Origin of the sequence: Catenuloplanes niger, assembly GCF_031458255.1 — a bacterium.
In the GTDB taxonomy this organism is placed as follows: Bacteria; Actinomycetota; Actinomycetes; order Mycobacteriales; family Micromonosporaceae; genus Catenuloplanes; species Catenuloplanes niger.
In genome coordinates this window covers 7,058,123-7,288,808 of sequence record NZ_JAVDYC010000001.1, presented here as the reverse complement: position 1 = coordinate 7,288,808, position 230,686 = coordinate 7,058,123, and the positions used below count along the sequence as shown (strand labels likewise).

General features: G+C 73.3%; 193 protein-coding genes and 3 pseudogenes (2 of these 196 cut by a window edge). 78 read left to right on the top strand and 118 right to left on the bottom strand.

Features of this window, described 5'->3' with window-relative positions; all coding sequences use genetic code 11:
• Positions 1-215 carry the final stretch of an ATP-binding protein gene (locus tag J2S44_RS31800; protein WP_310421382.1) on the top strand. 1,204 nt of this gene lie to the left of the window's left edge, so the window shows 215 of its 1,419 coding nt (coding positions 1,205-1,419); its start codon lies beyond the left edge, outside the window; the stop codon is at positions 213-215.
• Positions 216-641: 426 nt separating this feature from the next.
• Here the strand turns inward: J2S44_RS31800 and J2S44_RS31795 are convergent, their stop codons facing one another.
• The 3 genes from J2S44_RS31795 to J2S44_RS31785 form a co-directional block, all read right to left on the bottom strand.
• Positions 642-1,487, bottom strand: a complete 846-nt coding sequence (locus J2S44_RS31795) for an LLM class F420-dependent oxidoreductase (protein ID WP_310421380.1) — start codon at positions 1,485-1,487, stop codon at positions 642-644.
• Positions 1,488-1,563: 76 nt separating this feature from the next.
• On the bottom strand, positions 1,564-3,282 hold the full coding sequence (locus tag J2S44_RS31790; RefSeq protein WP_310421378.1) for a putative bifunctional diguanylate cyclase/phosphodiesterase: 1,719 nt from the start codon (positions 3,280-3,282) through the stop codon (positions 1,564-1,566).
• 108 nt (positions 3,283-3,390) lie between these two features.
• Positions 3,391-4,128, bottom strand: coding sequence for an SAM-dependent methyltransferase (locus tag J2S44_RS31785; protein WP_310421376.1), 738 nt, complete (start codon positions 4,126-4,128; stop codon positions 3,391-3,393).
• Positions 4,129-4,236: 108 nt separating this feature from the next.
• Between J2S44_RS31785 and J2S44_RS31780 the strand changes: the two genes are divergently transcribed.
• Positions 4,237-5,184, top strand: a complete 948-nt coding sequence (locus tag J2S44_RS31780; RefSeq protein WP_310430020.1) for a DUF1152 domain-containing protein — start codon at positions 4,237-4,239, stop codon at positions 5,182-5,184.
• A gap of 40 nt (positions 5,185-5,224) precedes the next feature.
• On the opposite strand, the gene J2S44_RS31775 is transcribed toward J2S44_RS31780, so the two are convergent.
• Entirely contained in the window at positions 5,225-5,737 is a 513-nt protein-coding gene (locus tag J2S44_RS31775; RefSeq protein WP_310421374.1) for a GNAT family N-acetyltransferase, read from the bottom strand.
• An 18-nt stretch (positions 5,738-5,755) separates the two neighbouring features.
• Between J2S44_RS31775 and J2S44_RS31770 the strand changes: the two genes are divergently transcribed.
• The 3 genes from J2S44_RS31770 to J2S44_RS31760 are packed head-to-tail and all read left to right on the top strand — an operon-like array spanning position 5,756 to position 9,076.
• Positions 5,756-6,916: a cytochrome P450 gene (locus J2S44_RS31770; protein WP_310421372.1), complete on the top strand. Its 1,161-nt coding sequence runs from the start codon at positions 5,756-5,758 to the stop codon at positions 6,914-6,916.
• Positions 6,913-7,626 (top strand): carbon-nitrogen hydrolase family protein, encoded by a 714-nt coding sequence (locus J2S44_RS31765; protein ID WP_310421370.1) that lies wholly within the window; start codon positions 6,913-6,915, stop codon positions 7,624-7,626. The genes J2S44_RS31770 and J2S44_RS31765 overlap by 4 nt, the downstream gene beginning before the upstream one ends.
• 19 nt (positions 7,627-7,645) lie before the next feature.
• Entirely contained in the window at positions 7,646-9,076 is a 1,431-nt protein-coding gene (locus J2S44_RS31760; RefSeq protein ID WP_310421368.1) for a flavin-containing monooxygenase, read from the top strand.
• 30 nt (positions 9,077-9,106) lie between these two features.
• Here J2S44_RS31760 and J2S44_RS31755 read toward each other — a convergent pair whose 3' ends face one another.
• Positions 9,107-9,694, bottom strand: coding sequence for an acetoacetate decarboxylase family protein (locus J2S44_RS31755; protein ID WP_310421366.1), 588 nt, complete (start codon positions 9,692-9,694; stop codon positions 9,107-9,109).
• A gap of 247 nt (positions 9,695-9,941) precedes the next feature.
• Between J2S44_RS31755 and recQ the strand changes: the two genes are divergently transcribed.
• Entirely contained in the window at positions 9,942-11,759 is a 1,818-nt protein-coding gene (gene recQ, locus J2S44_RS31750; protein WP_310430018.1) for a DNA helicase RecQ, read from the top strand.
• A gap of 48 nt (positions 11,760-11,807) precedes the next feature.
• Here recQ and J2S44_RS31745 read toward each other — a convergent pair whose 3' ends face one another.
• From J2S44_RS31745 to argC, 9 genes are all read right to left on the bottom strand, one after another.
• The gene (locus J2S44_RS31745) at positions 11,808-12,317 is read right to left on the bottom strand and encodes a GNAT family N-acetyltransferase (RefSeq protein WP_310421364.1); all 510 of its coding nucleotides are present in this window, start codon (positions 12,315-12,317) and stop codon (positions 11,808-11,810) included.
• A 42-nt stretch (positions 12,318-12,359) separates the two neighbouring features.
• Entirely contained in the window at positions 12,360-12,965 is a 606-nt protein-coding gene (locus J2S44_RS31740) for a DNA-3-methyladenine glycosylase (protein WP_310421362.1), read from the bottom strand.
• A gap of 66 nt (positions 12,966-13,031) precedes the next feature.
• Positions 13,032-14,468, bottom strand: a complete 1,437-nt coding sequence (gene argH / locus J2S44_RS31735) for an argininosuccinate lyase (RefSeq protein WP_310421360.1) — start codon at positions 14,466-14,468, stop codon at positions 13,032-13,034.
• Between the two features lie 10 nt (positions 14,469-14,478).
• Entirely contained in the window at positions 14,479-14,988 is a 510-nt protein-coding gene (locus J2S44_RS31730; protein WP_310421358.1) for an arginine repressor, read from the bottom strand.
• On the bottom strand, positions 14,985-15,911 hold the full coding sequence (argF, locus tag J2S44_RS31725) for an ornithine carbamoyltransferase (protein ID WP_310421356.1): 927 nt from the start codon (positions 15,909-15,911) through the stop codon (positions 14,985-14,987). The genes J2S44_RS31730 and argF overlap by 4 nt, the downstream gene beginning before the upstream one ends.
• Positions 15,908-17,077 carry an acetylornithine transaminase gene (locus J2S44_RS31720; protein WP_310421354.1) on the bottom strand — a complete coding sequence of 390 codons (1,170 nt, stop codon included), beginning with the start codon at positions 17,075-17,077 and terminating at the stop codon, positions 15,908-15,910. Before J2S44_RS31720 ends, argF begins: the two co-directional genes overlap by 4 nt.
• A complete protein-coding gene (argB, locus tag J2S44_RS31715; RefSeq protein ID WP_310421352.1) occupies positions 17,074-17,967 on the bottom strand; it encodes an acetylglutamate kinase in 894 nt (297 codons plus the stop codon). The genes J2S44_RS31720 and argB overlap by 4 nt, the downstream gene beginning before the upstream one ends.
• Positions 17,964-19,133, bottom strand: a complete 1,170-nt coding sequence (gene argJ, locus J2S44_RS31710; RefSeq protein ID WP_310421350.1) for a bifunctional glutamate N-acetyltransferase/amino-acid acetyltransferase ArgJ — start codon at positions 19,131-19,133, stop codon at positions 17,964-17,966. Before argJ ends, argB begins: the two co-directional genes overlap by 4 nt.
• The gene (argC, locus tag J2S44_RS31705) at positions 19,130-20,131 is read right to left on the bottom strand and encodes an N-acetyl-gamma-glutamyl-phosphate reductase (protein WP_310421348.1); all 1,002 of its coding nucleotides are present in this window, start codon (positions 20,129-20,131) and stop codon (positions 19,130-19,132) included. The genes argJ and argC overlap by 4 nt, the downstream gene beginning before the upstream one ends.
• A gap of 168 nt (positions 20,132-20,299) precedes the next feature.
• Between argC and J2S44_RS31700 the strand changes: the two genes are divergently transcribed.
• Both J2S44_RS31700 and J2S44_RS31695 read left to right on the top strand, forming a co-directional pair.
• Positions 20,300-20,635: a hypothetical protein gene (locus tag J2S44_RS31700; RefSeq protein WP_307245979.1), complete on the top strand. Its 336-nt coding sequence runs from the start codon at positions 20,300-20,302 to the stop codon at positions 20,633-20,635.
• A 42-nt stretch (positions 20,636-20,677) separates the two neighbouring features.
• A complete protein-coding gene (locus J2S44_RS31695; RefSeq protein WP_310421346.1) occupies positions 20,678-22,180 on the top strand; it encodes an MFS transporter in 1,503 nt (500 codons plus the stop codon).
• Between the two features lie 314 nt (positions 22,181-22,494).
• On the opposite strand, the gene J2S44_RS31690 is transcribed toward J2S44_RS31695, so the two are convergent.
• From J2S44_RS31690 to J2S44_RS31650, 9 genes are all read right to left on the bottom strand, one after another.
• On the bottom strand, positions 22,495-23,409 hold the full coding sequence (locus tag J2S44_RS31690; protein ID WP_310421344.1) for a GNAT family N-acetyltransferase: 915 nt from the start codon (positions 23,407-23,409) through the stop codon (positions 22,495-22,497).
• Positions 23,410-23,616: 207 nt separating this feature from the next.
• The gene (locus J2S44_RS31685) at positions 23,617-24,264 is read right to left on the bottom strand and encodes a GNAT family N-acetyltransferase (protein ID WP_310421342.1); all 648 of its coding nucleotides are present in this window, start codon (positions 24,262-24,264) and stop codon (positions 23,617-23,619) included.
• A 282-nt stretch (positions 24,265-24,546) separates the two neighbouring features.
• Entirely contained in the window at positions 24,547-27,045 is a 2,499-nt protein-coding gene (pheT, locus tag J2S44_RS31680; protein ID WP_310421340.1) for a phenylalanine--tRNA ligase subunit beta, read from the bottom strand.
• A 27-nt stretch (positions 27,046-27,072) separates the two neighbouring features.
• Entirely contained in the window at positions 27,073-28,134 is a 1,062-nt protein-coding gene (gene pheS, locus J2S44_RS31675; protein ID WP_310421338.1) for a phenylalanine--tRNA ligase subunit alpha, read from the bottom strand.
• A gap of 157 nt (positions 28,135-28,291) precedes the next feature.
• Positions 28,292-29,113, bottom strand: coding sequence for a TrmH family RNA methyltransferase (locus J2S44_RS31670; RefSeq protein WP_310430016.1), 822 nt, complete (start codon positions 29,111-29,113; stop codon positions 28,292-28,294).
• A gap of 120 nt (positions 29,114-29,233) precedes the next feature.
• Positions 29,234-29,626: a 50S ribosomal protein L20 gene (gene rplT / locus J2S44_RS31665; RefSeq protein ID WP_310421336.1), complete on the bottom strand. Its 393-nt coding sequence runs from the start codon at positions 29,624-29,626 to the stop codon at positions 29,234-29,236.
• Positions 29,627-29,665: 39 nt separating this feature from the next.
• Positions 29,666-29,860 (bottom strand): 50S ribosomal protein L35, encoded by a 195-nt coding sequence (gene rpmI, locus J2S44_RS31660; RefSeq protein WP_307245958.1) that lies wholly within the window; start codon positions 29,858-29,860, stop codon positions 29,666-29,668.
• A 65-nt stretch (positions 29,861-29,925) separates the two neighbouring features.
• Entirely contained in the window at positions 29,926-30,567 is a 642-nt protein-coding gene (gene infC, locus J2S44_RS31655) for a translation initiation factor IF-3 (protein WP_307245956.1), read from the bottom strand.
• Between the two features lie 618 nt (positions 30,568-31,185).
• On the bottom strand, positions 31,186-31,443 hold the full coding sequence (locus tag J2S44_RS31650; RefSeq protein ID WP_310421334.1) for a hypothetical protein: 258 nt from the start codon (positions 31,441-31,443) through the stop codon (positions 31,186-31,188).
• A 156-nt stretch (positions 31,444-31,599) separates the two neighbouring features.
• On the opposite strand from J2S44_RS31650, the gene J2S44_RS31645 reads away from it, so the two are divergent.
• The 10 genes from J2S44_RS31645 to J2S44_RS31600 all read left to right on the top strand — a co-directional run bounded on the left by J2S44_RS31645 (position 31,600) and on the right by J2S44_RS31600 (position 43,706).
• Entirely contained in the window at positions 31,600-32,391 is a 792-nt protein-coding gene (locus J2S44_RS31645; protein WP_310421332.1) for a hypothetical protein, read from the top strand.
• Positions 32,392-32,405: 14 nt separating this feature from the next.
• Complete coding sequence (locus tag J2S44_RS31640; RefSeq protein ID WP_310421330.1) at positions 32,406-32,792, top strand: phage holin family protein; 387 nt, start codon at positions 32,406-32,408, stop codon at positions 32,790-32,792.
• Positions 32,789-33,472: a DUF3618 domain-containing protein gene (locus J2S44_RS31635; protein ID WP_310421328.1), complete on the top strand. Its 684-nt coding sequence runs from the start codon at positions 32,789-32,791 to the stop codon at positions 33,470-33,472. The genes J2S44_RS31640 and J2S44_RS31635 overlap by 4 nt, the downstream gene beginning before the upstream one ends.
• 399 nt (positions 33,473-33,871) lie before the next feature.
• Positions 33,872-34,477, top strand: coding sequence for an RNA polymerase sigma factor (locus J2S44_RS31630; RefSeq protein ID WP_310421325.1), 606 nt, complete (start codon positions 33,872-33,874; stop codon positions 34,475-34,477).
• Between the two features lie 249 nt (positions 34,478-34,726).
• A complete protein-coding gene (locus J2S44_RS31625) occupies positions 34,727-36,019 on the top strand; it encodes an extracellular solute-binding protein (protein ID WP_310421323.1) in 1,293 nt (430 codons plus the stop codon).
• Positions 36,020-36,030: 11 nt separating this feature from the next.
• A complete protein-coding gene (locus J2S44_RS31620) occupies positions 36,031-36,951 on the top strand; it encodes a carbohydrate ABC transporter permease (RefSeq protein ID WP_310421321.1) in 921 nt (306 codons plus the stop codon).
• Positions 36,951-37,763: a carbohydrate ABC transporter permease gene (locus J2S44_RS31615; RefSeq protein ID WP_310421319.1), complete on the top strand. Its 813-nt coding sequence runs from the start codon at positions 36,951-36,953 to the stop codon at positions 37,761-37,763. The genes J2S44_RS31620 and J2S44_RS31615 overlap by 1 nt, the downstream gene beginning before the upstream one ends.
• A gap of 12 nt (positions 37,764-37,775) precedes the next feature.
• Entirely contained in the window at positions 37,776-39,269 is a 1,494-nt protein-coding gene (arfA, locus tag J2S44_RS31610; RefSeq protein WP_310421317.1) for an arabinosylfuranosidase ArfA, read from the top strand.
• Positions 39,270-39,301: 32 nt separating this feature from the next.
• Entirely contained in the window at positions 39,302-40,450 is a 1,149-nt protein-coding gene (locus J2S44_RS31605) for a GDSL-type esterase/lipase family protein (RefSeq protein WP_310421315.1), read from the top strand.
• Positions 40,451-40,487: 37 nt separating this feature from the next.
• Positions 40,488-43,706, top strand: a complete 3,219-nt coding sequence (locus J2S44_RS31600; protein ID WP_310421312.1) for a S8 family serine peptidase — start codon at positions 40,488-40,490, stop codon at positions 43,704-43,706.
• A gap of 178 nt (positions 43,707-43,884) precedes the next feature.
• On the opposite strand, the gene J2S44_RS31595 is transcribed toward J2S44_RS31600, so the two are convergent.
• Complete coding sequence (locus J2S44_RS31595) at positions 43,885-44,340, bottom strand: PH domain-containing protein (RefSeq protein ID WP_310421310.1); 456 nt, start codon at positions 44,338-44,340, stop codon at positions 43,885-43,887.
• Between the two features lie 67 nt (positions 44,341-44,407).
• Here J2S44_RS31595 and J2S44_RS31590 point away from each other — a divergent pair, with 67 nt between their 5' ends.
• Positions 44,408-44,923: a DUF4262 domain-containing protein gene (locus tag J2S44_RS31590; protein ID WP_310421308.1), complete on the top strand. Its 516-nt coding sequence runs from the start codon at positions 44,408-44,410 to the stop codon at positions 44,921-44,923.
• Positions 44,924-45,018: 95 nt separating this feature from the next.
• On the opposite strand, the gene J2S44_RS31585 is transcribed toward J2S44_RS31590, so the two are convergent.
• Complete coding sequence (locus tag J2S44_RS31585) at positions 45,019-45,390, bottom strand: DUF4267 domain-containing protein (protein ID WP_310421306.1); 372 nt, start codon at positions 45,388-45,390, stop codon at positions 45,019-45,021.
• A gap of 86 nt (positions 45,391-45,476) precedes the next feature.
• Here J2S44_RS31585 and J2S44_RS31580 point away from each other — a divergent pair, with 86 nt between their 5' ends.
• Complete coding sequence (locus tag J2S44_RS31580; protein ID WP_310421304.1) at positions 45,477-46,052, top strand: TetR/AcrR family transcriptional regulator; 576 nt, start codon at positions 45,477-45,479, stop codon at positions 46,050-46,052.
• Between the two features lie 195 nt (positions 46,053-46,247).
• Positions 46,248-47,138, top strand: a complete 891-nt coding sequence (locus J2S44_RS31575; protein ID WP_310421302.1) for a hypothetical protein — start codon at positions 46,248-46,250, stop codon at positions 47,136-47,138.
• A gap of 72 nt (positions 47,139-47,210) precedes the next feature.
• Here J2S44_RS31575 and J2S44_RS31570 read toward each other — a convergent pair whose 3' ends face one another.
• The 3 genes from J2S44_RS31570 to J2S44_RS31560 form a co-directional block, all read right to left on the bottom strand.
• A complete protein-coding gene (locus tag J2S44_RS31570; protein WP_310430014.1) occupies positions 47,211-47,945 on the bottom strand; it encodes an amino acid ABC transporter ATP-binding protein in 735 nt (244 codons plus the stop codon).
• A 599-nt stretch (positions 47,946-48,544) separates the two neighbouring features.
• On the bottom strand, positions 48,545-49,396 hold the full coding sequence (locus tag J2S44_RS31565) for an amino acid ABC transporter permease (RefSeq protein WP_310421299.1): 852 nt from the start codon (positions 49,394-49,396) through the stop codon (positions 48,545-48,547).
• Positions 49,393-50,259 (bottom strand): ABC transporter substrate-binding protein, encoded by an 867-nt coding sequence (locus tag J2S44_RS31560; protein WP_310421297.1) that lies wholly within the window; start codon positions 50,257-50,259, stop codon positions 49,393-49,395. The genes J2S44_RS31565 and J2S44_RS31560 overlap by 4 nt, the downstream gene beginning before the upstream one ends.
• Before the next feature lie 64 nt (positions 50,260-50,323).
• On the opposite strand from J2S44_RS31560, the gene J2S44_RS31555 reads away from it, so the two are divergent.
• A complete protein-coding gene (locus J2S44_RS31555) occupies positions 50,324-50,587 on the top strand; it encodes a phosphoribosyl-ATP diphosphatase (protein WP_306832193.1) in 264 nt (87 codons plus the stop codon).
• A gap of 49 nt (positions 50,588-50,636) precedes the next feature.
• Complete coding sequence (hisG, locus tag J2S44_RS31550; protein ID WP_310421295.1) at positions 50,637-51,509, top strand: ATP phosphoribosyltransferase; 873 nt, start codon at positions 50,637-50,639, stop codon at positions 51,507-51,509.
• 61 nt (positions 51,510-51,570) lie between these two features.
• On the opposite strand, the gene J2S44_RS31545 is transcribed toward hisG, so the two are convergent.
• The 3 genes from J2S44_RS31545 to J2S44_RS31535 are packed head-to-tail and all read right to left on the bottom strand — an operon-like array spanning position 51,571 to position 56,320.
• A complete protein-coding gene (locus J2S44_RS31545) occupies positions 51,571-52,092 on the bottom strand; it encodes a hypothetical protein (protein WP_310421293.1) in 522 nt (173 codons plus the stop codon).
• Positions 52,089-53,657 carry a serine/threonine-protein kinase gene (locus J2S44_RS31540; protein WP_310421291.1) on the bottom strand — a complete coding sequence of 523 codons (1,569 nt, stop codon included), beginning with the start codon at positions 53,655-53,657 and terminating at the stop codon, positions 52,089-52,091. The genes J2S44_RS31545 and J2S44_RS31540 overlap by 4 nt, the downstream gene beginning before the upstream one ends.
• A gap of 11 nt (positions 53,658-53,668) precedes the next feature.
• Entirely contained in the window at positions 53,669-56,320 is a 2,652-nt protein-coding gene (locus tag J2S44_RS31535; RefSeq protein ID WP_310421289.1) for a PQQ-dependent sugar dehydrogenase, read from the bottom strand.
• 265 nt (positions 56,321-56,585) lie between these two features.
• Here J2S44_RS31535 and J2S44_RS31530 point away from each other — a divergent pair, with 265 nt between their 5' ends.
• The 5 genes from J2S44_RS31530 to J2S44_RS31510 all read left to right on the top strand — a co-directional run bounded on the left by J2S44_RS31530 (position 56,586) and on the right by J2S44_RS31510 (position 60,292).
• Positions 56,586-57,509 carry a threonine/serine dehydratase gene (locus tag J2S44_RS31530; RefSeq protein WP_310421287.1) on the top strand — a complete coding sequence of 308 codons (924 nt, stop codon included), beginning with the start codon at positions 56,586-56,588 and terminating at the stop codon, positions 57,507-57,509.
• 33 nt (positions 57,510-57,542) lie between these two features.
• On the top strand, positions 57,543-57,938 hold the full coding sequence (locus J2S44_RS31525) for a hypothetical protein (protein WP_310421285.1): 396 nt from the start codon (positions 57,543-57,545) through the stop codon (positions 57,936-57,938).
• A 515-nt stretch (positions 57,939-58,453) separates the two neighbouring features.
• Positions 58,454-59,410 (top strand): aminoglycoside phosphotransferase family protein, encoded by a 957-nt coding sequence (locus J2S44_RS31520; protein ID WP_310421284.1) that lies wholly within the window; start codon positions 58,454-58,456, stop codon positions 59,408-59,410.
• Positions 59,411-59,439: 29 nt separating this feature from the next.
• Entirely contained in the window at positions 59,440-59,772 is a 333-nt protein-coding gene (locus J2S44_RS31515; RefSeq protein WP_310421282.1) for a hypothetical protein, read from the top strand.
• Positions 59,773-59,959: 187 nt separating this feature from the next.
• Positions 59,960-60,292, top strand: a complete 333-nt coding sequence (locus tag J2S44_RS31510; protein ID WP_310421280.1) for a hypothetical protein — start codon at positions 59,960-59,962, stop codon at positions 60,290-60,292.
• Positions 60,293-60,377: 85 nt separating this feature from the next.
• Here the strand turns inward: J2S44_RS31510 and J2S44_RS31505 are convergent, their stop codons facing one another.
• The gene (locus J2S44_RS31505) at positions 60,378-60,563 is read right to left on the bottom strand and encodes a DUF397 domain-containing protein (RefSeq protein WP_310421278.1); all 186 of its coding nucleotides are present in this window, start codon (positions 60,561-60,563) and stop codon (positions 60,378-60,380) included.
• A 104-nt stretch (positions 60,564-60,667) separates the two neighbouring features.
• Complete coding sequence (locus tag J2S44_RS31500; RefSeq protein ID WP_310421276.1) at positions 60,668-61,567, bottom strand: helix-turn-helix domain-containing protein; 900 nt, start codon at positions 61,565-61,567, stop codon at positions 60,668-60,670.
• A gap of 399 nt (positions 61,568-61,966) precedes the next feature.
• On the opposite strand from J2S44_RS31500, the gene kdpF reads away from it, so the two are divergent.
• From kdpF to J2S44_RS31470, 6 genes are all read left to right on the top strand, one after another.
• Positions 61,967-62,056 (top strand): K(+)-transporting ATPase subunit F, encoded by a 90-nt coding sequence (gene kdpF, locus J2S44_RS31495; RefSeq protein ID WP_310421274.1) that lies wholly within the window; start codon positions 61,967-61,969, stop codon positions 62,054-62,056.
• A gap of 13 nt (positions 62,057-62,069) precedes the next feature.
• Entirely contained in the window at positions 62,070-63,725 is a 1,656-nt protein-coding gene (gene kdpA, locus J2S44_RS31490) for a potassium-transporting ATPase subunit KdpA (RefSeq protein WP_310421273.1), read from the top strand.
• Positions 63,726-64,344: 619 nt separating this feature from the next.
• The gene (gene kdpB / locus J2S44_RS31485; RefSeq protein ID WP_310421271.1) at positions 64,345-66,537 is read left to right on the top strand and encodes a potassium-transporting ATPase subunit KdpB; all 2,193 of its coding nucleotides are present in this window, start codon (positions 64,345-64,347) and stop codon (positions 66,535-66,537) included.
• 5 nt (positions 66,538-66,542) lie between these two features.
• Positions 66,543-67,391, top strand: a complete 849-nt coding sequence (locus J2S44_RS31480) for a potassium-transporting ATPase subunit C (RefSeq protein WP_310421269.1) — start codon at positions 66,543-66,545, stop codon at positions 67,389-67,391.
• Between the two features lie 85 nt (positions 67,392-67,476).
• Positions 67,477-70,056, top strand: a complete 2,580-nt coding sequence (locus tag J2S44_RS31475) for a DUF4118 domain-containing protein (RefSeq protein ID WP_310421267.1) — start codon at positions 67,477-67,479, stop codon at positions 70,054-70,056.
• On the top strand, positions 70,053-70,733 hold the full coding sequence (locus tag J2S44_RS31470) for a response regulator (protein WP_310421264.1): 681 nt from the start codon (positions 70,053-70,055) through the stop codon (positions 70,731-70,733). Before J2S44_RS31475 ends, J2S44_RS31470 begins: the two co-directional genes overlap by 4 nt.
• Before the next feature lies 1 nt (position 70,734).
• Here the strand turns inward: J2S44_RS31470 and J2S44_RS31465 are convergent, their stop codons facing one another.
• On the bottom strand, positions 70,735-71,082 hold the full coding sequence (locus J2S44_RS31465) for a histone-like nucleoid-structuring protein Lsr2 (protein ID WP_310421262.1): 348 nt from the start codon (positions 71,080-71,082) through the stop codon (positions 70,735-70,737).
• 111 nt (positions 71,083-71,193) lie between these two features.
• The gene (locus tag J2S44_RS31460; protein ID WP_310421260.1) at positions 71,194-72,162 is read right to left on the bottom strand and encodes a hypothetical protein; all 969 of its coding nucleotides are present in this window, start codon (positions 72,160-72,162) and stop codon (positions 71,194-71,196) included.
• Positions 72,163-72,389: 227 nt separating this feature from the next.
• Here J2S44_RS31460 and J2S44_RS31455 point away from each other — a divergent pair, with 227 nt between their 5' ends.
• Positions 72,390-74,222: an ABC transporter ATP-binding protein gene (locus J2S44_RS31455; protein ID WP_310430010.1), complete on the top strand. Its 1,833-nt coding sequence runs from the start codon at positions 72,390-72,392 to the stop codon at positions 74,220-74,222.
• A 40-nt stretch (positions 74,223-74,262) separates the two neighbouring features.
• Here the strand turns inward: J2S44_RS31455 and J2S44_RS31450 are convergent, their stop codons facing one another.
• Positions 74,263-75,897: a PHP domain-containing protein gene (locus J2S44_RS31450; protein WP_310421259.1), complete on the bottom strand. Its 1,635-nt coding sequence runs from the start codon at positions 75,895-75,897 to the stop codon at positions 74,263-74,265.
• 128 nt (positions 75,898-76,025) lie between these two features.
• Between J2S44_RS31450 and J2S44_RS31445 the strand changes: the two genes are divergently transcribed.
• Positions 76,026-77,129 (top strand): esterase-like activity of phytase family protein, encoded by a 1,104-nt coding sequence (locus J2S44_RS31445; RefSeq protein ID WP_310421257.1) that lies wholly within the window; start codon positions 76,026-76,028, stop codon positions 77,127-77,129.
• A 49-nt stretch (positions 77,130-77,178) separates the two neighbouring features.
• Here the strand turns inward: J2S44_RS31445 and J2S44_RS31440 are convergent, their stop codons facing one another.
• From J2S44_RS31440 to rpe, 11 genes and pseudogenes are all read right to left on the bottom strand, one after another.
• Positions 77,179-77,751 (bottom strand): DUF4232 domain-containing protein, encoded by a 573-nt coding sequence (locus J2S44_RS31440; protein WP_310421255.1) that lies wholly within the window; start codon positions 77,749-77,751, stop codon positions 77,179-77,181.
• Positions 77,752-77,778: 27 nt separating this feature from the next.
• Positions 77,779-78,765, bottom strand: coding sequence for an ABC-2 membrane transporter-related protein (locus tag J2S44_RS31435; RefSeq protein WP_310421253.1), 987 nt, complete (start codon positions 78,763-78,765; stop codon positions 77,779-77,781).
• Complete coding sequence (locus J2S44_RS31430; protein WP_310430169.1) at positions 78,762-79,025, bottom strand: hypothetical protein; 264 nt, start codon at positions 79,023-79,025, stop codon at positions 78,762-78,764. Before J2S44_RS31430 ends, J2S44_RS31435 begins: the two co-directional genes overlap by 4 nt.
• Entirely contained in the window at positions 78,940-79,248 is a 309-nt protein-coding gene (locus J2S44_RS31425) for an ATP-binding cassette domain-containing protein (protein WP_310421251.1), read from the bottom strand. The genes J2S44_RS31430 and J2S44_RS31425 overlap by 86 nt, the downstream gene beginning before the upstream one ends.
• Positions 79,245-79,652 (bottom strand): GntR family transcriptional regulator, encoded by a 408-nt coding sequence (locus J2S44_RS31420; protein ID WP_310421249.1) that lies wholly within the window; start codon positions 79,650-79,652, stop codon positions 79,245-79,247. The genes J2S44_RS31425 and J2S44_RS31420 overlap by 4 nt, the downstream gene beginning before the upstream one ends.
• 140 nt (positions 79,653-79,792) lie before the next feature.
• Positions 79,793-80,269 carry a 6,7-dimethyl-8-ribityllumazine synthase gene (gene ribH / locus J2S44_RS31415; RefSeq protein WP_310421247.1) on the bottom strand — a complete coding sequence of 159 codons (477 nt, stop codon included), beginning with the start codon at positions 80,267-80,269 and terminating at the stop codon, positions 79,793-79,795.
• 20 nt (positions 80,270-80,289) lie between these two features.
• Complete coding sequence (locus tag J2S44_RS31410; RefSeq protein WP_310421245.1) at positions 80,290-81,528, bottom strand: bifunctional 3,4-dihydroxy-2-butanone-4-phosphate synthase/GTP cyclohydrolase II; 1,239 nt, start codon at positions 81,526-81,528, stop codon at positions 80,290-80,292.
• Positions 81,525-82,121 (bottom strand): riboflavin synthase, encoded by a 597-nt coding sequence (locus J2S44_RS31405; protein WP_310421243.1) that lies wholly within the window; start codon positions 82,119-82,121, stop codon positions 81,525-81,527. Before J2S44_RS31405 ends, J2S44_RS31410 begins: the two co-directional genes overlap by 4 nt.
• Before the next feature lie 167 nt (positions 82,122-82,288).
• Positions 82,289-83,344: pseudogene (ribD, locus tag J2S44_RS31400) on the bottom strand (bifunctional diaminohydroxyphosphoribosylaminopyrimidine deaminase/5-amino-6-(5-phosphoribosylamino)uracil reductase RibD); the annotation flags it as partial.
• Positions 83,345-83,977: 633 nt separating this feature from the next.
• On the bottom strand, positions 83,978-84,961 hold the full coding sequence (locus J2S44_RS31395; RefSeq protein ID WP_310421241.1) for a GGDEF domain-containing response regulator: 984 nt from the start codon (positions 84,959-84,961) through the stop codon (positions 83,978-83,980).
• Positions 84,962-85,019: 58 nt separating this feature from the next.
• Entirely contained in the window at positions 85,020-85,685 is a 666-nt protein-coding gene (gene rpe, locus J2S44_RS31390; RefSeq protein ID WP_310421239.1) for a ribulose-phosphate 3-epimerase, read from the bottom strand.
• Positions 85,686-85,773: 88 nt separating this feature from the next.
• Here rpe and J2S44_RS31385 point away from each other — a divergent pair, with 88 nt between their 5' ends.
• The gene (locus tag J2S44_RS31385) at positions 85,774-86,241 is read left to right on the top strand and encodes a PPOX class F420-dependent oxidoreductase (RefSeq protein WP_310421237.1); all 468 of its coding nucleotides are present in this window, start codon (positions 85,774-85,776) and stop codon (positions 86,239-86,241) included.
• A gap of 28 nt (positions 86,242-86,269) precedes the next feature.
• Here the strand turns inward: J2S44_RS31385 and J2S44_RS31380 are convergent, their stop codons facing one another.
• Positions 86,270-87,841 (bottom strand): glycoside hydrolase family 13 protein, encoded by a 1,572-nt coding sequence (locus J2S44_RS31380; protein ID WP_310421235.1) that lies wholly within the window; start codon positions 87,839-87,841, stop codon positions 86,270-86,272.
• Positions 87,842-87,934: 93 nt separating this feature from the next.
• Here J2S44_RS31380 and J2S44_RS31375 point away from each other — a divergent pair, with 93 nt between their 5' ends.
• Positions 87,935-93,472 (top strand): hypothetical protein, encoded by a 5,538-nt coding sequence (locus tag J2S44_RS31375; protein WP_310421233.1) that lies wholly within the window; start codon positions 87,935-87,937, stop codon positions 93,470-93,472.
• A gap of 173 nt (positions 93,473-93,645) precedes the next feature.
• Positions 93,646-94,731 carry a helix-turn-helix domain-containing protein gene (locus J2S44_RS31370; RefSeq protein ID WP_310421231.1) on the top strand — a complete coding sequence of 362 codons (1,086 nt, stop codon included), beginning with the start codon at positions 93,646-93,648 and terminating at the stop codon, positions 94,729-94,731.
• On the opposite strand, the gene J2S44_RS31365 is transcribed toward J2S44_RS31370, so the two are convergent.
• Entirely contained in the window at positions 94,715-95,629 is a 915-nt protein-coding gene (locus tag J2S44_RS31365) for a hypothetical protein (protein WP_310421229.1), read from the bottom strand. The genes J2S44_RS31370 and J2S44_RS31365 overlap by 17 nt on opposite strands.
• A 139-nt stretch (positions 95,630-95,768) precedes the next feature.
• Between J2S44_RS31365 and J2S44_RS31360 the strand changes: the two genes are divergently transcribed.
• Positions 95,769-96,437, top strand: a complete 669-nt coding sequence (locus J2S44_RS31360) for a maleylpyruvate isomerase N-terminal domain-containing protein (RefSeq protein WP_310421227.1) — start codon at positions 95,769-95,771, stop codon at positions 96,435-96,437.
• Between the two features lie 176 nt (positions 96,438-96,613).
• Here J2S44_RS31360 and J2S44_RS31355 read toward each other — a convergent pair whose 3' ends face one another.
• The 5 genes from J2S44_RS31355 to J2S44_RS31335 are packed head-to-tail and all read right to left on the bottom strand — an operon-like array spanning position 96,614 to position 102,424.
• Entirely contained in the window at positions 96,614-97,528 is a 915-nt protein-coding gene (locus J2S44_RS31355; protein WP_310421225.1) for an ABC transporter permease, read from the bottom strand.
• Positions 97,525-98,565, bottom strand: a complete 1,041-nt coding sequence (locus J2S44_RS31350) for an ABC transporter permease (RefSeq protein WP_310421223.1) — start codon at positions 98,563-98,565, stop codon at positions 97,525-97,527. Before J2S44_RS31350 ends, J2S44_RS31355 begins: the two co-directional genes overlap by 4 nt.
• Entirely contained in the window at positions 98,562-100,070 is a 1,509-nt protein-coding gene (locus J2S44_RS31345) for an ABC transporter ATP-binding protein (RefSeq protein WP_310421221.1), read from the bottom strand. Before J2S44_RS31345 ends, J2S44_RS31350 begins: the two co-directional genes overlap by 4 nt.
• Positions 100,060-101,154, bottom strand: a complete 1,095-nt coding sequence (locus J2S44_RS31340; RefSeq protein WP_310421219.1) for a BMP family ABC transporter substrate-binding protein — start codon at positions 101,152-101,154, stop codon at positions 100,060-100,062. Before J2S44_RS31340 ends, J2S44_RS31345 begins: the two co-directional genes overlap by 11 nt.
• A gap of 40 nt (positions 101,155-101,194) precedes the next feature.
• On the bottom strand, positions 101,195-102,424 hold the full coding sequence (locus J2S44_RS31335; protein ID WP_310421217.1) for a cytochrome P450: 1,230 nt from the start codon (positions 102,422-102,424) through the stop codon (positions 101,195-101,197).
• Between the two features lie 153 nt (positions 102,425-102,577).
• Between J2S44_RS31335 and J2S44_RS31330 the strand changes: the two genes are divergently transcribed.
• Positions 102,578-103,687: an LLM class flavin-dependent oxidoreductase gene (locus J2S44_RS31330; protein WP_310421215.1), complete on the top strand. Its 1,110-nt coding sequence runs from the start codon at positions 102,578-102,580 to the stop codon at positions 103,685-103,687.
• Between the two features lie 66 nt (positions 103,688-103,753).
• Here J2S44_RS31330 and J2S44_RS31325 read toward each other — a convergent pair whose 3' ends face one another.
• The 16 genes from J2S44_RS31325 to J2S44_RS31250 all read right to left on the bottom strand — a co-directional run bounded on the left by J2S44_RS31325 (position 103,754) and on the right by J2S44_RS31250 (position 124,699).
• Positions 103,754-104,959: a phospholipase D-like domain-containing protein gene (locus J2S44_RS31325; protein ID WP_310421213.1), complete on the bottom strand. Its 1,206-nt coding sequence runs from the start codon at positions 104,957-104,959 to the stop codon at positions 103,754-103,756.
• A gap of 557 nt (positions 104,960-105,516) precedes the next feature.
• Positions 105,517-108,114, bottom strand: a complete 2,598-nt coding sequence (locus J2S44_RS31320) for a beta-L-arabinofuranosidase domain-containing protein (protein WP_310421212.1) — start codon at positions 108,112-108,114, stop codon at positions 105,517-105,519.
• 7 nt (positions 108,115-108,121) lie between these two features.
• A complete protein-coding gene (locus J2S44_RS31315) occupies positions 108,122-109,495 on the bottom strand; it encodes an aminopeptidase P family protein (RefSeq protein WP_310421210.1) in 1,374 nt (457 codons plus the stop codon).
• Positions 109,492-110,766 carry an alpha/beta fold hydrolase gene (locus J2S44_RS31310; RefSeq protein ID WP_310421208.1) on the bottom strand — a complete coding sequence of 425 codons (1,275 nt, stop codon included), beginning with the start codon at positions 110,764-110,766 and terminating at the stop codon, positions 109,492-109,494. Before J2S44_RS31310 ends, J2S44_RS31315 begins: the two co-directional genes overlap by 4 nt.
• Entirely contained in the window at positions 110,763-111,620 is an 858-nt protein-coding gene (locus J2S44_RS31305) for an ATP-binding cassette domain-containing protein (protein WP_310421206.1), read from the bottom strand. Before J2S44_RS31305 ends, J2S44_RS31310 begins: the two co-directional genes overlap by 4 nt.
• The gene (locus J2S44_RS31300) at positions 111,617-112,429 is read right to left on the bottom strand and encodes an ABC transporter ATP-binding protein (protein ID WP_310421204.1); all 813 of its coding nucleotides are present in this window, start codon (positions 112,427-112,429) and stop codon (positions 111,617-111,619) included. Before J2S44_RS31300 ends, J2S44_RS31305 begins: the two co-directional genes overlap by 4 nt.
• Entirely contained in the window at positions 112,426-113,424 is a 999-nt protein-coding gene (locus J2S44_RS31295; RefSeq protein ID WP_310421202.1) for an ABC transporter permease, read from the bottom strand. Before J2S44_RS31295 ends, J2S44_RS31300 begins: the two co-directional genes overlap by 4 nt.
• Positions 113,421-114,380 carry an ABC transporter permease gene (locus J2S44_RS31290; protein ID WP_310421200.1) on the bottom strand — a complete coding sequence of 320 codons (960 nt, stop codon included), beginning with the start codon at positions 114,378-114,380 and terminating at the stop codon, positions 113,421-113,423. The genes J2S44_RS31295 and J2S44_RS31290 overlap by 4 nt, the downstream gene beginning before the upstream one ends.
• 2 nt (positions 114,381-114,382) lie before the next feature.
• The gene (locus J2S44_RS31285) at positions 114,383-116,071 is read right to left on the bottom strand and encodes an ABC transporter substrate-binding protein (protein WP_310421198.1); all 1,689 of its coding nucleotides are present in this window, start codon (positions 116,069-116,071) and stop codon (positions 114,383-114,385) included.
• Between the two features lie 284 nt (positions 116,072-116,355).
• On the bottom strand, positions 116,356-117,024 hold the full coding sequence (locus J2S44_RS31280) for a GntR family transcriptional regulator (protein ID WP_310421196.1): 669 nt from the start codon (positions 117,022-117,024) through the stop codon (positions 116,356-116,358).
• A gap of 80 nt (positions 117,025-117,104) precedes the next feature.
• The gene (locus J2S44_RS31275) at positions 117,105-118,484 is read right to left on the bottom strand and encodes an aldehyde dehydrogenase (NADP(+)) (protein WP_310421194.1); all 1,380 of its coding nucleotides are present in this window, start codon (positions 118,482-118,484) and stop codon (positions 117,105-117,107) included.
• 15 nt (positions 118,485-118,499) lie between these two features.
• Positions 118,500-119,504 (bottom strand): proline racemase family protein, encoded by a 1,005-nt coding sequence (locus J2S44_RS31270; RefSeq protein ID WP_310421192.1) that lies wholly within the window; start codon positions 119,502-119,504, stop codon positions 118,500-118,502.
• A complete protein-coding gene (locus J2S44_RS31265) occupies positions 119,504-120,427 on the bottom strand; it encodes a dihydrodipicolinate synthase family protein (RefSeq protein ID WP_310421190.1) in 924 nt (307 codons plus the stop codon). Before J2S44_RS31265 ends, J2S44_RS31270 begins: the two co-directional genes overlap by 1 nt.
• On the bottom strand, positions 120,424-122,625 hold the full coding sequence (locus J2S44_RS31260) for an FAD-dependent oxidoreductase (protein ID WP_310421187.1): 2,202 nt from the start codon (positions 122,623-122,625) through the stop codon (positions 120,424-120,426). The genes J2S44_RS31265 and J2S44_RS31260 overlap by 4 nt, the downstream gene beginning before the upstream one ends.
• Entirely contained in the window at positions 122,625-123,254 is a 630-nt protein-coding gene (locus tag J2S44_RS31255) for a (2Fe-2S)-binding protein (protein WP_310421185.1), read from the bottom strand. The genes J2S44_RS31260 and J2S44_RS31255 overlap by 1 nt, the downstream gene beginning before the upstream one ends.
• Positions 123,251-124,699 (bottom strand): NAD(P)/FAD-dependent oxidoreductase, encoded by a 1,449-nt coding sequence (locus J2S44_RS31250; RefSeq protein WP_310421183.1) that lies wholly within the window; start codon positions 124,697-124,699, stop codon positions 123,251-123,253. Before J2S44_RS31250 ends, J2S44_RS31255 begins: the two co-directional genes overlap by 4 nt.
• Before the next feature lie 139 nt (positions 124,700-124,838).
• On the opposite strand from J2S44_RS31250, the gene J2S44_RS31245 reads away from it, so the two are divergent.
• Positions 124,839-125,990 carry an aminotransferase class V-fold PLP-dependent enzyme gene (locus tag J2S44_RS31245; RefSeq protein WP_310421181.1) on the top strand — a complete coding sequence of 384 codons (1,152 nt, stop codon included), beginning with the start codon at positions 124,839-124,841 and terminating at the stop codon, positions 125,988-125,990.
• Positions 125,991-126,046: 56 nt separating this feature from the next.
• Here J2S44_RS31245 and J2S44_RS31240 read toward each other — a convergent pair whose 3' ends face one another.
• Complete coding sequence (locus J2S44_RS31240; RefSeq protein ID WP_310421179.1) at positions 126,047-126,223, bottom strand: hypothetical protein; 177 nt, start codon at positions 126,221-126,223, stop codon at positions 126,047-126,049.
• Positions 126,224-126,267: 44 nt separating this feature from the next.
• Entirely contained in the window at positions 126,268-126,903 is a 636-nt protein-coding gene (locus J2S44_RS31235; RefSeq protein WP_310421177.1) for an NAD(P)-dependent oxidoreductase, read from the bottom strand.
• Positions 126,904-126,981: 78 nt separating this feature from the next.
• On the opposite strand from J2S44_RS31235, the gene J2S44_RS31230 reads away from it, so the two are divergent.
• From J2S44_RS31230 to J2S44_RS31220, 3 genes are all read left to right on the top strand, one after another.
• Positions 126,982-127,563: a TetR/AcrR family transcriptional regulator gene (locus J2S44_RS31230; protein ID WP_310421175.1), complete on the top strand. Its 582-nt coding sequence runs from the start codon at positions 126,982-126,984 to the stop codon at positions 127,561-127,563.
• 96 nt (positions 127,564-127,659) lie between these two features.
• Positions 127,660-128,631, top strand: coding sequence for a matrixin family metalloprotease (locus J2S44_RS31225; RefSeq protein WP_310421173.1), 972 nt, complete (start codon positions 127,660-127,662; stop codon positions 128,629-128,631).
• 143 nt (positions 128,632-128,774) lie between these two features.
• Positions 128,775-129,965, top strand: a complete 1,191-nt coding sequence (locus tag J2S44_RS31220) for a cytochrome P450 (protein WP_310421171.1) — start codon at positions 128,775-128,777, stop codon at positions 129,963-129,965.
• 72 nt (positions 129,966-130,037) lie between these two features.
• Here J2S44_RS31220 and bla read toward each other — a convergent pair whose 3' ends face one another.
• Positions 130,038-130,883: a class A beta-lactamase gene (gene bla / locus J2S44_RS31215; RefSeq protein ID WP_310421170.1), complete on the bottom strand. Its 846-nt coding sequence runs from the start codon at positions 130,881-130,883 to the stop codon at positions 130,038-130,040.
• A 113-nt stretch (positions 130,884-130,996) separates the two neighbouring features.
• On the opposite strand from bla, the gene J2S44_RS31210 reads away from it, so the two are divergent.
• Complete coding sequence (locus J2S44_RS31210) at positions 130,997-131,842, top strand: LysR family transcriptional regulator (protein ID WP_310421168.1); 846 nt, start codon at positions 130,997-130,999, stop codon at positions 131,840-131,842.
• Positions 131,839-132,759, top strand: coding sequence for a serine hydrolase (locus J2S44_RS31205; RefSeq protein ID WP_310421166.1), 921 nt, complete (start codon positions 131,839-131,841; stop codon positions 132,757-132,759). The genes J2S44_RS31210 and J2S44_RS31205 overlap by 4 nt, the downstream gene beginning before the upstream one ends.
• A 41-nt stretch (positions 132,760-132,800) precedes the next feature.
• On the opposite strand, the gene J2S44_RS31200 is transcribed toward J2S44_RS31205, so the two are convergent.
• The 6 genes from J2S44_RS31200 to J2S44_RS31175 form a co-directional block, all read right to left on the bottom strand.
• Complete coding sequence (locus tag J2S44_RS31200; protein WP_310421164.1) at positions 132,801-133,070, bottom strand: Txe/YoeB family addiction module toxin; 270 nt, start codon at positions 133,068-133,070, stop codon at positions 132,801-132,803.
• Between the two features lie 9 nt (positions 133,071-133,079).
• Positions 133,080-133,337: a type II toxin-antitoxin system Phd/YefM family antitoxin gene (locus tag J2S44_RS31195; RefSeq protein ID WP_310421162.1), complete on the bottom strand. Its 258-nt coding sequence runs from the start codon at positions 133,335-133,337 to the stop codon at positions 133,080-133,082.
• 66 nt (positions 133,338-133,403) lie between these two features.
• Positions 133,404-135,017, bottom strand: a complete 1,614-nt coding sequence (locus J2S44_RS31190; RefSeq protein ID WP_310421160.1) for an RsmB/NOP family class I SAM-dependent RNA methyltransferase — start codon at positions 135,015-135,017, stop codon at positions 133,404-133,406.
• Between the two features lie 70 nt (positions 135,018-135,087).
• Entirely contained in the window at positions 135,088-136,014 is a 927-nt protein-coding gene (gene fmt / locus J2S44_RS31185) for a methionyl-tRNA formyltransferase (RefSeq protein WP_310421158.1), read from the bottom strand.
• Between the two features lie 3 nt (positions 136,015-136,017).
• Complete coding sequence (gene def / locus J2S44_RS31180; protein WP_310421156.1) at positions 136,018-136,572, bottom strand: peptide deformylase; 555 nt, start codon at positions 136,570-136,572, stop codon at positions 136,018-136,020.
• Positions 136,573-136,628: 56 nt separating this feature from the next.
• Positions 136,629-137,807: a cytochrome P450 gene (locus J2S44_RS31175; RefSeq protein WP_310421154.1), complete on the bottom strand. Its 1,179-nt coding sequence runs from the start codon at positions 137,805-137,807 to the stop codon at positions 136,629-136,631.
• Between the two features lie 108 nt (positions 137,808-137,915).
• On the opposite strand from J2S44_RS31175, the gene J2S44_RS31170 reads away from it, so the two are divergent.
• The 5 genes from J2S44_RS31170 to J2S44_RS31150 all read left to right on the top strand — a co-directional run bounded on the left by J2S44_RS31170 (position 137,916) and on the right by J2S44_RS31150 (position 144,214).
• Positions 137,916-139,130: an esterase-like activity of phytase family protein gene (locus J2S44_RS31170; RefSeq protein WP_310421152.1), complete on the top strand. Its 1,215-nt coding sequence runs from the start codon at positions 137,916-137,918 to the stop codon at positions 139,128-139,130.
• 71 nt (positions 139,131-139,201) lie between these two features.
• Complete coding sequence (locus tag J2S44_RS31165) at positions 139,202-140,425, top strand: esterase-like activity of phytase family protein (protein WP_310421150.1); 1,224 nt, start codon at positions 139,202-139,204, stop codon at positions 140,423-140,425.
• A gap of 204 nt (positions 140,426-140,629) precedes the next feature.
• Complete coding sequence (locus J2S44_RS31160; protein WP_310421148.1) at positions 140,630-141,097, top strand: hypothetical protein; 468 nt, start codon at positions 140,630-140,632, stop codon at positions 141,095-141,097.
• A 93-nt stretch (positions 141,098-141,190) separates the two neighbouring features.
• Complete coding sequence (locus tag J2S44_RS31155; RefSeq protein ID WP_310421146.1) at positions 141,191-141,928, top strand: hypothetical protein; 738 nt, start codon at positions 141,191-141,193, stop codon at positions 141,926-141,928.
• Positions 141,929-141,985: 57 nt separating this feature from the next.
• Complete coding sequence (locus tag J2S44_RS31150; RefSeq protein ID WP_310421144.1) at positions 141,986-144,214, top strand: putative bifunctional diguanylate cyclase/phosphodiesterase; 2,229 nt, start codon at positions 141,986-141,988, stop codon at positions 144,212-144,214.
• 33 nt (positions 144,215-144,247) lie between these two features.
• Here J2S44_RS31150 and J2S44_RS31145 read toward each other — a convergent pair whose 3' ends face one another.
• Together J2S44_RS31145 and J2S44_RS31140 are read right to left on the bottom strand one after the other, a co-directional pair.
• Positions 144,248-145,573 (bottom strand): dicarboxylate/amino acid:cation symporter, encoded by a 1,326-nt coding sequence (locus J2S44_RS31145; RefSeq protein WP_310430008.1) that lies wholly within the window; start codon positions 145,571-145,573, stop codon positions 144,248-144,250.
• A gap of 411 nt (positions 145,574-145,984) precedes the next feature.
• Entirely contained in the window at positions 145,985-146,677 is a 693-nt protein-coding gene (locus J2S44_RS31140) for a hypothetical protein (RefSeq protein ID WP_310421142.1), read from the bottom strand.
• A 108-nt stretch (positions 146,678-146,785) separates the two neighbouring features.
• Here J2S44_RS31140 and J2S44_RS31135 point away from each other — a divergent pair, with 108 nt between their 5' ends.
• The gene (locus tag J2S44_RS31135; RefSeq protein WP_310421140.1) at positions 146,786-147,679 is read left to right on the top strand and encodes a TAXI family TRAP transporter solute-binding subunit; all 894 of its coding nucleotides are present in this window, start codon (positions 146,786-146,788) and stop codon (positions 147,677-147,679) included.
• A 260-nt stretch (positions 147,680-147,939) separates the two neighbouring features.
• On the opposite strand, the gene J2S44_RS31130 is transcribed toward J2S44_RS31135, so the two are convergent.
• The 4 genes and pseudogenes from J2S44_RS31130 to J2S44_RS43015 form a co-directional block, all read right to left on the bottom strand.
• Complete coding sequence (locus J2S44_RS31130; protein WP_310409359.1) at positions 147,940-149,064, bottom strand: IS630 family transposase; 1,125 nt, start codon at positions 149,062-149,064, stop codon at positions 147,940-147,942.
• 348 nt (positions 149,065-149,412) lie between these two features.
• On the bottom strand, positions 149,413-150,237 hold the full coding sequence (locus J2S44_RS31125) for a transposase family protein (RefSeq protein ID WP_310409445.1): 825 nt from the start codon (positions 150,235-150,237) through the stop codon (positions 149,413-149,415).
• A 118-nt stretch (positions 150,238-150,355) separates the two neighbouring features.
• Positions 150,356-150,808 (bottom strand): transposase, encoded by a 453-nt coding sequence (locus J2S44_RS31120; protein WP_310421138.1) that lies wholly within the window; start codon positions 150,806-150,808, stop codon positions 150,356-150,358.
• Between the two features lie 29 nt (positions 150,809-150,837).
• Positions 150,838-151,194: pseudogene (locus J2S44_RS43015) on the bottom strand (helix-turn-helix domain-containing protein); the annotation flags it as partial.
• A gap of 205 nt (positions 151,195-151,399) precedes the next feature.
• Here J2S44_RS43015 and J2S44_RS43010 point away from each other — a divergent pair.
• Positions 151,400-151,579 (top strand): RNaseH domain-containing protein, encoded by a 180-nt coding sequence (locus J2S44_RS43010; protein WP_374727923.1) that lies wholly within the window; start codon positions 151,400-151,402, stop codon positions 151,577-151,579.
• Positions 151,580-152,098: 519 nt separating this feature from the next.
• On the opposite strand, the gene J2S44_RS31110 is transcribed toward J2S44_RS43010, so the two are convergent.
• Positions 152,099-152,914, bottom strand: coding sequence for an SDR family NAD(P)-dependent oxidoreductase (locus tag J2S44_RS31110; RefSeq protein WP_310421136.1), 816 nt, complete (start codon positions 152,912-152,914; stop codon positions 152,099-152,101).
• Positions 152,915-152,997: 83 nt separating this feature from the next.
• Here J2S44_RS31110 and J2S44_RS31105 point away from each other — a divergent pair, with 83 nt between their 5' ends.
• The gene (locus tag J2S44_RS31105; protein WP_310421134.1) at positions 152,998-153,786 is read left to right on the top strand and encodes a helix-turn-helix domain-containing protein; all 789 of its coding nucleotides are present in this window, start codon (positions 152,998-153,000) and stop codon (positions 153,784-153,786) included.
• 293 nt (positions 153,787-154,079) lie between these two features.
• Here J2S44_RS31105 and J2S44_RS31100 read toward each other — a convergent pair whose 3' ends face one another.
• Positions 154,080-154,676, bottom strand: a complete 597-nt coding sequence (locus J2S44_RS31100; RefSeq protein ID WP_310421131.1) for a TetR/AcrR family transcriptional regulator — start codon at positions 154,674-154,676, stop codon at positions 154,080-154,082.
• 88 nt (positions 154,677-154,764) lie between these two features.
• Between J2S44_RS31100 and J2S44_RS31095 the strand changes: the two genes are divergently transcribed.
• Complete coding sequence (locus J2S44_RS31095; RefSeq protein WP_310421129.1) at positions 154,765-155,514, top strand: SDR family NAD(P)-dependent oxidoreductase; 750 nt, start codon at positions 154,765-154,767, stop codon at positions 155,512-155,514.
• 353 nt (positions 155,515-155,867) lie between these two features.
• On the opposite strand, the gene J2S44_RS43005 is transcribed toward J2S44_RS31095, so the two are convergent.
• Positions 155,868-156,242 carry an oleate hydratase gene (locus tag J2S44_RS43005; RefSeq protein ID WP_374728036.1) on the bottom strand — a complete coding sequence of 125 codons (375 nt, stop codon included), beginning with the start codon at positions 156,240-156,242 and terminating at the stop codon, positions 155,868-155,870.
• 427 nt (positions 156,243-156,669) lie between these two features.
• Complete coding sequence (locus J2S44_RS31090; RefSeq protein ID WP_310421127.1) at positions 156,670-157,110, bottom strand: ester cyclase; 441 nt, start codon at positions 157,108-157,110, stop codon at positions 156,670-156,672.
• On the opposite strand from J2S44_RS31090, the gene J2S44_RS31085 reads away from it, so the two are divergent.
• The 4 genes and pseudogenes from J2S44_RS31085 to J2S44_RS43000 all read left to right on the top strand — a co-directional run bounded on the left by J2S44_RS31085 (position 157,051) and on the right by J2S44_RS43000 (position 160,199).
• Complete coding sequence (locus tag J2S44_RS31085; protein ID WP_310421125.1) at positions 157,051-158,118, top strand: AraC family transcriptional regulator; 1,068 nt, start codon at positions 157,051-157,053, stop codon at positions 158,116-158,118. The genes J2S44_RS31090 and J2S44_RS31085 overlap by 60 nt on opposite strands.
• 599 nt (positions 158,119-158,717) lie before the next feature.
• Positions 158,718-158,909 (top strand): annotated as a pseudogene (locus J2S44_RS31080) (DUF2637 domain-containing protein); the annotation flags it as partial.
• Between the two features lie 13 nt (positions 158,910-158,922).
• A complete protein-coding gene (locus J2S44_RS31075; protein WP_310430167.1) occupies positions 158,923-159,963 on the top strand; it encodes a hypothetical protein in 1,041 nt (346 codons plus the stop codon).
• Entirely contained in the window at positions 159,915-160,199 is a 285-nt protein-coding gene (locus J2S44_RS43000; RefSeq protein ID WP_374728035.1) for a hypothetical protein, read from the top strand. The genes J2S44_RS31075 and J2S44_RS43000 overlap by 49 nt, the downstream gene beginning before the upstream one ends.
• Here the strand turns inward: J2S44_RS43000 and J2S44_RS31070 are convergent.
• The 3 genes from J2S44_RS31070 to J2S44_RS31060 all read right to left on the bottom strand — a co-directional run bounded on the left by J2S44_RS31070 (position 160,099) and on the right by J2S44_RS31060 (position 163,245).
• Positions 160,099-161,508 (bottom strand): sensor histidine kinase, encoded by a 1,410-nt coding sequence (locus J2S44_RS31070; protein ID WP_310421123.1) that lies wholly within the window; start codon positions 161,506-161,508, stop codon positions 160,099-160,101. The genes J2S44_RS43000 and J2S44_RS31070 overlap by 101 nt on opposite strands.
• Before the next feature lie 16 nt (positions 161,509-161,524).
• A complete protein-coding gene (locus J2S44_RS31065) occupies positions 161,525-162,184 on the bottom strand; it encodes a response regulator transcription factor (RefSeq protein WP_310421121.1) in 660 nt (219 codons plus the stop codon).
• Between the two features lie 86 nt (positions 162,185-162,270).
• Complete coding sequence (locus J2S44_RS31060; RefSeq protein ID WP_310421119.1) at positions 162,271-163,245, bottom strand: GlxA family transcriptional regulator; 975 nt, start codon at positions 163,243-163,245, stop codon at positions 162,271-162,273.
• A gap of 52 nt (positions 163,246-163,297) precedes the next feature.
• Between J2S44_RS31060 and J2S44_RS31055 the strand changes: the two genes are divergently transcribed.
• Positions 163,298-163,990: an alpha/beta fold hydrolase gene (locus J2S44_RS31055; protein WP_310421117.1), complete on the top strand. Its 693-nt coding sequence runs from the start codon at positions 163,298-163,300 to the stop codon at positions 163,988-163,990.
• Between the two features lie 55 nt (positions 163,991-164,045).
• Here the strand turns inward: J2S44_RS31055 and J2S44_RS31050 are convergent, their stop codons facing one another.
• Positions 164,046-164,702 (bottom strand): hypothetical protein, encoded by a 657-nt coding sequence (locus J2S44_RS31050; protein WP_310421115.1) that lies wholly within the window; start codon positions 164,700-164,702, stop codon positions 164,046-164,048.
• A 207-nt stretch (positions 164,703-164,909) separates the two neighbouring features.
• On the opposite strand from J2S44_RS31050, the gene J2S44_RS31045 reads away from it, so the two are divergent.
• Positions 164,910-166,340 carry an alpha-amylase gene (locus tag J2S44_RS31045; RefSeq protein WP_310421113.1) on the top strand — a complete coding sequence of 477 codons (1,431 nt, stop codon included), beginning with the start codon at positions 164,910-164,912 and terminating at the stop codon, positions 166,338-166,340.
• A gap of 40 nt (positions 166,341-166,380) precedes the next feature.
• Here J2S44_RS31045 and J2S44_RS31040 read toward each other — a convergent pair whose 3' ends face one another.
• Positions 166,381-167,559, bottom strand: a complete 1,179-nt coding sequence (locus tag J2S44_RS31040) for a sulfotransferase family protein (RefSeq protein WP_310421112.1) — start codon at positions 167,557-167,559, stop codon at positions 166,381-166,383.
• A gap of 19 nt (positions 167,560-167,578) precedes the next feature.
• Entirely contained in the window at positions 167,579-171,637 is a 4,059-nt protein-coding gene (locus J2S44_RS31035; protein WP_310421110.1) for a DUF6318 family protein, read from the bottom strand.
• Positions 171,638-171,823: 186 nt separating this feature from the next.
• Between J2S44_RS31035 and J2S44_RS31030 the strand changes: the two genes are divergently transcribed.
• Positions 171,824-173,596, top strand: a complete 1,773-nt coding sequence (locus tag J2S44_RS31030; protein WP_310421108.1) for a VWA domain-containing protein — start codon at positions 171,824-171,826, stop codon at positions 173,594-173,596.
• A gap of 24 nt (positions 173,597-173,620) precedes the next feature.
• Here J2S44_RS31030 and J2S44_RS31025 read toward each other — a convergent pair whose 3' ends face one another.
• Entirely contained in the window at positions 173,621-174,256 is a 636-nt protein-coding gene (locus J2S44_RS31025) for a MarR family winged helix-turn-helix transcriptional regulator (RefSeq protein ID WP_310421105.1), read from the bottom strand.
• A gap of 87 nt (positions 174,257-174,343) precedes the next feature.
• On the opposite strand from J2S44_RS31025, the gene J2S44_RS31020 reads away from it, so the two are divergent.
• The gene (locus J2S44_RS31020) at positions 174,344-174,799 is read left to right on the top strand and encodes a YybH family protein (RefSeq protein WP_310421103.1); all 456 of its coding nucleotides are present in this window, start codon (positions 174,344-174,346) and stop codon (positions 174,797-174,799) included.
• A 38-nt stretch (positions 174,800-174,837) separates the two neighbouring features.
• Positions 174,838-176,022, top strand: coding sequence for a MarP family serine protease (locus J2S44_RS31015; RefSeq protein WP_310421101.1), 1,185 nt, complete (start codon positions 174,838-174,840; stop codon positions 176,020-176,022).
• 18 nt (positions 176,023-176,040) lie between these two features.
• Here the strand turns inward: J2S44_RS31015 and J2S44_RS31010 are convergent, their stop codons facing one another.
• A complete protein-coding gene (locus J2S44_RS31010; RefSeq protein WP_310421099.1) occupies positions 176,041-181,578 on the bottom strand; it encodes an Ig-like domain-containing protein in 5,538 nt (1,845 codons plus the stop codon).
• A gap of 75 nt (positions 181,579-181,653) precedes the next feature.
• Positions 181,654-182,799 carry an LCP family protein gene (locus J2S44_RS31005; protein ID WP_310421096.1) on the bottom strand — a complete coding sequence of 382 codons (1,146 nt, stop codon included), beginning with the start codon at positions 182,797-182,799 and terminating at the stop codon, positions 181,654-181,656.
• A gap of 290 nt (positions 182,800-183,089) precedes the next feature.
• Between J2S44_RS31005 and J2S44_RS31000 the strand changes: the two genes are divergently transcribed.
• Together J2S44_RS31000 and J2S44_RS30995 are read left to right on the top strand one after the other, a co-directional pair.
• A complete protein-coding gene (locus J2S44_RS31000; protein WP_310430006.1) occupies positions 183,090-185,444 on the top strand; it encodes a primosomal protein N' in 2,355 nt (784 codons plus the stop codon).
• 126 nt (positions 185,445-185,570) lie between these two features.
• Complete coding sequence (locus J2S44_RS30995) at positions 185,571-186,818, top strand: hypothetical protein (RefSeq protein ID WP_310421094.1); 1,248 nt, start codon at positions 185,571-185,573, stop codon at positions 186,816-186,818.
• Between the two features lie 343 nt (positions 186,819-187,161).
• Here J2S44_RS30995 and J2S44_RS30990 read toward each other — a convergent pair whose 3' ends face one another.
• From J2S44_RS30990 to J2S44_RS30940, 11 genes are all read right to left on the bottom strand, one after another.
• A complete protein-coding gene (locus tag J2S44_RS30990) occupies positions 187,162-187,515 on the bottom strand; it encodes an anti-sigma factor family protein (protein WP_310421092.1) in 354 nt (117 codons plus the stop codon).
• 224 nt (positions 187,516-187,739) lie between these two features.
• Positions 187,740-189,539, bottom strand: coding sequence for a discoidin domain-containing protein (locus J2S44_RS30985; protein ID WP_310421090.1), 1,800 nt, complete (start codon positions 189,537-189,539; stop codon positions 187,740-187,742).
• On the bottom strand, positions 189,526-191,649 hold the full coding sequence (locus tag J2S44_RS30980) for a hypothetical protein (protein WP_310421088.1): 2,124 nt from the start codon (positions 191,647-191,649) through the stop codon (positions 189,526-189,528). Before J2S44_RS30980 ends, J2S44_RS30985 begins: the two co-directional genes overlap by 14 nt.
• A gap of 251 nt (positions 191,650-191,900) precedes the next feature.
• The gene (locus J2S44_RS30975; protein WP_310421086.1) at positions 191,901-192,434 is read right to left on the bottom strand and encodes a sigma-70 family RNA polymerase sigma factor; all 534 of its coding nucleotides are present in this window, start codon (positions 192,432-192,434) and stop codon (positions 191,901-191,903) included.
• A 344-nt stretch (positions 192,435-192,778) separates the two neighbouring features.
• Positions 192,779-193,579, bottom strand: a complete 801-nt coding sequence (locus J2S44_RS30970; RefSeq protein ID WP_310421084.1) for a zf-HC2 domain-containing protein — start codon at positions 193,577-193,579, stop codon at positions 192,779-192,781.
• Between the two features lie 110 nt (positions 193,580-193,689).
• Positions 193,690-195,309 carry a S8 family serine peptidase gene (locus tag J2S44_RS30965; protein WP_310421082.1) on the bottom strand — a complete coding sequence of 540 codons (1,620 nt, stop codon included), beginning with the start codon at positions 195,307-195,309 and terminating at the stop codon, positions 193,690-193,692.
• Positions 195,306-197,012, bottom strand: a complete 1,707-nt coding sequence (locus tag J2S44_RS30960; protein ID WP_310421080.1) for an RICIN domain-containing protein — start codon at positions 197,010-197,012, stop codon at positions 195,306-195,308. Before J2S44_RS30960 ends, J2S44_RS30965 begins: the two co-directional genes overlap by 4 nt.
• 111 nt (positions 197,013-197,123) lie before the next feature.
• On the bottom strand, positions 197,124-197,681 hold the full coding sequence (locus tag J2S44_RS30955; RefSeq protein ID WP_310421078.1) for a sigma-70 family RNA polymerase sigma factor: 558 nt from the start codon (positions 197,679-197,681) through the stop codon (positions 197,124-197,126).
• Positions 197,682-197,824: 143 nt separating this feature from the next.
• On the bottom strand, positions 197,825-199,387 hold the full coding sequence (locus J2S44_RS30950) for a zf-HC2 domain-containing protein (protein WP_310421076.1): 1,563 nt from the start codon (positions 199,385-199,387) through the stop codon (positions 197,825-197,827).
• 56 nt (positions 199,388-199,443) lie between these two features.
• The gene (locus tag J2S44_RS30945; RefSeq protein WP_310421074.1) at positions 199,444-199,740 is read right to left on the bottom strand and encodes a hypothetical protein; all 297 of its coding nucleotides are present in this window, start codon (positions 199,738-199,740) and stop codon (positions 199,444-199,446) included.
• On the bottom strand, positions 199,737-200,027 hold the full coding sequence (locus J2S44_RS30940; protein WP_310421072.1) for a hypothetical protein: 291 nt from the start codon (positions 200,025-200,027) through the stop codon (positions 199,737-199,739). The genes J2S44_RS30945 and J2S44_RS30940 overlap by 4 nt, the downstream gene beginning before the upstream one ends.
• Positions 200,028-200,155: 128 nt before the next feature.
• Here J2S44_RS30940 and J2S44_RS30935 point away from each other — a divergent pair, with 128 nt between their 5' ends.
• A complete protein-coding gene (locus tag J2S44_RS30935; RefSeq protein ID WP_310421070.1) occupies positions 200,156-203,083 on the top strand; it encodes a hypothetical protein in 2,928 nt (975 codons plus the stop codon).
• Positions 203,084-203,182: 99 nt separating this feature from the next.
• Entirely contained in the window at positions 203,183-205,570 is a 2,388-nt protein-coding gene (locus J2S44_RS30930) for a hypothetical protein (RefSeq protein ID WP_310421067.1), read from the top strand.
• Between the two features lie 3 nt (positions 205,571-205,573).
• Here the strand turns inward: J2S44_RS30930 and J2S44_RS30925 are convergent, their stop codons facing one another.
• From J2S44_RS30925 to J2S44_RS30910, 4 genes are all read right to left on the bottom strand, one after another.
• The gene (locus tag J2S44_RS30925; protein WP_310421065.1) at positions 205,574-208,309 is read right to left on the bottom strand and encodes a helix-turn-helix transcriptional regulator; all 2,736 of its coding nucleotides are present in this window, start codon (positions 208,307-208,309) and stop codon (positions 205,574-205,576) included.
• On the bottom strand, positions 208,306-211,035 hold the full coding sequence (locus J2S44_RS30920) for a helix-turn-helix transcriptional regulator (protein ID WP_310421062.1): 2,730 nt from the start codon (positions 211,033-211,035) through the stop codon (positions 208,306-208,308). Before J2S44_RS30920 ends, J2S44_RS30925 begins: the two co-directional genes overlap by 4 nt.
• Before the next feature lie 115 nt (positions 211,036-211,150).
• The gene (locus J2S44_RS30915; protein ID WP_310421060.1) at positions 211,151-212,404 is read right to left on the bottom strand and encodes a discoidin domain-containing protein; all 1,254 of its coding nucleotides are present in this window, start codon (positions 212,402-212,404) and stop codon (positions 211,151-211,153) included.
• A 103-nt stretch (positions 212,405-212,507) separates the two neighbouring features.
• On the bottom strand, positions 212,508-213,227 hold the full coding sequence (locus tag J2S44_RS30910; RefSeq protein ID WP_310421058.1) for a hypothetical protein: 720 nt from the start codon (positions 213,225-213,227) through the stop codon (positions 212,508-212,510).
• A gap of 9 nt (positions 213,228-213,236) precedes the next feature.
• Between J2S44_RS30910 and J2S44_RS30905 the strand changes: the two genes are divergently transcribed.
• Positions 213,237-213,395 carry a hypothetical protein gene (locus tag J2S44_RS30905; RefSeq protein WP_310421056.1) on the top strand — a complete coding sequence of 53 codons (159 nt, stop codon included), beginning with the start codon at positions 213,237-213,239 and terminating at the stop codon, positions 213,393-213,395.
• Positions 213,396-213,452: 57 nt separating this feature from the next.
• Here the strand turns inward: J2S44_RS30905 and J2S44_RS30900 are convergent, their stop codons facing one another.
• Positions 213,453-215,021, bottom strand: coding sequence for a DUF1996 domain-containing protein (locus tag J2S44_RS30900; protein WP_310421054.1), 1,569 nt, complete (start codon positions 215,019-215,021; stop codon positions 213,453-213,455).
• A 183-nt stretch (positions 215,022-215,204) separates the two neighbouring features.
• Here J2S44_RS30900 and J2S44_RS30895 point away from each other — a divergent pair, with 183 nt between their 5' ends.
• The 3 genes from J2S44_RS30895 to J2S44_RS30885 are packed head-to-tail and all read left to right on the top strand — an operon-like array spanning position 215,205 to position 217,728.
• Positions 215,205-216,401 (top strand): sensor histidine kinase, encoded by a 1,197-nt coding sequence (locus J2S44_RS30895; protein WP_310421052.1) that lies wholly within the window; start codon positions 215,205-215,207, stop codon positions 216,399-216,401.
• Positions 216,398-217,057 (top strand): LuxR C-terminal-related transcriptional regulator, encoded by a 660-nt coding sequence (locus tag J2S44_RS30890; protein ID WP_310421050.1) that lies wholly within the window; start codon positions 216,398-216,400, stop codon positions 217,055-217,057. Before J2S44_RS30895 ends, J2S44_RS30890 begins: the two co-directional genes overlap by 4 nt.
• Entirely contained in the window at positions 217,054-217,728 is a 675-nt protein-coding gene (locus J2S44_RS30885; RefSeq protein WP_310421047.1) for a carbohydrate-binding protein, read from the top strand. Before J2S44_RS30890 ends, J2S44_RS30885 begins: the two co-directional genes overlap by 4 nt.
• A 132-nt stretch (positions 217,729-217,860) precedes the next feature.
• Here J2S44_RS30885 and J2S44_RS30880 read toward each other — a convergent pair whose 3' ends face one another.
• The gene (locus tag J2S44_RS30880; RefSeq protein WP_310421045.1) at positions 217,861-218,307 is read right to left on the bottom strand and encodes a DoxX family protein; all 447 of its coding nucleotides are present in this window, start codon (positions 218,305-218,307) and stop codon (positions 217,861-217,863) included.
• Between the two features lie 340 nt (positions 218,308-218,647).
• Between J2S44_RS30880 and J2S44_RS30875 the strand changes: the two genes are divergently transcribed.
• Together J2S44_RS30875 and J2S44_RS30870 are read left to right on the top strand one after the other, a co-directional pair.
• Positions 218,648-219,943 (top strand): class I SAM-dependent methyltransferase, encoded by a 1,296-nt coding sequence (locus J2S44_RS30875; RefSeq protein WP_310421043.1) that lies wholly within the window; start codon positions 218,648-218,650, stop codon positions 219,941-219,943.
• A gap of 515 nt (positions 219,944-220,458) precedes the next feature.
• Positions 220,459-220,743, top strand: a complete 285-nt coding sequence (locus J2S44_RS30870) for a hypothetical protein (protein ID WP_310421041.1) — start codon at positions 220,459-220,461, stop codon at positions 220,741-220,743.
• Here J2S44_RS30870 and J2S44_RS30865 read toward each other — a convergent pair whose 3' ends face one another.
• Positions 220,744-221,565 (bottom strand): helix-turn-helix transcriptional regulator, encoded by an 822-nt coding sequence (locus J2S44_RS30865; RefSeq protein ID WP_310430004.1) that lies wholly within the window; start codon positions 221,563-221,565, stop codon positions 220,744-220,746.
• A gap of 183 nt (positions 221,566-221,748) precedes the next feature.
• Here J2S44_RS30865 and J2S44_RS30860 point away from each other — a divergent pair, with 183 nt between their 5' ends.
• The 3 genes from J2S44_RS30860 (at position 221,749) to J2S44_RS30850 (ending at position 225,488) form a co-directional block, all read left to right on the top strand.
• Positions 221,749-222,504, top strand: a complete 756-nt coding sequence (locus J2S44_RS30860) for an SDR family NAD(P)-dependent oxidoreductase (RefSeq protein ID WP_310421039.1) — start codon at positions 221,749-221,751, stop codon at positions 222,502-222,504.
• 43 nt (positions 222,505-222,547) lie between these two features.
• The gene (locus tag J2S44_RS30855; protein WP_310421037.1) at positions 222,548-223,492 is read left to right on the top strand and encodes an SDR family oxidoreductase; all 945 of its coding nucleotides are present in this window, start codon (positions 222,548-222,550) and stop codon (positions 223,490-223,492) included.
• Between the two features lie 1,081 nt (positions 223,493-224,573).
• Positions 224,574-225,488: an SDR family oxidoreductase gene (locus J2S44_RS30850; RefSeq protein ID WP_310421035.1), complete on the top strand. Its 915-nt coding sequence runs from the start codon at positions 224,574-224,576 to the stop codon at positions 225,486-225,488.
• A 145-nt stretch (positions 225,489-225,633) separates the two neighbouring features.
• On the opposite strand, the gene J2S44_RS30845 is transcribed toward J2S44_RS30850, so the two are convergent.
• Together J2S44_RS30845 and J2S44_RS30840 are read right to left on the bottom strand one after the other, a co-directional pair.
• Positions 225,634-226,802 (bottom strand): IS3 family transposase gene (locus tag J2S44_RS30845; RefSeq protein ID WP_310409493.1). Its coding sequence is split into 2 segments (ribosomal slippage): positions 225,634-226,515 and positions 226,518-226,802, totalling 1,167 coding nucleotides; the frame shifts between segments, so codons are not numbered across the junction.
• 113 nt (positions 226,803-226,915) lie between these two features.
• Positions 226,916-230,686 carry the 3' portion of a hypothetical protein gene (locus J2S44_RS30840; RefSeq protein WP_310421033.1) on the bottom strand. 2,325 nt of this gene lie beyond the right edge of the window, so the window shows 3,771 of its 6,096 coding nt (coding positions 2,326-6,096); its start codon lies beyond the right edge, outside the window; the stop codon is at positions 226,916-226,918.

Sequence of the window (230,686 nt, the reverse complement as noted above, 5' to 3'; positions counted from 1 at the left end):
GCGACACCGGGCAGGGCATCCCGCCGGAGAACCTGAGCCGGATCTTCGAGCCGTTCTTCACCACCAAGCCGGTCGGCGAGGGCACCGGGCTGGGGCTGGACATCTCGTACCGGATCGTGGTCAACAAGCACGGCGGCGACATCCGGGTCACGTCCCGGCCGGGCGACACCCGCTTCCGCGTCTACCTGCCGCTCACGCCGCGCCCCGGCGCGTAGCATCCCGGCGCCTGGCTTCCCGGCGCCTGGCTTCCCGGCGCCTGGCTTCCCGGCGCCTGGCGTCCCGGCGCCTGGCGTCCCGGCGCCTGGCGTCCCGGCGCCTGGCGTCCCGGCGCGTAGCGTCCCGCCGGACGCGGGTCGAGGACCGGAACAGCCGTCGACCCGCTTCCGGCGTGACCGGGTTCCGGTGCTCCCGCGGGCACCGGTCGTCGCTGGCGCTCCTCCCTGCCGGTTCCGCGGTGGCAAGGGCACCGGTCTGCCCGCCGGCGGACACCGCACCCGCGCGACCGGGGCGTCCCGCAGGCGGTTCCGGGCGCCGTGCGGGACGCCTCGATCGTCGCTCGGCGCCCGTGCGGGACGCCCCGGTCCTCGCCCGTGCGGGACGGCTCGGTCCTCAGCGCCCGTGCGGGACGGCTCGGTCGCCGGTCACAGCGCGGCGGCGAGGCGGCGCCACTCGGCGCGCGGCAGCGAGTCCGGGTCGGCCGTGATGATCTGGGCGCAGACGTGGTCGGCACCGGCGTCCAGGTGCTCGCGCAGCCGCGCGGCCACGGCCTCGTCCGTGCCCCAGGCGAAGAGCGCGTCGATCAGCCGGTCGCTGCCGCCGTCCGCCAGGTCGTCGTCGGTGAACCCGAGCCGGCGGAAGTTGTTCGTGTAGTTCTCCAGCGCCAGGTAGAGCCGTAGTGCGCCACGGGCCAGCTCGCGCGCCTTCGCCGGGTCGGTCTCCAGCACCACGCCCTGCTCCGGCGCGATCAGCACCCCCTTGCCCAGCTGCTCACGAGCCTGCGCGGTGTGCTGCGGCGTGGTCAGGTACGGATGCGTGCCGAGCGTGCGCTCCGCCGCGATGCCCAGCATGCGCGGGCCGAGCGCGGCCAGTGCCCGGTGCTCCCGCGGGATCTCCAGCAGGTCCAGGAACGCGATCGTCCGGGCGACCGGCCGCTCGTAGCTGCCGCCGCGCGAGTTGACCAGCAGGCTGTGGCTGTTGCCGATGCCGACCAGCAGCCGCTCGTCCGGGTGCCGGCCGGTGACCCGGCGGTAGGCGGCCGCGAGGTCGTCCGCGGCCGTCTCCCAGATCGAGACGATGCCGGTCGCGACCGTGAGCGACGTGGTGGCGTCCAGCAGCCGCTCCGGCACCTCCAGCGTGCCGGACGCGCCGCCGAGCCAGAGCGTGCCGAGGCCGATCTCCTCCAACTCGGTCGCGGCCTCCGCGGCGTCCGCGCCCGTCCAGAGCCCTTCGCGGGTCCAGATCCCGAACGATCCCAGTCGTACCGTCATCGTGCCTCCCCGATCCGACGTGATCCGATGTGGCCGGTGGGCCACCGGACCATCGTCGTACCCGAATTTCGGCGCGTCACCCGAGCAGACGTGTGATGTCCGACGCGGGTGCCGGCCGGGCGAAGCGGAAACCCTGGCCGAGGTCGCAGGCGAGCCGGCGCAGCGCGGTGGCCTGCGCGTCCGTCTCGACGCCGACCGCGGTGACCGTGATGCCGAGGTCGTGGCAGAGCCGGATCACGCCGGCCAGCAGCGTCGGGTCGTCCGGCTCGTCCCGGTCGCCCGGGTCGTCCGCGCGGTCCAGCGCGCGCAGGAACCGCGGTGCGAGTTTGACCGCGCTGACCGGCAGCTCCGCCAGGTCGGCCAGGCCGGCGGAACCGGTGCCGAAGTCGTCGACGGCCAGTCGCACGCCCAGGTCGGCGAGGCCGCGCAGGGTGTCCCGGTGGCCGCTCAGCTCGGTGCTCCCGGTGAGCTCCAGTTGCAGCCGGGACGGCAGCAGCCCGGTGCGATCCAGCGCGGCCGCGACCGTGGCGACCAGGCCCGGGTCGGCCAGCTGCACCGGGGACAGGTTGACGCTGACGAACACGCCGGACGGGTGCCACTCCGCGCCGCGCGCGCAGGCCGCCTCCAGCAGGTGGGCGCCGAGCGGGCGGATCAGGCCGGTCTGCTCGGCCAGGTGCACGAAGTCGGCGGGCGGGAGCAGCCCGGTGGCCGGCAGCCGCCAGCGGGCCAGCGCCTCCACCCCAGCGGTCCGGTGGTCGAGCAGGTCGACGACCGGCTGGAAGTGCAGCACGAACTGGCCGTCGTCGAGCGCGCCGGGCATGGCCGCGGCCAGCTCGTGGCGGCGGACGTGCACGCGGTTGCGGTCCGGGTCGAAGACCGCGACCGGGCCGGTGCCGGGCTGCCCCGCCCAGCCGAGCGCGATCGTGGCCGCGCGCAGCAGTGATTCCGGGGTGGCGTCCGCGGCCGTGGTCTCCGCTATCCCGGCCCGGCCGGTGATCGGCATCGCGTGGCCGTCCACCACGTACGGGTCGGGCAGCGCGCGCAGCAGCAGGTCGGCCGCCTTGATCAGATCGTTCGGCCCGGCCGTCCCGGTGATCACGGCGGCGAACCGGTCGCTGCCGATGTGGTGCAGGTAGTAGCGGTGGCGGTGGGCGACCGCGCGCAGCTTCTGCGCGACCAGGCGCAACAGGTCGTCGCCGCGCTCGTGGCCCATCGTGTCGGTGACCGCGGCGAACCGGTCCACGTCCAGCAGGCAGAGGCCGGCGCGCTCGCCGGGCAGCGCGTTGTCGATCACCGAGGCGAGGCCGTCGAGCAGCTTCGACCGGTTCGGCAGGCCGGTGAGCGGGTCGTACAGCAACGTGTTCGTCAGCCGGCGCTGGATGCCGGCCTCCTCCCGGCGCCGGGACTCCTCCACCGCGCGGCGCAGGCTCTCGGCCGCGTGCGCGCCGCGCTCGCGCAGCGTCTCGGTGAACCCGGTCGCGAGCCGGCCGAGCAGCGCGCCGACCCGGGTCGGCGTGCTGGTGCGGGCGAGCAGGCCGGGCGTGAGCACCGCGATGGTCTCACCGAGCACGGCCGGGCCGGCGATCCGCGCGTCGACGAGTTCCTGGCCCACGCGATAGCCGGCGTCCGCGTCGAACGGCTCCTCGTCCAGCGCGTCCGCGAGCCGGACGGTGAACGACTCCAGCAGGTCGAGCGTGCGGCGGCGCGGCCCGGGCACGAAGGTGGCAGCCGTTGTCGCACGCGTCCACGCGTGCGCGAGACGGACGAGATCCGCCGTCTCATCGGGCTGCCACATGAGTCGACCTTTCGGTGCGCGGACCCCGTGAGGGTGAGGCCCCGCGTCAGCGATTATGGCCGGTCGCGCTTTCGGAAATCCACCGTTGAATTTTCCGGATTCGCATTTTCACCTTTTCTGGGCGACGGCCGCGAGCGGCTCGTCGAGTGGTGGATCGAGTGGCGTCGTGAGGAGCGGATCGGTCGCGAGCGGATCGGGATGCCAATCGGCCGCCGGAACCACTCCGGGATCGACGACGTCGAAGCCGGCCAGCATCGCGGCGAGTTCTCCCGCGGTCCGCCCGGAGACGACCAGGTGGCTGCCGGAGACACAGGCCTCGCCGAACCGCGCGACGATCCCGGGCTCGTCCGGCACCGGACCCGGCACGTCCACCATCAGGATCGCCACCGGCTCGGCGAAGTCCAGCAGGTCGAGCACCTCCGGGTGGTAGAGCACGTCCTCCGGGTGCCGCAGGTCACCCTCGATCACCCGGGTGCGCGGCTCGTCCCGCAGCAGCGCACGGCTCTGCACCACGACGAGCGGGTCGTTGTCCACGTAGATCACCCGGGCGGCCGGGTCCGCGTCGCGCGCCGCCTCGTGCGTGTTGCCGAGGGTGGGCAGGCCGGCACCGATGTCCAGGAACTGGCGCACGCCCCGCTCGGCCAGCCGGCGCACGGCGCGGCCGAGAAATGCGCGGTGTGAGTGCACAATTCGGCGCGCATTCGGCGTGACCTCCTCGATCTGCCGCCAGGACGCGCGATCGACCGCGAAGTTGTGATAACCGCCCAGTGCGTAGTCGTACATTCGGGCCGCGTTCGGCGTCGCGACGTCGGTGTCGTCCGAGACCCGATCCGGAAGCTCGTTCACGCCGATCCACTTTTCCGGGCGCTGTGCCACCGGTCAAGACGCCCATTCGGCGAATGGCCGTAACCCGTACGCTTTTCATTCGTTGCTATTGTTCCGGGTGTGTCGTTGATGGTGCCGCCGCTGTTCGCGGCGCTGGCGGAGTCGCGATCCGTGATCGTGGCCGGCGCCGGCGGGGGTTTCGACGTGTACGCGGGCCTCCCGCTGGCCGCGGCGCTGCGCGCGACGGGCACCCGGGTGCACCTGGCCAATCTCGCGTTCACCCAGCTGGAACTGCTCGACCTGGACGCGTGGGCGGCGGAGAACCTGGCGCTGGTCACGCCGTCGACCGTGGGCCCGGAGGACTACTTCCCGGAGCGCACGCTGGCCCGGTTCCTGGCCGGGCGGGGCTGGCCGGGCGAGGTGTACGCGTTCCCGCGGGTCGGCGTGGCGCCGCTGCGCGCCGCGTACCGCGCGCTGATCGACCGGACCGGGGCGGACGCGCTCGTGCTGGTGGACGGCGGCACCGACATCCTGATGCGCGGCGACGAGGCCGGGCTCGGCACGCCCGCGGAGGACATGACCAGCCTGGGCGCGACCGCCGGGCTGGACCTGCCGGTCAAGCTGGTGACGTCGCTCGGCTTCGGCATCGACGCGTTCCACGGCGTGGTGCACACGCAGGTGCTGGAGAACCTGGCCGCGCTGGACCGGGCCGGTGACTACCTGGGCGCGCTGTCCGTCCCGTCCGGCGGGCCGGAGGCCGCGCTCTACCGCGACGCGGTGGCGGACGCGGTCGCGGCCACCCCGCTGCGCCCGAGCATCGTCCAGACCCAGATCGCGGCCGCGCTGCGCGGTGACTGCGGCGACGTGCACGACAGCACCCGTACCCGTGGCAGCACGCTGTTCGTGAATCCGCTGATGGCGATCTACTTCACGGTGCGGCTGGACGCGCTGGCCGCCCGCAACCTCTACCTGGACCGGCTGACGGAGACGGTCGGCATGCGCCAGGTCCAGTCCCGCATCGACGCGTTCCGGGACTCCTTCGGCGCGTTCCGCACGCCGACGGCGTTCCCGCACTGACCGCCGGGGGCCGGCCGGCGAACGGCCCCCGGCGCGGCCGCTAACGGTCCTCCGCCAGGAGCTGGAACATGCGGTGGTCCTGCCACTGTCCGGCGATCCGCAGGTAGCGCGGGGCCAGGCCGAACGGCGTGAAGCCGGTGCGGGTGAGGACGCGCTGCGAGGCGTGGTTGTGGACCAGCGTGCCGGCCTCCATCCGGTGCAGGCCCTGCTCGTCGAAGACCACGCGGGTGAACGCGCGGACCGCCGCGGTGGCGACGCCGCGGCCGGTGCGGGCGTGGTCGACCCAGTAGCCGAGGTTGCCGGAGCGGAACGGGCCGCGGACCACGTTGTTGAGGTTGATCCGCCCGGCGATCTCGCCGTCGACCAGGATGACGTGCAGGATCGACGTGGTTCGCAGCCCGGCGTCGATCAGGTCGGCCTGCCCGGCGGCGGTGAAGTACTCGTCCGGGCGGATCGGGTCCCAGGGGGCCAGGTGGGACCGGTTCGCGGTGAGCAGCGCGGCGAGCGCGGGTGCGTCCGCCACGGTGACGGGACGGGTGGTGATCTCGGCCATGCGCCATAGGGTAGGGCGGTGACGATCGACTTCGCGGATCCGGAGCTGATCAGGAACCCCTACCCCGCGCTGGCGGAGCTACGGGAACGCGGGCCGGTGCGGTGGCACGACGCCGACCGGATGTGGCTGGCCGCGAGTCACGCGACCGTGCGGACCGTGCTGCGGGACCGGCACTTCGGGCGGATCTGGCGGGATCGCGAGCCGGCCGAGCGGTTCGCACCGTTCAACCTGCTTCATCGGAATCAGATGATGGAGAACGAACCGCCGGTGCACACGCGGCTGCGGTCGCTGGTGGCGTCCGCGTTCGCGCGCGGGCACGTGACGCGGCTCGGCCCGGCGATCGCGGCGCGCGCCCGGCAGCTGCTCGACCGGGCGCCGGACGAGTTCGACCTGCTGGCCGACTTCGCGGAGCCGCTGGCGGTGGACGTGATCGCGGAGCTGCTCGGCGTACCGGGCGCGGACCGGCACCTGCTGCGGCCGTGGTCGGCCGCGATCGTGCGGATGTACGAGCCGGCGCCGGCACCGGAGACCGAGGAGCGCGCGGTGCGGGCCTCGGCCGAGTTCGCCGCGTACCTGCGGGCGCTCGCCGACGACCGGCGGCGACGGCCGCGGGACGATCTGCTGACCCACCTGGTGACGGCGCGGGACGGCGCGGATCGGCTGACCGGCGACGAGCTGGTCGCGTCCGCGATCCTGCTGCTCAACGCGGGACACGAAGCCTCGGTCAACGCGCTCGGCGGCGGCTGGGTCGCGCTGTGGCGGCACCCGGCGCAGCTGGCCCGGGTGCGTGCGGACCGCGGGCTGATCCCTTCCGCGGTGGAGGAGATGGTCCGGTACGACCCGCCGCTGCACCTGTTCGTCCGGACCGCGACGTCCGACGTGCGGGTCGGTGACGTGACCGTGCCGGCCGGCGCGCGGATCGCGGCGCTGCTCGGTGCCGCGAACCGGGACCCGGCCGTGTTCGCCGAGCCGGACCGGTTCGACGTGGGCCGCGACCCGAACCCGCACCTGGGGTTCGGCGCCGGGGTGCACTTCTGCCTGGGTGCGCCGCTGGCCCGGCTGGAGTTGCGGGCCGGCCTGGCCGCGCTGCTGGACGAGCCGCTGGAGTTGTCGGAGGAACCGGAGCAACGGCCGACGTTCGTGCTCCGGGCATATCGAAGGGTCGTGGTGCGACGGTGACGATCTCGTTGCGGGTGGCGGTGGCGCAGCCGGACTGTACGGCGCGGGACGTGGCCGCCAACGCGCGCGCCCATGCGGCGCTGGTGCGGCGCGCGGCGGACGCACGCGTGGTGGTCTTCCCGGAGATGTCGCTGACCGGGTACGAACTGGACGCGCCCGCGCTGGCGCCGGACGATCCCCGGCTGGCGCCGCTGGTCGAGGCGTGCGCGGCGACCGGCGCGCTCGCGCTGGCCGGCGCGCCGGTCGGCCCGGGCCCCGGCAAGCACATCGGCGTGCTGGCCGTGGACGGGGCCGGGGCGCGGGTGGCGTACCGGAAGATGTTCGTCGGTGGCGCGGAAGCGGAGCACATGACGCCGGGCGCCGAGCCGGCCGTGGTCGAGGTGGACGGCGTGCGGCTCGGGCTGGCCGTCTGCAAGGACACCGGCGTGCCGGAGCAGGCCGCGCGGACCGCCGCGCTGGGCATCCACGCCTACCTGGCCGGCGTCCTGGATCACGCCGACGAGCTGCACGTCCAGGACGAGCGCGCGCGGCGGATCGTCGCGGACCACGGCGTCTGGGTGGCGTTCGCGAGCTTCGCCGCGCCGACCGGGTTCGGTTTCGCCGACGCGGGCGGCCGGTCGCGGATCTGGGCGCCGGACGGCCGCGTGGTCGCGGCGGCGGGCCCGCGACCAGGCGATCTAGCCATTCACACTATTGAATGTGCCGGTTGACCGATGTTACGTTCCGCGGATGGTCAGTGTCGCCATCGTCGGGGGTGGACTCGGCGGCATAGCGGTCGCCGCGCTGCTGCGCAAGGCCGGGTTCACCGACATCGTGCTGCTGGAGCGCGCGGCCCGGCTCGGCGGCGTCTGGCGGGACAACCGCTATCCGGGCTGCGCCTGTGACGTGCCGGCGCCGCTCTACTCGTACTCGTTCCTGCCGAATCCACACTGGTCACGGCGCTACCCGCCGCACCACGAGATCCTCGCCTACGTGCAGTACTGCGCGGACACGCTCGGCGTCACGCCGCACGTCCGGCTGAACACCGAGGTGACCGACGCGCGCTGGGAGTCCGGCCGGTGGCGGCTGCGCACCGCCGACGGCGCCGAGCTCGAGGCGGACGTGCTGGTCCCGGCCGTCGGGCAGCTCTCCAAGCCGGTGGTGCCGGTGCTGCCGGGCGCGGCCACGTTCGCCGGCCGGGCACTGCACACGACCGGCTGGGACGACACGGTCGAGGTCACCGGGCGGCGGGTCGCGGTGGTCGGCACCGGCGCCAGCGTGGTCCAGCTGGTCCCGGCGATCGCCGGGGACGCGGCGCACGTCACCGTCTTCCAGCGCACCGCCCCGTGGATCATGCCCAAACCCGATCGGCGGTACGGGCGGGTACGGCGCCTCCTCTACCGCCGGGTCCCCGGCGCGACGCGGCCGGCGCGCGCGGCCACGCTGCTGCTCACCTGGTTCGCGACCCGGGCGATCACCGGTGACGTGCTGGCCCGTACCGCGGTGACGTGGCTGTCCGCCGCGCAGCGGCGCTGGCAGATCAGGGACGCCGCGCTGCGGGCCAAGGTGCGGCCGTCGATCCCGCTCGGCTGCAAGCGCACGCTCTTCACGAACGCGTGGCTGCCCGCGCTCGCCCGGCCGGACGTGGACCTGGTCACCGAGAAGATCACCGCGATCGAGCCGGCCGGCGTGCGCACCGCGGACGGCGTGCTGCACGAGGCCGACCTGCTGGTCTACGGCACCGGCTTCACCGCGACCGAGTTCGTGGCGCCGATGCGGGTGACCGGTCTCGGCGGGGTCGCGCTCCGCGAGACGTGGCGCGACGGCGCCCACGCCTACCTGGGCATGGCGGTGCCGGGCTTCCCGAACATGTTCCTCGTCTACGGCCCGAACACGAACACCGGCACCACCTCGGTGGTGGTGTTCCAGGAGGCGCAGGCGCGCTACATCGTGCAGGCCGTGCGCGCGCTGGCGGCCGGCGCCGGCCCGCTGTGCGTCTCGCCCTCGGTCGCGGCGCTCCACGACGAGGAGATGCAGCGCCGGCTGTCCGGCAGCGTCTGGACCGGCTGCGAGAGCTGGTATCTCGGGCCGGGCGGCCGGGTCGTCACGAACTGGCCGGGCACCGGCGGCGAGTACGTCCGGCGGACCGCCCGGCTGAACCCGGCGGACTACTCGGCATGACCGTCGCGCCGGTCACGGCCGTCGTGCGGGTCAGGATCCGAAGGTCACGTCGAAGTCGGCGAGCGTGACGGAGAACAGCGGCCGGCGGCCGGCCAGGTAGCCGAGCGGGCCCTCCGGGGACCAGACCACCCGTCCCGGGCGGAGAGCGGCCCGGCCGCGTACCCGGGTGGTCCTGGGGTGGCCGTGCAGCATCTGCAGAACACGCAATCCGACCGGCCAGCGGCCCGGCAGCCGCGGCCCCTCCCGCAGCAGCGCCCGCGCGATCCCGGCCGCGGACAGCACCGGCGGGTCGACCGCCAGCTCGGCCAGGTCCTTCGGGATGCCCCACAGCTCGCGGCCGCCGTCCCGGGACGACTCGCTGTCCACCCAGATCTCGGTGATCGTGGCGCGCGGCCGGCCGTGGTCCCGGACCAGGCGCGCGGCCAGCAGCTCGCGGTAGGTCAGGACGCCGCCCGGCTGGTAGCTGACCCAGGCGGTGCCGACCGGGACGCGACCGGCGATCGTCACCGGCGGCGCGGTCAGGCCCTGCGGATGCGGCGGCAGGTCCGCCGCGGGGACGAGCCACAGCGAGACGTGCATGCGGCCCTTGAGGTGCCACGGTTCCGGCGGATAGGGCATGTGATCCACCGTGGCATTCCGCGTTCCGGGCCACAAGCCCGGATCGTGACCGATCGGGCGGTTTCCGGGTCCGCGGGGTCGGAACCTGTCGGTGCGGGTGGGTAGAGTCGCCGCCGTGGACGAGGAGTGGCGCGACTGGCCGGTGGACGACGAGCCGCCGGTGGACGACTGGGCGGAGCACGAGGACCTGGGCAGCTGGGAGGACGCGACGCCGGTCGGCACGCCCGCCCCGGTGGACGCGCCCGACCTGACCGGTGCCGGCCCGGCCGAGGTGCTGCGCCGCATCTTCGGCTACGACTCGTTCCGCGGCGAGCAGCAGGAGATCATCGAGACGGTGGTCGGCGGCGGCGACGCGCTGGTGCTGATGCCAACCGGTGGCGGCAAGTCGCTGTGCTACCAGATCCCGGCGCTGGTCCGGCCCGGCACCGGCGTGGTGATCTCGCCGCTGATCGCGCTGATGCAGAACCAGGTGGACGCGCTGCGCGCGCTCGGCGTCCGCGCCGACTTCCTCAACTCCACGCTCACGCTCGACCAGCGGCGCCTGGTCGAGCAGGAGTTCGTCGCCGGCCGGCTGGACATGCTCTACCTGGCGCCCGAGGCGCTCGGCACCGCGAGCGTGCAGCAGCTGCTCGACCGCGGCAAGATCTCCCTGTTCGCGATCGACGAGGCACACTGCGTGTCGCAGTGGGGCCACGACTTCCGCCCCGACTACCTGCAGCTGTCGATGCTGCACGAGCGCTGGCCCGACGTGCCGCGCATCGCGCTCACCGCGACCGCCACCACGGCCACCCACGCGGAGATCGCCACCCGGCTGAAGCTGGACGACGCGAAGCACTTCGTCGCCAGCTTCGACCGGCCCAACATCCAGTACCGCATCGTGCCGAAGGACGGGGCGCAGACGCAGCTGCTCGCGTTCCTCCAGGCCGAGCACGCGGGCGACTCCGGCATCGTCTACTGCCTGTCCCGGGCCTCGGTGGAGAAGACCGCGGAGTTCCTGTCGGGCAAGGGCGTCTCGGCGCTGCCGTACCACGCGGGGTTGCCGGCCGACGTCCGCGCCCGCAACCAGTCCCGGTTCCTCCGCGAGGAGGGGCTGGTCATGGTGGCCACCATCGCGTTCGGCATGGGCATCGACAAGCCGGACGTGCGGTTCGTCGCGCACCTCGACCTGCCCAAGTCGGTGGAGGGTTATTACCAGGAGACCGGCCGGGCCGGGCGCGACGGGCTGCCGTCCACCGCCTGGCTGGCGTACGGGTTGCAGGACGTGGTCCAGCAGCGGCGGATGATCGAGCAGTCCGAGGGCGACCTGGCCCACAAGCGGTCGCTCTCCGCCCACCTGGACGCGATGCTCGCGCTCTGCGAGACCGTCGAGTGCCGCCGCGTGCAGCTGCTGAACTACTTCGGCGAGGAGGCGAAGCCGTGCGGCAACTGCGACACCTGCCTGACGCCGCCGGAGCAGTGGGACGGCACCGTTCCCGCGCAGAAGCTGCTCTCCACGATCATGCGGCTGCAGCGGGAGCGTAACCGGAAGTACGGGGCCGGCCGGTCGATCGACATCCTGCTCGGCCGGGAGACGGACGAGACCCGCCGCGGCCGGCACCACGAGCTGTCCACCTGGGGCATCGGCGCGGACCTGTCGGAGGCGCAGTGGCGCAGCGTGGTCCGGCAGCTGCTGGCGCAGGGGCTGCTCGCGGTCGAGGGTGACTACAACGTGCTCGCGCTGACCGACGGCAGCCGCGAGGTGCTCAACCGGCGGCGCACGGTCATGATGCGCACCGAGCCGAAGCGCAAGGCCAAGCCCGCCCGCAGCTCCGGTGCCACGCCGAAGGCGGCCGTCGATCTGGGCCCGGCCGACGCGGCGCTGTTCGAGAAGCTGCGGGCCTGGCGCGGCGCCGAGGCGAAGGAGCAGGGCATGCCGGCCTACATCGTGTTCAACGACGCCACGCTGCGCGCGATCGCGGCACGCAAGCCCACGTCGCTGACGGAGCTCGCCACGGTGAGCGGCGTCGGCGAGGCGAAACTGGCGCGGTACGGCGAGGCGGTCCTGGCGGTGCTCGGGGCGGAGTGAGCCCGGAAGCCCGGATCGGCGTGGGCGCGTTCCCACGTCGGTCCGGTGCTACTGCCCGACGGTCTTCAGGTCGAGTTTCCACTCGTTGCAGCGGATCGGGGTGCCGACCGGGAACTCGAAGTCGGTCTCGCCGACCATGGTGAAACCGGCGTTGCGGCAGACCGCGTTCGAGGCCACGTTCTCGATCTTGGGGAAGGCGTGCAGCCAGCGGCGGCGGCCGTCGGCGGCCGCGAGCGCGATCACCCGGCGGGCGGCCTCGGAGGCGATGCCGCGGCCCTGGAACTCGTTGAGGATGCTCCAGCCGGTCTCCCAGACCGTGCTGCCGTGCCACTCCCGGTCCCAGTAGCCGATGCTGCCGACCGGGGTGTGCTCGGGAAGCAACGCGACGCGGAACATGACGCCGGTGCCGGTGACGCTCATGTGCACGTACCGCCGGTGCCGGTCGACGATCTTGTCCTCGGACTCGGGGCCGCCGAGGTGGCCCTTCATCTCCGGCACGTTGATCCGCCGCAGCAGACCGAGGTCTTCCTCGGCCCACGGGGTCAGCTCCAGCCTCATCGGCTCATCCCACCACATTCCGCCCATCGGTCCATCAGCAGGTTACGGCCTTCGCCGGGTGTGACGGCGGTAAGTGCTGACGGTGGCGTCGTCCCGGATCCAGAAACGCCACGGTACGTCGTGCGCGGACGCGACGCCGACCCGCGGACCGGCGGTGATCTCGTCCGGCGCGACCGGCCGGGACGGGGGCGTGAGCAGCGCCGGGCCGGTGCCGTCGACCGCGCAGGTGCCGTTGACGGTGCCGTCCAGGCCGAGCGCGGTCATCAGCTTCGCCGGGCCGCGGGCCAGGTCGGCGTCGTTGCGGGCGGCGGGCCGGCGGGCGCGGGCGGTGTCCAGTCCGTCGACCACCTCGCCGGCGCGCAGCAGCACCGCGGCGGCCCGGCCGTCCTCGCCGCAGACGACGTTGAGGCACCAGTGCACGCCGTAGATGAAGTAGGCGTACAGGTGCCCGGCCGGGCCGAACATGACCGCGTTGCGCGGGGTCGGGCCGCGGTGGGCGTGCGAGGCCGGGTCCTCCCCGAGTCCGCTGTACGCCTCGACCTCGGTCAGCCGGATCCGGACGCCACCCGCCGTGATCTCCCAGCCGAGCAGTCCGGCCGCGGTGTCCGCGATCTCGGACGCCGGCGCCGCCAGCCACGCGTACCCCATGGGTTCCTGCTTCCCCGGTGATCGGGGTGCCGTAACCCGTACGGCGCCCCGATCATCCGACGGAGGTCAGCGGGGGACGACGGTCTCCTCGGCCCAGGCGCGCCAGGTGACCAGGTGGTCCGCGGCGGCGGCGAGCTGGTCGGCGACCGGGCCGGGGCCGGTGGAACCGTACGTCTTGCGGGCGGCCAGCGCGGACTTGACGGTCAGCACCGAGCGCACGTCCGCGTCCAGGTGCTCCGAGATCGTGACCAGGTCCTCGTCCGGCACCTCGTCCAGCGCGCAGTCGCGGGCCACGCAGAGCGCGACCAGCTTGCCGGTGATCTCGTGCGCCTCACGGAACGGCACGTTCTTCCGGACCAGCCAGTCCGCGACCTCGGTGGCCAGCGTGAAACCGACCGGCGCGGCCGCGGCGAGCCGGTCCGCCCGTACCGTCATGGTGGAGATCATCCCGGCGAGCGCCGGCAGCACGAGCTGGAGCTGGTCGACCGCGTCGAACGCCGGCTCCTTGTCCTCCTGCATGTCCCGGTCGTACGTCAGCGGCAGGCCCTTGAGCATGGTCAGCACCGTGACCAGGCCGCCGATCAGCCGGCCGGACTTGCCCCGGGCCAGCTCCGCGATGTCCGCGTTCTTCTTCTGCGGCATGATCGACGATCCGGTGGCGAACGCGTCGTCCAGCTCGACCCAGCCGAACTCCTGCGACGTCCACATGACCACCTCCTCGCCGAGGCGGGAGAGGTGCACGCCGATCATCGCGGTGACGAACAGGAACTCGGCCACGAAGTCCCGGTCGGCGACCGCGTCCATCGAGTTCGGCGCCGCGGTGGCGAAGCCGAGCTCCTTGGCGACCTGCACCGGGTCGAGCGGCAGCGACGAGCCGGCCAGCGCGCCGGAGCCGAGCGGGCTGACCGAGGCCCGCGCGTCCCAGTCCCGCAGCCGGGACAGGTCGCGCAGCAGCGGCTGGACGTGGGCGAGCAGCCAGTGCCCGAACGTGACCGGCTGGGCGTGCTGCACGTGCGTCATGCCGGGCGCGGGCGTCTCGATGTGCCGCTCGGCCTGCTCGACCAGCGCGTCGGCCAGCTCGACCAGGCGCAACGCCACGCCGCGGGCGTGGTCGCGCAGGTAGAGGCGCAGGTCGGTGGCGACCTGGTCGTTGCGGGACCGACCGGCGCGCAGCTTGCCGCCGAGCGTGCCGAGGCGTTCGAGGAGGCCGCGTTCGAGCGCGGTGTGCACGTCCTCGTCCTCGATCGTGGGCCGGAACGTGCCGGCGGCGCAGGCGGCCTCCAGGTCGTCGAGCGCGGCGAGCATCTTGCCGAGCTCTTCCGCGTCGAGCAGGCCCGCGTGCGCGAGCACCCGGGCGTGGGCGCGGGAGCCGGCCAGGTCGTACGGCGCGAGACGCCAGTCGAACTGCACGCTGACGGAGAGGCGGGCGAGCGCCTCCGCGGGCCCGCCGGAGAAGCGGCCACCCCAGAGGCTGGTCCGGTTGGTCGAAGTAGAGGAGGTCACGAGCCCATTCTCAATGATCGGAGTCGGCCGGCCCGGACCGGGCCCAGCCGGAGAGCTTGTCGGCGAGCGCGGGCCCGCCGAACGGTTCCCGGGCGACGACCAGGATGGTGTCGTCGCCCGCGATCGTGCCGACCACGTCCGGCAGCCCGGACCGGTCGAGCGCGCTGGCCAGGAACTGCGCGGCCCCGGGCGGGGTGCGCAGCACGGCTATGTTGCCGCTGGCGTCGGCGCCGGTGAGCAGCTCGCGCAGCAGCCGCAACAGCCGCGCCGGGGCCTGCTCGGCCTGCCGGATGACCGGCGTGCCGTCCTCGGGGATCAGGTAGACGGCCGGGCCGCCCGCGGTCCCACGCACCTTCACCGCGCCCAGTTCCTCCAGGTCACGGGAGAGCGTGGCCTGGGTGACCTGCACACCGTCGCCGGCCAGCAGCTCGGCCAGCTCGGTCTGCGACCGGATGGCCTTCTCCCGGATCAGGTCGACGATCCGGGCGTGCCGCGCGGTGCGGGTGGTGGGTGCGGTCATGCCGAATACCCTGCCAGCCAGGCGAGCAGCGCCTTCTGGGCGTGCACCCGGTTCTCGGCCTCGTCGAAGACCGCACTCTGCGAGCCGTCCATCACGTCGTCGGTGATCTCGTCGCCGCGGTGCGCGGGCAGGCAGTGCAGCACGATCGCGTCCGGCTTCGCGGCCGCGACCAGGTCCTTGTTCACCTGGTACGGCCGGAACGGGGTGTGCCGGTCCTGGCCGTCGTTCTCCTGGCCCATCGACGTCCACGTGTCGGTGGCGATCACGTCGGCCGCGTCGACCGCCTCGTACGGGTCGCGGAGCACGCTGACCGAGCCGCCGGTCCACGCCGCGATCTCCGCCGCGCGGGCGACGATCGCCGGGTCCGGGTCGTAGCCGGACGGGCCGGCGACGCGCACGTGCATGCCCGCGGTCGCGCCGGCCAGCAGGTACGAGTGGCTCATGTTGTTCGCCGCGTCGCCGACGTAGGCCAGCGTGCGCCCGTGCGTGGTGCCGCACCGCTCCCGGATCGTGAGCAGGTCGGCGAGCAGCTGACAGGGGTGGAAGCCGTCGGTGAGCGCGTTCACCACCGGCACGGTGGCGGCGGACGCGATCTCGGCGAGCCGCTCGTCGCCGTAGGTGCGCATGACTATCGCGGACACGTACCGGGACAGCACCCGCGCCGCGTCGGCCAGGGTCTCGCCGCGGCCGAAGTGGGTGGCCTGCGTGTCCACGATGATCGGGTTGCCGCCGAGCTCGGCGATGCCGACGTCGAACGACAGCCGGGTGCGCAGGCTCTGCTTGTCGAAGAGGACCGCGACCGACTTCGGGCCGGCGAACGGCTTGTGCGCGTACCGGTCGGCCTTCATCAGCTGGGCCAGGTCGAGCACCGCGGACTGCTCGGCCGGGGTGAGGTCGTCGTCGCGGAGGAAGTGCCGGGTCATGAGGTCACCGTGTCCAGGGCGTGGGGCAGCGCGGCGAGGAACGAGTCGGCCTGCTCGGCCGAGAGAATCAGGGGCGGGGCCAGCCGTACGACGTGCGGCGCCACCGCGTTGACCAGGAACCCGGCGTCCTTCAGCACGCCGGTCAGCGCGCCGGAGGCCGGCGCGTCGAGCACGATGCCGAGCAGCAGACCGGCGCCGCGCACCTCCTTGATCAGCGGGTGGCCGAGCGCCTCGACGCCGCGCCGCAGCCGCTCCCCCACGCGCTTGACGTGATCGAGCAGGCCCTCGTTCGCGATCGTCTGGATCACCGCGAGCGCGGCCGCGCAGCTGACCGGGTTGCCGCCGAACGTGCTGGCGTGCATGCCGGGCTGGAACAGCGTGGCCGCGCGGCCGAACGCGAGGACCGCGCCGATCGGCAGCCCGCCGCCGAGGCCCTTGGCCAGCGTCACGATGTCCGGCTCGACGCCCTCGGCCTGGTGCGCGAACCAGTGCCCGGTGCGGCCGATGCCGGTCTGCACCTCGTCCAGCGCGAGCAGCGCGCCGTGCCGGGCGGTGATCTCCCGGGCCGCGGTGAGGTAGCCGGCCGGCGGGACCAGCACGCCGCCCTCGCCCTGGATCGGCTCCAGGATGACCATGGCGGTCTCGTCCGTGACCGCGTTCGCCAGCGCCGCCACGTCGCCGTAGGGGACGTGCGTGACGCTCCCGGGCAGCGGCTGGAACGGCGCGGCCTTCGCCGGCTGACCGGTCAGCGCGAGCGCGCCCATGGTCCGGCCGTGAAAACCACCCTCCGAGGCCACCACGTGGGTACGGCCGGTGAGGCGCGACATCTTGAACGCCGCCTCGTTGGCCTCCGCGCCGGAGTTGCCGAAGAACACCCGGCCCGGCCGCCCGGCCAGCGCGAGCAGGAGCTCCGCCAGCTTGATCGTCGGCTCGGCCACGTAGAAGTTGGAGACGTGCCCGAGCGTGCCGATCTGCTTGGTCACGGCCGCGACCACGGCCGGGTGGGCGTGGCCGAGCGCGTTGACCGCGATGCCGCCGAGCAGGTCCAGGTATTCCCGGCCCGCGTCGTCGACGACGACCGCGCCGGCACCGCGGGCCAGCGCGAGACCGGGGGTGGCGTAGTTCTCCATCATGGACGTCTGCCACCGGTCGACCAGACCGCTCATGACCCCATCACCATGGTTCCGAATCCTTCTGAGGTGAAGACTTCCAGCAGGGTCGAGTGCGCGACCCGGCCGTCGACGACGTGCGCGGCCGGGACTCCGCCCTCGACCGCGCGCAGGCAGGCCTCCATCTTGGGGACCATGCCCGACTCGAGGCTCGGCAGCAGCTCCGCCAGCTCGTTCGTGGTGATCTGGGTGATCAGGCTGTCCGGGTCCGGCCAGTTCCGGTAGAGACCGGTCACGTCCGTGAGCACCACCAGCTTGCGGGCGCCGAGCGCGACCGCGAGCGCGGCGGCCGCGGTGTCCGCGTTCACGTTGTGCAGCGTGCCGTCGGCGTCCGGCGCCACCGTGGCGATGACCGGTATGCGGCCGGCCGCGATGATGTCCGCGACCGCGCCCGGGTTGACCGTGGCGACGTCGCCGACCAGGCCCACGTCGACCGGCTCGCCGTCGACGATCGCGGGCCGGCGGACCGCGGTGAACAGCTTCGCGTCCTCGCCGGACAGGCCGACCGCGTACGGCCCGTGCTCGTTGATCAGGCCGACCAGCTCGCGGCCGACCTGGCCGACCAGCACCATCCGGACCACGTCCATGGTCTCCGGCGGGGTAACCCGCAGGCCGCCGCGGAACTCGCTGACCATGCCGAGCCTCTTCAGCATGGCGGAGATCTGCGGGCCGCCGCCGTGCACCACGACCGGCCGGAGCCCGGCGTAGCGCAGGAACACCATGTCGGCCGCGAACGCGCGCTGCAGCTCCGGGTCGATCATCGCGTTGCCGCCGTACTTGACCACCACGGTCTCGCCGGAGAACTCGCGCAGCCACGGCAGCGCCTCGATCAGCGTGGCGGCCTTCTGCTGTGCCACCGCCAGGTCACGGGTGAGCGCCGCGGTCATGAGCTGTACGCCGAGTTCTCGTGCACGTACGCGTGGGAAAGGTCGTTGGTCCAGATGGTGGCCTCCGCGCCGCCCGCATTGAGGTTGATGTGGATCTCCACGTCGCGGCCGGACAGGTCCACCTTGGACCGGTCCTCCGCGGCCGCACCGCCCTTGCACACCCACACGCCGTTGACCGCGACGTCCAGCTGATCCGGCTCGAACGTGGCCCGCGTGGTGCCGACCGCCGCCAGGATCCGCCCCCAGTTCGGGTCGTTGCCGAACAGCGCGGTCTTGACCAGGTTGTTCCGGGCCACGGCCCGGCCGGCCTCGACCGCGTCGTCCTCGGTGAGCGCGCCGGTGACCGCGATCGCGACCTCCTTGGTGGCACCCTCCGCGTCCGCGATCAGCTTCCGGGACAGCTGGCGCAGCAGCTCGGTGACGGCCTCGGCCAACTCCTCCGTGGTCGGCTCGATGCCGGACGCGCCGGAGGCCAGCAGCAGCACGGTGTCGTTCGTGGACATCGCGCCGTCCGAGTCGACCCGGTCCAGCGTGACGCGGGTGGCGTGGCGCAGCGCCGTGTCCAGCGCGTCCGAGCCGGCGACCGCGTCCGTGGTCAGCACGCACAGCATGGTGGCGAGCCCCGGGGCCAGCATGCCGGCGCCCTTGATCATGCCGCCGACGCTCCAGCCCGTACCCTCGACGACCGCGGTCTTCGGCACGGTGTCCGTGGTCATGATGGCCTCCGCGGCCGCGGCACCACCGTCGCGGGACAGGCCGCGCACGGCCGCCTCGACGCCGGGGAGCAGCTTGTCCATCGGCAGCCGCTCGCCGATCAGGCCGGTCGAGCAGACCGCGACGTCACCGGCGCCGAGCAGCAGCGGCTTGGGACCGCCTCGCAGCGCGGCCGCGGTGTGCTCGGCCGTGGCGTGCGTGTCCTGGAAGCCGGCCGGGCCGGTGCACGCGTTCGCACCGCCGGAGTTCAGGATGACCGCGCGCACCACGCCGCCCCTGAGCACCTGCTGGCTCCAGAGCACCGGCGCGGCCTTGACCCGGTTGCTGGTGAAGACGCCGGCCGCGGTCGCGTCCGGGCCGTCGTTGACGACCAGCGCGACGTCCGGCTTGTTCGCCTTGAGACCGGCGGCGACGCCGGCGGCCCGGAAGCCCTTCGGGTGGGTGACGCTCATGGTGCGACTCCGTAGATCTGCAGCCCGGTGGTCTCGGGCAGCCCGAACATGAGGTTGGCGTTCTGGACGGCCTGGCCGGCCGCGCCCTTACCGAGGTTGTCGGACGCGCTGACCGCGATGACACGGCCGGAGTCGACGTCGACCGTGGCCTGCAGGTGCACGGAGTTGGAGCCGCTGACGCCCGCGGTCTGCGGCCACTGGTCCGGTGCCAGCACGTGCACGAAGGGATCCGTCGCGTAGGCCGCCTTCAGGACCTCGTGCGGATCCTGGTCGTTCGCCCTTCTCGCGGTCACCGTCGCCAGGATGCCGCGCGGCATCGGCGCCAGGACCGGCGTGAACGACAGGCTCTTCGCGCCCGTGGCCTGCTTGATCTCCGGCACGTGCTGGTGGCGCCCGGTCTTGTAGGTCGACAGGCTGCCCATCACCTCGCTGGCCAGCAGGTGCGTCTTCGCCGACTTGCCCGCGCCGGACGTGCCGGACGACGCGACCACCACCACGTCCGCCGGGTCGGCGACGCCGGCCGCGATCAGCGGCGCGAGCGCGAGGATCGTGGTGACCGCGTAGCAGCCGGTGTTCGCCACCCGGGTGCTGTTCGCGATCCGCTCGCGCTGACCGGGCAGTTCCGGCAGCCCGTAGGTCCACGTGCCGGCGTGCTCACCGCCGTAGTACCGCTGCCACGCGTCGCCGTCGCCGAGCCGGAAGTCCGCGCCGAGATCGACGATCCGCACGGTCTCCGGCAGCCGGCTCGCCAGCGCCGCGGACTGCCCGTGCGGCAGCGCGAGGAAGACCAGGTCGACGTCCTCGAACGCGGCCGGCTCGGTGCTGCCCAGCGTGAGACCGAGCCCGCTCAGGTGCGGGTGGACCGCGCCGACCGGACTGCCCGCCTGGCTGTGCGCGGTCGCGGTCACCAGGTCGAACTCCGGGTGCCCGGCGAGCAGGCGCAACAGCTCGCCCCCCGCGTATCCGCTGGCACCCGCCACACCGACCCTGACACCCATGTTGCCCTCCGCATCACTATGCGGCCCAATGTATCAACATTCACCGGGGGCGGGCAAAGGGATAATCGTCTCCGTCTCGCAATTTGCCCTCTTTGCGCCGTACGCCACATATGCTCGGGAGGCTTGTTCGTATTTCTGTCCACGTCGTCGGAAGAAGGGAAGCCGCTCATGGGCGACTCGATCCGGATCATCACCCCCCAGGCATACCCGCTCTGGGCGGCCGAGGTCCCGTCCCACTCCGACGAGCAGCCGCTGATGACCAGCGAGGGCGAGGTCGTCACCGAGGACCTGGTCGACTTCATCTTCCCGCACACGTACCGGGTGATCGCCTGGGAACACGTGGTCGGCCGCGACGGCAGCCAGGGCGCGCTCCCGATCCTGGCCGGCACCCAGGCCACCAGCGACCAGACCTACCAGTACGCCGAGGAACGCGAGGACGCCGAGAACCTGGCCCGCCTCCGCATCCGCGAACACCTGCGCCGCAAGAAGTCCATCAGCGCCTGATAATTCCTCGAAACTGTCGTACGCAGGCTCTACGGTGGCCCGATGAGCGGTGACCTGCGGACCTTCTACCAACTTCTCGCCAACACGCTGCTGGTGTCCGTCATCAACTTCACCGTGTGGTTCGCGGTCACCTTCTGGGTCTACCTGGAGACGAAGTCGGTCTTCGCGACCGGCGTCATCTCCGGCATCTTCCTGGTGCTGACCGCGCTGACCGGCATCTGGTTCGGCAGTCTGGTCGACCATCACCGGCGCACGCTGATGATGCAGGTGTCGGCGGGCGCGTCGTTCGTGCTCTACCTGGCCGCGCTCGGCGTCTGGCTGGCGACACCACCGGAGGCGTTCCGGGACCCCGCGGGGATACGGCTCTGGGCGTTCGTCGTGCTGCTCATGTGCGGCGTGATCGCCGGCAACATCCGGACGATCGCGATGCCGACGCTGGTCACGATCCTGATCGACGAGGGCAGCCGGGACCGGGCGAACGGGCTGGTCGGCACCACGTCCGGCGTGTCGATGCTGACCACGTCGGTGATCAGCGGCCTGCTCGTCGCGTTCGACGGCATGCGGTCGGTGCTGGCCCTGGCGCTGGTCGTGCTCGGCCTGGCTATCGTGCACCTGGCCACCGTGCCGGTCCGCGAGCCGGCACCGTCACCGGAACACGTGGCCGAGGGTGGACGCGTCGACCTGCGCGGTACGGTCCGGGTGGTTCGCGGCGTACCCGGGCTGATGGCTCTGGTGTTCTTCTCCGCGTTCAACAACCTGCTCGGCGGCGTCTTCATGGCGCTGATGGACGCGTACGGGCTGTCGCTGGTGTCCGTGCAGACGTGGGGCGTGCTCTGGGGCGTGCTGAGCACCGGCTTCATCGTCGGCGGCCTGCTCATCGCGCGCACCGGCCTGGGCAGCAAGCCGGTGCGGCTGCTGCTGCTCGTCAACCTGGTGCTCTGGGCCGTGGTGGCGCTGTTCCCGCTCACCGCGTCGATCATCCCGCTCGCCGTCGGCATGTACGTCTACATGCTGCTCGTGCCGTACGCGGAGGCGGCCGAACAGACGATCCTGCAGCGCGTGGTGCCGCTGGAACGGCAGGGGCGGGTGTTCGGCTTCGCGCAGAGCGTCGAGCAGGCCGCGTCGCCGGCCACCGCGTTCCTGATCTCGCCGATCGCGCAGTTCTTCTTCATCCCGTTCATGACCGACGGTGCGGGCGCCCGCACCATCGGCTCCTGGTTCGGCACCGGCGCCGACCGCGGGCTGGCCCTGGTCTTCGTGCTGACCGGCGTGATCGGCGTGATCGCCACGGTGATCGCACTGAACACGCGCCCCTACCGCCGGCTGAGTGCCCGCTACGCGGTCGCGCCGGACCCGATGGCCACGGACGGAACGGCCGGACCGAGCGCCCCGGCGGCCGCCGCGGACGGGCGCGCGGTCGCGGACGGGCGCGCGGTCGCGGACGCGCTGTCGGCGACGGGGAACCCGGCCACCGCGGGAAGTCAGGCCACCGCGGGAAGCCAGGCCGTCACCGGGCCGGCGACGCCCGGCGGACCGGCTGCCTGAAGCTCGGGAGGCCGACCCGGTTCAGCCGGCTGACCGCACCTGGCTGTGGCCGTGCCCGCGGGCCCCGGATGACGAGGCGATCCGGTCATCACGGGCCGCGGCTCTTCCCGGTTTCACGGAAGAGAGCAGACTCGATCGAGAGATCACCGCGAACTGCCGGAGCCGCTGTCCGTTGCCCGTCGGCCGTTGCCCGTCGGCCGTTGCCCGCCGACTGATGGGCAGCGGCTCGGTGGTGGGCGTAGCGCGATGGGCGCCCGGCACAGCGGCCGTCGCCGGTCGCCGGCACAGCGGCCGTCGCTGGTCGCCGGTCGCGGCTACGGGCGGACGGGAGCCGTCAGCCGGTCCGTCACCAGGGACCAGTAGCCCAGGCCGCGTCGCATGCCGACCGCCGCGCTCAACGCCAGCATGGGAGCGTTGCGGTCGTCGTTCTCGCCGTGCATCGCGGTGCCGCCGTGTTCCGCCGCCGCGGCGAACGAGCCCAGTTTCAGCGCCCGTGCCACGCCCCGCCGCCGGGCACGCGTGGCCACGCCGGTGTAGCTGGTGTGCCAGCCGCCCGCGTCGCCGTCCGGCCGGATCAGGCAGACCCCGGCGGTGCCGTCCGCGTCCTCCGCGAACAGCACCAGGGCGTGGTCGGGCATGTGCGCCGCGAACCGCTCCAGGTCGATCGGCGTGTCGGTCGGCATCCCGGTCAGCGAGTCCGCGGCCGCCGCCACGAAACGCGCCCGCGACTCCCGCACGGTCGCCGTCGTCAGCCGGACGCCGGACCTCGTCGCGGCCACCTCCGCCGCGGACCGCAGCGACCGGGGATCGTCGAGCGCGATCGTCCAGCCGGTGCAGTGGTTGTAGACCTGCAGCCCGAGCCGCTCCGCGAACCGCAGTCCGGCCGGCTGGTCGTCGCGCACGGTCATCGCGATCGGCCCGGCTTCCGGCGCGGCGTCCCGGTCCATCCGCCGCAGCTCCGCGGCCAGCGCGGTCCCGATCCCCCGTCCGCGGGCCGCCGCCGCGACCCCGAGCCCGATCGCCCGCTGCCCGCGGTAGTCCGCCACCGCACCGATCAACGCCGCGCCGACGACCCGGCCGCCGCTCTCCGCGACCACCGCACGCACCCGGTCCTCCGCGAGCAGGCGCCGCCACCGGGTCCGCGCGTCCGCCGCGCTCGTCAGATCCAGCAACTCGACCGCCGCGTCGAGATCCCGCTTTTCGTACGCCCGAATCCCCGCCTCCGTCACGTCCTCAGTGTACGAACGCACACCCGCTCTGCCGTCCTAGGAGGCTGGACTGAAAGCTGATCCACGCGCCGGAATCTCCGGTCGGCGATCCCCGTGACGCAGACAACGACGGTGCCGGCGGTGAGCGCGCGGCGCGGCTGGGATTCTCGTCGAGAAACACGGTGGCGCACCCGGCGGAGTCGTATCATCCGGGCGACCGGGTCGCGCCTACTCCGGGTAGACGGTGCCGGGTGGCGCGGCGATCAGGACCGTCGCTTCGGTGTGCCAGCCGAGCATCCGGTACAGCTGCTGACCTTCTACGCCGCCGACGAGCAGCCCGGTCTCCGCGCCGAGCTCGATCGCCGCGCCGGCCAGGATCCCCATGACCGCGCTGCCCAGTCCCCGGCGCCGATGATCGGGCCAGGTGAGGATCCGGTCGGCCGAGGCGTACCCGCCGACGACTCCCGCGCAGCCCCGCGCGGCGTCCGAGCCGTCGCCGGCGACGACCTGGACGGAGACCACCCCGTCGTCGACCGTGGTCTCGGCCCGGTACCCGGCGGGCACCCGGCTCCGGGGATGCGCACGCAGGTCGACGCTCATCAGCCGCTCGGACTGCCGCAACATGGTCAGCCCGGCCGCCTCCAGCGCGCTCACCGCCGGCTGCGGCTCCGTGGTCGCCACGGTCAGCCAGGTGATGCCCTCCTCCCGGAGCGCCGCCGCGGCGAGCCCGGCCAACGTCTCGGCCCGGTCGTCGAATGCGAAGAACTCGATCTCGCGCGAGTTCATCCGGCAGTGCACCCGCAGCCCGCCGGCCACCTCGACGCCCGGCTCGACCCGCCGCGCCCTGCCCCAGCCCCGCTGCCAGGTCGCAAACACACTCTGCGCGCCACCCACACCGGCCAGTAGATCATGACGTGAGGTGGTCCACGACGACGGCGAGGTGCTGTCAGCGCGAACCGTCGACGAGACGGGCGGCCGCGCCCGGACCCGGGACGCTCCGGCGGACCGCATCGATCGGCACGACGGATGTTCGGCCCCGGACGGGTGCGCAGGCAGCGGGCCAGGTCGAGGCCGCCGGTGGCGTGCGGCCGGCCGGTGAACGCGAGGAACCCCGCCGGCCCGAAGGACCGACGGGGTTCCGTCCGCGGATGAGCGGCGTTACGCGCCGCGGAGTGTGGCGCCGAACTCCGATGCCGCCGCGGCGACCGCGGTGTCGCGGGCCGTGACCGCCTCCTCGACCGTCAGCGTGCGGTCCGGGGCCCGGAACGTCAGCTTGAAGGCCAGGGACTTCTTGCCGGAACCCAGCGACTCCGACTCGTACACGTCGAACAGGCGGACCGCCTCCAGCAGCGGGCCCGCGGCGCCGGCCAGCGTCGCCTCGACCGCGGCGGCCGGGACGTCGGACGGGACGACCAGGGCCACGTCGATCAGCGCCGGCGGGTACGTCGACAGCGGCTTGTCCTGGACCACCGGGGCGTCCGGGAGTGCGGTCAGGTTCAGCTCCATCGCGCACGTGCGGCGCGGCAGCTCCAGCGCGGAGACGGCGGCCGGGTGCAGCTCGCCCGCGAAGCCGACGATGGTGCCGTCGACCGAGATCGCGGCGCAGCGGCCCGGGTGCCACGGTGCCTCGTCGCCGGCCGCGACCGTGATCGACGCGGCCGGGATGCCGGCGGCGGAGAGCACGGTGCGGGCCGCCTCGACCGCGTCCGCCCAACTCGCGGCGCGGCCGGCGCCCCACCAGCCGGACGGCGAGATCTCGCCGGCCAGCACGACGGCGACGTGCCACGGCTGCTTGGGCAGCGTGGCGTCCGCGGCGAACAGGTCGTCGTCGCCGGGGCGCTCGTCGACGCCCATGACCGGCGGGCTGCCGGCGCCGGGGCGCGGGTGGAAGACCGCGCCGATCTCGTAGAGCGCGAGGTCGCGGGTGCCCCGCCCGATGTTGCGGCGCAGCGTGGTGAGCAGCGGCGGCAGCAGCGTGCTGCGCAGCAGCGGCTCCTCCTCGGAGAGCGGGTTCGCCAGGCGCACGGTGGACCGGCGGTTGTCCGAGGACGGCATGCCGAACGCGTCGAACACCGACGGTGACATGAACGGGTAGTTGAGCACCTCCACGTACCCGTTCTCGGCGAGCGCGCGGGCGACCGACCGGCGGCGGGTCTGCGACGCGGTGAGGCCGTTGCCGGCCGGCGCGACCGGGAGACGGCTCGGCACCACGTCGTACCCGTCGAGGCGGACGACCTCCTCGATCAGGTCGGCCGGGTCGGTCAGGTCGGGACGCCAGGACGGCGGCGTCACCGTGAGCACCTCGGCGCCCTCGACCGCGCAGCCGACCTGCTGGAGCAGGTCGACGACCTGCTCGCGCGAGTAGTCCACGCCGATCCGGCGGGCCGGCAGCGTCGCGTCCAGCGAGATGGACGCGGCGGGCCGGCGGTGGTCGAGGTCGAGGATCGAGGCGGACGCGGTGCCGCCGCCGTGCTCGAGGAGCAACGACACGGCCCGCTGCAGCGCGACGAGCGTGAGTGCCGGGTCGACGCCCCGCTCCCAGCGCTTCGCGGCCTCGCTGAACAGCTTGTGCCGCCGTGCGGTCCGGCCGACCATGACCGCGTCCCAGTGCGCGGCCTCGAACAGCACGTTCGTCGTGGTCGGCTGCACCTCGGAGGTCTCGCCGCCCATCACCGCGGCCAGCGAGATCGGCACGCCGCCCGCGCCCGCGCCGGGCAGGCCGGTGTCGCAGATGACCATGTCCTCGGCGTCGAGCACGCGCGCGACCCCGTCCAGCGTGGTGATCTTCTCGCCGGGAACGGCGCGGCGCACCACCAGCGGCCCGGCGAGCCGGTCCGCGTCGAACGCGTGCATCGGCTGGCCCAGCTCGAGCATCACGTAGTTGGTGATGTCCACGGCCAGGCCGATCGACCGTACGCCCGCGACCGCCAGCCGGCGCGTGATGAAGTCCGGCGACGGCGCGGCCGGGTCGATGCCGTTGACCAGCCGCGCCGAGAACCGGTCGCAGCCGGCCTGGTCGTCGACCGTGACGGCCCACGGCGCGTCGGCGGTGCCGGCCGGGGCGTCGGCCAGGCCGGCGTCGCGGAACGGCACCTTCAGCGCGTGCGACAGTTCCCGGGCGAGACCGCGCACGCTCAACGCGTACCCCCGGTCCGGGGTGATCTCCAGCTCCAGGATGATGTCGTCCAGGCCGACCAGCGGGCGCGCGTCGGTGCCCGGCACGTGCTCGCCGGACAGCACGATGATGCCGTCGTGGTCGTCGCTCAGCCCCAGCTCGGCGGCGGAGCAGATCATGCCGGCGGACATCCGCCCGTAGGTCTTCCGGGCGCCGATCTTGAAGCCGCCCGGCAGTTCGCCGCCCGGCAGGATCACGACGACGAGGTCACCGACGGCGAAGTTCCGCGCGCCGCAGACGATCTCCTGCGGCGCCTCGTTGCCGACGTCGACCGTGCAGAACCGGATCGGCTTCTTGAAGCCGGTCAGCTCCTCGATGGTGAGCACGCGGCCCACCACCAGCGAGCCGGTGACGGTCGCCGCCTGGTCGACGACCGAGTCCACCTCGATCCCGAGGGACACCAATGCCTGCTCGACGTCGACGCCGGTGATACCCACCGGCAGGTCGACGTGTTCGCGCAGCCAGGAAACTCCGATGCGCACAATTCCTCCGCTTTAAAGAAAAAAGTCTCAGACGGCCATGCCGTACGCGGTCGTGAAGCGCACATCGCCCTCGACCATCTCGCGCATGTCGGAAATGCCGTGCCGGAACATCAGCGTCCGCTCGATGCCCATGCCGAACGCGAAACCGGAGTAGCGGTCCGGGTCGATGCCGCAGGCGATCAGCACGCGCGGGTTGACCATGCCGCAGCCGCCCCACTCGACCCAGCGCGGCCCGTCCCGGTGCTCCGGGAACCACACGTCGAACTCGCCGGACGGCTCGGTGAACGGGAAGTAGTGCGGCCGCCACCGGGTCTTAGCGCCCTCGCCGAACATCGCCTTGGCGAAGTGGTCGAGCGTCCCGCGCAGGTGCGCCATCGTGATGCCCTCGTCCACGACCAGGCCCTCGACCTGGTGGAAGACGGGCGTGTGGGTCGCGTCCAGCTCGTCGGTCCGGTACGTCCGCCCCGGGCACACCACGTAGATCGGCGGCTTGCGGGTGAGCATGGTCCGGGCCTGCACCGGCGAGGTGTGCGTGCGCAGCACGTGCCCCGGCGTGGTCAGGTGGAACGTGTCCATCAACCCGCGCGCCGGGTGGTCGGCGTGAATGTTGAGCGCGTCGAAGTTGGTCCACTCGAGCTCGGCCTCGGGCCCCTCGGCGATCTCGTAGCCCATGCCGACGAACAGGTCGCCGATCCGCTCCATCAGCGTGGTGAGCGGGTGCCGGGCACCGCGCGGGCGGCGGTCCCACGGGAGCGTGACGTCGACGCGCTCCTCGACCAGCACGCGCGCGGCGCGCTCGGTCTCGAGCGCGGTCTGCCGGGCGTCGTACGCGGCCTGCACGGCCTGGCGGGCGACGTTGACCCGCTTGCCGGCGTCGGACTTCGCGGCCGGGGGCAGCGCGCCGATCTCCCGCCGGGCCAGCGAGATCGGCGACTTGTCGCCGAGGTGCGCCGGCTTCAGCGCGACGAGCGCGTCCAGATCGGCCGCGCCGTCGAAGGCCTGGGTGGCCTCCGCGATCGCGCCGTCGAGGGCGGACTGATCCAGCAGGGCAACCTGCTTCGGGTCATACGGGTCATTGCGATAAGTCATGACTCTGCGTCTCCAACGCCTGCGGGAACCGGGACAGTCTAGTGACGCGCGGCGACGCCGCCGCCCACCGGTATCTCCGAAGGCTGAGAGCGAGACAGGATCAGGCTCGTCGCCCGCGCGCACCGGCGGGCCACATAAACGAGCGGATCACTGTAAGTCACTCCTCGAAATCGCGTAAGGCTCTCGCCGAAGCATACAGACACACCGCCGCGGCCGCCGCCAGATTAAGGCTCTCGGCCCGCCCGTACATCGGCACCCTCACCCGATGATCAGCCGCCGCGAGCACCGCGTCGGAGAGGCCATGGGCCTCAGATCCGAAGACCCACATGGTACGGGTGGCGAGCGCCCCGCTGTCCGCCAATCCGTCGAGGTCCGCGTCGCCGTAGCCGGTCGCCGCCAGCACGGTCAGCCCGGCGGCCCGCGCCGACGTCACCACCGAGACCGGATCCGGCCCGCGCACCACGTCCACGTGGAACAGACTGCCGGCCGTCGACCGCACGCACTTGCCGTTGTAGGGGTCGACCGCGTCACCGGCGAACACCACCGCCCCGGCGCCCGCCGCGTCCGCGGTCCGCAGCACGGTCCCGGCGTTCCCCGGGTCCCGGATCTCGGCCAGCGCCGCGACCAGCTTCGGGCCGCGCGCGAGAGCGTCGGGCAGCGACACGTCCGCCTGGTGGCACAGCGCCACGATCCCCTGCGGCTGCACCGTCTCGGTCAGCGCCGCCAGCGCGTCCTCGTCGACCTCCGACACCTCGATGCCCGCGTCCGACGCGGTGCGGCTGAGCGTCGCGTAGCGGTGCAGGGTCTCGGGTGTGCCGAACAGCTCGATCACGGTGCCGGGAGTGGCCAGCGCCGCCGACACCGCCTGCGGCCCCTCCGCGAGGAAGCGGCGCGCCGCGTCCCGGTCCCGGCGGCGGTGCAGCTTCCGGGCGGCGGCGATCCTGGGCGTACGCGGCGTGAACAGGGTCTCGTCCTTGATCTCTCGGTGGTGGCCGGGCGTCCCCGATCACGAGCCGGGCGGCGAGAAAAGCGGAGGCGCCCCGCGGAAAACGCGGGACGCCTCGCTTTCGGAGATGAAGCTGGGTGAAGCCGGTGGGACTCAGGCGGCCTGAGCGGACGCGCCGCCGGTGCCCTCGGCCGCGACCGCGGCCTTGGCGACCTCGACGAGCCCGGCGAACGCCGTGGCGTCGTTGACCGCGAGGTCCGCGAGGATCTTGCGGTCGACCTCGAGACCGGCCAGGCGCAGGCCCTGGATCAGCCGGTTGTAGGTCATGCCGTTGGACCGGGCGGCCGCGTTGATGCGGGTGATCCACAGCTGGCGGAAGTCGCCCTTGCGGTCCCGACGGTCCCGGTACGAGTACTGCATCGAGTGCAGCACCTGCTCCTTGGCCTTGCGGTACAGCCGGGACCGCTGGCCCCGGTAGCCGCTCGCCGTCTCGAGCAGGGTACGACGCTTCTTCTGGGCGTTGACCGCCCGCTTGACGCGTGCCATTGAACTACTCCTAATTGAAAAAAGTCAGTGGCGGGCGCGTCAGCGGCCCAGCAGCTTCTTAATACGCTTCACGTCGGACTTGGCCACCTCGACCGTGCCGGTCAGCCGGCGGGTGCGCTGGGAGGACTTGCCCTCCAGCAGGTGACGCTTACCGGCCTGCTCGGTGACGAGCTTTCCCTTGCCGGTGACCTTCACCCGCTTGCCCATGCCGGTGTGGCTCTTCATCTTCGGCATTGAACGCCTCTTCTTCCTGATACAGGCCGGGGGTTCCCGGCCGGTTGTGGCCGGGAAGCCGGCCGTTACTGGCCGGGAGTTCCGGCCGGCGCACCCGCGTCAGCGGACTCCGTCGCGGGAGCCTCGCTCTCGGGTGCGTCCACGACGTCCTCGTCCCGGGGCGGGCGAGGCGCCTTGGCGCTGGCCGCGACGCGCTCCGCCGCTGCCGCCTTGGTGGCCCGGTGCGGGGCCAACACCATGGTCATGTTTCGGCCGTCCTGCTTCGGGGCGGCCTCCACGTAACCCAGCTCCGTGATCTCCGACTCGAGCCGGCGCAGCAGGCGGTAACCCAGCTCCGGACGGCTCTGCTCGCGACCACGGAACATGATCGTGACCTTGACCTTGTCGCCCGCCTTCAGGAACCGCACCACGTGACCCTTCTTGGTCTCGTAGTCGTGCGGATCGATCTTCGGGCGGAGCTTCATCTCCTTGATGACGGTCTGCTGCTGGTTGCGCCGGGCCTCGCGCGCCTTGAGTGCAGACTCATACTTGAACTTTCCGAAGTCCATGAGCTTGCACACCGGCGGACGGGCCATCGGCGCCACCTCGACCAGGTCCAGATCGACATCCGCGGCCAGCTGCAGGGCGCGCTCCAGCGGGACGATGCCCACCTGCTCACCCTCAGGGCCGACCAGTCGGACCTCTCGCGCCCGGATCTGATCGTTCACGCGTGGTTCGGCGCTGATGGGGCCTCCTCATAACTGCTTCCCGCACCCACCGGCCGGCCGGCGCGGGTCTGGCGACGACTCACCCACCTGCCCCGGCGGGTCGAGCCTGCGCACGGCGTGCGCTGTCGGCCACAAGCAGAAAGGCCCCGGCAACGTGCATGCCAGGGCCCGCTCGACCGGTCACGGCTCACGCTCTCGCGCACGGCCACGCTGTCACGCGTGGCACTGAGCCACCGCACTGCGGATGCGGAGCACCCGAGGCGGTCTGACCGGACCCGGACGCTCGACGCGACGCGGGTGGGAGCAGGCGCTCCGCTTCATCACCACCACGCAGATGCAGGATCGAAGCCGATGCAGGATCAAACTTGATCATGAACATGCGTGATGGTCAGGTCGACCCCGGAAGTCTAACAGGCCCGGAACGCCGTCGCTAACGGCCCCGAACCTGCCCCGGCACCCGGGCCGCGCGGTTCTGCTGTGACCCGATCATGACAACCACGGAAAATGACCTTGATATTCCCGCGCCCGGCCCGGCGCCGCCCGCACACCCGGAACGGGCGGCCGGACCCGCGGGTGGCCGCCCACCCGGAAACCCCGGTGGGCGGCCACCCGCGAAGATCAGGAATTGCCGTCCGGGTCCACGTTCGTGGCGACACGTTCGGCGGAGTGCTCGGCGCCGTCCTCGGCGCCGGCCGGATTCACGACTCCGTCGTAGTTGTACACGATGGACGAATTCTGAGATTTACTCGTACGAATGTAGCGGTGCACGAGCCCGTCATTCTCGATCTCGATCAGACCGGTGTCGCCCGCGCTGCGGGTCTCACCGTCGTAAGGCCCTCCGACCAGGGCTGCCTCGGTAGTCGCTTGATCAGTCATACCGATCGGGTACCCCGCCCCGATCCGATCAAACGGGCACAAAAAATGGCGTGCGCCTCCCGCATGACCACCGGGATCCCGGGTAGCCGGGACCTCGCACGGCCGATTGAGATGGCCGACTTCACCCCCTGGAAAACCCGATTGGAGGGCACTGAGATGACGGATATCGCCACGTCGCGTTCAGCGTCCGCGACCGACGGCCAGACGTCCGCCACCGACACCGCGAAGCAGGAGGCCCGCGAGCTCGGGCACACCGCGGTGGAAGCCGGCGGAAGCGTCGCCGGCACCGCGAAGGACGAGGGCCGCCGGGTCGCCGAGGAGACCGGCCGTCAGGCACGCCACCTCTACCACGCCACCCGCGACGAGCTGCGCAGCCAGGCCGGCGCGCAGCAGCAGCGCGCGGTCGGCGGCATCCGGTCGGTCGGCGGCGAGCTGCGCTCGATGGCCGAGTCGAGCGAGCAGTCCGGACCGGTCGGCGACTACGCCCGGCAGGCCGCCGCGAAGATCGACCAGGTCGCGGACTGGCTGGAGGCCCGCGAGCCGGGCGCGCTGATCACCGAGGTCAAGGAGTACGCGCGCCGGCACCCCGGCACGTTCCTGGCCGGTGCCGCGGTGCTCGGCCTGATCGCCGGCCGGGTGACCCGCAGCGTCGCCGCGGAGATCTCCGACGACTCCGGCGCGGCACCGTCCACCGCCCCGTCCGGGACCACCACCGGCGGGGTCACCGCCACCGGGACCGCCACGGTCCCGGCCACGCCGGTCCCGGCCACCTACACCGAGCCGGTCACGGCCGTGCCGGTCCCGGCCACCCCGGCGACCACCGCGGTGGTCACGCCCGCCACCACGGTGCTGCCGGTCGAGCCCGACCCGCTGCTGCCGCCGGTGACCGACCCGCTGGCCCCGCCGGCGACCGAGCCGCGCACGTACCCGGGTGAGGCACGGCCATGACCCAGGGTCCGGACGTGTCACAGCGCTCCTTCGGGGAGCTGCTGGGCGAGGTCACCCAGGACCTCTCCACACTGGTCCGCCAGGAGGTCGAGCTGGCCAAGGCGGAGATGCGCCAGGAGGCGGCGAAGGCCGGCAAGGCCGCCGGTCTGTTCGGCGGCGCCGGCGTGGCCGGCTTCCTGGTCCTGCTGTTCCTGTCGTTCGCGCTGTGGTGGGGCCTCGCCAACGTGATGGACCAGAGCTGGGCCGCGCTGATCGTGGCCGTGCTCTGGGCGATCGTCGGCGGCGTGCTGTTCACCATGGCCCGCGGCAAGGCCCGTGAGATGCGCGGGATGCCGCAGACCGCGGAGACCGCGAAGGAGATCCCCCAAGCCCTCAAGCCGAATCGTGGAGGCCTGTCATGACCAGCAGCGATCCCGACCAGATCCGCGCCGAGATCGAACGTACCCGCGCGGGCCTCAGCTCCGACGTGGACGCGCTCGCGTACAAGGCCAGCCCGACGCGCATCGTCGAGGACCGGAAACAGCGCGTCCGCGACGCGCTCCGCAACACCCGGGAGAAGATCATGGGAACCGCCTCCGACGCCGGCTCGACCGTGGCCGGCAAGACCTCCGGCGCCGCGCACGCGGTCTCGGACAAGGCCTCCGGCGCCGCGCAGGCGGTCTCCGACAAGGCCTCCGGTGCCGCGCACGCGGTGTCGGACAAGGCCTCGGACGCCGCGGACGCGGTCCGGCAGGCACCGTCCGTGGTGAAGACCAAGGCCGAGGGCAACCCGCTCGCGGCCGGCCTGATCGCGTTCGGCGCGGGCTGGCTGATCTCGTCGCTGCTGCCGGCGACGCAGAAGGAGCGCGAGCTGGCCGCGAGCGCGCGGACCGCGGTGCAGGAGAACAAGGAAACGCTGGTGCAGGAGGCGAAGCAGCTGGCCGGCGAGCTCCAGGACAACCTGCGCGGTCCCGCCGAGGAGGCGGCCGGCCGGGTGCGGGACACCGCGACCGACGCGGCCGCGACCGTGCGCGACGAGGGCCGCTCCGCGGCCGAGGACGTCAAGGGCCGCGCCTCCGAGGCCCGCGAGAAGGTCTCCTAGCCGCCCGCGTGGCCGGGCGTCCCGCGCGTCGCGCCGGACCGGCCCGACGGACGAGAGCTCGACGCAGCGCCGGTTCCGCTCGACGGGACCGGCGCTGTCGCGTGCCCGGGACGGGCCGCCGGCAACCGGGCGGGTCACGGATCGAGACATCCCCGAGGCGTTCGCGCGGCCCGGCGGGACGCGCGCGTCCGGGTCGCGCACGCCGGAATCCGTCAGCCGGGCGGTCACGGAACCGACACCGAGGGGCGGACCCGGGACGGGCCGAATGTGCGAGGCTTTCCGCATGACGGGCCGGAAGCCGCCGGGGGGCGGCACGGCACCAGACACCGCACGCGTCCCGCACGGGTGACGGGCGGGTCGCGTGCGTCTCCCAGGGGGATGGAGAGACGTGCAGTGACCATGCTGGACAGTCCGGTAACGGAGAACGGGGACATCGCGGGCCTCGTCACGGCCGCGTCCCGGGGGGACACGCGGGCCTGGCGCACGATCGTGGACCGGTACGGCCGGCTGGTGTCGGCCGTGTGCCGGCAGTGGCGGCTGAACGACGCCGACGCCGCGGACGTCAGCCAGACCGTCTGGCTGCGCCTGTTCGAGCAGCTGGACCGGTTGCGCGATCCGCGGGCGCTGCCGGCGTGGCTGCTGACCACCACCCGGCGCGAGTGCCATCACCTGCACCGCGCCGCGAAACGCGAGCTGCCCGGCGCGACCACGGCACGGCTGGAGGGCCAGGCGGACGCCACCGCCGCCTCGGTGGACGACGGGCTGCTGCGCCGGGAGCGCGGCGCGGCGGTGCGGGCCGCGTTCGACGAGTTGCCGCCGCACTGCCGGCAACTGCTGGAGCTGCTGCTCCAGGACCCGCCCACGCCGTACGGGGAGATCAGCGCCCGGCTGGGTGTGCCGTGCGGCGGCATCGGGCCGAACCGGGCGCGCTGCCTGGAACGGCTGCGGCGCAACCCGCGGTTCCGCGCGTTCATGTCGGAGCGGACGTATCGGGCCGCCCGCTGACCACCTACCCCGAATGGTTACGGCGCGTGGCGGCCGCCACGCGCGCGCAACCTCGCCCCGCTGTGGGGCGGGGGCCCTCGACCACGGGGCGGGGATCGAGGGCAGGCGGGGGTCGCCGATCGGGCGGCGGCCCCCGCCGCATTAACGCACATCGCTGGCATACATCGACAGGTCCCATTGACTTTGTCCATGTGAGCGCTAACACTCTCTCCCTAAGTAACGCACCCGACATATGAAGGGATGCGCGAGATGAAGCGTCGTCAGCTGCTGGCCGGCACGGCCGCGGTGCTGGGCGCGGCCGCGTGCGGTGCCCCGTCCGGGGCCGACCGGCTGCGGTACTGGAACCTCTTCGGCGGCGGCGACGGCGTGCGCATGGTCGAGCTGGTCGACGCGTTCGCCGCGAGCCGTCCGGACCTCGACGTCCAGGCCTCCACGCTGGCCTGGGGCCCGCCGTACTACACGAAGCTGTCGATGGCCGCGGCCGGCGGCCGGGCGCCGGACGTGGCGATCCTGCACCTGGCCCGGCTGCCCAGCTTCGCGCCCGGCCGGCTGCTCGACCCGTTCCCACCGGAGCTGCTGGCCGAGGCCGGGATCACGCCGGAGAACGTGCTGCCGGAGATCTGGGACCGCTGCGTGGTCGACGGCCAGGTCTACGCGATCCCGCTGGACACCCACCCGTTCGTGATGTACTACAACACCGACCTGTGCCGGCGACTCGGGCTGACCGACGCGAACGGCACGCTGGTCCCGCTGCGCGGCGCGGACGACCTGGTCGCCGCGTGGTCCGAGGCGAAGAAGCTGACCGGCGGGTACGGGCTGGTCCTGGACAACTTCGGCATCTCCCCCTGGCGGCTGTGGTGGACGCTCTACCGCCAGCTCGACGGCGACCTACTGACCGCGGACGCCACCGCGCTCGTGATCGACGACGCGAAGGCGTTGCAGGCGCTGGACTTCATGCGCCGTCTCTCCGTCACCGACGCGGTCGCGCCCGGCCAGATGCTGCTCTCCGGCGCGGTTGCGCTGTTCGGCAGCGGCCGGGCCGCGTTCCTGTTCAACGGCGAGTGGGAGGTCACCACGTTCCAAACGCAGCGGACGCCGTTCTCCATGGTGCCGTTCCCGGAGGTCTTCCCGGGCACCGCGAGCCCGGCCGGGATCGCCCGCACGCAGGCCGACTGCCACACGTTCGTGCTGCCGCACCAGCGGGACCGCACGGTGGCCGGCACCCGCCCCGCGGTCGACTACGTGCGGTTCATGCTGGAGCACAGCGTGGACTGGGCGGCCGGCGGGCACGTGCCGGCCTGGCTCCCGGCCACCCGCAGCCCGGACTACCTGGCGCTGGACCCGCAGTCGCGTTACCGGGACGCGGCCACGACCGCGCAGCTCGATCCGCCCGCCTGGTTCAGCGGCTCCGCGTCCAACATGGAGAACCCGGCCGGCGCCGCGTTCGGCGCGGTGCAGTCCGGCACGCTCACGCCGGAGGCGGGGCTGGCCCGGTTCAAGGCGGACATGCAACGCCTCATCGACACACCGGCACCGGTCTAGGGAGGGCTCCGATGGCCGTCGACACAGTCCCCGCGCCGGTGCACGACACCAGCCCCGCGCCGGCGCGCACCGAGAGATCGCTGACCGGGCTCTGGTTCGCGCTCCCGTTCCTGCTGATCTACGCGCTCTTCATGATCTGGCCGATCCTGTCCGGGCTGTGGAGCAGCCTGTTCAACACCAGCCTGGCCGGCGGCGACGTCGAGTTCCTCGGGCTGTCGAACTACGCGGAGCTGGCCCGGGACGGCGCGGTCTGGGACTCGCTGTGGAACACCGTCTGGTTCACGCTGCTCAGCACGCCGCCGCTGGTGCTGACCGGGCTGGGCATGGCACTGCTGGCGCACCGCGCCCGGCGTACCGGCTGGTTCCTCAGGTTCGCGTTCTTCATGCCCTTCCTGCTGCCGGTGACCGTGGTCGCGCTGATCTGGTTGTGGATCTACCAGTCCGACTTCGGTCTGCTCAACGCGGCGGTCGGGTGGTTCGGCGGCGATCCGGTCGCCTGGATCAACGATGAGCGCACCGCGATGTGGGCGGTGGTGCTCTGCACGCTGTGGTGGACGGTCGGTTTCAACTTCCTGCTCTACCTGGCTGCGTTGCAGGGCATCCCACGGGAGCTGCACGAGTCCGCGGCGGTGGACGGCGCGACGCCGGGCCAGCGGCTGCGGCGGATCACGCTGCCGCTGCTGCGCCGCACGACCGGGCTGGTCCTGGTGCTGCAACTGATCGCGTCACTGAAGATCTTCGACCAGGTGTACCTGCTGAACGAGGGCAACGCCGGGCCGATCACCCGGCCGCTCATCCAGTACGTGTACGAGCAGGGCTTCACGTCGTACCGGATCGGCTACGCGAGCGCGATCTCCTACCTGCTCTTCCTGATCATCATCGTGGTGGCCTTCGCCCAGTTCAAGATCTTCCCGGCCGGGAGGGACGACTGATGCGTACCCGTGTGCCGTTGTCGCTGCTGGGTGTCGCACTGGCACTCCTCTGGCTGATCCCGCTGGCCTGGGCGATCGACACGTCGATCAAGCCGGAGGCGGAGACCACGCGGGTCCCGGTCACCTGGGTCCCGGACGTGTTCACGCTGGACGCCTACCGCGGCGTGTTCACCGCCGGCGACGTGCCGCTCTGGCTGTTCAACAGCCTGGTCGTGGCGGCCGGCGTGACCGTGCTGACGCTGGCCGCGGCCAGTCTCGCCGCCTACGGCTTCTCCCGGCTCGACTTCCCGGCCAAGAACTGGCTGTTCGCGCTGGTCCTGGCCGGGATCATGGTGCCGCCGCAGGCGCTGATCGTGCCGCTGTTCCACCAGATGCAGTCGCTCGGGCTGGTCGACACGTACTGGGGCATGATCCTGCCGCAGCTGGCCGCGCCGGTGATGGTCTTCATCCTGAAGAAGTTCTTCGACGGCATCCCGCGCGAGTACGAGCAGGCCGCCGCGCTGGACGGCGCGAGCCGGCTGCGGATGTTCTGGAGCGTGGTGCTGCCGATGTCCCGCCCGGTCCTGGCCGCGGTCGGCGTGTTCACGTTCGTCACCGCGTGGAACAACTTCCTCTGGCCGTTCATCGTGGTCAGCGACCCGGACCTGATGACCGTGCCGGTCGGGCTCGGCACCGTGCAGAGCTCGTACGGCCTGCGCTACGCCGAGATCATGGCGTCCGCCGTCATCGGTGGGCTGCCCCTGGTGGTCGTGTACGCGTTCCTGCAGCGCCACGTCATCCGCGGCGTCGGCGATGCCGGGCTCAAGGGTTAGGAGTTCATCCACGTGCAGCACGCGACAGTCACGCTCGACCCCGCCTTCACCGTCGCCCCGGTGCGCCGGCGCACGTTCGGCTCGTTCGTCGAGCACCTCGGCCGCTGTGTCTACACCGGCGTCTACGAGCCCGGCCATCCCACCGCGGACGCGGACGGGCTCCGCCAGGACGTGCTCGCGCTGGTCCGCGAGCTGGGCGTGTCGATGGTCCGCTACCCGGGCGGCAACTTCGTCTCCGGGTACCGCTGGGAGGACGGGGTCGGGCCCACCCGGGTCCGGCGCCCCGACCTCGCCTGGCACACCATCGAGACCAACGAGTTCGGCACGGACGAGTTCCTGCGCTGGTGCGCGCGGGCCGGCGTCGAACCGATGATGGCGGTCAACCTCGGCACCCGCGGCGTGGCCGAGGCCGTGGACCTGCTCGAGTACACCAACCACCCGGGCGGTACGCACTTCTCCGACCTGCGCGTGGCGAACGGCAACCCGAAGCCGTACGACGTGCGGCTCTGGTGCCTCGGCAACGAGCTGGACGGCCCCTGGCAGGTCGGGTTCAAGACCGCGCGGGAGTACGGCCGGCTCGCCGCCCAGACCGCGCGCGCGATGCGGATGCTCGACCCGAACCTGACGTTCGTGGCCGTGGGCAGCTCCGGCTCCGGCATGCCCGAGTTCGGCGCGTGGGAGGCGGAGGTGCTGGCCGAGACGTACGACGAGGTCGACCTGATCTCCGCGCACGCGTACTACGAGGAGGTGGACGGCGACCTCGGCTCGTTCCTGGCGTCCAACCTGGACATGGAGCACGTGATCCGCGCGGTCACCGCGACCGCGGACCACGTCGGCGCGCGGCGCAAGTCGTCGAAGAAGATCGGCATCTCGTTCGACGAGTGGAACGTCTGGTACCTCAGCCGTTTCCAGAGCGCGCCGCCGCCGGCCACCTGGGAGATCGCGCCGCGCCAGCTGGAGGACGTCTACCACGTGGCGGACGCGGTGGTGGTCGGCAGCCTGCTGATCTCGCTGCTGCGGCACAGCGACCGGGTCGAGGCGGCCGCGCAGGCGCAGCTGGTCAACGTGATCGGGCCGATCTTCACCGAGCCCGGCGGGCGCGCCTGGCGACAGACGATCTTCCACCCGTTCGCGCAGGCGTCCGCGCTGGCCCGCGGCGAGGTGCTGCGCACCGCGGTCGACTCGCCGGTCTACGAGACCCCGAGGTACGGCGACGCGCCGCTGGTCGACGCGGTCGCCACGCGCGACGAGGAGACCGGCGCGGTCGCGCTGTTCGTGGTGAACCGGTCGATCGACGACCCGGTGCGGCTGACCGTGAACACCCGCGCGTTCGACCGGGAGCTGCGGATCGGCGACGCCACCGTGCTGGCGGACGACGACGTCTACGCCACGAACACCGCGGACGCGCCGGACCGGGTGGCGCCGCGCCCGCACCCCGGCGTCACGCCCGGCTCGCTCGACGTGGTGCTGCCGCCGGTGTCGTGGAGCGTGATCCCGCTTTCCTAAGACTTTTAGGTTTGGCGCGATATGGTTTAGGTATGATCGACGCCAATCTGCTGCGGGGTGCACTCGAGATCGAGCACACCCCGCACGGTCTCCTCCCCCACCGCCTCCCCTCCTGGGCCCTCGCACAGGCGGCCGCGCCACACCTCGCCATGGTCGAGGCGCAGCCCTCCGGCGTCCGGCTGGCGTTCCGCACCACCGCCACCCTCATCGAGCTGGACACGCTGCCCACCCGGGTCGCCTTCACCGGTGCGCCGGCCGCGCCGGACGGCGCCTACGACCTGCTGATCGACGGCGCCCTGGTGGCGCGGCGCACCGCGGACGGCGGCGACACCGTGGCGATCGACATGGCCACCGGCGCGATGACCCACCGGCCGGGCGAGGTCGCCACGCTGCGCTTCGACGGGCTGCCGGCCGGCGAGAAGGACGTGGAGATCTGGTTGCCGTACCGGGAGCGGACCGAGCTTCGCGACCTGCGCGCGGACGCGCCGATCGCGCCGGCCGCGGAGTCCGGGCGCCGGGTCTGGCTGCACCACGGCAGCTCGATCAGCCACGGCTCCAACACCGACGGGCCGTCCGCCACCTGGCCGGCGCTGGCCGCGCGCGCCGGCGGCGTCGAGCTGATCAATCTGGGGCTGGGCGGCAACGCGCTGCTCGACCCGTTCACCGCGCGCGTCATCCGGGACACACCGGCCGACCTGATCAGCGTCAAGATCGGCATCAACGTGGTGAACGCGGACCTGATGCGGTTGCGCGCGTTCGGCCCGGCCGTGCACGGCTTCCTGGACACGATCCGCGAGGGCCACCCGGCGGTGCCGCTGCTCGTGGTGTCGCCGATCCTCTGCCCGATCCACGAGGAGACGCCCGGCCCCGGCGACTTCGACCCGGCGGCGCTGGCCGAGGGACGGATGAGCTTCCGGGCGACCGGCTCACCGGACGAGGTCGCGGCCGGGAAGCTGACGCTGCGGGTCATCCGGGCCGAGCTCGCCCGGATCGTCGCGGACCGTGCCGCGTCCGACCCGCACCTGCGGTACCTCGACGGCCTGGAGCTGTACGGCGAGGCGGACGCCGAGGCACTGCCGCTGCCGGACGCGCTGCACCCGGACGCGGAGACGCACCGGCTGATCGGCACGCGGTTCGCCGACCGGGCCTTCGGGGACGGCGGCGCATTCGGTCGCGCATAACCAACAACCATTTCGCGGCTTCTCGGGTCATAGGGGTGTGACTGTCTACAGTGCATCACGTCTGCGGCGTCTGATAGCCGCGCTGACCGTGTCCACCGCGTTCGTCGCCGTGCTCCCCGGCACGGCGACGGCCGACCCGTCCCTCGCTCCCCCGTCCCCCGCTCCCCCGTCGCCCGGCGGTGACGCCCGTACCGTCACGCTGATCACCGGCGACCGGGTCACGCTGTTCCCGGGCGGGAACGTCGCGCTCGCGCGCGGCGCCGGGCGCGAGCACGTCCGGTTCGGCATCGAGCGCCTGCACGGGCGCGTGTCGGTGATCCCGTCCGACGTGCGCGGGCCGCTGCACGCCGGCCGCGTCGACCCGCGGCTGTTCGACGTGACCCGGCTGGTCGAGTTCGGCTACCACGACCGGGCACTGCCGCTGCTGGTCGCCGGCGCCCTGCCCGGCGCCCGCGCGGCCGGCTCGCTGCCCGGCGGCCTGAGCCGCATGGAGGCCTCGCCGAGCGGCGCGACCTGGACGGCGCTGACCGGCGTGTCCGCCCAGGCCCGCGGCGGTGTCAGCAAGATCTGGCTGGACGGCGTCATGCGCCCGTCGCTGGACGTCAGCGTGCCGCAGATCGGCGCGCCCGCGGCCTGGCAGGCGGGCCTGACCGGCACCGGCACCACGGTCGCGGTGCTGGACACCGGCATCGACGAGACCCACCCCGACCTGACCGGGCAGGTACGCGCCGCGCGGAACTTCGTCGCGGACGAGGAGGACGACCGCGACCTGGTCGGCCACGGCACGCACGTCGCGTCCACGATCGCCGGGACCGGCGACCGGTTCCGGGGCGTGGCCCCCGGCGCGAAGCTGCTCGACGGCAAGGTCTGCGCACTGGCCGCCGGCTGCCCCGAGTCGTCGATCCTGGCCGGCATGCAGTGGGCCGCGGAGCAGGGCGCGGACGTGGTCAACATGAGCCTCGGCGGATTCGACACGCCCGAGGAGGACCCGATCGAGGCGGCCGTCCGGACGCTCAGCGAGGAGCACGGCACGCTGTTCGTGGTCGCGGCCGGCAACTCCGGCGCGTTCGGCGAGGGCAGCGTGGAGAGCCCCGGGACCGCGGACGCGGCGCTGACCGTCGGCGCGGTGGACAGGTCCGGCAACCTGGCCGGTTTCTCCAGCCGCGGGCCGCGCACCGGCGACTTCGCGATCAAGCCGGAGATCACCGCGCCGGGCGTGGACATCGCGGCCGCGCGCAGCACCGACGCGGTCGAGATGACCGACCCGGGGCCGGCCGCGGGCTACACCACCGCGTCCGGCACCTCGATGGCGACGCCGCACGTGGCCGGCGCCGCCGCGCTGCTGGCCCAGCGGCACCCGGACTGGCCGGGCGACCGGCTGAAGTCCGTGCTGGTCGGCTCCGCCGCGCCGCACGCGTCGACGCCGGCGAGCGCGCAGGGTGCGGGCCGGGTCGACGTGGCCCGCGCGATCACCCAGGACGTCACCGTGGCACCGGCCGTGATCAACGCCGGCTTCCAGAAGTGGCCGCACGCGGACGACGAGGTGCGCTCGACCACGCTCACGTACCGCAACGACGGTGCGGCCGCGGTGACGCTCACGCTCGGCGTCAGCGGCCTCCCGGACGGGCTGGTCTCGTTCTCCGCGCCGACGGTGACCGTGCCCGCGGGCGGCGAGGCCTCGGTGCGGGTCGCCGTCGACACCCGCGGTGAGCTGCCGGACGGGTTCCTGGGCGGCGCGGTCACCGCGACCGCGGGCGACCGGGTGGTGCGCACGCCGCTCGGCGTGCAGCGCGAACTGGAGAGCTACGACGTCGGCCTGACCGTGCTCGGCCGGGACGGCGCACCGGCCGGCGACTACCGGGTGCAGCTGATCGACAAGGCGCGGCGCGCCGGATACGGTGCCTGGCCGGGCAGCGGGGAGACGATCCGGCTGCCGAAGGGCGAGTACGCGCTCGGCGCGAGCGTGGGCGAGGACACCCACCTCGCCCAGGGCAGCCTGACCGTCGACGCCGGCACCGGCTCGCTGACGCTGGACGCCCGGATCGCCGCGCCGGTCACGGTGACCGTGCCGCGCCGGGGTGCCTCGCTCGAGTCGCTGTGGGCCGGGGCCGGATCGACGTGGTACAGCACCGGCGTCGGCGCGGCCGGTGACCAGCGCGTCTACATCGGACGGCTGGGACCGGACGTCACCACGCCGGACTACAACTCGTACGTCATCGCGCGGTTCGGGCAGCGGGCCGCGGACGGCACGTACAACGGCACGCCGTACCTGTACTCGGCGTTCTACCTGACGCCCGGAAAGATGACGACCGGTTTCACGCGCGCGGCGACGCAGTCCGAGTTCGCCACCGTGGAGGCCACGCACGGCACGCAGGCCGCGGTCGACCTGGCCGCGAAGGGCAGCTTCCCGATGCACGACGCGCTCACCGGCGGCTCCTCGTGGAACTGGCTGTACCCGGCCGGGTTCCGCCGCACCGAGTACTACAACGCGGACCACGGGGTGCGCTGGGCGCCGTACTTCATGGACGCGCGGATCAACGAGGAGGGCTGGGAGCAGTACTACTCGGAGCAGTGGGCGCCGCAGGTCGGGTACCGGCCGGGCCGGACCGTCACCGAGGTGTGGAACCGCCCGGTCTTCGGGCCGGCGCTGCCGGACACCCGGTTCACCGCGATCGCCCGTGACGGCGATCTCGTCTACGCGCGCACGCCGCTGTTCGGTGACGGCGAGGGGCGCGAGGGCACCTCGGTCGTCACGTCGGCGACCAGCACGCTGTCCCGGGACGGCCAGGTGATCCGCCGGTTCCAGGGCACGTACGGCGAGTGGGAGGTGCCGGCCGAGGCCGCGGCCTACCGGCTCGACGTGACCGCCGAGCGGGGCGCGCCGCACCGGCTCTCCACCCGGGTCGACGCGAGCTGGACGTTCACGTCCGCGCACGGCACCGAGCCGCTGCCGCTGTCCACGGTGGTCTTCACGCCGCGGACCGACGCGTCCGGCGTCGCGCCGAAGGGCCGTGCGTTCAGCGTGCCGGTGCGGGTGGCCGGCCAGGCGAACTCGGCCGCGGCACCGAACCGGTCGCTGACCGTGGAGGTGTCGTACGACGACGGCGCCACCTGGACGCGGGCGACCGTCCGCAACGGCGCCGTGCAGCTGCGGCACCCGGGCACGGCCGGTTTCGTGTCGCTGCGCGCGGTCGCGGCCGACCGGGCGGGTAACACGGTCACCCAGACCGTGATCCGCGCGTACGAGATCCGCTGATCACCCGTGGGCCCGGTCCCGGACCGGGCCCACGGCCTTTGATCTTCTGGTGACCACCCGCGGAACAGACTCTTCTGGTGACCACCCGCGGAACAGACAGGGAGGCCGCCCGCGGCCGACCGGTGCCCGCGGGAGCGTGCGGACCGCGACCACGCCGGAAGCGGGTACCTGAAAAAGGTCAGGCCGGGGTGGTGGCCTTCGCGTGCAGCGCGCGCAGCGCCCGGACGCCCTGCACCGCGTACTCCCGGTCGGCCGCCTGCAGCGCCAGCACCGCCACCGACTCGTCGTCCGCCAGCTCCAGGAACGCCCACGGCGAGTGCTGGTCGAACCGGATCCGCCGGACCACGTCCCACGGCAGCTCGTAGCCGCCGAGCAGGTTCCGCACCCGGATGCCCTTCGCGTCCGCCTCGACCCGCGGCCGGGTGAACAGCAGCACGCCGGCCGCCGCCAGCACGCCGAGCCCGATCATCGCGATCTGGTCGCCGAGCTGGAAGACCGCGTCCGTCTCGTCGTTGAGCCGCCCGGACAGGCCGAGCCCGACCAGCGTGAACACGACCACCACCGCCACCGCCGTCACATAGCAGACGACACGCACCCGCTGCGGACGCAGCCGCACGACCTCGGTCTCGCTCATGCCCCGAGTGTGACAAAAGCCCAGAGCCACGAACCTGTCAGGGGTACGCCGCCGCTACCCTCACCGCGTGGATGATCAATCCTGTCGCTGCCTGCTGTGCGCCGCCCCGCCCGGATATCCCGAGGACGCCTGGGACACCCGGGACCGCACGACGGCCGCCAGGATCCGCCGGTACGGCTGGACGGTCACCGCCGTCACCGGGGGCCCGGCCTACTCCACCGGGCTGTGGCACACGTTCCGCGCCACCGAGATCTGCGTGTTCGGGCTGCCCGCCCGGCTCGGGACGCGGATCGCCGACCTGGTCGGCAACCTGCTCCGCGACGGCGACACCCTGCTCGACGGCGAACGCCGGGACGACGTCCTGACCGGGTACGACGTGGTCGTCCGCGCGGCCCGGCCGGACCGGTGCCGCGGCCTCTTCGACGCGGGCCTCGGCTTCTACCGGGGAACGCCGGTGCCGATCACGCAGATCGTCTGGCCGGACGGCGCGGGCCGCTTCCCATGGGAGCCGGGCGCGGGCGCGGGCTGCCGCGACTCCCAGCCGAGCCTGTGGCTCCCCGGGGCGGACGCGCCGTACCGGTGAGGCGCACGCGCCGAGTGTGAGGCGCACGCGCCGCGTGTGAGGCGCACGCGCCGCGTGTGAGGCGCACGCGCCGCGTGTGAGGCGCACGCGCCGCGTCACTGGGTGAACAGCAGTGACGCGCTGATCGCCACGATGACCGCGGTGCTGAGGTGGACGCCGAAGGCGGTGGCGCGGGTGCCGCCGTGACGCAGGACGATGAGCGTGTCGCCGAGCGGCACCAGCACGACGACCAGCATGAACCAGGCCGCGGCCGGCGCGCCCGCGAACGTCAGGAGGGCCAGGCCGATCAGGCCGACGGTGATGTCGCGGACGCCCTTGACCGACAGGTAGGCGCCGGCCGCCCGCGGGTCCGCGGGCACGCCGTAGCCGGCCGCGGCCGCCACCGGCGCGGCCAGGAACCGGACGCCGATCACGATGATGAAGACGTTGAGCAGGACGGCGAGGCCGTAGGCGACCACGGTGAGCATGACGACTCCTTGCTAGCAGCGCTAGATGTGAGAGCGACGCTAACACCTCGCGCCACCGAACGGCTAGCGCTGCTAGGATTTCTGTCATGTCAATCCGAGAGCGCCGGGAACGCGAACGCGTGGACCGGGAGCGACTGATCATCGGCGTCGCCCGGGAACTCGCCGAGGCCGAGGGCTGGGACGCCGTCACCACGCGCCGGCTCGCCGACCGGATCGAGTACAGCCAGCCGGTCCTCTACAGCCACTTCCGCGGCAAGGGCGCGATCATGGCGGCGGTCGCGGTCGAGGGCTTCGCCGAGTTGGCCGCCGAGCTGCGGGCCGCCCGGACCGCGGCGGCCGGCCCGCGCGCCGCGCTGGCCGCGACCGCGGAGGCGTACGCACGGTTCGCCGAGACGCGGCCGACGCTGTACGAGGCGATGTTCACCGAGACGGCCGAGCTGACGTTCGGCGGGCCGGACGCGCCGGCCGCGCTCCGGGACGCGTTCGGCGAGCTGCGCGAGGCCGTGCGGGCGGCCGGCGACGACGACGACCTCGACGTCCGGACCGAGGTGCTCTGGGCCGGACTGCACGGGCTGGTGGCGCTGACCCGCGGCGGCCGGCTGCCCCGGGACCGCCACGCCCGGCGGCTGGCCCTGCTGATCGACCGCTTCGCTCCGCACTGATCCTCCGCAAGGACCCTCCGGACCGTCCGGACCGTCCGGACCGTCCGGGCCGCTCCGGTGCCGGGCTCCGGCACGACGCGCGCTGAGCAGGCGGAACGTGCCGGGTCGTCCGATCTGGTCCGGGAACGCGCCGGTCCGGGTCCACGATGGCCTTTGCTTGTCGGGACCGTTCCGCACGACCGGCGAGGGAGAACCATGAGCACGTCCGATCGACCACGGCGGCTGATCGCCGCGCTCGCCGCGGCGCTGTGCCTGACCGCCTGCGGCGGCACCGGTGGCGGCGACGGCGGCGGCGCGGCGGGGACCACTCCGACGGCCTGGCCGCAGCCCGTCGACGGCACGCTCACCGAGGCGATGTGCGACGTGCTGACGCCGGACGACTTCCTGGCCGAGGGCGTCGACGTGCTGCGCTGGGAGACGCGTGAGAAGGCTCCGGACGTCAGCCCGAACGCCGTCCGGTGCCACGCGCTGGGCAGCCACTTCTTCTGGCTCAACCTGCAGCCGGACCCGGTGTCGGCGGACCTGTACTTCCAGTGGCTGCTGCACCAGCAGGACACCGCCCCGATCGCCGAGAACCACGTCCCGGGCGCGGACCAGAGCTGGTTCACCGTCAGCGGCACCGACCCGCAGCTGTTCGTCCGCCGGGGCTCGCTGATCTTCGGCATGCGCGTCGGCCGCATGCACGACGACACCGGCTTCGACCCGCGCGCGGCGACGGCCACGCTGGCCGGCCGGGCGCTGGAGCGGATGCCCGACGTCGGCCGGGTCGCGACCGGCAAGCCGCACGAGATGGTGCTGTCCGTCAACGGCACGAACACCGAGCAGGCGACCATCGGCTACGTCGACCCGATCGCCGTCGAGGTGGTGGAGGAGAAGGTCGACCTGCCCTGGACGAGAAAGATCCTGTTCCCCGCGTTCGGCCAGCCGATGTCGATCACCCTGGACGCCTCCGCCTCCGCCCCCGCCTCCTTCACCACACTGCCGATCGTGACGTGCGACATCACCATCGACGGCGAGGAGGAGAAGAGGAACAACGGCCCGGGCCCGTCGACGTTCTGCAACGGCTCGTACGCCGAGCCCCGCTGAGCCGGTCCGCGTGCGGCGGTCACCGGCCGTCGCGCGCGGACCGGTCCCGGGGCCTGCCGGCTCCGCCGGTCCCTAGAGGCGTCCGGCCTCGATGATCCGGCGGAGGAACTGGCGGGTGCGGGGGTGCTGGGGGGCGCCGAAGACCTGCTCCGGCGGGCCCTGTTCGAGGATCCGGCCGCCGTCCAGGAAGCACACCCGGTCCGCGACCTGCCGGGCGAACGCCATCTCGTGCGTGGCCAGGATCATCGTCATGCCCTCGGTCTTCAGGTCCTTGATCATCGTGAGGACCTCGCCGACCAGCTCCGGGTCGAGCGCGGACGTGACCTCGTCGAGCAGCAGCAGCCGCGGCGAGTTGACCAGCGCGCGGACGATCGCGACGCGTTGCTGCTGACCGCCGGAGAGCCGGTCCGGGTACTCCCGCGCCTTGTCGCCCAGGCCGACGCGCTCCAGCCAGGTGCGCGCCTCCGCCTCCACCTCGGCGCGGCGGCGCCGGTGCACGCGTTCCGGCGCGAGCGTGATGTTCTGCAGCACGGTCATGTGCGGGAACAGGTTGTAGGACTGGAACACCATGCCGATCTTCCGGCGTACGGTGTCCGGGTTGGTCCGGGGATCGGTGATGTGCTCGCCGTCCAGCAGGATCGTGCCGTCGTCGATCTCCTCGAGCAGGTTGATGCAGCGCAGCAGCGTCGACTTGCCGGAGCCGGACGCGCCGATCAGCACCACCACCTCGTGCTCGGCCACGTCCAGGTCGAGGTCCTGCAACACCAGGCCGCCGCGGAACGACTTGCGCAGTCCCGAGCAGGACAGCGCCGGCTGTGTCGGCACCGGCACGTAGTCCGCCTCCTGGCCCGCCGTCCGGATCGCCTGGACCAGCCCGGCCGCGGTGTCGCTCACGTCGTCCCGCACGCGCCGGCCGCGCCGCGCCGACGGCTCGTCACCCGGCTCCGCCGCATGCCGCGACCGGCGCGGCCGCTCGTCCACCAGCCGCGTGTCCCGTTCCGCGGTGCTCTCCTCGACGGGCATGCGACGGTACGGGTCGGCACCGTCCTGGCCGGAGGCAACCGATGAACCCTCGTCGCGCGTCGCGAACCGGGCGTACCCGCCGGACGGGGACTCCGTCTCGTCACCCTGGCGCTCGCTGCGGCGCCGGCCCCGGCTGTTCGGCGTGGGCGCGTCGTAGAGGCTCCCGTCCGTACCCTCGGACGGCTCCGGCGGGTTGTCCGGCACGGCCGGGAACGCGCCGGTCGATCGGCGCAACGCCCGCTCCCGGGCCCGCTCGCGTCGCTGCCGGGCCGCGTCGAAGTCCGCCACCCGGGTCTCGTCGGTGCGCTCCGGGGTCTGGTCGAGCCGGTCCCGCTCCAGCTGCTCGCCGAAGCTCAGCTCGTCGCCGTCGTCGCGTGCCATCGTCACCGCCCGCCCGCGTTCTGCCGCCGCGCCGCGCGCAGCGTCACCAGGTCCGTCACCGCGATCAGCGGGATCGCCAGCAGCACGAACAGCACGGCCGCGACCACGTACGGCGTGAAGTTGAACGCGTTCGCGGTCTCGATCTGCGCGGCCCGCACCGCGTCGACCAGCCCGGCCACCGACACCAGACCCACGTCCTTCTGCAGTGCCACCATGTCGTTGAGCAGCGGCGGCGCCACCCGCCGCACCGCCTGCGGCAGCACCACGTGCCGCATCGTCTGCCGGTAGGTCAGCCCGAGCGACCGGGCCGCCGACCACTGGCTCGGGTGGATGCTCTCGATGCCGGCCCGGAACACCTCGGCGAGGTAACCCGCGTACGTGATGATCAGCGCGATCGCGCCCAGCACCAGCACGCTCGGCGTGCCCTGCAGGCGCAGTCCCGGCACGCCGAAGGTCAGCAGGTACAACCCGATGATCAAAGGCATGCCGCGCAGCGTGTACGTGTACGCGGTGGCCAGCGCGCGCAGCGGGAACAGCACCGCGCCCTTGGTGGTCCGCAGCACCGCGATCAGCAGGCCGAGCAGCAGCGCGCCGATCGCGCAGGCGACCAGCAACCGGACGTTCAGCCACAGCCCGCGCAGGATCGCCGGCAGCGAGTCGATCGCCACCCCCGGGTCGAGGAACGACGCCTGCACGCGCGGCCAGCCCGGTGAGCCGGTCACCAGCACCACGACCAGCACACCCACGACCGCGGTGGAGACCGCACTGATGATCACCGACCGGATCGACTGCTTCCGGCGGTAGGCGACGCGCGCCCGCTGTATCTCGCTCGGCGTGTGGACCTCCGCCGTCATGACAGCTCGGGCGCGCCCGCCACCTGGGCGAGCCACTGCTTCTCCAGCGCGGTCAGCGTGCCGTCGGTGCGCAGCGCGTCGACGGCCTGGGTCACGCAGCCGGTCAGCGACGAACCCTTGTCGAGCACGATGCCGAAGCCCTCCGGCGTGCCCACCTGCGGGAACTGGCCGACGATCTTCGCGTCGGTGAGCTCGGCCGCGGTCATGTAGAACGCGGTCGGCAGGTCCACCACGAGCCCGTCGATCGTGCCGTTCTCCAGCGCCTGCTTCGCGTCGTCGTTGCTGTTGAACACCTGCGCCTGCTGGCTCGGCTTCACCAGGTCGGTGATCGCCTGGTAGCTGGTCGTGCCGACCTGCGCGCCCAGCTTCGCGTCCTTCAGCCCGGCCAGGTCGGTCACGCCCGCGATCGGCGACGAGTTCTTCGCCACGATCGCCTGCCGGACCAGGTAGTACGGCGAGGAGAAGTCGACCGCCTTGCGCCGCTCCTCGGTGATCGAGAACTGGTTGATGTCGATGTCGAACGTCTTCGGCCCCGGCGCGATCGCGCTGTCGAACCGGACCCGGGTCCACACCACGTTCTCCTTGGTGTAGCCGAGCTCGGTGGCGACCGCGTAGGCGACCGCGGACTCGAAGCCCTCGCCGCTCTCCGGCTTGTCGTCGGAGAACCACGGCTCGTACGCCGGCTGGTCGGTGCCGATCGTCAGCTTCCCGGCCGTCAGCGTCTTCAGGCTCGCCGGGTCACAGCTCTGGCCCGCCGAGGCCGCGGGTGTCGCGTCGCCACCGGACTCCTCCGGCGCGCACGCGGCCACCCCGGCGACCGTGGCGAGCAGCAGGGCGACGGCGGGCACGGAGGTTCTACGCATGGTCCGAAGCATATTGGCTGCCCGGATGCGGTGGGGCCGAAGGGGGCTGCGAGAATCGTCTCCCGTGAAGACCTTCGACGAGCTGTTCGCGGAACTGCAGGCAAAGGTGGCGGCCGGGACCCCGGGTTCGCACACCGTGGCGGCGGTCGAGCGCGGCGTCCATGCCATCGGCAAGAAGGTCGTCGAGGAGGCGGCCGAGGCGTGGATGGCCGCCGAGCACGAGGGTCCGGAGCGCGCCGCGGAGGAGATCTCCCAGCTGCTCTACCAGGCACAGGTCCTGATGCTGGCCAGCGGGCTGGAGCTGAAGGACGTCTACCGACATCTCTGATGGTGGTCGCGCCCCCTTCCCGTTCGTTCCCTGCCTGGAGTCTGTCCTGATGCTGCGCATCGCCGTGCCCAACAAGGGCGCCCTGTCCCGTCCCGCCATCGAGATGCTGCGCGAGGCGGGCTACCGCCAGCGCGGTGACGACCGCGACCTGGTCTGCCAGGACCCGGCCAACGACGTCGAGTTCTTCTACCTGCGCCCGCGCGACATCGCGGTCTACGTCGGCAGCGGCGACCTGGACCTCGGCATCACCGGCCGCGACCTGCTCCTCGACTCCGGCGCACCGGCCTCGGAGATCATGGACCTGTCGTTCGGCGGCGCCCAGTTCCGCTTCGCCGCGCGCCCGGAGACGCTGCAGTCCGTCGCCCAGATCGACGGCCGCCGGGTGGCCACCGCCTTCCCCGGCGTGGTCGCCCACTACCTGGCCGCCAACTCCCTCTCCGCGACCGTGGTACGCCTGGACGGCGCCGTCGAGAACGCCATCCGTCTCGGCGTGGCGGACGTCATCGCCGACGTCGTCGAGACCGGCGCCACGCTCCGCCAGGCCGGCCTGGTCACGGTCGGCGAGCCGCTGCTCAAGTCCTCCGCGATCCTGATCAGCCGCTCAGCAGCCGAGTCCGCCACGGCCGGCGACGCGGCCGGCGACAAGCCCGGCACCGCGCAGTTGCTCCGCCGCCTCCAGGGCGTCCTGGTCGCCCGCCGCTACGTCATGCTCGCCTACGACGTCCGCGCCGACCTCCTCGACCAGGCCACCGCGCTGACCCCCGGCATCGAGTCGCCGACCGTCTCGCCGCTGCACCGCGAGGGCTGGGTCGCGGTCCAGGCCATGGTGAAGCGCGCCGAGATGCACCGCATCATGGACGAGCTCTACGAGATCGGTGCCCGCGCCATCCTGGTCACCGACATCGCCGCCACCCGCCTCTGACCTCGGCGGTGCCGCCGGACCGGTCCGCCCGGAGCGGTCCGGCGGCAACCGGACGGACCGGTCACGGCACGTAGAGCTCGGCGAGGCGGACCGCGACGCCGTTCTCGGTGGTGAGGCGGATCAGCGGCGTGCCGTCGCCGAGACGGTCGGCGAAGTCGGTGGCGGACGTCTCGCACGAACCGGCGCCCCGGTCGTCCATGCAGGTGCCCGGGTCGGACTGGTCGACCAGCGCGAAGACCGCGGCGTCGGCGCACGGCAACGTTATCTTCGCCTCGCTGTCGGCGGTGTTCCAGGCGGAGAGGCAGCGCTTGTCGTCGGCCGGGATGTGGAACGTCTCGCAGAACTCCGGGTTGGTCAGGAAGATCACCGGCTCGACCACGACGGCCTGGCCGTTCCCCGGCGTGAACCGCAGCAGCTTCACGATCGAGTCGGTGTCGCCCCGGGAGACGTCGGTGAACGCCGGCACCGACGGGGTGGCGGACGGCACGGCGGACGGCGACGGCGCGGCGGTGGTGTCGTCCGGCGCGGAACCGCAGGCCGCCAGGAGCAGCAGCGCCGGCATCGAGATCAAGAGCTTCTTCACAGCGTACGGATCTCCAGGTCCTTGAAGGCCGCGCTGCCGTGCCGGTGGTCGGACCCGGCCTCCACGCCGAGGCGGATCCAGCCGGTGACCAGGCGGCGGTCGTCGACCGGGGCGGACGTGACGTCGGTGCCGTCCACCGCGACCGTGGCCACGTCGTCCCGGATGACCAGCCGGACCCGGTGTTCGGCACCGCCGGCCAGCGCGGTCGACGGTACCCGGACCAGCTCGTCCGCGCGGTCGTCGGCGTGCCGTTCGAAGCCGATCGTGTCCGCGCAGAGCGACAGCGCGTACCCGGTGAGGTCGTCGGTCTTCCGGAAGGCGACGAACGCGCAGCTGCCCGGCTCCAGCAGCGCCACGCCGACCGTGATCGACTGGTCGCCGGCGAACATGTCCCGCGGTCCGTCGCAGGCCTGCCAGACCGGCTCGGTGCCGCTGATGACCAGACGCCCGCCGGTGTACGCGCAGCCGGCACCGGCCGGCCACTGACCGGGCCGGGACAGCGGGTCGATGATCACCGGTCCGCTCCCGATCAGCGGCGGGTCGCTGGGCACGGTGGACGGTGCCGGTGCCGTGACCGGTTCGGTCCGCGCGCGGTACGCCCACGCGCCCGCCGCGCCGAGCACGGCCGCGGCCAGCACACCGGCGATCGCCGCGGTCGCCGGCCGGCGGGGGCGCCGGCCGCGGTGCCGCAACGCGCGGGCCGCCTGCGCCGCGCGCTGCACCTCGGGCCGCGCGGTCAGGTCCGGCCGGCTGTGCGAGCCGGTGTCCAGCAGCAGTTCGAGCAGCTCGGACGCGGTCGGCCGGTCCGCCGGGTCCTTGGCGAGCGTGCGCTCCACGATCTCGCGCAGCGGCGACTGGAGCCCGCCCAGGTCCGGCGGCCGGGTGAGGATCCGGCCCGCGGTGGCGGCGGCCGAGTCCGCGGCGAACGGCGTCCGACCGGTCCCGGCGTAGGTGACCACGGCGCCCCAGGCGAAGACGTCCGAGGCCGGGCCGATCGGGGCGGCGTCGAAGCGCTCCGGTGCCATGTAGGCCAGCGTGCCCACCATCTGGTCGGTACGCGTGTGATGGCTGGTCGCCTCGAACGGCTGCGCGATGCCGAAGTCGATCACCTTGGGCGCGCCGAGCGCGAAGAGCACGTTGCGCGGCTTCAGGTCGCGGTGAATGACGCCGGCGCCGTGGATCGCGGTCAGCGCCGTGGCCACGCCGATCGCGACGCTGTGCAGGTCGCCGCCGGACAGCGGGCCACGGTCCGCGACCACCTCGGCCAGGCTGGGCCCGTCCACGTACTCGACGACCAGGTACGGCGTGGTGTGCTCCGGGTCCGCGTCGAGCACCGCGGCGGTGCAGAACGGCGGCACCTGCCGGGCGCGGCTGACCTCGCTGCGGAAGCGGCCGCGGTACTCCGGCTCGCTCGCCAGGTCCGGCCGGATCGCCTTGACCGCGACGTTCCGGCCGTCCGCTGACCGTCCGAGGTAGACCGCGCCCATGCCGCCCTCGCCGAGCCGGCCGAGCAGCCGGTAGCCGCCGAGTTCACGCGGGTCTCCGGGGCGGAGGGGCTCCGTCATGGAGCGCCACCCTACACGGGCACCCCGCTGATGTTGAGTTCCGCCACGGCGGCCCAGCGGTTGCCGTTGACCTCGCTGAGCGCGCGCAGTCGCACGTACCGGCCGGTCTTCGCGGGGAAGGTGACGGTCTGCTCCGCGGTGGTGTTCGGCCAGGCACCGGTCGCGACCGGGGTGCCCCAGTTCGTACCGTCGGCGGAGACGTAGATCTCGTAGTTCTTGATCCGGCCGTCCGCCTTGTTCTGCCGGGGCAGGTAGTAGAGGTCCGTCACCCGGTAGGAGCCGCCCAGGTCGATCTGGATCTCGTGCGGGTGGACGACGTTGAACCAGTTGGTGTGCCAGTAGGTGTGCGTGTGGCCGTCCAGCACCCGGGTGGCCAGCGCGACCTCGGACACCACCTCCTGCGAGCTGAAGTACTTGATCTTGAAGTTGGTCCGCGGCAGCCGCTGCTTGACGTAGGTGGCGGTGTACGTGGCCGGCGCCGCCGGCGCGGTGATCACGTGGGTCTGCGCGCCACCGTCCGACCAGGCGGCGAAGCCGTAGCCGGCCTGCGGCGTGACCGCGCTGACCGTGTTCGCCGAGCCCTGGATCACGGTGACGGTGAACGGCGTGGTCCGCACGGTCGAGCCCACGGTCAGCTGCAGGCCGGGCGGGCCGGTGGCGAACGTCAGCTCGACGGTCCGCGGGTTCAGCCGGCGGGTGGTGCTCACGCTGAGCCCGCCCGCGTCGGTGGCGGTCAGTTCCAGCTCGAGGTACGACGGGTAGTCGTGGTCCGGCGCCGGGAACGTCGCGCCGCTCACGCCGTTCCACTCCTGCGCCACGTGCACGTGGCAACTGTCCACCGTGTAGCAGTGGTGCTGGAGCAGCCGCCAGCGCAGCGCGGACGCGGGCAGCGTGCCCTGCTGCGGGTCCGTGGCGTGCCCGGTGAACGAGACGCTGTCGCCGACCGCGAAGTCCGGCTGCCCACCCGGTGTGTCGATCACCGGCGCCGGTGGCGCGTTGCCGCTGGAGATCGCCACGGTCACGGTGTCCACGGCGTCGAGCGAGTCGGTGACGGTCAGCCGCGCGGTGTACGGCCGGCCGTCCGGGTACGTGTACGACGCGGTCGGCGTGGTCGCGTCGACCGTACCGTCGTCCGTGAAGTCCCAGGCGTAGCGCAGCAGGCCGTGGTCGGACGGGTCGGGGTCGGACGAGCCGGTCGCGTCGAACGCCACCGTCAGCGGCGCGGCCCCGGACGTCGGCGACGCGAACGCGACCGCGGACGGCGGCTGGTTGCCGCCGAAGTACCGGATCCGGCGCACCGTGCCGCCCGCGTCCGCGTAGTACAGGTCGCCGCCCGGGCCGATCGCCAGGTCCACCGGGTTCGCCGCCTGGGAGACGAATATTCGCCGGCCCGCCGGGTCCGGGGCACCGCCGGGCGTGGCCGGCGGCATCACCCAGATGCAGTCCCGGCTGTAGTCGGCGAAGAAGAACGCGCCGTTGTACGCGGCCGGGTAGTCGCCGCCGCCCGGCGGGTAGAACGCGGCGCCGGAGACGGACGAGCCGCCGGTCGGGCAGGTGTCGCCGGAGACCACGGAGCCGGTGTGGGCGTAGGCGTAGAACGGTGCGGTCTGCCCGCCCGCGGTGTACAGGTTCTCGCACAGCGTCAGGTTCGCGCCGTCGTACCCGCCCTGCCGGGCGCCGCCCTCGAAGCAGGGCCAGCCGAAGTTGACCGGGCCGGAGCCGGGGTTGGTCACCCGGTTGACCTCCTCCCAGGTGTTCCAGCCGACGTCGCCGAGCCAGACCTCGCTGGTCCCCGGGCGGATCGCGAACCGGAACGGGTTGCGCAGCCCGTACGCCACGATCCGGCGCGCGTTCGCGTCCGGGCTGGCGGACAGCGGGTTGCCGCCCGCACCCGCGCCGGTCGCCGGGTTCAGCCGGATCACGGTGCCGTCCAGACCGGTGGCGTCGCCGAGCGTGCGCACGTCCTGCGAGCGCAGCGCGCCACCCTCCGCACCCGGTGGTGCCATCGCGCCGCCCGGCGGGTCCGCGCACGGGTTGACCGGGTTACCGAGCTGCCCGTAGTCGGTCACGCTGTAGTTGGCGCCGTCCCCGGCGCTGGCGTAGAGCATGCCGTCCGCGCCGAAGTGCAGGTCACCGATGGAGTGGCTCGGGTACTGCTGGCACCAGTCCTGGATCAGCACGGTCTCCGCGCCGGATGCGTTCAGCCTGGACAGCCGGCTGGTGACCACGCACCGCCCGCCGACGTTGCCGCCGACGTTCGCGCAGCTGTCGTGCCAGTAGGGCGCGGTCCGGCCGGGCGGCGCGTCGTACGCGTAGAGCACGTAGACGTCCGGCACGGCCGGGAACTGCGGGTGCAGCGCCAGGCCGAGCAGCCCGCGGTCGTGCAGGTTGTGGACGTTCGCGGTGAGGTCGGCGAAGACGGCCGGCGTCGGATCCGCGAGGCTGTCGAACACCTTGACCAGGCCGGCCTTCTCCGCCACGAACACCCGGCCGTCCGGCGCGAACTCGATGTTCATCGGCTGGTTGAGCCCGCTGAACACGATCTGCTCGCGGAATCCGCCGGGCAGCGCGGCGGCGGCCCCGGCGGCCAGCGCCCGGCCCGGCTCGTGATGATCGGTATGGTCGTGCACCGCGATCGGACCGGCCGCGGTGATTGCCGCCATGGCAAAGGACAGGATGCGCCGAGCCGACCACATGGAGACCTCCCGATGATCGTGCGGGCCGCTGTTCCGACGAGCGTCAGGCGTGCCCTTGCCGAATCGTGGCCCCGCGTTCACCGAATCTCACTCAGACGAACGGTCGCATGACTGTCGGTCATCGGACCGGGTGACTGACATGCTCCCCGAAACGGGCCGACAAGCGTCGATATCCGGCCAACGACCCACACCGGTACGGATCGACGGACCCCGCCGGGCATACGCTGATCCCATGATCTCGAAAGCTGATGTGGACGCGGCGGCGGCGCGGATCGGCGACCGGGTGCGGCACACCCCGGTGCTGCCGGTGGCGGACGCCGGCGCCACCGTGTTCAAACTGGAGCACCTGCAGCACACCGGCACGTTCAAGGCACGCGGCGCGTTCAACCGGATCCTGGCCGCGGCGGAGTCCGGCGAGCTGTCCGGCGCGGGCGTGGTCGCGGCGTCCGGCGGGAACGCGGGCATCGCGGTGGCGCACGCGGCCGCGCAACTGGGGGTACCGGCCGAGATCTACGTGCCGGTGATCTCCTCCCCCGCGAAGGTGCGCCGGCTGCACGAGCTCGGCGCGGTCGTGGTGCAGACCGGCAACGAGTTCGCGGAGGCGTACGACGCGGCGCAGAAGCGGGTGGCCGACACCGGCGCCACGTTCTGCCACCCCTACGACCACCCTGACATGGCCGCGGGCGCCGGCACGCTGGTGCTGGAGATGTGGGAACAGACCGGCGGCTTCGACACCGTCATGGTCGCGGTCGGCGGCGGCGGGCTGCTGGCCGGCGTCGTGGCGGCGCTCGACGGCCGGGCCCGCGCGGTCGCGGTGGAGCCGACCGGCGCCCGTTCGCTGCACGACGCGCTCGCCGCCGGCCAGCCGGTCGACGTGCCGGTCTCCGGCATCGCCGCGGACGCGCTCGGCGCCCGCCGGATCGGCCAGATCGCGTTCGAGATGGCCCGGCGCACCGGCGTGCGGTCGCTGATCGTCGAGGACGAGGACCTGATCGCGGCCCGGCAGCACCTGTGGGACCGCTACCGGATCGTGGTCGAGCACAGCGCGGCGGCCGCGCTGGCCGCGCTCACCTCCGGCGCCTACACGCCGGCCGAGGGCGAGCGGGTCGCGGTGATCCTCTGCGGTGCGAACACGGATCCGTCGAGCCTCGGCTGAGCGACGTTTGCGCGGGCACCCTAGGCTGAGGAGATGGACGGGCTCTCCGTGTTCCTGCTCTGGCTGGCCGCGCTCACCCCGCCGGTGGCGCTCGCGATCGCGGGCAACCGGCTCACCCGCCGCACGCCCGCGGAGCACGCCGTCGCCGTGTACTGGTCGGCCGGCCTCGCGCTGACCGTCCTCACCGTCCCGGCCGTGCTGGCCGCGGCCGGACCGATCGCCGCGGTCGGCGGCACCGTCCCGGCCGCGGCCGGCGAGGCGCTGTGGCTCGTGATGGTGGCCGCGGCGACCAGCGCCGGGCTCACGTTCGTGAGCACGCTGACGCTCGGCGCCGAACTGCTCTTCATGCTGCACCGCCCGCCGGCCGACCCACCGGCCGGGCCGGAGCCGGGCGGCACGATCACCCGCCGGCCGGTCAACGCGTCCTGACCCGGCAGCCCTGCCCGGCGATCCGTCCGCTCCCGGCCCGGCCACACCGCGCCGGCGCCTCCTCCCGGCCGGCACCGCCGTTCCCGCCGCGGGCACCGGAAAACGGTTCCCCCGCGGGCCGGAGAACGGCGCCGCCGCGCGGCTGGACAACGGTTCCGCCCCGCGGCCGGAGAGCGGTGCCGCCGCGCGGCCGGACGTCCTGAGCACGGCTACGCCGTCGCACGCCCGCCTCGTCGAGGACGTGGGACGGCGTGCCGTGCCGCGCGCGGCCACCGACGAACGGTGGCCGCCGCACCCCCTACAGTTCCCCGCTGTTCCGTGCGTTCACGCCGTACCGTGGCGTGATTTCTGGGGTCATTCCGCCCCGTCCGGGATTCCTTCCGTCCCCGCTCCGTCCGGGATCCCGACGCCGGCTGCCACCGTCCACTGCAGAATGTTCTCCATGCCCGGAATCCTGCCTCGCCACGCTGCGAACGACCTGAGCGTGCCTACTCAGCGGGTCTAGGCTCCCCGACGTGGTCACCGACACGTTCCGCCGCACCGTGATCGAGACCTGGGGCGACGACGGCGCCCGCTGGCTGGACACGCTTCCGGCCCGCGTCGCGACGGTCGCGGCGCGGTGGGGGCTGACCGTCGGCGCGCCCTTCCCGCCGACCGTCAACTGGGTCGCGCCGGCCGGCGCGGACGCGGTGCTCAAGCTCGGCGTGCCGTCGGCCGCGCACCTGCGCGCGGAACGGGCCGCGCTCACCCACTACCGCGGCCGGGGCGCGGTGCGGCTGCTCGCCCACGACGACGCGGAGGGCGCGCTGCTGCTGGAGCGCGCCGTGCCCGGAGGCACGCTGCGCACCCGGGCCGCACACGACGACGAGGCCGCGACCGCCGTCTTCATCGACGTCGTGCGCCGCCTGCACCACCCCACCCCACCGCCGGCCGCCCCGGCGGAGCCGGACGCCGCGCGGGAGCCGGACGCCGCGTGGGAACCGGACGCCGCGTGGGAACCGGACGCCGCGTTGGAGCCGGTCGAGCGGCACGCGGCCGACTTCGTGGCGCATCTGGCCCGGAATCCGGGGGACGCCCCGGTGGTGCGGGCGCTCGGGTTGCTGCGGGAGCTGTGCGCGTCCACCACCACCCGCGTGGTGCTGCACGGCGACCTGCACCACGACAACATTCTCGCCGCCACCCGCGAGCCCTGGCTGGCGATCGATCCGCACGGCCGCACCGGCGACCCGGCGGCCGAGGTGGGCGCGTTCCTCTACAACCCCGATCCATGGGTACGCGACGACGCGCTCGCCCGGCTCGCCCCGGCCCGGGTCGAGCAGGTCGCCGACGGGCTCGCGCTGCCGTACGATCGCGTGCTGGCCTGGGGTTTCGTGCTGTCCGTGCTGTCCTGGGTGTGGCACGTCGAGGACGGCCGGGACTATCACGGCCGCGAGCTGGACGTGGCCCGGCTGCTGGCGCCAAAGCTGCCGTGAGACCCGGCCCGAGCTGGGACAATGACGGCATGGCGGGGACCAGGCGAGCGGCGGGGACCAGGCGTGTGCCGGACGGCGGCCTGGCGGTGGCCGGGCCGTGGTGGAGCGGCCTGGCCGGCGGCCTGCTCCCTCAGGTGGTGCTGCTGGCGCTGCTCGCGCTCAACCAGCGCGGCGAGTTCGGCTCGGCGGAGATCGCGCCGTTCTTCTCGTTCCTCGCGATCGGCGCGGGCGTGCTCACCGCCTTCACCGGCGGCCTGGCCACGATCTTCACCCGTTCCCGGCGGATGGGCATCGGCATGGCGCAGGGCACCGGGCTCGGCGTGGTCCTCTTCTTCGCCGGCGCCGCGATCATTCATCCCTGACCCGTATCGTGAATCCCGCGATCGGCAATTCCCGACAATAACCGTAAGTTCATCGTCGATGCGTGCGCCGGATTGATGGGTTACTCTTTGCGACAAGACGATTCGTCGGCTAACCGAGTGCCACTTGACGATCAGTAAGCCGACGATCAGTCACCTTACAAGATCCCTGTCGGGCGGTGTTTCCACCATGGCGAAAAGGGCACGAACAAACGATCACATCGACCAGGCGAACCTCGAGGCCAGCACGGACGTCTCGATTCGCGACCTGCTCGCCGTCCGGGTGTCCGTCACCGGCACCGGGCACCAGGCCACCCGGCCGATCGGCCGGTTCATCACGATGGTCACGGCGCTGCTGCCGACCACGATGTGCCTGATCGTCTGCGTGGTCGCGGGCGTGGACGGCACGCTGACGCTGCTGTGCTGCGCCGGCGCCGGCGCACTGACCGCGGGCGGCCTCTGGGTCGCCGCACACCGGCGCCCGCACCACGAGCGGAGCCCGGTCCCGCACCGGGACCGCTAGCCGGCCGCACTCGGCGGGCGGCGACCGTCGGCCGCCGCCCGACAGCCGACCACCGGCCGCCGGCGCTCGTCACCCGGCGATCGGGTCAGCGTGCCACGAAGCGGAGGAACGCGCCCCAGCACGCATGGCCGAAGGACAGCGCCGGACCGCCCGGATTCTTCGAGTCGCGGACCAGGACCCGGGTGTCATTCGCCGCGCACTCGACGCAATTACCCTGTGCGCTCCGCGTGCTTTTTCGCCATGTGCCATCGGTCCGAACTCGAATGGACATGAGCCCTCCCGCATAACGCCGGAATCGTCGCCCCCGACGGCCGGAGCATACGCCCGGAACATGGCGTTCCTCCAGGCCACGAACCACAACAATTCATTGCGTAATCACTCGAGTACGGAGTGCGACTCCAATCGATTCAGTGCCGCCTCGATTACCACCGGGAGCATTTCCCGGGACGTGGCCCGCTTCTCCAGCGCGCGGAACCGGTCGGCGTAGCGGACGATCGACTCGACGTCCTCCCGGATGATCAGCTCGTCCTGCGGTGACTCGACGTAGACCAGGCCGTCGTCCAGCTCGTCGTCGAATTCGAGGATCACGAACGGCGAGCGGAGCGCGCCGTAGAGACCCGCGCCGAACGGCAGGACCCGGATCGAGACGTGCGGCCGTGCGGCCATCTCGCGCAGGTGCTCCAGCTGCGCGGCCATCACACCGTCCGCCCCCGACTCGGCGCCGACCTTCCGGCACAGCACCGATTCGTCGAGGACGAAGAACGCGTCCGGCGAATCGTCACGGGTCAGCAGTTCCGCACGCTCCATGCGCGCCCGCACCCGCCGCTCGACAACCTCGGCGGAAAGCTCCTCGTCGGGCAGGAAACGCAGAGTGGAATAGGCGTACTCCGGCGTCTGCAACAGACCGGGAACGAGTTGCGGCTCGAAGTTCCGAATGGCACCGGCGCTTTCCTCGTGTTCGAGGAGTTCCATCATTCCCGAGGACAGGACGTCCCGGTACCGCACCCCGATCTCGGAGCCCGCGCGCGCCGCGACCGACAACTCGTTCAACGTGTCGATCCGCGCCGGATCCGTGACACCGTAGTGCTTCAGCAGCGCCTGCAGGTCGGTGAACGAGACGCTGACCTTTCCGGCCTCGATGCGCATCAGTTTCGCGCTGGACCAGCGCAGGGCGTCCGCGACCTCGCGCTGGGTCATGTCGCGGGCGACGCGGAGACGGCGGAGCGCGGTTCTGAGGCGGCGGCGACTGACGGCGGCGCTCTGGTTCCGGGGCATCATTTTCCCCTTTCGGCTGAGTGACGAATCCCCCACCGGCCGCTTCCGCCACGCGCGTCACGACGCGACTGGAGTCAGGGCCGGGTCACGCAACAAACGAGCACATGACGAATTGTCACATCACGATGCGTGACACCGCTACCTCGCCCACGCCCGGGAATCCGACAAAAGGGTCGGCCGTGAAAAACGCGTCAAGAAACCGCGGCGACCCGTATGCAACGCGTCAGGTTTCCCCGATCCGGCCGCGACCAGGCGTTCCATTGCCCAGGCGACCGGCGCACCCGCCGGTCGGACGCACCTGAGACGAAGGAGTCGCACGATGCTTGACGTGGCATTCGTGCTGGGAACGGCGGCGCTGTTCGCGACGCTCACCCTGCTGCTGCGGGCGGTGACCCGGCTGTGACCGCGGTCAACCTGATCGGCCTGGTCCTCGCCGTCGGCCTGACCGGCTACCTGCTCGTCGCGCTGCTGTTCCCCGAGAAGTTCTGAGAGAGCCGCTGACATGAACACCACAGTCGCGGGCGTGATCTTCCTGGTCTCGCTCGTCGCCGCGATCGCCGCGGTCCACCGGCCGTTCGGCGACTACCTGTTCCGCGTGGTCTCCGGGCGCGGGCACTCCCGGGTGGAGCGCGGCATCTACCGGCTCATCGGGGTCGACCCGGAGGCGGAGCAGAGCTGGGCCGTCTACGGCCGCAGCGTGCTGGCGTTCTCCGCCGTCTCGGTCCTGTTCCTCTACGGGCTGCTGCGCCTGCAGCACCACCTGCCGCTGAGCCTGGGCATGCCGCCGGTCACCGACCACGTCGCCTGGAACACCGCGGTCAGTTTCGTGACGAACACCAACTGGCAGGCGTACGCCGGTGAGTCCGCACTGGGCCACCTGGTCCAGATGGCCGGGCTGGCCGTGCAGAACTTCGTCTCCGCGGCCGTCGGCATCGCGGTCGCGGTCGCGGTCGTCCGCGGCTTCGCCCGGTCCCGGACCGACCAGCTCGGCAACTTCTGGATCGACCTGACCCGGGTCACGCTCCGCGTCCTGCTGCCGGTCTCGGTGCTCGGCGCGCTCGTACTGATGCTCGGCGGCGTCGTGCAGAACCTCAGCACCGGCACCGACGCGACCACGCTCGCCGGCGCGACGCAGTCGATCACCGGCGGCCCGGTCGCGTCGCAGGAGGCCATCAAGCTGCTGGGCACCAACGGCGGCGGCTTCTACAACGCGAACAGCGCGCACCCGTTCTCCAACCCGGCGACCTGGACGAACTGGGTCCAGCTCTTCCTGATCCTGCTGATCCCGTTCAGCATGCCGCGCGTGTTCGGCCGGATGGTCGGCCAGAAGCGGCAGGGGTACGCGATCCTCTCCGTGATGGCGCTGCTCGCGCTGGCCGGCATCGTGCTGGCCACGGTCTTCGAGATGCGGGCCGGCGGCACCGTGCCGACCGCGGCGGGCGCGGCCATGGAGGGCAAGGACGTCCGGTTCGGCGTCTTCGGCTCGGCGGTCTTCGCCGCGATCACCACGCTCACCTCGACCGGCGCGGTCAACTCGTTCCACGACTCGTACACCGCGCTCGGCGGCATGCTGCCGATGATCAACATGATGCTCGGCGAGGTCGCGCCCGGCGGCACCGGCTCCGGCCTCTACGGCATGCTGGTGCTCGCGACGATCACCGTGTTCGTGGCCGGGCTCATGGTCGGCCGCACCCCGGAGTACCTCGGCAAGAAGATCGGCGCGCGGGAGATCAAGTTTGCCTCGCTGTACTTCCTGATCACGCCGGTCCTGGTGCTGACCGGGACTGCGCTCGCGTTCGCCACCGGCAACGCGTCCACCGCGCTGAACGTGGGCCCGCACGCCCTGTCCGAGGTGCTCTACGCGTTCACCTCCGCGTCCAACAACAACGGTTCCGCGTTCGCCGGCATCACGGTCAACACACTGTGGTGGGACGTCGCGACCGGCCTGGCGATGCTGCTCGGCCGCTTCCTGCCGATCATCTTCGTGCTCGGGCTGGCCGGGTCGCTCGCCCGGCAGACCCCGGTGCCCGACTCCGAGGGCACGCTCCCCACCCACCGGCCGCTGTTCGTCGGCATGGTCGCCGGCGTGACGGTCGTGCTGGTCGCGCTCACCTTCCTGCCCGCGCTCGCGCTCGGCCCGCTCGCGGAAGGCCTCTGATGCGCACGCCAGTCCCGTACCCGCGCACCGGACCCGCACACGAACGGCCCGCGACCCGCACACCCACCCCGAACGCGGGCCGGCCCACCGGCACGGCCCCGTCCGCGGCGCGCGTCCCCGCCCGCACGGCAGCACCCCTGCACACCGCGGCACCGGCCACCACGGCCACCCACACCGTGCCACCGGCCACCACGGCCGCTCACGGCGCGGCACCGGCCACGACGGCCACTCGTGGCGTAACCACGGCCACGGCAGCCGTTCGCGGCGCGAACACAGCCCTTCGGACTGCGACGGCGGCAACAGCCACTCCCGGCGTGGTTCCGGCCGGGGCGGCCGGCCGCGCCACGAACAAGGCCGCGACAGCTGTCCGGCCGAAAGCGGTGGCCGGGCACGCCACGAACGAGGCCACAACAGCTGTGCGGCCGGAAGCGGCCGCGACAACCGCTACCGGCGTGGTTGCGGCCGCGGTGGCCGGGTGTGCCGCGGGCGCGGTGGTGGCAGCGGTTCGCACCGAGGTACCGGCCGCGGTGGCCGGGTGTGCCGGGGTGTCGGGCGCGGTGGGCTCGTACCGCGATGCGGATCTTGATCTTCGTCTCTCCCAGAAGGCCTGTGAACGATCATGACCATCAGTACTCTCGACGCGCCGGAGACGCCGGCGCCGCGGCAGGACCGGCCGGCGCGGGCGGTCGGCGGCGGGTTGCTCGACCCGGCGCAGCTGATCCGTTCGCTGCCGGACGCGATGGCGAAGCTCGACCCGCGCGTCATGTGGCGGAATCCGGTCATGCTGATCGTCGAGATCGGCGCCGTGTTCACCACGGTGCTCTCGGTCGCCGAGCCGTCCGGGTTCGCCGTCGCGATCACGGTCTGGCTCTGGCTCACCGTGATCTTCGCGAACCTGGCCGAGGCGGTCGCCGAGGGCCGCGGCAAGGCGCAGGCGGCCACGCTGCGCGCCGCCAAGAAGGACACCGTCGCGACCCGGCTCACCGGCTGGGAACCCGGTGCCCGGCCGGGCGGCTGGACCGCGGAGGACGTGGCCGCCGGCCAGCTCGGGCAGGGCGACGTCGTCGAGGTCACGGCCGGGCAGATCATCCCGGGCGACGGCGACGTGGTCGAGGGCATCGCCAGCGTGGACGAGTCCGCGATCACCGGTGAGTCCGCGCCGGTGATCCGCGAGTCCGGCGGCGACCGCAGCGCGGTCACCGGCGGCACCCGGGTGCTCTCCGACCGGATCGTCGTGCGGATCACGCAGAAGCCGGGCGAGAGCTTCATCGACCGGATGATCTCGCTGGTCGAGGGCTCGAACCGGCAGAAGACACCGAACGAGGTGGCGCTCAACATCCTGCTCGCCGCGCTCACCGTGATCTTCCTGCTCGCGGTGGTCACGCTGCAGCCGCTGGCGATCTTCGCGAAGGGATACCAGGCGGCGGCGCCGGACACGCTCGCGCTGGACGGTGACGGCATCACCGGCATCGTGCTGGTCTCGCTGCTGGTCTGCCTGATCCCGACCACGATCGGCGCGCTGCTCTCCGCGATCGGCATCGCCGGCATGGACCGGCTGGTGCAGCGCAACGTGCTGGCGATGAGCGGCCGCGCGGTCGAGGCGGCCGGTGACGTCAGCACGCTGCTGCTGGACAAGACCGGCACGATCACGTTGGGCAACCGGCAGGCGGCCGAGTTCCTGCCCGCGCCCGGCGTCGGCGACGTGGAGCTGGCGGACGCGGCGCAGCTCTCCAGCCTCGCGGACGGCACGCCGGAGGGCCGCTCGGTCGTGGTGCTCGCCAAGGACTTCGGGTTCCGCGAGCGTGCGGTGGAGCGGGCCACGTTCGTCGAGTTCACCGCACAGACCCGGATGAGCGGCGTCGACCTTCCCGCCGAGGAGACCGGCCCGGCCGAGAAGACCGGCACCGCCGGTGGCGTGCGGCGGATCCGCAAGGGCGCGGCCGGTGCCGTGCTGTCCTGGGTTCGGGAGAACGGCGGCACGCCCGCGCCCGCGATCGCGGACCTGGTCGAGCGGGTCAGCGCGTCCGGCGGCACGCCGCTGGTGGTCGCCGTGCACACCGACGGCGCGCCGGCCCGGGCGCTCGGCGTGATCCACCTGAAGGACGTGGTCAAGCCCGGCATGCGGGAGCGTTTCGCCGAGATGCGGCGGATGGGCATCCGGACCGTCATGATCACCGGCGACAACCCGGTGACCGCGAAGGCGATCGCGGCCGAGGCGGGCGTGGACGACGTGCTCGCGGAGGCGACGCCGGAGGACAAGCTCGCGCTGATCCGGAAGGAGCAGGAGGGCGGCCGGCTGGTCGCGATGACCGGCGACGGCACCAACGACGCGCCCGCGCTCGCCCAGGCCGACGTCGGCGTGGCGATGAACACCGGCACGTCGGCCGCGAAGGAGGCCGGCAACATGGTCGACCTCGACTCCGACCCGACCAAGCTGATCGAGATCGTGGAGATCGGCAAACAGTTGCTGATCACCCGCGGCGCGCTGACCACGTTCTCCGTCGCGAACGACGTCGCCAAGTACTTCGCGATCATCCCGGCCATGTTCGCCGGCGTCCACCCGAGCCTGGACGCGCTCAACGTCATGCGCCTGGCCAGTCCGACCACCGCGATCCTGGCCGCGGTCGTCTTCAACGCGCTGGTCATCGTCGCGCTGATCCCGCTCGCGCTGCGCGGCGTCCGCTACCGCCCGAGCAGCGCCGCCGCCCTGCTGAGCCGCAACCTCTGGATCTACGGCCTGGGCGGCGTCGTCGCGCCGTTCCTCGGCATCAAGCTCATCGACCTGTTCCTCTCGCTCATCCCGGGGCTCTGATTCGCATGCGGCTTCCTTCCTGGATCTCCCAGCACCTCGCGGCGCTCCGCGCGCTGCTCGTCCTCACCGTCGCGCTCGGACTCGCGTACCCCCTGGTCATGGTGGGTGTCGGTCTGGTGCCCGGGCTCAGCGGCAAGGCCGGGGGCTCGCTCGTCACCCGCGACGGCACCGTAATCGGCAGCGCGCTGATCGGCCAGCACTTCACCGACGCGGACGGCAACCCGATCCGCCGGTACTTCCAGTCCCGTCCCTCGGCCGGCGGCGCGGGCTACGACCCGCTGGCCACCGGCGCGTCCAACCTCGGCCCGGAGAGCGTGGTGGACGGCCCGGACTCGCCCGGCCTGCTGACCCAGGTCTGCGCGCGCAGTCTGGCGGTCGGCACGCTGGAGGGCGTGGACGGCCGGCGTCCCTACTGCACTCCGGACGGTGTCGGCGCGGTGCTGAGCGTCTTCCGCGCGGACGGTCTGACCGGCGCCGTCACCCGCGCGGTCAGCGTCAACCAGGCCTGCCCGGCCACCCCCTTCACGACCACCTTCGAGGGTACGGCCGTGGAGTGCGCGAACCCGGGCGAGGACTACTCCGGCGGCGTGGTCACGCCGGTCCGCGGCGACTCCCCGGACCGGTCGCCGGTGCCGGCCGACGCGGTCACGGCGTCCGCCAGCGGCCTGGACCCGCACATCAGCGTGGCCTATGCCGAGCTGCAGGCGCCGCGGGTGGCCCGGGAGCGCGGCCTCGCCGAGACCGACGTGACCGCGCTGGTCCGCGCGCACACCACCGGCCGCGCGCTCGGCTTCCTCGGTGAGCCCGCGGTCGACGTGCTGGCACTCAACCTGGCGCTGGACGCGCGCGCCTGACCCGGTCCAGGCGTCCCGCATGCTGCTAGAACGACATGGGGGACGCCTGGATCACGGCGAGCGGGCGCGGGAGAGGATCAGGGGCGTGGCACGCGGACAACTACGGATCTACCTGGGGGCGGCCCCGGGCGTGGGCAAGACCTACGCCATGCTCGAGGAGGCGGCTCGCCGGGCCGCGCGCGGCACCGACGTGGTGATCGGCTTCGTCGAGACGCACGGCCGGCCGATGACCGCGGCGATGATCGGCGACCTGGAGGTGGTGCCGCGCCGGGCCGTGACCTACCGCGGCGCCGAGTTCACCGAGATGGACACCGACGCGGTGCTGGCCCGCCGGCCCGAGGTGGCGCTGGTCGACGAGCTGGCCCACACGAACGTGCCCGGTGGACAACACGAGAAGCGCTGGCAGGACGTCCAGGAGCTGCTGGACGCCGGCATCGACGTGCTCTCCACCGTGAACGTGCAGCACCTCGAGTCGCTCAACGACGTGGTCGAGGAGATCACCGGCGTACCGCAGCGGGAGACCGTGCCGGACGAGATCGTGCGCGCGGCCGAGCAGGTGGAGCTGGCCGACCTGACGCCGGAGGCGTTGCGCCGCCGGATGGCGCACGGCAACGTCTACCGGCCGGAGAGGATCGACGCGGCGCTCGGCAACTACTTCCGGCTGGGCAACCTGACCGCGCTGCGCGAGCTGGCGCTGCTCTGGCTCGCGGACAAGGTGGACGACCAGCTCGGCCGGTACCGCGCGGAGCACGAGATCGCCGACACCTGGGAGACGCGGGAGCGGGTGCTGGTCGCGCTGACCGGCGGCCCGGAGGGCGAGACGCTGATCCGCCGCGCCGCCCGGATCGCGGACCGTACCAAGGGCGCGGAGCTGCTGGCCGTGCACGTGTCCCGCAACGACGGGCTGGCCGGCGTCGACCCGGCGCTGCTCGCCCGGCAGCGCGTCCTGGTGGAGAGCGTCGGCGGCACGTACCACCAGGTGGTCGGCGGTGACGTCCCGGCCGCGCTGCTCACGTTCGCGCGCGGCGTCAACGCCACCCAGCTGGTGCTCGGCGCCAGCCGGCGCGGCCGGCTGGCGCAGCTGCTCTCCCCCGGCGTCGGCGTCACCACCACGGCCCGTTCCGGCAGCATCGACGTGCACCTGGTCACCCACGAACGGGCCGGGACCGGGCGGCGGCGGTCGTTCGACGGCAGCACCGCGCTGTCCCGGGGGCGGCGGATCGCCGGGTTCGTGCTCGCGCTGGCCGGCATGCCGCTGCTCACGCTGCTGGTCCACGTGCTGCCCGGCGAGCTGTCGCTGACCCTGGACATCCTGCTCTTCCTGGCCGCGTCGGTCGGCGTGGCGCTGGTCGGCGGCCTCTGGCCCGCGCTGCTCGCGGCCGTCGGCGGCTCGCTGCTGCTGAACTGGTTCTTCACGTCGCCGACCGGCCGGTTCACCATCGCGGAGCCGGACAACCTGCTCGCCCTGGTCATCTTCGTGCTGGTCGCCGCGTCGGTGAGCGCGGTCGTGGACCTGGCCGCGCGGCGCACCCGGGAGGCGGCCCGGGCCGCCGCGGAGGCGACCACGCTCGCGGCGGTCGCGGGCAGCGTGCTCGGTGGCGCCCGGCCGCTGCCCGCGCTGCTCGAACGGCTCCGCGAGACGTTCGGCTTCACCTCGGTCACGCTGCTGGAACGCGACCCCGACGCGGGCACCCGGCCGGACGTGCACCGCGACCCGCTGGCCTGGAAGGTGGTCGCCGGTGTCGGCGGGCCGCCGTGCGCCGCGCCCGGCGAGGCCGAGGTGGATGTGCCGATCGACGACGCGCTCAGCCTGGCGCTGCGCGGCGCGCCGCTGGCCGCGGACGACCGGCGGATCGTGGAGGCGTTCGCCGCGCAGGCCGCGGTCGCGCTGCGCCAGGAGCGGCTCAAGGCCGAGGCGGCCACGGTCAAGCCGCTGGCGGCCGCGGACCGGATGCGCACCGCGCTGCTGGCCGCGGTCAGCCACGACCTGCGCACGCCGCTGGCCTCCGCGAAGGCCGCCGTCACCAGCCTGCGCAGCGCGTCCGGCGCGGACGCGGAGATCGCGTTCGACGACGAGGACCGCGACGAGCTGCTGGCCACCGCGGACGAGTCGCTCGACCAGCTCGGCCGGTTGGTGGCGAACCTGCTGGACATGAGCCGGCTGCAGGCGGGCGTGCTCGGGCTGTCGCTGATCGACATCGGGCTGGAGGACGCGGTGCCGCGCGCGCTCGACGAGATCGGGCCGGCCGCGCACGCGGTGCGGGTCAACATCCCGCCGGACCTGCCCGAGGTCACCGCGGACCCCGGCCTGCTCGAACGGGTGCTGGTCAACCTGGTGGCGAACGCGCTGCGGCACAGCCCGCCGGACGCGCCGCCGATGCTGTCGGCCAGCACGCACGGCGGCGAGGTGGAACTGCGCGTGATCGACACCGGGCCGGGCATCCCGGAGGAGGACTGGGACACCGTGTTCCTGCCGTTCCAGCGGCTCGGCGACCGGGACAACCACACCGGCGTGGGGCTCGGGCTGGCGCTCTCCCGCGGCCTGGCCGAGGCGATGGGCGGCACGCTGACCCCGTCGGCCACGCCCGGGGGCGGCCTGACCATGGTGCTGGCGCTCCCGGCCGTACCCCCGCAGCAGTTCGATCTCGATCTGGAGGACGAATGACCCGCATCCTCGTCGTCGACGACGAGCCCCAGATCCTCCGCGCGCTGAGGATCAACCTCAAGGCGCGCGGGTACGCCGTGGAGGTCGCGCCGGACGGCGGCTCGGCGCTGCGCGCGGTCGCGCAGCACCACCCCGACCTGATCGTGCTCGACCTGGGTCTGCCGGACATGGACGGCGTCGAGGTGATCCGCGGCGTGCGCGGCTGGACCGCGGTCCCGGTGATCGTGCTGTCCGGGCGCGCGAGCAGCGAGGAGAAGGTGGCCGCGCTGGACGCGGGCGCGGACGACTACATCACCAAGCCGTTCGGCGTGGAGGAGCTGCTCGCCCGGATCCGTGCCGTGACCCGGCGGATCAACACCACCGGCGAGACCGCGCCGGTGGCCCGGATCGGGCGGTGGACCGTCGACCTCGCGGACCGCACGGTACGCGGGGACGACGGTGAACAGCTGCGCCTGACGCCGACCCAGTGGCACATTCTGGAAATCATGCTGCGCAATCCGGGGAAGCTGATCAGCCAGCGGCAACTGCTGCAGGAGGTGTGGGGCCCGCAATTCCGGACGGAGACCAACTACCTGCGCCAGTATCTGGCGCAACTGCGCCGCAAGCTGGAGGACGACCCCGCCCGCCCCCGGCATCTGATCACCGAGCCGGGGATGGGCTATCGGTTCCGCCCTTGAGTTACCGCTTGTTGAAGGCCTCGACCACGTTGGCCGGGATGCGGCCGCGCTCGGAAACGTCCCAACCGTTCTCCGCGGCCCACTCGCGAATCGCCTTGTTCTGATCGCGATTGGACCGGACGGTGCCACCGGCGACGCGACGGCCACCGCGCTGCGCGGCCACCGCTCCGCTGCGGCCCACGCGGGTGCCGGCCGCGATGTACGGGTCGAGAAGCTTGCGCAGCTTGCCGGCGTTCTTCTCGGAAAGGTCAATGGTGTAGGTCACGTCGTCCAGCGCGAACTCCACGGTGCGGTCAGCCTCGCTGCCGTCGAGGTCGTCGGTCAACAGCGTGATGACTTGCTTAGCCACGTCGGCTCACTCCCGGTCAGGAAGAACAATGCAAACGGATGGGGTACCGAAATGCAGTCTGCCTGAAGCGCACAATATCCCGCAACCTGCCCGGAAATTGATGTGTCGTGACTATTGCCTCGCGATCCTTTCGCGAACATCGTAAGCCCAGCTCAATCGCGGTTCATACGCACCGGCCGGCGCCGACTCGTACCAGGCGATCGCCTCTTCGACATTGTTACGAGCTTCGATGAGATAACCGGCCTCCGCCAGGATCTGCGCGTGCTCGACCAGCAGATCTGCTAGATCACCGGCGGAAATCGGCCGCGCCCGGGCCACCTGCCGGGCGATGTCGACCGCCTCCCGGGAGTCCGTCACCGCCGCACCGGACCGACCGGCCAGGCTGTTCGCGGCCGCCAGGTTGCGCAGCGCCGTGACAAAGGCCGGGCCGTCCACCAGCAACTCCCAGCCTGCGGGAATCGGCCCGGCATTCGACGGCGTGAAGAGCACCTCGCCACTTTCGTCCGCGGCCCGGAACAGGTCCGCCGCCTCCGCCATCACCTCGGTGGCACGATCCCGCTCGCCCGCCTCCGCCAACATTTCCCCGAACCGGACGAGTGTGCGCGCCAGCCCGGTCCGATGCCGGGGCGCGTCGAAGATGGTTTCCCGATACTGACGGACCGCCTCCGCGACCGGCTCGCGCGCCTCGTCGGCGCGGCCGGTCGCCTCAATGGCCGCACCCAGGCGCACCAGCGCATCCGCCAGATATGGCCGGTAAAACGCCGGATCGGCCGGCACCAGCTCACGGAAGAGCGCCGCCGACTCCGCCGCCGCGGCCACCGCGGTGTCGCTTTCTCCGACACGCTGCAGGAAATGCGATCGGTTGTGCAACAGCCCGGCCGCGGCCAGGATGTGGCTCGCATTCTCCGGCGCGATCTCCCGCAGCCGCCGGATCGTCCCGCCCGCGGTCTCGCCGGCCGCCAGCGCATCCCGGTAACGGCCGTCAGCGGCGGCCCGTTCCATCACGGCCACCTCATCCCGCAGCCGCGCGGACAGGGCCTCTTCGGTCGCGTTCTCCCCGAGCACCATGCGCTTCTCCATGCCCGCACTCCCCCTTTCCTATTCGGCCCACCGGCGCCCGGCCCCGGGTCTCCCGACACCCGACGGATTTCGCCGCTCATCGATCCGGCGCCCCGGCCGCGCCGCCCCCGAGGGCCGGGTCCACACTCGCCGTTCACTCACGTATCGAAGTGAATTGATCACCCCCGGTGAGGCATGCTGGGTCGGTGACGGCGAACACGGAGTCGGTGCTGCCCGAGCTGCGCACGATGTGGTGGGAGACCGGGCTGCGGCGGCGGGCGGACGCGGGACTGTTCGGGGTGTTCGCGGAGCTGCCGGCGCTGGTCCGGCGGGCGATCGCGATCAGCTGGCGGGCGGACCGGCTGCGGACCTCCGTCGTCGGGGCCGCCACCGTCGGCGGAGGGGTGATGGCCACGTTCGGGCTGCTGGCGACTCAGCGGGTGCTGGTGGAGCTGTTCGCCGGTGGGCCCACGCCCGACCGGGTGACGGCCGCGCTGCCCGCGCTCGGCGCGCTCGCGCTGGCCACCGCGATCCGGGCCGGGCTCGGCATCGCCACCGGGTACGCGCAGAACGGGCTCACGCCGCGGGTCAGCCGGGAGATCGAGCGTGGCCTGTTCGAGGTGACCACGTCGGTGCGGCTGGACGCGTTCGACCAGGACGCGTTCGCGGACGACATGGAGCGCGCGTCCCGCGGCACCGAGTCCGCGATCGGCCTGGTGCAGGGCGTGATGAACCTGCTGGCCGGCGTCGTGTCGATGCTGTCCGTCGCGGTCGCGGTGGTGCTCATCCACCCGCTGCTGCTGCTGGCGTTGCTGGTCGCCACCGTGCCGAACGCCTGGGGTTCGCTGCGCGCCGGGCATCAGCGCTACCGGACGTACATCGCCGGCTCGGTCCGCCGCCGGCGGCTCTGGATCCTGCACCGCCTGATGGCCGAGCGGGTCTCCGCGCACGAGCTGCGCTCCTACGGGCTGCGCCGGTTCCTGCTCGACCAGTACGACCGGGTGATGTCCGTGGAGACCGCGATCCAGCTGGCGCTGGCCCGGCGGGTGACCACGTCGACCAGCGTGGGCTCGGCGATCGGCGGCGTCGCGACCGGCGCGGTCTACGTGCTGCTCGGCGCGCTGCTGCTGCGCGGGCACATCCCGCTCTCCGCGGCCGCCACCTGCGTGATCGCGGTGCAGGCCGCGCAGCGCGCGCTGACCACGATGACGTTCCAGATCGACCGGGTCTACACCGAGGGCCAGCACTTCGGCGACTACACCGGCTTCATGACCCGGGCCGCCGCGCACATGCCGCCCGAGTCGGACCGGCCGGCCCCGGGACCGCTGGAGGAGCTGGAGGTCCGCGGTGTGACGCTGCGCTACCCCGACCGGGACACGCCGGCCGTCGACGACGTGACGCTCACCGTGCGCGCCGGCCAGACCGTCGCGTTCGTCGGCGAGAACGGCTCCGGCAAGTCCACGCTGGCCGCGATGATCGCCGCGCTGCGCGAGCCGACCTCCGGCACGATCCGGTGGAACGGCCGCCCGCTACCGGAGTGGGACGCCGCCGCGCTGCGCGCCCGGGTCGCGGTCGTCACGCAGGACTACCACAAGTGGCCGTTCACCGCGGCCACGAACATCGCGGTCGGCGACCCGGAGGCGGAGCCGTCCCAGCCGCGCATCGAGTCCGCGGCCCGCCGCGCCGCGGCCCACCAGATGATCTCCGAACTGCCGCACGGCTACGAGACGCTGCTCGACCGCACGTTCGCCAGCGGCCAGGACCTGTCCGGCGGCCAGTGGCAGCGGATCACCGCGGCCCGCGGCTTCCTCCGCGACGCCGAGCTGCTCATCATGGACGAGCCGTCGTCCGCGCTGGACCCCCGCGCCGAGGACGCGCTCTTCCAGGCGATCCGCGACCGCCAAGGCCACGCCACCACCATCCTGATCACCCACCGGCTGGCCAACGTCCGCCACGCCGACCGCATCTTCGTGCTCGACGACGGCAGGCTCGTCGAGGCCGGCACGCACGGCGACCTGATGCGCCTCGGCGGCCGCTACGCCGAGCTCTTCACGTTGCAGGCCGCCGGCTACGCGGACTGAGGTCGCGGGCCGCCGCCGGGCACGGCGACCCGCGGGGGTCTCAGCGCACGTCGACGAAGACCGGGTTGGTGTAGAGCCAGGTGTCGGTCCACGGGTCGCCGTCGCCGGGGGTGTGCGCGACCGGCCCGTGCGGGTCGATCGTGCGGCCGAGCAGACCGGGGCCGTGGTGGTTGCCGTCGCTGCCGCGCAGGCGGACGTACCCGGACTCCCGCGCCGCGCCGAGCGGGATCCGCAGCGTGTACGTGCCGCGCCTGCGGGTGGTGTCCGCGGTGTGCACGACCCGGGTGTCCGGGGCCCGCCAGTCGTCGCGGCCGATGCCGGGGCGGACCACACCGCGGATCACGTCGAGGTGCGCGAGGCGGGGCAGGATGCCGTGGTAGTTCGGCCGGGACGACGCGGTGACGGTGACGGTCAGCGTCAGCGGGGTGCCGCGGCGGACGCGCAGCCGCCCGCCGAGCGTGGCCCGGCGGCCGCCGGCCTCGAGGCGCACGTCCAGGCCGTCGACGAGCTGGCCGTGGTCGACCCAGACGCGGCCGGCCCGGAGCGCGTCCATGACCTGCCGGTGCCCGTACCCGGTGACGCCGACGTGGGTGCGGCTGAACTGGCCGGGCCACAGGTCGCTGCCGGGCTGGGCCGTGCCGGTCTCGACCGGGTCGGGCAGCTGGCCGGTGTTGTCGAAGTTCTGCCCGGCCGGCCAGTCACCGTTGCGCAGCGTGTCGTACACGGTCCGGTGGTTGTCCGAGTTGCTGGTGATCGTGAACGGCTTGCCCTCGGAGAGCATCGCGTCCCAGAGGCCGCCGACCGTGGCGGTCATCCAGTCGAAGCCGCCGTAGGTCACGTAGGCCTCCGGCGGGTATCCGCCCCAGGACTGCGCGGACGGCCTGTTCTCGTACTCGCCGCGGATACTCGCCGCGCCGCGCAGGCCGGGGACGGCCGCGCCCTGGGCACCGGGCGCGCCCTCCATGCCGATCATGATGTCCGGCGCCGCGTCCCGCCAGGCGCGCAGCTCGTGCGGGGAGTCGATGCCGAGCCGGGACGGGTGGTTCGCCAGGACCAGCACGTCCGGGATCGCACCGGCCCGCTTCCGCGCGGCCAGCCACGCGATCGCCTCCGCCGCGAGTGCCTCGTTCGCCGGCGACGAGTCGGTGCGCCCGAGCAGCTTGCCGTCGAACGCCTTCTCGAACTCGCGCAGCACCTCCGCCTCGTGGTCGCCGGGCGCGGTGAAGACCGTGCAGTGCTCCGCGCCGGGGATGTACCACTCCAGGCCCTGGAAGATCAGCAGTCGCGGGTTCTCCACCCGCGCCCGGCGGATCAGCTCCCGCTCGCGCAGCGCGCCGCCCGCGTCCGCGTGCCCGACGTTGCTGTGCTCGGTGAACACCATCCAATCCAGGCCGAACTGGGCCGCGCGCCGGGCCAGGTCGGCCGGCCGGTACTTCGCGTCGTGGCTGAAGACCGTGTGCACGTGGTGGTCGCCGACCAGCCAGGCGAGGTCCGGGTCCGGGTCGCCGGCCGGGCCGTCGTGCGCGGCGGCCGGCGCCGCGAGGCCCACGGCGGACAGCCCGGCGAGGCCGGCTCCGAACAGGCCGGCACGCCGCAGCAGACCGCGGCGGGAGACACCCTGCGCGTCCAGTTCGGACTCCGGCACGGCCGGGTCGGCCCACTCCGGCAACGTCATGACGCACTCCCCACACCGCGGCAGTAAAGATCAACAGCAACCTAGCGGCGGTACGTGAAGCGCCGGTGCACACCGATTGTCCGCCGTGTACACCCTCAGTTCATGTCCGGCTGGCAGAACTGGTCGTCATGAACCACAGAAGGCTCACCACCGTGGCCGCGGTCGCGAGCGTGGCGCTGCTCGCCGCGCCGTCGGCCGCGCAGGCACACGGGCACGGCGCCGGTCTCCCCCGGCTGTCGCTCGTCGACACGATCTCCGTCCCGGCCGGCGGCACGCAGCTGGGCACGCCGTTCGGCGGCCTGTCCGGCATCGACTACGACGCGCGCACCGGGACGTACACGGCGATCAGCGACGACCGGTCCGCGCTCGCCCCGGCCCGCTGGTACTCGCTGCGCCTGCCGCTCGACCGGACCGGTTTCGCCGCGACGGCGCCGCGGGTCACCGGCGTCACCACGCTGCGCGGCGCGGACGGCGCGCCGTTCGCCAACGGCACGGTCGACCCGGAGTCGATCCGGCTGGCCGGACGGGACCGGCTGCTCTGGACCAGTGAGGGCGCGGCGTCGACCGGCCTCGCGCCGACGATCCGGGAGGCGTCGGGGGACGGCGCGTTCCGCCGTGACTACCGGCTGCCGGCCGCCTATCTGCCGGCCGCGAACCGGGGCGTGCGCAACAACCTGGCGTTCGAGGCGCTGACGCTCTCCGCGGACGGCCGGTCGATCGTCGCGGCGACCGAGGCCGCGCTGGCCCAGGACGGCCCGATCGCCACGCTGGACGCGGGCACCGGCGCGCGGGTGCTGGTGCTGGACCGGTCGTCCGGCCGCACCCGGGCGGAGTACGTCTACCGCACCGAGGCGATCCCGGCCGCGCCCACCGACCCGGCGAACCCGTACGCCGACCGTGGCCTGACCGAACTGCTCGCGCTGAACGACACCGACTACCTGGCGGTCGAGCGCAGCTTCGCCGGCGGCGTCGGCTTCACCGTCCAGGTCTTCTGGACCACCACGCGCGGCGCCACGAACGCGGCCGGCCGGGACGCGCTGACCGGCCGTGAGCGGGTCATGCCGAAGCGGCTGCTGCTGGACCTGAACGCGACCGGCACGCAGGTCGACAACGTCGAGGGCATCACCTGGGGACCGCGCCTGCCGAACGGCGACCGGTCGCTGGTTCTGGTCGCGGACGACAACTTCAACAGCTTCACCCAGTTCCACCTGCTGCGGGTCGCCAACCGCTGACCCACCCGGGTCGCCGGCGCCGGGGTCCCGGCGCCGGCGACGCCGGTGGTCACGCCGCGAGCGGGCGCACCTTGCCGACGCCCTTGTCCTTCTCCGTGCACGCCTGCTGCGGCGAGCTGACGAAGATGGCCGCGGTCTCGTCCGGCGGGAAGACGCGGAAACCGCGCGTCTCGGTCGCCTTGCACCTCGCCGCGCCCGGGTCGGCCAGCAGCAGGTCGCTGCGGGCCGAGTCGCCCGGCTTCAGCGTGACCTTCTTCGGGTCGCCCTCGCGGGCGAAGTCCGCGCCGACCTGGGTGCCCTCGTCACCGGTCACGAACGACACGCCCGGGTAGCCCTGGATCGTGCAGGCCTGCGCCGACACGTTCGTGAACGTGAGCGTCTCGCCGTGGTGGCCGGCCGCGCCGCCGCCCCGCGTCTCGTTGATCGTCACGGTCAGGTCCGCGGTGTGGCACCGGCCCGGCTCGGACGGGTTCGCCGCCGCGGTGGCGGCCGACACCTCCGGCACCGCCGACGCGGACCCGGACGCCTCCGCCGTCCCGGCGGCACCGCCGCCGCACCCGGCCAGCAACAGCGCCGGCGCCGCCGCGGAGACCATCGCCACCCGTACCCGCAAGCTCCTCATGGTCTTCTGTGTCCCCGTGAGGGGCGCTCACGAAACCCGGCGCAACCGCCAGAAAGCGACACCGGCGGTGAGCGCCGCGAGCGCGGTGTACGCGGCCAGCTCCAGCCACTGGATCGACCAGTACCGCTCGTACGGATGATAGGTGACGGTGAACACCAGGCCGGCCGCGTCGACGCAGGCCGGGTCCCAGGCCATCCGGAAGCAGGCGTCCACGGTCGCGGGCGCGGGCGCGGAACCGTCCGGGTGCAGCAGCGGCGCGGTGTCACGGACCATCCACCGGCCGGGCCGCGCGTAGCCCACCAGCCAGACCTCATCGTTCCTGGGCAGGTCGAAACTCGTGTGGTTCTGCCTCGCGGCGGCGTCCAGCACGACCGTCTCGGTGACCGGGCTGCGCAGGTAGGGGCGGACCGCGAGCGGCACCGCGATCTGCACGGCCGCGAAGATCACGAGCGTGACCACCATCGCCGGTACGGTCCGGCGGAGCAGCAGACCGGCCGTGCCGCCGAGCACGAACGCGAAGAGCGCGTGCCCGAGCGGTGCCACGCCCCGGCTGGCGAACTCGATCGCGCCGAACCGGTCGCCGAACACCGCGTCCCACGGATGCGCAACCCAGGTGAGCAGCGCGGAGAACACGCCGGTCAGCACGAGCGTGAGCAGTCCGAGCAGGCCCAGCTTGACGGCGAGCCAGCGGCCCCGGGTCACGCTCTGGCTCCACGCCAGACGGTGCGTGCCGGCCGCCAGCTCGCGGGCGACCAGCGGCGCTCCCCAGAACACGCCGATCAGCACCGGCACGGCCAGCAACGCGACGCCGGCGATCAGCAGCGGCGCCCCGAACCGGTTCTCCAGGAGCAGCCGCGTCGTCGTGCCCACGCAGGACAGGCAGCCGCCGTGCCGGGTCGCGATCGTGCCGCGCAGCGCCAGCCCGAGTGCGACCAGCGCGATCGCGACCACGGCCAGCGCGGCGGACGAGAACAGGATCCGCGCGCGGGCCTGCCGCCAGGTCAGCCAGATCATCGTGCCGCCTCCAGCGGTCGTTCGTCGGCGCGGCCCAGGTAGGCGAGCACCATGTCCTCCAGGTCGAGCCGGTCCGCGCCGGTGACGCCGCCCGGCGAGCGGACCACCAGGCTGCTCTGCCGGCTGCCGTGCTCGGCCGCGATGACCTCCGCGTCCGTGGGCAGCGCGCCGAAGTCACCGCGGTCGGCGACCATCCGGGCGTGCTGGGTCAGCAGGTCGTCGACGTCGCCGACGACCTGGACGCGCCCGCCGGCGAGCACGATCAGGTGGTCGCAGACGCGTTCCAGGTCCGCGATCAGGCAGCTCGCCCTCGGTCGGCGTGAGCAGGCCGGCGGCCAGGCCGAGCAGCGTGGTCTTGCCGGCGCCGTTCGGCCCGACCAGGCCGACGATGCGCCCGGCCGGGACGTCCAGGTCGACGCCGGCCAGCGCGGTCCGCCGGCCGTACCGCTTGCCCAGGCCGGTCGCGGTCAGCGCGGAGATCATCGGGTGGCCTCACTCGTCGAGGCCGCCGGAAAAACCTCGCGGATCGTGGCCGCGAACAGCGCCTCCACCGCTTCCGGGTCCAGGCCGGCCGCGCGGGCCCGCTCGATCCAGTCCCGCAGGTCGCGGCGCAGCGGCTCGTGCGCGGTGAGCGACTCGCCGGCCGGCAGCCCGGTGATGAACGTGCCGACGCCCGGCCGCGGCGCGACCAGCCCCTCCCGCTCCAGCTCACGATAGGCCTTGAGCACCGTGTTCGGGTTGATGGCCAGCCGGGCCACCACGTCCTTCACGGTCGGCAGCTGGTCGCCGACGCTCAGCCGCCCCAGCCGGAGCGACTGCCGCACCTGGTGCACCAGCTGCAGGTACGGCGAGACACCCGACCGCGCGCTCAGATGGAACTCGATCACGAGCACTCCATTCCACTAGGTTGATAGCACTATAGGAACGTAGCACTATGCGTGCGGTCAAGACCCGGGTCGAAAATCTTTCCGGCGGTACGCGAAAGGGGTGCGGCCGCGAACGCGGCCGCACCCCTTTCGGGACGAACCTAGGCCTTCTGGATCTCGCGGATCGCGAGCGCCGCACCGAGCGCGGCGACGGTGGAGGCCCAGCCCTTGTCCTCGATCGAGTCCTCCAGGCCGGCCCGGTCGCGGGCCTGGCCGAGCGACTCGACGGTGAGCACGCCCTGCCCGACCGGGGTCCGGGCGTCCAGCGCGACCCGGGTCAGGCCGCTGGTGACCGAGTCGCAGACGTACTCGTAGTGGGAGGTCTCGCCGCGGATGACGACACCGAGCGCGACCACCGCGTCGCAGACCTCGGCGAGCGCCTGCGCGACCACCGGGATCTCGACCGAGCCGGCGACCCGGGAGACGATGACGTCGCTCACGCCGCACGCCTCCGCCGCCGCCTGGGCCCGGCCGACCATGTGGTCGACCAGCTCGTGGTGCCAGCGGGCGGCGACGATGCCGAGCTTCAGGCCACCCGCCTCGACCGTGCTCAGCTGCGGGTCTCCGAATCCAGCCATGTCAGTGCTCTCTCTCCTGGTCAGGCGAGTCCGTTGAGGACCTGCTCGTCGGCCTCGTCGTAGGTGTGGCCCATCCGGTCGCGCTTGGTGCGCAGGTAGCGGACGTTCTCCGGGTGCGGGCGGACCGGCAGGCCCTCGCGCCCGACGATCTGCAGCCCGTACCCCTCCAGCCCGGCCCGCTTCGCCGGGTTGTTGGTCAGCAGCGTCATGGTGCGCACGCCCAGGTCGTAGAGGATCTGCGCGCCGGTGCCGTAGTCGCGGGCGTCCGCGGGCAGGCCCAGCTCCAGGTTCGCGTCGACCGTGTCCAGGCCACGATCCTGCAGCTGGTACGCCTGAAGCTTGTGCAGCAGCCCGATGCCCCGCCCCTCGTGGCCGCGCACGTAGAGCACCACGCCCCGGCCCTCGCGCGCGACCCGGGCGAACGACGCGTCCAGCTGCGGGCCGCAGTCGCAGCGCTGCGAGCCGAAGACGTCGCCGGTCAGGCACTCGGAGTGCACCCGGACCAGCACGTCCTGGCCGTCGCCGATCTCGCCGTAGACCATCGCCACGTGCTCCGCGCTGTCGTGCGCGACCCGGTAGCCGAACGCGCGGAACACGCCGTGCGGCGTCGGGATGCGCGCCTCCACGACCCGCTCCACCTGCTTCTCGTGCCGGCGCCGGTACGCGATCAGCTCGGCGATGCTGATCAGCACCACCCCGTGCTCGGTCGCGAACGCCTCCAGGTCCGGCATCCGCATCATCGTGCCGTCGTCGTTGACCATCTCGCAGAGCACCCCGGCCGGGCGCAGGCCGGCCAGCTCGGCCAGGTCGATCGCGGCCTCGGTGTGGCCGGGCCGGCGCAGCACGCCGCCGGCGCGGGCGCGCAGCGGCACCACGTGGCCGGGCCGGGAGAGGTCGGTCGGGCCGGTCGCGGGGTCGGCGAGCAGCCGCAGCGTGTGCGCGCGGTCCGCGGCCGAGATGCCGGTGTCGACGCCCTCCCGGGCGTCGACCGTGACCGTGTACGCGGTACCGCGCCGGTCCTGGTTGGTGTGGTACATCGGGGGCAGGTCGAGCCGGTCCGCGTCCGCCTCGGTGATCGGCGCGCAGATGTAGCCGGACGTCCAGCGGCGCATGAACGCGACCAGCTCCGGCGTCGCCTTCTCGGCCGCGAAGATCAGGTCGCCCTCGTTCTCCCGGTCCTCGTCGTCCACCACGATGACCGGGCGGCCCTCGGCGATCGCCGCCACCGCCGCCTCCACCGTGCCAAAGCCACTGGTCATCGCGGGTCCCTCAGCATCTTCTCGACATATTTTGCGATCACGTCGACCTCCAGGTTCACGGGATCGCCGATCTGCTTGTGCCCGAGCGTGGTCAGGGTCAGGGTGGTCGGGATCAAACCGACGGAAAACGACTTCTCGGTCACGTTCGTCACGGTCAGCGAGACACCGTCGATGGTGATCGAGCCCTTCTCCACGACGTACCGGCTGAGCTCCGCCGGCAGGCTGAACGTGACCGTCTCCCACTTCGCCGCGGGCTCGCGGTTCTCGATGTGCCCGACGCCGTCGACGTGTCCCTGCACCAGGTGACCGCCGAGCCGGCTGCCGAGCTGCGCGGCGCGTTCCAGGTTGACCGGGTGGCCCGGGGCCAGGCCGCCCAGGCTGGAGCGGCGCAGCGTCTCGCCCATCACGTCCGCGGTGAACACGCCGTCGCCGAACTCGACCACGGTGAGACACACGCCGTTGACCGAGATCGAGTCGCCGTGCTTCGCGTCGTCGCTGACCAGCGGCCCGCGCACGGTCAGCAGAGCGGAGTCCGCGCCGGTCGGGGCCAGGTCGACGACCTCGCCGAGTTCCTCCACGATGCCGGTGAACATCGCTAGTCTTCCCCCTTCTCCTTGGTGGACCCGCTACGGATCGGCACGCCGCGCATGATGTCCGAGCTGGCGCGCTCCTCCGCCGAGATGTCGGCCTTCTTCGGTACCCGTGGCGTCAGCTGGGCGGTGAGGCTCGGCTCCGGCTTCCGGGCCGGGTACCGCGGCACCGCCGTGTACCGGATGTCCGGTCCGACCAGCGTGATCTCGGTGAACTCCAGGTCGATCGGCTCACGCAGGATGCCGACGCCGACGCCGTTGCTCAGCTCCTTGCCGGACAGCGACGGGCGGCCCGCGCCGAGCAGCTTCGGCGCCATGTAGCCGATCACCCGGTCGACCAGCCCGGCGGAGAGGAAACCGGCGGCCAGCGTCGGGCCGCCCTCCAGCAGCGCCGCACGCACCCCGCGCTGGTACAGGCCGCGCAGCAGCGCCCGCAGGTCGACCAGCCCGTCCGGGCCGGTGCCGACCTCGGCCGCGGTCGCGATCCAGGTCTCGGCCAGCCCGTCGCGCACGCGTGCGTCGTCCGGGGTCTCGCCGTCGCCGTCCACCACCACGCGCAGCGACTGGCGGATCGCCAGGCTGCCGTCGCGGACGTTACGGACGGTCAGCCGCGGGTTGTCGGCCAGCACGGTACCGACACCGATGATGATCGCATCGGCCTCACCGCGGAGCTGGTGCACGTCTATCCGCGCGGCCTCCGAGGTGATCCACTCCGAGGAGTTGTCCACCGCGGCGGTCCGGCCGTCCAGCGTGGAGGCGACCCGCCAGGTCACGTACGGCCAGCCCCGGCGCACCGCGGTCAGCCAGGCCACGTTCCCGGCGGCGGCCTCCTCCTCGCGTACCCCCTGCTCGACCTCGATCCCCGCGGCGCGCAGCGTCGTGGCGCCGTGACCGGCCAGCGGGTTCGGATCGGAGACCGCGATCACCACCCGGCGGATGCCGGCCTGGATGAGCGCGCGGGTGCACGGCCCGGTCCGCCCCACGCTGTCACAGGACTCCAGCGTCACCACGGCCGTGCCGTTCTTGGCCCGCTCCCCCGCGTGCGCCAGCGCCACAATCTCCGCGTGCGGCCCGCCGGCGTACGCGTGGAAGCCCTCGCCGACCACCCGCTCCTGCGAGTCCAGGATGACGCAGCCCATCACCGGGTTGGGGCTGGTGGTCCCGAGACCGAACGCGGCGAGCGCGATCGCATGCCGCATCGCCTCGTCCTCGGCCCGGCTAGCCATGGCGGCCATCTCCCCTCGCTCGCGGTCATGTCACGCGCAGCGGGGTTACACGAGGACGTCCGGGTACGGCAAGCCGCACCCCTCGACGCACGCCCCGCTCAGGGCAGCGTCGATCGTCCGCGCGCTGTCTCCCATCCGGACTGTCTGACCGGGCCGTGACCGGCCGGGTCAACCGTCGGCCCCGGATTCGCACCAGGTCCACCGGCCGGGCTCGTCAGAGCTCGTCCGGGTCGCGGGCTGACCGCTCCGGGTGGAGCGGATCACCGCCGGTTCGGAATTTCACCGAGTCCCGCCAGCGCGTGGTGGGCTACCCCTGAGTCTTACACGTTGCCGCGCGAACGTCTGCCACCGGGCGATCGACGTCACAACGCAGCGGCCGGCGGAACCGTCCGGGCGATATGCCGTATTCGCGGCGTAATGCGCCACTGAACGCGAACTCGACCGAATACCCGCGCCGCCGCGCGATCGCGGCCGGCGGCGCATCCGACTCGCGGAGCGGCCGCGCACCGTGGGCGAGCCGCGCCCTCGGTGTGGATCGAGTCCCGGCCCGATCCTCCCCCCGGGGCACACACATGTCGCCCGGCACCCGCGTCATCCGGGAGACCAGCAGCGCCGCGCATGCGCGGGACCCGGCTACGCGCCCTGGACGTTGCCCCGTTTGTCGATGGCGACGTACGACCCCGGCTGGTTCTTCGCCGTCTTCTTCATGTCCGACGCGATCGCCATCACGATGCGGGGGTCGTCGAAACGACGGCCCTCCCCCGTGGTGGCGACGCCGATCGAGAGCGTCACCAGCGCCGCGCGCTGCTTGCCGCCCCGGCGGTCCGGGACCTCGATGTAGCCGCGCCGGGCGTGCTCCGGGTCGTAGAGCTCGTCGGCCGCGCGCTCGAAGTCGACGACCATGGCCTGGGTGAGCGGGCGGATCTGCTCCGGGTGGCAGATGAAGATGAAGTCGTCGCCGCCGATGTGGCCGAGGAAGACCGGCGGCAGGCCGACCTGGACCACGGCGCGGTGCAGGCTGCGCGCCAGGGCCTGGATGAACGCGTCGCCGCGGTCGAAGCCGTACACGTCGTTGACGGCCTTGAACCGGTCGATGTCGATGTAGCCGACGGCGTAGTCGGCGCCGCTGCGCATGCGGTCGCTGATCTCGCGCTTGACGCGGCTGTTGCCGGGCAGGCCGGTCAGCGGCGAGACCTCGCGGGACTCCTGGTTGCGGTTGAGCGTGTTGCGGACCCGCGCGACCAGTTCGGACGTGTCGAACGGCTTGACCATGTAGTCGTCGGCGCCGGCCTTGAGACCGTTGACCTTGTCGATGGTCATGCTCTTCGCGGTGAGCATGATGATCGGCAGGGTCGAGGTGATCGGGTTCGCCCGCAGCCGGCGGGTCAGCTCCAGACCGTCGATCTCCGGCATCATCAGGTCGAGCACGGCCAGCGACGGGCGCTGCTTGTCGATCTCCTCCAGCGCCTGCTTGCCGTCGTTGGCCACGACCACGTCGAAGCCGTCGAGCTTCAGGTTGAGCGCCACGAAGTGCGCTATGTCCCGGTCGTCGTCGACGACGAGTATCAGGTCCCGGCCGGGTTCCGGCCCGAACTCGTCGCGCTCGCTGCTGCTCATGCCGGGTCGCCCTTCACGCCGCGGCCGCGGGGCGGCCGGCGCCGAGCCGATGGTCCGCTCATGCGGAGGCCAGCGCGCGGAGTTTGCGGATCGCCTCGGCGGGGTCGTCGGCGCCGTAGACGGCGGTGCCGGCCACGAACGCGTCCGCGCCGGCCTCGGCCGCGGCCGCGACGGTGTCGGCCGCGATGCCGCCGTCCACCTCGAGGCGGACCTCCAGGTGGCCGGCGTCGATGTGGCGGCGCACGGCACGGACCTTGTCGAGGGTCTCCGGTAAGAACTTCTGGCCGCCGAAGCCCGCCTTGATCGTCATGACCAGCAGCGTGTCGAAGTGCGGCAACAGCTCCAGGTACGGCGTGACGTCGGTGTCCCGGTCGATCGCCAGGCCGGCCCTGGACCCGGCCGCGCGCAGCGTCTTGGCCAGCGCCACCGGGTCGTCCGTGGCCTCGGCGTGGAACGTCACGTTGTACGCCCCGGCCTCGGCGTAGCCGGGCGCCCAGCGCTCCGGATCGGTGATCATGAGGTGCACGTCGAACGGGATCGGCGTGGCCTTGCGCAGGCTCTGCACGACCGGCAGGCCGATCGTCAGGTTCGGTACGAAGTGGTTGTCCATCACGTCGACGTGCAACCAGTCCGCCGCTCCCTCGACCGCGCGCGCCGCATCGGCGAGGCGGGCGAAGTCGGCGGCCAGGATGCTGGGGGCGATGACGATCGACGGCGCGTCCACGACAGTGAGTCTACCGATCGCCGGGCTTTTCGATCACCAGTGCCGCATAGGGTTGCGGCGAAGCCACGTACCGAGGGGAAATGTCTGCATGCCACGCACGATCGCCACGAACACCCGGGTCGGCCGGGACGGGTTGCTCGACTTCGTCCGGCCGCGGCACCACGGGATCCTGATGACCACGCGCGCCGACGGCCGCCCGCAGGCGTCGCCGGTGACCATGGGCGTCGACACCGAGGGCCGCATCGTGATCTCCACCTATCCCGAGCGCGCCAAGTCCACCAACGCCCGGCGGAACCCGCTGGTCTCGGTGTGCGTCCTGTCGGACGAGTTCAACGGCGCGTGGGTGCAGGTCGACGGCACCGCGGAGGTGCTGGACCTGCCGGACGCGCTGGAGCCGCTGGTCGACTACTTCCGTTGCATCTCCGGCGAGCACCCGGACTGGGACGAGTACCGCGCGGCCATGGTCGCCCAGGGCAAGTCGCTGATCCGCGTCACGATCGACTCCTGGGGCCCGATCGCGACCGGCGGCTTCCCGCCCCGCCTCGCCGACGACTGAGGACCGGGTGGCGCCGGCGAACCGGTGATCAGTCCGCGAACCACGCCGCGGCGCCGGGCGGGAGCAGCCCACCGGCGCCGAGCGGCGCGCTGGCCAGCAGCGGGGTCGCGCGCGGGTCGACCTCGGCCGGTTCGTCGCCCATGTTGACCACACAGATCAGTTCCCCGGGGGTACGGCGGAAGCAGAGCACCGGATCGCCCGGCTCGGACAGCCACTCCAGCTCGCCCTCGCCCAGCCGCTCGCGACGGATCTCCAGCGCGGCCCGGTAGAGCGTGAGCGTCGAGTCCGGGTCGGACTGCTGCGCCTCCACGGTCAGCTCGGCCCAGGCCGGCGGCTGGGGCAGCCACGGCGTGCCCGCCGCCGGGTCCGGGGAGAACCCGAACGGCGGCGCCGCGCCGGACCACGGGATCGGCACCCGGCAGCCGTCCCGGCCGCGGTCGGCGCCGTTCGTACGGATGAAGTTCGGGTCCTGACGGAGCTCGTCCGGGATGTCGGTCGCCTCCTCCAGGCCCAGTTCCTCGCCCTGGTAGAGGTAGACGCCGCCGGGCAGCGCGAGCATCAGCAGCGCGGCCGCGCGGGCCCGGGCCCGGCCGGTCGCGCCGCCGCCGTAGCGGGTCGCGTGCCGGATCACGTCGTGGTTGGAGAGCACCCAGGTCGCGGGCGCGCCGACCGGGGCGAGACCGGCCAGCGTGTCGTCGATCGCGGTCCGGAACGCGGCCGCGTCCCACGGCGCGACCAGGAACGCGAAGTTGAACGCGGTGTGCAGCTCGTCCGCGGCGAGATACCGGCCGAGGCGCGCGAAGTCGAGCACCCAGGCCTCCGCGACCATGGTCCGGTCGCCCGGGTACGCGTCCACGACCCGCCGCCAGCCGCGCCAGATCTCGTGCACCTCGTCCCGGTCCCAGAACGGGTGCCCCGGCTGCGCGATGTGCACCGGCACCGCCGGGTCGAGCGTGTCCGGCAGCTCCGGGAGCGCCGGGTCCTTGCGCAGGCCGTGCGCGACGTCGATGCGGAACCCGTCGACGCCCCGGTTCAGCCAGAACCGCAGCACGTCCTCGAACTCCGCGACCACCTCCGGGTTCGTCCAGTCCAGGTCCGGCTGCGCGGTGTCGAACAGGTGCAGGTACCAGCTGCCGTCCTCGACCCGGGTCCAGGCCGGGCCGCCGAACACGGACCGCCACCCGTTCGGCGGCGCGTCGCCGCGGCCGGGCCGGAAGATGTAGCGGGCCCGGGCGGCCCGGTCACCGGCGAGCGCGGCCCGGAACCAGGCGTGCGCCGACGAGGTGTGGTTCGGGACGACGTCCACGATGATCCGCAGGCCGGCCGCGTGCGCACCGGCGATCAGCGCGTCCGCGTCGGCCAGCGTGCCGAACAGCGGGTCCACGTCGCGGTGGTCGGCGACGTCGTAGCCGGCGTCGGCCTGCGGGGACGGGTAGAACGGGTTCAGCCAGATCGCGTCCACGCCCAGCCCGGCCAGGTACGGCAGGCGGGAGAGCACGCCGGGCAGGTCACCGATGCCGTCGCCGTCGGCGTCCGCGAAGCTGCGCGGATACACCTGGTAGATCACCGCGTCGCGCCACCAGGGCCCGCTCTCCGTCATCCGCCGATCATCCCATCGGGTGGGCGTCAATGCCGGTTGAACCGAAGGTAGCGGTGTCCCGTTATCAGGGCCACGACGCACCGAGGAGTGACCGTGCCCACGTTTTCCCTGTCCGACGTCTGCCGGGACGGCCGGTTCATCCCGATTCCCGGTGGCGCGTACTTCCACCCGGGCACGATGGCCGAGCCGGTCGACGTGCTCGCGCTGACCAGGGCGATGAACGCGGTCCGCCGCGCGGACGGCGGCGCGATCGTCGTACCGGAGGCGGCGCTGGACCGCCCCGCCGCGCTGCACGCGGTGCGGATCGCACTGGACGGGATGCCGGCCGGCGTCGTGCTCACCGCGCCGGACGGCAGCCGGACCGGCACCGACGACTGGCTGGCCGCGACGGACGCGACCGGCGCGCAGGCGCACGCGCCGTACCTGCCGGGGACGGTCCTCTCACCGCGCGTGGTGCCGGTCGACGCGGCCGGCCGGGAGAACGCGGACACCCCGGTCGCGGTGCGGGTCCTGCCGCGCGCCGACGCGGACGCGCGCGAACTGCTGCGCACCGCCGCCGACCTGGCCCGCGACCTCACCCGGCACCCGGTCGACCGGATCCGCGCGCTGACACCGTCCGGCTCGCCCGCGTACCTGATGGCCGTCGGCATGATCCTCACCGGGCGCCCGGACGCCTGGGACCACCGGCGGGTGACCCCGCCGACGCCGGCCGAGGTGCACCGCGCGTTCGCCGGCGGCGGCACGGTCCCGCTGCCCGGCTCCCCCGCGCTGGTGCACGCGTCCGGCGGCACCGGCGAGCGGCTGACCTGGCTGGTCACCGGCGACGACGGCACGCTCCTCGCGGTGTCCGCGCACGGGATCGCGCCGGCCTCCCCGGACCGGACGCGGGCGCCGGGCACCACGGTCGTCCGGTTCGGGCCGCCGGACGACCTGTCGCCGGTGCGGGCCGCGCTGGACGCGCTCGGGCCCTGGGACGGCGACCCGGACTGTGTGGACCGGGTCGCGCGGGTGATCGGCGGCCTCGGCGGCCTGACCTACGCGCCCGGCACCGACGGCCTGCGCCCGCGCGAGGTGCTGGCCGCGCGGATGGGCGGCTTCTTCGGCCCGGAGGGCGGGCCCGCGCTGCTGACCGGCCTGAGCCCGGGTACGGTCGCGCCGGTCTGGGTGCGGCCGGTCCCGCTCGCCGACGGTCGCCTCGAGCCCGGCCGGGCCGCGCACATGGTGCTCGTCCACCACCGTGGCGGCGGGCGGTTCACGCTGCTGGAGACGCAGCTCGACGGCGAGGCGCGGCTCCGGCCGTTCACGCTGCGCGACCGGGTGCTGCCGGGCGCGCTGACCGGCACGCTCCGGCTCGTCCAGGACGCCGCCGGGCACCTGCGGCAGACCGAGGTGGACGGGCGGCGCACCGTGTCCGCCCCGGCACCGGTCCCGGACGGCCGCGGGACGGCCGCGCTGCTCGACCCGGCCACCGGCCGGGCGGACCCGGAGGGCGTCGGCGCGGAGTTCGAGCCGATGGTCCGCATCGGCCGGGGCCGGGAGCTGGGCCTCAAGAAGCCGGCGCCGGCGTTCACGCACTCGTTCGAGAACCTGACGTTCGTCGAGCTGCCGCAGGTCGGGCTGGTGCTCAAGGGCGACAAGAAGGTGGCCGCGCTGGGCCGGTCCGGCCGCTGGTACAGCTCCGAACGGCAGGCCGAGGCGGCGGAGGACCGGGTCAAGCGCGTCGAGGAGTGGCGGATCATCGAGGTCGCCACGTACGTCGGCACCGCGCTGCCCGGCGAACCGGCCGACGTCGTCAGCGCGGAGACGTTTCACACCCGCGCCAAGGTGATGATCCGCTGGCTGCAGAACATGGGCCGGCACGGGTACTCGCTGCAGAACACGCTCAGCCTGACGCCCGCGATGGCGGAGTACTTCGACCGGTGGGCCGCCGGCCTGCCCCGGCACGAACGGGCGGCCGCCCGGCTGATCCGCGACGCACTCGTCGAGATCGAGCCGGCGGACCTGCCGAAGGTCGCGCGCGAGCAGGTGCTGTTCCACCCGGAGCACACCGCGCCCGGCAACCTCTACCACTCGACCGTGGACGTGTCGCTGGCCGGCATCCCGGCGCTGCACGCGCTGCGGCGGCAGTGGGTGCGCGGGCGCGACCGGTACTACGACGACCTCGTCATGGTCGACGAGGTCGTCGCCGAGCACGCCTCCGGCGTCGCCCGGCTGTTCCTCCGGCAGCTCGTCGACGGGCCACTGGACGCACGCGACGTCACCGAACTGATGCGCGGAGCCGAGGCGCACGAGCTGCGCGGGGTCCTGCACGTGGTGCTCACGCACCTGATGACGAAGGCGTACGAGAGCCGGCTGAAGAAGGTCGGGCTGTTCAAGAACGGCACGCTCGCGCTGAGCCGGTACGACCTGGACGACATCAGCGAGTACCTGCCCGACGACGTCAAGGACTTCCTCACCCGCAACTTCGACGGCCTGGTCCGCGACCTGGACCGGACGCTGGCCCGCCGGCTGCCCGGCCTGGCCCGGCGCGGTGAACGGTGGACCGAGAAACGCATGCCGCGGACCTTCGGCACGGCCCGCGCGCCGCGGTACAAGCACGTGCTGCGCGGCGCGCTGCTCGGCGACCCGGACCGGCTGGTTCCCCTCGAGGACATCGTCGGCGCCCTGACGAAGATCGACGTCTTCGATCCGTTGCCCGGACAACCCAAGCGGATCCCGTTCGAGCTGCGCCTGCACCTGCCGGACCGGAACGCGTACGAGCCGGCCGAGAGCATGACCACGCTGGACGGCACGGACGCGTACCTGCGGCACTCGCTGGACGTCTCCCGCGACGCGGAACGGGTGGCGAGCGAGGCCCGGGCGTGGACCGCCGCCAACGGTCCGGCCCGGGACGTGGCGGCCCGGCTCAGCGCCGCGCACGGTGCGCTGACCCCCTGGCACGGCAAGGTCTTCCACGATCCCAGCGGCGCGCTGTGGGAGAAGCGCAACGGCGTCTGGGACCACCCGGCGCAGCTCGTGCGCGAGGTCGGCACGTCCGGGCGGCTGGACGGTGCGCGGCCGATCGTGCAGCACGAGACCGGCCGGCTGCGCGGGTCCCGCCGGCCGGTGCTGGCGCTGCTGTCCCGCAGCCGGTGGTCCCGGTGGCGGCGGGAGGAACAGCTGGAGCGCTCCTCGGCGTACCTCGTGGTGGCCCGGCCGCTCGGGCACCTGGTCCGGGTCCCGGTGCAGCGCGACGGCCGGACCGCCGAGGCGTGGCTGACCGCGGAACAGTTCGCGGCGCTGCTCTACGCGCAGAACATCGGCCTCCGGTTCGCGTTGCGGGCGATCGACGGCGAGTTCGCGGACGGCTTCGTCGCCCGGGTGGGCGCGGAGTACACGGCGCTGCACACCGCCGACCGGATGCGCGACCTGCACGTCTACCGGGTCGCCGGCATCCGCTACGACGCCGCGCCACCCACCCCGGCCGCGGTGCTCGCACCGGGCAAGGACGGGCTGCTCGCCACGCTCGACCCGGCGCTGCGCGCCATGACCACAGCCGATCCGCCGGTACGGAGGCTGGTCCGCGGCACCCCGGACGCCGCGCTCGCCTGGACCCTCGCGGCCGACGGGCTCGCCGGGCTGCGAGCCGACTTCGCCGGGCTGACCGAGCCGGAGCTGCGCGGGCGGTTCCGCGACCTCGCGTTCGCCGCCGACCGGGCGATGGCACTGGTCGGTGAGCTGGTCCCGGACCGCGACCACCCGGTCGCCGACGTACTGCTGCGGCTGGACGCGCTGCTCGGCACGCGCCGGTTCCCCGGCGGCGCCTGGCCGGTGCCGGCGCCGCCCGCGCTCACCCCGGCCGAGCGGCGGGTGCGCGCGGCCATGGACGTGCTGTCCACACCGGACGCCGGCCGCCTGCTGCCGCTGCTCGGCCGGACCGCACGCACCACCGACACGGACGGGCTGCGCGGCCCGGACACGGTCGCGGCGCGGCTCGGCGGCTGGTTCGGGCCACCGGGCGGCGCCGGCCGGCTGACCGCGCTGCCGGTGGGCGGCGTGACCCCGGTCCGGGCCGGGGAGCGCGTGCTGCTGGTGCAGCGGGCCTCGCGCACCCGGTTCGTGCTGGCCGACCCGGCGGCGGACGGCGACGCGCGGTTCACCCCGGTTCCGCTGTCCGCGCTGGTCGAGGGCGACACGGTACGCCTGCCGGCGGCGCTGCACGGACCGGTGCGGCTGGTCACGGACGCGGACGGCGCGCTGCGGCACGTCACGGTGGAGACCCGGCGCGCGGCCGCGACCGCGCCGGGCTCGGCCGCGCTGACGGCGACGGACCGGCTGACCACGGAGACGTTCCCGCTCCCGGCGACCGGCCGGCAGCCCGTCACCGGGACTCCGGCGGACCGGCCGGCCGGTGGCGCACCGGTGTCCGGGGCACCCGCCGCCGAGGTACGGGCCGCGCCGGGCGTGGACGGGTCGCCGGCGCCGGGCGGGTGGCCGGTGCGGGTGCTGGGGGACTTCAAGGGCGCCGCCGGTGTGCTGGACGACGTCCGCGCGCACGGCCACCTGGCCGGGCGCCCGGTGATCGCGGTCAGCCTGGCCGGGCCGCCCGAGGTGGTGGAGTCCGTGGCCGGCCGGCTCGACAAGCTGCTCCGCCGGTACGCGCGGACCGGGCTGACCCCGCTGGTGGTGGCGCCCGAGGCGACCGCGACCGGCCGGAAACGGCTGGACGAGACGCGCGCGCGGCGGCCGATGATCTCGCTGACCCAGGAGACGGCCGGGTTCGACCCGACGGTGTGGCGGCTCCGCGGCCCGAACGGCACGCCGCTCACCGACTCGGCCGCGCTGGACGCGGACGCCTTCCAGCGGGTCGCCACGCCGCCCGGCGCGGCCGGCGCATTACTGCCCGGCGCGGCCGGCGCGCTGCCGGACGCGCTCGCCGGGTGGCTGCTGGCGGACGGGCCGGCCGAGGCCGAGGCGCATCATCGCGCGCACGCGGCGGCGCTGCACACGCCGGAGACGGCGGCCGTGCTGGCCCGGCTGGCCGAGGCGGAACCGGACGACGCGGAGCTGGCCGCGTACCGGATCGCGCTGGAACTGGCCCGGCGGGCCGGCGGCGTGCCGGACGCCGGTGCGAAGCGGCTGCGGCCGTCCGCGACCTCGATCCTGGCCGTCGAGCCCGCGTACCGGCCGGCCGACGGGCCACCGGTCACGGCCGTCTACGACTACCTGGCGGTGACCGGCGGCCGGCGGGAGCGGTACGCCTGGGAGGGTCTGCTGTTCCAGCTGCTGCTGGCCGGTGAGCTGACCGGTGGTCAGCTGCTGGCGCTGATGCGGGCCACCGCGGTCACCGCGCCGGACCGGGCGAGCATCGCGGTCGTCGAGGTCTTCCTGGCGCTGCGCGACCTGCCCGAACGGCTGCTCGGCGAGAACCCGATGACGCACCCGGAACTGGTGGAGATCATGGAACGGATCGGCCGGGTGACCCGGGGCACGGCCGGCTCGTACGCGGACTGCGTCGACCCGGTCGACCGGACGGCCTGGATCGGCCGCTTCGACGACCACACCGCGCGCTGGCGGGCCACCGGCGACCCGGCCGACGCCCGCCGCGCCGACCTGCTCCGCACCGCCACCGACCTGCTGGCCAACTGCTGAACCCACGGGCCCGGCGGCGGCCACCGTCGCCGGTCCGGTCAGCCGGGTCCCGTACCCGCCGCGCGGACCGGGCGCCGGAAACCCCGCCGCGCGCGGGGCGGGCGACCACCACGCGCGGCGGGCGGCCGCAGGGTGGGGCGGTTGTGGGCGGGTGGAACGAATACCGTGGGGGGATGGGCGCATACCGCGAGCGGCCGCCCGGCATCCGGGCTCTGGTGGCGTGGGCGCCGTGTGTCTGGGTTCGGGTCGCGGCGCCCGGGGCCGCGCTGATCACGCCGGACGGCTGCGTGGACCTCTACCACGCGAACGGCCGGCTGTCGGTCGCCGGACCGGACACGTCCGCGCGCATGGCGGCGTTCGCGCCCGGGACGGTGATCGCCGGGGTGCGGCTGCGCCCGGGCGCGTCCGCGTTGCTGCTCGGCGACGTGCCGGCCACCGCGATCCGCGACACCCAGCCGGACCTGCCCCGGCTCTGGAGCCCGGCGCGGGCCGCGACGCTGGCCGAGGACACCGCACGGGCCGCGACGCCGGACGAGGAGACCGCACGGGCCGCGACCACCGCAGGGGCTGGGACCACCGCAGGGGCCGGGACCACCGCAGGGGCCGGGACCACCGCAGGGGCCGGGACCACCGCAGGGGCCGGGAGCGAGGCCGATGGTGGCTGGGCGGTCGCGGCGGTGCTGGAGCGGGCGCTCGCCGCACGGCTGCGCGGCTTCGTGCCGGACCCGGCCGTGCTGCGCGTCGTCGCGGCGCTGGACGGCCCGCGTCCGCCCTCGCTCGCCGCGCTCGCGGCCGGCCTGGGGCTGTCCGAGCGGCAGGTGCGGAGGCGGATCACGGACGCGGTCGGTTACGGCCCGCGCACGCTGCACGGTGTGCTCCGCTTCCGGCGCGCACTCGCCGAGGCCCGCACCGGCGCCGCCTGGCCGGAGGTGGCGATGCGCGCCGGATACAGCGACCAGCCGCACCTGACCCGCGAGTTCCGCCGCTGGTCCGGCCGCACGCCCACCGCGCTGCGCCGGGCCACGCCCACGCCCACGCCCACCGCGCCGCACCGGGCCGCGGTCACGCCCACGCCCACCGCGCCGCACCGGCACGCCGGCAGCCCCGCGCCCACCGCGCCACGCCGTGACTCGGTCGCCCTCCCGCCCACCGCGCCACGCGGGGACACGGGCGGTCACACCCGCACCGGAGCGCGCCAGGACGCGGTCGGCACCATGCACACGGCGCCGCGTCGGGACGCGGTCAGTCCCAGGCCGTGAGGGTGTGCAGCGCGTGCAGCGTGATCGCCGGGCGGGCCTCCATGGCGGTGTTCGGCGCCCACTGGACGTAGGTGATCGGCCAGCCGCCGTCGTCGCCCTGCCGGCCGGCCAGGAAGTCCAGGCTGCGGGTCAGTTCCCGGTCGGTGAACCAGCGCGCGGCCAGGCTGTCCGGCGCGGGCGCGTAGTCGTGCGCGTAGGTCCACTCGCCGGCCGCGTATCCCGGCGCGATGGCCGCGTCCGCCGTCGGGTCGGACGGGTCGGACGGCACCAGCCCCTGCTCCCGGACCAGCCGGCCGAGCCGGTCCGCGGCCCGGACCGCCCGGTGGCGGTCCGGCGCGTGGTCGAGGAAGTCCAGCGCGGCACGTACCTCGTACGGGTGGGTGCGGTCGAGCGCGTCGATCGCCGCCCAGCAGAACGCGACCGCGCCGTCCAGCCAGGGGTGCGCGATGCCGTGCGCCAGCAGCGGTCCGGCGATCTGGCCGGTGGCGAGCAGATCACCGGGCACGTCCGTGTCCGCGGCCGGCACCGGCAGGAACGGCGGATGCGGGTACGCGGCCAGGCTGGGCAGCACGGACGGCGCACCGCCGGCCGGCCCGGACACGCTCGCCAGCCAGTCGCAGAGCGCACCGCCGGTGCCGGCGTCGAGCTGCCCGGCCGCCGCGAGGACGCGCAGCGCGGACGGCACGGCCAGCGGCTGACCGGCCGGCCCGCGCACGTCCGGCTCCAGGCCGAACGCGAACCCGCCGTCCGGTGCCCGGTAGGCCTCCAGCGCGGCCCGCACCCCGGCCGGGTCCGCGCCCTCGAAGTGGTGGCCGTACAACCGCTGTTCCAGGACCCGCCCGGTGAGCCGGATGAAGTGCCCGGCCCGGGCGATCGTCTCCGCGTCCGCTCGTGTCATGCCCCGACGCTAGCCAGTCCGCCGTGCGCTGTCTTGAACGTTCCGGCCGTCCCGCGGGTCTGCGGAACCACTGTGGAACGTGCGGGCGCATCCGTTCGGGGACTGCTGCCGAGGGCCGGAGTCTGACAGCATCGTCCCCATGCGGGAGGCGGAGGCGCTGCGGGCTGCGTACGACGGGGTGACGGCGGTGCTGTCCCCGCTGAGCCCGATGGAGTTGCTGGCACCGACCCGGTGCCACGGCTGGACGGTCGCGGACGTGGTGCATCACCTCACCGAGGACGCGCGGCGGGCACTGGTCGCGCTCGCCACGCCCGCGGACGGCCCGGCCACCCGCACGTTCGTCACCTACTGGTCGCCGGGGCCGGCCCCGGCACCGGACTGGGAGAGCGCCGAGCGCGCCGCGGCCGCGTCCGCCTGGGCCGCCCGCCGCGCCGCCTCCGTGGCCCGCGAGCCGGGCCTGCTGGTCGAGCTGTGGCGGTCGACCTCGGCCGCGGCGGTGCACGCGGCGCTGGACGCACGCCATGCGTTCGTCGCCACCCAGGGCCACGTGCTGACCGTGCCCGACCTGCTCACCACGCTGGCCACCGAGGCCGTCATCCACCACCTGGACCTGCTGCTCGGCCTGCCGGCGACGCCCGAGCCCGCGGTGGCCACGCTGGACGGCCTGCTGGCCCGGCACGGCGGTGTCCGCCCACCCGACTGGGACGTCGAGGACTACCTGCTGAAGGGCGCCGGCCGCCTCGCGCTCAGCACCACCGACCGCACCGCCCTCGGCGCCACCGCCGGCCTCTTCCCGCTGCTCGGCTGACGCCGGTGCGATCCGGTGCTGCTCGCCGTGGCGACGGCGGCCTGGCCGGCTTCGACCTGGACGCGCTGCCGCCACCGCCGAGGGCGCGACGGACCCGCCGGAGCAGGACGAGCAGGGCCCCCGCCGAGGTGGCCCGCGGCACGCAGCGCAGCGGCACCCCGGTCCTGCTCATTCCGTCAGGAGGTGCGCCGGAAGGGCCGTGCCAGCGCGCCCGGCCGCCGCTGCCGGGTGGTGAACAGCAGCATCGCGAGGAGGGCGAGCAGGTACGGCGCGGAGACGAGCAGCTGCGAGTTGACCGTGTACCCGAGCGCGGGCAGAGCCAGGCGCAGCGCGTCGGCGAGGCCGAACACGGCGCAGCCGGCGAGCGTACGGCCGAGGCGCCACCCGCCGAAGATGACCGCGGCGATGACGAGGTAGCCGCGGCCCGCGGTCATGTTCTGGTTGAAGGAACCGACCTCACCGACCGCGAGGTAGGCGCCGCCGAGCCCGGCGAGGGCACCGCACCACAGCAGCGCCTGCCGCCGCCGCAGGTTGACGCGGATCCCGGTCATGTCCGCCGCCTCCGGGTTCTCGCCGGCCGCGCGCAGTTCCAGGCCCCAGCGGCTGCGTTCCACCAGCCACCACGTCAGCGGCACCAGCGCGAGGAGCAGGTAGACCGGCCAGCGTTCGACGAACAGCGGGGCGCCCAGCACCGGCAGGTCGCGCAGCACCGGCACGCTGACCTGGGCGACCTGGTGCCGGCCCAGCTCGCCGACGGTGACCAGGTAGCTGGTCAGGCCGAGCACGAGCGCGTTGAGCACGAGACCGACGACGAAGGTGTTGACGTGCCACCGATGCGACAGGGCGCCGTGCACCGCGCCCACGAGCGCGCCGAGCAGCACGCCGGCGAGCAGGCCGACCGTGGCGCTGCCGGTGAGGCCGGCGACGGCGATCGCGCCGAAGGCCGCGCCGAGCATCATCGCCTCGACGGAGACGTTCAGCGTGCCGGCGCGTTCGGCGACGTACTCCCCGCAGGCCGCGAACACGAGCGGCGCGGTCAACCGGATCCCGCTGGACAGGATGGTCGCCAGGTCCTCCGCGACGCCGCTCATGCGGCCCCCGGCCGGCGGCGCAGGACGGCGGGCGCGACGAACGCCAGCGTCAGCAGCGCCTTCACCACGTCGACCAGGTACGGCGGCACGCCGGTCGCGGCCAGGAAGCTACCACCGGCGCGCAGCACCGCGAACAGTCCGGCGACCGGGATCGTGAGCAGCGGCCGGTCGCGGGCGATGAGCGCGACCAGCAGGCCGTCCCAGCCGATGTTGATCGAGATGTCGGGTTGCAGCCGGTTGGTGCTCAGCGGGCTGGCCAGCAGCACGGCGCCGGCCATGCCGGCGAGGGCACCGGAGACGGCCAGGGCGACGCCGCCGACGGCCGTGACGGGGATGCCGGCATGCCGGGCCGCCGCCGGATTGAGGCCGGCCACCGTCAGCCGGAATCCCCACCGGGTCCGGCCGAGCGCCACCGCCATCAGCAGCGCGGCGACGAGACCCACCCCGAGCCCGAGGTTCAGCTGCGGCCCGGGGTGGTCGCCGAGCGAGCCGAGCAGCGCGCCCGCGGGCAGCCTGTTCGACTGCGGCAGCGCGGCCGCCGCGCCCCACCGCGACTCCTGCAGCAGCCACGGCGTGGTGACCGCGAACGCGACCACCTGTTGCGCGAGGAACGTCATCAGCAGCGTGCTCACCGCGATGTCCACCCCGCGCAACCGGTTCATCAGCGCGCTGAGCCACGCCCACGCCCCGGCGGCCAGCGCCGCGGCGAACAGGACGACGAGCGCCAGGGCGGGTCCGGGCACCGCCAGGCGCAGCCCGGCGGCGGCGCCGGCGAGCGCGCCGATCAGGACCTGGCCCTCCTGACCGATGTTGAACGCGCCGGACCGCGCGCTGCAACAGGTCCCGACCGCGACGAGCATGAGCGGCGCGGCGTACAGCAGGGTCTGGCTGACGGCCGCCGCGTCGCCGAGGCTGCCCTCGACCAGCGCGCGCAGCGCCGCGGCGGGGGATCCGCCGGTGACGGCGATGAGCAGGCCGGAGAGGACCAGCGCCGCGGCGACGATCGCGGCGGACAGCCAGGGGCCGGTACGGGTCACGCCGCGCCGCCGACGAGCAGGCCGAGACGTTCCGGGTCGGCCCGTGCCGTGGGCAGCTCACCCACGATCCGGCCGCGGAAGATCACGGCGAGCCGGGTGGTGAGCGTGAGGATCTCCGCCGGCTCCGTGGAGATCACCAGCACGGCGATGCCGTCGTCCGCGCAGCGGCGCAGGCGTGCGTACAGGTCCTCGACCGCGCCGACGTCGAGACCGCGGGAGGGTTGGGCGGCGACCAGCACCCGCGGCCGGCCGGAGAGCTCGCGGGCCAGCACCACCCGCTGCTGGTTGCCGCCGGAGAGACTGCGCAACGGCGCGTCCAGCGAGGCGGCGGTGATGCCGTACTCGTCCACGAGCGCCCGCACCCGCCGGCGCAGGCGACGCCGGTCGACGAACACGCGGCCGCTGACGTCGCCGAGCCGGGTCAGGACGAGATTCTCCGCCACGCTCAGGTCGAGCACGACGCCGGCGTGGTGCCGGTCCTCGGGGACGATGCCGAGGCCGGCGGCGGACAGCGCGCCCGGCCGGCGGAGGTCGACGGGGGCACCGGCCACCTCCACCGTGCCGGCGTCCGGGACGGTCAGTCCGCTGAGGACGTCACCGAGCGTCTTCTGGCCGTTGCCCTCGGCGCCGTACAGCCCGACGATCTCCCCCGAACGCACGGTGAGGCTCAGGTCGTCCAGGCCGGGCCGCACGGTCAGTCCGGCCAGCCGCAGTGCCTCCGCCGACGCCGCCGACGCCGCCGGGGCCGTGGCGTTCGGGAGTACACCGACCGCCGCGCCGAGCGTCACCTCGCGGCCCACCATCTCCCGGGCCAGTTCGGCCTCGGTCGTGGCGGCCGTCGCCCGGCGCAGGACGACCCGCCCGGCGCGCATGACGGTCACCCGGTCGGTCGCCGTGGTGATCTCCGTGAGCTTGTGGCTGATCAGGACGACCGCGCGGTGTTCGGCGGCTACGACCCGGCGCAGCACGGTGAACAACTCGGCCGACTCGGCCGCCGTCAGCACGGAGGTGGGTTCGTCCATGATCAGTACGGCCGGATCGCGTCGCAGGCACTTGAGCAGCTCCACGCGTTGCCGCTCGCCCGCCGACAGCGTGCCGACGCGGGCGTCCGGGTCGATCACCAGCCCGTAGCGTTCCGCCACCGCACGCACCTCGGCCCGCGCCGCCGCCCGCCGGACCGGCCCGGCGGAGCCGAGCACGACGTTCTCCCACACCGTCAGCGGGTCGACGAGGCTGAGGTGCTGATGCACCATGCCGATGCCGAGGGCCGCCGCCTCCCGCGGCCCCGCGACCGTGACGGCGCGACCGTCGCGCTCGACGGTGCCGGAGTCCCGCGCCTCGAGCCCGAGCAGGATGCGCATCAGGGTGGACTTGCCGGCGCCGTTCTCGCCGAGCAGGCCGTGGATCTCGCCGCGTTCGACGGTCAGGTCGACGCGGTCGCAGGCCACCACGGCGCCGTACCTCTTGGTGATCCCACGCAGGCGCAGTGCCGGTTCAGGAGCCAAGCCTGCGCACCTCGGCCGCCGGGTCGATGGTGCCGCGGCCGATGTCCGCGATGAAGGCCGCCAGGTCGGCGTTCTGCTCCGGGGTGCCCTTGCAGAGCTTGACGGTCGGATACGGGTCGACGCCCAGCTGCCACGTCTTGGTGATGCCCATCTCCAGCCTGCCGGCGGCGTACAGCTGCAGCGCCGCGGCGAAGTAGTCGCCGGGGTCGAACAGCACCGAGACGTCGAAGGTGGGGCTGGTGGAAGCGCACCGGTCGGTCCCGGGCGTCAGCGTGATCGCGCCGGCGGAGTTGGCCAGCGCGGTCGCCACGTCGGTCGCACCGCCCAGGTACGGATAGATCGCTCCGACCCCCTGGCTGAGCTGTGCCTGCGTCGCTTCCCGGGCCTTGCCGGAGTCGTCGAAGTCGCCGGTGTACGTGGTGACCAGCGTGGCGCCCGGGATGAGCTCGCGGATGCCGGCCAGGAACGCCGTCGAGGCGATCTTCGTGAAGTCGGCCTCCGGACCGGTGACGAAGCCGGCCCTGGTGGTGTTCCGCGCCCGCATGAGCAGGCCGGCGGCGTACCCGGCGACCAGCATCGACTGGTTCGGGTCGTCGCTGGACAGCATGATCCTCGGGGTCTGCGGGACGTTCGCCGACGACGGCACGTACCAGGCGGTCCTCGCGCAGACGGCCTCCTCGGATGCCGGTATGGCGTCCTTGAGCTCGCTGGCGCCGATCGCCACCATGTCGGCCCGCTGCCGGCACAGGGCCCGGGCGGCGGTGAGCGCCTCGGAGACCGGCACGCTGCCGCGTTTGATGACCGTCCAGTCCTGGGCCTGGGCGAACGCCTCGGCCTTGACCACGAAACTCTCGTAGTAGCCGTTGTCGTTGATGTCGCCGGGGCTGAGCACCCCGATGACCACCTTGCCGTCACCGTTGACGTCCGGCGCGCCGGGCAGCAGGGTGCCGGTGCTCCCGCCGGGCGCCGCGGACGGTGCCGGGGCCGCGGTCTCGTCGTTGCTGACGCACGCGGCGAGCGCCGCGACCGCGGCACCGGCGGTGATCACCGCGAGCGCTTTCCGCACGAAGCCGGTCAAGCTCATCACCATCGATCCGCTAGGTCTGCCGTTGATGTCCATGAGCTCACCAGCTCAGTTCGAGCCTGAGCGGCCCGCGGACGTTGATCGAGCGGCGGCTCGGCGCCGCCCGGCCCGCCACCGGGCTCAGCCCCGGCAGCCGCTCGGTGAGCACCCGCAGTGCCACCCGCGCCTGCGCCCGGGCCGGTGCCGCGCCCACGCAGGTGTGCACCCCGGCGCCGAACGCGAAGTGCCGGGCCGGCTTGCGGGTCACGTCGAAGCGCCCGGCGTCCGGGTAGCGCTCCTCGTCCCGGTTCGCGGACGCGAACACCACCAGGACGTCCGCCCCCGGCGGTATCTCCACGCCGCCGATCGTGGCGGCGCGGGTGGCCCGGCGGAACATGGTGGGGATCGGCGCCTCGAACCGCAGCACCTCCTCGACCGCCCCGGCGATCAGCTCCGGCCGGCGGCACAGCGACTCCCACTGCTCCGGGTGGCCGGCCAGCAGCTTCAGGGCGCTGCCGATCAGGTCCGCGGTGGTGACGTGCGCCGCGCCGAAGGTACTCGTGATCGTGGTGACCAGCTCGGCCTCCTGGTCCGCCGTCAGCGGCCCGTCGCCGTCCGCCAGCGCGGCCGTGACGTCACTGATCAGGTCGCCGTTCGGCGCCGCGCGACGCCGGTGCGCGTGGCGTGCGACGAGCCGCTGGAACGTGACGACGGCCCGGGCGGCGGTCACCTCGTCGGCCTCGGTCAGGTCGACGCCGCCGAGCCGGAACGACGCCTCGCTGCCGTCCCGCACGGTCGGCACGTCGTCCGGCGCGAACCCGAACATCGCGACCGCGGCCCGCAGCGGCAGCGGCTTCGCGAACCGTGTGATCAGATCGGCGCCCCCGGCGCCGGCGAACCCGTCCACGAGGGTCTCGGCCCACGTCCGTACGCCCGGCTCCAGGCCCCTGATCCGGCCGGGTGCGGTCAGATGCCTCGTGTACGGCAACCGCAACCGGCGGTGCACCTCACCGTCGGACGTGACGTGGTCCGGCCGCTGCGGGAACCCCTCGGCCAGCACGGCCGACGTCGCCGGGTGCAGCGGGCGGACGGGCCGCAGGCTGTTGACCGAGGAGAAACCGGCCCAGTCCTTGAGCACCGCCTCGACGTCGGCGAACCGGGTCACCAGCCAGGCGTCGACCCGCGGCGAGTAGAACACCGGCTCCCGGCGGCGCGCCTCGGCGTAGAACGGATATGGATCCTCGGCATGCGCACCGAGCGGGTCGTAGCTCTTCGCGAGATCACTGACCACCTGGTGGCTCCTCGAGTGGCTGCCGGTCCATCGAGAATGGACTATCACCGGTGCGCCGGGCAACAGTTGTGCCGATTCCGTCGCGGGCGGCAGACAACGGCCGAGCGCGACGGTAATTTACTTGCCTGCAACCACTCGCATTCGGGGGAGTCGATGAGCGATGGTAATGCCGAAACCGCCGTCGACGTGCCCGTGGCCCGCGCCATGAGCCCCGCGGGCAAGGAGTTCGGCGTCTTCCTCCCGATCGGCAACGGCGGCTGGATGATCTCCCGATCGGCGCCGCATCCCGAGGCGACCTACGCCTACAACCGCCGGGTCGCGCTCGACGCCGAGGTGATCGGACTCGACTTCATCATGTCGATGGCGAAATGGAAGGGCTTCGGCGGCAGCACCGACCACTGGGGCCGCACGCTGGAGTCGATGACGATGATGTCGGCGCTGGCCGAGGCGACCAGCACGGTCAAGATCTGGGCCACCGTGCACGCGAACGTCTTCCATCCCGCGCTCGCCGCCAAGATGTTCACCACGCTGCAGGACGTCTCGGGCGGCCGGGCCGGGATGAACATCGTCAACGGCTCCTACGCCGCCGAGTTCGCCCAGATGGGCCTCTGGGACCCGGCCCTGTCGCACGACGAGCGCTATCGGATGACGGAGGAATGGCTGGTCGCGGTCACCCGGCTGTGGACCGAGGACACGGTGACGATGACCGGGGACTTCTTCACCCTCCGGGCGTGCGAGTCACGCCCGCATCCGGCGGTCCGGCCGACCCTGATCAGCGCCGGCCGGTCCGAGAAGGGGCGCGAGTTCCAGGCCAGGTACGCCGACGGCGCGTTCCTGAGCGCCGACAACCTTCACCAGATGCGCGACTACTCCCGCTCGGTCCACGACCGGGCCGCCGATCTCGGGCGCACGGTGAGGACGTACTCGATGCTCACGGTCGTCCTGGACGAGACGGACGCGGCCGCGGCGGCCAAGGCGGCCCGCTACGCCGCGGGCCTCGACAGGGTGGCGCTGGCCGGCATGCGCGCGTCGTGGGGCATCCCGGCTGACACCGCCCGCGACTGGGCCGAGGGTGCCACCGGGGAGGAAGCGTTCCAGACGGCCTATGTGACCGGGGGCCCGGAGACGATCATCGAACACATCGCGCACATCATGACGGCCGCCGAGCTGGACGGCCTGATGCTGGTCTTCCCGGACTACCACGCCGACCTGGTGCCGTTCGGCGAGTCGGTCCTCCCCGCGCTCCGCCGAGGGCTCGCCTGACCGGCGGTTCCGAGCCATCCGGCGCGGCGGGGGAAGGCGGCCCCGGGTGGGGCCGCCTTCCGGTGCTCAGTTGCCGTTCTTGAAATCGACGGCCGGCGGGGAGGCCGGGTCGGCGATCGCGGTGTCGCGGATGGTGCGGAAGTTGGCGCGGTACTGGTCGTGGATGGCGTTGGACTCGATGCGGAGCATCGCCTCGTCGTTCTCGCGCAGCGCCGGGTACGTGTAGTTGTGGCTGCCGGTCAGCACCCACTTGCTGTCCTTCTGGTCGAGGTAGGTGCCCTCGATCAGCAGGTACTTGGAGTGCAGCACGTACGGGTGGGCGGTGCTGTCCGGGACCTGGTAGAGCGCGATCCGGGGGTGGTTGCGCAGCGCGGCCGGCACGTTGCCGCTGGCGCCGGTCTCGGTGTAGATGACGTCGATCCAGCACTTCTTGTCGGCCAGGTCGCGCAGCTTCTCGGCGACCTCGACGCGGCTGAAGTAGAACATGCCGACCCGGATGATGGTGCGGTGCTCGACCGAGGTGCCGACCGTGGTGTTGCCCTCGCAGGTCACGTTCTCGTTGAGCATGTTGTAGATCAGGTCGGTGCTGGTGCTGTCGCCGGCCCGCGGGAAGAAGTAGCTGCGCACGTTCCCGTTGAGCTCGGTGTGGTAGTAGTTGCTGTTCTTGCGCTTGTTGGCCAGGTCACCGTGGTACTTGACGTACGCGTTGTACAGCCCGGTGTTGCCGACCAGCGTGACCGCGTTGTTCCAGTACTTCGTGGAGTTCGACGGCGTGATGTTCGCCGAGGACTGGACGACCACGTTGCTGGAGCCGTTCGTGCTGGAGAACAGCCAGAACTTGTTGTGCATGATCGGCGTGCCCGCGGTGCCCACGCAGGCCGCGTTCTGCGTGCAGACCGAGACGTAGGAGGCCGCGGCGACGTTCGTGCCGAGCTTGTTCTTCAGTGACACGACCGCGTCGGTCAGCGACGCGTCGTAGTTCACCACGAACTTGATGTTGACGCCGCGGTCCTTGGCGGCGATCAGGTTGTTCGCAACGGTCTGCTCGTTGAAGTTGTAGATCGCCACGTGGATCGTGGATCCGGCCGCGGCGCCGTCTATCAGCCCACGTATGTGGTCCCGTACCCGGTACTGCTCGCCCGCGACGTGCGGGTTGTTGAACACCGCACCCTCCGTGACCGCCGCCGACGCCGGACCGGCGATGACCACCGCACCGGTCATGGCACCGACGATCGCGGCAGCGCCCGCCGCGATGAGACGAGTGAACGGCATGTGACTCCCCTCTGAACACAAACCGAAATGGATCTTCGGTTCGGCAGCATGACACATGCGAATCCTTCTCGCTATCCCTCGAGGACAAACGAGCCGCAAGCGGACCGGAGCCGCACGTGCGACCGGGACCTGCCGGTGGCCGTGTTCGCCGCGGACCGGACGCCGGTGCACCGGAACGAGATGTGGTCCGCGACCGCCGGCGACCCGGGCCGCTACCACTGGCCGTACGACAACCTGGCCGCTGCCTCGTTCCGGATCGGCGACCCCGCCGAGGAGATCGGCCGTGGCCGCTGCGCCTGTATCCGGACCGTCCGCACCGGACCGGCAGGCGGGCCGCCGGGTGCTGAAGACGCACGCGCCGCTGGACGGGCTGCCGCCGCGCGCCGACGTGACGTACCTGGTCGGTGCGCGGCATCCGCGTTCTTCCGGTCGGGCCGGTCCGGCGAGGGGGTGGCGCTGTGGGCGAGACGAATCCCGCCCACGTCCACCGCCGCGTCGCCGCCCTGGCCCCGCCGGACCTGGCGACCTGGTTGCCGCGCCCGGTTCCGGCCGCCGCGTCAGGTTCCGGCCGCGGGGAGTGCGACCCGCTGCACCGGGGACGTGTTGCCGGCCCGGTCGGTCGCGGTGAACTCCAGGATCTGCGGCGCGGCGTGCAGCGCCCGGGTGAACGGCTCCTGGTAGACGCCCCAGAACGTCTCGCCGGTCCGCCACCGGATCCGGTCCACCCCGGACACCTCGTCGTCCGCGTGCAGCGTCACCTCGACGTTGTGCGGGCCGAGCGCGCGCACCCGGGCCCGCACGGACGGCGGCGTGGTGTCGACCGCGACCTCGCGCGTCGCGTGCACCACGCGCCCGGCCGGGTCGGTCGCCTCCGCGCGCACCACGTGCCGTCCGTCCGGCAGCGGCCGCCCGGCGACCACGCCCCCGGTCAGCGCGACCGACGTGACCGCGCCGTGGGTGACCACGGAGACGGCCGGCGCGCCGGTGTACCACCCGGACGGTGCCCGCTCCCCCGCCACCTCGATCCGCACCGCCGGCATCGGCTCGCCCGCGCCGATCGCGGCGGACAGCGGCCAGGTGACCAGGTCACCGGTCACGGTCAGGTCGCCGGACGGCAGGATCTCGCTGCGCCGCGGCTCGGCGCCGGAGACGGTGCTGGCCGCCGCGGCCGCCAGCACCGTGATCACCTCGTCCCGGCCGAGCAGTCCGGCCGTCGCGGCCCGCCGCGCGTTCCGGTGCACCGACTCCAGGAACGACGTGTGCGTCGGGAACCCGCCGGACGCCCACAGCCCGGTCAGGAACGACCAGCCGTGCGCGTCGTGCCGGTCCGGCACCTCGGTCACCGCGCCCGGGAACGCGATCACCGGGTCCGCGACCCGCAGGTACATGTGGTAGCGACGATCCCCGCCGGACCAGGCCGGTTCGAACTCCAGCCCGAGCGCGGACACCAGGTCGCCGCCGAGTGCGCGGAACCCGATCGAGCAGTCCAGCTCACGGTGCGCGGCCGGGGCCACCTCCAGCGTGGTGGTCGCGTCGTCGCGGGCCAGCAGCACGGTCGGCCCCAACTCCACCGACACCAGCGCCGGGTCGTCCGGCGCGGGCACCAGCCGCAGCGGCATCGGGAACTCCACGGTCACCGTGTCGCCGCGGCGCACGTCCCGCCGGATCCGGAGGAAGCCGTCCTTCGCGGCGGTGAGCACGCCGTCGACCAGCGCCCGCCGCTCCGGCACCCACTCCGGCACCCGGAGGCGCAGGTCGACCGGGCCGTCCAGATCGAAGTCGAGGGCGACCAGGCCGTCCCGGGGGTACGCCGTGCGCAGCGCGACGGTGCCGCCGCGCTCCGCCCACCGCAGCCGCGACGGCACGTACTGCAGCACGTAGAGGCTCTCGTCGTCGCGGAACCAGACCGACTCCTGCGCCTTGACGTGGCTCTCCAGCCCGGTGCCGCCGCAGCAGGTGCCGGCGTTGCCGTACTCCCGGACCGCGCCCGCGTCGACCGGGTACATGTACAGCACCTCGGGGCTGACGTCCGAGTCCACGTCCGCGCGTGAGCCGGCGATGTGGTTCAGCGTGGCCCGCTCGGCGTAGTCCGCGTACCGCACGTCCCGGGTGTGCGTGAACAGCCCGCGCGCGATCTTCAGCAGGTTGTACGTCGCGCACGTCTCCGCGTTGCGCCGGCCGATGCCGCGCGCCACGTGCCCGGCCGGCCCCCACAGCTCGCCCTCGCCGGTGCCGCCGTGCGCGAACGTCCGGCCCGGCACCACCTGACCGAACAGCGCGACCACCGCGTCCAGGTAGCGACGGTCGCCGGTGACCTCGTACTGCGCGAGGTGGCCGACCAGCATCGGCAGGTGCTGGTTCGCGTGCATGCCGTCCAGCACGTCCCGGCCCGCGGCCGCCGCGTCCAGCAACGCGTCCATCTCGAACGCGGCCGCGGCCGCCAGGAACACCGGCTCGCCGGTGATCCGGTGCAGCGTGGTCAGGCTCTCGTTCATGCCGCCGAACTCGCCCGCGATGTACAGCGACCACATCCGCTGCCGCTGCTCCGGCGCGACCGCGAGGATCCGCCCCGCGACCCAGTGCCCCATCCCGGTGACCACGTCCAGCGCCGGGTCCGAGCCGGTCAGCGTGTACGCGTCCAGCAGCCCCGCCATGATCTTGTGGCAGGTGTAGTACGGCGCCCAGATCTCCCCGTACGGCGCGAGCTCCTCGAGCCGGGAGAACTGCCATTCGCCGTACGCCGCGAGGAATCCGGGGTGGCTGTAGCGCCCGGTGGCGGCGAGCGCGGCCTGCACCTCGGCCAGCCCCGCGACCACCTCGTGCGCCCGGTCGCGGAACACCGGGTCGCCGGTGGACGCGTGGGCCAGTGACAGCATGGACAGGAAGTGCCCGGCGTAGTGCCCGCGCAGCAGGCTCGCGGTCGGGGCCGCGCCCGCGCCCGGGTAGTCGGACTCCGACCACGGCTTCTCGTCCGGGTGGCCGAAGTCCTCCCAGGTTCCGGGCGGCAGCGCGCCGCGGGTGTCGAGCCCGGCGTTCGCCCGGAACACGGCGAGCACCCGGTCGACCGGGAAGACGCGGGCCAGGTGCAGCATGCGGTCCCGGGTACGGGAGTGGACGCCGTCGAGCAGGTCCACATCGGAGAGAGGGGGGAACACCGGTGTCCTATCGGGTGTGGGCGGCGGCCCAGCGCTCCAGGCCGGCCGCGTCGATGGGCAGGTCACCGGAGAGCACGTCGTGGCCGGTCTCCGTGACGAGCAGGTCGTCCTCGATCCGCACGCCGATGCCGCGCAGTTCCGGCGGCAGCGTCTCGTCGTGCGCGTGGAAGTACAGGCCGGGCTCGACCGTGAGCACCATGCCCGGCGCGAGGGCGGCGCCGAGGTACTGCTCGTACTCGGAGGACGCGCAGTCGTGCACGTCCAGCCCGAGGTGGTGGCCGACGCCGCAGACGATGTAGCGCCGGTGCTGCTGCCCCTCGGGTGCCAGCGCCTCGTCCACCGAGACCGGCAGCAGTCCCCAGTCGTGCAGGCCGCGCGCCAGCACCTCCATCGAGGCGAAGTGGAAGTCGGAGTACGTCCGGCCCGGCCGCACCGCCGCGAGTCCCGCGCGATGGGACGCCTCGACCAGGTCGTGGACCGCGCGCTGGGCCGGCGTGAAGGACCCGCCCACCGGGATGGTCCGGGTGACGTCCGCGGTGTAGAGCGAGCGCGCCTCCACGCCCATGTCCAGCAGCAGCGTCTCGCCCGGCAGCACCGGCCCGTCGCAGCGCACCCAGTGCAGGATCGGCGCGTGCTCGCCGGAGCCGACGATCGTGCTGTAGCCGGGGCCGTTGCCGAACGTGCGCGCGTGCCGGTCGAACGTGCCCTGCAGCCAGCGCTCGCCGAGGTTGCCGGAGACCGCGCGCGGCACCTCGGCCGCGACCGCGGCGAAGCCGGTGACGGTGTGGCCGACCGCCTCCCGCAGCTGCGCGATCTCCCACTCGTCCTTGATCATGCGCAGGTCGGAGAGCGCGCGGTCCAGGTCCTTCGACCCGCCCGCGTGCAGCGCCCCCGCGGGCGGCTCGTACGAGGAGACCGGCGACACCGGCAGGCCGAGCGCGGCCGACCAGGCGTCCAGCCCGGCGGACGGGCCCACCCACAGCTCGCCGTGGGCCGCGCTGGCGTAGAAGTCGCGCTCGCCGGGCCGGGCCGGCGGCGGCAGGTGGAGCACCGCGTCGTGGCCACCCGGACGTGGGTGCATCACCAGCACGCCGCCCTCGGCCTGGCAGGACGTGGCCCAGACGAAGTCGCTGCCGGCCCGGAACGGGTGGTCCGCGTCGCCGTTGCGCCGCGCGGCCCGGCCGGCCGCGATCACCAGCGTCCGCCCGGGCAGCGCCGCGCTGAGCCGGTCCCGGTGTGCGGCGGCCGCCCGGGCCGCCGCGTCGTCGACCGGTGCCGGGACCGCGCGCGCGGCCCAGCCGGTGCCGATCCCGGCCAGGAAGCCGGTGCTGACGTCGGCGAGTCTCGGCGGGCGGGTACCCGTGAAGGGCGCCTGGGTCATCTCAGTTCTCCTCCTCGGTCGCGGACCATCTCCCGCAGGCGGGTGAACGTGTGGCCGCTGCCGATGCCGTCGTGCTCGAACTCGTTGGTGACCCACGCGGTCGCGTTGCCGAGCCGCGCGAGCGTCCGCCGCTGCAAGCCCTCGTCCACGAAGAGGTCGTCGTGGTAGACCACGGCGGCGAGCGGCACCGGGTTGGCCGCGAGCCGGTCCGGGTCGTAGAGCGGCGTCCACGTCTCCACGGCGGCCAGTTGCTCCATCGCGGCCGCGAACGGGCGCAGCGCGCGGACCTCCTCGAACAGCCACGGGAACGCCATCTCGGAGGTGAACAGCAGCGGCCGGCGGTCCTCGGCGAACTCGGGCCGGCGGTCCCGTTCGCGCTGCGCGGACCAGCGGAACGGCCCGTTCGTACCGTCGCCGTAGATCGTCTCCTGCAGTGTCCAGAACAGCGGGTTCGTCGCGTTGGACGTCCGGACCAGCACGTTCTCCAGGAAACCGTTCGTCAGCCGGCCGTCGCGGGTGAACGCCTCCGAGACCAGCCAGTGCAGGCGCAGGTGGCCGCGGCCGAAGCCGAGGTCGCCACCGAGCGTCTGGAAGCGCCGCACGGACAGCGGCGAGCCGTCCGGCAGCACGGTCCCGCCGTCGGCCAGCAGGTCCGCGATCGCGGTGACGGCCGCCACGTCCTGCGGATAGCGGCGGTAGAGGTCCGCGGTCTTCGCGGCGGCCCGGTCGAACGTGCGGCGGTAGACCTCGTCCGGGTCGGCCGGGATGCCGGGGATGCCGCCGCAGACGTAGCAGGCGGTCAGCGCCTCGGGCGCGGTGGAGAGGTAGGTCAGCGTGATCCAGCCGCCGAAGCTCTGCGCGAGCGTGGCCCAGCGCCGGCCGGCGTACCGGGTGCGGCGCACGTGCTCCAGGTCCCGCACGATCGAGTCGGCCCGGAACCTCAGCAGGTAGGCGCCCGGGTCGGCGACCGACGAGATGACCTGGCCGTCGATCGGTGAGCTGCGGCCGGTGCCGCGCTGGTCGACCAGCACCACCCGGTAGTGCGGCAGCGCCTCGGCCAGCCACCCGTCGACGCCGGTGAACCGCGGGTTCGCGCCGCCGGGCCCGCCCTGCAGGTAGGTGAGCAGCGGCAGGTCGTCGTGCCGCCGCTCCGGGTCGGCGAACTCGCGCACGAACAGCTCGATCGTCCCGGCGTCCGGGGCGTCCCAGTCCAGCGGCACGTCGACGGTGAACTCCCGGACCCAGGCACCGGGCATCGGATATTCGATCATGAAGCGGCCTCTTCCGTGGCGGCGCGGGCCGCCGCGTTCCTCCGCCGCGCGGCCTCCCACTCAGGATTTATCCTCGGGACGGCCGCGAGCAGGCGCTTCGTGTACTCGTGGCGAGGTTCACCGAACACGGTGTCCCGGTCGCCGGTCTCGACTACGGTGCCGTTCGTCATCACCGCCACCCGGGTCGCGATCTGCCGGACCACGGCCAGGTCGTGCGCGATGAACAGGCAGCCGAAGCCCTCCTCGCGCTGCAGGTCCCGGAGCAGGTTGATGATCTGCGCCTGGACGGACACGTCGAGCGCGGAGACCGCCTCGTCGCAGACCAGCACGCGCGGGCCGGCCGCGAGCGCGCGGGCGATCCCGATCCGCTGCGCCTGCCCGCCGGAGAACTGCGACGGGTAACGGCCGGCGTGCGCCGGGTCGAGGCCGACGCGCTCCAGCAGCCGCTCGGCGAAGGCCCGCGTACCGCCGGGGATCTCGCGTCTCTGGTAGCGCAGCGGCGCGGTGACGATCCGCTCCACCGTGTGCCGCGGGTTGAGTGACGAGAACGGGTCCTGGAAGACCATCTGGATCTGCCGGCGTACGTCACGGAGCGCGTCGCCGTGCAGCGCGGTGACGTCCGTGCCGTCCAGGTGCACGGTGCCGGACGTGACGTCGATCAGCCGGGCGGCCAGGCGCGCGGTCGTGGACTTCCCCGACCCGGACTCGCCGACCAGCGCCAGCGTCTCCCCCGCGTGCAGCTCGAAGGACACCCGGTTGACCGCGGTGAACCGCTTCGCGGGCGTGAGGAGCCCCTGGGTGCCCGCGACCGGGAACTCCTTGACCAGATCGGTGGCGGTGAGCAGAGCTGTCATGGCGCGCGTAGCTCCCCGATCTCGTCGTCGATGCGCGGGACCGCGTCCAGCAGCGCCCGCGTGTACGTGTGCCGCGGGTCGGAGAAGATCTGCTCCGCGGTGCCGGACTCGACCACCTCGCCGCGGCGCATCACCAGCAGGTGGTCCGCGACCTCGCTGACCACGGCCAGGTCGTGGGTGATCAGGATCAGCGCGGCACCGGTGTCCCGCCGGACCTCCGCGAGCAGGTCCAGGATCTGCGCCTGCACGGTCACGTCCAGCGCGGTGGTCGGTTCGTCCGCGATGATCAGTTCGGGTTCGGTGCTGAGCGCCATCGCGATCATCACGCGCTGCCGCATGCCGCCGGAGAACTGGTGCGGGTAGTCGTCGACGCGCCGCCCGGCCTCCCGGATGTGCACGCGTTCCATCGCCTCGATCGCGACCGCGCGCGCGGCCCGGCGGCTGACGCCGGAACGGTGCGCGCGGTAGGCCTCGGCGATCTGCGTGCCGACCGGGTAGTACGGGTTCAGCGACGACAGCGGGTCCTGGAAGATCATGGCGATCCGGTCGCCACGGAACGCCCGCATGCGGCGCTCCGGCAGCTCGGTCAGGTCGGTGCCGTCGAAGACGATGCTGCCGGTCCGGGTCGCGCCGGCCGGCAGCAGCCCCATGATCGCCAGGCTGGTCATCGACTTGCCGGACCCGGACTCGCCCACGATGCCGAGCGCACCGCCGCGCGGAAGGTCGAAGGCCAGATCCTTCACCACGGGTACGTCGTGATTGATCGCCGCGAACGAGACACTCAGTCCTCGTACCGTCAGAAGGCTCATGCGCCCGCTCCCATCCGGACCCGGGGGTCGATCGCGGAGTAGAGCAGGTCGACGATCATGTTGCCGACCACCACGAAGAACGCGGCGAGCAGCGTCACCGCCATGATCACCGGTTGGTCGTTCTTGGTGATCGAGTCCGCCGCCAGCTTCCCGACACCGTTGATGCCGAACACCGTCTCCGTGATCAGCGCGCCGCCGAGCAGCCCGGCGAAGTCCATCCCGGCGATCGTGACCACCGGCGTCAGCGCCGGCCGCAGCGCGTGCCGCCGCCACACCAGCGCCGGCTGCAGCCCCTTCGCCCGCGCGGTGCGGACGAAGTTCTCGCCCAGCGTATCGATGACGTTCGCCCTGGTCAGCCGGGAGTACGAGGACGCGTAGCCGATCGCGAGCACGGTCCACGGCAGGATGAAGTTGGCGAACCACCGGCCCGGGTCGTCCGCGAACGGCACGGCCTGCGGGAACGGCAGCCACCGCAGCTGGACCACGAGGACGTACTGCAGGCCCAGCGCCAGCACGTAGTTCGGGACCGACATGCCGCCGAGCGTCAGCGCCGCGATGAACCGGTCGGCGAACCGGCCCTCGCGGACCGCGCTGACCAGGCCACCGATCACGCCGGCGGTCAGCCAGAGCACGGCCGCGCCGATCGCGACGACCGCGGTGACCGGCAACCGCTGCACGATCATGTCGGTGACGATCTGCGACGTCTGGAACGAGTAGCCGAGGCACGGCGCCGGGCACTCGATGACCGAGGTGCCGCCGCCGTACGTCCGGCCGGCGAACAGCCCGCCGAGGAACCCGAGGAACTGCGTGAGGAACGGCGCGTCCAGGCCCAGGTTCTGCCGGATCTGGTCGATCCGCTCCGGCGTGCAGTTCTTGCCGCAGATCTGCACGGCCGGGTCCGGCGACAGCGCGAAGAAGATGACGTAGGTGAAGAACGCGACGAGGAACAGGACGAGCAGCATCCCGCCGACGCGGTGCACGGCGTACCGGGTCATCGCAGGCCTCCCGGGTCCACCGCCGCGCGGACCCGATCACCGAGGACCATGAACGCGAGGACGAGCAGGGCCAGGAACGTGCCCGGCACGAGGAAGTAGGTGGGGACGACCGCGTACCAGCTGACCGAACTGGCGATCATCTGCCCCCAGGACGGGGCCGGCGGGACCAGGCCCACGCCGAGGAACGACAGCCCGGCCTCGGTGCCGATGTAGCCGGGCACCGCCATGGTCACCACGACCAGGATGGTGGAGCGCAGGTTCGGCAGGATCTCCACGAAGACGATCTGCGTGCGGGACGCGCCGGACGCGCGCGCCGCCTCGACGAACTCACGCTCCTTCAGCGACATGGTCTGCGCGCGGATCAGCCGGGCCAGGTACGGCCAGCCGAACACGGAGATCACCAGGACCAGCAGGTACTGGCGGTTGTCCGCGGGCATCGCGGACAGCACCGCGATCATGAAGATCAGCGCGGGGAACGCCATCAGGAACTCCATCACCCGCGAGATCAGCATGTCGGTGCGACCGCCGAAGTAGCCGGCCAGCAGCCCGAACGTCACGCCGAGCACGGTGGTCAGCGCGGTCGCGGCCAGCGCGATCAGCAGCGACGAACGCGCGCCGTAGACGATCCGGGCGAAGATGTCCCGCCCGCTGCCCGGCTCCACGCCGAGCCAGTGCTCGCCGGAGATCCCGCCCGCGCCGCCCAGCGGGATGCCGCCGAGGTTCGGGTCGATCGCGCTCTGGTCGAACTCGTACGGTCCCCAGCCGCTGATCCGGACGACGAGCGGTGCGCACACCGCCATCAGCACTACCAGGCCGATGTAGGCCAGGCAGGCCACCGCCGCGGGATCGCGCAGGATCATGCGGGCGGGATGTCTGCGGGGGTCTGCCGGGGTCACGGCGGCGCCCTGGTCGAGGGACGCCGCCGAGACCTGCAACCCGGTGGGTGCGATGGTCACCGTCAGCCCCTCGACGGGTCCTCGAGGCCCAGGATCGCGTAGTCGATGTCGCCCTGCGGTGCGACGATGCCGGCCACGTTCTCACCCGGGAGGAAGATCCGGTTCTCCACATTGAGCGGCACGATCGGCGCCAGCTCCATGATCTTCTTGTCCAGTTCGCCCCACGCGGCGTTCGCGGCGGCCAGGTCGGTCAGCGCGCGGATCCGGTCGATCTCCGCGTTCACCGCCGCGTCGTTGATCTGCGCGAGGTTCTGGTTGCCCTTCTCCGTGACCACCCGGCCGTCGAACAGCGGCGGCAGGAACGTGGACGCGCTGGACGACCAGTCCGGGCACCAGCCGGTGATCGCGGCGTCGTGCTGCTGGGACGGCGTACCGATGGTCTCGTAGTAGGTGGAGACGTCGATGACGTTCAGCTTGACGTCGATCTTGACGCGCTGGAGTGCCTGCTGGATCGCCTCGGCCTGCCGCTGCGCGACCGGGTTCGACCGGACGTCCAGCGTCAGCGTGAAGCCGTTGCCCTGCCCGGCCTCGGTGAGCAGCCGCTGCGCCTCGGCGACGTCACCGGTGTGGTCCGGGCTCGGGTAGCGGTCGTGGTCGGCGTGCCCGGCCACGCTGGTCGGGATGATCGTGGTGGCCACGGTGGCGAACTGGGTGCCGCCGGTCGCGTTCAGCACCGAGCTCTTGTCCACCGCGTAGTTGATCGCCTGCCGCACCCGCACGTCGCCCAGCGGGCCCTTGGTGGTGTTCAGCGACATGTAGGTGGTGCACGTCGACGGCGCCTTGATCACCCGCTCCTGGTAGCGCGGGTCCTGCAGCCGCGCGATCGTGGCGGTCTGCACGGTGCCGGCGATCGCGTTGATGTCCGCGCCCTGCCCGGCGATCAGGCGCTCGTCGATCGTCGCGCCCTCGACGCCGATGGTGAATTTCCAGGCGTCCGGCAGCGCGGTGCGTACGGTGTCGGTGGCCGCGTCCCAGTTCGGGTTGCGCTTCAGCTCGATCGTGCTGCCCGGCGTGAACGTCGCCAGGTCGTACGGCCCGGACGCGACGATGTCGTTGATGAACGCGGACCCGCCGCCGGTGCCCACCGGGAACGGCACCGCGCTCGGCATCGACAGCACCGCGTCGAACTCCGGGAACGGCGCCTTGAGCGTGAAGACGATGGTCCGGTCGTCCGGCGTCCGGATCGTGCTCAGGTCACCGGACCGGTACGGCCCCTGGTAGCCCTCCGGCGCCGCCAGGAACTGCTTCAGGTAGGGCGCGCCGATGCCGATCTCCGGGTCCCAGCCGCGGGAGATGCCGAACTTGACATCCTTGGACGTGATCGGCGCGCCGGTGTCGAACCGGACGCCGGCCTTCAGCTTGTACGTCCAGGTCAGTCCGTCCTCGGAGACCTGGCCCAGCGACTCGGCGAGATCCGGGACCATCGCGTTCGGGTCGGCCGCGTTCGCCGGCGCCTTGGTGATCAGCGTGCGGTAGACGAGCCGGTAGAACGCGTTGACGCCGCCGTCGAAGCCGCGTGCCGGGTCCAGGTAGGAGAAGTCGGCGTTCTGCAGGACCTGCACCGTGCCGCCCTTCCGGGGCGTGCCGTCGCCGCCGCCGCCGTTCGGCGTGCCACCGCCACCGGTACAGCCCTGTGCCGCGAGCGCGGTGGCGAGGAGTCCGGCTATGACCACCGGGGTGCGTGTTCTCATCTGGGGTCCTGCCTTCCGGGTACGCGCGGGCCGCACACGATCACCCGTGTCATCGGGGAGGCGGCCCCTGCGCTGGTCGATCGAACGACTCCGCGAGGGGGAAAGCTGAGTGGTGCGGGCCTTTCGAGGCCCGGTCACGCCGGGTGACCCCGGTCGCTTAGGGAGGACAGTAGTATGTCACACAGCGCAGGTGAAGAGATGGCGAGCAACTATTTACCGGCCGGGAACACAGCAGAGGCGCCACCCCGCCCGGGGTGACGCCTCGACCACGAACCGTGCGTGAATCAGTCCTCGGCGCGGCCGTTCCACCAGCCGAGCACGTGGCCGATGTGCGCCCTGAGCAGCGTCTCCGCGCCCCGGCCGTCGCGCGCCTCGAGCAGGTCGACCAGGCTGTGGTGCTCGGCCGCGGACCGGGCCAGCTCGGCCGTGCCGACCATGTCGGCCAGCCCCACCATGCGCGTCTGCTGCCGCAGGTCCTTGACGATCTCGATCAGCCGGCGGTTGCCGTGCAGCTCCAGCAGCCGCAGGTGAAATGCCATGTCCGCGGCGAGGTAGCCGGCCAGGTCGGGCGCCGCGGCCGCGTCCACGATCGCCTGCGCCTTGACCCGCAGCTCGGCCGCGGCCGCCGGCTGCAGCGTGCGCGCGACGTCCCGCATCGGCGGGCCCTCCAGGTCCTGCCGGATCCGGACGATCTCCCACAGGTCCTGCTCGCTGACGTCGGTGATCCGGAAACCCTTGTTCCGCACCGCGTCGACGAAGCCACGTTTCTGCAGGTTGAGCATCGCCTCGCGGACCGGCGTGGCGGAGACGCCGAACCGGGCGGCCAGCGTGGGCGCGGTGACCAGCGTGCCGGGGGCCAGCTCGCCGGAGACGATCGCGGCCGCGACCGCGTCCTCCACGGTGCCGCGCAGGCTCGCCCCGACGGCCACCGGGCCGATGACCGATGCACTCACCTGACCACCTCCATGTCTGGAGACAATACAATGTCACATCGTGCCGGCCGGGTGTCCCGGCCGGCACGACTAGACCAGGACTATCGCAGCTCCGGCGGCAGCACCGACGCGGGGGCACCCTGGTAGGTGACCGGCCGCTGCCACCGGCCGATCGCGGCCAGCCCCACCGACGTGCTGGTCGGCGCCGTGGTGGACGGCCAGGGACCGCCGTGGTGCTGCGCGCCGGAGACGGTCACGCCGGTCGGCCACGCGTTGTAGACGATCCGCCCGGCCCGGTCCTCCAGCGCGCCCACCACGTGCCGGGCCACCGGGTCGTCGTCCGTGCTGTGCGCCTGGATCGTGCCGGTGAGCTGCCCGGGGACCAGCCGCAGCACCGCGTCCAGCTCGTCCTGCGAGGCGTAGCCGACGACCAGGCCGGCCGGGCCGAACATCTCGACGTCGAGCGCGCGCGGGTCCGCCATCACCTCGGGGGCCGAGACGGCCAGCACGGTCGTCCGTACCCCCTGGTCGTTGGGTTCGCTCTCGGCCACCCGGTGCACCGCGGGCAGCGCGGCGACCTCGGCGACCCGGGCCGCGAGGTTCTTCTCCATCGACTCGGAGAGCATGCGGCCGGGCACCGGCGGCCGCACCGCGGCGACGAACGCGTCCGCGTCCGGCACCAGGATCACGCCCGGATTCGTGCAGAACTGGCCGGCGCCGAGCGTCAGCGAACCGACCCACTCCCCCGCGATCGCGGCGCCGCGCTCGGCCCAGCCGGCCGGCGTGACCACGACCGGGTTGACGCTGCCCAGCTCGCCGTAGAACGGGATCGGGTCCGGGCGCGACGCCGCGATGTCGAACAGCGCCCGCCCGCCGGCCGTCGACCCGGTGAACCCGGCCGCCCGGATCCGCGGGTCGCGCAGCGCGGTGATCGACTCCTCGACGCCCTCCAGCAGCCCGAACGCGCCGTCCGGCGCGCCCGCGGCGCGCAGCGCGTCGACCACCACCTCGGCGGTACGGCGGGACAGGCGCGGATGCCCGGGATGCGCCTTGAGCACCACCGGGCAGCCGGCGGCCAGCGCGGAGACGGTGTCGCCGCCGAACACACTGAACGCGAACGGGAAGTTGCTGGCCGCGAAGACCAGCACCGGCCCGATCGGCACCACCGTGCGGCGCAGCTCCGGACGCGGCCCCATGCCCCAGCCGGGATCCTCCGGGTCGACCCGGACCGGCGTCAGTTCACCACCGCGCAGGCCCTCGGCGAACAACCGGGCCTGGAACGTGGTCCGGCCCAGCTCGCCGGTCAGCCGCGCCTCGGGCAGGTGCGTCTCCTCACCGGCGAGCGCGACCAGCTCGTCCCGGGCCTTGTCGAGCGCGTCCGCGACCGCGTCCAGCCAGTCCGCCCGGGTGGCGGCGCTCGCCCTGCGCATCGCGGGCCGGGCCGCGTCGGCGGCCGCGAGCAGCGGTTCCACGTCAGTCACGTGAGAGTCCCCTCGTCAGAATTCGAAGCCGTGCGGGTACGGGTCGGTCGGGTCCAGCACGTACTGGCCGAAGCCGGTGATCCAGGCCCGCCCGGTGATCGTCGGCAGCACCGCTCTCCTGCCGTCGACGTCGGTTTCCCCGATCAGTCTGCCGGTGAACCGGCTGCCGATGAACGACTCGTTGACGAAGTCGCGGTGCAGCGGCAGCTCGCCGCGCGCGTGCAGCTCCGCCATCCGGGCGGAGGTGCCGGTGCCGCACGGCGACCGGTCGAACCACCCCGGGTGGATCGCCATCGCGTGCCGGGACAGCGTGGCGTCCGAGCCGGGCGCGATGAACTCGACGTGGTGGCAGTGGTCGACGCCGTCGATGGTCGGGTGCGACGGCGGCGCCTGCGTGTTGATCGCCTCCATGATCGCCAGGCCGGCGGTCAGGATCTCCTGCTTGTACGCCCGGTCGAACGGCAGCCGGAGCTGCTCCAGATCGACCATGGCGTAGAAGTTGCCGCCGAACGCGAGACTGTAGGTGATCTCCCTGCCGAGCGCGGGCACGGTGATCGTCTCGTCCAGCCGGTCGCAGTAGGACGGCACGTTCTCCAGCGTCACGTGCCGCGCCCGGCCGTCCGCCACCGCGACGTTCGCGATCACCAGGCCGGCCGGGGTGTCCAGCCGGATCGTGGTGACCGGCTCGACCACCTCGACCATGCCGGTCTCGACCAGCACGGTGGCCACGCCGATCGTGCCGTGCCCGCACATCGGCAGGCAGCCGGAGACCTCGATGTAGAGCACGCCGAAGTCCGCGTCCGGCCGGGTCGGCGGCTGCAGGATCGCGCCGCTCATCGCGGAGTGCCCGCGCGGCTCGTTCACCAGCAGCTTGCGGATGTGGTCGAGGTGCGCGACGAAGTGCAGCCGGCGCTCGTTCATGGTCGCGCCCGGGATCACGCCCATCCCGCCGGTGACGACCCGGGTGGGCATGCCCTCGGTGTGCGAGTCGACCGCGGAGAACATCCGCTTCGCGCGCATCAGCGTGCCCGGTACTCTTCGAGGCCCTTGATCGCACGGTCCATGTCCGCGCGCACCTGGGCGTCGTGCCGCGGCGTGAGCGCGCCGCGTGGCGGGCGGCACGGGCCGCCGTACCGGCCGACCATCTCCATGCTCAGCTTGATCGCCTGCACGAACTCGGTGCGCGAGTCCCAGCGGAACACCGCGACCAGCTGCTTGTAGAGCTCGCGCGCCTCGGCGACCCGGCCCTCGATCATCAGGTCGTAGATCTCCACGGACTCGGCCGGGAACGCGTTCGGGAAGCCGGCGAACCAGCCGACCGCGCCGTCCACCATCAGCTCGAACAGCACGTCGTCCGCGCCGGCGACCACGTCGATGTCGCACAGTTCCCGGATCTCGAAGAGCCGGCGGACGTCACCGCTGAACTCCTTGATCGCGGTGACGTTCGGCAGCTGCGCGATCTCCGCGACCAGGCTCGGCACCAGGTCCACCTTGGTGTCGATCGGGTTGTTGTAGATCATGATCGGCAGGCCGACCTCGTCGATCTTGCTGAAGTGCTCGACCACCTGCGCGTCACTGGCCCGGTACATGGTCGGCGGCAGCGCCAGCACGCCGTCCGCGCCGTCCTCCGCCGCCAGCTCCGCCCAGTGCCTCGCCTGGTGCCAGCCCGGCCCGTGCACGCCGGCGACCACGACGCCGCGTCCCGCCACGGCCTCCACCGCGACCTGCACCACCCGGCGCCGCTCCGCGTCGGTGAGCGCGGAGTACTCGCCCAGCGACCCGTTCGGCCCGACGCCCCGGCAACCGTTGCTGATCAGCCAGTCACAGTGCTCCGCGAAGCGGTCGTAGTCCACCTCCAGCCCGGCCGGCGCGGACGCGTTCTCCTTGAACGGCAACGCGGTCGCGACGATGACGCCGCGCAGATCGGTCGGTGCGGAACTCATGAACGGTCCTCCTGTGGTCCCATACGGACATTCCCGGCAACGCTGCCGTCTCGGTCGGTTTCGATGCGCGTGTCCCGCGCGGCGACGGCCCCGTCGCCGCCGGCGGTGGGTGCCACCGGTTCCGCTCCGGCCACCGCGGCAGACCCCGCCGACGCGGCCGGCGCCGGCACGGCGCTTGCCGTCGGCACGGCGCTTGCCGTCGGCACGGCGCTTGCCGTCGGCACGGCGCTTGCCGTCGGCACGGCGCTTGCCGTCGGCACGGCGCTTGCCGTCGGCACGGCGCTTGCCGTCGGCACGGCGCTTGCCGCGCGCGGGTTCGTGGTGGTGGCGAGTTCGTCCCGCACCGTTCCGGCAACTCCGGCAGGCTCCGCTGCCGCCGCCGGGACGGCCGGCGTCGCCACCTCCGGCACGGCGGCCGGCGTGGGCGGGTTCGTGGTGGTGGCGAGTTCGCCCCGCGCCGTTCCGGCAACCCCGGCAGGCTCCGCTGCCGCCGCCGGGGCGACCGACGGCGGCACGGCGGCCGCCGTGGGCGAGTTCGTGGTGGCGGCGGGTTCCCCCCGCGCCGTTCCGGCAACCCGGACGACAACCCCCGCTGCCGCCACCGGGGCGGCCGACGACGGCACCGCGGCCGACGACGGCACCGCGGCCGACGACGGCACCGCGGCCGACGACGGCACCGCGGCCGACGACGGCACCGCGGCCGACGACGGCACCGCGGCCGACGACGGCACCGCGGCCGACGACGGCACCGCGGTCGACGACGGCACCGCGGTCGACGACGGCACGGCGGTCGACGTGGGTGGGTTCGTGGTGGCGGCGAGTTCGGCGAGGCGGATCGGGACGGCGATCGGGCGCTGCGCGGTCCGGCCGGTGTCGAGCAGGCCGGGGCCGGCGGCGGCGAGGATGTCCTCGACCGCGCGGCCGCAGGTGCGGCCCTGGCAGATGCCGAGACCGGCGCGGGTGGTGAGCTTGAGTGAGCGCAGGCCGCGCGCCTCGGTCAGGCGGGCGGCGCGGCGCAGGTCACCGGCGGTGACGTCCTCGCAGCGGCAGACCGTGGTGGTGTCGTCCAGCCAGGCCTGCCAGCCGGGGCCGATCCGGTGCGCGGCGGCCAGCCGGCCGGCGAACTCGCGGAACACCCGGCGCGCCCGGACCGCCCGGCCGGCCGGGTGGCCGCCCGCGGCGACGGCACCGGCGATCTCGCCCTCGGCGAGCGCCAGGTCGACGCCGCCGATGCCGGTCAGCTCGCCCGCGGTGAACACGCCCGGCACGGACGTGCGCTGGCCGTCGTCGACGGTCACCGCTCCGTCCGGGCCGGTGGCGCAGCCCGCCGCCACCGCGAGTTCGGTGCGCGGCACGAAACCGTGGCTGACGCAGACCGCGTCGACCTCGACGCGGCGTGCGGTGCCGGACCGCGGCGACCAGTCCGGGCCGAGGCCGGCGACGGTGACGGCCTCGACCCGGCCGGTGCCGTGCGCGGCGGTCACGGCCGCGCCGGTCCGGTAGGGAATCCGCTTCGCGGCCAGGTCCCGCACGTACCCGCCCAGCTCCGCGGCCTTCGCGCTCGCGGCGATCAGCCGCCAGGGCCGCGCGCCCCAGCCCGTGGCCAGCTGCCGCCATCCGGCGGCCTCGACCACACCCACGACCTCCGCACCGGTACGGAGCAGGCTCGTCACCACCGGCAGCAGGAACGGTCCGGCGCCGGCGACCAGGACCCGGCGGCCGACCGCGACGCGTTCCCCCTTGGCGAGCGCCTGCGCGGCACCGGCGGTGAACACGCCCGGCAGGTCCCAGCCGGGGAACGGCAGCGTGCGTTCCTGCGCGCCGGTCGCGAGGATCAGCGTCGCCGGGTCGAACGTGCGCGGCGGGCGCCCGTTCCCGTCCGGCGGGCCGACCACGACGTGGATCAGCGGTGGCGCGCCGTCCCGCCGGTCGGCCGACCAGACGTGCCCGTTGAGCACGATCTCGCAGCCGTCGTCCGCCAGCAGCGCCGCCCGCATCCGCAGGAACCGCCGCCAGCCGTGATGCAGCAGTTCCTCGCGCGCACCCGCACGCTCGGCCGGCAGGTGCCGCCAGTACTGCCCACCGAGGTCGTCACCGGCCTCGACCAGCACCACGCGCACCCCGTGCCGCCGCGCGGCCAGCGCCGCGGCCATCCCGGCCGGCCCGCCGCCGACCACCAGCACCGGCACGCCCTCCATCACCGGCCGCCTTCCGCACCCGGCTGATCGCGGTGGTGCCGTGGCACCACCGCGTCGCCGCCGGGCCGTGACGCGGCCGGGCGGCCGGGCGGCCGGTCACCGTCACCCGGCCGCGCCGCCGCCGGATGTCCGGGGTCGCCGCCGTCCTGCGGCGCGGATGGGTGAGTGCCCCGTGGCCCGGCGTCGTCCTGGCGGGTGTTCACGTCGCCGTCGGCGCGGCCCCGGCCGGCGCGGACAGTGTCCGGTGGCCCGGCGTCGTCCTGGCGGGTGTTCACGTCGCCGTCGGCGCGGCCCCGGCCGGCGCGGACAGTGTCCGGTGGCCCGGCGTCGTCCTGGCGGGTGATCACGTCGCCGTCGGCGGCGCGGCGCTGGCAGGCGCGGACGTCGCGGAGGCCGTTGACGACGACCAGGCAGTCGAAGCAGACGCCGATGCCGCAGAAGACGCCGCGCGGGCGGCCACCGCGCGGGCTGGTCCGCCAGGAGACGCGGCCGGACGCCAGCAGCACGCCGGCGATCGTCTGGCCGGCGCGGCCGGCGACGGGCTCGCCGTCCACGGTCAGTTCGATCGCGCCGCCGTCCGCGGGTGCGACCGGATCGTGCGCGGGTGCCACGCGGTATGGACCGGTCATGCGGCGGATCCTTCCAGGTACGGCATCAGGCTCGGGCGGTCCGGGCGGAACTCGGCGGCGAGATCGTCACCGGCACCACCCGGGCCGGCGAGGCCCATCGCGCCACCGAGGCGTGCCGGGCTACCGAGGCCTGCCGCGCCACCGAGGCCCATCGCGCCATCGAGGCCTGCCGGGCCACCGGCGCCTACCGGGCCACCGGGTCCGTCGCGGTCGACCGGGCCACCCGAACCGTCGCGGTCGACCGGGCCACCGGGACCACCGGCGACGACCGGACCGGCGGAACCACCGGCCGAACCGGACGAACCGGAGGACCCGGGGAAGCCGGGGACGGCGACGCCGAGCATCGCGTCGTGGAGCAGGTCGGCGGTGGCGAGGCTGAGGCCGATGCCGGCGCCCTCATGGCCGGTGGCGTGCCACAGTCCGGGGCGGCGCGGGTCCGCACCGATCACCGGGAGGTGGTCCGGGACGAACGGGCGGAAGCCACCGTACGCGCGGATCACCGGCACGTCCGCCAGGAACGGGAACAGCAGCATCGCCTTCGCGGCGAGCGCGGCCAGCACGCGGGCCTCGATGCGGTCGTCGAACCCGCGGCGCTCGCGGGAGGAGCCGATCAGCACGGTCCCGGCCGCGGTGGACTCGACCACGCTGGAGACCATCAGGTCGGCCGCGCCGGAGCCGACCGCGCCGACGTAGTCCGCGTCGTAGACCTTGTGGAACACGCGCTGCCGCATCCGCGACGTGACCAGCACGGTGCCGCGGCGCGGGCGGACCGGCAGCGGCACGCCGAAGCGCGCGGCGACCTCGCCGGACCACGGCCCGGCCGCGATCACCACGGCGTCCGCGGGCAGCGTGCCGCCCGCGGTCCGTACGCCGGTGACGGCCGGTCCGGACAGGACCGGGCCGAGGACCTCGACCCCCTGGATGATCCGGGCGCCGTGCCGGCGGGCGGCCGCGAGCAGCGCCTCGGTCGCGATCACGGGCTGGACCTGGGCGTCCTGCGGATAGTGCACCGCGGCGGTCAGCGCGCGGGTGAGGTCCGGCTCCAGTTCGTGTGCGCGATCGCCGTCGAGCACCTCGGCGATCACGCCGGCGGCGCGCTGGGTCGCGGCGAACTCGAGCAGCGCGGTCGCGCCGGCCTCGGTGGTCGCGGCGACCAGGCCGCCCTTCGCCTCGAACTCCAGGTCCGGGAAGCCGGCTGGCAGTTCGTCGCGCAGCTCGGCGCGCACCCGCGCCCACGCGGCCAGCGAGCGCTGGGTGAGGCGCAGTTCCGCGCCGGGACCCTTGTCGGACACCAGGATGTTGCCCTCGCCGCCGGACGACGTGCCGCCGGCGCTCGGGCCGCGGTCGACCACGACCACGTCGGCGCCGGAGCGGGCGAGCACGCGCGCGGTCGCGGCGCCGACGATGCCGGCTCCGACGATGACGACCTTCTGACGCTGGGACACGCCAGTAATATGTCACATGCTGCCGCTCGGCAGAACAGGTTCGGCGGAGAGAAGTTCGAAGCGCCAGCACCTTGACACCACGAGGATACGCCGCCTAAGCATGATCGGACTTGTAACATTCTACTGAGTGCGGGAGCCGATGAACGCCGATTGGCCGCTGTCCGCCGACATGCTCCACCTCAACCACGGCTCGTTCGGCGCGGTCCCGCGCTTCGCGCTGGAGGTCCAGGCGGCGCTGCGCGCGGAGATGGAGTCCGCCCCGGTCCGCTGGTTCGCCGGCCTGCCGCGCCGGCTCGCGGCCGCGCGCACCGAGATCGCCCGGTTCCTGCGCACCGCGCCGGACACGCTCGCGCTGGTGCCGAACGCGAGCGCCGGGGTCAGCGCGGTCCTGGCCGGACTGCCGTTCCCGCACGGCGGCGAGATCATCGTGACCGACCACGGGTACGGCGCCGTGGTGATGGGCGCGGAACGCCTGGCCCGCCGCCGTCGCGGCACGGTCCGCACCGTGCACGTGCCGCTGGACGCGGGCCCGGACGAGGCGGCCGCCGCGGTGCTCGGCGCGATCACCGCCCGCACCGCGCTGATCGTGGTCGACCACCTCACCTCGCCGACCGCCCGGTTCCTGCCGGTGGACCTGATCGGCCGCGCCGCCCGGGAGCGCGGGATCCCGTTCCTGGTGGACGCGGCGCACGTACCCGCACTGCTGGGGGATCCCCTCGCGGGCCTGGATTGCGACGCCTGGGTCGGCAACCTGCACAAGTTCGGCTGTGCGCCGCGCAGCACCGGCGTGCTGGTCGCGCGCGGCCCGCACACGCGGGCGCTGCACCCGCTGGTCGACTCGTGGGGCGCGCCGCTGCCGTACCCGGAGCGCTTCGACGTCCAGGGCACGCTGGACGTGACCGCGACGCTGGCCGCACCCGCGACGCTGACCGGGATCGAGGCGCGGTGGGGCTGGTCCACGATCCGGTCCCGGGCCACGGAGCTGGCCGGCGCGGGCGCCGCGGTGGTCGCGGCGGCCTTCACCGCGATCACCGGCGAGGATCACGCGGTCCCGGTCGGCATGCCGGCCGGGCCGATGCGCCTGGTCCGGCTGCCCGGCACGCTCGGCACCGGCCCGGGCGCACCGGACGCGCTGCGCGCCCGGACCCTGGACGAGCTGGCCGCGGAGTGCGCGTTCGGCCAGTTCGGCGGCGTGGGCTACCTGAGGTTGTCCGCCCACGCCTACAGCACGCTCGCCGACTTCGAGGAGTTCGCCGAGCGCTGTGTGCCGGCCCTGGCCCGCCGGCGCTGACCGGCCCGGTCCGCGCCCCGCCCCGCCACGGGATCGCCGGCGGCGTGGCGGGAACGTCAGGTGAGGCGGAGCAGGACCGGGATCAGGCCGGCCAGCCAGACCGCGGCGGTCGCGGCCAGCAGCCGGCCGGCCAGGCGATGGTGGCGGCGCGGCGTGGCGGAGACCGAACCGTTGAGCACGGTCCAGGTCGCGCCGCCGCTGAGCGCCAGGGCACAGCAGAGATAGACCAACATGATGCCGTGATTCCCGGCCACGTGAACCGGTGGTGACGGCCGGGTCAATTCGCGACCGTCACCGCGACACGCACGGTGCGTGGGTCGGCGAGGCAGCGCAGCAGCGCGTCCGCGAGGTCGGCGCGGGCGATCCGGTTGCCGCCGCGGACGTTGCGGCCCAGCTCGGTGCGGTAGCGGCCGGTGTGCGCGCCGTTCGTGAGCATCGGCGGGCGGACGATCGTCCAGTCCAGCTCGGTCGCCGCGACCAGGTCCTCCATCCGCCGCATGTCCGCGTACGCATGGGCGAGCACGCGCTTCAGGATCGGCTTCACCACGTACCGCGTGAGGGGTCCGTCCCGGTCGTCGACGTGCATGCCGCTGTTGCTGACCACGGCCAGGCGGCGCACGCCGGCGCGGCGCATCGCGGTGACGATCGCGGCCGCGCTGTCCGCGCACACGGTGGTCGGCGCGCGGCCGTCGCGCGGGCCGATCGCGGATATGACCGCGTCCCGTCCGGAGACGGCGCCGCCGATCGCGTCCGGATCCATCGCGTTCGCGGTGACGACGGTCAGGCCGGGCAGGCCCGCGGGCAGGCGGGCCGGGTCGCGGACCACGGCGGTGACGTCGTGCCCGGCGGCGCACGCGCGCCGCAGCACCTGGACGCCGGTGCCACCGGTCGCGCCGAGGACGGCCAGTTTCATGGCGACTCCCTAGTTAGTAAGTACTCACTAACCACTATGGTCAGTGAACACTCACCCCCGCGTCAAGGAGCAGAATTCGTGAGCACGCGCGACCGCATCGTCACCGCCGCCGCCGGCGTCATCCGGGACCGCGGGCTGGCCCGCGCCACCACGAAGGAGATCGCGCTGGCCGCCGGGCTGTCCGAGGCCGCGCTCTACAAGCACTTCCGCGACAAGACCGACATCTTCCTGGCGGTGCTCGGCGAGCGCGGCCCGACCACGCTGGTCGCGCTCCTCGGCGGGCTGCCCGGCCGGGTCGGCGCGGAGCCGGTGGCGGACGTGCTGCGCGAGGTCGTGCTCGCGGCCGTCGACTTCTACGAGCACGGTTTCCCGATGGCCGGCTCGCTCTTCTCCGACCCGGCGCTGTTCGCGGCGCACCGGGCCCGGCTGCGCGAGCGCGACTCCGGCCCGCAGGTCCCGCTCGCGGCGCTGGCCGCCTATCTGGAGGCGGAACGGGAGCTCGGCCGGGTGCGCGCCGACGCCGACCCGGCGGCCGGGGCCGCGTTGCTGCTCGGCGCCGCGTTCCAGCGCGCGTTCCTCGGCAACTTCACCGACCCCGGCGACCCGGAGGCGTTCGCCGCCACGCTCGTCGACACGCTGACGGCCGGTCTGCGCCCGTGAGCGATCCGTGTTCCCCCAACAAGGGTCGTGCTCCTCGGCCGCGCTCTTCCTGGCCTGACGGACGACGATATCGACTGGCGTACATGGAGGCGCGGCATGCGGAGAACACGAGGGCCGGCGGGCGCGGCGGTCGCGGTACTACTGGCCTCGGTGGCCATGACCGGCACCGCGCACGCGGCGGGGCCGGCAGCGGAACCGATCATCGACCCGGACCGGCAGTACGCGGACTTTCTGGCGACCCGGGGGGCGGACGGCAGCTGGGCGGGCGCGCCCGATCCGGGCGGCAAGGCGAAGAGCCCGGTCACGTCGCTGAGCACCCATCCCAAGCTCGCCGTCCGTGCCGGGCTCGGCGCGTCGCCGGTGGTCACCGGCGACGCGCCGGCAACGGTGGTGAACGTCGACGGCACGAAGGTGGAGATCTTCCTGCCGGCGCCGGGCGTCACGGCGGAGCGGCTGGCGGCGTCCCTGCGCGCGCACGGGCGCCCGCACACGCGGGCGATCGCGCCGGGCCGGGCCGCGCCGGCGGGCCCGAACGACTGCGCCTACGGCCAGGCCCGCACGCTGTACGAATGCCGGTATCCGGTGTCGTTCTGGCAGAACAACGGGCACGAGGATCCGATCGTGCGGTTCAACGACCACTCCGGCGCGAGTTGGCCGGTGTCGAACGCGGTGTCCAAGTGGAACCAGGTGCCGAACATCGACAGCTGGTACTACTGGAACCAGTGCCCGTTCATGGCCGGCGCGCGCTGTGTCGACGTGCTCTCCGGCAACTACGGTCCCGGCGACCAGGACGGCGCGTGGATCGGCAAGGTGACCTTCCGGTGGACCACCGGCGCGGGCGGCCCGCTGCCGGAGCAGGGCACCATGCTGCAGCTCAACGACTACCACGACCCGAAGACCGGCGGCTTCACCCGGAACATGGTGACCACCCATGAGATCGGGCACGTGCTCGGGCTCGGGCACAACCTCTACAGCGGCGACGTCATGGCCGCAGCCGCGCACAAGCGGGAGGACATCGGCGGCGAGAACGCGACGCTGCTCGCCAACCTCTACTCGATCACCCGCTGAACGGCGCGCGTGGTACCGGTCGCCGGACCGCCGGTACCACGCGCGCGATTCTAGATCCGTCCTCTTCGGAGGGACAGGATTGATCTCGGTCATCGCGTCCGTGAGGATCTCTTCCGGACCGCGACACAGCCTTTGGGGGCGGGATGACCGACGTCTTCACCGATCCGGACAGATACACCGACATGGCCGCCTGGCACCGCGAGGTCGCGGAGCTGCGCACCCGCGCGCCGATCCACCGGGTGACCGCGGACGGGTTCGACCCGTTCTGGGCGGTCGTCGGGCACGCCGAGGTGCTGGAGATCGAGCGCCGGCCGGAGCTCTTCCCGAACGCGGCGCAGCCGTGGGTGATGAGCCGGACCGACCTGGACGCGCAGCGGGCGGCCGGACCGGCGCCGCGCACGCTGATCCACATGAACGGTGACGAGCACGCCGCGTACCGCCGCCTCGGCAACGACTGGTTCCGGCCGGCCAGCCTGGCCGCGCTGCAGGTGCGCCTGGACGAGCTGGCCGGTGCGGCGCTCGACCGGATGTCCATGATGGACGGGCGCTGCGACTTCGCGGCCGACGTCGCGCAGCCGTACCCGCTGAAGGTGATCCTGGAGTTGATGGGCCTGCCGGAGGCGGAGTATCCGCGGGTCATCGCGCTGACCCAGGACTTCTTCGCCCGGGACGGCGACGCCGCGGCGCTTCAGAACCTGTTCGGGTACATGCTCGCGCTGACCGCGGCCCGGCGGGAGAACCCGACCGGCGACCTGGCCAGCGCGGTCTCGAACGGCACGATCGACGGCGCGCCGATCGGTGACGTGGAGGCGGTCAGCTATCACATGATGGTGGCGACCTCCGGCTACGAGTCCACCGCGAAGGCGCTGACCGGCGGCATGTGGGCGCTGGCCACGAACCCGGAGCAGCTGGTCCGGCTGCGGCGCAACCCCGACCTGATCGACGGCGCGGTCGACGAGATGATCCGCTACTCCGCACCGGTGCGGCACATGATGCGTACCGCGGCCGCGGACACCCGGGTCGGCGGCGTGGACATCGCGGCCGGCGACTGGCTGCTGCTGTCCTTCGTGGGCGCGAACCGCGACCCGAAGAAGTTCCCCGACCCGGACGCGTTCGACGTCGCCCGCCCGAACGCGGCGAACCATCTGGCGTTCGGTTTCGGCCCGCACCACTGCATGGGCGCGGCGCTGGCCCGGATGGAGATGCGCACGCTGTTTCGCCGGCTGCTGCCCCGGCTGGAGTACGTCACGCTGGACGGCGAGCCCGCGCTGACCGACACCACGTTCATCGGCGGCCTGCGCACGCTGCCGATCCGCTACCGGCTGGCCGGCTGAGGTCGTCCCGTCCCGTGCCGCCGGCCACCCGCCCGGCCCTCGTGTGAGGGCCGGGCGGTGCACCCCCCGGTGTCAGTGGCCCAGGCGGTCCACGACCGCGGCGGCCGCGTCCGCCAGCAGCGCGTTGTCGTACTTCGCGTCCGCGGTGTCGCGGGTGGACAGCACCGCGAGCACGATCGGCGCGCCGGCCGGTGGCCAGAGGACCGCGATGTCGTTGCGCGTGCCGTACCCGCCGGAGCCGGTCTTGTCGCCGACCACCCAGCCGGCCGGCACGCCCGCACGGATCGTCTCCGCGCCGGTGGTGTTCGCCCGCAGCCACGCGGTGAGCCGCTCCCGGTCGCTGCGGCACAGCTCGCCGCCGAGCGCGTAGGCGCGCAGGTCGGTGGCGAGCGCGCGGGGCGTGCTGGTGTCCCGCCGGTCACCCGGGATCGCGGTGTTCAGCTCGGTCTCGATCCGGTCGACCGAGGTGGTGCGGTCGCCGATCGCGCGCAGCGCCCGCTCCAGGCCGTCCGGGCCGCCCAGCTCGCGGAAGAGCAGGTTGCCGGCCGTGTTGTCGCTGACCGTGATCGCGGCCTCGGCGATCGCGGCGAGCGTCATGCCCTCGTCCACGTGCAGCTCGGTGACCGGCGAGTAGTCGACCAGGTCCGCGGCCGTGTACCGGACCACCCGCCGCAGCTCCGCGTCCGTGGTGCGGTCCAGCACCGCGGCCGCGGCCAGCGCCTTGAACGTGGACGCGTACGCGAACCGTTCGTCCGGCCGGAACGTGACGGTCCGGCCGGTGCCGGTGTCCACCGCGTAGACGCCGAGGCGCGCGTCGTACTCCTGCTCCAGCCGCTGGTAGACGCCGGTCGCGGACGCCGTCGCCGGCGTCAGCGCGACCACCGCGACCGCCGCGGTCACGATCTTCAGGATCTGCACACCCAACCCCTTTTCGTGGGTACGAAACGGACTGCTCGACCCTGACAGAGCACTTCCATGCTGTCGAAGACGAATTCGGCGTGTCCCATGCGGATCTGGCATAGTGACCGGTCATGGACCTCCTGGCGGCCAGCCGTGCGTTCGTGGCCGTGGCCCGGCACGGCAGCTTCACGGTCGGCGCGGCCGCGCTGCGCATCCCGCAGTCCGTCGCGTCCCGGCGGGTCTCCGCGCTGGAGGAGCACCTCGGCGGCACGCTGCTGGACCGGTCGTCGCGCGCGGTCACGCTGACCCCGTTCGGCGCCGGGCTGCTGCCGGCCGCGCAGCGCCTGATCCGGCTCGCCGACACGCTCGAGCACGACGCGGAACGCGCCCGCCGCCGCCCGTTCCGGCTCGCCGTGCCCGCGATCTGCCCACCGGCCGCGCTGGCCCGCCTGGTCGCCGCGGCCCGCGCGCACGACCTGCACCTGGACCTGTCCACGGGCTCGCGGGCCGACGGCGCCGACGGGGCCGCGGTGATCGCCGTGCCGCCGGACGTCGGGGTGTGGGTGGTGCCGCTGGGCCTGGCCTCGGTCGCCGGCCCGGTCGCGCACGTCGACAGTCTCCGGCCGGCGAAGGCCGACGCCGGGAGCACCGGACGGCGACTGTGGATCCAGCCGGAGGACGACGTCCCGCACGTACGCGACCGGGTGATCCGGACCGGTGCCGCGACCGGCCTGCGCCCGGCGCAGATCGTGCTGGCCGGCTCGCTGGTCGAGGCCGCCGCCGAGGCCCTGGCCGGCGCCGACCTGCTGCTCTGCTCCGCCGCGCAGGCCGCGGACCTGGGCCTGCCCTGGGCACCCGCGGCCGACCTGGAGGTGGCGCGCGGCTACGACGTGACGGCCGGGCCGCGCGCGGAGCTGACGCTGCTCCGCACGGTGCTGCGCGTACCGGTGGGCCACTGTCTGGGGGCCGGCCGGTGAGCACCGCACGGGTGTTCCGCGCGGCGCGTGCGGCGCTCGACGACGCCGGGCTGCGCGGCGGCTTCCTGGTCCGCGACCTGCGCACCGGCGAGGAGCTGGGAATCGAGCCGGACGCGGTGTTCCCGGCCGCGTCGCTGGTCAAGGTGCCGCTCGCGGTCGCGGTGCTGGAGGCGGCCGGGCGCGGCGAGCTCGACCTCGCGGCGCCGGTGACGGTGCCGCCGGACCGAGTGGAGGCGCCGGGACCGCCGGGCCTGATGAAGTTCCGGCACCCGGCCACGATCGCGGTCGAGGACCTGCTCTACCAGGCGGTGGCGATCAGCGACGGCGCCGCCGCGGACGCGCTCTTCGCGCTGGTCCCGCCGGCCCGGGTGACGGCGGAACTGCGCCGGCTCGGGCTGGACGGGATCGCGGTCCGGCACCGGATCCGCGACCTGTCCGAGACACCGGCGGAACAGCTGGCACCGCCGCTCGCGCACGCGCTGGCGATCGGCGCCGCCACGTCCGGGCAGGGACACCTGATCCCGCAGCTGGACGTGAGCCGGACGAACGCCGGATCCGCCCGCGCGTTCGCGGGCCTGCTGGAAGCACTGTGGACGCCGGCCGCGATCACGCCGGCCACCGCCGCGCGCGTGCGCGAGCTGCTCGGCGACACCGTGCACCGCCAGCGCCTCGCGCCGGACCTGGCCTCGGACGCGTCCCGCTGGTCGTCGAAGACCGGCACGGTGCTGACCATGCGGCACGAGATGGGCGTGGTCGAGCACGCGGACGGCGCGGTCTTCGCGATCGTGGCGCTCACCGAGTCGCGGGTCCCGGCCGTGGTGCAGCCGGCCGCCGAGGCCGCGATGGGCCGCGTCGCCCGGCTGCTGCGCGACCTGCTGCGCGCGGAGGGCGCGGCCGGCGGCCGAGGCGTGTGCTGACCGGTCCCGGACCTCCGACACCGCGGTGCACCCACACCGCCCTATCGATCACCATAGTGGTACCGGCAGGAGAGGATCTCCAGCTCACCACGGGCATCCAGGACGCGGTACACGAGACGGTGCTCGTCGTTGATGCGCCGCGAGGCCCAGCCGGACAGGTCACCCCGGAGGAGCTCCGGCTTACCGATGCCGCCGTCGTCTCCGCACCGGACGTCCCGGATCAGTGCGTTGATCCGCCTGAGAATCCTGCGATCGCCGGTCTGCCAGGAGACGTACTCGTCCCATGCGCTGGGGTGCCAGACGAGTTTCACGCGGGTACCTCACCGCCCGGGATCGACCAGATCACCGCCGACGCGGGCTCCTGCCTCCATATCCGCCGCACGGCGGCGCAACTCGCGGCCGTTGGCCCCACGGGACAGGTATTCCGTCTCACGCCACGCGTCATAATCGCTCTTCAACATGACGACCATCGGTTCATGACCGCTCCGCGTGACGACCAGATCCTCGGCATCGTTCTCGATGGAGTCCAGCACATTCGCGAGGTTGGCGCGCAGGTCGGATGCGCTGATCACCTTCATGAGCCCCCCTACCGTTGTACGTAATAAAGTACAACGGTAGGGGGCCTCCGACCAGCGGGTTCAGGCTTACGCCGTGCGGCGGAGTATCGCCAGGAACATCGCGTCGGTGCCGTGGCGGTGCGGCCAGAGCTGCACGGTCGGGCCGGAGCCGAGGCCGGGCATGCCGGCGGGCATCAGCGGGCGGGCGTCGACGAAGTCGATCGGCAGCTTGGAACGGCGAGCCGCCTCGGTCACCGTCACCTGCGTCTCCACCACGTGCGGGGAGCAGGTCACGTAGGCCACGACGCCACCGGGCCGGACCGCCTTCAGCGCCGCGACCAGCAGCTCGCGCTGGAGGCTGGTGAGCGGCGGCAGGTCCGTGGGCTGACGGCGCCAGCGGGACTCGGGACGCCGGCGCAGCGAGCCGAGGCCGGTGCACGGCGCGTCGACCAGCACCCGGTCGAACGAGGCGGCCGGCAGCTCGCCGGTGCCGGCGGTGCGGCCGTCCGCGACGATCGTGGTGACCGGCAGGCCGCGGGTGGCGTTCGCGACCAGGCGGGCACGGTGCTCCGCGACCTCGACCGCGGTGACCCGCGCGCCGCGCTCGGCCGCGAGCGCGCCGAGCAGGCCGGCCTTGCCGCCCGGGCCGGCGCACAGGTCCAGCCAGCTGGCGTCCGTACCCTCGATCGGGGCCTGGGAAAGGGCCGTGGCGACCAGCTGGGAACCCTCGTCCTGGACGTGCACCCGCCCCTCGGCCAGCGCGGACAGGTCACCGGGGGACCCGCCGGGCAGGTAGACCGCGTACGGCGAGAACGCGCCGGGCGCGCCGCCCAGCTCGTCGGCGAGCGTGACCGCGTCGGCGCGGCCGGGCCGGGCGCACAGGTGCACCGGCGGGCGCTCGTTGTCCTCGGCGAGCGCGCGGGCGGTCTCGGCCATGTCACCGCCGAGCGACTCGGCGAACGCGCGGACGATCCACGGCGGGTGCGCGTGCGTGACCGAGAGGTTCCCGACCGGGTCCTCGTCCCGGTTCGGCGCGACCTCGGCGATCCACTCGTCCCAGTTCTTCGTGGTGATCTGGCGCAGCACCGCGTTGGCGAAGCCGACCGCGCCGGGCGCGACGGAGCGGACCAGGTCGACCGTGGTGGCGACCGCGGCGTGCGCGGGCACCCGGGTGTGCAGCAGCTGGTAGGCGCCGAGCCGCATCGCGTCGCGGGCCGGCGGGTCGATCCGCTCGACGTCGCGGCCCGCGGCCTCCTTGATGATCAGGTCGAGCGTGCCGACCAGGCGCAGCGTGCCGTAGGTCAGCTCGGTCGCGAACGCGGCGTCCCGGCCGAACAGCCGCATCTCCGTCAGGATCTGCGGCAGGACCAGGTTCGCGTACGCGTCGTCGCGGTGCACGGCCGCGACCGCCTCGTAGGCGGCCTGCCGGGCCGGGTCGGACGGCGGCCGGCCACCGCGCGGGGCACGACCGCCGCCGTGCGAGTCCCGGTCCCGGCCACGACCGTCGCCGGGACCGTCGGAGCGCCGCGGCCGGCCCGCGTTGTGCGGCCGGTCCGCCTGGTGCCGGGCGCCGTCGGCGGAACCGGGACCGGTCGTGTCGGGCTCGGGCCGGCGCCGCACGTAGGACGACCCGAAACCGGACTTGCCGCCGGTGCGCGGGTGCGAACCCGAATCGCCGGACCTCTGCTCAGGACTGCTCATGCCGGATTTGCCTTTCCGCTGCGGATTCGCCGTACCCGGCGCTGAGCCCATGGTTCGCTGGCACGCTCGCTCACGTGAACGACTCCCCCGTCTCGACCCGGACGCCGCGCGCCCAGTCGGTGGCCGGCATCGGCTTCTTGCCGGCCGCGCGTACCTCACCCAGTGCGACCGGAGTGGTCGCGGTCCCGGCCAGCACGCGCCTGCGCTCGACCAGCAGGTCGCCGGGCTCGAGCGGCGGCCCGTCCGGCACCGGCACGACCGGCCCGAGTTTCACCCGCTCCTCGCGGAACGTGGTCCACGCACCCGGCGCGGGCGTGCACGCCCGGATCCGCCGGTCCACCGCGAACGCCGGGTCGGTCCACCGGACCTGCGCGTCCTCGACGGTGATCTTCGGAGCGAGCGAGACGCCGTCGGCCGGCTGGGCCTCGGCCCGCGCGGTGCCGGCCTCGATCGCGTCCAGCACCGCGACCAGCAGCCCGGCGCCGGACTCGGCGAGCCGGTCCAGCAGGTCACCGGAGGTGTCGGTGGGGCGGATCTCGTCGGTCAGCGTGCCGAACACCGGGCCGGTGTCCAGGCCGGCCTCCAGCTGGAACACGCTGGCGCCGGTCACCTCGTCGCCGTGCAGCACCGCGTGCTGCACGGGCGCGGCGCCGCGCCACGCGGGCAGCAGCGAGAAGTGCAGGTTGATCCAGCCGTGCTTCGGGATCTCCAGCGCGGCCGGCGGGACCAGCGCGCCGTACGCCACCACCGGCACGCAGTCGGGCGCCAGCGACCGCAGCCGCTCCAGGAACTCGGGCTCCCGGGGCCGGGCCGGCGTCAGCACCTCGATGCCGTGCTCGTCCGCCCAGGCCCCGGCGGGCGACCGGACCAGCCGGCGGCCGCGCCCGGAGGGGGCGTCCGGCCGGGTGACGACGGCCAGGATCTCGTGGTCCGAACGCCGCAGGGCCTCGAGCGCCGGCAGGGTGACCGCGGGCGTGCCCGCGAAGACGATGCGCACCGGTTACCGCCCCAGCCCGAACGGGTTCGCGTGCGGGCTGACCTTCACGGTGGGCGGCTTGTCCCGGTCGTACCAGTCGGCCTGGCGGATCTCCCGCATCGCGGCCTTGCGCGCGTCCGGGTCCAGCTTGTCCAGGAACAGCACGCCGTCCAGGTGGTCGGTCTCGTGCTGCACGCAGCGCGCCATCAGCCCGGTGCCGACGATCTGCAGCGGGTCGCCGTACTCGTTGAAGCCCTTGGCCACCACGTTGAGCCGCCGCTTGGTGTCGTAGTAGAGCCCCGGGATGGACAGGCAGCCCTCCGGCCCGTCCTGCTCCTCGGCGTCGGGAAACTCCAGCACCGGGTTGACCAGGTGACCGACCACGTCGTCGACGTCGAACGCGAAGACCCGCAGGCCCACGCCGAGCTGCGGCGCGGCCAGCCCGGCGCCGCCCGCCTCCTGCATCGTCTCGGTCAGGTCCGCGACGAGCTTGCGCAGCTCTTTGTCGAAGTCGACGACGGCCTCGGCCGGTGAGCGCAGCACCGGATCCCCGAAGAGTCGGATGGGCTGGACGGTCACGCTGCGCACTCCTTGCTCACTGCAAAACCACGGGTTGGACAGTCCAGTCTACGGAGTCACCCGATCGTGACCGGCAGCGCGGAGTAGCCCCGCAGCACCAGCCGGTCCCGGCGGACCTCCGGCCCGTCCTGCGCGAGCGCGGGCAGCATGGTGACCAGCATCGGCAGCGCGACCTGCGCCTCCAGCCGGGCCAGTGGCGCGCCGAGGCAGTAGTGCGCGCCGCCGCCGAACGACACCGGCGCGACGTTCTCCCGGTCCGGGTCGAAGCGGTGCGGGTCGGCGTACCGTTCCGGGTCGCGGTTGGCGGCGCCGAGCAGCATGTTGATCGACTCACCGGCCGCGATCCGCACGCCGCCGAACTCGACGGGCTCGGCCGCGAGCCGGCTCGTCATCTGCACCGGTGAGTCGTACCGCAGGATCTCCTCCACGTAGGCGGGGGCGAGCCCGGGGTCGGCGCGCAGCCGGGCCGCGTGCTCCGGCCGGTCCATCAGCATCTTGACGCCGGTGCCGAGCAGGTTGGTGGTGGTCTCGAAGCCCGCGATGAGCAGCAGGATCAGGTTGGCCAGCAGCTCCTCCGCGGTGAGGTCGCCGTTGGCGGCGAGCGCGCTGGTCAGGTCCTCCTGCGGGGTGCGGCGGCGCTCCGCGATCAGGCCGACGAAGTAGTCCTCCACCGCGCGCCCGGCCACGTCCGCGAGCCGCATCTCCCGCTCCGTGCTGATCGGCTCAAGCACCACGGTGAGGTCCGCGACCCGCTCCCGGAACCAGGGCCGGTCCGCGGCCGGCACGCCGAGCAGCGCGCAGATCACCGAGATCGGAAGCGGGTACGCGAACGCGCCGATGAAGTCCGCCTTCGCCGGCATCGACGTGATCAGCTCCTCGCACAGCGCCGCGATGACGTCGCGCATCGCGGCGACCCGCCGGGCGGTGAACGTGGCCGCCGCCGCGCGGCGCACCCGCGAGTGGTCCGGCGGATTGGTCTGCAGCATGGACAGCACGAACGAGGCGACGCCGCGGTTCTGCCGCCAGTCGGGCCAGAACGTGTCGTAGTCCGCCGCGTCCAGGATGCGCATGGACGGGTGACGCAGCACCTGGTTGGTCACCGTGTGTGAGGTCACCCACCAGCGCCCATCGGCCGCGAAAACGGGCGCGTGCGCACGCAGCACGTCGTAAGCCGGGTACGGATCGTTACGACCCTCGGGCAGGAACAGTGACGCCAATGCGCTCTGGTAATCCATCGGCCCCCGAAACCTCCTCAATAGACCAGTGACCCCGACCTATCATGCCTGGTGAAGGCCACCACAATGACGCGCGTCATACACCTTCGACCCTTACCCTGAGCGACCATGAACTTGATCAACATTTACCGGTACGCAGTTCAGGGGATCATCGGCGCCGGTACGGTGTCCATGGCCCTCGCGTTCGCCGGCGCGCCCGCCCGGGCGGACGACACATATGTGACCACGCCCACACTCACCGGCTGGGCCGCGCTGCCGCCGGAGACCTATGTGGCCGGCAGCCGGGCGTCCGGCGGTGCGCTCGGCAGCACGCCGGTGCACGGGATACCCGTACCGTTCCCGAACCAGCCGGTGCAGGGGTTCTCCGGTGGCCTGCACAACAAGGACGGTACCTATGACGTGCTCTCCGACAACGGCTACGGCACCACCGCGAACAGCGCCGACTTCCTGCTGCGCGTGCACCGGATCGCACCGGACGTCGGCACCGGCGCGATCGACGTGGTCGGCGGCTTCTACCTGACCGACCCGGACGGGCACGTGCCGTGGGAGCTGACCCGCGCGGACCGCGCGCTGACCGGTGCCGACTTCGACCCGGAGTCGATCGCGCGGGACGGCGCCGGCGGCTACTGGATCGGTGACGAGTTCGGCCCGTACCTGCTGCACGTCGACGAGGCCGGCCGGCTGCTCGCGCCGCCGGTCCCGATGCCCGGCGTCACCTCGCCGGAGTCCGCGGACCGCACCGGCGTGAAGGCCAACCTGGACACCAGCAAGGGCGTCGAGGGTCTGGCCGCGTCGCCCGACGGCCGCTTCCTCTACCCGCTGCTGGAGGGCCCGGTCGCCGGTGACGGCGCACGTGACCTGCGGTTCAGCGAGTTCGACACGCGTACCGGGGCGTACACCGGCAAGCGCTGGACGTACCGGCTGGACCGGGCCGGCATGGTGGTCAGCGACGTGGTCGCGCTGGACGCGGACCGCTTCCTGGTGATCGAGCACGACGGCTTCCTGGGCGAGCACGCCGAGACCAAGCGGATCTACGTCGCGGACCGCCGCGACCGCAACCGCGACGGCGCGATGGACAAGACCGTGGTCACGAACCTGATGAACCTGGCGAACCCGGAGCAGATCGCCGGGTTCCGGGTCACGTTCACGTTCCCGCTGCAGCCGGAGGGCCTGATCGTGCTGGACGACCGCACGATCGTGGTGCTGAACGACAACAACTTCCCCGGCTCGGCCGGCCGCTACCACGGCGTCGCCGACTACAGCGAGTTCATCACGATCCGCCTCCCCGGCCTCCTGGAGATCGACCCGCGCGTCCTCCGCTGACCGGTGCGTGCCCGGTGACGGCCACCGGGATGTCGGCCGTCATTCACCGGCGGCGCCTACGTTGAGCCGTCATGGGAAAGATCACGACCAACGGGTACGCCGTGCGCGCGGTCGCCGGCGCCGGCGTACTCGCCCTGACTCTGGCTCTCGCCGGCGCGCCGACCCAGGCGCACGGTGACAAGGTCACGACGCCGACGCTCACCGGCTGGGCGTCACTGCCGGCGCTGACGTTCGTGCCCGGCAGCGAGCCGGCCGGTGCCGCGCTCGGCACCGCGCCGGTCAACGGCATCGCCGCCCCCTGGGCCGACCAGCCGGTGCAGGGCTTCTCCGGCGTGCTGCGCAACGCGGACGGCAGCTTCGACGTGCTGTCCGACAACGGCTTCGGCACCCAGGCCAACAGCGCCGACTTCCTGCTGCGCATCCAGCGGATCGCGCCGGTCTTCGGCACCGGCGAGGTGGACGTGCTGGGTGGCATCAACCTGACCGACCCGGACGGGCACGTCGCCTGGGACCTGGTCCGGGACGACCGGGTGCTGACCGGCGCCGACTTCGACGTCGAGTCGATCGTCCGGGACGCCGACGGCGGCTACTGGATCGGGGAGGAGTTCGGGCCGTACCTGCTGCACTTCGACCGGACCGGCAAGCTGCTCTCCGCCCCGGTCCCGCTGCCCGGCGTCGTCGCGCCGGAGACCGCGGCGCGCACCGGCGGCAGCGCCAACCTCGGCTCGAGCAAGGGCTTCGAGGGGCTGGCCATGTCGCCCGACGGGCGTTACCTCTACTCGCTGCTGGAGGGCACCGTCACCGGCGACCCGGCGGCCACGCTGCGCTTCAACGAGTTCGACGTCCGCCGGGGCGCGTACACCGGGAAGCACCTCAGCTACCGGCTGGACGCGGCGAACCTGGCGATCGGGGACGCGATCTCGGTGGACGCGAACCGCTTCCTGGTGATCGAGCGCGACGGCGGCCAGGGCGCCACCGCCGTGATCAAGAAGATCTACCTGGCCGACAAGCGGGATCGCGACCGGGACGGCGTGCTGGACAAGACGCTGCTGGTGGACCTGATGAACGTGGCGAACCCGAAGCGCATCGCCGGTTTCGGCACCACGTTCACGTTCCCGTTCCAGACGATCGAAGACGTGATCATCCTGGACGACCGGACGATCGGCGTGCTGAACGACAACAACTTCCCGGGCTCGGCCGGCCGCGCCGCGGGCGTCGCCGACAACAACGAGTTCATCACCATCCGCCTGCCGCGGTCGCTGGACGCGGACAAGCGCGTCCTCGCGCGGCGCTGAAGCATCACCTCCGAGGGGTAAGGGCCCCGGCGTCACCCGTGGGTGCCGCCGGGGCCCTTCGTCACCACCCACGACTCCGGCCGGGAGGCGCCCACGGCCGGCGCCCGCGCCGCGCACGCCGGGCGGCACCGCGCCGGAGCCGGGAACACGGGCTTCGATCGGGGCTCGGTCTTCCCAGCACCTGGACTCCGGCATGATCGGCGGGTGACGGTCTACGGGCGGAAGTGGAACTTCCGGCGGCACGAGCCGGTCTATCCGATCTCCGCCTCGGCGGCCGCCGCCCGGGACGCGCGCGGCGACCACTACGCCGTGGCGCTGCCCGGTCCCGACCGGCCCGGCGCGGTCATCGAGATCGCCTGGCGGCAGGACCACGCCGGCGTCTGGTTCCTCGACGACCGGGGCCGGCAGACGCTGCTGTACGAGTTCCGCCGGACCGACGACCGCCTGTTCCTGCACTCCGTGACGGAGTGGGACTACGGCGACCAGGACAGCGCCACCCGGGTCTGCGAGCGGCGCTTCCGCGAGGACGGCCAGGTGCGCCGGATCGTCACCGACGACGACGCGCCGGAGCACGTCACCGAGGACGAGTGGGAGGCGGACGTCGCCGCGCACTGGGAGCCGGTCCCGCGCTTCGGCGACTGGGCGTCCCTGGCCCGCCGGGACCGCCGCTGATCGTCCCTCCGGGTGGAGTTACCGCGTTCTCCCCGCACCCCGCCGGCCACGGTGCCAGTCTGACCCGGCACGGGTGCACGCGAACGGGGGCCGATGATGGAACGCAGGAGTCTTCTGACCGGAGTGGCCGCGGCCGGCCTGGTGATCGGGCTGCCCGGCCCGGCGACGGCCGCACCGGCCCGGCCGGTGCTGGAGTACGGCTTCGACGGCGGTTTCGTGCCGCCGGGCTGGACCGCGCTGCGGCCCCCGACGCTGGTCGTCTACCGGGACGGCACCGCGATCGCGGACGCGGCCCGCCGGTGGTGGCTGCGCGACGCCGGCCGGCTGGTCCGCCACGCCGTCGCGGTCGTCCGTGACCCGGCCAACGGCAAGGCCACGCTCGACCCGGACGACCCGCAGGTCGCCGACGACGTGGACACCTACGTCGAGGCCGGCGGCCGCCGGCTCACCGCCTACGCGCTGGAGACCTACCGCGAGTACGGCGCCTACCCGGCAGCGACCTACGCGCTCCGCGACGCCCTGGAGAAGGCCACCACCCGGGTACGCATGCACGGCGACCACTTCCGGCCCGCCGCGATCAAGCTGGTCGCGGTCCCGCTGGACACCACCGAGAGCGAGATCCGCCCCTGGCCCCGGCAGGTCGTCCCACCGTCGTTCACCGGCAGGGACGAGTGGCAGTCCGTCATCCACCTGCACGGCCCCGCCGCCCGTGCCGCCGTGCGCGCCCTGCCGCGCGACGACCTCGCCGACTGGACCGTCTACCGCCTCCCCACCGGGCGCCTGGCCGTCGTCTCCTGGCGTCACCTCCTCCCGCACGAACGCGCCGCCTGATCGGGCCGCGCGATTCGGGGCGCTCAGAACCGGGCGGGCCGCGCCGATGAAGGGTGCGTGGGGACGAAGCGGGGCTGGCTGTGGTGGCCGGTGTGCGGGGTGCTCGCCTGTCTGGTCTACGTCCTGCTGCCGGACGGGCGGTTCTCGGCCGTGCTGTCCGCGGTGGTCGGGCTCGCGTCGGTGGTGCTGCTGATCGCCGGTGTGCGGCGGAAGGCGGCGGCGCACCGGGGACCGTGGTGGGTCTTCGCGGCCGGGCTGGTGGCCTGGGTGGCCGGGGACGAGTTCTACGCCTACGACGCGATCGTCGGCGGCACGCACCCGTACCCGTCGTGGGCGGACGCGGCCTACCTCAGCGCGTACCCCCTGTTCGTGGTGGCGATCTTCCGGCTGACGCGGGAACGGCGGCTGCGCGAGCCGGCCGCGTTGATCGACACGGCGATGATCGCGACCGGGCTGGGCCTGGTCTACTGGGTCTTCGTGATCGGGCCGATCGTCCGGGACGACACGACGCCGATACTGGTCCGCGCGGTGACCGCGGCGTACCCGACCGCGGGTGTGCTGTTGTTCGCGGTGGTCGGCCCGCTGCTGATCCGGCCGGGGCGGCGCAGCCCGAGCGTCTGGCTGCTGACGCTGGGCAGCACGGCCGCGCTGGCCGGCAACGTCGGCTACACGCTGCTGCCGGGCGTCCACCCGCTGCTGGACCGGGCCGTCTTCGGCGTGTTCCTGTTCTCCTACTGCTGCTTCGCGGGCGCGGCGCTGCACCCGTCGAGCGACTCCCCGGTCGCCCGCCGGCAGCCGCCGCACGACGGCTGGCAGCGGATCGCGATGCTGACCGCGTCCACGCTGCTGGTCCCGGCCGTGCTGTTCGCCGAGGCGAAGCGCGGCACCGAGCACGTCGACATCGGGGCGATCGGCGTCGGCGCGGTCATCCTGTTCGCGCTGATGCTGGCCCGGCTGTCCGGTTTCTTCGCGACCGTGCAGCGACAGTCCGAACAGCTGGAGCAGCTGGCGATGGCGGACGAGCTGACCGGGCTGGCGAATCGGCGGCTGTTCGAGCAGGATCTGACCGCGGCGCTGCGGGACGGCCTGGTGCAGGTCGCGGTGCTGGACCTGAACGGGTTCAAGGAGGTCAACGACACGTTCGGGCACGCCGCCGGCGACCAGCTGCTGAGCGTGGTGGCGCAGCGGCTGCGCGAGGCGGTCCGGGACGACGACGTGGTGGCGCGGATGGGCGGTGACGAGTTCGCGGTGCTGGTCCGCGAGGTGTCGCCGGCAGCGATGTCCGCGATCGCGGAGCGGATCGGCGCGTCGCTGCGCCGCCCGGTCGACGCGAACGGCCAGCAGCTGCTGGTCAGCGCGAGCGTGGGCACGGCCGGCAACGAGACCGGCGAGGAGATCGACTCGGACGAGATGCTGCGCCGCGCGGACGCCGCCATGTACGCGGCCAAGCGCGCCGGCGGCGGACGGCACCTGCGCTACACCGCGGACCTGGACGCGCAGGCCACGGTGCGGGCACGGGCCGGCGCGGACCTGCGGACCGCGCTCGAGGGCGGCCAGTTCCACCTGGTCTACCAGCCGATCGTGGAACTGCCGGAGGGCCGGATCGTCTCGGTGGAGGCGCTGGTCCGGTGGACGCACCCGGAGCGCGGGTTCGTCAGCCCGGCCGAGTTCGTGCCGATCGCGGAGGAGACCGGCCTGATCGTGGAGCTGGGCGAGTGGATCCTCCGCCAGGCGTGCGCGCAGGCGGTGACCTGGTTCGCCGAGTACGGTGCCGCCGCACCGCAGCGGATCAGCGTGAACGTCTCCGCCCGCCAGCTGGCCGAACCCGGGTTCGCCGGCCTGGTCGTCGCGGTGCTGTCCGAGACCGGGCTGCGACCGGAACAGCTGGTGGTGGAGCTGACCGAGACCGCGGTCTTCGACGGCGGTCAGGCGCTGCGCACGGTGGAGGCGCTGCACCGCCGCGGGGTGCGGATCGCGCTCGACGACTTCGGCACCGGTCACTCGTCGCTGACGCTGCTGCAGACCGTGCCGGTGGACGTGCTGAAGGTGGACAAGTCGTTCGTCGACAAGGTCACCATGGCCGGCCGGCACGCCGTGATCGCGACCGCGCTGATCCAGGTCAGCGACGGCCTCGGCCTGCAGGCGGTGGCGGAGGGCGTGGAGACGGCGGAACAGGCGGACGAGCTGTACCGGCTCGGCTACCGGCTGGCGCAGGGCTACCACTTCGGCAAGCCGGTGCCGCAGCCGGTGTTCGTACCGGACGCGGCGTACTCCGCCCGGCCGTGACCCGTACGGCCGGGCGGAGTACGCGGACGGTGCTCAGGCGGCGGCGACGGCCTCGCGCGGTGCGGGCGTCGCGTCGCCGGACGGGATCGCGGTGGCCCGCGCGTACTGCTCCTCGTCGAGCAGGCCCTCGCGCTTGGCCACGATCGTCGGGACCAGGGCCTGGCCGGCCACGTTCACCGCGGTGCGGCCCATGTCCAGGATCGGGTCGATCGCCAGCAGCAGGCCGACGCCGGCCAGCGGCAGGCCGAGCGTGGAGAGCGTCAGCGTGAGCATCACGGTCGCGCCGGTGGTGCCCGCGGTGGCGGCCGAGCCGAGCACCGAGACCAGCACGATCAGCAGGTAGTCCGGGACGCTGAGCGAGATGCCGAAGAACTGCGCCACGAAGATCGCGGCCAGCGCCGGGTAGATCGCGGCGCAACCGTCCATCTTGGTGGTGGCGCCGAGCGGGATCGCGAAGCTGGCGTACGAGCGCGGCACGCCCAGCCGCTCGGTGACCTGCTCGGTGACCGGCAGCGTGCCGAGCGAGCTGCGCGAGACGAAGGCCAGCTGGAGCGCCGGCCAGGTGGTGGCGAACCAGCGGCGCACGGACAGCCCGTGCACCTTCAGCAGCACCGGGTAGACCACGAGGACGACCAGCGCCAGGCCCAGGTAGACCGCGCCGGTGAAGACACCGAGCGAGCCGATCGCGTCCCAGCCGTAGCTGGCGACCGCGTTGCCGAGCAGGCCGACCGTGCCGATCGGGGCGAGCCGGATGACCCACCACAGCACGGTCTGCACCACGGACAGCGCGGACTGGTTGAACGCCAGGAACGGCTCGGCCTTCTCGCCGGTCTTCAGCGCCGCGATGCCGATCGCGATCGCGATCACCACGAGCTGCAGCACGTTGAACGACAGGCTGACGCCGCCGGAGCTGCTGGTGCTGGCGGACAGGCCGAGGATGTTGCTGGGGATCAGCCCGGTGAGGAACGCCCACCAGTCGCCGACCCGGCTCGGCTCCTCTGCCAGCTCCTCGCCGACCGAGGTGTGGTTGCCGGGCTGCAGGAGCACGCCGAGGCCGATGCCGATCACGACGGCGATCAGCGCGGTGATCGCGAACCAGAGCAGCGTCTGACCGGCGAGCCGGGCCGCGCCGGTCACGCCGCGCAGGTTCGCGATGCTGGCGATGATCGCGGTGACCACCAGCGGCACCACCAGCACGCGCAGCAGCGTGACGAACGAGCTGCCGACGGTGTCCAGCGTGCTGGTCAGCCAGTTCGGGCTGCCGTCGTCGACCGGCCCGAGCTGCCGGGCGACCAGCCCGAGGACCACGCCGAGCACCAGGCCGGCCAATATCTGCGCGGAGAACGGGATCTTTCGGATACGCGCGAACACGGGAACTCCAGGGGAAAAGGGGTGTCTGTCCGGACGGAAGGCTCAGCGAGCCGGACAGAGAGCGCTGGAGACCCGCATGTGGTCGACGTGGCGACGACGCGTCAGCGGCTGATGCATCGACGCCTCCCCACGGATGTTCCACCCGCCCGACGATCGGGCCAGCGGGACTCTAACCCCCGAAGGTGACGCATAGCCAGGCGAAGATGGCTCGATGTGACGCTCAACTCTATCCCGTAGGTAGGAATACCACCGCGGGCGATCCGAAAGGGCCGGGTTCACCCGCTTCGGGGCGGGTCGCCTCGGCCGGGCGTCGGGCGGCAGGCCGGGGAGGCCGTACCGAAGGAGGCGTGCCGGGCCCGCGTGGCACGGCGGGCCCGGCACGCCGGGAGGAGCACGCGGTCAGGCGGCCGCCAGCCGGGGTGTGGGGCGGTCCTGCCGCGCGCTCAGGGCATGCCGGCGGGCCGGGCGGCCGGCGCCGGGGAGTTCGTAGCTGACCAGCGAGGACGTGGCCTGCTCGGGAACCGCGATCACGAAGCAACCGGACCGCTTGCTCACGCTGCTGGTCACGCCGGCCAGCCGGGCCGCGCGGACCAGGACCGCGACCATGTCCTGTTCCGCGATGCCGATGCGCAGCTGGCTGTGCCGGGGGCGGAGGCGGCCGACCAGCACGCCCGCGTTCCAGGCCGCGCGGGCCAGCACGACCCGGTGCGCGGCCTGCGGCGAGGTGGAGCCGAGCGGGTCGGTGGCGAGGAGCCGCTGCCGGCCGCGCTGCCAGGAGGTGACCATCATCCGGTCCGCCGCGACGCGGTCCGGCTCCGCGATCGTCACCTGCTGTACCGCGTACCGGCGCACGCCGCCGCCGTCGCGCTCCGCGCTGCGCGCGTGGTATCCGAGCGCCGCGAGCAGCATGGTCAGCCGCTCCGCCGCCTCCTCGCGGTCGAACTCGGCCACGGCGTCGGTCTGCGGCGCGGCGATCCGGGGCACGTCGGTGAGCCGGGGGCGGCGCGTGTCGGCCGGCCGGCCGGGACGCGCGCAGCGGATCAGGCAGGCGGCCTCGAAAGCCGTCACGAAGGTGCTGGTGAGGAAAGTCATTGTGGTCCTCCTCCTTCCGTTGCAGAACACGGTGTCGGAGGGCGGCCGTTCATAGGGCGTTCACGGCCGGGATTTGTGCCAAACTTGTGCGAACTCATGAACGCTCCCGTGACTGCGCTCCCCCGCCGCACCCTGCTGGCCGGCCTGGGTGGGCTCGCCCTGTTCCTCGGCACCGCCGCATGCTCCAGCCGGGCGCCGGCCGCGCGCCGGATCCGGGTCGCGACCGGCGCCGACGACATCGGCCGCGAGCTGGCCGCGCTGATCGACCGGCAGCTGCCCGGCGTCGAGGTCTCCGTGGTGACCACCACCGCGTCGGCCGCGGCCGTGGCGCTGGTCGAGCGCGGCGAGACCGAGATCGGTTTCGCGCAGGCCGGCGTGCTGTCGCCGGAGTCGTCGGTGACCGCGCTGGCCCGCGTCTACGAGGACCTGCTGCATCTGGTCGTGCAGGCGGACAGTCCGATGACGACGGTGGCGGACCTGCGCGGCCGGCGGGTGTCGGTCGGCGCGCCGGGTTCGGGCACCGCGGTCGCGGCGGACCGGCTGCTGGCCGCGGCCCGGATGCCGCGCGACGCCTACGACCGGCGGGAGCTGGGACTCGACGACGCCACGGCCGCGCTGTCCCGCGGCGAGCTGGACGCGTTCTTCTTCGCCGGCGGGCTGCCGGTCGCCGGGCTGCGGCGGCTCAGCGACACGCTCCGGTTCCGCCTGCTGGACCTGTCCGGCTGGGCCGGCACGCTGGGCAGCACGGTGTGGAACGTGCCGGGTTCCGCCTACCGCACGCCACCGGCCGCCACGATCGCCGACCCGACGCTGCTGGTCGCGTCCGCCGCGATGCCGGACGACCTGGCGTTCGACGTGACGCGGCTGCTGCTGGAACACCGCGACGAGCTGGCCGCCTCGTACCCGGCGATCGAAGCTCTGGATCTGCGCTCCGCGATCGCGACGATGCCGCTGCCGCTGCACCCGGGCGCGGCCCGTTACTACCGTTCGGTCAAACCCTAGTAGTGCTTGTCATCTTTTGGGTGGTTGATGGTGACAGGTACGTACGGATGTTGGTGTCGGCATCATCTGAACGGCAAGGTCCATACCTGAACATATCGAGCGATGCGCGCAACGGGCGAGTCACTGCCCTCCTCCACGTCGGCACCGCACTGGACTGGAGTCTCTGAGGCGACCTCGGGACCTAGTGCGACGTTCCTTAAATCCTGTACGTCATTTTCAGTCGGTAGTGGGCTGTCCACGAACGTTTGCCGGGTCCGGGGTTAGGCGGCGGTCTGGGTGCGTGGTCGACCCCAGCGGTGTTGGCGTTCGCTGCGGATGCGGGCGCGTTCGCGTCGTTGGGCGGCCAGGACGTCGGGGTGGCGGGCGTTGGCGTTGCGCCAGCGTAGGTATTTCTGCAGCTCGCCGGTCTGGACGGTGTGGTTCGGGTGGTCCGAGCCGGCCATGACGAACGTGCGGAGTGGTCCGAACTGGGCCTCGATCGGGTTGGCCCAGGACGCGCTGGTCGGGGTCAGGCACAACTCGACCTTGTTGAGGGCCGCCCACCGGCGGATTTTCGCGGTCTTGTTCGCCGACAGGTTGTCGAGGATGACGTAGATCGGTGCCCCGTCCGGCCGCGCCGCGCGGATCGATTGCAGCGCGGCGAGGCTGTGATCTGCGCCTTTGCGGCGGCGGACGACTCCCCAGAGCTGGTCGTCGCCGAGGCTGTAGCAGCCGTGGAAGTAGCGGATGCCGTGCGTGCGGGTGTAGGTCGCGGGCAGCCGGCCCGGATCGGATCGCGGTGCCCACGTGCTGCCGTGGTGCGGGCGGATCGATAGCGGCCCGAACTGGTCGAAGGCGAAACACCGGTCCAGGAACGCGTTCGTGACCTGCTCTATCCGGTCGAGTTTCGCGTCGAAGTCCGGATCCGACGATTCCTTCCAGGTGCGTGTGCGCTGCCAGGACACGTCGTTGTCATGCAAAAGTTGCCGCAGCCGCTCCGGGCTGACGACCACCCGCCGGGCGGCATCACGGCCGGCGAGGTAGTCGGCGAGTTTCCGCAGGCTCCACCGGGTGAAGGGCTGCCCGAGCCGGCGCGGGTGTTGCGTGGCCGTCGTGACGATGAACGCTTCGTCGTCTTCACTGATCCGGCGGGGACGGCCGCCCGCCCACTGAGGGTTTAGGCAGGCCAGCCCCATCTGATTGAACATGTGGATCACGTCCCGGACCGTGTCCTCATGCGCGGCGACCAGCCGGGCGATCGCCGGGACCGGGGTCCCGGACGCGGACGCCATGATGATCAACGCCCGGCGGACCCGGACCGAGTCGTGCTTCCCGCGCCGGACGAGTTGTTGCAGCCTGCGGCCCTCGTCCTGGGTCAACCGCCGTGCCCGTACCGGCTCAGCCACCCCACACCACCCACCCTCGTCAGCGAACAACGCTGCCGAGACTGCCCCCGAACCACCGCCGGGCGGCGCAAGCCGCCCGGCGTGTCTCAGACCCGGTGAACGTTCGTGGACAGCCCAGTAGACGCGTTTCGGTGGTGGTGGCCGGCCCCAGATCCAGGGCTTGGCCTTCGCGTTGAGCTGGGCGGTTGCCACCACGGTCACACGGCGAATGTCGTTGCCACTGGCCAGTTGCTGTCCAGCGAGTCCCTGTCGGCGAAACATTCGCCACCACGGTTCCTGAAGGTTGAGCCAGCAGGCGTTCTTCGGAATGAACACCTGCCGGATTCGTGGATGCTCAGTGAGGTGATCTCAGTGAGTTTCGGGCAGGATTCGGTATTCGAAGTGGGTGAGGTGAAGTGCGGCGGCGACGATGTCACCGATTCGTCGTGGGCTGGCGGTGGTATGGCGTAGCGTTTTCCAGCGGCCGACGAGGATGGCGAAGCCGCGTTCGCCTTGCCAGCGCAGGCCGCGTAGCAGCCGGTTCACCGTCCGGTTCGCCACCGCGAGTTGCCGGCCGCCGGCCGGTTGTTTGGTGGGGGTTTTGATGCCGTGACCTGCTCCTTCGTAGCCGGCGTCGGCGAGGGCCGGCAGCTGCAGTTCGGCGGCGGCCCAGTTCAACGCGGCGGTGACGCCCAGCTGCTGAGCGCAGCTGAGATCATGCATATGCCCGGGCAGTGACGGTGAGGTCCAGATGATCAGCCCGTCAGGGCGCATGACGGCCTGGACGTTCGCGCCGAAGTCCCGGTGCTTTCCCGAGTACCAGGCGTCGATCGTCTCGCCCTTCACGCTGGTGGCGGTCTCCGCGAGGCGGTCACAGTCGAACAGCTTGCCGTCCAGAATGACGAACGCCCAGCCCTCGTCGGCGGCCCGTTGTAACGCCTCATGCAGATCAGGTGCCTGGGCGGACAGCACGGTGATGCCTTCGGCGAGATACCGGTAAACGGTGGCCCGGGAGATCCCGAACCCGGCGCCCAGCACCGTGGCGTCTTCGGCTTTGCGGAACCACACTATGACCAGCAGCGCCTGGTAGAAGCAGGTCAACGACCGTGTCCCGCGACGGGTGCCCCTCGCCCGCCGTTCGGCGGACAGCAGCTGGGCAAGGTAGCGCACCAGTTCCCTGGGCACGTCGAGCATGGCAGGATAAGCGATCACGTGGAGCCCTCTCGTAGACCTGTTCCGTCGCAAGAACCTGTCTATCGATGGCTCCACGCCCATATCCAGCACCATCCGCTTCGACCCGATATGCCCGTGTCTACAGCAGAACCGCGCCGCAAGTCCTCGTTGAGATCACCTCAGTAAGCCATGCGCGGGTGGAAACCGAGGTATGAGAGGACAGGTTGTCGGTCACCACGACGATCTGCCCGACCGGGTTGTCGGTCTCCAGCAGGGCGAGGAAGTTCTGGTAGCAGAGGCTGTTGCGGCGGTCGGCGCACATCGTGACCGCGTGCCCGTCATGGATGCGCAGCCCGCCGTAGACCCAGGTCTTCTCCGGCTCACGCCAGTAGGCGACCTCTTCCTTGACCCGGTTGCCATCGGCGGTCCAGCCAGGCTGAGCCGGGTAGACGCGTGGGATCAGCGGGCCGAGTTCGTCGACGCAGACGACCGTGGTGTCCTCGGGCGTGCGGGTGTAGAGATCGATGACGGCTGTCCTTTTGGGACGAACTCCTTGTCCTTGGACACCGCCCAGGACCGGACCTGCCGCCATCGGGCGCCGTCCGCGAGCAGGATCCGCCGCACCTGCGAACGGCCGACGGCGATGCCCTTGGCGTTCGCGGCCTCTGTCAACGAGTCCAGGGACCACACCGCGGCAGTGGATGTCTCGTCGTCCTGGACCAGTTCCTCGTCAGCCGGGGTGTAGTGCAACCGGCCCGGTGGCGTCGTCTTGACCAGTGCCACGATCCGCGACCGATCGTCCTCGGTGAGCCGGCGTGGCCGGCCCGAACGCTGCCGGTCCCCGAGCCCCTCGACACCACGGGCGTTGAACCGGTGGATCCATGACCGCACCGTCCGCGCGTGACATCCGACCTGCCCGGCGATCTCCGGCACCGAGCGTCCGTCCCATGAGGCGGCCACGATCCTGGCCCGTAGCACCCAGTCCGCCGGCGCATGCCTTGCCAGCGCCAGTTTGCGCACCCGCGCCTGCTCATCCTCGTCTACCGCGAGACGGGCAATAACCGGAGCAGGCACATCAATCACCGCCTTCGCGAGACGACATCTCCTGCATCAATCGTTACGTAGAAAACAGATCAACCGATAGTCGCCCATTTGAGGAACGTCGCATTAGTCCTACAACGGCATGGAGATCGCCATTCCTTGGCCCGGAACGTGGTCTCCACGACAGCTGGCGACCCTCACCGCACGGTTCTGCGACCACACAATCGTGTGGGACGACCGCACTGTCGCTCCGCTACCGCTGCACCTGGCCACCCGGGCCGACGTAACGCACCCCGACCACCGATCGGAGGAGGAAGTCTGACGACCTTGTGTCGAGCCCAACTGGGTGCCGACCCCGATAGCGTCCCCAGCAGGGCTCGAGATCTCGCACGAAGCGCATCCAGGCCGCGTGGACGACCACCGCGGCCCCCTGCGATGGGTCGTCCACGACGAACGTCCCTGCCCGCAGCGGCCGCCGTGCTGGCCCGGTTCCCGGCGAGGTGACCACCCCGGACTCGACACCTCACTCGCGAGGCGCTGGCCGAACAAATCCACGTCTCCGCCGGCGGCGGCGTGCGCTGGGGCTTGGGCTTCGACGACGAGGTCGGCGACCTGATCTAGGCGCGTCGCGCGCATGCACCCGAGGACTGGCTGCAGGCGGCGCTGGCCGCCCAGCCGGACGTGGTCGCCGCCGACCGCTTCGACCGCGGGTCCTTCACCGCTGGGATCGGCCAGCGCCTGCGCGCCGACGAGATGATCCCACTACTGGCTCACCGCGATCCTGACCGCCGATCGGGCATGCTCCGCTCACGCGGGCCACGCGCAGCCCTACTGATGGTCCTTACCAGGGCAGCGGCACGCCGTCCCAGGTGGTGAACGTGCCGGTCGGGCCGTCCGGGCCGAGCGAGGCCACCCGAACGATCTCGCGGGCGGCGTCCTCGACGGACTCCGTCCCCTCGAAGTTCACCAGGGCAGTGCGCGCGAAGCCCGGCGAGACGAGGTTGACCTTGATGTCGGTCTCCTCTAGTTCGATCATCATCGCCAGCGTCACGGCGTTGAGCGCGGTCTTCGAGGCGGAGTAGATCGGTTCGAAGGTCGAGCGGAGCCCGCTGTGCGGGTCGGCGGCCAGCGTCAGCGAGCCCAGCGCGCTTGTCACGTTCACGATGCGGGCGTGCGGGGACTCACGCAGCAGGGGCAGCATGGCCTGGTACACCGTCAGGACGCCGAAGACGTTCACCTCCCAGACGCTCCGCATCTCGTCGAGCGGCGCCGTGCTCACCCTCGCCAGGGCGCGGCGGTCGACCATGGCGAACGGCCCGGTTCGCGTGGTCGAAATGGCGGCGTTGTTGACGAGAAGGTCGAGTCGGCCGGCGTCCGTCCGGATTTGATCCGCGGCCGCGGCGACCGATGCGGTGTCGGTCACGTCCAGCTGCAGCGCGCTGGCGCCTGCGCCGATCTGGGCAGCCACCTCCTTGCCCCGGGCCAGATCGCGAGAGCCGACGTAGACGGCGACGCCGTCGGCGGCCAGCTTCTCGGCGACCTGCCGGCCCATACCTTGATTGGCTCCGGTGACCAGAGCGATGCGATTCGCGGGCACGATGATCTTGCCTCTCGTTGTGGCGGTCGGAAGGAGGCTTACGTCTACGAGCATGGGCATCGCGCCGAGCGGGAGGAAGATCAGGCTGAGCCTGGTATTGGCAGGGCCAGGCAACGGGCGGGCGGGTCGGCACAATGGAAGCCATGCAGACGACGATCAGGGCGGACTTCGGAGCGTATTTGCGTTATCGACGGGCCATGATGGCGGCGCCCGAGCAGCCGGTCGGGAGGCGTGCCTCCCTGCGACGCGTTCCCGGGCTGCGTCGCCAGGAACTCGCGGAGGCTGCTGGGATCTCGGTCGAGTACTACACCCGCCTGGAACAGGGCCGGGCGCCGCGGCCGTCGCGGGAGATTCTCAGCTCGCTGGCCCGGGCTTCGGGCATGACTGTCGCTGAGCGGGACCATCTGTTCCGTCTCGCCGGTGAGCTGCCGCCCGAGCCGATGGCCGGTGACAGCGCGATCCGGCCGGGACTCCTTCGGATGCTGCACCACCTCGATGACACGGTGCCCGTCACGGTGCATGACGGGCGGCTGGACGTGGTGGCGCGCAACGCCGCGGCCGCTGAGTTCCTCGGACCGCTACCCGGTGCGGGCCGCTTCCGCCGCAACATCGTGCACCACGGCTTCAGCGCCGTCGCACGGCGCGTGCTCGGCGACGAGGGTGCCCATCGCTACGCCCGTTGGGCCACCGCCGAGCTCCGCGCGGCGATGGGCCGCTACCCGGACGACGACTACCTCCGGTCGCTGCAGGTGGAGCTGGCCGCGACCAGCGCTGGTTTCCGCAGCCACTGGGAGCGAGGCGAAGTCACCGCCGCGCGATCCGGCGTGAAACGGCTTTACCATCCCACCCGCGGACAGCTCGATTTCCAGAGCGAGATCCTGCACGACACCGAGAGTAACCACTGGGTCGTGATCTACGCTCCGATCGCCTGAGGGCACGGCTTCGAGATGCTTCGAGGCACGCGTTTAGCCGGTATAGATCTTCTGGCCCCGGCGTAGCGTCCGCTTCATGACACCTTTGGCAAGCAAGCGTCGATGGACCGCAGCCGTCGGCATGGCGGGGTCATGGTCGCGGGGACCATGACCCCGCCTCGACGAACGCGTGCGGCACACTCACTTCCGGTGCTGCCGGGCTCGGTGACCGGCTCTATCCGGTCCGCCGAACACGCAGGTGACGACGGGTCGGGCGGCATGCAGGACCTGATCGGTCGGGGCACCATTCTTGTTCACGTTGTCGGCCACGCCCGCATGGCCGTCTCCGCCACGGCGTCCAGCTGCGTACGGGGCACGCCGGAGGCGGCTTGCACCGCGATTCCGTAGGTCACTGTGCCTAGGTAGGTCGCGAGTTGCGCTGGGTCGCTGTCGATTGGCAGGTCGCCTGACGCGCGGGCGGCTTCGAGTCGCCGCCGGACCATCTCGCACCCTTCCCGGCGCCATGCGGCCGCCTCGTCCCGGGCGGCTTCGCTGGATCCGCCGGTGACCAGTGCTCCCTGGACGCCAAGGCATCCGGCTGGCCATTCGGGGTCCGTGGTGGCGCGGACGGCGCCGGTGAGCATCGCCCGTGCCATGTCCCGGGCGGTGGGTTGGGCAAGGGCCTCGGCGAGGTAGCTCGCAGGTCCTTGGGAGTACCGCTGCAGGGCCTTGCCGAGAAGGTCCTGCTTGTTGCCGAAGGCCGCGTACATGCTGGTGCGGCTGATGCCCATGGCGTCGGTGAGGTCGGTCAACGACGCGCCGTCGTAGCCGTGCTCCCAGAAAACCCGCATCGCCCGGTCGAGCGCCTCGTCGATGTCGAACTCGCGCGGGCGTCCCCCTTTGTTGCTCATGAACTGCAGGCTACCGGTTGTGTATTGATCGGGCCAGAACTCGTGCTAGGTTCTGCACCGACCTGAACAAAACCAATAGGGGGCTCTCATGGGACAGCTCGACGGCAGGACAGCGGTCGTGACCGGCGGCAGCAAGGGCATCGGCTTGGCGACGGCTCGGCGCTTCGCCGCCGAAGGCGCATACGTGTTCATTACCGGTCGGAGCAAACCGGAGCTGGACGCCGCGGTCGACTCAATCGGCGCCGCCACCGGCATACCGGGTGACGTGTCCGACCCGGCGGACCTGGACCGGCTTTTCGAGGCGGTACGGCAAGCCGGCCGCACCGTCGATGTGCTGTTCGCCAACGCCGGCGGCGGCGCGATCGCCGCTCTGGGCACGGTCACCGAGCAACAGATCGACTACACCCTCGGGCTCAACGTGCGCGGCACGCTGCTCACCGTGCAGAAGGCCCTGCCGCTGCTCAACGACGGCGCCTCGGTGATCCTGACCGGTTCATCAGCGGCCGTCGCCGGAGCCGAAGGGCTCGGTGTCTACGCCGCGTCGAAGGCCGCTGTCCGCTCGTTGGCCCGGACCTGGGCCAACGAGCTTCGCGGACGGGGCATTCGAGTCAACACCGTCGCCCCGGGCCCGATCGACACTCCCGGCGTCGAGACCATGGCGGCCGAGACAGGTCAGGCCCTGCATGACCTGAGGGCATACCAGGCCGGCCGGATTCCGCTGGGCCGGATGGGACGGGCCGACGAGGTCGCCGGCACCGTCCTTTTCCTCGCCTCCGACGCGAGCACCTTCATCACCGGAACCGAGATATACGTCGACGGCGGCGAGAATCAGATCTGACCGCACGTCTCGCCATGACGGCTCGTGCAGGAGCGGCCTACGCAGCCACCCCGGCGCGGCGATCTCCATCGAGGGGCCCGGCCGCGTCTTGTTGCAAACTTGGCAACAGCGGAAGCTGGCAAATATGGTGATCTACGCTCCCGGACATGCCCTACGACTACGGCGCGCCGGCATGTCCGGACAGATCTTGAACCGCACCACGGCAAGCACCACGCGGCGTAGGTGAAGGGCAGCAACGACACGCTAAGGGGTCGAGCTCCTTCAGCGACTTGTCGAGGCAACTGGTGAGGGACCGCTTGAAGACCGCTTCCATCGGGTCCTCGATCATCCCGCCGTCCATGTTGGTGTTGACGTCAACGAGCGTCCCGGTGTCGGGAGCTGTGAGTGTGACGGACATGAACTGGCTGGTGATGTAGGGAATCCGGGTGAGGTGGGCGGTCGCCTCGTCCGCGTCCCCGGCGCCGCCGAGATGGAGTGACTCGGGGGCGAACTTTTCGCCGGTGCAGTCCCGGATTGGTTTGGGGCACCAGCGATTCGGTCGCGGTGGTCCACAGCCCGTAGCTCCAGATGACCTCGACATGGTCGGGCTGGCCGGCGAAGACCGGCTGCAGTGGAACGTTGACCAACATGATCCACGGCGAGTTCGCCAGCGTCGTCGCCCCAACCGTGTTACCGGTCAGTTTGTCGATGTGCTGAAGAAGCTGCGGGTAATGAGGGCCTGCGGCCATCGAGCCGCGAGTGGAGTTCTGGGTCATGGACCCGTTCGTCAACACAGCACGACGTCCTGCGGCCGGACCTCGACGCGGCTGTCTCGGACGCCGGCCCGACACCGATCGCCGTCACGGTGTCGCGAGCACCGGTCGGGTCGTACTCAAGATCGATAACTTCGATGGAGGCGGCAACCTGGAGGTTGTGGCCGAGCAGCCACCGCATCATCTTCACTGACCCGGTTCTCTTCCTCCGCCGGCGGATCGACCGGCGGGTCAGGGTGTCGTGCGGCGATGGCTGGGGCATAGCGATGCCGGGTGTCACCAGCTTCGGTGGTGCCGCCCAACGCCGGGAACGCGCCCGCATCAGCAGCGAACGACAACGCCACTGGGGTCAGCCCGCCGCCCGGCAGCCTGACCCCAACACCAAACGTTGTTCGTCAGGACATCAGTGGGTGCTCGCCGGCTGGACGGTGGCGTCGGACCGCGGGGACGGGGCCGTCGTGAGCTGCCGCTGAAGGGTTTCGGCGTCGTGCACGTTCGCCATGTGGACGAAGCGCCCGTCGCGGACGCGGTAGACGGCGTACTCGATGATCTCGAACGAAGCGCCGGTCGGGGCCACGCCGAGCCACTCTTTCGCCGGCGTCCCGGTGTTGACCAGGCGGGCGGCGAGGTGCTCGCCGTCGACGGCCAGTTCCTGGAGTTCCCAGTGCATGTCGGGCACCGCGTCGATTAAGGCCGACAGGCTGGCGAACGCCTGGTCGCGGGTCGCACGGTCGCCGTAGTAGGTGATCTCGTCGTCGATGAACTCGTCCACACGCCGCAAGTCGTGGGCGTTGAGCATTGCGATGTAGCGGGCGTAGAACTCGCGCAGGTCGGTGTCGGTCATGAGGTAATCCTGCAGCCGCCCTCAACTACGATCCATAGCGTGAAATCCGGAATACATTACGGATCGTCCAGGACGAGGCCACCGCTCGGACCTGGTGACCCTATTGCCGCCGCCATCGCTCTGCTGCGGCCCCGCACCGTGGTCGATCCCGGTCTGCACACGGCCGGACCGTGGGCCGTCAGCATGGACGCCTTCCCCTACCTAAAACTCGGCGGAGTCGTCCGGGGCGAATGCTGGCTGGTCCTCGACGGCAGCGAGCCGGTGCGCCTGCGTACGGGCGACATCTACCTGTTGAACAAGCCGCCACGCTACCTGCTGGCCGGCTCACTCGACGCCGAGCCGCGAGCCGCGCAGGCGTTGTGGGACAGCGCCGCTGACGGCGTGGCGCGCATCGGACCCGAGTCGGACGAGGACACCTACCTGTGCAGTGGTTCGTTCTGGTTCGACGAGACCAACGCTCCGATGTTGCTCGACATCCTGCCACCGCTGGTCCATGTCAAGGCCACCAACCCCCACATCCGGATGCTCACCCATCTGACTGATCTGCTGAACAGCGAGGTGGAGAACAATGCCGTCGGCCGGTCCCTCGTGCTCGACCACCTGGTGCAGATCTTGTTCGTCCATGTGCTGCGCGTTCACGCCGAGCAGACCGACCGGCCCGCCGGCTGGCTCGGCGCCCTCAACGACGACGGCATCGGGGCCGCACTGCGCGCCATACACGCGGACGTGGCCCACCGCTGGACGCTGCAGGAACTCGCCGGCATCAGCCGCATGTCCCGTTCGGTGTTCGCCGAGGCCTTCAAAGGCCAGGTCGGGACCACGCCGCTGGATTACCTGACCCAGTGGCGGATGAGCCTGGCCCGTGACGCCCTGCGCCGCAACACCCGGTCCATCTCTGAACTGGCCTTCGCCACCGGCTACGAGTCGGAGAGCGCCTTCAGCACGGCGTTCCGACGCGTAGCGGGATTGTCACCCAGGCAGTTCCGCGATGCGGCGAGGGCAGAGTAGGGGTGAGTCGAGGGCTACGGATCAGTCGGACGGAGGTCCGGTTGCTGAACTGCACCGAAGTCCGCTTGACGCTCCTGCCCAGCGCGAAGGTGTAGCCGCCCTTGGTCGTGGCCTGGCCTCGTCCGGGTGCAGTGGCGGCGCGGGCAGGCTCGGCGCCGAAGCCAGACACCCCCGCGAGGGAAGCGGCGGTGCCGGTAGCGGCGAGCAGCCCGAGCGCTTTGCGACGTTCCATGAGAGTGAACCCCAATTCGATCGGTGCCAGCAGAACGCGCATCGGTCGGTGGCGTGGAAACCGAGGCGCGATTCCAGACAATCTCGTCTGCACCGGAAGCGGCAGGCCGGATTTATAGGGGGTACAGGCCCCAACCCCGTTCGACATGGCCCAGACCCGAGGGGAACGCTCCGCGATCGTCGGCGGGTGCCAAGACACTTCTGTCCGGGCGTTGAGATCAACAGGACGGCTCAGCGCTGGCCGCCTTGCCATGAGAGCTGCCGACCTTGACGCCCTTAACGGCATTTCGGTCGCCGCTGTCGTAATATTCCACGTCCCTCTCCGTCCACGCTTGTGAAGCGGTCGGTGACTCGCTCGGCGGTGGCGAGTGATCGACACACACCTGGTCCGGGTGCGGTGGGGCGTGCGGGGTGCGATGGCGCTCGGCGTCGCGACCTCGGTCGCAGCGAACGTCCTGCACGCCGAACCGGACGAGATCTCCCGGGCCATCGCGGCGTGGCCACCGCTCGCGCTGCTTCTCACCGTGGAGCTGATCTCGCGGGTGCCGGTGCACCGGCGCGGAGGGTGCACCGGTGCGGGCGGCGGCGGTGCGGCGGGAGAACGCGGAGGAGTACCTCAAGCTCTCCCGTCAGCGCGATGCACGGGTACGGCTTCGGTCGGCGATGCTGATCGCGGCGACGATCGGTGGGGGTGCTGCAGGGCTGTTGCTGGTGTTCGCCGGGTCGCAAGCGGCCTGGTATGCGGCGCTCGTCGCCGTCGTGGCGGTGCTCGGCGTAGCATGCTCGCCTCCGGATCGGCCGCTCGTGGACACGGCTGTCTCCTCGACGCGGGCGCCGAATCTGACCTCGGATGTGGTGCTGGCGGCGCTCGGCGCGCTTGGCGTCGCTGGGATCAACCAGGCGATCTCGCGGCGTAGGCCTCAGAACGCGATCCGGTTCGCGGAGCCGATCAGCCGTGACGGGCCGGGGTGGCGGGCGGTGCTCGATCTGCCTCCGGGGGTGACGGTGGATCAGGTGGTGGAGAAGCGGAAGGAACTGGCGTCCGCGCTCAGCCGGCCGCTCGGGTGCGTGTGGCCGGAAGGCAACGTGGAGGTGCATCCCGGCCGGTTGAGTCTGTGGGTCGGGGATGACGATCTGTCGAAGTCTTCGCAGCCGGGGTGGCCGCTGCTGAAGAGCGGGACGGCGAGCCTGTTCCGGCCGGTGCCGTTCGGGACCGATCAGCGCGGGCGGCCGGTCGCGGTGACGCTGATGTTCGCGTCGATGGTGATCGGGTCGATTCCGCGGGTGGGCAAGACGGTGGCGGCGCGGCTGCTGTTGCTCGCCGGGGCGCTCGACGTGCTCGCGGAGATCCACGCGTACGACCTCAAGGGCATGGGTGATCTCGCACCGGTCGAACCGGTCTGCCATCGGTATCGGGCCGGGTCAGACAATGACGACGTTGCCTACGGGCTGGCGGACATGCGCGAGCTGGAGGCGGAGCTGACGCGGCGGGCGCGGGTACTGCGCGAGTTGCCGCGGGAGCTGTGCCCGAGACCTAGCCGCAGGCGGGCGAGTTCCGGCAACGGCTGGTCGACCGGGACATCCGTTACGCGGTCGAGGTCGCGCATACCGTGACCGCCTACCCGGCCGCAGCTACACGCGTCGAGCCCGTCTACCGCGGTCATGGGCCGCGGCGGCGCCCGGACTATCCCGGACCAGCCACCCCGGTCCGGGACCTGGTCATGGCCGTCGGGCAGACCACGGCGCGCCCTACGTGGTCGCGGCGGCGGGTTCGCGGGGGGCGGGCGCGGTGCCGGGTTGCCAGTGGATCCGGGCCTCGAGGCCGCCGGTCGGGGCCGGGGCGAGCGTGAGGCGGCCACCGGACGCGTCGACGAGCGCGGCGACGATCGGCAGGCCGAGGCCGGCGCCGTCGACGTTCTGCGCGTCCGGTGCGCGCCAGAAGCGTTCGGTGGCGTGCCGGCACTGTTCCTCGGTCATGCCGGGTCCGGTGTCCCGCACGGTCACCTCGACGCCGCCGTCCCGGGTCGCGACGCCCACCTCGACCGTGCCGCCGGCCGGCGTGAACTTGAGCGCGTTGTCGATCAACGCGTCCAGCGACTGGTCGAGCGCGGTCGCGACCTGCTGCACGTAGCGCGGGCCGTCCGGCACGGTGACGCGCAGCGTGACGTCCCGGTGCGCGGTGAGCGGCAGCCAGGCGCGCCCCCGCCGCCGGACCGCCTCGACCGCGTCGACCGTCTCGGTGCGGTGCCCGCCGCGCTCGGCCCGGGCCAGCGCGAGCAGGCCGTCGAGCATCTCCGCGAACCGGTCCGTCTCCTCCAGCGCGAACCGGTGGTCCTCGCGGGCGTCGTCGTCGGTCAGCGCCGTGCCCAGGCTCTCCACCCGCAGCCGCAGCACGGTCAGCGGGTTGCGCAGCTGGTGGCTGGCGTGCGCGACGAACGACCGCTGCCGTTCCAGCGACTCCGCGACCGCGTCCGCCATCTCGTTGAAGCTCGCGGAGAGCCGGCGCAGCTCCGGTGGCCCGACGCCGGGGTGCACCCGGGCGCCGCCGTGCCCGGCCGCGATCTCGTGGGTGACCGCGTCCAGCCGGGTCACCGGGTGCAGCACCCAGCCGGCCAGCCGGAGCGCGGCCAGCACGCAGACCGCGACCGCGACCGCACCGAGCAGGCCGAGCTGCGCCCAGGCGAGCAGGATCGCGCCGCGGTTGTCGCCGGTCGGCGAGACCGTGACGATCGCGCCGAGCACGGCGCCGCCGTCGTCGACCGGCACGGCCACCACCAGCGGGCGGGACTCCCACGGCCAGAGCGTGCCGGGGGTGCCGACCACCCGGCCGGCCAGCGCGCCCCGGACCGCCGCGGCCGCGTGGTCGGCGGTGAGCGGGTCGCCGCCGAACCCGATCCACGGCCGGCGGTCCAGGTCGACGAACGTGGCGCCGATGCCGTACAGCTCGTGGTAGCGGCCCAGCTCGTCGAGCAGCGAGGCGAACTCACCGCTGCGCACCGCGGGCACCGCGAGCGAGGCCAGCCGGGTGGTGTCCGCGATCCGGTCGGAGAGCACCCGCTCGGTCTCCCGCCCGGTCAGCGAGACGGCCAGCGGGATCTCCAGCGCCAGCAGGACCAGGCAGAGCAGCAGCACGTAGGTGGTCACCAATCGCCTGCGCACCGCACCTCCGCCCGGATCATTCCGTGCAGAGACGGTATCCCACGCCGCGGACGTTCTGCACGAGGTCGGGACGGCCGAGCTTGGCGCGCAGCGAACCGACGTGCACCTGCAGCGTGTGCTTGCCGGACCAGGTGGTCTGCCACACGTCGAGCAGCAGGCGCTCGCCGCTGAGCACGACGCCGGGCTGCCGGGCCAGCGACGCGAGGATGTCGAACTCCTTGCGGGTCAGCGTGACCGCCCGGCCGTCGACCTGCACGGTCCGCGCCGCGTAGTCGATGCGCAGCGGGCCGACCTCCACGGTCTCGGCCGCGGACCGGCGCACCCGCGCGGTCCGGCGCAGCAGCGCCTCGATCCGGGCCTGCAGCTCGGCCATGGAGAACGGCTTCACCACGTAGTCGTCCGCGCCCATCCGCAGCCCGACCACCCGGTCGCGTTCCTCGCCGCGCGCGGTCACCGCGATGATGCACAGGTCCGGGTCGCGGGCCCGCAGCGCGCGGCACACGTCGACGCCGTCGCCGTCCGGCAGGTTCAGGTCGAGCAGCACCAGGTCACACGGGGCGGCGGAGAGCGCGGCGGCGACGGTCGCGGCGTGCTCGACCCGGTAACCGCCGCGCTGCAGCATCGACACCATCGCCGCGGCGACCCGGAAGTCGTCCTCCACCAGCAGAATCCGCATGCGTCCTCAGCCCGCCACCCTCGATCCGTGTCATGTCCGCACCACAAGGTAGAACGCGGTTGTTTCGGGAAAGCGCTCCGCCGAAATCACGTCAATATATCCGCGGAACCGTTCCGGGGCGGGGGTACGACCGCGGGGCCGTACCGGCGCTGGTACTCCGACGGGGTCATGCCCAGCTCACGGCGCATGACGACGCGCAGGTGGGACGCGGTGCCGAGGCCGCTGCGGCGGGCGACCACCTCGATCCGCGACTCGCCGCGCTCCAGCAGCCGGCACGCGATCAGCAGCCGGCCGCGGGTGAGCCAGGCCAGCGGCGGCACGCCGACCTGCGCGGCGAACCGGCGGTGCAGCGTGGCGACGCTGACCCCGGCCGCGACGGCCAGCTCGGCCACCCCGATCGGCTCGTGCAGGCGGGACTGCGCCCAGGTCAGCAGCGGCGTCACGGAGTCGTCGCGGATGCGGGGCAGCGCGCGGTCGACGGACTGGGACTGGAAGCCGTCCCGGTGCACCGGGAACGCGAGCCGTTTCGCGACCGCGCAGCCGGCCTCCGCGCCGTGGTCGGTGCGGATCACGTGCAGGCCGAGGTCCAGCGCGGCGGCGCTGCCGGCCGCGGTGAGCACGTCGCCGTCGTCGACGAACAGCGGGTCGGCTTCCACCCGTACGGCCGGGAACCGCTCCTGAAGGTCCTGGGCCAGTCCCCGGTGCGTGGTGGCGCGGCGGCCGTCCAGCACCCCGGCCGCGGCCAGGCTGAAGACGCCGCCGCCGAACGCGATCATCCGGGCACCCCGGGCGTGCGCGCGGCGCAACGCGGCCGTCACCGGCGCACCGGGCACGGTCGACAACGGGCGGTCCGGGATCACCACCGTGCCGGCACCGGCCAGCGCGTCCAGGCCGGCGGCGGCGCGGGCGACCAGGCCACCGCGCATCTCGGTGCGGTCGTCCGGGACGCAGATCGTCACGTCGTAGTGCGGCGGGCCGAGCATCTCGGTGACCGCGCCCACCTCGAACGCGCTGGCCTGCTCCTCGACCAGCACGGCGACCTGCGACAAACGGATCGTCATCTGCGATTCATAGCACTGTCCGGCCGCCCGGGCGAAAGCCACGATCGTCTGCGTGACACAGAAGAACCTTGTCCTGATCCCCGGCGCCTGGCACGGCGCGTGGGCGTGGCAGCCGGTCGCGCGCCGGTTGCGGGCGGCCGGGCACCGCGCGGTGCCGCTGACCATGCCGGGCCTGGACGGCGACCCGTCCGGCGTGACGCTCGCGGACGCGATCGACCACGTCGTCGACACGATCGTCCGGCTCGACCTGCGCGACGTGGTGCTGGTCGCGCACAGCTGGGGCGGCTACCCGGCGACCGGCGCGGCGCTGCGGGTGCCGGACCGGATCGCGGAGGTCGTCTACGTCAGCGCGGTCGTGCCGCGGGCCGGCGTCTCGCAGGCCGACGAGCTGGCGCCGGAGACAGGCGCGTTCGTGCGCGCGGCGATCGAGTCCGGCGGGACCGTGCCGATCGACCTCGGCGCGGTGCGGGCGGTGCTGCTGCCCGGCGAGCCGGAGCCGGTGCAGCGGCTGGTCACCGAGTTGCTCGTGCCGCATCCGGGCCGCTACTTCCTGGACGCGCTCGACGAGGCGACGCTGCCGGTTCCCGCCCGGTACGTCCTGGCGGCGGACGACGTCGCGCTGGCCAGGCCGGGCGCGGAGTTCGCGGCCCGGCTCGGCGTCGCACCGATCCCGGTGCCGGGCGGCCACGAGACGCTGCTCACCCACCCGGACGACGTGGCCGCCGCGATCCTGGCGGCCGGCTGACGGCTCCGGCGGGAACCGCCGGTTCCGCGGTACCCCGGGCGCGGAACCGGCGGCCTCAGGACCGGGCGCCGGCCGCGGTGGCCGGCACGTGCGGGGCGGACAGGACCGGACGGGCGATGACGGCGGCCACGATGCCGGAGACGGACGCGGCCAGCCCGACGACCGGTCCGCAGCCGGGGATGTCGACGGCGACGGCCCCCACGCACCCCGCGGTCCCGGCCGTCGCCACCACCGTCATCGAGAGCTGGGCGAACAGCAGCCCGGTCCGGGGCCGGACCAGCCGCAGCAGCAGCACCAGCGGCAGCAGCACGAGCAGCGCGGCACCGGCCGCGACCACGCCGACGATCGCGCCGAGCAGCGCCATCGAGGGCGTCTCGGTGAAGTCGTTCCAGTCCACGTCCGACGTCCTCGGGCCGAGCTGCGCGGCCATCACCAGCAGGACCGAGGCCGACACGGTCCAGGCGAGCCGGCGGCGGTGCGGCGCGCGCGTGACGCGGCCCGACTCCGCCGCGACCTGCCAGGCCGTCAGGGCGAGCAGCACCGCCGGCACCGCGACCGCGAGCACCAGGCCGGCCGGCGTCGCGCCGACGTCCGCGTACACCGCGATGAACATGATCGTCGCGGCGCCGCCGACGGCACCGACGGTCAGGGCCGCGGCGACGATCCGGCTGACCAGCAGACCGGGCCGCAGGTCGAACAGCATCCAGTTCATGAGAGATCCCCCGTGTTGAGCGGTTGCTTAAAACGACCCTAGCGACTTTTGAGCATTCGCTCAACCTCCGGTGCGTGCACCCCGCGTCACCGCGCCGTCGGCCGTACCGTCCACTCAGGATCGACGAATCCCGATCTTGATGTGGGTTTTGGCTGCGCCTATGCTTCCGGGGACCCGACAACCAGCAGACCCGTCCGGGGGTACGCCGTGAGCACTGTCCGTAGACGCCGCCGGTACTCCGCCGCGATCGCGGCCGCCGTCCTGGTCGCCGGCGGCGGCGCGTTCGCGATCGGATCGGTCGCCGCCGGGCCGGACGCCAACGCCGCCCCGCCCGGCGACCGGGACGTCACGGCCGTGCTGTTCGAGTGGCGGTTCGACTCGGTCGCGCGCGAGTGCACCGACCGGCTGGGCCCGGCCGGATACGGATACGTGCAGGTCAGCCCGCCGCAGGAGCACATCCAGGGTGAGGCGTGGTGGACGTCGTACCAGCCGGTCAGCTATCAGATCGCCGGACGCCTGGGCAACCGCGCGCAGTTCAAGGCCATGATCGACGCCTGCCACGCGGCCGGGGTGCGGGTGGTCGCCGACTCGGTGATCAACCACATGAGCGCGCACGGCAGCGGCACCGGGACCGGCGGCACGGCCTTCACCAAGTACACCTACCCCGGGACGTACCAGGACCGGGACTTCCACACCTGCCGCACGAAGATCGATGACTACACCGATCGCGGCGACGTGCAGGACTGCGAGCTGGAGAACCTCGCGGACCTGCACACCGGCACCGACTACGTGCGCGGCCGGATCGCGGCGTACCTGGACGACCTGGCCTCGCTCGGCGTCGACGGCTACCGGATCGACGCGGCCAAGCACATGGCCGCGGCCGACCTCGCCGCGATCAAGGCGAAGACGCGGAACCCGGGCGCGTACTGGAAGCAGGAGGCGATCCTCGGAGCCGGTGAGGCCGTCTCCCCCACCGAGTACCTCGGCACCGGGGACGTGCAGGAGTTCCGGTACGCGCGGGACCTCAAGCGCGTGTTCCAGAACGAGAACCTGGCCTACCTGAAGAACTTCGGCGAGGGCTGGGGCTACCTCACGTCCGGCCGGTCCGCGGTGTTCGTCGACAACCACGACACCGAGCGGGTCGGCGACACGCTCAACTACAAGAACGGCGCGGACTACACGCTGGCGAACGTGTTCATGCTGGCCTGGCCGTACGGCTCGCCGGACGTCAACTCCGGCTACGAGTGGACGAACAAGGACGCGGGCCCACCGCACGGCGGCACCGTCGGCGCGTGCTGGGCGGACGGCTGGAAGTGCCAGCACGCGTGGCCGCAGATCGAGAACATGGTCGCGTTCCGCAACGCGGCCGGTGACACCGCGGTCACCAACTGGTGGGACAACGGTGGCGACCAGATCGCGTTCGGCCGCGGCGACCGGGCCTACGTGGCGATCAACCACGAATCCGCGGCGCTGACCCGCACGTTCCAGACCGCGCTGCCGGCCGGTACGTACTGCGACGTCCAGCACGGCGAACGCACCGCGGGCGGCGGCTGCACCGGCACCACGTACACGGTCGACGCGGCCGGCCGCTTCACCGCCACCGTCCCCGGCCAGGACGCGATCGCGCTCTACCGCTGACCGGTCCCGGCCGCCCGGGATCGGCCGCCCGGGATCGGGCCTAGGGTGCCACGGCCGAACCGGCGAACGCGGCGCGCACGGTCGCCTCGTCCAGGCCGTACCGCTCCAGCGTGTAGCGGTGACTGCCGGGGGCGCGGCGGCGGTCCCGGCCGGCGAACGCGGCGAGGGCGTCCCGGTCCGCCGCGCTCAGCGGGCGGCCGGCCCGCTCCCAGATCGCGGCCGTGCTGCCGACCGGGTCGGCCACCAGGTCGGCGTAGTCCACGTCGACGACGTCCGCACCGGTGTCCCGCCGGACGGCACCGGCCCGGTCCGCGGCCCGGGTCCAGAAATCGAGCCAGGTGCGGCCGATCCCGGCCAGGTCGACGCGGTGGTTGTGCATGCGCAGCGTCGCCTCGCAGAAGCTGCACCAGGACGCGAGCGCCGCCACCGGATCCCGCCGGGTCATCACGATCACCGCGTCCGGGAAGACGTCCAGCAGCGCGTCGAGGTGGCCCAGGTGGCACGGGGACTTGAGCACCCACTGCGGCGCGCCGTCCCGCTGCAGCACCTGGAGCTGCCGCTTGAGGTAGGCGTAGTCGGGCGTGAAGTCGTGCCGGTCGTACCAGCTCCGGTAGCCGGGCATCGGCACCCGGGTCAGGTGGACACCGTTGTGCGGCAACAGGAACACGCACTCCTCCGGCTCGGTCGCGGCCAGCGGATGGATGGTGCGCATCGCGGGCATCATCGCGTAGTACAGCCCGGCCAGCATCCGGGTGGAGAACCGGCGGGCGGCCGCCTCGGCGCCGTCCGCGGCCGGGTGCAGCAACTCCCAGAACATCGGAGCACGCGCGCCGGTACGGTGCCCGAGCAGCCCGTGCAGCAGCGACGTGCCGGTGCGCGGCAGCCCGGTGACGAACACCGGCCGGGCGACCGGCGAGTCCACGAGCTCGGGGCGGGCCCGGAGCACCGCACGCACCCGGCGGCGGTTCGTCAGCCGGCGCCCGACCTCCATCCGCATCGCGATCCGGCCCATCGGCGTCAGGTCCGCGGCCTGGATGTGCTCGTGAAGCGTCCGCATGCCGTCCAGGAAACCGGCGTCCTCACCGGAGTCGTCCAGGCCGGCCGCGCGTTGCAGCACCGGGAACCGGGACGCGGCACGCAGCAGCGGGTCGGCGAGGCCGAGGACCGCGTTCGCGGGACCGACCCAGGGGGCAAGACGCGGACCGGAGGTTTCCGTCATGTCGCTGTTCCTTGTTCGTTCAGGCGAGCGGGGCGGTGATCTGCAGGTCGCTGACGACCCAGGTGTCCCCGGACCGGGACAGCGCGACCTGGCAGGACAGGAACGTGAGGCGGGGCAGCGTGCGGGCCGGCCGGCCGTCCGGGCCGAGCACGGTGCCGGGACTGCGGTCGACGACCACGCGCAGGATCGGGCGGTCGAGCGTGAAGAAGCTGTCCGGGTTGACGCTGCGGACCACGTACCCGGCATCCTTGATCGCACCGCCGTCCCGGTACGCGTCGGTGACCGCCGTGATCGCCGCCGCGCACGCGGTGCAGGCCGGGTCGCTCGCCGCCGCCAGCGCGGACGTGTCCCCGGTGCGCAGCGCGTGGTCCAGCGTGCCGAAGAAGTACGGCACGAACAGCTTCGCGCCCTCGTTGCTGCGCTCCGACACCGCGCCGCTCGGCAGCGGCGCGGAGTTCGACGCGGTCACGCTCTCCGCGGGTGGCTGCGGCGCCGCGTCCGGCCCGCCGCCGCCACCGGTGGTGTAGTTGACCACGAGCAGCACGGCGCCGGTGGCGACCGCGGTGGCCAGGACACCGGCGGCGGCAACCGTCTGCTGCCGGCGCGACCGGGCCGGCGGGCGGTCCGCGGGAGCCGGGCGGGCGTTCGCCGGCCGGCCGCCACCGGCCGGACCGGGTCGGCCGGACCCGGCGGTGCCGGGATCGGTGGCGGATCCGGAACCAGCGTCGGAGCCCGGTCCCGCGGCGGAACCGGAACCAGTTCTGCCCGACCCGGTCGTGCCAGGACCGGTCCTGCCGGTCCCGGTCGCACCCGCGCCAATCGCGCTCGCACCGGTTCGGGCCGGACCGGTCCGGCCCGAACCGGGCGCGCCCGGGCCTGCGGAAGCGGTGCCGGTGGGGAACGCACCGGCGGCGGCCGGGCCGGCGGGGCTGCCGGGCGGCCACGTGGTGCCGGCGGACTGTGGCGTGGGTACCTCGACCACGCGCCAGGCCCCGGACGCGCCGGGACCCGCACCGAGTTGTGGGCGGGACGCGGACGGCGGAGGCGTCCGGTTCCCCGCGGCGGGACGGTCCGGGCGGATGCCGGGATCGGTGCGAGGCACCGAGGGGTGCCCGATCGGCGCCGGTCCGATCGGGATCGAGGGCTTCCCGGTCGTCGGAGTCCGGTCCGGGACCGCCGGGTCCGAGGCGGGCGGCGAGAGCTCCGGCGCCGGGGGCGGCACGGGGGCCCACCGGTTCCCGGAGGCCTTGCGGGGCGGCATGACCGGCGGCTCCGGGGATCGCGGCGACGTCACCGGGCCGGATGGGCGTGCCTCCCGGCCGTGCCCTCGATCGGATTCGGCCTGGCCGCCGCGATCTCCGCGGCCGGGGACCGGCTGCTCGGTCACGGCGGGATCCCCGGCGCGGGCCTGCGGCTCCCGGGTGACCGGCAGCCGACCGGAGTCGCGCGGGTTCACCGGCTCCGGCGAGTCCTCGCGGGCTCCGGCCGCCGCGGACCGGGAACCCGGCGACGCCGTTACCGGAGCCGATGCGGCCGCGTCCCGCTCCGGGGCAGCCTGGGTCCCGGCCGCCTGCGCACTTCCGGCCGTGTGCGCACTTCCGGCCGCCTGCGCACTCCCGGACGCGGGCGCACTCCCCGACGCGGGCGCACTCCCCGACGCGGGCGCACTCGCAGTGCCCCGCGGATCCACGGAGGGCCGCGGGCCGGAAACGGCCTGCGGGCCCGCATCGGAACTCGGGTCCACCCCAGCCTGCGGAGCCGCCGACGACGGGTTCGCGGGGCCTCGCGGGTTCGTGGGAATATGGCGACTCGCGGCGGACGGTGAACCCGCCGAAGCCCGGCGCTCGCCGGTGGGCAGCGGATTCGCGAAGGTTCCGTGGCTCGCCGACGCGGCCGGACCGGGCCTACCCGGTGCCTCCGGAACCTGCGTCCGGTCGGCCGCCGCCTGCCGCGCGGCCGGGGCCGGCGGGTTCGCGGTGGACGGGAAGCTCCGCGACGGCCCTCGGTCCGCGGCGGTCCGGGACGGTCCGTCGGACGCGGACCGGCGCGGCGTCGCGCCGGGCTCCGCGAAGGTCGGCGGATCCCCCGCCGTCGGCGTGGCGCCGGGGGCCGCGGCCGGGCCCTCCGGCGCAGGTGTTGCCGGCGTCCGGTCGGCGGGCCGCGGCATCGGGAGGCCCCGCAGCAGCATCGCCGTCTGCAGACGCCGGGCGCCGCTGCTGGTCGGCGAATTCCACGCGGGCATCCCCCCGCTGCTGTAGGGAGAGGTCCGCGCCGGGGGCATACCGCTCGGACCGGGCCCGGCGCCGCGCGGCTGCGGATCCACATCGTTCGGCTCCGCTCGCCGCCGCCCGGTATAACCGGTTTGTCCCGTCGCGGAGGGCTGCTGGTGCTCCCCGGTCACGGACGGCGGCTGCCGCTCCCCGACCCCCGACGGCAACTGACGCTCACCGGTCCCCGACGGCAGCTGACGCTCACCCGCCGCCGACGGCAGCTGACGCTCACCGGACACGGACGGCAACTGACGATCACCGGTCGCCGTCGGCAGGTGGCCGCCGCTGCCGACCGGTGGCTGAGCTCCACCGGCGGCCGGCGGCCGGGCGGCTTCCTCCACCGCCGCAAGCCGATCACCCGTGGCCGGTGGCTGAGGCTGGCCGGCGGCCGGCGCCCGGACCGGTTCGCCCGCTACCGGCAGAATCTCACCATCCACGACCAGCGGGTGAGCGCCACCAACGACCGGCGGGTGGGCACTACCCACAACCGGCGGTAGATCGTCATCAACAACCGGCGGGATGGCAGCACCAACAGCCGGCGGGCGAACGTCACCGTCGGTCGGCAGGTGGGCACCGCCCGCGACCGGCGGGAGAGCTGACAGGTGAACGCCGCCGTCGGCCGGCAGGAGGGCACCGCCCGCGGCCTGCGGGCGAACGCCGCCGCCGGTCGAACCAACCCCGCCGCCCGCGACCGGCGGGAGAGCGCCGCCGTCGACCGGCGGAAGATCGTCACCAACAGCCGACGGGTGAACGCCACCAACGACCGGCGGGAAACCGCCACCCGCGACCGGCGGGTGAACGTCACCGTCGGCCGGCAGGTGGGCACCGCCCCCGACCGGCGGGAGAGCCGGCGGGTGAACGTCACCGTCGGCCGGCAGGTGGGCACCGCCCGCAAGCGGCGGGAGAGCCGGCGGGTGAACGCCACCGTCGACCGGCAGGAGGGCACCGCCCGCGGCCGGCGGGCGAACGCCACCGCCGGTCGAACCAACCCCGCCGCCCGCGACCGGCGGGAGAGCGCCGCCGTCGGCCGGTGGTGGGGCCGGTGCGGCCGCCGCGGGTGGAACGTCACCGGCCGGGGCCGGCGAGCGGGCCGGGCCGGGGGTGAGGGCGCGCAGCTGTGCGGCCAGTTGCCGGGCCGTGGGCCGTTCGGCGGGCGGTGCGGCGAGGCAGGTCTTCACCAGTGCGGCCAGTTCGGCGTTCAGTGCGGGGAAGGAACCCGAGGCCGTGGCGTCCGTGGACGGCGGGCGACCGGTGATCATCTCTTGGAGCAGCGCGCCCAGGCGCTGGACGTCCTCCGGCGGCTCGGGCGTACGCCGGCCGGCGGTGCGGCGGACGAGCCAGTCGAGCCGGGCGTCGGTGATCCGCACCTCGCCGGCCGCGGGCAGCAGCAGGTTGCTCGGCTTCAGGTTGCCGTGCACGACGCCCCGCTCGTGCGCCGCGGCCAGTGCGTCCGCGCAGGACGCCGCGATCGCGAGGGCCTCCGCGAGCGGCACCGGCCCGGTCCGGGACAGCCGGCGGCGCAGGTCCACGCCGCCGATCAGGTCGGAGACGAGCGCGACCGTGTCGTCCTCCGCGATCACCTCGATGACCGGCACCCAGGCGGGATGCACCCGCTCGCCGAGCACCGGCGCGTCCCGGACCAGCCGGTTCACCAGCCGTTCGTCCCGGGCGTACTCGCTGGACAGCAGTTTCACCGCGCGGGTGTCCGCGGTGCCGCGCACGTCCGCGCGCCACAGCGTGCCGTGCGGCCCGACCCCGGCCGGTGATCGCAGCTCGTACCTGCCGGCCAGCACCTTCTGCACCGTCATCCCACCGTCCGCGCCAAGGGTGCGCCCGGACGAGGCCGCCCGGGCCGGAGCAACGACCCTGGCAACGGAGAGGAGGGGGCCCGCGTTCACGAATCACCGATGTTGCCGTCTTGTTCACAATGCACCCACGAAATGCCTGGCGGCGCATACCGTACGCACGTCAAATCCTGGGAAAGGTAGACATCCATGGATTCAAACGGCGTGGTCGCCCGGCGCCGCCGGCCCGGCCTGACCGTGCTTCGCATATTTCTGGTGATCCTGCTCTGCCTGGCCGTGGTGGCCGGCACGATCGGTGTGCTGTGGCAGCAGGGCATGCTGTCGCTGGCCGGCCGGTGCATGTCGTCGTCGACGGTCACCGTGGTGGCGTCCCCGGCCGTGGAGCCGGCGCTCAACCAGGCGGTCGCGAAGTGGAACGCGACGCGGCCGGCCGTCGACGGCGCGTGCCTGACCGCGCGTACCGTCGTGCAGGAGTCCGGGCAGGCCGCGGCCGCGGTCGGCCCCGGCTGGGACCCGGCCCGGGACGGCGACAAGCCGGACGTGTGGGTGCCGGACTCCAGCGTCTGGCTGAGCGTGGCCGGTTCGCGGCCGGAGGCGGCCGCGCTGCTGACCGCGGAGGGCACCAGCATCGCCTCGTCCCCGGCCGTGCTGGCGCTGCGCAAGCCGATGGCCGGTGCGCTGGGCTGGCCGCAGAAGCAGCTGGGCCGGCAGGACGTGATCGGTGCGCTGTCCCAGCCGGACGTGTGGGCGAAGGCCGGCCATCCGGAGTACGCGAACGCGCGGGTCGGGTTGACCGACCCGGCGACGTCGACGGCCGGGCTGGCGTCCGTGCTGTCCATCCTGGACCCGACCGGCACCGGCGAGCTGGGTGAGCAGCAGCTGATCGCGGGCCTGCAGGTGAGCCGGGTGGTCGGCGGGTTCGCGCCGGACGCGAGCGTGTTCTTCGCGGCGCAGACCACCGCGGCCGCGGTCGACCCGAATTCGGTGGTGGCCGCGTTCCCCGCGCTGGAGAAGGAGGTCGCGGAGTTCAACGCGGCGCACCCGGGCGGCGAGATGGCCCCGGTGTACGACCCGCAGCAGACGTTCGTGGCGGACTTCCCGTTCGTGCCGCTGACCGCGGACTGGGTGTCCGAGCGGGACCGGGCCGCGGTCGCGGAGATCCGGGAGTACCTGACCGGTGCGGAGGCGCGGGCGATCCTGTCCCGGCACTACCTGCGGGCGCCGGACGGCACGGTGGCGGACACCGCGGTGCTGCCGTCCGCCGGTGGTTACCCGGCCACGCCGCCGGCCGCGCGGGCCCCGATCACGCCGGAGCGGCTGAGCCAGGTGATGGCCGCCTGGGCGGACCTGCAGCGCAAGGTGAACCTGCTGGTCGTGCTGGACACGTCCGGGTCGATGACCAAGCCGGTGCCGGGCACCCAGCTGAACCGGCTGGCGCTGTTGCAGCAGACCGCCGGCACCGGCTTCAACCTGTTGCCGCACACGATGAGCATCGGGCTGTGGGAGTTCTCCGGGCGCGGTGGTGAGCCGCACCGGGAGCTGGTGCCGTTCGGGCCGTACCCGGCGATGGCCGGTGCGGTGCCGCGCGCGCAGGCGCTGACCGAGTCCGTCGGAAAGCTGCGGGCCGAGGGTGACACGCCGCTGTACGACACGGTCTACGACGCGTTCAAGACCATGCAGAAGCAGTGGGAGGCCGGCAGCACGAACTCGGTCGTGATCATCACGGACGGCGCGAACGAGGTCGCGACCGGCCTGACCCTGGAGCAGCTGACCGAGAAGCTGGGCAAGGAGCAGATCAAGGAGAAGCCGGTCCAGGTGGTCACGATCGCGGTCGGCCCGGACGCGGACGCGGAGTCGCTGGAGCGGGTCGCGACCGCGGCCGGCGGCCGGAACCTGGTGCTGCGCGAGCCCGGCTCCGCGATCGAGACGCTGGTCCTGGCCTTCACCGGCCGCCTGCAGTAGACGCTCGCGGCGGGGGCCGGGACGTCACCGGCCCTCGCCCGGGAACCGGCGGTGCGGCTGTCCGCGGGGCTCGTGGTCGGGGCAGGCGACGCGCAGCTCCGCGTCGCCGAACGGCGCGTCCACGACGTTGCAGTGGTGTGGCTTCCCGGTCTCCGCGGGGTGCGCGTCCGGCACGAAGAACCGGCAGGTCAGGCACATCCGCGAGACCGGGATCGCCCGCCGGTCCTGGAGTTCGCGGATCAGCGTGACGGTGCCGCGCAGCAGCGCCGCGAAGTCCTCCTCGGGCAGCGCGGAGACGGCACCGCCGAGCGTGTCGGACACCTCGGTCAGCCGGCCGGCCTCGGCGCGGCCGGCCTCGGTCAGGCTGAGCCGCAGCACCCGGGCGTCACCCGGGTCACGCGCCGCCGCCAGCAGTTCCTTGCGGCGCAGCGCCTTCACCGCGTCCGACACCGTGGGTGCGGTCGAGGCGAGCGCCGCGACCAGGTCACCCTGGCGGAGCGGGGTGCGGGCGCCGTGCAGCAGCGTCAGGATGTCGGCCTGCAACGGGGTCAGGTTGAGCGGGCCCGCGTTGCGCCACGCGTCCATCCGGACCGCCTGCCCCAGCCGGGCCAGCCCGATCAGCAGTTGCGTGGCCGGTGGCGGCCCCGGAACGTCCTCCATGCGCTCGACCTCCCGGACCCGCAGTCTACGTGCCGGGGTGCGGTGCACCCTGGTTCCCGTCCCGGCGCGCTGCCTACCGTGGTCGGCATGACACAGGAGCGGACCGTAGCGGCGATGCAGCGAGAGTGGATCTTCGGGTGGGACCGGGTCGAGGGTGCCCCGCCGCGCGACTTCCACGACGTGTTCGGCCGCTACTACGACTTCGACGCCGACGTGATTCTCTTCGACGAGGCCGACCCGCAGCGCCGTACCTTCCGGAAGGTCCAGGACTACGCGGACGCGTTCTGGCCGGGGTTCCAGGCGCTGCGCTCCGCGGCCCACGCGATCGAGGCGGAGCCGGAGGTGCTGGTCTCCGGCGACCTCGCGGCCAGCCGCATGATCTTCATCGCGGTGCTCACCACCGCCGAGGGCGAGACCAGTCACCTGCGGTGCCACAACTCGCTGGTCTGGCGGCGCACGCCGGACCGGAGCTGGCACATCGTCCGGGACCAGACCGCGGTGACGCCGATCCCGGCCGAGGAGGCGATGGGCTACTTCGGATGACCCGGAGGCGTCCGGGAGCGTACCCCTACCCTTGACGCGTGTTCATGACCGATGTCGTTCTCCTGCTGCTGGTGCTGCTGTTCGCGGCGAGTGGCTACCGGCAGGGCTTCGTGGTGGGGACGATGTCCTTCGCCGGCTTCTTCAGCGGCGCGCTGCTCGGGCTGCAGATCGGCCCGGTGATCGCGGCCCGGCTCGCCGACCCGGGCCTGCGGGTGGTCGTGTCGCTGCTGGTGGTGTTCCTGATCGCGGTCGCGACGCAGGCGCTGGCCGGCTGGTTCGCCACCCGGCTGCGGTACGGGATCGTGAACCCGGCCGGGCAGCGCGCCGACGAGATCGGCGGCGCGGTGATGTCGGGCCTGGCGGTGCTGCTGGTCGCCTGGCTGGTGGCGGTGCCGCTGGCGTCGTCGTCCGTGCCGTGGCTGGCCCGCTCGATCCAGGGCAGCTACGTGCTCGGCGCGGTCGACCGGGTGATGCCGGACCAGGCGGAGGTGCTCTCCCAGGGCCTGCGGCAGACGCTGAACACGCGTGGCTTCCCGGAGGTCTTCGGCGGCCTGGACGACACCCGGGCGCCCCGGGTGGCACCACCGGACCCGGCGCTCGTCCGGTCCGCCGCGGTGGAACGGGCCCGGCAGTCCGTGGTCAAGGTGCTGGGCGTGGCGGGCGGCTGCGAGCGGCGGCTGGAGGGCTCCGGCTTCGTCTACGCGACCGAGCGCGTGATGACGAACGCGCACGTGGTGGCCGGCACGGACACGGTCACGGTGGAGGCCGGCACGTCGTCGCTGACCGGCCGGGTGACCGTCTACGACCCGGACCGCGACCTGGCCGTCATCTACGTGCCCGGCCTGGGCGCCCCGGCCATGCGATGGTCGGCGGACCCCGGCGCGCAGGGCGAGGGCGCGGTCGTGCTCGGCTTCCCGCTCGACGGCCCGTACAACGCGCAGCCGGCCCGGATCCGCCAGGTCCAGGACCAGCGCGGCCCGGACCTGTACCTGTCCGGCGAGGTCACCCGCGAGATCTACACGATCCGGGCGCTGGTCCGCAGCGGCAACTCCGGCGGCCCGCTGATCGACGCGCGCGGCAACGTGCTCGGCGTCATCTTCGCGGCCTCGGCCAGCGACCCGGAGACCGGCTTCGCGCTCACCGCGGCCGAGGCCGCCCCGGTCGCCCGGTCCGGCCTGGACGCGGTCCGCGCCACCGGCACCGGCGAGTGCACCGGCACCTGACGTCCGGCGGGCCGCCGGTCAGTGACGGCGGCCGACTCGGGTCACGGCGGCGCCGGCGAGGAGCAGCAGCAGGCCGGCGGCGACCAGCGTGCCGACCCGGTCGCCGGTGACCGGAAGGGGACGGCTGCCGCTGACCGGCAGCGGGACGTACCGCCGTTCGGTGCTCATCACCGAGACCTGGGTGACGGCGGAGGTCGCGCCGGTGCGCGGGTCGCGGCCGCCGCACTCGTACGTGCCGAACGGCAGCCGGCTGAGTGCGAAGCGCCCCGATCCGGCCGCGCCGACGGCCATCAGGACGTCGTCCGTGGTGCGCAGGGTGTCGTCCAGGCCGGCCCAGCGGCAGGTCACGGCCGCACCGCCGATCGGGTCGCCGGTGCCGCTGTTGTAGATGGTGCCGTTGACGGAGCCACGGCCGATGCCGGCGAACTCCGCGACCGCCGCGCCGGACTCACCGGTCCGGACGGTGACGGTCCAGTCCGCCCGGCCGTCGCTGTCCGAGGTGTACGCGAAGCCGGCGGCGTCGACCACGGCGGTCACCCGGTACGCGCCGCCGGGCAGGCTGCCGAACCGGTAGCCGCCGTCCGGGCCGGTGGTGACGGATCGCACCGGCGGGGCGGCGGTGATCGTGCTGACCGCCGCGAGCGCGGCGGCGACGGACGGTGCCTCACGGAGCTGGACCGGGACGCCGGGCAGCGGCCACTCGCCGTCGTCGCGGTCGCCGTCCTGGTTGCGGTCGAACCAGATCACGCCGGTGACCAGGGCGTCGCCGACGGGCGGCGGACCGTCGGCCGGCGACGGCGACACGGTGGGAGACGCACTCGGTGGGGCACTCGGCGACGGGCTGGGAGAAGCGCTCGGTGACGCGGTCGGTGACGCGGTCGGCGACGCACTCGGGGACGGGCTGGGCGAGACGTCCGGCGAGGGGCCGACCGACGGCGACGGAGCCGGACTCGGCACCGCGGACGCGGACACCGACGGCAGCGGCGAGGCCGGCGCCGACGGGCTCGCCGACGGTGCCGGCGGCGTGTCCCCGGCCAGCACCACCACGGCCTCGTCGTCGTCCGTGACGGCGCTGCCCGCGTCCGGCGTGCCGGTCACGGTCAGCCGGACCCTCGCCTCCCCCGCGTCGCGCTGCGCCTGGGTGAACACCCGCGCAGCCGTGCACCGCATGCCGGCGCCGACCGTGAGCGTGGTCGCCGGGCAGCTGACCGCTCCCCCGTCGTTCGCGACCGCCGTGATCGACCGCAGCACCTGATCGCCGCTGTTCGTGACCGTCCACCCCCAGGTGTGGCTCACCCCGGGCACGGGCGTCACCGGCCCGGGCGCCGCCTCCGCCGTGACGGTCAGGCCCGGCGCGGCCGCCCGCACCGCGACGTCCAGCGTCGCCGTCGCCGTGACGGTCCGCTTCGACACGCGGTCGGTGAGCCGGTACTCGAACGCGTCGGTGCCGGTGTACCCGGGCATCGGCGTGTACGTGAACCCGCCGCTCGCCTCGTCCACATCGCCGTGGTCCGGGCTGGTCAGCGCGGTCAGCACGCACGCCGGGCAGTCCGCGGGCGGCACCGGTGTCACGGTGCCCGCCCGGCCGGCCGGCACCGCGATCACCGCCGCCGCGGGTGGGACCAGGATCCGGACCGTGCTCGACACCGTGTGTGCCCCGCCCGAGGCGGTGTAGCCGAACGTCGCGACCCCGGCGAAGCCCGCCGGTGGCGCCCAGCCGACCGTCCCGCCCTGGAACGACGCCGTGCCGGACGACGCGGTGCCGACCGCCGTGACCGCGCAGCCCGGGCAGTGGTCGTTGGCCAGCACGTCCAGCCCGGTGACGGACGCGCCCGGCGCGGCGGTCGCGGAGTCGGGCCGGGCGTCGTCGACCTCGACCGTGAGCGTCGCCGTGCTGCTCAGCGCGGTCACCGGGTCGGTCGCGGTGTAGGTGACCGTCGCGATGCCGGTCCACCCGGCGGCGGGCGTGACGGTGACCGTGCCACCGCCGCTGCCGACCGTGACCGGGCCGGCCGTGACGGACGTACCGAGCGTGCAGTTCGTGCAGGCGTCGTCGGTCAGCACGTCCACGTCGACCGGCACGCCGACCCGGGTCACGGCGTCGTCGTCCCGCGCCTGCGGCGCCACGGTCACGGTCACTGTCGCGGTCGCGTACGCCCCGGTCCCCGGGTCCGACGCGGTGTACCGGTAGGTGTCCACCCCGCTGAAGCCGGGCGCGGCCGTGTAGACGGCCCGGCCGCGCACGTCGACGGTCGCGGTGCCGTACCCCGGGTCCGTGGTGATCGTGATCGTGCACCCGGTGCAGTCGTCGTTGTCCAGCACGTTCGTCACCACGGGCGCCGCACCGGTGGTGGTGGCGCCGTCCGGCCGCACATCCGGCGCCGCGGCCACCCGGACCGTGACGGTGCCGGTGGCGGTCGCGCCCGACGGATCCGTGAGGACGTAACCGACCGTGACCGTGCCGGCGCCGGCCGGCGTGTACGTGACCACGTCCCCGTCGACGGTCGCCGTACCGGTGGCGGGTGGCCCGGTGATGGCGAGCGTGCAGCCGGCGCACAGGTCGTTCGCGAGCGGCAGCACTTCCACCGGCGTCCCGGCGACGGTGGTGACGGCGTCGTCCACGGCGCGCGGCGTGACGGTGACGACCACGGTCGCGGTCGTGGTGGCGCCGCCACGGGTCAGCGTGTACGGCACCCGGGCGCGCCCGGTGAACCCGGCGACCGGGGTGAAGACGACCGCGCCGCCGCTGATCCCGGCCGTGCCGGACGGCGGCGCGCCGACCGCGGTGAGCGCGCACCCGGTGCACGGGTCGTTGGCGCGCACGTCGACGGTGACCGCCTGGCCGGGCGCGGTGGTGGCGGTGTCGTCGACCGCGCCGCGGACGGTCAGCGTGATGGTGCCGTCCGCGGTGACCGGCCCGGAGACCGAGCTGGCGATCCGGTAGGTGGCGGTGAACGTACCGATGTCGCCGCCCGGGGTGTAGGTGTAGGTCCCGTCCGGGTGCAGCGTCAGCGTGCCGGACGGCGGCCCGGTCACCAGCGTCCGCGTGCAGGTGGCCGGGCAGGCGTCGTTGCCGGCCGCGTCGCCGGTGACGCTGTCGCCGAGCAGCACGGCCGCGGTGTCGTCGACGGCACGTGGGCCGACCGTGACCGAGACGGTGCCGGTGACGCGCAGGCCGGTGACCGGGTCGCGCACCTGGTACGTGTAGGCGTCCGCACCGGCGTACCCGGCGGCCGGCCGGTACGTGGACGCGCCGGTGTCCGGGTCGACCGTGACCGTCCCGTGCGCGGGCGCGGTCCCCGGGGCGTAGACGCAGCGCCCGCATGATCCGCCGGACGGGGGCGCGGCGCCGACCTCGGTGCCGTACGTGGTCTGCCGGGCCACCGGCGGCGGGGCGATGAGGATCGTGACCGGGGTGGTGACGCCGCCGCTGTTGCCGGTGACGCCGTAGGAGAACGTGTCCAGCCCCCAGGTGCCGGCGTTCGGGGTGTATGTGACGACGCTGCCGCCGCCCGTCGGGTAGACGACCGTGCCGAGCGCGGGTGCGCCGCCCGCCTGCGGCCGGCAGGCGTTGCTGCACCCAGGGTCGTTGGCCTGCAACGGCAGCGGGTTGATCGCGGTCTGGTACGCGGTGGTGGCGTAGTCCGGGGCGAGGTCAGCGACGTTGATGGTGACGTCGCCGTCGGTGCCGCGCCCGGCCGCGTCGGTGGCCCGGTAGGTGAACGTGACCGTGCCGGTGGCGTTCGACGCCGGCACGTACGTGAACGTGCCGTCGCCGGACAGCGTCAGTGTCCCGCTCACCGCGCCGTTCAGCCGCGGCCCGGCGACCGGCGTCGTGCTGACCGTGCAGCCGGTGCAGGCGTCGTTGGCCAGCACACCGGTGCTCGCGGTGAGCGTGGCGCTCTTCCCGGTGCTGTACAGGTCGGCGGCCGCGACCGGCCGGACCGCCACGGTGACGGTCGCGCCGCCGGTGCTGTGCCCGTCCGTGGCCGAGTACGTGAACGTCACCGTGCCGGAGGCGCCGGGAGCGGGGTTGTAGGTGACCGTCCCGTCCGCCCCGAGCACGGCCGCGCCGCCGCCGGCCGGCGTGCCGAGCGAGGTGATCCGCAGCGGCAGCCCGGACGGTGCGGTGACACCGTCCAGCGGGGTGACGGTGACCGGGTTGCCGGCGGTGGTGGATACGGACGCGTCCGGCAGGCTGAGGCCGCCGGCGCCGAGCACGGTCACCTCGGCGCCGGCCGGCGCGGAGGCGGTCACGTCGGCGCTGCGGTCCAGGACGACCGTGCCGAAGTGCGCCACCGCGGAGTTGGCCCGCGCCCCGGTGGTCGGCCCGAGCAGCACCGAGTACGACATCGTGGTGCTGCCACCGGCCGGTACGCCGATCGGGCCCTGCACGATCAGCGTGCGCCCGTCGACGTCCGGGTCCGCGGCCGCCCGGCCGGCGATCCGCATGGTCCCGGGCTGGTAGGCGGCGTCGGCGGGCAGCGTGTCGGACACCCAGTCGACGAGGCCGGCGGTGTCCGCGGCGTTGGTCAGCGTCAGCGTGTACGAGGCGACGCCACCGCCGGCCGGCAGGATCGCACCGGCCGGCGCGGTGACCTCCTTGCCGAGCGTGACCGGCGCGGTCGCGGAGACCGCGGGCAGCGCACCGAGTGCCGTACCCCCGATGTCGGTGTGTTTGACCTGGGTGCCGCTGGCGATGTACTGGATCGGCTTGAGCGGCGCGGCGGACTCGCTCGGCCCGGTCGCCCGGAACACGTACCGCGCGGTGTACGGGCGGGCGGGGCCGCCGGCGCCGGTGAGGTAGAGCCGGTCGACGTAGGTGACCGGCGGGGCGACGCCGTCCGGGGAGATCAGCAGTTCGGTGCGTTCCAGCCGCCACGCCCCGGCCGGGAAGCCGGCGAGCGCGTTCGGGGTGTAGGCCAGCACGCCGGGATCGTTCGGTGGGCCGGCGCCGAGCGTGCCGGTGTCGCCCTGCACGCTCACCGTGACCACGTCGCCGAGCCGGGCCGTGGCCGCCGGCGTGGACGTGGTCACGCTCTGCACCTTGTTCGCCAGCGCCTTGATCGTGTCGACCACGTCCGTGTAGGTGAACGCGCGGCTGCACAGCGGCGTCCCGGAGGCGGGTGCGCCGTCGTACAGCGTGACCGTGTGGCCCTGCGGGACCGTGGTCGTGCCGGTCGCGGTCAGCAGCAGGTACCGCGCCGCGCTGCCGCCACCGGGCAGCGCCGGCAGCGCGGTGTGGGCCGGCTGGCCCGCCGCCAGGCCGACGACGCCACCGGTGAAGCCGCTCAGCTGCAGCCACAGGCGGGAGCGCGCGGACGGCCCGGCCTCGACCCGGTATCCGGCGTAGGCGGACATCAGCCGGGCCGTACTGGCCGAGTCGACGTAGAAGTGCGGGTCGTGCAGCGCCACCACCGCGGGGGTGCCGGCGTCACCGCACCGGGGCAGTACCGACGCGGCCGCCGGGCCGGCCGGGCCGACGGCCGGCGCGGCCAGCGGCACCAGCGACATGGTCAACGCGATGGCGGCGACGCGGCGTGCCGTGTGCGGCATGCGGCCTCCCGGTTACGGCGACGGCTCTGTCGACGCCCCGATCGGCCCGCGCGACGGCGAGCTGAGGATTTCCCGTCACCGGGCCGGGGTGGTCTCCGCGCTGAACTCCGGGTGGGCGGCCAGGAACTCGTCGAGCGTGCCGTTCTTCGCGGCGGTCAGCATGGACAGCGAGGACTCGTCCAGCGTCTCGTAGTCGACGCCGTCGACGGTCTCGGTCTTCGGCTCGCCCGCGTTCGTCCGGATCAGCGTGAGCCGGTCGGAGCGCAGGTTCTTGAACGTGAAGACGTAGTCGGCCAGCGGGATGCCGCCGGTGTCCAGCAGGAACGTGTCGCCGGCCGCCTTGACCAGCGCGTTCAGCTTGCCGAGGTCGGTCAGCACGCCGGTCGTGGTGGCCTCGTCCACGATCGCCTTGATCAGCTGCTGCTGGTGCCGCTGCCGGCCGTAGTCGCCGTCGCTGAGGCTCTTGCGGATCCGGACGTAGTCGAGCGCCTCGGTGGCGTTCATCCGGCGGCAGCCCTCCTCGTGCACCAGCGGTGTCGCGCCCGGCGGCAGCTGCATGCCGTAAGCCTCCGAGTACCAGCCCTGGACCAGCTTGCCGTTCGCGTCCCGGCCGAGGTGGATCGACTCGGCGCGCTCGTCGACGCACATGTCCACGCCGCCGAGCGCGTGCACCACGCTGCCGAAACCGCCGAAGTCGATGATCGCGGCACCGTTGAAGCGGATGCCGGTCTCCTTGTTCAGTGTGGTGGACAGCAGCTCCATGCCGCGCGCCCGCTTCTCCACCTCGGAGCCGTCGCCCTGGTATCCGTACCCGAACGCGGAATTGATCTTCTCGGTCGAGCCGGTGAAGCCGGTCTTGTCGTAGGCCGGGATGTCCACCCGCCAGTCCCGCGGTATCGAGATCAGGTACGCGCGGTCGTGCGTGGCCGGCACGTGCAGGATGATGATCGTGTCGGCGAGCACGCTGTCGGTCTGCCCCGGCGAGCCCTCCTCACGCGCGTCCAGTCCCGCGAGCAGCAGGTTCACCGGCCCGTCGATGCTGTTGCCGGTCTCGCTGTTCGCGGCCGCGGCCTCACCCTCCAGCAGCGCGGTCTGCGGGACCGCGCCGTTGACCATGCTGCGCGCGACCGCCACCGAGCCGATGCCCAGCACGGCCACCACCAGCACGGCGATCACCGTGATCCGTGCCCATCGTGGAACCTCGCGGCCGTTGATCGTCACCGGTGCACCCCGCCTCATCCGCCGTGATCGTCGTCGTTCCCGCATACCCGCCCGGCCGTGACCTCACTCCCGTGCGACCGTGCAACGATTCTGGGGTGGGAGACGAGTCGGCCGAACTGTCGCTGGACGGGCTGGCCCTGACCGTGGACGCGGTCGGCGGCGGCGCGGCGGCGGCGCGCGCGGTCGCGTCCCGGTCCGCGGCGCCGCCGGTCAAGCCGGGCCGGTCCCGCGCCACCAAGCCGAAACCCCCTCGCGAGCCCGCCGCGGAGCTGCCGGTCGCACGGGTCTGCGTGGACGTGCCGCTGCCCCACCTGGACCGCGCGTTCGACTACCTGGTCCCGGCCGAGCTGGCCGGGACCGCGCTGCCGGGCACCCGGGTGCGCGTCCGGTTCGCCGGGCAGCTGGTCGACGGCTGGCTGCTGGAGCGCGTCGCGGAGTCCAGCCACGAGGGCCGGCTCGGCTTCCTCGACAAGCTGGTCTCCCCCGAACGAGTGCTCAGCGACGAGGTGTCGCACCTGGTCAGAGCGGTCGCCGACCGATACGCGGGCAGTCTCGCCGACGTGCTCCGCCTCGCCGTCCCGGCCCGCCACGCCCGCGCGGAGCAGAGCTCCGCACCGGATCAAACCCCTCCGAGGGTACGGATGAACAGCGCGACCGCCGCGGCCGGGCCCACGGCGCCGGCGCCGATCCGGCCGCTCCCGCCGTCCGCCGAACCCACGACGGCCCGGACCCCCGCCGACGCCCCGGCCACACCACCACCGGCTCCCGGCGAACCCGCTACGGCCCGGCCCTCGGCTGATGCTCCGCCCGCCGACGAGCCCGTTCCGGCGGACCCGGCCGCCGGCGAACCGGCCACGGCCCGGCCCGCGGCTGACGCTCCGGCCGCCGAGATGCCCGGTCCGGTGGAGCCGGTCACCGGCGAACCGGCCACGGCCCGGCCCGTAGCCGACGCTCCGGCCACCGGCGAACTCCTCCCGGCCGAGCCGGCGGCCGACCGATCCGCGGAGGCGGAGCCGGCACTGCAAGCACCGGCCGAGGGGCTGCCGGCAGCGGCGGCGGATCCGACCGCGGCCGGCGGCACCGTGCCGGCCACGGCGCGGCAGGGCTGGTCACCGTACCCCCATGGCCCGGGTTTTCTGCAGGCCCTCGGCGAGGGGCGCGCGCCGCGGGCGGTGTGGTCCGCGGTTCCCGGCGAGGACTGGCCACGCCGGATCGCCGAGGCCGCGGCCGTGACCGTCGCCGCCGGCCGGGGCGTGGTCGCGGTCGTGCCGGACGCGCGCGACCTGGACCGGCTGGACGCCGCGCTGACCGACACGCTCGGCCCCGGCCGGCACGCCACGCTGGCCGCGTCGCTCGGCCCGGCGAAGCGGTACCGCGCGTTCCTGGCCGGGCTGCGCGGGCACGTGCCGGTGGTGATCGGCACCCGGGCGGCCTCGTTCGCGCCGGTGCACGACCTGGGCCTGGTGGTGATCTGGGACGACGGCGACGACTCGCACGCGGAGCCGCGCGCGCCCTACCCGCACGCGCGCGAGGTGCTGCTGACCCGCGCGCAACTGACCGGCGCGGCCGTGCTGGCCGGCGGGTTCACCCGGACCGCGGAGGCGCAGCAGCTGGTCGAGACCGGCTGGGCGCACGAGCTGACCGGCAGCCGGGACGCGATCCGGGCGCGCGCACCGCACGTGGCCCCGATCGGCGACGACCCGCAGCTGGCCCGCGACCCGGCCGCCGCCACCGCCCGGCTGCCCAGCCTGGCCTGGCAGGCGGCCCGGGAGGCGCTGCGCGCGGGCGCGCCGGTGCTGGTGCAGGTGCCGCGGCGCGGTTACCTGCCGTCCGTGGCGTGCGCGACCTGCCGCGAGCCGGCCCGCTGCGCGCACTGTCAGGGCCCGCTGGAGCTGCGCTCGTCCCAGGACGTGCCGGGTTGCCGCTGGTGCGGGCGGGTCGCGGCCGGCTGGACCTGCCCGGAGTGCGGCGGTCACCGGCTGCGCGCCTCGATCGTCGGCGCCCGCCGGACCGCGGAGGAGTTGGGCCGCGCGTTCCCCGGCGCGCCGGTGCGCACGTCCGGCCGCGACGAGGTGCTGCTGCGGGTGCCCGCCGAGCCCGCGGTGGTGGTCTGCACGCCCGGCGCCGAGCCGGTCGCGGACGGCGGCTACGGCGCCGTGCTGCTGCTGGACACCTGGGCGCTGCTCACCCGCGCCGACCTGCGCGCGGCCGAGGAGGCGCTGCGCCGCTGGCTGACCGCGGCCGCGCTGGCCCGCCCGCAGCGCGCCGGTGGCCGGGTGGTGGTCGTCGCGGACGGCGGCATCCCCGCCGTGCAGGCGCTGCTGCGCTGGGACCCGGCCTGGTACGCCGCCCGGGAGCTGGCCGAACGCCGCGAGCTGGGCTTCCCGCCCGCGTCCCGGATGGCCAGTCTCACCGGCCCGCCGGACGCGGTCGCCGACCTGCTGGACACCGCCCGCCTGCCGGACGACGCGGAGCTGCTCGGCCCGGTCCCGGCCGGCGACGACACCGAACGCATGCTGGTCCGCGTGCGCCGTGGCGCGGCCGGCGCGCTGGCCAAGGCCCTGCACGAGGCCGCCGGCGTCCGCAGCGCCCGCAAGGCCCCGCACCCGGTCCGCATCCAGATCGACCCGCACGACCTCTTCTGACCGCGGCCGCACGGGCGGGCCTCGGCCGGGCCGACCGGCGGGTCGCCGTGCCGTGACCGGGTAAGGACATCGATCGGTATATCGCTCTACGATGTCGTTCGGCCATATTCGCAAGCAGGGAGCGGCATGACGGAGAGCCAGGAAAGTCCGGTACGGCACTTCTGCGCGCAGCTGGATGCTTTCGTGCGGGCGTCGGGGCAGACGCGGTCCTACGTGGTGAGCCGGCATCCGATGAGCGACTCGCAGGTCTACGCGGTGCTGGCCGGGACGGTGAAGACGCCGCCGTCGTTCGATCGGATGGTGGTGCCGATCGTCGAGATCTGCGGCGGCGGCCCGGCCGCGGTCGCGCAGTGGCGGACCCACCACGACACCATGGTCCGCGTCTACGAACTGCAGAAATCCCTGCGCCGCAAGGGTACGGCCGAGACGTCCGCGAGCACGCCGGAGGACACCGCAGCGGAGTCACCGGCCGCGCGGACTCCGGCCGCGGGCACTCCGGACGTGGCGACCCCGGACGGGGAGACCCCGGGTGTGGAGACCCCGGGTGTGGGCACTCCGCCTGCCGGAGCCCCGGGCGCCGCGGCCCCGGGCGCGGATGTGCCGCCGGCCGGTGCGGCTCCGCGGCCCGGCGCGGCTCCCGGTTCCGGCGCGCCGCCTGGGTTCGGCGTGCCGCCCGGGTTCGACGTGCCGCCGGGCTACAACCGCTTCGCGTCGGCGGAGCCGCGACCGGCACGGCGACCGCGTCGCCCGCTGCTGGTGATCGCGGCGATCGTGGCGGTGCTGGGCGTGGCGGCGGGCGGCCTGACCTGGGCGCTGGCCGACCGGGCGGGCTCCGGACCGGACGGGCCGGCGGCGGCACCGGTGGCCGGGGGCGCGAGCACCGCGGACCCGGCCTCGCCGTGCACCGGCACCGCGCCCGCCGGGGGCGGTGACCTGCTCGACACCCCGCTCCCGGACGAGCCAGGCCCGCTGTCGCGCCCCTGGTGGACGAATGAGGCCGCCGTCGTGACGATGGAGCGCTTCGACACGCACAGCTGGGCGGCGACCGTGCCGGAGAGCGTCGGCGCGGACCCGTGGGCCCTGCTCGCCATCCGGGGCTGCCTGCCGGTGACGGCCGGGCATCGCTACCGGCTCGACTTCACCGCGACCGCGAGCGTCGGTGCCACCCTCCGGGCACGCGTGCAGCACAACGAGTGGCCGTACCCGGAGTCGCTGATGAAGAACCTCACCGTGGGCCCGGACCCGCAGTCGTTCTCCTACGAGTTCACCGGCAACCTGACCAGCCCGACCAGCGAGCTGACGTTCCAGCTGGGCGGGAACCCGGCGATGCGGGTCGAGGTGACCGACGTGGTGCTGACCGATCTCGGCGCCTGAGCACTCCGGAACCCTCCGGAACCACCACCTTCCGGACCCGCGCTGACCTGCCGAAACACCCGCTTTCCTCCGATCTGCTACGGAATCCCGGACCGCAGGCCGATCCGCCTGGTCCACTGGTCCCGGACACCGATGGCCGCGGCGGGACACCGCGGCGACCGGCTCGTCCCGGTGCGAGGCAGGACGGTTCCGCGGCAGTCAACGGGGGTCGCGGACCCGTCGCCCGTCAGCTCCGGTGACCGGCACGGCTCCCGGCCGGCGCGGCGCCACGATCATCGCGGCCGGCCGGCGCGCGACACCGCGCTACTGATCGGCGAGTCAGCCGAGGTAGCTGATCGGTGGGTCAGATACCGGGTGGGAACTCCGGTGCGGGGGCGGCACCGCGGGCGAGCGTGCCGACGGAGGCGCGGCCGGGCCGACGGTCGCGGGTGCCACGGGCACCGTGACAGACCGCGGCGCGCGGGGCCGGCGGGAGCTCCTCGTCCTCGTCCTCGGCCAGGATCTCGGCGATGTCCTCGGCGGTCAGCAGGCCGAGCGCGGAGGTGACGTGGTGAAGTTCCGCGACCTCGGCCCGGCAGGCCGGGCACTCGTCGAGGTGTGCGACGGTCCGCGCCTGCTCGGCGGCGGAGAGCCGGCCGAGCGCGTAGAGCCCGAGAAGCGTACGGGTCGCCTCGTCGGTGCAGCGGTTCGCGGTCATACCAGCGACCACCGTGCTGCCGGATGCCGGATGATGCCCATCGCGCCCGCTCGCCTTCGCTCGTGGAGGTGTCGCCGGTTTAACGGAAGCGGGGCGCGCATAGTTCGACGTTCCGGTGAAGGTAATCCCCTTTCCACCCACTCGGACACCGGCGGCTATCAAGCGGACGAAGACGGGCCGGTCCGGACAGACTCAGGCGGCGGCACGGTCAGATGCGGGAAAACTCAACGGATGCGCCACTCCAGGATCGAGTAACCGTACAGCTGATGGTCGGACTCGGTGCTGCGCGCGGTACCGGTGATCCGGGCGTACCGGCCGGGGACCCCGCCGGCCGAGAAGGTCAGCAGACCCTCGCGGCCGGAGGTGGTGTCGTGGACGCGGGTCCAGGTGGTGCCGTCGACCGAGACCTCGACGTGGAACGCCTGCGCGAAGGCACGTTCCCAGACGATCTCCATGCTGCTGATCGCCCAGGTCTCGCCGAGATCGACGCGAATCCACTGTGGATCGACCTGGAACTCGCTGCCCCACCGGGTGCCGTCGTTGCCGTCGACCGCGGCCGCGGCCGGCCAGGTGCCGGACTCGACGCTGGACGCGGTGACCGGCCGGTGCAGCGCCAGGTTCGCGCCGGTCGGGTTGGGGCGTCCGGTCACGCCGCCCTCCGCGGGCGTGCGCACCGGACCGGCGGTGGTGGGCGCCACGACCGGCGCGCCCGGGGTGGCCGAGACGGTGGGGGCCGCCGACGGCGTACCGGCCGACGGCGCGGCGGCGGACGGCGTCCCGCTCGGGGCACCGGACGGCGGACCCACGGTGATGATCGTTACATCGGTCCCCGGCGGCCCCGGCAGCGCGGTGCGGGTGCCGTCCGCGCTGCCACCGTTCAGGTTGTTCCCGCCGATCGCGGCGGCGGCGATCGCGATGACACCGACCAGGACGAGCGGCACCAGCCAGGGCCGGAATCGCTCGACGGCGGACTCGCGCGGCACGGCCGGCTCCGCCGGGAGCGCCTGGGTACACCGCGCCTCGTCCTCGTCCTCGCCGCCGCTCGGGGCCGCGAGGCCGGGAGGCCCGGCGCCGGCATCACCGAAGGCCACGCCGGCCCCGGCGACACCGGATCCGGCCGCACCGGATCCGGCCGCACCGGATCCGGCCGCACCGGAGGCGGCCGCACCGGAGGCGGCGCCGCCGGACCATGCGATGCGCGATGCGGCGGTGCCGGACGCGGCGGCACCGGACGCGGCGGTGCCGGACGCGGCGGTGCCGGACGCGGCGGTGCCGGACGCGGCGGTGCCGGACGCGGCGGTGCCGGACGCGGCGGTGCCGGACGCGGCGGTGCCGGACGCGGCAGCACCAAATGCCGCAGCACCGAATGCGGCAGCACCGGATGCCGCGGTGCCGTGCGTTGCCGCGTCCCGGCCGGCCGGTGAGATCGGGCGGTCCGGCCGAGGCGGTCCGGCCGGTGACACCGGGCGAGCCGGCGAGATCGGAGCCGGCGGCGCCGACGTGGGGGACGGCATCGGGATCTCGGAGGCCGGTCGCGGATTCGCGGCCGGACCGGTCGGCCGGTCCCCGCGCGATCCGCCGCGCTGCCCGCCTCGGGTCAGCGGCGCCGGTGCGGGTGGCGAGACGTCCGGCGGAGCCACCTCGTACGGCGGCAGGCCGCTGAGCGCCACCGCGCGCTGCACCGGCGGCCGCCGGCCACCGCCCGGCACCGGATGCCCGCCACTGGCCGTCGGCGCGGAGAACCCGCCACCGCCCGACGGCTGCGCGTCCCGCCCGCCGGCCGAACTCGGCGCTTCCGCACCACCGCCGCCGGACGGCACGGCGGCGCCGCCGTTCCCGGCCGGGGCTGGGGCGCCGCCACTCGCAACCGGGGCCGTGGTGCCGCCACTCGCAACCGGGGCCGAGGTGCCGCCACTCGCGGCCGAGGCCGTGGCGCCGTCGTTCATCGGTGGGGGTCCGGCGCCGTTCCGGGGTGGCGGGGCCGGGTCCGTTCCGTCGTCCGGGGTGCGGTCAGGGCTCTCCATGGTCGTATCTCTCCTGATCCAGGTAGCCCTCGCGGCCGTACGGTCCGGTGAGGTCCTGACCGTCCGCGCCGCGCGGCGGCACCGCGAACCAGCCGGTCGCGTGCGCCGCCGGTGGTGCGTCCGGGACCGCGCGCGCCCGGGTGCCCACCGGGGTGCCCAGGTAGTTGGCCAGCAGCCGCAGCGACGACTCGGTCAGCTCGCCGGCCTCCAGCCACACGGTCTCCCGGTCGGCGATCCAGCCGGGCCGGTGGTCGGCGATGGTGCGGGCCAGCTCGAGCGCGGTCGCCGGCCGCCCGTCGAGGCGGAACGGGTGACGCCAGTCGGGCTCCGCGGCCACCACGACCGTGGGCACGCCGGCCCGGCCCTCGCGCAGCCGCTGCGCCACCACGGCGGCCTCCTGAGCCGGGGCGAGTGACAGCAGCGGCTCGTGGTCGGCGGCCCGGCCGGGCTGCCGTCGGGTCGCGGGGCGGGCCGGAGTGAGCGCGGCGGCCAGTTCCTCCTCGGTGAACGGGAAGCCGGACGGGAGCATGGCCGCGGCGCGCGGTTCCAGCCCGACCCGGTGCGGCGCGCTGGCCCACCAGCCGTCGTTGCGGCGCGCGATCACGGTCGACTGGAGCTGGTCGGCGAGCAGCTGTTCCACGTCCGGCGCGACCGGCGCGGACGCGATGAGCAGGACCGGGCGCGGGTCCGGGTCGCGGTGGGTGGCGATGATCTCGCCGAGTTCGCCGGGCGCGACGTCACCGGCGTCGGTGCGGACCATGCCGGTCGGCCCGTCCACGGTGAGCAGCACCGCGAAGAGCCGGTCGTCGCGGCGCCACCAGCGCGGCGTGGTGGAGCGCTGGTCGGCGAGGACCACGTCCGGGCGGTCCTCGGTGTCCGTGTCGAGCAGGTGGTTGAGTTCGGTGGGTACGAAGGTGACCCGGCCGCGCACGTCCGGTGGGAGCCGGTTGAGCAGCATGTGCAGCATCGGCAGGACGTCGTCGGGCAGCGGCAGCCCGGGCAGCCCGACCAGGATGGTGAGGCGCTGCGGGTCCCACGGGCGGCGGCGGACGTCGGCGACGTGCTGTCCGGCGTACGGCGGGCGGACCCAGAGGCCGAACTGGGTGGCCTCGACCACCCAGCGCTCGTTGAGGCGGTGGCTGCCGGTGCCGGTGGGCCGCAGGTCGGCGAGGAGCCCGACGGTGCCGATCGGCGCGGGCGGGACGCCGGGTGCGACGCGCAGCCGGGAGACCGGCGGTGTCCACCAGCTCTCGCCGGACGGGTCGACCGCGACCGAGACCAGCTCGAACTCGCCGTCCAGCGTCGGCAGGCCGGTGGCGACCTCGACCGGGCTGTCCCAGTGCTCGGCGATCAGCGTGGCCAGCCGCATCACCTCGGCCGCCGCGTCACCGTACGGCGCGATGACCATGGACGGGTCGAGCGCCTCCAGCATCGACATGACGGCCTCGACGCCGGGCGCGGGCGTGCCGGGGCGGCCGAGCACGATCGTGACCCGGTCCGGGTCGGCCGGGATGGCCAGGACCAGGTCGTCCAGGCTCGGGTCGGGCACGCCGGGGGCGTCCGAGAAGAGCCACAGTCCCGCGGGTACGGCGTACGCCCGCACGCCGCTGACCGGGTGCCGGGCGATCGTGTCCACCTCGGACTCCCAGTGCGGGCGCGGGAACCGGCGGCCGCCCTGGCGGACCATGCCGTCCGGGCTGAACCACCGCCAGCCGTCCAGCGCGAACATGCCGCCGCCGGGGACCAGCAGCAGCTGACCGTTCGGCGCGTAGATGTCCGCGTCGAGCTGCTGGGCGAGCAGGGCGGCGGGCGGCGGGCCGTGCGGCGGGCTCATCCCGGCGCCGGAGACGGCGAGCCGGGCGGCCGCGCCGGGCGGCACCGCGATCGGGAGCACCTCGGTGATCATCGCCCAGTCGTCCGGGCCGGCGAGCTGACCGACCACCGTGACCACGCCGGGCTCCGTGGGCAGCAGGCCAGCGATGGAGACGATGGCGTCGCCCGGGTCCGGCCCGACGACGGCCAGATTGTCCGCAACCCAGCGGAGCGCGCTCGCGGACCCACGCCGCGGGCCGGCCGGCAGCGCCGGACGGCCAGCGTGACCGATCGTCACCGCCGGTGCCCCGCCCGGTTTCCGAACACCCCGCCCGCGGGGGTCGGACGCCTGCGCGCATGGTGCTTGCGCGGGACCTCCGGGCTGTCCGACATCCGTTCCTTCTCCTACTGTCCACCCGACGATCCGGGTCACGAACCACCACATATTCGGCGCGGCGCAGGCGATTGTCAATGCACCGCGGGCGGCCCTCCGACGTTACTCGCCGGTCGCCCCGAAACGTGATCCGCAGTTTGCCGGAACGTCTCCGTTCAGGCCTCCATCTGCTGAAGAACGGCACGGAGCGCTCGCAGAGCGTAGTGCGCGCGTGACTTCACCGTACCCTCCGGGACGCCGAGCCGATCAGCCACATCGGACGCCTGCGCACCGCCGAAGTAGATCTCGATGAGCACGGTCCGGTGCACCGGGCTGAGCTGCCGCAACGCCTCCCGGACCAGGCCGGCGGTGAGCACCCGGTCCATCGGGTCGCCCGGCTCCGGCAGTTGGGTCAGGTCGGGCGGGCTGACCTCGGTCGGCCGCGCGCGCCGGGCCCGGCCCGCGTCGATGACCAGGTTACGGGCGACCGCGAACATCCAGGCACGTACGGTGTCCGGCGTCTTCGACAGCGTGGGGTAGTGCCGCCAGGCGCGCAGCAGCACCTCCTGCAGCATGTCCTCCGCAGCGGCACGGTCACCCAGGGTCACCCCGGAGAGATACCGGTACACGATCGGGCCGTGGGCCGCCTGCACCGCCCGCAGCCACGCGTCCGCCTCGGCGTCGACCTGCGCCTGCTCTCGTACGTCCACTATCCCCTACCGTGTCCGCCGGACAGGCGCGCCCCCGCGGCGCCCGGCCGGACCACTTCGTCGGTCCGAGGCCACATGCAAACCAACCAGGGAATCGTAAAAAAGCTATGTTTCCGACTTGTCCCTGAAGTCCGAGAGAAATGTACGCTTCGGACGGCTTCTCGCACCAGCCACGGTCGCAGGCAGGGCTCCCGCCCGCTCGGAGGTGGTCGCGCTGGCCCGAGCAACGGCCGGAGGACGAGCTGCCCGCCATCCGCTCGACGACCTTACGCGCTTCCTCGGCCGCGGCGAAGGCAGGGGAAAGAAATTCATCGAGCCCGGCCGCCGCACCCGCCCCGCCCATGTCAGTCCGGCGTGCCCGAGCCGCTCGCGCCGCGGTCCACGATCGCCTGCACGACCAGGGAACCGTCGGCCGCGGTCACGCTGAACTCGGCGAGACGGTCGATCGGCACCGGACAGGGGGCGTTGATCTGGATCGGGCCGCCGGTGCCGGTCATCTCCGTCAGCAGGTGCGACCCGCCGTCCACGTCGCGGGCGTAGAACCGGTGGAGCTCACCGCGCGTCAGGCCGGTGACCAGTGCCTCCAGCGTCACGGTGCCGTCGGCGTCGAGCACCGTGACGGAGAGCGTGACGTCGCCACCCTGCGCGTTCGTCACCAGCGTCACCGGTTCCGGCTGGCGCAGGCCGCCGATCATCGACGTGCCGAGCGCGACACCGGCGGAGAGCAGCGCGACCACGGCCAGGCCGACGCCGGCCAGCAGCAGCCGGGACCGGCGCGACCGCCAGCGCCCCGGGCCGGTGCCGCCACCGGGCCGCGCGCGCGGGCGGTCCGCGGCCGGGCGCACCGGTGCGGGCGGCGCGTCCGGTGCGGGAACCACCCGTACCGGCGGATGGTGGTGGTCGTGCTCCTCGGCCGGCTCGCCGGCGCGGGTGCCGAACTCCGCCACCAGCTCGCGGCGGTCCGTCTCGGAGAGCAGTGCGAGCATCACCGCCGCCTCCCCGAGACGATCCGCGTCCGCCAGGCACACCGCGCACGTGCCGAGGTGCGACTCGACCGCGCTGAGCTCCGCGTCGGGAAGCGCGCCGGTCAGGTAGAGGCCGAGCGCGGCGCGGAGCCGCGGCTCGGCACAGACGTCGTCAGCCACGGGGCATCAAGTCCTCTGCAGTTCCGCACTCGCACGTCCCGATGAGGATGTCAGGGACGCGCGAGTTCCCGATCGGACCCATGTCTGCCGTCACGTAGCCGACCGCCCGTTCAGTGCGATCCGGCCGAGCTGGGCTCGGTGGGCTTGGCCTTGTCCACCGGCGGGTCACCGGCGGGCCAGTCGTCGTCCAGGTCGTCCTCGGCCGCCGCCGCCCGCATGGTGCGCCGGAAGCGCAGCACGAGCAGCGCGGTGAGCACCAGCCCGGCCAGCACGGTGAGCAGGAACGCGATCCGGATCTCCTCGCTGCCGGAGACCGGCGTGGCGTCCCGGTTGTCCGACGAGACCAGCGTGGCCTCCTCGGGCAGCTCCCGGGTGACCGCGGCCTCCGGGTTGATCATGCCGTGGCCGTACCGGGGATCGGGCTTGCCGTCGCCCATCTGCGCGGACGTGGCCTGCAACCGGTGCGCGACCTGCTTCGGGTTCAGGTTCGAGTTGTAGCCGCGGATCAGCGCGACCGTGCCGGCGGTCATCGCCACCGCGTACTGCGTGCCGGTGCCGACGAACGTGGTGCCGTTGATGCCGAGGCTGGAGACGTTCACGCCGGGCGCGACCACCTCGACGGTCCCGGCCGCGTACTCCTCCGCGAGCTTGCCGTCCATCCCGACGCCGCCGACCAGGATCACGTCCTCCGGCGGCGTGACGCCACCGGACGTGGTCGGTGCCGCGGCGACCACCGGGATGCCGAGGTCCAGCGCCTTCTGCACGCTCTGCACCACCGGGTCCGCGGTGATGTCCACGTAGGAGCCGAGCGCGAGCACGCCGGGCTGCAGCTGGAGCGCGACGTCGATGGCCGCGGCCTGTGCGGCCGGTGCCGCGGTCGCGCCGTCCGTCACCACCCGGATCGGCAGCACGATCGAGTCCGGTGCCACGCCGGTGAACGGGTCGTTCTCGGCCGCCTGCGCCGCGATCAGGCCGGCCATCGCGGTGCCGGTGCCGAGGCAGTCCGTGTCGCCGCGGTTCTCACCGGTGACGACGTTGACGCCGGGTTGCACCCGGTTGAGCAGCTGCGGAGCCTGACCGTCCACACCGGAGTCGATGACCGCGACGGAGACGCCGGTGCCCCGGGTGTACGGCCACGCCAGGTCGGACGCGACCCGGGTCATCGCCCAGTTCGACGGCGAGCTGGCCGCGGTCGCCGCGACGCACTTGCCGGACTCCGGCGGCTTGGCGCCGCCCGAGGGCCGCGGCGACGCGGGCGCTCCGGACGGGGCGGCGCCGCCCGGGGACCCCGGCGGATTCGCCGGGTTGCCGGGATTGGCCGGGTTCGCCGGGTTGGCCGGGGCGCCCGAGCCGCCCGGGGCGGGCGCGGGTGCCGGCGCGGGCGCGGTGGTCGGCAGCACGCCGTACTGCACGCCGGGACCGACCGCGTCCCACGGCAGCACCAGGTACCAGCCGTTGGTCAGCTGGTTCGGGTCGCTGAGCGCGCCGCCGTCCGGCTGCCGCCGGCCGGTGTTCAGGTTGAAGACCTCGGTCGCGCGCCCGGCGTCGCCGAGGAAGCGGGAGGCGATGCCGGCGAGGTTCTCCGGCTGGCCCTGATAGGACGCGGTGACCGTGTAGTACAGCACGTACTCGTCGGCCGCGGCCGCAGCCGGAACGGCGGGGGTGGCGATGGTGAGCAGGATCGCGGCGAGCGCCGCCGCGATCCAGCCCATCGGTCGGGGCGTAGTCACTTGGAGAGTGTCCATCTCTGGTCGACCGCGTAGTCCTGCAGGTCCCACTGTTGGATCGGCGTGCCGTTGCCGCCGCAGCAGTCGTCGCCGCTCAGGTCGAGCGCCTTGCCGCTCTTCCGGTTGATGATGTGGTAGCGGCCGTCGCCCAGCGCGGCCAGTTTCCAGTGCTGCGTGGGGTCGGTGGCGGCCTCGTCCTGCTGCACCAGTTCGGCCCCGTTCTCGGTGGAGCCGTCCCGGATGCCGAGCACCTTGTTGTTCCACGCGTTCTTGATGAAGTACCAGCCGGGCTCGGGGGCGGCCACGACGCGCCAGAACTGGTCCCCGTCCCCGTTGGCGCTGAGGTCCCAGAGGTGCATGGTGGTGCCACCGGTCGTGGTCTCCTGGTGGCCCGGCACGTCGATCAGCCTGCCGCTGAACACGTTCCTGATCGCCCAGGACGCGTTCGGGTCCCAGGCCGGCGCGGCCGGGGACGAGGCCGGGGCGGACGGCGCCGGCGACGGCGGACCGGACGGGCTCGGCGACGCCGGGGCGGACGCGCTCGGGCTCGGACTCGGGCTCGCGGAGGTGGGCGCGACGCTCGGTGACGGCGACGGCGACGCCCCGGCCAGCCGGTTGTCCTTCTCGTACACCGGGGCCAGCGAGTCGACCATGTCCGGCAGCTGCGCGACGTGGGCGTTGCGCGGCACGCCGCCCTCGGCACGGACCGCGGTCATCCCCCACTGGTACGCCGCGAGCGCCAGCACACCCGGGTCGGTGACCTGGCCGTCGTTCTTCAGCTGCAGGCCGGAGAGCTGGTTGCGCAGCCCGCACACGGCGCTGCCCATGGCCGGGATCGCCGCCTTCGGGTCCCAGACCGAGGCGTTCGGCGACGGACGGTACAGCCGCCACATCTGCTCGGTGAACTGGGCGATGCCCAGGCCGCCGTTGTGGCCGCGCCGGTTCGGGTCGAACCCGGAGAGCGCCATCAGCTGGGCGGCGATGCGCGGAGCGGTCGCGGCCGGGCAGATCCGGCCGGCCTCGACGACCAGGTCGACGTACTCGTCCGGAACGGTCGCACCGGTGACCGCGGGTGCGCCGGACGCCTCCGGCTCCGCGTTCTCGCCGGTGAACTGCGGCTGGTCCGCGTACCAGTTGGCGTAGCCGACCACGGTGTCCACGTGCTCACGGGCGGCGTCCGGCACGCCCTTCTCCCCCACCACGGTGGCCAACCCGCTCTGCTCGGCGGCGACGGCGGCCTCCCAGAGGTCACCCGACACCCCGGCGGTCCGGGCCTGGCCGACGCTCTCGCAGGTGCGGTGCGCCAGCGCCAGCACGTTGGCCAGGATGTCCGCGCGCTGGGCGTTGGACCAGGGCGCCCACTTCTTCCACTCCTGGTCGTCCAGGCCGGCCAGCCCCTGGCCGGTGGCGGACCGCGCCGCCGGCTGGAACTCGGAGGCGGCCATCAGCTGGGCGGCCAGCCGGGGGCCGGTCAGGTCCGGGCAGGACGTCGCGCCGACCACGATCGCGGGGAGCACCTCGGCGGGGACCGGCCGGCCCTCGATCTTCGGCTCGGCCAGCGCCGGGCCGACCTGGAGGCCGGCCGCGACCACGCAGGCCACGGCCGCGGTGAACGCGACACCCGCCTCGACCCGCTGCCGTGTGGTGCGCAGGGAGCGCCAGGCCCGTACGCCGATCGACGGCAGCGCGGCCACCCGCCCCGTCACCGATTTCAGTACCACGGTTGCAGTTCCCTCTCCGCCAAAGGTGCCCTGTGAACGAGCCGGGCCACGGCACGGTTCACGAACGATCGAAGATTTTTGCCGGCCGGCCGGCGCTCAGAGCGTGAAGCCGCGCGTGGTCAGGTCCTCGTGCAGCGCGCGCAGCGCGTAGAACGTGCGCGACTTGACGGTGCCCTCCGGCACCGCGAGGTTCTGCGCGGCCTCGGCCACCGAGCGCTCCTGGAAGTAGATCTCGATGAGCGCGCTGCGCAGCCGCACCGGGAGCCGGGCCACCGCGTCCCGGATCTCCCGGGTGTTGATCAGCCGGTCGATCTCGTCGGCCGCGGCGTGCCGCTCCTCGAGCCGCTCGTCGAGCTGCTCCACCGGACGGCCCTGAGCCGCCCGGATGTGGTCGATCGCGATCCGCCGGGCCACCGTGAACAACCAGCCGCGGCTCCACTGCCCGTCGGCGGTGCGCGCCTCCGGATGGTTCCACGCCCGCATCAGCGTCTCCTGCAGGATGTCCTCGGCCATGCCGCGGTTTCCGCTGGTCAGACGCAACAGGTAGTTCAGCAGGATGGGGCCGTGGGTCTCGTAGGCGAGCCGCAGTGCCTCGTCGTGAGTCGGCAGTGACGACACCTCGCTCGGCGGCGCGCTGCCCGTGGCCGGATCCATGGGACTGATAACGGACGGGTCGTCACCGGAGTTCATCGTTCGTGGGGGTTTTCCCGATGAATCTTGACGGTGGGCGGTGCTCCCCATCGGAATCATGACCTCACTGACTGCGATGACCTGTGGGTACGGCCGGGACTCGCTCGTCATGGCGTTTCCGCATCCGGCTCGCCCGGCGTGGGCGAGCCCTCGACGACGTTCGCGGAGACGGTGAGCGCACCGCCGACCTCCCGCACGCTGAAGTACCAGAGCTGATCGGCCGGCAGCGGGAGGTCGCCGGTGAACGTGCCGCCGCCGGGGTCGCCGGACAGCGCGCCGAGCAGCAGGTCCGTGCCGTCGTCCTGGACCACGTACAGCTCGTAGGCGGTGCCGGCGACCAGCCCGTCCGCGGTGAGTCGCACGCTCACCCGGCCGTCCTCCTCGTAGAGCACGGCGGAGACGGACACGCCGCTCACCTCGTCGTCGATCGAGGCGACCGCGACCACGGGCGGCGGGTCCTCCGTCAGCAGCGGCCGGATCAGCAGGGCCGTGCCCACCGCGACGACGAGCACCCCGGCCACCACCAGCACCCGGGTACGGCGGCGGGAGCGCGCGCGGCGGTGCGAGTGCGGACCGCGGGCCAGCGGGCCGGTGGTGGGCCGCGGCGGCAGGTAGCCCTCGCCGAGCCGCAGCTGGGCACGGTCGATGGCGGGTACCGGGCCGATCCGGGCGACGGGACGCAGCTCGCCGGTCGCCGGCCGGACGGCCGCCTCCAGCCGGCTCGCCTGCGATCCCGCCGGATCGGTCCGGTTCGTCCGGTTGGCCTGGGATGTCGCCGGGTCCAGCCGGTTGGCCTGGGAACCCGCCGGACCGACCCGGTTCGCCTGCGACGCCGCCGGGCCCAGCCGGCTGGCCTGGGAACCCGCCGGACCGACCCGGTTCGCCTGCGACGCCGCCGGGCCCAGCCGGCTGGCCTGGGAACCCGCCGGGTCCAGCCAGTCGGACTGAGCCGTGCCCGGGCCGACCCGGTTCGGCTGGGACGCCGCCGGGCCCAACCGGTTCGGCTGGGACGCCGCCGGGCCGAGCCAGTCGGGGTGGGTCGCGGCCGGGCCGAGCCGGTTCGGTTGGGACGTGGCCGGATCCGGCCGGTAACCGGTCACCGACTCGTCGCCGTCGCCGGCGGCCGCGGGATCGGCGGCCCGCGCACCGGCCGGTCCGCGTGGGTCCGGCGGCTGGTCGAGCCCGCGGAACACCGCGGCGTTCGCCGGGAACTCCGCGGGCGGGCGGGCCACCGCACGGTACGCCTGCGACTCGCCCGGCGGGCGGACCACCGCGCGTGCCGTGGGCAGCGGCGGCTCCGCCGGGGAGATCGGGATGCCGGAGATCGGGATGCCGGAGACGGGAATGCCGGAGATCGGGATCGCGGAGACCGGCAGCAGCGAGGTCGGCAGGAACGGGCGCGGGGCACCGGGTGCGCCGAATAGCTGGTCGTCCGCGGCGGTGCCGGCCCCGTCCAGGCCGAACTCGTCGACGAGCTCGCCGGCCTCGTCCTCGCCCAGCATGCGGAGCACCGCGACGACCCTCTCCAGCTGGTCGCGCTCCACGCGGCAGGACGCGCAGGTCTCCAGGTGCGCCGTCACCCTCCCGTGCTCGGCCTCGGTGAGCCGGCCGAGCACCAGGAAGCCGACGAGGGACCGCGCGGTCCCGTCGTCGCATGTGGACGCACTCAACGCTGGTCACTCCCTCCGGGAACGCCGCACGACGGCAGCGACATCCTGCCGTAGTCTCATCGGTCCCGCACCGGCGCGGCCCGCTCGCCCACGGCATCGGTCCAGCCCACGCCCGCGTACCCGGGCCAAGTGATCTTCATCGCATCGCTGACCAGCGCGACCACGCCGTCCCGGCCGAGCAGGCCGTCGGCCGCCAGCGTCCACTCCGCCGCCGGCCCGAGCGCGACCCGGTCGCCGGACCACAGCTCCCGGGTCGGCTCCAGTTCACGGCGCAGGACGGCGAGCCGCTGCGCGATGTCCGCGGCGAGCACGCCGATGATCTCCCCGGCGTCGGACGGGTCGGCCGGGGTCATCGGTACTCCCCACCGGCGAGCTCCACATCGGACCGGCGCGGTGCCGGTGCCGTCCGCTGCAGGCCACCCGCGATGTCGTGCAGCGCGTCGTCGAGCATGCGCGCGTAGATGTCGTACCCGGCCAGCAGGTCCGCGAGACGGGACGGCGGCATCCGGAGCCGGTCCGCGTCCAGACCGGCCAGGTGGTTACGCAGCGTGCCGAGGCGGGCGGCGATGTCGGCCGCGGCCTCGCGACAGGCGTCGGCCGCGTTGCCCCCGCCCTGCAAATACGGTGTAATTCCGCTCATAACGCCTCCAGGCTTGGAAGAACACCCTGAGAACGGTGGACGGAACGCCCAGGTTCACCGATCCGTGCACGATCTGGGTGGCGAACCCCGGAGCGCGGTGACGACTCCCGGAGAAGGACTATGTGTGCATGACGCGTCGACTTGCGGTGCTCGGCATCGTGTCCCTGCTGGCACTGCCGGCCGGCACGCTCGCGACGTCCGCCGCACCCGTCACGAGCAGCGCGTTCACGCTGGTCGCGGCGCGCGCGCCGGAGGAGACCGGTAAGTACTACGTGGTCGGCCCGCCGATCAACGGGCAGCGCGAGTTCCTGTTCCAGATCGCCTCGAAGACGCTCGGGGACGGCAACCGGTACCAGGAGATCTTCGAGCTGAACGAGGGCCGGCCGCAGCCGGACGGGCGCAGCATGACCGATCCCACCTCCGTCGAACCGGGCTGGATCCTGGTGCTGCCCGAGGACGCGAGCGGGTCCGGCGTGCGGACCGGCCCGCTGCCCGCGATCACACCGACCGCGGGACCCGACACGCCGGCACCGGCCATGGCCACGCCGGACACCGCCGAACCGCCGCCGGCCGCGGCCCAGGACGGCGACGGCCGGTCGGAGCCGGGCGCCCTGGACCTGCTCTACTCCCCCATGGCGCTGCGGATCGCGCTGATCGTGCTCGCGGTGCTGCTGCTGGTCTGGGCGCAGGTCGCGCTGATGGGCCGGCGGCGCCCGGTCCGGGCCCGCGCGGGCGGCGGCGCGGCGGCCGCCGAGCGCAGCGGCGGGACGGCGACGGCCCGCCCGGGCACGTCCGTGCCGCGGCAGCGGAAACCGGCGACGCCGGCCAGGTCCGGCGGCCGGCCGGCCGAGTCACCACCGGCACCGGAACGGGCGGCACCGGCCGGCGCGGAGCCGGGCCGGACGTCCTCCGCTGCCCGGCCCACCCGCGGACCGGGCGCTTCGGGCGGCGGTACGCCGGGACGGGATACGCCGGGACGCGGTGCGGGCGACGATCCGCGAGGGGGCAGGCCTGCCGCCGGTGCACCGGGCCGCACATCAGCCGGCGGCACACCGGCCGCCGGCGCACCGGGACGCGCACCCGCCGCCGGCGCGCCCGACCGCACACCGTCTGATCAGCCGGGACGCACTCCCGCCGGCGCGCCGGGACGGACGCCGGCCGGTGACGCGCCGGCGCGTGCGGCTTCGGACCGGGCCGGCGAGGGCCGGCCCGGTGCCGACGGGCCGCAGACGCCGCGCACCCGGCCGGCCGGCGACACGCCGGGACGGCGGCCGACGACGCGTGGTGGCACGCCGATCTGGACGCCGGTGTCCACCGCCGAGACCGGCACGCCGGGCCGCCGACCGGCGCAGCAGCCGGAGTCGTCGCAGAGCTGGGCGCCGTCGACCGGCACGTTCACGCCGCCCGCGCAGCCAGGACGACTCACCCCGCCGGCCGGCGATCCGGCCGGCCACGGCACGCGGCCGGAGACCGGGCCCGGCACGTTCGCCGACGCGGGGACTCACGCACCCGCGGACCGGGGCGCGGGCCCCCGCACACCCGAGCGGAGCGGCACGTTCGCCGACGCGGGCACGCACACGCCCGAGCGGAGCGGCACGTTCGCCGACCCCGGCACCGGAACCAGCACGCCCACGGCCCCGGACGCGGGCGCCCACACACCCGAGCGGAGCGGCACCTACGCCGACGCGGCAACGCACACGCCCGAGCGGAGCGGCACGTTCGCCGACGCGGGAACGCGCACGCCCACGGACCGAGGCACGGAATCGCGCGCACCCGAACGGAGCGGCACCTTCGCCGGCCCGGGCGCGGAAGATCGCGTGCCCGGGCGGAGCGACACGTTCGCCGACGCCGGCGCGGGAACACCCGCGCCCGGGCACACGGGCACGTTCGCCGAATCGCGCGGGACCGGCTGGAACGGCGCACCCGCCGAATCGGGTGCGGCGGGCCGGTCCGGCACGTTCGCCGAGCCGGGCACCGCGGGAACACCGCGGGAGCGGGTCGCCGGGACGTCGGAGGCGGCCGCCGGCGGCGCCTCGCCGACGTCGGGTCCGGCGCCGGTGATCACCTCGTCGTCGAGCCCGGTGGACGAGGCCGGGACGCACCCGGCGGAGTCCCGCGCGGACGCCTCCGGGGGCCGTCCCGGCACCGCGTCGCCGCGGACGCCGGAGACGCCCGGCCAACCGTCGGGACCGGAGCCGGGAACACCGGCACCGGCGGGGACGCCTGGGCCGGTGGCGGCGGGAACGCCGGGACCGGCCACGGCGGGAACGCCCGAAGCTGTGGCGGTGACGCCGGGGTCGGTGGCGGAGCCGGTGGCGGCGGGGGTGGAAGGGCTGGTTCCGCCGCGGGTGCCGGAGCAGCGGGCCGGGGAGGCGTCGCTTCCGGCGTCGCCGTCGGACAGCGGGCTCTGGAAGGCCGGCACCACGTCGCCGGGCCGGCCGGGGCAGTCCGGCGGGTTCGCGGCGGCGATGCCGGACATCAGCGGCGCGGCGCTGCTGCCCGCGTCGTCGGCGAACCCGTTCGCCGCGCTCGTCACGGAACTGGTCTGCGACACGGTTCCGGCCGACGTACGGCTGATCGGCGCGCGCCCGGCCCGGTGGGGTTCCGCCTACGGCTGGCTGGACGACGGGCAGGCGCCGCCGCCGGCCGGCGCGCCGGTGATCCTCGGCGAGCACGACGGCCGGCGCCTGTGGGTGGACCTGGCGGTCGCGCCGGACGCGGTCACGCTGGGCGGTGACGCGGCGGCGGCCCGGCGGCACGGGCTGGCGCTGGTGACCCGGCTCGGCGAGGACACGGACGTGCTGGTCATCGGCGACGTGCTGGGCGAGACGATCCCGGGCCGGTGCCGGCGGATCGAGTCGGTGGCCGCGCTGGCCGCGGACCGGTCGGACGCCAAGGTCCGGGTGCTGGTCTGCGCGGGCGCGGACGCCCCGGCGCTGGCGTCCCCGCTGCGCGCGATGCCGCAGGGCCGGCAGCGGACCGTACCCCTGATCATCGGTCCGGCTCCGGCCGCGCGCTGGTCGGTGCGGTTCGGTGCCGTCCCGGCCGCAGAATGAGGACCGTCCGGCGCGGACCGAGCCGGCGCCTGAACGACCCGCGATGAACACCCCGGAACCCAGGACAGCGAGGACGGTTTGCGAGCCAGCCGACAGCCGATGCCCGATCCCGTGCCGGAGCACCCGGCCGTGGACCCGCCGACGCCGGTGGACGGCCTGTGCGACCTGGTCCTGGTGCGGACCGGGGACGGCGGGCTGGCCCGGCCGGAGGCGCCCGGGACCGCGCTGACCGCGGAGGAGCTGACCGACTACGCGCAGGAGTGCGCCGTACCCGGGAAGGATCTTCGGGTGCTGGTCGACGACGGCGCGCGCAGCGCGAAGCTGCTGAGCCGGGTCGCGGACGCGCTCGACTGCGACATCCTGGTGACACCGACCGGTGCGACGGTGGAGCGGCTGCCCGGCCCGGGCGGTACGCACGCGGAGGCGGTGCCGGTCGACCGGGTCAGCGGCGAGGTGGTCGACTGGAAGCTGGTCCAGCCGGCCCGGTTGGCGACCACGCTGCCCGGCTGGTTCGACCTGGCCGGCGGCCTGGTGCTGCCCCGGGCCGGGCTGGCGACGCTGCCGTTGCCGGGCGGGCTGGAGTTCGCGAACCGGGAGGACTTCGTGGTCCGCCGGGCCGCGGCCGCCCGGCTCGGCGTGGGACACCCGGACCTGGTCACGGTGGCGTTGGCGACGCGGGACGGCGGGTTCCGGCTGTCCACGTACCGGCCGGGCGCGTCGACGCGGAGCCGCTACACCGGCCGGGACGTCGCGGCCGCGCTCTCCTCGATCTACCTCTACGGCGGCGACCTGCGGCTGTGGATGCGCTGGCCGGAGGACGAGGCGAACCGGACGCACCTGGAGGCCGAGATGGCCGCGCTGGCGGAGGCGACCGGCGCGACCGTGTGGGCGCCCGCGCCCGGCGACGAGGCGGTGCTGCTGCGTGGCTCGCGTGACCTGGCCGCCCGGGACCGGTCCGGTGCCGTGTCCCGGTGGGCCGCGTTCCGGCCGCCGGACGCGCCGGAGACCGGCCGGTTCACCACCGACCGGGACGGGCGGCTGGTGCCGCGGGGCGGGCCGGCGGTGCTGGCCGCCGGCGGGGTGTCGCTGATCAGCACCGGTCGGCAGCCGGAGGACGCGCTGCGCGAGCGGTACGCGGACCTGACCGCGGAGCCGGGCACCGCGCTGATCGACCTGACCGTGCTGGACGACGGCCGGCTGGCGCTGCGCTACGCCGACGGCAGCAACCTCGCGGTCGGCGTGGCCGAGCTGCGGGCGCTGCTGGCGGGTTCCGGCTGGGCGGGCGAGGACCTGCTGCTGGTCACGCCGGTGCTGCCGGAGCGGGCGAGCGGCCTGCGCGGCCACCTGGCCCTGCTGGAACCGGAGCTGGGCGTGGAGATCTGGTCGCTGCCGCCGGGCGCGACCGTGGTGGTCCGGGACGGTCTGCCCCGGGCCGTGGACGAGCAGCTGCGCCCGGCGCGCTGGCTGCGGGCCGGGAAGCCGGGCACCGCGGAGGAGACCGGCCGCTGGCGCAACGACGACGGCTGGCTGATCCCGCGCCGGCGGCACCCGGCGTCGTCGGCGGCCACGCCGGTCGTGACGGTGCCGGAGCCGATGGCGGTGGTGCCGCCGCCGGAGCGGGTGCTGCCCGCACCGAGCCCGCGCCCGTCGCTGACCGTGCCCGGCCGGGGCAGCCGCCGGCACGGGGTGCGCTGGCTGCCGGACCTGCCGGAGGTGAACGCGGAACCGATCCGGTTGTGGGTGACGTGCGCGTGGACGCCGCAGCGGGTCGCGGTGGAGGGCGTACCCTCGGCGAACCTGTTCCTGATGGGTGCGCTGGACGGCGAGCGGCTGGCCCGGGACAACCCGCAGAAGCACCTGCTCTGCCTGCGGGTCGAGGCCGGGGCCGCGGTCGACCTGGGCCGGGTGGAGGACGTACCGGCGGATCTGAAGCATCTGGCCGCGGAGAGCGGCACGTTCCTGCTGCCGGCCGGGTGGCTGGACCAGGCACGGCTGTCCGCCGGGTACCGGATCGACGAGGACGGCCGGCCGGTCGAGCACGCGGAGCTGCCGGAGAACCCGGTCGTGCTGCGCTGCACGGGTGCCCGGCACGGCACCGAGGGGCTGCCCAACGACGTGGTGACCTGGCCGAAGTCGGATCGCGGCGGTGGCGCGTGGGCGCTGCTGCCGGAGAAGCCGGAGGGCGACTTCCTGCCGCTGCACCCGAAGCGCCCGGCGGTGCGGGCCGGGCACCGGCTGGTGCACGTCCAGGTGCCGGCGAACCGGGCGATCGACGTGACCGCCAGCGCGACCGGGCTGGTCGGGCTGACCTCGGTGCGGTCCCGGCTGCCGGAGCTGGTCGCCGCGGGCGTGTCGCTGCTGCTGCCGAAGCGGTCCTGGGAACGGACCCGGGTCGACCAGGTGCTGCAGGTGGAGAACGAGCGGTGGAAGCACTCGGCGAAGGGCATCGACCTGCCGCTGGCCAGCCTGCTCACGCCGGGGCCGTGACCGTCAGCCGATCCGGTGGTCGCCGTTGAGCACGGCCGCGGCCAGTTCGGCCCGGGAGCGGTACCCGGTGCGGGTGAACAGCCGGGACAGCCGGCCCTCGACGCTCTTCGCGCTGCTCTGCGTGGCGGCGGCCAGTTCCCGGTTGGACAGTCCCTCGGCGACCAGTGCGGCCAGCAGCCGCTCGCTCTCGGCCAGCGTCTCCGCGCGGCCGGGGACCGTGACGCCGTGGTCGCGCATGGCCTGCCGGATCCGGGACCGGTGCAGGATCGCGCCGAGCGCGCCGAGCAGGTCGTAGGCCTCGGCGAGCAGCTCGGGGCGCCGGCCGGTCCAGCGGACCACCCGTTCGATCGTGCGGGCCAGCTCGTACGGCTGGCCGGTCCGGCGGGCCAGCGTGAGCACGGCGTCCGCCCGGGCCGCGTCCCGGTGCGCGATCATCGCGGCGGTGGCGGCGCGCAGCTCACCGGCGGCGCTGTCCGGCGCCGGCACGGCGAGCGCGGCCGCGGTGGCCGCGCTCGCGTCGCCGCGGGCCGCCGCCAGCTCGGTGGCGGCCAGCCGCAGCTCGTCGACGCCGATCACCACGCCCAGCTCCGCGGCCTCGGCCAGCGCGGCGTCGATGGTCCGCGCGGCCGCGGCCGGGTCCCCGACGATCCACTCCAGCTCCGCGGTGGCCGGTGCCAGCAGGTGCGGCAGCGGGGCGGCGTCCGCGCGGGCGTTGTCCAGCAGCACGCGGGCCCGGGCCGGCCAGCCGCGCGCGAGCAGCACCTCGGCGGCGACCCGGTGCAACGTGGACTGTGACGGGTGGAAGACCAGGGTGAGATCGGTGGCGATGCTGAACCGGGCGCCGTCCAGCGCCTCGTCCCACCGCCCGGCCCGCCAACGGTGCAGCGTCCGGTCGGGCGGTGACAGCACGTCCGCGGTGAGGTCCGCGTCGGCCAGCGCCCGTTCCGCGCCGGTCAGGTCGCCGGCGATCGCGGCGAGCCGGAAGCGGTTCATCGCGGTGCCGGCCCGGTGGCGCCGGGTCCAGGCCGGCGGCGCGTCCGGTTCGGGGCGTGCGGGTTCACGGACGCCGGTGTGCCGGATGCCGGTGCGCAGGACACCGGTGGGCAGGACGCCGGTGACGGCCGCGATCTGCACGACCGCGTTCTCCGCGGCGACGTTCTCCGCGGCGGTGGCGGACGGCGCGGCAGCGGTGAGCACCCGTGTCGCCTCGGTCCAGCGGTCCAGCATGGTCAGCGCGCCGGCCCGGGTGACCGGGGTCGGTCGCGGGCCGCCGGGCCAGCCGGGCTCGCCGCGGGCGGTACGCCGCACCTCGTCCGTGTCCCGGGCGGCTCGGGCACCGATCAGCGCCAGCTGTTCGGCCTGCTGGCGGACCATCGGCGGCAGCACGGCGTGGTCGGCCAGCTGCCGGCGCATCGCGGCGCGGGTCGCGTCGTACCGGCCGAGGAGCAGGTCGGCGACGGCCCGGGCCTGCTCCGCCTCGGCCCGGTCCCCCGGGTCGTCGCTGAGCCGCGCCACACCGGCCCACCAGCGGGCCGCGGCCTCCGGGGCACGCCCGGTCGCGGCGACGGCATGCGCGCGCAGCAGCAGCCGGGCCGGCTCCGGGTCGAGCAGCGTGCCGGCGGCGGCGACCTGGTCCGGCAGGAACCCGGGGCGGCCGCTGACCGCCTCGCCGCGCCGGATCGCCTCCACCGCGACCCGGGCCAGCCGCCGCCGCTCGAACGGGCCGAGCGCACCGGTCAGCGCCACGGCCAGCGGCGCGGTCGCGATCCGCCAGCCGCGCCGGTGCTCGCGGGCGAGTCCCTCGTCGCGGAGCGCCGCCAGGTGCGCGTGCACCCGCGGCACCGGAAGATCACACGCGGCTCCGATCAGCGCCGGTACGTCCCCCTCCAGCACGTCCAGCACCGCGAGCGCCCGGGCCACCGCGCGGGTCTCCGCCGGCAGGTCGTGGACCGGCCGGAGCAGGGCGTGGCCGTCCGGCAGGCGCGGCGCCGCGGTCGGGTCGGTCAGGTAGGCGCGCCGGTCCACCACCCGGACCAGGTCCCGGTAGCCCTCGACCGCGGCGATCAGCGCGGCCGGCCGGCCCCGGCCGAACCGGCGCAGCACGGTGCGCAGCGTGTCGTCCGGCGCAGCGCCGAGCAGCCGGAGCAGCAGCGCGTCGGACTCGGCCGGGGACAGCGGCCGCAGCGGCACCGCCTGGGCCAGTCCGGCCGCGCGCAGTCGCGCGAACGTGGCCGCCGGCCCGGGAGCGGGCGGCGGGCCGGTGCGCAGCGTGGCGACCCAGCGGACGGGCGTGCGGGCCACGTCCGGCAGCGCGCCGAGCAACGCGGTCGCCGACTCCGGGTCGGCCCACTGGGCGTCGTCGACGAGAACGGTCAGGCCGGGGTGCGCGCGCAGCGCCCGGGTGAGCGCGGCGGCCGGCGGTTCCACCACGCCGGTACGCGCCCGGGCCGCCGCACCGGTGCCCGCCCGGGCCGCCGGGCCGGTGACCGCCGGGGCCGCCGAGCCGGGGCGCGCCCGGGCCACCTGGCCGGCCGGGGCCGGGGTCAGCGCGGTGAGCAGCCGGCCGGCCAGGTACCAGGGTTCGTGCCGGTCCTCGGGCGACAGCCGCAGCTCCAGCACCCGGCGGCCGGCGGCGGCCGTGGCGTCGCGCACGGCACGGAGGGCGCGCGACCGGCCGATGCCCTGCGGCCCCGTGAGCAGCGTCAGCGCGTACCCGGCCGGATCGATCGGGGTGGTCACCGGCCGCGCTCCGCTCCCCCGCCCGCGACCGGGCCGCCCGGAACCAGGCCGGCCGGGACCGGACCGGCCGGAACCAGGCCGCCCCGGACCGGGCCGTCCGGGGCGAGACCGACCGCGGCCAGCTCGACCCGGGACCGGCAGCCGGTGCGCGCGAACAGCCGGGTCAGGTAGTTCTCGATGGTCTTCTCGCTCATCCGGACCTGCGCCGCGATCTGCCGGTTCGTCCGGCCCTGCCGGATCAGGCCGACGATCTCGCGTTCGGTCGCGCTGAACGCGGGCTGCGGTGCGCGGGCCCGGGGCCGGCGCACACCGCGCTCGCGCATGGCGGCGGCGACCGCGGACCGCAGCCACGGCGAACCGGCCGCCTCCGCCGCGGCCCGCGCCTCCAGCAGCCACGGGCGTGGGTCGGTGACGGCCCGGCCGACCGCGAGCGTGGTCAGTGCCAGCGCGACCCGGTCGCCGCCCGCCCGGACCCGGCCGGCCGCGACGGCGGCGGCGTCCTCGTCGCCGGTGAACGCGCGCGCCAGCAGCAGCGTCGACGTGCTGACCCGGCGCAGGTCCCCGGTCGCGTCCGCCGCCGCGGTCGCCACCCACTCGGCGGACTCGGCGGCCAGCCCGAACCGGCCGGCCAGCGCGGACGCCCGGGTGATCAGGTGCGCGACGCCGAGCGCGCCACCGAACTCCCGCTGGCGCCGGTACGCCCGCCGCGCCTCCCGCAGCCGCCGGGCAGCCTCGTCCGCGGTGCGTGGCTCGCCCGCCGGGCCGTTCGCCGCCCACCAGCGCAGCGCCGCGACGGGCGCCTCGTCCGGCACCGACCGCCACCAGGCCACCGCCTCCTCGGCCCGGCCCTGCAACGCGAGCGCCTCGGCGCCCCAGAGCCGGGCGATGTGCCCGAGCGTGGGTGGCAGCGCGCCGGCCAGGTCCGCCTCGCGGGCGGCGGAGACGACGGCGGGCAGGTCACCGCGGGCGTTCCGGACGTGCATCCGGTGATAGGCGGCGATCGGCCCGTCGACCGGCGTGCCGTACCGGTGCTCGCCGAGCACGAGGCCCAGCACGCCGGCGAGGTCACCGGCCGCGCCGGCGGTCAGCAGCGCGTCGGCGTGCTCGGTGGGCACGGCGGTCGCGTCCAGGCCGCCGCTCATCGCCTGCGACACCAGCAGCAGTTCGTCGGCGCGGACCAGTTCCGGGCCGGTGCCGGACCGGGTCGGCGGGCCGGCCGGCGCCGGGGCCGTGCCGGGCAGCCAGCTGTGGGCGAGCCGGGCCATCAGCTCGCCGCCGGGCAGCGCGGCGACGCCGTCCGGCACCGGCCGTCCGGTGTGGATCGCGGCCAACGCGGCGGCCACGGCCAGGTCGGGGTGCCGGCCGGCCGGCGCCGCGGTCCGCACCACCTCGGCCAGCCTGGTGAACCGGCCGGTGCGGACCAGCAGGCGCAGCAGCCGGGCCAGGATCTCGTCGGCCTCCCGGTCGCCGTCGGCGTGCCGGAGCGCGGCCAGCAGCCAGTCCGCGGCCCGGTCCGGTTGCCGGTCGACGGCCTCGTCCGCGGTCGCGGCCAGCTGCTCCGCGGTCCGCCGGTCGGCCGGGATCGACATGCCCGCGGAGCTGACGTGGTCGGCCAGGGTGGCCCGGTCCGCGCCGGCCCCGGACCCGGCGCGGCGGAACATCGCGGCCGCGTACGCGCGATGCAGGCGGGCCACCGTGTCCGGGCCGGCGTCCGCGATCAGCCGGGCGGCGAGCGCGGGGCACCGGGGCTCGACGGCGCCGCCCGGGCCGTCGGCCAGCACGCCGGCGCGGACCAGCGCGTCGACGGTCTCGCCGTACCGGTCCAGGTCGCCGAGCGTGGCGTCCGCGAAGACCGGCAGGTCGTCCAGGCCGAACCGGGTGACCGCGGCCATGGTGACCAGCCGCACCGCGACCGGGCCGCGGGCATGCAGCGCGGTCACCAGCGGGTGCGCCGCGGGCAGCGCGATCGGCGCCCGCGGCTCGTGCAGGCACAGTTCACCGCGGACGACCGTGAGCCGGCCGTCCTCCGCGAGCGCGTCCGCGGTACCGAACACGGTGGCGGGATTGCCGGCCAGCGGGCCGAGCGCGGTGGTCAGCGCGGGCAGCACGGCGTCGTCCGGCGGTGCGCCGTACCGGCGGGTCAGCATGCTCCGGACCGCGTCGGCGGGCAGCGGCGGCAGGTCCACGACGGTGTCCGCGAGTGCGGCGAGCCGGCCGCGCGCGGTCCCGGTGGACGCGACCACCAGGCAGTCGTCCCGGACCGCGGCCGCCAGTGCCGCGCTCAGGCCGGGTGCGGCGTCGTCCGCGATCAGCACGGTCTGCCCCCGGCGCGCGACCAGGGCGACCGCGGCCGCGGTCGCCTGCTGGAGCGCGGCAAGCCGGCCGGGCGCGGCCGGGTCGCCGGCCGCGCAGAGCGTGCCGAGCGTGGACAGCGGGCCGGCGAGCAGCGGATCGGCGACGCGTTCGCACTCGTCGTGAAGCACCCGCAGCAGCGCGCCGAACCCGTCGCCGCGCACCCGGAGCACGGTGATCCCGGCGGTGCGCCAGATCTCCGCCGCGGTGTCCAGCAGCGCGGTGCGGCCGCTGCCGGGCGCGCCGGTGACCAGCACGAACCGGCCTCCGTCGGCCGCGGCCCGGCGGGCGGTGTCCAGCGCGCCGACCTGCGCGTCCCGGCCCGGGAGCGCACGCCGGCGCGGTGTCCGGCCGTCACTGCCGTGTGCTGTCACGCCGCACCCCCGTCCGTGGCCGGCACACCCCGCCGGCCGTGCCTTGCAAACGAGGCGGTCGGCGGATCCGTTCACGGAAATCGGGGTGGTCACATCGGCGGCCCGGCCCGGGCGGTCAGCGCACCTGGATCTCGAAGAGGCTGTAGCCGTACTGGGTGTTGCGGGCGGTGCCGGTCATCCGCACGTAGCGGGCCGGTGCGGTGCCGGCCGGGATCAGCACGGTGCCGCCGCCACCGCTGGTGGTGCTGTAGACGGCGGTCCAGGTGACGCCGTCGCGGGACGTCTCGACCCGGTACGCGGTGGCGTACGCGTGCTCCCAGTACAGCGTGATCGTGTTGAGCTGCCACAGTTCACCCAGGTCCACGGTGATCCACTGCGGGTCGCCGGGCTGGCTGCTCCAGCGGGACGTCATGTCGCCGTCGACCGCGGCGGACGCGGTCCACGCCGCACCCTCCTGGCTGGACGCACCGGCCGCCCGGCCCTGGGCGATGTTGGCGTTGCCGCTGTTCACCCGGCCGGCCGGCGCGGTGGTGCCGGCGGACCGGGCCGGGGAGCCGGTGGTGGCCGGCGGTGGTGCCGCCGCCGGGACGGACGCGACCGGCGAGCCGGTAGGTGACGGGGACGGCGAGGCGCTGGCGGACGGCGAGGCGGAGGCGGACGCGCTCACCGGCGCCGACGCGGACGCGGGGAGCAGCGGTATCTCGGCCGGGGGCAGCGCGAAGCCGGGCGGCGGCTCGGGCGCGGAGCTCGGCTCGCCGGTGCCGGCCTGGCCCTGGCCGATCAGCGGCACCAGCGCGACACCGGCGCCGATCAGGCCGACCGTGGCGGCCACGGCGAGCGACAGCAGCCACGGGCGGTGCCGTTCCGTCGAGCGCGGCGCGGGTGCGAGCGGCGCGACCCGCATCTCCTCGGTCTCCTCCCCGGCCGGCACCGGCTGGGCCGGGGAGACCGGGCGGGGCAGCGCGACCGTCTCGTCCCGCGCGTCCCAGCGCGGCGGCAGCGGCACCGGCACCGGCGGCGCCCCGGCCGGCGAGGCCGGGACCGACTGCGACGGGACCGGTTGCGACGGTGGCACGGGCGGGGAGACCGGGCGGGGCACGGCCGAGGCCGGCCAGTGCGGCAACTCCTGGCTCTGGCTCGCCTCCGGGCCCGGGTCCGGCCGGCGGGGCATCTCCAGCTCCTGGTAGGTCTCGCGGACCGGCACCAGGTCGGGGCCCTCGGCCGGCTCGTCGTCGCCGTCGTACGGTGGCAGCCCGCGCAGCACGATCGCGCGCCGCGCCGGTGGCCGCGGATGGCCGCCGGAGCTCCCCGGGCCGCCGGGCAGCGCGTAGCCTCCGCTCGCGTTCGGCTCCCGTTCGGGCTTGTCCATGTGTTCGGCTCCCCTGTCACGCGTTGATCGGCTCCGCCGGACGATCGCCACATAAACGTGCTGGAAGACGCGCGGGTTCACGAAAAACGGCCGGACCGGGAAATCAGGCGGCCACGCCGGAGAGCCCCCGTGCGGCGTCCCGCCACGCCGCGATCGCGTCCTCACCGTCGACCGCGTACGCGACGCGTTCGGCGAGCGACCGCACCAGCGGATTCGCCGGCCGGTAGCGGTGCCCGTCGCCGGCGTCGGCCAGCAGCGAGACGTCGGCGAGCGCCTCCGGAACGAGGGCGACCCGGGGCGCGGGCACGCCGAGCAGCGCGGCGAGCTCCGGCGCGGAGACGTCCGGCGACGGCAGCACGCCGGTGACCCGCAGCAGCCGGGCGGGCAGCGGGTCGAGTTCCCCGTAGGCGCGGGCGATCCGGGCGGTGGCGACCACGCAGTCGTGGTGCGCGGCGCCGTACGGGTCGGCCATCTCCGCCGTCAGCCACTCCACGATCGCCGCGATCGTCCACTGCGGCCGGTTCCGGACCCGGTTGGCGCACAGCCGGATGCCGAGCGGGTAGCCGCCGCACAGGCCGAGGAAGCGGACCACCGCGTCCGGCTCGGCGGCCGCGCGGTCCGCGCCGGCGATGGCGGCGAACAGGTCGGCACTGTCCGACGCGGACAGCCCACCGAGGTGCACCCACCGCATGTCCCCCGGCCCGGGGAGCCGCCGGTCGGACGTGACCAGCAGTGCCGCGTCCGGCGCCACGCGGCGGATCAGGTCGATCTGCCCGGCGTCACCGAGGACAAGCCGGCCAACGCGGCCCGGGTCGCCCACCACCGCCTCGGCGTGGACCTGGGCACCGCGACCCCGTCGCCGGAGGCGGTCGCCGAGGCGGTTCGCACGCTGCTGACCGACGAGGAGATCCGCGCCAACGTGCGGCGCATCGCGGAGGTCTACGCCGCGCACGACGCCGTCGACCGGATCGAGCGCCTGATCACGGGCTGACAGGACATCGGCCGGTACGGGTGACCACACCCCGTACCGGCCGATGTCATCGATCCTCTAGAAGTCGCCGTTGCTCTTGCAGGCGACCGCCTGGTGGATGCAGTTCTTGACGCGCTGGTTCATGGCCGGGACGTCCCAGGCGAAGAACGCGTCCGCGTGCATCGAGGAGGCGAGGCCGGAGGAGAGCTTCATGTCCTTGCCGCCCGAGGTCGGGAAGTAGATCGACAGCGTGACGGCCGGGATCCGGACCGGGTGGCTCGGCGGGCAGGTGTCGTTGAAGCCGTTGGTCAGGTGGTCCTTGTGGTTCGGGCTGTCCAGGTGCTTGCCGTCCCAGCAGTCGGCGAACCGCATGGTGAAGTGCACGGTGCCGCCGTCGCCGCAGATCGGGAAGTTGCCGTCCGCGCTGCGGCCGACGCCGTCCAGCGGGCCGCCGGAGCAGTAGAACTGGTTCTGCGCGCCGACCGGCGTGTTGACCTGCTTCTTCGCGTCGCCGTGCAGCAGCCGCAGGCCGTTCGGCATCGGGACGACCTTGGTGGTGTCCGACATCAGCGAGCCGTAGTAGACGATGAACATGTTCGACTGGACGGGCTTGCCGTCGACGTAGAGCGTCGGCATCCAGTACGCGGAGAAGTCCTCGCCCGGCTCACAGGTGGTGTCCTTGGCCCGGAACAGGCTCTCGGTCGTGGTGTTCGCGTCCGTGGCCCGGTTGCCGAAGAACGAGTGCATGTGCGACGCGCCCGGCAGGTTCGGGAAGACGATCGGGTCGTTCGGCGCCATGTGGCTGAACGTGCAGGTCGCGTTGAACTCGGGGTTGCGGCCCCGGCCGGCCGGCGGCTTCTGCGCCACGGTCTTGTCGAACGCGTCCAGCTGCGCCTTCCAGGCCGCCTGGTCGACCGGCACCCAGCCGGTGGCCGGCGCCGGCGCGGCGGACGAGGACGAGGTGGACGGCGCGGGCTGGCCCGGCGTGCTCGCGGACGGCGCGGCGGACGCGGCGGTGGAGGGCGACGCCCCGGTGGACGTGGACGGGGCCGCGCCGGCGCCGGAGAACGCGAACCAGTTCAGGTTCACGAAGTCGTGCTTGTGGTCCGCCTTCAGCACCAGGAACACGTCCTGCTTGCCGCCGGGCGAGGTGCCGGTCGCGGTGCGCGTGTTCCAGCTCTGCCAGCCGCCGGTCGCGGTGACCGGGACCGTGGCGAGCAGCGGGCCGGTCGCCGAGCCGGTGCGGACCTCGACGCTGCCGGGACGGTCCGCGTGCGCGGCCGCGATCCGGACCGAGGTGGTGACCGAGCCCGCGGCGCCCAGGTCGACGCCGTCGAAGCGCAGCCAGTCGCCGCCGGCCAGCCAGCCGACGTTCTTGCCGCCGCCGGCGTCGTTGGTGCCCTCGGTCTGCGCGCCGGACTGCGCGGTGAACGCGGCGGCGCGGATCGCACCGGGCGGCGCGGGTTCGTTGTTGGTGGCGGCGTCGGCCAGCGGCACGCCCGCGACCGCGGCGGCACCGGCCGCGACCAGCGTGATGCCGGCGGCGGTCGCGGCCATCGTGCGGTGGCCGCGGACCCACCGGCCCAGGCGGCCGAACCGCGACGGGCGCTCGTCCGCCTCGCGGAACTTCGTAAACGTGTACGACACGGGTCACTCCCCCAAGAAAGCAGGCATAGAGGCCTTGCGGCCGCCGGTACGGTAAGCGCTCCCCGGCCGTACCGGGTTAGGCCTTAAGACCCAGAAACCGGAAACTTCCCGCCCCGCCCCGATTTCGGTTACTGTGTGGGCCGCCCGCGAGGGCGATCCCTTCCCACTTGGCGAGGCCGCTCCGTGACCGATTCCGCTGACGGGCGCGTCGAGCCCGTCGTCGCGGCGGCGCTCGGACGCGCCGTTCTGCTGGGCCGGGCCCTGCTCACCGTGGCCACGGCCGCGGCCGGACTGGCGGTCGCGGACGAGCATCCGTACCGGCTGGTGGTGCTGATCACGCTCCTGCTGGCCGGGTCCGCGGTGCAGGTCGCGGTGCTGACCCGGTGGCCGCGCGTGGTCTCGCACCCGGTGGCGATCCTGGCGGCGGAGGCGGTACTGCTGGTCGCGGTGCTGGCGCTCAGCCGCGGCGGCGTGCCCTACTTCGTGCACGCGGCCGGGTCCGCCGCGCTGGCCGGGGTGCTGCTCGGCGCGGCCGCGTGGCCGCTGTGGGCGGCGCAGGCGGCGCAGGGCTTCGCGGTCTGCGTGACCATCCTGCGCGAGACGGACCCGGACGCGGCGGTCGCGGTCTACCTGATCGCGGCGCCGGTCGCGGGCGTGCTGGCCGGCCTGGCCGCCGCGGTCGCGACCCGGGCGCTGGTCCGGCAGATGCGGCTCAACCTGCAACGGGTCGCGATCGCGCAGCGGGACGCGGCCGCGCTGGAACGCGCCCGGCTCGCCCGCGAGCTGCACGACTCGGTGGCGAAGACGCTGCGCGGCATGTCACTGGCCGCGGTCGCGCTGCCCGGGTCGGTGCGCCGCCAGCCCGCGCTGGCCGAGCAGCTGGCCGGCGCGATCTCCGAGGGCGCGGCCGCGGCCAGCCTCCAGGCCCGGGAGCTGCTCGAAGGCCTGCGCCTGGACTCGCCGGACGAGGCGCTGGACGTGACGCTGGACCGGCTCTGCGGCCGGTTCTCCGCACGGACCGGCATCGACACCGGCGCGCAGGTGCACGTGGCCGACCTGCCGGTCCCGGTCCGCTACGAGCTGACCCGGATCGCGCACGAGGCGCTGACCAACATCGAACGGCACGCGAACGCCCGCCGGGTCACGGTCACGCTGGCGCTGACCCGGCGCGGGCGCGCGGTGACGCTCACCGTGCGCGACGACGGCGACGGCTTCACCATGTCCGGCGACCTGCTCACGCTGCAGGACCTCGGCCACCACGGGATCGTCGGCATGGCGGAGCGGGCGCGCACGATCGGCGGCAGCATCGAGGTGACCACCCGGCCGGGCCGGGGCACCAGCGTGCACGTCTCCGTGCCCCTGGCAGGATCCATCACATGATCACCGTGGTCATCGTCGACGACAACCCGACGGTACGGGCGACGCTGCGCCCGCTGCTGGAGGCGGACGGCACGGTGGCGGTGGTGGCCGAGGCCGGCAACGGGCGGGCCGGGCTGGCCGCCGCGATCCGCCACCGGCCGCGGGTCACGCTGCTGGACTACCGCATGCCGGTCGCGGACGGCCTCTCCGTCATCTCCGAGATCTCGCAACACTCCAACGTGCTGGTGCTGACCGGGTCCGCGGAACCGGAACTGATCGCGCCGATGCTGCGCGGCGGCGCCCGCGGCTACCTGGTCTACGGCCAGTTCGACCCGCCGGACCTGCTGCGCGCGGTGCACGCGGTCGCGGCCGGGCAGGGCTGGCTGACGCCGACCGCGGCGAACATCGCGGCCAACGCGATGCGCGAGGCGTTCGCCCGGGAGCAGGAGGCGGCGGCGCGCGCGGAACGACAGCGCGCGGCCCGGCACTCGTTCCAGCTGACGGTACGCGAGCGCGAGGTGATGACGCTGCTGGCCGGCGGGCTGTCGAACGCGGCGATCGGGCAGCGGATGGCGGTCAGTGAGAAGACCGTGAAGAACCACCTGAACAAGCTGTTCGCGAAGCTCGGCGTGACGAACCGGACCGAGGCCGTGGCCCGCTGGCAGGGCTGGCGATGAGCGCGGCGGCCCCGGAGCGGAGCTGGTGGGCGATCGGGACGCTGGCCGCGGCCGTGCTGGCCACCACGCTCGCCGTACCCTCGCTGGTCTCGGATCCTGATCTTGATCTTGGCACGCCGGTGGCGGCGCCGTCCCCGGCTCCGGCGCCCGCCACGGCGTCCGCGGCCCCGTCGCCGTCCGCGTCCCCGTCCGGCGAGCAGGGTTTCGGGCAGTCACCGACGCCGTCGCCGTCGCCGTCCTCCGCCACGCCCGCGCCCCCGCCGCGGTCCTCGGCCCCGCCGCCGCCCACGTTCACGACGATCCGGATCGCGGCGACGGATCCGGCGAACGAGCGCTTCCGGGTCGAGGCGATCGACTGCCCGACCTGCGCGTCCGGCAGCCGCATCCAGTATCTCGGGCAGGGGCAGGCGCTGACCGTGCACGTGCGCGGCGTGACCGTGGGCGGGCGCCGGAACCTGACGATCCACTACACCTGCGGCGGCGGCGCGCGACCGCTGGACATCATCGTCAACAACGGCGAGAAGGTCTCGCTGACGCTGGCCGGCAACGACAGCTGGCTCGACCCGGCCACCGTCACCATCCCGATCGACCTGCCGGTCGGCGACACCGAGATCCGCCTGTTCCACGCCACCGAGCCCTCGGTCGACCTCGACCAGTTCGTGATCAGCTGACACCACGGCCGGGCGGATCCTGTGGCCGTCCGCCGCGACCTCGCTCGTCGCCAGTGGGCACGATCGGCACCGCAACCGGATCAGGCAGGCAACCCTCGTACCCGGACACCGGGCCCCTCGGGACCGGCCCCGTCAGCCGGGAACGCGCTCGGCGGACGGGCGCAGAGCGGTCAGTCGCGGCACGATGAACCGGTCCAGGCTGAATGCGCCCGCCCCGATCGCGCTCAGCAGGAGCGACAGCACCGCGAGCGTCAGCACGAATTCGTAGCCGTCATCGGAAACCAGCAGACCGTTCTCCAGGTGTACGAACCAGACGGCGCCGAGCATGTTGAGGCACAGCAGGATGCCGAGCACCTGCACGGCGAGTCCGGCGATCAGCATGGCACCGCCGATGATCTGCACGATCAGCGCGAACCACACGGCGAGAGCCGGCAGCGGAATCCCGGCCTGCCCGAAGTTCGAAATCATCGTCTCGACGCCCATACCGGCGTACATCTGCCAGCCGTGGGCGATGAAGATCACCCCGAGAACGGTACGGGCGATGAGAACAGCGATATCGCGGAACAGACGGTTGTTCATGAAGGCCCCTCGGATCGATGCGGCGTTGTCCGGGCCAAGACTGCGCCGGGCGCCCACCCCGGCGGCAACGCGGATGACGCGTGCCCACCATGCGCGGGACGCATACGGCGGGTTGCGGGACGGGGCTTTCCTGGCGTCAATCCAGGAGCACCTGCCCCGGGCAGCGCCACCCATCAGCCTGCCGGCTCACACGTCTCGGGCCGGAGATCGGTGTACTTTCGGGCAGCCCACAGGGGCACTCGGTCCCCGATGTCGACGGTGGGCTGGCCGGCCCCTGAGATGCACTCGATCATCGGGCCGTGCAGAACTCGATATCGGCTTCAACGACGGAGCCGGCGGCGTGAGCGCGGCGACTCCGTCGACCGCGGAACGGCTCCACGCCCTGCTGCGCCCCGTACTCCCCCCGGACCTGCCGATACGGCTGCGGGCTTGGGACGGCTCGGAGGTCGGGCCGGCGGGCGCGCCCGCGCTCGTGATCCGCGACAAGCGGGCGCTGCGGCGGGTGCTGTGGCAGCCGAGCCAACTCGGTCTGGCCCGCGCCTGGGTCGCCGGTGAACTCGACGTCGACGGTGACCTCTATGAGGTGCTGCTGCGGATCGCCTCGGTGGTCTGGCGCGAGGAGAAGGTCAACGCGGTCCGGCTGCTGCGGGAAGCGATGAGCCTCGGCATCGTCGGCCGGCAGCCCGCTCCCCCGCCCGAGGAGATCGTGATGTCCGGGCGGCGGCACTCGCGCGGCCGGGATCGGGGCGCGATCAGCCACCACTACGACGTCAGCAACGACTTCTACCGCCTGGTGCTGGGCCCGTCGATGGTTTACTCCTGCGCGTACTGGCCGTCCGCCGACGCGACGGTGGAGCGGGCCCAGCACGACAAGCTGGACCTCATCTGCCGCAAGCTCGGCCTGCGCCCCGGTCAGCGGATGCTGGTCGTCGGCTGTGGCTGGGGGTCACTGGCCGTCCACGCCGCACGTCACTACGGCGTGTCCGTCGTCGGTGTCACCATCTCGCGCGAGCAGGCGGAGCTGGCCCGCAAGCGGGTCGCCGAGGCCGGGCTCACCGAGTTGGTGGAGATCCGCTTGCAGGACTACCGCGAGATCGGCGCCGAGCGGTTCGACGCGATCTCCAGCGTCGGCATGGCCGAACACGTCGGCACCGCCACCTACGCGGAGTACGCGGCGATCCTGTTTCACCTGCTGCGGCCCGGCGGCCGGCTGCTCAACCACCAGATCGGCGCCCGGCACACCAGCGCGGCCGCGACCGGCGACAAACCCACGTTCATCAACAGATACGTATTCCCGGACGGCGAACTGGTGCCGCTGCCGGTCACCGCCACCCTGATCGAGAACGCCGGATTCGAGATCCGGGACGTGGAGGCGCTCCGCCCGCACTACGCGCTCACGCTGCGCGCCTGGGTGACCAACCTGGAGACGCACTGGGACGAGGCGGTGACGCTGGCCGGCGCCGGTCGCGCCCGGGTATGGCGGCTCTACATGGCCGCCTGCGCCCTCGCGTTCGAGACCGACCGGCTCGGCGTCAACCAGATCCTCGCGATCCGCCCGCTCCCCGACGGCCACGACGCCCTGCCGCTGACCCGGAGCTGGCTTGCCGGCACGCCGACGGCTCCCCCGGCGCACTGATCCTCGGCCGTGGGGACGGTTCACGTCAGACGCCGGACCGGACCGGGGTTTACCCGCCTGCGATGTCGAGTACCCATGGGACGCCGAAGCGGTGGTCTGGTGGCGGCAGCCCCACTCCTTCTTGTGGTCCGCGCTCTACTGCGGTGGCCGGATCACCCCGGCAACGGTCCTCGGCCTGCGGCACCTCCTGCAGGCCATTCCCGCCGGCGCTGGGCCGCGGTGTGGTGAATCCGTGACGTGATCGGAGCTGCCCTCGCCGATACCGATCCGCATGACGCGCGACGGACGGCCGCCCGCCACAACGAACAGATCGTCGGCCACTGGCCCCACGACCACCTTGCACGCGAGCGGTCGATCTTCGAGTAGGACGACCGTGACGCGCCGGGACAGGTCTTGCTCGCCGCGGCGCGCGTCGATTGCTTCGACTGCCTGCCCGAGTGTTACGGACCGCTGTCGTCACTGCTCACGCCACAGGGTCCAAAAAGCCGCGGGCGGCTGCCGCGAGCGCCACCGCGATGCTGATTCGCCACCCTGGTCCACGCCGTTACAAAGAAGAGATCACCGTCTACCACGCCGAGGGAGCGCGCTACGGCTCACCGCATGACAGGGCCTTTATGCTGCTCGGACTCGGTGAGCCAGGTGCCGCGACGAGCGGATGGATCACCGATTTCGAACTCGCGATCCACGTCTGCGATGCGCATCGGGACGATCTGACCACCGCCCGTACGGTGCTGGACACTCTGATCGAGGCCAACCAGCGGTTCCTGCACGCGCAAGACCCGGACCGCCCCACCCGATAATCAGCTCCGCTGCTGCACTCCTATCACCGAGAGCAGGCGCAACTTCTCCCAGGACTCGCTGCCCGGAACCGCCGTGTAGATGAGCAGCCGGTGTGACCGCTCCGGGTCGAGCAGTGTCTGACAGTTCAGTTCGAGCAGCCCTACCTCGGGATGATTCAGACGCTTGGTCTCGCTCAGTTTCACCCCGATCTCGTACCGATCCCAGTAGTACACGAACTCGCGACTCTCCTTGAGGAGCAGAGCTGAAATGTGTGCGGCGCGCGATTCTGGTCCATCGCGACCCACCGCGGCGCGCAGGCCCGACGCGAATGCACGGGAATGCAGCTCGTGCAGATCAGGCGGAAACAGGTCTCGCTGTTTCTCGTCGGTGAACCACCGATAGATGATGCTGCGCGCCGGCCCCGTGAACCGTGTGGTGTCGCCGGTCAACGCCGCCCCCATTGGGGTCTGGCGAAGCGTCTCGCCGAGTTCGGTCGAGACTTCGGCCGGGGTGTCGGTGAGCCGGTCGAGTGCCCGCATCATCCCCGGGCTGACGTGATCGCTCGTGCGCCCGCTCGTAGGCGGCCGATACCCGGCGAGACTGAAGAGATGGTCTCGCTCGTCCAGTGACAGATGAAGCCCCTGCGCGATCGAGGCCACCATCTGCTCGGACGGCTGAGGGCCGCCCGCACGTTCCAGGCGCGAGTAGTAGTCGGCCGACATGTTACTCAGAGCAGCCACCTCCTCACGCCGCAGTCCGGGTGTTCTACGGCGTGTGCCGGACAGGATGCCGACGTCGGACGGCTGGAGCGCCTCTCGACGGCTCCTGAGAAAGCGGGCCATACCTACTCGGTCGAACACTGCGGTCCACCTGTCCTCTCGGTCATGTCTCGCCTGCAGTGCAACCGCAGTCTCGTAGTTCCACGATCGCGCAGGTCGCCCAGAAGTTCCTCTGCATGACATGCACTGGCTGGTCGCAAGCGACTCACTGATCATGGTGGAACACACCGACTCAGGAGGAATGACATGACCGATCTCACCGGAAAGGTCGCCGTAGTCACCGGATCTGCTCGCGGTATCGGCGAAGCCATTGCGAAGCGATTCGCCTCCCTCGGCGCGAACGTCGTCGTCAACTACTCGACGGACGAGGAGAATGCACGGCGCACGGCGAGCGAAATCGAAGCGGCCGGCGGACGAGCGCACGTCGTGCGGGCCGACATCTCATCATTGCCCGACATCGACCGGCTGTTCGACGAGACGATCTCCGCGTTCGGCTCGATCGACATCGTCGTCGCGAACGCGGGACGTGAGGTCATCGGTCAGCCTGCGGCCGACGTGACGGAGGACGATTTCGACCGGGTCTTCAACGTGAACGCCAAAGGCGCCTTCTTCACACTGCAGAAGGCAGCGAAAGTACTGACCGACGGCGGCCGTCTCATCTCGATCGGGTCGACGTCGACGATGTTCCCGTACCCCGGGATGGGCCTTTATTCATCCAGCAAGGTGGTCGCGGCCCAGCTCGTCCGCATTCTTGCTCTCGAACTGGCCCCGCGTTCCATCACCGTCAACAACATCCTGCCGACCGGAATCCTCGGCGCGGGCGTTTTCGCCGACCCCGCCGACAGCGAGGCCTTCCGCGCCGGAGACGCGCAAATGGGCCGCATCGGCGGACGTGTCGGGACGCCCGCGGACGTCGCGGACGCAGCCGAGTACTTCGCCGGCGACCTCGCCGGCTGGGTGAGCGGACAGACGCTCACGGTCGCCGGCGGCGCCATCGCCTGACCCGCGTCGCAGCCACACCCCACACGTACGCAAGGAGCATCACATGTCACCCCAGAAGCAGAACCTCACCATTCCCGATATGTCGACGAAACGCGTGCTCGTCACAGGTGCCAGCGATGGCATGGGACTCGTCATCGCGCGCACGCTCGCCGTCGCCGGCGCCGAGGTCGTCATGCCGGTCCGTAACCGGCGGAAAGGTGAGGCTGCGGTCACGCAGATCCGCGAGTACGCGCCCCGCGCCAAACTCGAACTGCGTGACCTCGACCTCGCCTCGCTCGAGTCGGTCGCGGCACTCGGCGAGCAGCTACGCGCAGAGGCGGCCCCGATCCACGTCCTCATCAACAACGCCGGCCTCATGACGCCACCCGACCGGCAGCTCACCCGAGACAGGTTCGAGGTGCAGTTCGGCACGAATCATCTGGGTCATTTCGCGCTCGTCGCGCACCTGCTTCCCCTGCTTCGGCAAGGAAAGGCACGGGTCACATCGCAGACCAGCACGGCGGCCCAGGCCGGGCGGATCAACTGGGACGATCTGAACTGGGAACGGTCGTACTCCGGCTCACGTGCCTACTCGCAGTCCAAGATCGCGGTGGCCCTGTTCGGTCTCGAGCTCGATCGCCGCAGTAAGGCCAGCCGGTGGGGAATCACCAGCAACGTCTCTCAACCCGGTCTTGCGCCGACCAATCTGCTGGCCGCGCGACCCGAGGTCGGCCGCGCGCAGGACACATCGACCGTCAGAATGATCCGCTGGATGTCAGCACGCGGCATCCTGGTCGGCACCGTCGAGAGCGCCGGGCAGTCAGCCCTCTACGCCGCCACGGCAGGCGAGATCAAGGGCGGCGAGTTCGTCGGACCGGGCGGTGCCGGTGGCCTGGGTGGCCCGCCGAGGATCCAGCGCCCCTACCGCACGTTCAGAGATCAGCAGGAGGCGGCTGCGCGCCTCTGGACGGCGTCGGAGGAACTGACGGGAACGAGATTCCCTTCCTGAGCTTCGGAGGCTTCTTGCCTTGGAGCGCGTGTACGACCCCGCCGGCCCGTTCCGTCTCGCTCACTGTCTGACGGGCGCGGCCGCGGAAGCGGATCCGTGATCTCGGGCGCATCCGTTCCTCGCCGAAGGACCCGACCGAGATCGCACGTACGCTGGGCGATGGGAATCGAACGAGCGTCGGCGGGCCTGCCGTCCCGGATGCTCGTGTCGAGCGCACCCCTCGGCCGGAGGTCGGTCAAGGCGGTGACGTACGCCGACCCGCCCCGCCGACGAGTTCACGTTCCGGCCCGACCGGTTGCTGCTGGTCCTGATCATCAGCGGCCAGTTCACGATCGAGCGACGGGACCGGGGGAGCCGGCGCAGAGACTCCCGCGGTCCCGGCTCGCTGTGCGTCGTCGCGTCCGGTCATGACGCCCGCGTGCGGTGGCGGGCCACCTCGGCCACGCCCATGCGGTCGTTGCAGCTGCACCTCTCCCCCGGAGTCGCAGGCATCCCGGACGAGGCGACGCTCGGCGATCCGTTCTGTCCGCCGGAGCCCGGGCGCTGCTGCGCGCGCTGGACACCCGCGGTTCCGCCCTCTACGCAGAGGCGAGCGCCAGGCCGATCGCCGTGAGCGTCCTGCGAACACTCGGGGGACGTCGTCCCAGGTGGACCTTTCGCGCCCGGCGACCGCGGTGAAGGCAGGGGTCCCCGCCCCAGCACCGCGTCGATCGCCTCGCCGTCCGCCAGCATCATCAGCCCCACACCGGCCGGCTGCAGCACCTCGGCCGCGCTGCCCGCGACGGCGTCGCGTGCGGCCGCGCAGCGCTCGGGATCCCGCGTCCACACGATAAGCGGCGTCCCGGCCCGGGCCAGGTCGAGGCCATCGGCTCGCCCATGACGCCGAGCCCGAGAAACCGACGATCTTGCTGTCCGTCATGGCCGTACGCTTCGGCGCGGATGCCGTGGCTGCTTATCAGTGGATAACGCGTCCCTGAATAACGTCGTCCGTCCGGCTGACGATGGCCTCAACTCTCTCCGGCACGCAAGCCTGCGAGCAGAGGACCTCGAAGCAATTCCACACAATCGCTGGGAGTACGTCGTGGCACTACCGAACATTGAGGTCGTGGTCGGCGATCTGAGCGGTACGCGGGTCCTGGTCACCGGGGCCAGCAGCGGACTCGGACTCGAATTGGCGCGCCGGTTCGCCGTAGCGGGAGCCGATGTGCTCCTGGCCGTACGCAATGAGGTGAAGGGCCAGGCGGCGGTCGGGCACATTCAGGCGTCCGTGCCGGCGGCAAAGCTACGGACCCTCCCACTCGACCTCGCCTCCCTCCGCAGCGTCGCGGAACTCGGTGAGTCACTCGTCGCCGAAGGCCGGCCCCTGGACATTCTCGTCAACAACGCCGGCGTCATGGCGCCGCGGCGCCGACAGGTAACGGCGGACGGCCATGAGTTGCAGGTGGGCGGCAACTATCTCGGCCACTTCGCACTGACCGCACATCTGCTCCCGTTGCTGGCCGCGGCCACCGCCCCGCGGATCGTCTCGATGAGCAGCGTCCACTCGGTCCTCGCACGAACCGATCTGGACGACTTCAACGGTGCCGACTACCGTCCGTTCCGGCAGTACGCGCGCTCCAAGCTGGCCATGTTGATGTTCGCGCGGGAACTGCACAAACGCAGTACGGCCGGCGGTTGGGGCCTCAGCAGCATCGCCGCGCACCCCGGCGCCGTCATCACCGGCCTGGGAGCCGGTAATCCCCTGCTGCTCATCAATCGGATGACCTACAAGGTGCCGTTCCTGTGGCAGCGGGTCGATACGGGTGTGCTGCCTGCCTTGTACGCGGCGACGAGCCCCGCGGCGGAGAGCGGGGCCTTCTACGGACCGGCCGGGCCGATGGAGAGGACTCGAGGCGTCCAGCTCGCCAAGGTACCTTCCCCGGCCCTCGATGAGGGCGCTTCCCGCGATCTGTGGGAGCTTTCCGTGAAGCTGACGGGTGCGTCATTCTCCCAGTAGCCAGGTCGAACGCCTCGATCAGCAGTGGTCGTCGGTCAGCGTCATCATCCCATCGCGACGGATATGCAGCCCACTGGTGGTGGGAAGCAAGTGGTCCGTACAGATCGCGTCCAGGGTCTGCTGCACCAATAGGTGACAGGTCAAGTCACGCGGCCTGACTGGCCGGTGGGGTCATGATGGTCTCGTACTCGATAGGGGTCAACCGGGACAGGCTTCGTTGGCGTCGGCGGCGGTGGTAGGTCCGTTCGATCCAGGTCACGATCGCGGTCCTCAACGCCTGCCGGGTGGGCCAGGTCCGGCGGTCGAGGACGTTGTTCTGCAGCAGGCCGAAGAACGATTCCATGGCGGCGTTGTCGCCGGCGGCACCGACTCTGCCCATCGATCCGATCATGTCGTGACGGTGCAGTTCACCGACAAGCTTCCGGCTACGAAACTGCGACCCACGGTCGGTGTGCAGCACGCAACCGGCCACGTCACCGCGCCGGGTGACCGCATTGCGCAAGGCGTTGACCGCCAGCCTCGACTTCATCCGTGAGTCGATGGAGTAGCCGACGATCCGGTTGGACCATACGTCCTTGATCGCGCACAGGTAGAGCTTGCCCTCACCGGTGCGGTGTTCGGTGATGTCGGCCAGCCACAACCGGTTCGGGCCGCTCGCGGTGAAATCGCGTTTGACCAGGTCGTCGTGGACCGGCGGGCCCGGCCTCCCGCCCTTTCCTCGCCGCCGCTTGCGGCTGCACGTGCTGAACCAGCCCATGCCGGAACAGATCTTCCAGGCAGTACGCTCGGTCATCGCCTGGCCTGCGGCACGGGCTTCGTCGGCCAGGAACCGGTAGCCGAACTCCGGGTCGTCACGGTGAGCGTCGAACAACGCGTCCGCCCGGTAGGCCTCGGCCAGTTCGGCGTCGGTGACCGGGCGGGCACGCCACCGGTAGTAGGGCTGTCGAGCGATGTTCAGCACCCGGCACGTGACCGCGATGGGGATCCCGTCGTCGGCGAGCTCGTTCACGAGCGGGTAGAGCCTTTTCCCGGCAGGTTCGCCTGCGACAAATATGCTGCGGCTCGGCGCAGGACCTCGTTCTCCTGTTCGAGAAGCTTGATCCGCTTACGGGCCTCACGCAGCTCGACCGAGTCGCTGCGGCTCGCACCGGGCTGGGCGCCTTCCTCGATGCCGGCCTGGCGCAGCCACTTGAACAACGTCATCGGGTGGACCCCGAAGTCCTTCGCGATCTGCTCGACCGTCACGCCGGGGTCCCTGTCACGGGCGACCCGCACGACGTCATCGCGGAACTCACGGGGGTAGGGCTTGGGCACAGCAACATCCTTCCAGCCCGCCGTCATGGCAAGCCATCTCAGATGTCACCTATCGGTGCATCAGAGCCCCATGACGCGCGGGGTCAGCGGAATCGTCACGGCGTGCTCCCGGCTCAGCAGTTGGAGAGGATGTAGTTGATGGTCTCGATGAGCGTGGCCCGCGCGGACTGGCCGTCCGCGCGCAGCGTGTCGCGGAGCATGTCGAGCCGCCCGACGAACGCGGTCCGGTCGTTCGGGTCGACGCAGTCCGGCGGCGGCGTGCCCACCGGACTGACCGTGCTGGACACCTCGCCGATCTTCGCGAGGAGGGCCTTCAGCACCGGATGCTCGTGCGGATTCGCGGCCACCACGTCGGCGGGCAGGGTCATCGCCTCGTGGACCACCTCGAAGACCTGGACGACCGCGTGGTCGGCCGCGGTCCGGCTGGCGGCCCGCAACAGTTCCAGCGCCTGATCCGTCGCCATCCGACCGGTCAGGACCAGCTGGAACAGCAGCCCGTCCATGGCGAGCCGTTCGCGCCGCCCCCCGGTCTGCGCCAGGAAGTCGTAGGCGAACGAGGCCGGGACCTGGCCACCGGTGTACGCCGGCTCGACGTCGAGCGCTGTGGACGCCACCGGGGTCAGCCGTTCCGTGACACCGGCGGGCAGGCCCAGCGCGACCCGGAACCCGGCGAGGCGCTGCCCGTCCGGAGCGGTCTCGATCAGCCGGTCGAGCGCGTCCCGTACCCCCTGGTCGGCGAGCTCACGCTCGTGCTCCTGGTGGTATCGCGTCGCGTCGGGGCCGGCGGTGAGCAGGCCGGCGAGCACGGGCGGCAGCGCGGTGCCGTGTGGCGTCGTCGGCATCGCGGCGGCGGCCCGCAGCAGGTCCGCGGTCAGGCCCGGTATCTCGACCTCCATGGCACCGTCCTGGCCGTGCAGGCGCCAGACCATCTCGATGTCCCTGGTAACCGCCTGCTCAACGGTGACCGGCCGGTACCGCTCGCGCAACGCCGCGAACGCGCCGGCGGCGACCTTGGTGCCGAGCGTGGCGACCACGATCGGCACCTCGCCCCACCACTGGTGCTCGCGCAGCGCGCCCTCCAGGTCCTCGATCGCGTGTGGCGTAATGCCGCTGAGGTCCACGGTCAGCACGGGCCGGCCGACCTGGTCGGTCAGCGCGGCCAGGTCGCCGGCGCGCCACGTCCCGAACGAGCGCGGCGGGGGCACCGGCCGGGCCGGGCCGACCCGGCCGGGCGAGAGCGGCGCGAGCACCTCGGCGGTCGTCCGGTCGAGCCGGACCACGTCGGCCGCGGCCTTGAGGAACAGGCGCACGGCCTCGGTGACCTCACCGTTCGCCGGCACGCCCGTGATGCCGCCCAGACTCCGCTCGGCGTCCTGCCAGCTCTTCGCCGCGGCGGAGCTCGGGAACAGCTCCAGCACCGGGCCGACCCGCTGTTGCGCGGCGGTCACCTGTTTGCGCAGTTCGTCAAGCCGCAGCTGGGCGGTGCTGCCGGTCAGCATCTCGGGCAGGACACCGGTGGGTGGGGCGACCTCGGCCCGGTAGACCTGCGGGCCGCCGGACCGGGAGCCCGCCACGGCGTCGGCGAAGGCATCGGTCAGCGATCGGCGCGCACGCTCGCTGTACGGATCCAGCGTCAGGAGGCGCGCGGTCCGGTTGATGTCGTTGCGGTGGCCGATGTCGACGGTCCAGCCGACCTCGACCAGCTCATTGATCAGGTCAGGGTCGCCGGGCCGCTCCATCAGGTCAAAGCTCAACGGGCGGCGGGCACGCACCACCCGGCCCTGGTCATCGACCATGGCCCGGACCAGTCCCATCCCACCGTACCAGGCCAGCCGGTAGAGGCCGAAGCCGGGCAGGACCGTGTCATCACGGAGGCGGACGCCTGCGGTGACGATGGACTGGACGTACTCCAACGCCGTGCCCGCACCGATCTCACCCGCAAGCCGGCCGTACTCAGCGAGGTCCGCGGTGGAGAGCGGGGCGACCGTCCAGCGGGTGTCACCGCCCGGCGCGGTCCAGGGGTGCAACTCGCGCACGACGGCGCCGGTCTCCGGGTCGACGACCTCGAACGAACCGGACCCGGTCTGCCGGCCGGAGACGTTACGGACGATGCCGCCGTCCAGCGTCTCCGTGACAATCTGAAGTGGCGCGTCACCCGCGGAGCGATCGACCGGCGCCCACTCCGCATCGGCGCTTGTCCAGGCCGGTCGCAGTGCCTGACCGGTCTCGAATCCGCCCGTGGGCAGCGTCCAGCCGCGACTCTCCAGGCGCTGCCGGGCGATGTCGTGCGTGACCGCCCGGACCTGGCGGTAGTCGCGGAGCAGTTCCCCGTCGGAGGTGTCGCTGTCCCGGTCGGAGTCGGCGGCCCGGTTCGGATCGACCGGGACCGTCAGCTCCTCCATGCCGTACTCGACTTCGCGGATCCGCTGAACCTTCGTGTTGTGGACCCGCATCGACTGGAAGAACGGCTGGGTGCTCACACCGGTGGCGTAGAAGGTCGTCAGATCGAGCACACCGGGTACGTCCGAGTTGTTCTCCAGGAAATAGGTGGCGACGTAGTCTTCCTCGATCTCGGTCGAGGCGTCGATCGTGCCGCGCGGACGCCCGTCCGGGCCGTAGACGTCGTATCCGCTGAACCCGTGCGGCTCGGAGACACCGGGCTCCGGCGCGCGGGCCACCACGTACGAGCCGTCCGGCGCCACGCCGACGGTGTACGCCGGCAGCGCCGATGTGGTCGATACCGCCCACATCGGGCGCTGGGTGCTCAGCGTGAAAACGGTCGGGTCCTGGAGCCCGACAGTCGACGTCAGCGCCGGGGCGTCGATCGCCAGGCCGAGCACCTCTGACAACGGCGGCAGATCCGACGCGCCGCCCAGCGCGTCCGGCATCAGGTTGGCGGCCTGCGCGTACACGGCGGCCACACTCTCAAGAATGCCCCGCGCCGCCCCCGCGGAAAGGTTCTCACCCCGACCGATGATCACATCCAAGCCGGTACGGAACGTATTCAACGCGGTACGCACTGTCCGCGCGGACGCCATCTGCACGTCCGTCACCCCGGCCCTGGACATCGCCGCGTCGAGCTTCGCCATCGCCTCGCTGCGCAGCGGCTCCCAGCGAGATCGCGCGCTTTTTGCCACCGCACGCACACCGTCCGCCGACGACGGCACCCACGAGGCCCCACCGTCGGAGGAGCCAGCCGGGCTGTGCAGCAACCACACACCCGGATTCCATCCACCGGACGACGCTCCACCCCGCCTCGGCGAAACCCGACGTTCCTCCTCGTCGCTGCTACTGCTTGCCATCCCGGGGGAGGGTGCGCTGAAAACCGGAGCACCGCCCGTACTGCCATATTGCTGGCTGGCCGGCTGACCGTATTGCGGCATCGAAGCCGGCGCGATATGTGCATCCTGGAACATTGGCGTGGCCGCAGACATACCCGATGCCGGCACAGGGGTGAAACCGGGTTGCGGCCGATATGCCGCCGGATCGGGGGTGTAGTAGTTCGCCGCGTTGGCGCTGTATCCGTACAAGTTCATCGGCAGCCCTTGATGAGGCTGGTCATCCGAGCTGTCGGAGTTGCGCCGATAAGATCCGTGAGTGATGTCCCCGATATTGAGGGGATTCACCGCACCCTGCGGTAGTGGCGCCTGATCGACCTGCGCGAGACGCTCGTAATCTATGTAGCGGTGGCCAACGATACGCCAGTCGAAGCCGTCGCCGATTCGAGACATAATAGTCCCGGGATACCTATGGAGGTTGTCGACGGTGTAGTTCGGGGCATTCGTGATGGCAGTGCGCTGCACCCAGTTGTCGTAGACGAGGGTTTCCGGCTGGTTGCGCGGCCCGACATGGATACCTGAGTGATTCATCGATATGTCGCCGGC

What these genes read in the sequence shown, in the direction of transcription:
- J2S44_RS31795 (WP_310421380.1), bottom strand. Translation starts at nt 1,487, where the DNA reads ATGACGGTACGACTGGGATCGTTCGGGATCTGGACCCGCGAAGGGCTC.
- J2S44_RS31790 (WP_310421378.1), bottom strand. Translation starts at nt 3,282, where the DNA reads ATGTGGCAGCCCGATGAGACGGCGGATCTCGTCCGTCTCGCGCACGCG.
- J2S44_RS31780 (WP_310430020.1), top strand. Translation starts at nt 4,237, where the DNA reads ATGGTGCCGCCGCTGTTCGCGGCGCTGGCGGAGTCGCGATCCGTGATC.
- J2S44_RS31775 (WP_310421374.1), bottom strand. Translation starts at nt 5,737, where the DNA reads ATGGCCGAGATCACCACCCGTCCCGTCACCGTGGCGGACGCACCCGCG.
- J2S44_RS31760 (WP_310421368.1), top strand. Translation starts at nt 7,646, where the DNA reads ATGGTCAGTGTCGCCATCGTCGGGGGTGGACTCGGCGGCATAGCGGTC.
- J2S44_RS31755 (WP_310421366.1), bottom strand. Translation starts at nt 9,694, where the DNA reads ATGCCCTATCCGCCGGAACCGTGGCACCTCAAGGGCCGCATGCACGTC.
- J2S44_RS31745 (WP_310421364.1), bottom strand. Translation starts at nt 12,317, where the DNA reads ATGAGGCTGGAGCTGACCCCGTGGGCCGAGGAAGACCTCGGTCTGCTG.
- J2S44_RS31740 (WP_310421362.1), bottom strand. Translation starts at nt 12,965, where the DNA reads ATGGGGTACGCGTGGCTGGCGGCGCCGGCGTCCGAGATCGCGGACACC.
- J2S44_RS31730 (WP_310421358.1), bottom strand. Translation starts at nt 14,988, where the DNA reads ATGACCGCACCCACCACCCGCACCGCGCGGCACGCCCGGATCGTCGAC.
- argF (WP_310421356.1), bottom strand. Translation starts at nt 15,911, where the DNA reads ATGACCCGGCACTTCCTCCGCGACGACGACCTCACCCCGGCCGAGCAG.
- J2S44_RS31720 (WP_310421354.1), bottom strand. Translation starts at nt 17,077, where the DNA reads ATGAGCGGTCTGGTCGACCGGTGGCAGACGTCCATGATGGAGAACTAC.
- argB (WP_310421352.1), bottom strand. Translation starts at nt 17,967, where the DNA reads ATGACCGCGGCGCTCACCCGTGACCTGGCGGTGGCACAGCAGAAGGCC.
- argJ (WP_310421350.1), bottom strand. Translation starts at nt 19,133, where the DNA reads ATGAGCGTCACCCACCCGAAGGGCTTCCGGGCCGCCGGCGTCGCCGCC.
- argC (WP_310421348.1), bottom strand. Translation starts at nt 20,131, where the DNA reads ATGGGTGTCAGGGTCGGTGTGGCGGGTGCCAGCGGATACGCGGGGGGC.
- J2S44_RS31700 (WP_307245979.1), top strand. Translation starts at nt 20,300, where the DNA reads ATGGGCGACTCGATCCGGATCATCACCCCCCAGGCATACCCGCTCTGG.
- J2S44_RS31695 (WP_310421346.1), top strand. Translation starts at nt 20,678, where the DNA reads ATGAGCGGTGACCTGCGGACCTTCTACCAACTTCTCGCCAACACGCTG.
- pheS (WP_310421338.1), bottom strand. Translation starts at nt 28,134, where the DNA reads ATGACTTATCGCAATGACCCGTATGACCCGAAGCAGGTTGCCCTGCTG.
- rplT (WP_310421336.1), bottom strand. Translation starts at nt 29,626, where the DNA reads ATGGCACGCGTCAAGCGGGCGGTCAACGCCCAGAAGAAGCGTCGTACC.
- rpmI (WP_307245958.1), bottom strand. Translation starts at nt 29,860, where the DNA reads ATGCCGAAGATGAAGAGCCACACCGGCATGGGCAAGCGGGTGAAGGTC.
- J2S44_RS31650 (WP_310421334.1), bottom strand. Translation starts at nt 31,443, where the DNA reads ATGACTGATCAAGCGACTACCGAGGCAGCCCTGGTCGGAGGGCCTTAC.
- J2S44_RS31645 (WP_310421332.1), top strand. Translation starts at nt 31,600, where the DNA reads ATGACGGATATCGCCACGTCGCGTTCAGCGTCCGCGACCGACGGCCAG.
- J2S44_RS31635 (WP_310421328.1), top strand. Translation starts at nt 32,789, where the DNA reads ATGACCAGCAGCGATCCCGACCAGATCCGCGCCGAGATCGAACGTACC.
- J2S44_RS31630 (WP_310421325.1), top strand. Translation starts at nt 33,872, where the DNA reads ATGCTGGACAGTCCGGTAACGGAGAACGGGGACATCGCGGGCCTCGTC.
- J2S44_RS31625 (WP_310421323.1), top strand. Translation starts at nt 34,727, where the DNA reads ATGAAGCGTCGTCAGCTGCTGGCCGGCACGGCCGCGGTGCTGGGCGCG.
- J2S44_RS31620 (WP_310421321.1), top strand. Translation starts at nt 36,031, where the DNA reads ATGGCCGTCGACACAGTCCCCGCGCCGGTGCACGACACCAGCCCCGCG.
- J2S44_RS31615 (WP_310421319.1), top strand. Translation starts at nt 36,951, where the DNA reads ATGCGTACCCGTGTGCCGTTGTCGCTGCTGGGTGTCGCACTGGCACTC.
- J2S44_RS31605 (WP_310421315.1), top strand. Translation starts at nt 39,302, where the DNA reads ATGATCGACGCCAATCTGCTGCGGGGTGCACTCGAGATCGAGCACACC.
- J2S44_RS31595 (WP_310421310.1), bottom strand. Translation starts at nt 44,340, where the DNA reads ATGAGCGAGACCGAGGTCGTGCGGCTGCGTCCGCAGCGGGTGCGTGTC.
- J2S44_RS31585 (WP_310421306.1), bottom strand. Translation starts at nt 45,390, where the DNA reads ATGCTCACCGTGGTCGCCTACGGCCTCGCCGTCCTGCTCAACGTCTTC.
- J2S44_RS31580 (WP_310421304.1), top strand. Translation starts at nt 45,477, where the DNA reads ATGTCAATCCGAGAGCGCCGGGAACGCGAACGCGTGGACCGGGAGCGA.
- J2S44_RS31575 (WP_310421302.1), top strand. Translation starts at nt 46,248, where the DNA reads ATGAGCACGTCCGATCGACCACGGCGGCTGATCGCCGCGCTCGCCGCG.
- J2S44_RS31565 (WP_310421299.1), bottom strand. Translation starts at nt 49,396, where the DNA reads ATGACGGCGGAGGTCCACACGCCGAGCGAGATACAGCGGGCGCGCGTC.
- J2S44_RS31560 (WP_310421297.1), bottom strand. Translation starts at nt 50,259, where the DNA reads ATGCGTAGAACCTCCGTGCCCGCCGTCGCCCTGCTGCTCGCCACGGTC.
- hisG (WP_310421295.1), top strand. Translation starts at nt 50,637, where the DNA reads ATGCTGCGCATCGCCGTGCCCAACAAGGGCGCCCTGTCCCGTCCCGCC.
- J2S44_RS31540 (WP_310421291.1), bottom strand. Translation starts at nt 53,657, where the DNA reads ATGACGGAGCCCCTCCGCCCCGGAGACCCGCGTGAACTCGGCGGCTAC.
- J2S44_RS31535 (WP_310421289.1), bottom strand. Translation starts at nt 56,320, where the DNA reads ATGGCGGCAATCACCGCGGCCGGTCCGATCGCGGTGCACGACCATACC.
- J2S44_RS31530 (WP_310421287.1), top strand. Translation starts at nt 56,586, where the DNA reads ATGATCTCGAAAGCTGATGTGGACGCGGCGGCGGCGCGGATCGGCGAC.
- J2S44_RS31525 (WP_310421285.1), top strand. Translation starts at nt 57,543, where the DNA reads ATGGACGGGCTCTCCGTGTTCCTGCTCTGGCTGGCCGCGCTCACCCCG.
- J2S44_RS31515 (WP_310421282.1), top strand. Translation starts at nt 59,440, where the DNA reads ATGGCGGGGACCAGGCGAGCGGCGGGGACCAGGCGTGTGCCGGACGGC.
- J2S44_RS31510 (WP_310421280.1), top strand. Translation starts at nt 59,960, where the DNA reads ATGGCGAAAAGGGCACGAACAAACGATCACATCGACCAGGCGAACCTC.
- J2S44_RS31505 (WP_310421278.1), bottom strand. Translation starts at nt 60,563, where the DNA reads ATGTCCATTCGAGTTCGGACCGATGGCACATGGCGAAAAAGCACGCGG.
- J2S44_RS31500 (WP_310421276.1), bottom strand. Translation starts at nt 61,567, where the DNA reads ATGCCCCGGAACCAGAGCGCCGCCGTCAGTCGCCGCCGCCTCAGAACC.
- kdpA (WP_310421273.1), top strand. Translation starts at nt 62,070, where the DNA reads ATGAACACCACAGTCGCGGGCGTGATCTTCCTGGTCTCGCTCGTCGCC.
- kdpB (WP_310421271.1), top strand. Translation starts at nt 64,345, where the DNA reads ATGACCATCAGTACTCTCGACGCGCCGGAGACGCCGGCGCCGCGGCAG.
- J2S44_RS31480 (WP_310421269.1), top strand. Translation starts at nt 66,543, where the DNA reads ATGCGGCTTCCTTCCTGGATCTCCCAGCACCTCGCGGCGCTCCGCGCG.
- J2S44_RS31470 (WP_310421264.1), top strand. Translation starts at nt 70,053, where the DNA reads ATGACCCGCATCCTCGTCGTCGACGACGAGCCCCAGATCCTCCGCGCG.
- J2S44_RS31460 (WP_310421260.1), bottom strand. Translation starts at nt 72,162, where the DNA reads ATGGAGAAGCGCATGGTGCTCGGGGAGAACGCGACCGAAGAGGCCCTG.
- J2S44_RS31455 (WP_310430010.1), top strand. Translation starts at nt 72,390, where the DNA reads ATGTGGTGGGAGACCGGGCTGCGGCGGCGGGCGGACGCGGGACTGTTC.
- J2S44_RS31450 (WP_310421259.1), bottom strand. Translation starts at nt 75,897, where the DNA reads ATGACGTTGCCGGAGTGGGCCGACCCGGCCGTGCCGGAGTCCGAACTG.
- J2S44_RS31445 (WP_310421257.1), top strand. Translation starts at nt 76,026, where the DNA reads ATGAACCACAGAAGGCTCACCACCGTGGCCGCGGTCGCGAGCGTGGCG.
- J2S44_RS31440 (WP_310421255.1), bottom strand. Translation starts at nt 77,751, where the DNA reads ATGAGGAGCTTGCGGGTACGGGTGGCGATGGTCTCCGCGGCGGCGCCG.
- J2S44_RS31435 (WP_310421253.1), bottom strand. Translation starts at nt 78,765, where the DNA reads ATGATCTGGCTGACCTGGCGGCAGGCCCGCGCGCGGATCCTGTTCTCG.
- J2S44_RS31425 (WP_310421251.1), bottom strand. Translation starts at nt 79,248, where the DNA reads ATGATCTCCGCGCTGACCGCGACCGGCCTGGGCAAGCGGTACGGCCGG.
- ribH (WP_310421247.1), bottom strand. Translation starts at nt 80,269, where the DNA reads ATGGCTGGATTCGGAGACCCGCAGCTGAGCACGGTCGAGGCGGGTGGC.
- J2S44_RS31410 (WP_310421245.1), bottom strand. Translation starts at nt 81,528, where the DNA reads ATGACCAGTGGCTTTGGCACGGTGGAGGCGGCGGTGGCGGCGATCGCC.
- J2S44_RS31405 (WP_310421243.1), bottom strand. Translation starts at nt 82,121, where the DNA reads ATGTTCACCGGCATCGTGGAGGAACTCGGCGAGGTCGTCGACCTGGCC.
- J2S44_RS31395 (WP_310421241.1), bottom strand. Translation starts at nt 84,961, where the DNA reads ATGAGCAGCAGCGAGCGCGACGAGTTCGGGCCGGAACCCGGCCGGGAC.
- J2S44_RS31385 (WP_310421237.1), top strand. Translation starts at nt 85,774, where the DNA reads ATGCCACGCACGATCGCCACGAACACCCGGGTCGGCCGGGACGGGTTG.
- J2S44_RS31380 (WP_310421235.1), bottom strand. Translation starts at nt 87,841, where the DNA reads ATGACGGAGAGCGGGCCCTGGTGGCGCGACGCGGTGATCTACCAGGTG.
- J2S44_RS31370 (WP_310421231.1), top strand. Translation starts at nt 93,646, where the DNA reads ATGGGCGCATACCGCGAGCGGCCGCCCGGCATCCGGGCTCTGGTGGCG.
- J2S44_RS31365 (WP_310421229.1), bottom strand. Translation starts at nt 95,629, where the DNA reads ATGACACGAGCGGACGCGGAGACGATCGCCCGGGCCGGGCACTTCATC.
- J2S44_RS31360 (WP_310421227.1), top strand. Translation starts at nt 95,769, where the DNA reads ATGCGGGAGGCGGAGGCGCTGCGGGCTGCGTACGACGGGGTGACGGCG.
- J2S44_RS31355 (WP_310421225.1), bottom strand. Translation starts at nt 97,528, where the DNA reads ATGAGCGGCGTCGCGGAGGACCTGGCGACCATCCTGTCCAGCGGGATC.
- J2S44_RS31340 (WP_310421219.1), bottom strand. Translation starts at nt 101,154, where the DNA reads ATGAGCTTGACCGGCTTCGTGCGGAAAGCGCTCGCGGTGATCACCGCC.
- J2S44_RS31330 (WP_310421215.1), top strand. Translation starts at nt 102,578, where the DNA reads ATGAGCGATGGTAATGCCGAAACCGCCGTCGACGTGCCCGTGGCCCGC.
- J2S44_RS31325 (WP_310421213.1), bottom strand. Translation starts at nt 104,959, where the DNA reads ATGCCGTTCACTCGTCTCATCGCGGCGGGCGCTGCCGCGATCGTCGGT.
- J2S44_RS31315 (WP_310421210.1), bottom strand. Translation starts at nt 109,495, where the DNA reads ATGACCCAGGCGCCCTTCACGGGTACCCGCCCGCCGAGACTCGCCGAC.
- J2S44_RS31310 (WP_310421208.1), bottom strand. Translation starts at nt 110,766, where the DNA reads ATGATCGAATATCCGATGCCCGGTGCCTGGGTCCGGGAGTTCACCGTC.
- J2S44_RS31305 (WP_310421206.1), bottom strand. Translation starts at nt 111,620, where the DNA reads ATGACAGCTCTGCTCACCGCCACCGATCTGGTCAAGGAGTTCCCGGTC.
- J2S44_RS31300 (WP_310421204.1), bottom strand. Translation starts at nt 112,429, where the DNA reads ATGAGCCTTCTGACGGTACGAGGACTGAGTGTCTCGTTCGCGGCGATC.
- J2S44_RS31295 (WP_310421202.1), bottom strand. Translation starts at nt 113,424, where the DNA reads ATGACCCGGTACGCCGTGCACCGCGTCGGCGGGATGCTGCTCGTCCTG.
- J2S44_RS31285 (WP_310421198.1), bottom strand. Translation starts at nt 116,071, where the DNA reads ATGAGAACACGCACCCCGGTGGTCATAGCCGGACTCCTCGCCACCGCG.
- J2S44_RS31270 (WP_310421192.1), bottom strand. Translation starts at nt 119,504, where the DNA reads ATGCGCGCGAAGCGGATGTTCTCCGCGGTCGACTCGCACACCGAGGGC.
- J2S44_RS31265 (WP_310421190.1), bottom strand. Translation starts at nt 120,427, where the DNA reads ATGAGTTCCGCACCGACCGATCTGCGCGGCGTCATCGTCGCGACCGCG.
- J2S44_RS31260 (WP_310421187.1), bottom strand. Translation starts at nt 122,625, where the DNA reads ATGGAGGGCGTGCCGGTGCTGGTGGTCGGCGGCGGGCCGGCCGGGATG.
- J2S44_RS31255 (WP_310421185.1), bottom strand. Translation starts at nt 123,254, where the DNA reads ATGACCGGTCCATACCGCGTGGCACCCGCGCACGATCCGGTCGCACCC.
- J2S44_RS31245 (WP_310421181.1), top strand. Translation starts at nt 124,839, where the DNA reads ATGAACGCCGATTGGCCGCTGTCCGCCGACATGCTCCACCTCAACCAC.
- J2S44_RS31240 (WP_310421179.1), bottom strand. Translation starts at nt 126,223, where the DNA reads ATGTTGGTCTATCTCTGCTGTGCCCTGGCGCTCAGCGGCGGCGCGACC.
- J2S44_RS31235 (WP_310421177.1), bottom strand. Translation starts at nt 126,903, where the DNA reads ATGAAACTGGCCGTCCTCGGCGCGACCGGTGGCACCGGCGTCCAGGTG.
- J2S44_RS31225 (WP_310421173.1), top strand. Translation starts at nt 127,660, where the DNA reads ATGCGGAGAACACGAGGGCCGGCGGGCGCGGCGGTCGCGGTACTACTG.
- J2S44_RS31220 (WP_310421171.1), top strand. Translation starts at nt 128,775, where the DNA reads ATGACCGACGTCTTCACCGATCCGGACAGATACACCGACATGGCCGCC.
- J2S44_RS31210 (WP_310421168.1), top strand. Translation starts at nt 130,997, where the DNA reads ATGGACCTCCTGGCGGCCAGCCGTGCGTTCGTGGCCGTGGCCCGGCAC.
- J2S44_RS31195 (WP_310421162.1), bottom strand. Translation starts at nt 133,337, where the DNA reads ATGAAGGTGATCAGCGCATCCGACCTGCGCGCCAACCTCGCGAATGTG.
- J2S44_RS31190 (WP_310421160.1), bottom strand. Translation starts at nt 135,017, where the DNA reads ATGAGCAGTCCTGAGCAGAGGTCCGGCGATTCGGGTTCGCACCCGCGC.
- J2S44_RS31175 (WP_310421154.1), bottom strand. Translation starts at nt 137,807, where the DNA reads ATGGATTACCAGAGCGCATTGGCGTCACTGTTCCTGCCCGAGGGTCGT.
- J2S44_RS31170 (WP_310421152.1), top strand. Translation starts at nt 137,916, where the DNA reads ATGAACTTGATCAACATTTACCGGTACGCAGTTCAGGGGATCATCGGC.
- J2S44_RS31165 (WP_310421150.1), top strand. Translation starts at nt 139,202, where the DNA reads ATGGGAAAGATCACGACCAACGGGTACGCCGTGCGCGCGGTCGCCGGC.
- J2S44_RS31155 (WP_310421146.1), top strand. Translation starts at nt 141,191, where the DNA reads ATGATGGAACGCAGGAGTCTTCTGACCGGAGTGGCCGCGGCCGGCCTG.
- J2S44_RS31140 (WP_310421142.1), bottom strand. Translation starts at nt 146,677, where the DNA reads ATGACTTTCCTCACCAGCACCTTCGTGACGGCTTTCGAGGCCGCCTGC.
- J2S44_RS31125 (WP_310409445.1), bottom strand. Translation starts at nt 150,237, where the DNA reads ATGCTCGACGTGCCCAGGGAACTGGTGCGCTACCTTGCCCAGCTGCTG.
- J2S44_RS31120 (WP_310421138.1), bottom strand. Translation starts at nt 150,808, where the DNA reads ATGGCGGCAGGTCCGGTCCTGGGCGGTGTCCAAGGACAAGGAGTTCGT.
- J2S44_RS43010 (WP_374727923.1), top strand. Translation starts at nt 151,400, where the DNA reads ATGGAGATCGCCATTCCTTGGCCCGGAACGTGGTCTCCACGACAGCTG.
- J2S44_RS31110 (WP_310421136.1), bottom strand. Translation starts at nt 152,914, where the DNA reads ATGCCCATGCTCGTAGACGTAAGCCTCCTTCCGACCGCCACAACGAGA.
- J2S44_RS31105 (WP_310421134.1), top strand. Translation starts at nt 152,998, where the DNA reads ATGCAGACGACGATCAGGGCGGACTTCGGAGCGTATTTGCGTTATCGA.
- J2S44_RS31100 (WP_310421131.1), bottom strand. Translation starts at nt 154,676, where the DNA reads ATGAGCAACAAAGGGGGACGCCCGCGCGAGTTCGACATCGACGAGGCG.
- J2S44_RS31095 (WP_310421129.1), top strand. Translation starts at nt 154,765, where the DNA reads ATGGGACAGCTCGACGGCAGGACAGCGGTCGTGACCGGCGGCAGCAAG.
- J2S44_RS43005 (WP_374728036.1), bottom strand. Translation starts at nt 156,242, where the DNA reads ATGGCCGCAGGCCCTCATTACCCGCAGCTTCTTCAGCACATCGACAAA.
- J2S44_RS31090 (WP_310421127.1), bottom strand. Translation starts at nt 157,110, where the DNA reads ATGACCGACACCGACCTGCGCGAGTTCTACGCCCGCTACATCGCAATG.
- J2S44_RS31065 (WP_310421121.1), bottom strand. Translation starts at nt 162,184, where the DNA reads ATGCGGATTCTGCTGGTGGAGGACGACTTCCGGGTCGCCGCGGCGATG.
- J2S44_RS31060 (WP_310421119.1), bottom strand. Translation starts at nt 163,245, where the DNA reads ATGACGATCCGTTTGTCGCAGGTCGCCGTGCTGGTCGAGGAGCAGGCC.
- J2S44_RS31050 (WP_310421115.1), bottom strand. Translation starts at nt 164,702, where the DNA reads ATGAACTGGATGCTGTTCGACCTGCGGCCCGGTCTGCTGGTCAGCCGG.
- J2S44_RS31040 (WP_310421112.1), bottom strand. Translation starts at nt 167,559, where the DNA reads ATGACGGAAACCTCCGGTCCGCGTCTTGCCCCCTGGGTCGGTCCCGCG.
- J2S44_RS31035 (WP_310421110.1), bottom strand. Translation starts at nt 171,637, where the DNA reads ATGACGGTGCAGAAGGTGCTGGCCGGCAGGTACGAGCTGCGATCACCG.
- J2S44_RS31030 (WP_310421108.1), top strand. Translation starts at nt 171,824, where the DNA reads ATGGATTCAAACGGCGTGGTCGCCCGGCGCCGCCGGCCCGGCCTGACC.
- J2S44_RS31025 (WP_310421105.1), bottom strand. Translation starts at nt 174,256, where the DNA reads ATGGAGGACGTTCCGGGGCCGCCACCGGCCACGCAACTGCTGATCGGG.
- J2S44_RS31020 (WP_310421103.1), top strand. Translation starts at nt 174,344, where the DNA reads ATGACACAGGAGCGGACCGTAGCGGCGATGCAGCGAGAGTGGATCTTC.
- J2S44_RS31010 (WP_310421099.1), bottom strand. Translation starts at nt 181,578, where the DNA reads ATGCCGCACACGGCACGCCGCGTCGCCGCCATCGCGTTGACCATGTCG.
- J2S44_RS30995 (WP_310421094.1), top strand. Translation starts at nt 185,571, where the DNA reads ATGACGGAGAGCCAGGAAAGTCCGGTACGGCACTTCTGCGCGCAGCTG.
- J2S44_RS30990 (WP_310421092.1), bottom strand. Translation starts at nt 187,515, where the DNA reads ATGACCGCGAACCGCTGCACCGACGAGGCGACCCGTACGCTTCTCGGG.
- J2S44_RS30985 (WP_310421090.1), bottom strand. Translation starts at nt 189,539, where the DNA reads ATGGAGAGCCCTGACCGCACCCCGGACGACGGAACGGACCCGGCCCCG.
- J2S44_RS30955 (WP_310421078.1), bottom strand. Translation starts at nt 197,681, where the DNA reads ATGGATCCGGCCACGGGCAGCGCGCCGCCGAGCGAGGTGTCGTCACTG.
- J2S44_RS30945 (WP_310421074.1), bottom strand. Translation starts at nt 199,740, where the DNA reads ATGACCCCGGCCGACCCGTCCGACGCCGGGGAGATCATCGGCGTGCTC.
- J2S44_RS30940 (WP_310421072.1), bottom strand. Translation starts at nt 200,027, where the DNA reads ATGAGCGGAATTACACCGTATTTGCAGGGCGGGGGCAACGCGGCCGAC.
- J2S44_RS30935 (WP_310421070.1), top strand. Translation starts at nt 200,156, where the DNA reads ATGACGCGTCGACTTGCGGTGCTCGGCATCGTGTCCCTGCTGGCACTG.
- J2S44_RS30930 (WP_310421067.1), top strand. Translation starts at nt 203,183, where the DNA reads ATGCCCGATCCCGTGCCGGAGCACCCGGCCGTGGACCCGCCGACGCCG.
- J2S44_RS30915 (WP_310421060.1), bottom strand. Translation starts at nt 212,404, where the DNA reads ATGGACAAGCCCGAACGGGAGCCGAACGCGAGCGGAGGCTACGCGCTG.
- J2S44_RS30890 (WP_310421050.1), top strand. Translation starts at nt 216,398, where the DNA reads ATGATCACCGTGGTCATCGTCGACGACAACCCGACGGTACGGGCGACG.
- J2S44_RS30885 (WP_310421047.1), top strand. Translation starts at nt 217,054, where the DNA reads ATGAGCGCGGCGGCCCCGGAGCGGAGCTGGTGGGCGATCGGGACGCTG.
- J2S44_RS30880 (WP_310421045.1), bottom strand. Translation starts at nt 218,307, where the DNA reads ATGAACAACCGTCTGTTCCGCGATATCGCTGTTCTCATCGCCCGTACC.
- J2S44_RS30870 (WP_310421041.1), top strand. Translation starts at nt 220,459, where the DNA reads ATGCTGATTCGCCACCCTGGTCCACGCCGTTACAAAGAAGAGATCACC.
- J2S44_RS30865 (WP_310430004.1), bottom strand. Translation starts at nt 221,565, where the DNA reads ATGGCCCGCTTTCTCAGGAGCCGTCGAGAGGCGCTCCAGCCGTCCGAC.
- J2S44_RS30860 (WP_310421039.1), top strand. Translation starts at nt 221,749, where the DNA reads ATGACCGATCTCACCGGAAAGGTCGCCGTAGTCACCGGATCTGCTCGC.
- J2S44_RS30855 (WP_310421037.1), top strand. Translation starts at nt 222,548, where the DNA reads ATGTCACCCCAGAAGCAGAACCTCACCATTCCCGATATGTCGACGAAA.